The organism is Frankia sp. QA3, assembly GCF_000262465.1.
Classification (GTDB): domain Bacteria; phylum Actinomycetota; class Actinomycetes; order Frankiales; family Frankiaceae; genus Frankia.
In genome coordinates this window covers 4,970,720-5,137,261 of sequence record NZ_CM001489.1, presented here as the reverse complement: position 1 = coordinate 5,137,261, position 166,542 = coordinate 4,970,720, and the positions used below count along the sequence as shown (strand labels likewise).

The window sequence follows — 166,542 nt, the reverse complement described above, 5'->3', positions numbered from 1 at the left end:
CCCGCCGGGATCGGGCGCGGGCGGCACGGCCAGCCAGCCCTCGGCGCCGCCCGGCTCGGCCGGCGGCACCGACCGCAGCAGGGCGGCGAACCGCTCGGACCATTCCAGCACCGCCGCGCGATGGCGCTCGCCGGCCTCCTCGGCGTCCCCGCGGGCCACCGCGGCCCGGTCCCGCTCCCGCTCGGCGTCGCCGCGCGCCGTCTCGGCGGCGGTGTTCGCGGTCGCGGCCGCGGCGTCGGCCTGCTGGGCCGTCCGTAGCAACTCGACGACCATGCGCACATCCTCCCGGCGCTGCCGCAGCGCGTCCCCGGCCGGCCGGAGGGTGAAGCCGGCCAGCGGGTCCTCGCCCGGCACCGGCCCGTCCACCCCGCCGCCGTCGGGCTCGACCCGCAGCACCGGGGGCTGCGGGAGGCGCAGCTCGACGGCCGCGGGCCGGGCGAGCCGGGCGACCTCCACCAACCCGGAGTGGACGCGGTGGAGATCCTCGTCGACGCGGCGGCGCCGCGCGGACACCGCCGTCGTGGCCGTGGCGACCCGACGCTGCGCGGTCGCCTGCTGCCCGGCCAGCGTCCCCGCCTGCCGGCCCAGATCCGCGACGTGCCGGTCCCGGGCGAGCAGGGCCTGGTGGTCGCGGTAGGCGGCGGAGTTGCGCAGCCCGGCCAGGCGTGCCGCCACCGTGGCCTTCTCCCGTTCCAGCTCCTCGACCCGGGTGGCGAGCCCGCGTTCGATGCCGGCCGCAGCCTCGGCCGCGGTGCGTAGCCGCCCGCGCTGCTGGGCCGCCGAACGGGCCGCGCCGACCGCGCTCGCGGCCTCGTCCGCGGCGGCCCGCAGCACCCGGCGGCCGTAGTGGCGGTAGGTGTCGAGCAGGCTGCCCAGGGCCCGGTCGGTCTGTTCGAGCGCGGTGACGTTGCGCCGGTGGTCCTCCAGGTCCTCCAGCGGCTGGGCGGCATCGGCGACCGCGTCCTCGGGCACGGGTGGCAGCGCCTCGCGCAGGCGCTGCGGCAGATCGGTGTCGATGCGGTCACCGACCCGGGGGTTGCGGATCTGGTGCAGCAGCGCCAGGTAGCCGGAGGGGTCCGCGCCGCCGAACAGCCGGCGGGAGACCTCGGCCTGATACTCCGCCGCCCGGGCGAACACGGCCTGCGACCCGAGCTCCGCGCGCAGCGCCTCAGCGGTGAGTGGGATGCGATCCACAGTCAGGGAGAAGTCGATGCGAGCGCGCCGCGGTGTGGAGAACCACCACGGGGTGACCCGGTCCGTGCTGCGGTTCGCCCGGATGCCACAGCCGAAGCAGTGGTAGCGCACCCCGCCGGGGACCTCGTCGTCCGGCCGGGCGAACTCGATCCACAGGTAGCCGGTCCGCTGGGTCTCCTCGTTGTCGGCGAGCAGCCACGAGCGCAGGACGCCGGTCTGTTCGCCGGCCGCGTCGATCCGGCGAGTGTCGGCCTCCAGCAGGAACGGCAGCAGCATGTTCATCGCCGTCGACTTGCCGGACCCGTTGACCCCCCGCAGCAGCAGGCGCCCGCCGGCGAAGTGCAGCGTCTCGTCGCCGTACTGGTAGACGTTGAGGATTCCCGCCCGCGACGGCCGCCACCGCGCGGCGACCGGTGCCTGGACCTGGGTCGGGGTCGGGGTCAACGAGCTCCTTCCCTCAACGCGTCCGTGTCCAGCGTGTCCTACTTACCGATTGTTACACGTTGCGGAAAGTGACGGCGATTTGCGGGTGAAGATCCTTTGAGTGGATCGTGGTCGTGGCCGACTCGAGCTGCGGCTTCGGCCGGGCGGGTCCGACCGAAGCCACGGTGCCACCGGAAACGAGCTGGAACCGAGCTGGAAAGAGGGCGTGTCCGGGCTCGTTCGGCCAGTGTGGTGGTCCGTCCTGGCAGACAACCATCTTCGACGCACGGAGGAACTGTGCCGACCGAGCCCGACGTCATCACCGGAGCCGACCTGGGCGCCGCCGAGCAGGCCGTTCGCTACGAGCTGGCCACGTTGCACTTCGGCCTGCTCGACGGCGAGCGGGCCGCCGCGGGTGTGCTGCCCTGGGTGGAGGGCGAGGGTGCGCGGGGTCGCCTGCTGGGCTGCTGGCAGACCGAGCACGGCCCGCTGGGCCGGCTGTTCGTCCTGCGGTCGTTCGACGATGACGGGGAGCTCGCCGCCGAGCGGACCCGCGCCCGCCTGTCCACCGCCCCGTTCGGCGCCGGCACCGGCAGCGTCGTCACGGACCTCTCTCTGGCGAGCTTCGCGCCCTTCCCGTTCGTCCCCCCGGTCCGCCCCGGCGAGTTCGGCAGGGTCTACGAGATCCGCGACTACCACCTTCGCCCCGGCGGCCTGCCGCCGACCATCGAGGCCTGGCGCGGGGCGCTGCCCGCCCGCCACGTCATCGACCCGCTGACCGTCGCCATGTACGCGCTCGACGGCCCGGCGCGCATCGTCCACATCTGGCCGTTCCCCAGCCTCGACGAGCGGGTCGCGATCCGCCGCGACCTCGCCGCCCGCGGCATCTGGCCCCCGGCCGGCGCCCCGGAGCAGATCCTCGCCGCCCAGTCCATCATGGCCTGGCCCACCGCCTTCTCCCCGCTGCGCTGACTCTCTCGCTGCGCTGACTCTCTCGCTGCGCTGACTCTCTCGCTGCGCTGACTCTCTCGCTGTGCTGCTCGATGGGAGGACGCGTAGGCCGTCGTGCCCGTTCCCGCCGAATCGGGACTGGCCGGGCGGGACGGGATAGATTGTGTCCCGCACTGTCACCTTCCGCAGCAGGACGGTTGCGGTGGTGGCAGTGATCGGGAGTTGGCCTGGCCGAGGGCAGTGGCGTGCCGGCGGGTGGCGGTCTGCATGGGTGACGCGGGGGCGCAGCGCAACGAGATATCCGGCCGGACGGGCAGAGACGTCGTGCAGGCCCGGGATATCGGCGAGATCCACTTCCACGGGGCCGCGGTGCCCGCCGCGGTCGTGCCCGGACAGCTCCCCGCCGCGACGGCCGTCTTCGTGAACCGGGCGGCCGAGCGGGCGGTGTTCCACGACGTCGTCGGGCGGCTCGAGGAGGTGCCGAGCCCCCGGGTCGTCGTGCTCAGCGGCCTACGTGGGGTGGGCAAGTCCGCGGCGGCGGCCCGGTGGGCGCACGAGATCCGGGACAGGTTCGACGGCGGCCAGCTCTACGTCGACCTCGGCCGGCAGTCGCGGCGCGGCGCCGTCGACGTCAGCGAGGTGCTCGAGCAGTTCATCGAGGCGCTGGGCGGCGACCCGCACGACCATGGCGGGCCGCGGCGGCGGGCGGACGGCTCGCTGGGCGCGGATGCGGGCGTGGGTGCGGGCGAGGCGGCCCGGCTCAGCCGATTGCAGGGCGAGTTCCTGCAGCGTAGTGCCGGGCGGCGCCTGCTGATCCTGCTCGACGACGTGACGACGGCGGCGCAGGTGACGGCGGTTCTGCCCGCGTCCGCCGAGAGCGTGGTGGTCGTGACCAGCCACCGGCGGCTGGAGGGCCTGCTGCGGGACGGCGCCGAGCTGGTGACGCTCGGCCCGCTGGACGCCGACCACGGGGCCGAGCTGATCGGTGCGATGGTGGGCGCCGATCGGGTGCGCCGGGAGCCGGATGCGGTCGCCGAGGTGGTGTGGCTGTGCGGGGGCCTGCCGATCGCGCTGAGGGTGCTCGGCGCCCAGCTCAGGGCGCGGCCGCGGCGGCGGATAGCAGCCGTGGCCGAGCGCCTGCGCGACGAACGGCGCCGCCTTGATCATTTCTCGATGGACGGGGAGCGGGTGATCGAGGCCGCCTTCGAGGTCGTCTACGGAGACCTTCCCGAGGACGCCCAGGTGCTGTACCGCGTGCTGGGCGTCCACCCGGGGCCGGAGTTCGACGGCACGCTCCTCGCGGCGGCGCTGGGGCAGCCGATCGCCATGCTGGAGGAGACGCTCGATCTGCTCGTGCTGGCCAACCTCGTCGACGCGGACGAGACCGAGGGGCGTTACCGCCTGCCCGAGCTGGTGCGGGTGCACGCGCTGCGCCGCGCCGAGATCGACGATCCCGCGCAGGACCGCGACGGCCTGCTGCGCCGGATGGTCGAGGTGTATCTGCGCCGCGCCGTGCTCGCCGATCGGGCGGTGCTCGGGCCGCGGCTGCGGCTGGCGGACCATCCGTGGTTGGCGGAGGCGACGGCCGAGTTCGGCGGGTTCGCCGACCCGGCGGCAGCGCTGCGCTGGTTCGAGGCCGAACGACGCAACCTGCTGGGCTGCGTGCGGGTGGCGGCGAGGCGCGGCTGGGATACCGCCGTCTGGGTTCTGTGCGAGGCGCTGTGGGCCTTCTACTACAACCGCAAGCATTACGGCGACTGGATCGAGTCCCACGAACTGGCGGTCGAGTCGGCGCGCCGCCTCGGCCACGCCGCCGCCGAGGCCAGGATGCGCAGCCAGCTCGGCCGGGCCCTCGTCGAGCTGGAGCGCTACGACGAGGCGCATGCCCAGTTCGACGCCGCGCTGCCGCTGGCCCGCGCCGCGGCGGATCGGCGGCTGGAGGCGTCGGTCGTGGAGTTCAGCGGGCGGGCCCGGTTCGAGCAGGGCGAGTACCCGGCGGCGATCGCGTCGTTCGAACGCTCCAGGGCGGTGAACGCCGAGATCGGCAACGCGCGCGGAGTCGCCCTGCAGACGCATCACCTGGGCCGGGCGCTGAGCCGATCGGGCCGCCAGGACGAGGCGGTCGACGTCTTCGCCGAGGCCCTTGCCGGCTTCGCGGCGGTGGGTGACGAGCGCAACCAGGCGCGGGTGCTGATCAGTCTCGGCGAGACCCACCGCGACCTCGGACGGTACCCGCAGGCCGAGCGGGCGCTGGGCGAGGCGTCATCGATCATGCGGCGGCGGGACATCCCGTTCCAGGTCGCGCTCGCGCAGGAACTGCTCGCGGACGTCGCGCGCCGCGCCGGCGACGAGACGGGGTGGCGCGCGCACCTCGAGGCCGCGTTCGCGACGTTCGCCGAGGCCGGGAGCCCGCGCGCGGAGCAGGTGTGGCGGCTGCTTCACGGGGAGCAGCCCGGATCCTGACCTTGTCGTCACATCCGGTCAGGACGCCCGGCGCGGCGGGTCGGCGTCACCGTCCCGCGGGCCGGCGATGATCCGCGTGCGCAGCGCGCCGACGCGGACGTCGACCCCCCGGGCCAGGGCGTCGAGCGGCCGACCGCCGACCACCCAGGCGTAGACCGCGGATGCGAGCATCTCGGCCGCCACCGGGCCCGCCGACCACGCCGGCGGCCCACCCGGCTGATCGACCTGCCTGACCTCGTACACCTGCCCGTCGTAGTACAGCTGCTCGTCGTGGTAGGACTGCTCGTCGTGCTGGGCGGGTCCGACCTGGGGCGCCGAGCGGTGGCGCAGCCGTAACAGGCAGCGGCCCGCGGCGGTGACGTCGGCGGCGACGCGGCAACCCGGGTAGTCGGCCAGGACGCTCGCCGTCCACTCCTCGGCGGGGAAGCCCGCCGTCGGGGTGCGTCGCAGCAGCACGTCGGCGCTCTCGAGCATCCCGAGGTCGGACTCGGCGACGTCCACCGCCAGATGCACGTCCGCGTCCGGCGGACCGTAGTGTCCTGGCAGGTCCGCGACCGGGAACCGGTTGACTGCGACAGCCAGGTCGCCGGTGGCCGCCTGCACCCGTATCTCGGTCGACACCAGCGCGGCGGTCGGGGCCCGCCCCTCCGGTTCGGGCGGATCGACACTCCTGATCCGGACCGTCCGACGAGGCTCCGGCAGCCGCAGCAGCCTGTACAGCAGGGAGCGCAGCGCTGCCAGGGACTCGCCCGGCAGGGCGAAGGTGCCGGCGGCGAGCTCGGCATAGCGGCCCGGGTCATGCCCGCCGATCGCGTCGTCGATCTGCCGCCGCAGCGGGTAGGCCGGTGCAAGCAGGGGCGCGAGGCGAAGCAGCCGGGCCGTGGATCCGGCCGGGTCCACCTCGGCGGGATCACCCGCGGCGAGCAGCACCGGCCGGTCCAGCGCCGCGGCGTACACGCCGACCGACCCGTGGTCGCCGACGACCAGGTCGGCGGCAACGAGCGCGGCGCGCCAGCCCTCCCGCGGCGGCAGCAAAAGCAGCCCGGCCTGCATCGCCTCGGCCAGCCAGCGCCGCACCTCGAACGCGCCGTGATGGACCCAGACGTTGGGATGGATCGCCGCGACCACCCGGTATTCGTCCATCGGCAGATCGGTGACGATGCGCGCCGGCAGCTCGACCGCCTGCTCCAGCAGCGACCCCCGCCCCCAGGTCGACGTCAGGACGATCAGCTTCTGGTCGGGGTGGACGCCCAGCGCGGCACGGTACTCGCGGCGGCGGTGTCGGCTGGCCAGCATCCGGTCATAGCAGGGATCACCGGCGACGACCGCGACGGGAAGGGCCTGCGGGCAGCTGCGTCCCAGCCGGTTCAGCTGCTCGGCGTGGGAGAGCACGATCGCGGTCGGCACGACGCGCCCGTCATGGACGAGCTGATCGTGCGCGAACCCATAAACCTGCCTTCCTGTTTCCTGTTTCCTGTTTCCTGTTTCCTGTTTCCTGTTTCCTGTACTTATTGTATCCCGCGCCGTGTGGAATGACGACCAGGGGAGTGGATAGTAGATGCAGGTCGCCGCTGCGGCCCGCGGCCACCGCCAGATCGAAATGGTTGGCCACCGCGCTCTCCCAGGGAATCACCCGGGCACCGATGTCGGCCAGAAACTCCGCCGCACCGGGCCCGAACGGCGACCCGTCGATGACCGTGTACAGAATTCGCAGGCGGGTGTCGCCGAGAAAGGCTGGGAGAACGTCCAGCAGCCGGGTGAGCGTCGTGACGGTGTGCACGACGACCAGCACTGTGTGAGAGGCGACCCGCGTAGACCGGGAGACTCCCTCCGGCCCGAGGAGGGCCTGGAGCCACCGCTGATCTATGGAGATCACCTCTCCTCGACGCAGTCCGGCCGGCCCATGCGACCTGCCGGCCGAGCGCTGCGTGCCGTCCGTGCTCGGCACACTCCCGATGGACAATCTATGTCGCCCGGGCGGGTGCCTTGTTGCTGGCCCGGGACATCTGGCCCCGGCCGGAAGTCGGGCGTAGGGGCTGTTCCCCACGCGGTGGGCCGATCCGGCGGCGACGAGCCGTTACCCCCGACTGCCGAAGGTGATGGGCCCGGAGATGTCGCGGGCCTGGACCACGTCGCCCTCGAGGACCGCCTCGCCACCGATCTGATTGGTCACGCTGTCGTCCTTTCCGGTGAAGGCGGACGCCTCGGCCGACCAGCGCCGCAGTGCCGCCGCGAACGCCGGATCGGAACCGGCCCGCTCGGACAGTTCCCGTGCCAGCACGTCGACGTCGGCGGAATTCAGATCATCGCGAACTATCCGTTCCTGAATCGGGCCCACACCGAACGAACGACGGACCAGGCCGATCAGTGCGCGCCAGGCGGCGCTGCCCGCCTCGCTCGTCGTCCCCGCCAGGACGGCGGAGAGCACCGCGGCCAGTGCGGGCACGCTCAACGGATCGAGATCCATCGCCGCACCATACCGCCGGCGGCCGCCGGCGAACCGGGTATTTCGGGACTGGGTCGTCTCGGCGTTATGCCGGCGGCGAGAACGCACTCCGCTAGGCCGGGCGGCCCCAGCCGTCGTGGTAGGTGATGTCCTCGACCGGGGGCCAGACGGCGGGGCGAAAGGTGCTGGTGGTCGTGTAGGCGACGGCCAGCAGCGAGATCTGGGTGACGTCGGCGGGGATGCCGAGAATGTCGGCGACCTCCTGCTCGCGGCCGACCAGGTGATAGCCGACCATGGTGCTGCCGAGGCCGCGGGCGCGCAGGGCGAGCTGGAAGCTCCAGATCGCCGGGTAGGCCGAGCCGTAGAAGGCGGTCAGCGCCCCGTTGTCGCCGGTGGGCCGGCCCTGCATGCAGGGCAGGACCAGCACCGGGACGCGGTGCAGCGTGTCGATCAGGTACTTCCCCGAGGCGAGCGTCCGGGCGTCCACCAGGTGCCCGTATTTCGCCTGGGACTCGCGGCCCAGCTCCCGGATCGGCTCCGCGATCTTCTCCCGCAGCGCCTGGTCGCGAACCACGATCCAGCGCAGGCTTGAGCGCAGCACGCCGGCGGCCGGGGCCTGCTGGGCAATGCGCAGGCAGTCTGTCAGAACCTCGGGTTCCACCGGCCGGTCCAGATCGAGCTTGCGGCGGACCGAGCGGGTCGTGGTGAGCAGGGTTTCGGCGTCCACGGAATCCTCCACTGAAGCCAATACTTATCCCGTAAGCTTACAGAGTAAGTACTGTAATATCACGCCCGCCGACCAATGCTCCGCCAACCTCTTTTCGGAGGCGATCCGTGCCGCGTCAGACCCTGAGCCGGCGGACGGTTCTCGACGCCGCGCTGCGGCTTGCCGACGAGCGTGGCCTGGCCGGTCTGACGATGCGCCGGCTCGCGGCCGAGCTCGAGGTGGAGGCGATGTCGCTGTACAACCACGTCGCGAACAAGCGTGATCTGCTCGACGGCATCGCGGCACGCGTGTTCGAGTCCGTCCCGTTGCCCGATCCCGCGCTCGCCTGGGACGAGCGGCTGCGGTTGCTGGGTAACAGCACGTTCGCGGCGTTCGCGGCCCATCCGGTCGTGGCCCGGGCGGTGGTCGCCAACCAGGCCGACCCGCGTTCGGTCCGAGCGCTGCGCGTCATCGACGCGTTCTTCGGCGCGCTTCTCGACGCCGGGCTCGACGAGCCGACCGCCGTGCGCCGTTACCGGTCGCTGTCCGGGCTGCTGTTCGGCGCGGTCCTGGTTCAGACAGCGAGCCCGGCCGGAGTGCAGACGCACCAGGCCGACCTGATCGACGACTGGTTGCGCACGGCGGCGCGCAGCGAGGAACTACCGCACCTGCGGCTCATCCTGCCCGTCATGGCGGCCGATGAATGCCGGCCGGACTTCGGCCCCGAGCTCGACCTCTTCATCGACGGCCTGCGCCCGGCCGCCCCCGCCCCCGGGCTGTGACGCCTCCGGGCTGTGACGACGCCTGGCGCCGTCGACCGATTCTCCTGGACGACCCTTAGCGTAAGGCTTACGCTAAGCGCCTCCACTCCCCGGACGACGATGGGATGACGCCATGGACGGATCGGTAACGACGGGGGCCGCGGGCCGCCGGCCGCCCCGCGATCGGGTCACGGCATGACGGGCCTGGTGCAGGGCGTGCGGCGCGCCTCGGTCGCGCGGACCGTCGCCGAGCTCGCCGCGATGCTGGGCAGCGAGGGCGGCACCCTCACGCTCGGGGCGGTCGACGAGCGCACCGGCACGGTGGACCTGTCGTTCAACCTCGACGACGCGGACTGCGGGGACAACTGCGCCCTCCCGCCGGACCAGTTACGGCAGGTAGTCGAGGCCCGGCTGCGCAGCGCCCTGCCCGGCCTCACGGTGGTGCGCATCGACGACTCCCGCCAGCCGGTCCCCGCCGGTGACGGCGGCGTCGCACCCGCCGGCCCGGCGCTTTCGTCGATCACCGTGCTGGATCCCACCGGCGGCGTCGTGCCCGGTGACGCCGACCCGGGGCCGGATCTCGGCTCGCTGCGGGGCCGGCGCATCGGGGTGCGGGTCGACGTCCTGTGGCAGGCGTGGGACCAGACCGTCGACGAGTGGATCGCCGAGCTGGAGCGGGCCGGCGCGGTCGTCACGACGTGGCGGCGCGCCCAGGGGCTCAAGGGCGCCGAGGGCGAGCGCAAGCAGGCGGAGTACGACGCCTTCGTCGGCGGCGTCGACGCCGTCGTCTCGGGCCTGGCCAACTGCGGTTCGTGCACCTCGTGGAGCGTCAGGGACGGCCTGAACGCCCTCAACCGCGGGCTGCCCACCGTGGTCGCGGTCACCGAGCACTTCGTCGGCCTCGCGCGCACCCTCGCCGCCGACAACGGCCGGCCGGGGCTCCGCCTGGTCGAGCTGCCCTCGTCGCTGAACACCCTGCCCGAGGAGCAGGTGCGCGCGCACGCCCGCTCCTCGTTCCCGGCCCTGCTCGACGCCATCGGGGCGGTCGTCCGTTGACCACCACGGCCACCACAGCCACCACAGCCACGGCGACGGCGACGGCCGCAACCCCGGTGCTGTCGAGCGTGGTCCACGAGGTCCCCGCCGACCAGGAGGCCTTCGACGCCCTCGCGCGCGAGCGCGGCTGGAGCGACGGGCTGCCGCTGGTGCCGCCGACGGCCGAGCGGGTGGCGCGCCACCTCGCCGAGTGGGGGACCCCGCCGGACGAGGTGATCGGCGTCCTGCCGCCGTCCGGGGCCGCCGTCACCGCGGAGAAGCTCGCCGTCAACGCGGTGATGGCCGGCGCGCCGGCCGCCGCGCTGCCGCTGCTACGCGCCGCGGTGGAGGCCGTCGCCGACCCCGGCTACGAGCTGCACGCCCTGAACGCGACGACCGGGTCGGTGACGACCGCCCTGATCGTCAACGGCGCGCAGCGGCACGCGCTGGGCATCCCGTTCGGCGCCGGGTGCCTCGGCGGGGCGGACGGGCGGGCGGCGTCGATCGGGCGCGCGTTGCAGCTGGTCATGCGCAACGTCGCCGGCCAGCGGGTCGGCGTCACCTCGCAGAGCACGTTCGGCCAGCCCGGCCGGGTCAGCGGCATCGTCTTCGGGGAGTGGGAGGAACGCTCGCCGTGGGCGCCGCTCGCGCAGCGCCGCGGCGTGCCGGGCGACGCGGTGACGGCGTTCGGCACGATGGGGACGGCCAACATCTGCGAGGTGGTGGCCACCGACGCCGACGTGCTGCTCGAGTTCGTCGGGCGGGCGCTGGCCCATCCCGGTGCCAACGGCTACCTCGTCCAGCTCTCGTTCGCCGAGGTCGTCATCGCGCTCAACCCGGTCTGGGCCGCCCTCATCGGCAAGGCCTACCCGGAGGTCGACGACGTGCGCCGCATCCTGTGGGAGCACGCCTCGATCCCGCTGTCGGAGTTCCCGCGCCAGCATCAGCGCCAGTACGAAGAGATCGGGTGGGTCGACGCGCGCGGCCGGGTCCCGCTCACCCGCCGGCCCGAGGACGTCATCGTGATGGTCGCCGGCGGCCTCGGTGGCCTGCACGGCGCCGCGCTGCACAGCTGGGGCACGACGATCACCCAGACCCGGCTCGTCCGCCCGTGACCTGTGGCCCCGCCCGACCTGTGGCCCCGCCCGCAGCCCGCCCGCCCGACGTGGCCGTCAGGCGTGGCACGGCCTTCGGGCGGGGCCGCGACAATGGCCGTCGTGCGTGAATCTGCCGAAGGCACCCAACCGACCGTCGGGCGACGCCGGCGGGCGCGCGGCTCGCTGAGCAGCGGTGAGATTCTCGCGGCTGCGCGGGACCTCGTCGCGCAGGACGGCCTCGCCCGGCTGAGCATGCCGGCGCTGGCCCGGCGCCTCGGCTGCGGCGTGATGAGCGTCTACCGGTACTTCGACACCAAGGACGACCTGCTCGCGGCCCTGGCGGACCAGGCGATGTCCGACCTGCACCGCCAGCTGCCGCCCGCGGGGGACGGGCCCTGGCGCGACGAGCTCATCACCTACTTCACCGCCTACCGGGACCTGATGGAAAGTTTCTCGGTCTACCGCGAGGTGGTGCTCTACGCCCCCACGTTCGTGATCCGCGCGGCCCTCACCCCCGCCCAGCTCCGCCGGCTCGACACCGGCATCGGGCTGCTGCTGCGCGCCGGCCTGCCCCTGGCCGATGCCGCCGAGGTCTACAACGTCTGCTTCAACTACACCCGCTCCTTCGTCGCCTTCGAGCACGCGGCGCGGGCCACCGCCACCGGTGCCGCGGCCACCGCCGCCGCGGCCCGTGCCCCCGCCGCGGCGCAGACCCCCGGCAGGCAGCTGCCGGCCGACGAGTACCCCCAGCTCAGCCGGCTGGCCGACATCGACGGCGTGCTGGGAGTCGACGAGCGGGGTTTCCGGCTGGGCCTGGAGCTGCTCGCCACCGGGATCGCCGGCAGGTACCACGTGGCCGACCGGTGAGCCGTCATCGACGGCCGCAGCACCCGCGGCGGCCATCCTGGCTAGGATGCTAGCATCGTCCCGTGGGCGATGAGGACGTCAAGCAGTTCAACGTGTACCTGCCGATCGGGCTGATCAAGCGGGTGAAGCATCACGCCATCGAGTCGGAGCTGTCCCTGTCGGCACTGGTCGCCGACGCGCTGCGCACCTACCTCGACGCCCACGACGACATCCGCGACCAGCGCGGGCAGGCGTCCGGGAAGGGGATCTGACATGGCGACCGAGGGCATCGAGGGCGTGTTCGTGGAGACCCACAACTGGGGGCGGGCGGCCGGGTTCTTCCGGTCCCTCGGCTTCGAGTTGGAGTTCGCGACCGACCACGGTTCCGGGCTGCTGCGCGGCGGCGGCGGTCCCTACGTCTTCCTCGCCGAGGTCCCCGCGGACCGGGAGCCCCAGGTGCAGGTCGTGCTGACGGTGGCCGATGCGGACGCCTTCCGCCCCGACTCCGCCCTCGACGTGGTCACGCCGTTCGAGGAGACCCACTACGGGACTCGGGAGATGACCGTCCGCGACCCCGACGGACGCATCTGGAGCCTCCAGGCCCCGGTCAAGGGCTGACCGGGCACCCACGACAGCGCTGGGCCGCCGTCCCGCTCGCCGCCCGTGGAGGACGCCCTGATCGCCTTCACCGCCGCCGAGCACCGGGCGACCCTGCTGAGCTTGGATCGGCGTGCCGCAGTGACCTACGAGGCCGTCGGGGTCGGCGTGGAGCAGCTGGCGCTCTGACGCCGGTGCGTCGGCGCCACCGCGCCGCGGCGGCCGCTTGCTCGGCAACGACGCACCGAACTACGGTGCTGGTGGGAGCAAGTGCCGACAACGCCGCCGTCGGTCACGATCGGCATGGGCGGCCTTTCGGTGCGCGGACGGGGTGGTTGCTGCCGTGGTCTCCCGGTCCCAGGCCGAGCCGCCCCCGGCGCCCGAGGATGGGCTGTTCCAGCCCGAGAGGACGAAGCCGGCATGACGCAGCAGGCAGACTTAGCGAGTCCCGCGCCCCCTGAGATGGTGATCGACGCGCTGAGCGCGCCGTTCTGGGCCGCGGCGCGCCAGCGCAGGCTGGAGCTCCAGCGCTGCCAGGACTGCGGTCTGTTCATCCACTTCCCGCGACCCGTCTGCCGACGCTGCGGCTCCTTCCGCCTGGAGTTCGAGCCGGTGTCCGGGCGGGGTTCGGTGTACAGCTACACCGAGACGCGCCGGGCGTTCCATCCGTTCTTCGCCGACCGGGTCCCGTACCTGCTCGCGTCGATCGAGCTCGCCGAGCAGGCCGACCTGCGGATGCTGTCCAACCTGGTGGGGATCGCCGAGCCCGACGTGCGGTTCGGGATGCCGGTCGAGGTCACCTTCGAGGACCTCTCCCCGGACCTCACGATCCCGGTGTTCGTGCCCGCGGGGAGCCCCGCGTGAGGGGCGGGCGCCGGGTCGCCATCGTCGGTGTCGGCTACTCCGACGCCGGGCGGCGCACGGGGTTGAGCGAACGCCACCACGCCGCCCAGGCCGCGCGGGCCGCCCTCGCGGACGCCGGTCTCGAATCCGCCGACATCGACGGGCTGACCACCTGGGGCGGCAACCCGATCGACTTCGCGCACATGCTCGGTTTCTCGCCGTTGCGCTGGCACCTCGACGTCGGCATCTCGCCGGCCTTCATCAGCCCGGCCATCCACGCCGCCCACGCGGTCGCGAGCGGCCAGGCCGACACGGTGGTGGCCATGCGGGTGATCCTGCAGCAGCCGAGCCGGGCCAACCTGTGGGCCGGCGGGACCGGGATGGCCTTCGACGCGCAGTTCCAGCACCCGTTCGGCGACCTGATGCCGGCGCAGTGGGCGGGCCTGCTGACCAACCGCTACCTGCACGAGTCCGACGCGACCGAGGAGGACTTCGCGAACTTCGCCGTCACCCAGCGCGGTTACGCCGCGAACAATCCCGAGGCGCTGATGCGGGAGCCGCTGACGGTCGAGGACTACCTCGCCGCGCCCTACATCAGCAAGCCGCTGCGGCTGCTCGACTGCGACTACCCCTGCGACTCGGGCGCGGCCGTCATCTTCACCACCGAGGAGCGGGCTCGCGACCTGCGCCAGAAGCCGGTGTTCGTCGAGGCGACCGCGCTCTCCGCGATCCACGACATGAACTTCGAGCTGCTGCCCGACATGGTCCGGACGTCGCCGGTGCACTGCCTGCGCCAGCTGTGGTCCAACACCGACCTGACCGCCGCCGACCTCGACTGCGCCCAGCTGTACGACGGCTTCAGCGTCATCACGTTGCAGTGGCTGGAGGCGTTGGGGGTCTGCGAGCCGGGGCAGGCCGGCCCGTTCGTCAGCGGCGGCGGGACGAGCCTGACCGGCGCGCTGCCCACGAACACCGACGGCGGCGCCTGCAACGTGGGCCGCCGCCACGGCGCGAACTTCTGCATCGAGGCGACCCGGCAACTGCGCGGCGGCCAGTCGGGCGATCGCCAGGTCGCCGACGCCGAGGTCGCCGTGTGGACCAACGCGGTCGGCCCCTTCAGCGGAGCGATGCTGCTCACCGGCTCGTAGGCGGCAGGTCCTCCAGCCCGCGCTCGCCCGCCGCGGGCGCTACCGACTGTCCTGGCGCTCGCGGCGAACGGCGACCCGACGACCCTTGATGGTGGTTCCCCGCAGCGACGCGATCACGTCGTCGGCTGCCCCGTCGGGCACCTCGACCAGCGAGAACCGCTGCGCGATCTCGATGGCGCCGATGTCGCGGCCCGACAACCGGGTCTCCCCGGTGATCGCGCCGACCAGGTCCTGGGGCCGGACGCCGGCGCCGCGGCCCGCACCGACGAACAACCGGGCCATGCCGCCGCTCGGTGGTCGCCGGTCGCGACGGCCGGCCCCGTCGCGTCCCGCCCGTTCGTTGCGCCCGCCGGTCGTCGGCGGCAGGTCGGGGATGTCGTCCATGCCGTCCGGCACGTAGCTGGCGTCGTGGGCGAGCTTCACCGCGGCAAGCGCGATCTCCATGGGATCGAACTCGTCGGTGAGCGTCTCGACGACGACCCGGAACCGCTCCAGGTCGTCCTCGAGCAGGCTCTCCTGCAGCGCGGCACGTGTCAGTTCCAGCCGCCGGGCGTGCAGATCGGCGATGGTGGGCACCTTCTCGACCGCGATTCGCTGCCGGGTCACCCGCTCGATCGTCTTGAGCATCCGGTGCTCGCGCGGCTCCGCCAGGGTGATGGCCACCCCCTCGCGGCCGGCCCGCCCGACCCGCCCGATCCGGTGGACGTAGGAGTCGGGCGCCGACGGGACGCTGTAGTTCACGACGTGGGTGAGCTGCTCGAGGTCCAGGCCGCGGGCGGCGACGTCGGTCGCGACCAGCAGGTCGGCCGTCGCTGTGCGCAGCTTTTCCATCACCCGCTCCCGCTGCTCCTGGCTCATCCCGCCGTGCAGCGACTCGGCCCGGTAGCCGCGGCCGTTGAGAGAGTCGGCGAGCTGGTCGACCTCCTCCCGCGTGCGACAGAAGACGATCGCCGACCGGGGTGATTCGACGTCGAGGATGCGGCCCAGCGCCGCCGTCTTGTACGCCCGCGGGACGATGTAGGAGACCTGCCGGACGAGGGGCGTCGCGCCTGGCTCCTGCGCCGCGCGGGCGATCTGGATGCGGACGGGATCGCGCAGGTGGCGGCGGGCGATCTCGTCCATGCGCGGCGGTAACGTCGCCGAGAACAGCACGGTCTGGCGACCTTCCGGCGCCTGCTCCAGGATCGCCTCAATGTCGTCGGCGAAGCCCATGTCGAGCATCTCGTCGGCCTCGTCGAGGACGACGGTGTCGAGGTCGTCCAGCCGGAGCGTCCCGCGGCCCATGTGGTCGAGCGCGCGTCCGGGCGTGGCGACCACGACGTCGATTCCCTGCAACAACGCGCGTACCTGCCGGCCGATCGGCGCCCCGCCGTACACCGGCAGGACCCGGGCGCCGAGATCCCGACCGTACCGGTGGATCGCCTCGGACACCTGGATGGCGAGCTCCCGGGTCGGGACGAGCACGAGGGCCTGCGGGCCATGGTCACCGTCGCGGGCATCCGCCAGGCGGTTCAACAGGGGGAGCGCGAACGCGGCCGTCTTCCCGGTGCCGGTCGCCGCCTGACCGAGCAGGTCGCGGCCTGTCAGCAGGGGCGGAACGGCCTCCCGCTGGATCGGCGTCGGCTCTTCGTACCCGAGGGCGGCGAGACTGCGCAGCAGCCCGGGCCGCAGTGCCAGCTCGGCGAAGCCGGTCACGTCCCCTGCGTCATCCACGTCCTTCGCCGGGTCCGGCCCCTTCGCCGGGTCCGGGCCAGTGGTCGAGCTCATGCGCATCCCCCTACCGCGACTCGTGTGATCCGGACATCCGCGCAGGTGCCGGCGGGTCTGCTCCGAAGGTAGTCGCTTGCCGCGCGCAGGTGCGGCGAGCCGGGCCAGGGGGGCGCCCGGCCGGCAACGTCGCCGCCGATTGCCCCGCCGCATCCGGCCCAACCGCCCGGGAGAGCCGCACTCCTGTAAGAATCGGGACGGAAACGGTCCGATGGGGACTCCGCGGTCGGTTCGGGTGGGGGGAACGGTGGACGATCACGGCGGCGCCGCGGGAACGTCGGCGGCGAGGACTCCGGGCGGGAAGGCAGTCGACCTGCGCACGGACGTGGCTCACTCGGCCCGGATCTACGATTACCTTCTCGGTGGTAAGGACAACTACCCGGCCGATCGGGCGGCGTCCGGAGCAATTACCAAGGATTGGCCGAATCTGCCCACATCCATGCGTGCAAACCGGGCCTTCATGGCCCGGCTGGCCCGTCACCTCGCCGCCGAGCACGGCCTTCGTCAGTTTCTGGATGTCGGGACCGGCCTCCCGACCTCGCCGAACCTGCACGAGGTGGCCCAGCAGGTGCGGCCGGACGCGCGGATCCTCTACGTCGACAACGACCCGATCGTCCTGGTCCATGCTCGCGCGCTGCTCACCAGCACCCCCGAGGGCCGCACCGACTACCTCGACGCGGACCTCACCGATCCGGACGCCATTCTGGAGTCCGAGCCGCTGCGCGCGCTGTTCGACCTGCGCGAGCCGGTCGCGGTGAGTCTGCTGGCCATCCTGCACTTCATCGTCGACGACCAGGTCGCCCAGGGGATCATCGACCGGCTCCTGGCCCCGCTGCCCGCCGGCAGCCTGCTGGCCCTGTCCACGGCCACCGCCGACAGCGCCCCCGACGAGGTCAACGTGGGAGTCGCCGCCTACAACGCGGCGGGCATCCCCACCGTCGCCCGGGACAAGGCCCGGGTGGAACGGCTCTTCGACGGCCTGGAACTGCTCGACCCCGGGGTCGTGCTCGTCCACCACTGGCACCCCGACCCGGAGGAGCCCGCTCCCGACGACGCGCACGTCCACATCTACGGCGGACTCGCGAGAAAGCCCTAGACGAGCACGGCGGCGCCCACCGTTCTACGTCCCTGTCGCATCTACGTCCCTGTCGCACCGCCGGGGCCTGGCTCGCTGCCGCGGGCCGCGGCGAGGTAGTCGGCGATGGCCTCCGCCGATGGTCGCGCTCCACTGCGACAGGCGCCGAAGTCGTGTATTACTTAGTAAGCTATCACCATCGCGGATGGAGATCGTTTTCGGTTCCCCGTGGCGTCGCGTCGGCGCGGGCCCGCGGCGGGCGGTACCCGGAACAGTGGGGAGGTCGGACGTGGAACGCACGCTGTACGAGGAAGATCACGAGCTGTTCCGGGAGTCGGTGCGCGCGTTCGTCGAGCGGTTCGTCCGGCCCGGCTACAGCCAGTTCACCGCGGACCGGGTCATCACGCGTGACGTGTGGCACGAGGCGGGCCGCGCGGGTTTCCTCGGCCTTGGCGTCGCCGACGAGCACGGCGGCAGCGACGTCCACGACTACCGTTTCAACGCCGTATGGGTCGAGGAGCTGTCCAAGGTCAGCGCCGGTGTCGCGTCGTCCTTCAGCGTCCACACCGACATCGTCGCGCCCTATGTGGCGGACCTGACCACGCAGGAGCAGAGGAAGCGCTGGCTGCCGGCGTTCTGCTCGGGCGAGATGGTCGCCGCGATCGGGATGACCGAGCCGGCGGCCGGCTCCGACCTGGCCGCGTTGCGGACGACCGCGGTTGCGGACGGCTCGGACTGGATCATCAACGGGTCGAAGACCTTCATCACCAACGGCTACTCGGCCGACTTCGTGGTGCTCGCCGCGCGGACCGACCCAGCCGCGAAGTCCGCCCGCGGCATCACGCTGTTCGGTGTCACGGCGGACACCCCGGGGTTCTCTCGGGGCCGCAAGCTGCAGAAGGTCGGCCAGCCCGAATCCGACACGGCCGAGCTCTTCTTCACCGACATGCGGGTGCCCGGGGACGCGGTGATCGGCGAGGTCGACCACGGATTCCCGCTCATGATGCAGCGGCTTCCGCAGGAACGCATCAGCGTCGCCGTCTCCAGCATCGCCCACGCCACCCAGATTCTCGGCGAAACGCTCGACTACGTCGCCGAGCGCAAGGCGTTCGGCGCCTCCATCGGCAGCTTTCAGCACAACAAGTTCCTGCTGGCGGAGCTTGTCACGAAGATCGACGTCACTCAGGCGTTCGTCGACTCGTGCGTCGCCGCCCACAGCCGGGGAAAGCTGTCCGCCGTGGACGCGGCGAAGGCGAAATGGTGGTCTTCCGAGGTTCAGAACGCCGTCCTGGACGCCTGCGTGCAGCTCCACGGCGGATACGGCTACATGACCGAGTACCGCGCCGCCCAGGCCTGGATGGACGGCCGGGTCACGAAGATCTGGGCCGGCACCAACGAGATCATGAAAGAGATCATCGGACGCAGCCTCGGCTTCTGAGCCCTGGATGACTCCGGAGCGAACCTGGCGTTGGTCGGCGACCCCTCCCCGCTCGTTTCCCACGGGCTGGGAGGGGCATCGCACGTGCGCGGCGGGGTGAATCCTCAGGCGTTCCGGTACACCAGGTAGACGTACTTGCCGCCGGCGCCCTTGTTCAGGTCGACGTCGATGCGTCGCCATGGCGCCTGCGGCTGGATCCCGCTGTTGTCGCCGAGAATGACGTCCAGATCCTCGATCGGACTGCCCAGGTGGGCTTCGCGGGTGAAGGCGGTGTAGATGTAGGCGCCGCCGGCGCCCTTGTTCAGGTCGACATCGATACGGTGATAGCTCGGCGGAGCCGATTCGTCCTTGCTCAGCAGGAAGATAATGTTGGTGATAGGCGCGCCGGCACCCTGCTCGTAGGCAAAATATAGGTAGGCGCCACCCGCGCCCGCGTTGAGGTCTTTGCCGATCTTGGTCCAGCCATCCGGGGCCGGCTCGTCATCGACGAGTACGGTCAGATTCGTGACACCACTCATGTGGACGTTCCCCCTGCTCATCGGAAGATCTGGCCCCGTTATCGTTGCACAGGGAAACGGGCCTCGTCCTCGAGAAAAAGGAATACCAAGGACTGGTGGCAGTGATCCGGCCTCGGTATTTCGTGGCCGGGAAACAAAGGCACCCGATCTGTGTCGACGGGCAGCCAACGTGGCATCGAATATCCGTGCAGAACCGGACGTATCGCCCGTCGATCAAGGTTCGTTGCACTGCCCGGATCGGTGTTGCTCCAGTCCTGCGCCGCCCGCCATCACGCGACCACGGATTTGACTCGCTTCAGAAGAGGGTCAGCGGCTCGGTCGGCAGCGGCTGCGGGAGGGCCGCCAGCTCGGGCACGCGGGCCCGAACGTCGTCGTGGAAGCGGCGGGCGAGCTGCGGCGCGTCGGCGTTGTCCGGGGTGTGGATGAAGACGGTGGGTGAGCGGCCCTCGCGCAGCCAGTCGACGACGACGTCGATCCAATGCTGCCAGCCTTCGATCGTCCGTGCGGAGTCGTCGCGGCCGAGGTAGCGGACGATCGGCCGGTCGGTCAGCGCGACCGATCGCAGCGGCACGCGCGGCTTCTTGGTCCAGGCGTCCCGTTCGGCGTCGCTGGCCGGCGGGCTCCGGAAGAGGGCGGTGGTGTCGAAGGGAATCCATTCGGCGGCCGCGACGGCGAGTGCCGCTTCAAGCCTGCGCGCCGCGCGGGGGTCGTCGAAGAACGCGGGGTGGCGGACCTCCACGGCGTACCGGTGGGACCTGGGGAGCCGGCCCAGAAAGCGGGCGAGCGTGGGGACGTCGGCGGGAGCGAACGATCCCGGTAGCTGTATCCAGAGGGCATGGGCGCGTGGGCCGAGTGGCTCGATCGCCGCCAGGAAGGCGTGGAGCTCCTCGTCGACGTCGGTAAGCCGGCGTTCGTGCGTGATGACCTTCGGCAGCTTGAGCACGAATCGGAAGCCGGCGTCGGTCTGCTGCGCCCACGAGGTCACGGTGTCCCGGGCCGGAGTCGCATAGAACGTTGTGTTTCCTTCGACCGCGTTGCACCAGCCGGCGTAGTGCCGCAGGCGTTCGTGTGGCGGGAGCGGATGCGAGAGGAAACGCCCCTGCCACGACTTGTGCGTCCACATCGCGCATCCCACATGAATGATGGACGCATGGCCATGAGGCTTTGCCGCACGAGAGGTCTCACGATTAGTATTCGACATGTCGCCCGAGTCTACTCGGGCACCCTGGTCCGTGGTGACTACGCGGAGCACCCGACCGGTGGCTCGGTCGATGAGATCATCGCTGCCCTCGAAGGAATTTCCGTCGGGTTCTTCTCTGCCGATGAGGCGGAACTCGTCGCGGTGCGGGAGCCGCGGTGAACCTGCCCGTACCGTGGCCAGTGTGCATGCTGCCTGCCTGTGAAAGTCGGTGGTGAAGCGCCCTACGACCGTAACCTGATTCGCCGCGGTTGCAGCAAAGAAGAAAAAGAAGAAAAAGAAGAAACAGCCACCGTGAGCGACCGGGTCCTCGACGCCACCGTCGCCGGTGGAGACGAAAGTGTCGTCGCGGACCGTCCGCAAGAGCATCTCGACGCGGGCGCGGACCACATGCTGATCAACCCGTACGGCGCTGACCTTCGCCCGGCTCCACTTCCGAAGGCGGAGCCGGGTCGAGGCGTCCCACCGGCGTTGGCAACGCTCGGGGATCGGTCGACTACAGCGCGGATTGTCGGACCGACGACTGGGTAGCGTTCGGGCAACAGGGGACGCATTGCCAGCTGGGAGGGGTGGTGGCGCGGGAAGCCTTCCCAGACGTGTTCGATTTCGTCGAGATCGGGATGAGCCTGGCCGGCGTGCGCGATCACCGCATCCTGCGCGTGAACGCGGCGTTGTGCCGGCTGCTGGGCCGCGACGAGGCGTCCCTGATCGGTCGCCGTTGGGAGACCGTGGTCGAGCCCAGCGACCTGGCCTTCCAGCTGGAGAAGGCGCGCGTGATCGAGACTGGTGGGCAGGAGCACACGCGGCATCTCGTGCGCCTCGTCCGGGCGGACGGCGAGATCGTCCATCTGCTCGCGAGTGGGAGTCTGCTCACCGGACCGGACGGCGAGAGCCGCATTCTCAGCCAGGTCCAGGACGTCACCGGCGAGGTCGCGGGGCTCTCCCACCTGCGGCTGGTGCTGGAGAACACGCCGATCAGCCTGTTCCTCGTGGACCGCGAGGGACGGGTCCTGTACAGCGGCGGCGGCGTCGTACCGGAGATCGTCGAGGGCCTGCGGGCGGCCCAGACCTCGACGATCTTCGACGTCTTCGGTGATCTGGAGGTACCGATGGCCGCCGTCCGCCGCGCGCTGAGCGGGGAGCGGGTCTCGCAGGTCGTCACGGCGTTCGGGCGAGCCTTCGATCTGCGCACGGTGCCGATCATGGCGCGGACCGGCGTGGTGAGCTCGGTGGCGGCGGTCGCCACCGATGTCACCGAGAGGGAGAACGCCGTGGCCGAGCTGCGGGTCCGCTCGACCGAGCAGGCGGCGCTGGCCCGGTTGGCACAACAGGCCCTGGACAGCCTCGATCAGAGGCGGATGTGGGACGACGCCGCCGACGCCCTCGCCGACCGGCTCGCGGCGGACCTCGTCACGATCTGCGAGCTCGACTCCGGCACAGACCAGGCGCGGCTGGTGGCCAGCGCCGGGCGGGCCAGCGGGCCTGAGCATCCGGACGAGCCAACGGCCGACGGGCCGGGAGCCGGCGGCGCGAACCTCGTTGTGCCGGTGGGACGGTTGGACGATCCACGAGCCTTCATCCACATCCACCGAGCCGCGCCGGCCACCGCGCCGGCCACCGCGACAGTCGATGAGGCGGCTGCGGCGGGCGAGGGTGAGTTCCCCGTCCAGGAGCAGGAGTTCGCGCGGGCCGTCGCCGCCGTCCTGGGCTCGGCGGCCATGCGCTTCCAGATGGAGCGGGAGACGCTGCACCACTCGCTGCACGACGGCCTCACCGGGCTGCCGAACCGCCGAGCGCTGCTGCAGCACCTGCGGCAGGCGCTGGAGCAGGCCGACCGAGACGAGCGGGTCGGTGTCCTGTTCATCGACCTCGACGGCTTCAAGGCGGTCAACGACTCGTACGGGCACCGGACGGGCGACCGTCTGCTCCGCGCCGTCGCGCAGCGGCTGCGGTGCGCGGTTCGGCGCACCGACGTCGTCGCGCGGCTGTCGGGCGACGAGTTCGCGGTCGTCTGCGAGCACCTCGGCCATCAGCAGGACGCCCTCGGCGTCGCCGACCAGGTGTTGATGAGCCTCGCGGCACCGTTCGCGATGGACTGCGGGCCGCTCGCCGTGAATGCCAGCATCGGCACCTCGCTGGCCGGATCGCGTGGAGCCGACGCCGAGGAGCTCCTCGACGAGGCCGACATCGCGATGTATGCGGCGAAGCGATCAGGGCCGGGCCGGTGCGTCGTGTTCCGCGAGTCGATGCGCGGCGACACCGCCCGCCACCTGAAGCTCGGCACGAACCTGCGCACCGCGCTGGACGGCGACGAACTGATGGTTCTGTACCAGCCCGTGCGGACCACGGTTGGTGACATCGTGGGCGCGAGCGCGACGACGTGCTGGCGCGACCCCGCGGGCGGCCCCCTCGCGGGCGCGGCGGTGACCCCTCTCGCGGAGGATTTCGGTCTGGCCCCGGCGCTGGACGGCCGGGCCCTGCGGACCGCCTGCCGGGCCGCGGCCGACTGGGAGTGGCGCCAGCCCGGCGAGCCGCCCCGGCTGGTGGTCGTCATCTCCGGACGGACGCTGGCGGACCCCACGTTCGTCGACGGACTCGCCGGGCTGCTGGACGAGACCGGGGCCGCCCGCGCCTGCCGGCTCTGCCTGGACCTGGCCGACAGCGCGCCACCCGATGACCCGGTGCCCTTCGCGGACTCCCTCGACTTGCTGCGGCGGCTCGACGTCACCGTCCAGGTCGGCGCCTACGGTCACGGGGGATGCACCCCGCCGCGGATGAACCGGCCGCCGATCGACGGCCTGCGGATCAGCGGCCAGCTCGTCGGCGGAGTCTGCGCCGACCCGCGGGACGGGGCATTGGTCGGCGCCCACATCGACTTCGCGCACAGCCTCGGGCTGATCGCGACAGCCGACGGCGTCGAGACCCGCGCGCAGCACGCCGCCCTCACGGATCTGGGCTGCGACCTGATCCAGGGACCGTTCGCCGGACCGGCTGAGCCGGTGCTGCCAGTCCACCGCTGGGCGGGATTTCCGTCCATGTCGGTGACTGATGGCCATGAATGAGCGGCCCGTCACACGGGCGGTTTCATCCGGTCGTCGCGATCCTCCGTACCGACATCCCAGCTCGGTGTTCATCGAGTACCGCGGCTTTGCCACTCAGCCGGCGCCGAACCGATTCCGGCTCGCCGCGGACCGGAGAGCCGGTCAGCCTTTCGTATGCTCCCCGCTCGACGCACCTTCTGGCCTCCAGGGTGGGAGTGAGGCGAGGGCGATGTGGGGTCGTCCGGTGATGGGATGAGGGCCGATGTGCGCTCGAACCCCGAAGACCGTCTCGATGAACTCGGGGGTGAGGGTGTCGAGGGGAGGGCCGCTGCTCGTGACGCGTCCCTGGTGGAGCACGACGACCCGATCGCAGTAGGCGGCCGCGTGGTTGAGGTCGTGCAACGCGGCGAGCAGGGTCAGTCCCAGGTCGCGGACCAGGTCCAGCAGGCCGAGCTGGGCTCGCACGTCGAGGTGGTTGGTGGGTTCGTCCAGGATGAGTAGTGGTGCCTGTTGGGCCAGGGCCCGGGCGACCAGTACCCGTTGGCGTTCGCCGCCTGACAGGGTCGAGAACAGCCGGTCCGCGGTGTGGACCATGTCGACCCGCTCCAGGCAGCTCCGGATGATCCTCCGATCGGTGCCGCTCTCCCGGTCGAGGAGGCGTTTGTGCGGTCCGCGGCCCATGGCGACGATTTCCTCCACCGAGAACTCCCCGTCCACGTCGCCGTGTTGGGTCACGACGGCGCGGTGCCGGGCCGCGCGGCGGGCGGGAATCTTCCACAGGTCGTCCCCGTCGAGAGAGATCACTCCGGTGACCGGCCGCAGCGAGCGGTAGATCGTGCGAAGCAGGGTCGATTTCCCGCTGCCGTTCGGGCCGATCAGGGCGACGAACTCTCCCGGTTCGGCGACGAGGTCGATGTCGCTGATGATGGGTGATCCGTCGATGTCGACGCTCACGCCGGCCAGGGTGAGGCGCATCAGGTTCCCCGTCCCGCGCGGCGGCGGAGCAGCCACAGGAAGAAGGGCACTCCGAGGACTGTGGTGACGATGCCGACCGGCAGCTCGTTCGGCCGGTCCACGGTCCGGGTCGCGAGGTCGACGGCGACCAGGAACAGGGCTCCGAGCAGCATCGACACGGGGAGCAGGCGGCGATGGTCGGCGCCGACGGCGAACCGGGCCGTGTGGGGCACCATCAGCCCGATGAAACCGACCCCGCCGACGACGCTCACGACGGCCGCGGTCAGCAGCGAGCCGATGATCAGCAGTGTGATCCGCAGCCGGTGGACGGCGACCCCCATGCCGGCGGCGGCGTCGTCGCCGGCCATGAGCGCGTTGAGGTTCCTGGCCTGGAACAGCAGATAGGTCATGCAGATCGCGATGACGGCGGTCGGGAGCCCCAGGTCCGACCAGCTGGCACCGGCGACGCTTCCCATCAGCCAGAACATCATTCCCTGCAGCTCCGTGGGGTTGATCTGCAGTTGGACGTAGCTGGTGGCCGCGGTGCAGAGATAGCCCACCGCGACCCCGACCAGGACCAGCCTCGAGTCGAGCAGCCGGCCGCCCCGCTGCGCGAGCAGGTACACGACGAAGACGGTGAGCAGCGAGGTCACGAAGGCACCGCCGGACACCCCGAGACCCCCCAGGGAACCGGTCCCCAGCGACGCGACCAGTACCGCTCCGAGGGACCCGCCGGAAGAGACCCCGAGGATGTAGGGATCGGCCAGCGGGTTGCGGACCAGCGCCTGCAACACCACACCGGCGACGCTCAGACTGGCGCCGCCGACGGCCGCGAGCAGTACCCGCGGGGTTCGGATGTCCCAGACGATCTGGTCGTCCAGGGCACTGGGACTGTCCTGTCCGGCGAGGTGGGCGCCGATCACCCGCCACACCGCGGCCACCGGGAGTGTCACCGAACCTATCGACACGGCCAGCAGGCAGACCACGGCCAGCGAGACGGCCAGGGCGGTCAGCAGAGCACCGGTCGCGGGCCCCGAGATCAGGTGCGGGCCCCGCGACCGGGCCTCGTGGGCCTCAGCCACGGGCGTCGAGAGCTTTGGCGATCTTCTCCACCGCCCAGGCGTTCAGCGGTCCCAGGTAGATCCCGTCGGAGACGGTGGTGTAGTTCCGCGTCTTCGACGCCGCCCACTGCGGATACTCGGCGAACAGCCGCCGTGCCTCGGCCGCCGGGTCCTCGCCCGGTTCGAACGCGCCCACGACGAGCAGGTCGACGGAGGCCGCGGCGAGCTGCTCGGTGTTCAGGGTCGCTGTCGTCTCCGAGCTCTTCCCCTCGAAGGCGTTCACCCCACCGGCCGCACGGATCACATCGTCGTAGATGCCGCCGGTCATCACCGCGGGCAGGCCGTTGCTGTTCATCATCGACATGCCCGGGAAGGCGACCAGTACCTTCTGCTCCGGTTCGCCGTGCGCCCCCGCCCGGACGGCGTCGACGCGTCCGCGCAGCTCGCCGACCACGGTCGCGGCCTTCGCCTGCACGTCGAAGATCCGACCGAGCAGGGTGATGAACGCGAACGACGACTCGATCGACTGCTTCTTGTAGGCGTCTTTCTCCGCCTTCGACGCGTCGGTCTTGCCCATCGCGCAGTTCACCGGGTTGACCAGAGAGTGGATGCCGGCGTTGGCCAACTGGGCCCGCGTCGCGAACCCGTTCCTGGCCTCGAAGCCGCCGGACCAGGTGGACACGACGAGGTCAGGCCTGGCCGCGAGGACCTGCTCAGCCGGTACGTCGAAGTTGTCGTTCTGGGCCAGGCCCCCCTTGGGAATCCTGCTGACGGCCGCCACCATCGTCGGATCATCCGACACGCCATAGGACTGCGCGTTGGCCAGGATGTGATCCTGCAGGCCCAGGAGCACGAAACTCTCGACCTCGCCCACGGACGTGCCATTGAGGATGAGGACCCGCTCCGGCGGCCTCGTGAAGGTGACCTTCTGCCCGCAGTTGTCAAAGCTGAGCGGATACGAGGTCCGGGCCGGCGACGCCACGGCGGCCACCGGAGTCGAATCCGGTGTCGACGGGTCCGCGCAGGCCGCGACGGCGCTGACGAGGACGGCGGCGATCGCGCCGCCCACCGCGCGCAACAGTGGGGAACCGGACGGATTCCCGCGCAGAGAGGGAGTTCCCCGGCGGGGACGATGACCAGACGGCGTCGGATCCGGACCGGTTGTGGTGACGGACGAGCGTGCGGAAGACACGGGTGATCTCACGGGAGTCTCCAGAGGAACCGTGACGGTGTCGTGCGACAGGCCGCGCGGCGCCGCCCCCGGGCGCAGATCATCCGCCCGCAGCACGGATGGGCCGCACGGACGGATGGGCCGCGCGGACGGATGGGCCGCGCGGACGGATCTGGGAACGGGAAGGCGACTGCGGTCGAACCCCGCCACGCATGGGCGTGACGCGGGTGTCGGGCCGGATCGGACAGCCGCGGTGAGCAGCCGGGCAACCTTGCAACCTTGTCCGCGACGTCCGGGTAACCGGGAAGCGCAGAGGCGTCACCTGTCCGGTCAGGCCGGCACGGCCCCCGGGGGACCTCTGCGCACGACCACATGCCGGAGCAGGACCGGCCGGCGCATCCAGACCGGACGGAAGACGGGCAGCGCACAGCCACCGGCCACGGTGCGCTGTGGGGAGACGCGGCGTCGCAGCCGGCGGACGACCCGCCGGGCCACCACGGCGGCGCCCCGCGCCGCACGCCACACCATCCGTTCCCCGGCCGCCAGCCACCAGGCGAGAACCACCGCGGCGAGCAGATGCGCCCCGGCCATCGCCAGCCCGCCGGGCAGCAGATCGACTCCCGAGGACGCCCCGCCCCCCGTGGCGCCGACGTGCTCCGCATGCGGCAGACCCGGCGGCTCACCGCCTCCGGAGACCGGCACCGCGGGTGTGGATACCGCGAACGCGAGGTGCAGACCCAGCTGGATCACGAGGACGAGGCCGGCCGTGCGCGGCCGAGACATCCGCCCAGCCGTAGACCCCCAGCAGACCCTGCCGGCCAGCAGCCCACCGACGGCTACCACCGGAACAGACGGAGCCATCCCGCAGGCGGCGAGATGCGCTACGACCGCGAGCGCGACCGCGAGACCCGCGGTCGCCGCCGTGCGCACGCTCCGCCCGACCGGCCTCGCGGGCCAGATTGGCCTCGCGGGCCAGATCGCGGTGGCTGCCGGAGGTCTCAGCACGAGCCCGCGCAACCTGGCAGCCGGGCGCCAGACCGGCGGGCGGCCACCGCGATGCTCACCTCGACCTTCCCCTCACCTCGACCTTCCCCTCACCTCTACGCAGTGTAGAAGTCACGTTGGCGTAAGCAGTGTAGAAGTCCCGTTGGCGCAGAGGCGCGGATTACCGAGATCCAACGCTCACGTCCGATGACCGCCGCGATCCCCCGAGGGCCGGGGCGCCCGGCGGGTGGGTCGGCTAAGGTCACCGTTTCGTGGCATGGGCGGCGACTGCTGCTGCGGCTGCACTTCTACGCGGGCGTCCTGGTCGCACCGTTCCTGCTGATCGCCGCGCTGACCGGACTCGCCTACACGATCACCCCGCAGCTCGACCGGCTGGTCTACGCCGACGAGCTGTACGTCGACCACGTCGGTACGGCGCCGCGACCGCTCGCCGAGCAGATCGCCGCCGCCCGCGCCGCCCATCCCGAGGGCACCCTGGCCGCCGTGCTCACCGGGGACGGCGCCCGGCGGACCACCCGCGTCGTGTTGGACGTCCCCGAGCTGGGAGACAGACAGCGCACGGTTTACGTCGACCCCTACACCGGCCAGGTCCGCGGCACGCTGACCACCTGGTGGGGCAGCACCCCGCTGACGACCTGGCTGGACGACCTGCACCGCAACCTGCACCTCGGCCCGGTCGGCCGGAACTACTCCGAGGTCGCGGCGAGCTGGTTGTGGGTCGTCGCCACCGGCGGGCTGGTCCTGTGGGTCGCCCGGCGGCGCCGGACCCGGCGGGCGCGCCGGATCCTGCTGCCCGACCTGGCCGCGCGGGGACGACGGCGCACGATGGCCTGGCACGGCAGCACCGGGGTCTGGCTGCTGGTCGGTCTGCTGTTCCTGTCCGCGACCGGGCTGACCTGGTCCCGCTACGCCGGAGCGCACTTCACCGCCGTCCTCGACGCCACCCACAGCCACGCCCCCGACCTCGACACCGCCCTGCCCGCGGCCGCCTCCACGGGTTCCGCGCCCGCCGGGCACCACCATGCCCGGACCGGCGGCACCGGCGGCGTTTCGGGGGCCGACCGGGTGGATCGTGTCCTCGCCGCCGCCCGCACCGCCGGTGTGGACGGGCCCGTGGAGATCGGCCTCCCGGGTGAACCGGGCACGGCCTGGACCGTCACGCAGACCGACAAACGCTGGCCGGTACGCCTGGACGCCGCCGCGATCGACCCGACCACCGCAGTGGTGACGGCGAAGACGCGGTGGGCCGACTACCCGCTACCGGCCAAGCTCAGCAAGCTCGGCGTCGCCGCGCACATGGGCCAGCTGTTCGGGCCGGCCAACCAGATCCTGCTCGCCGCCCTCGCGCTCGGCCTGATCTGCGTGATCATCTGGGGCTTTCGGATGTGGTGGCAGCGCCGCCCCACCCGCGACGACCGGCCCGGTCGGCGGGGCCCGCTCGGGCCGCCCCCGTCGCGTGGGGCCTGGCACGGATTGTCGAAGTCCGCGCTGATCGTCGGGATCGTGCTCACCGCCGCGGTCGGCTGGGCGCTGCCCGTCCTCGGAGTGACCATGCTGGTGTTCCTCGCCGTCGACCTCCTTGTCGGCGCCGTAGGCCGCCGGGCCGCGCGTCGACCGGTCTGATCCGCAGGTGCCCGTGCGGTCGACGGCCGCACGGGCACCGCGAGGACCTCTACGCGCCGATCGCTCCGAGAAGCACGGGCAGCGAGGCGTGCAGCTCCTCGGTCCAGTAGCTCCAGACGTGGACGCCGGGGCTGTAGAAGTGGGTGGTGAGCAGCGGATCGCCGGTAGCGCCGGGGTGCGCGGCGACGTAGGCGTCGGTGAGCCGTTGGGCGAATGCCTGACTCTCGGCGTTGACGATCGATTCCGTGTTGACGGAGCCGGGGTCAGGATCGTTCGGGCCCCGGGTGCCGTCCCCGGACGAAACGTAGATCGGGATGGAGGTCAGCTTGTCGACCAGGTAGTACGGGTCGTGCTGCTGCCAGACCGCCGCCCCGGACGTGGTCGTCGGGTCGCCCCACAACTTTTTGACGTCCTTGCGGGCCGTCAGCAGCTGCGTTCTGATGGTCGGGTAGTCGGCATAGGGGTGCAGGGCGCCGCTGTAGGACGCCACTGCCCTGAAGTCGTCGGGATGCCGGGCCGCGTAGGACACCGCGCCGAATCCGCCCATCGACAGGCCGGCGACCGCCCGGTCGGGTCCGGCGTGGTAGTTGCGTTCGAGCAGCTGCCGCAGCTCGACCAGGTGGAAGGTCTCCCACTTCGCCGGATCGGCGATCCAGTCGCTGTAGTAGCCGACGTTCCCGCCGTCGGGCATGACGACGATCACGTCGCGCCCGGCGGTCCGGCTCTCGACGTCGGTATTGGTGGTCCAGTCGACGTGGCCGGATGTCCCACTGCCCGCGCCGTGCAGCAGGTACAGCGTCGGCCAGGTCCGGTCGGGCTGGGCGTCGTAGCCCGTCGGCAGCAGCAGCCGCACGGTCTCGTCGGCGTTCATGGCAGCCGAGTGAATGGTGAGGTCGACCAGACGCGCATCATCCGACGCCGGATGGGTGACACAGGTGACCGCCGATCCATCGTCGCTTTTGGCCCCGAGCGGCGTACACGTCGCCGCCTGCGACGGGGAAGCCGCGACGATTAGGCCGACCATCGCGCTCACCACGACCGCCGAGGGCAGCGCGATCCACCGTCTCCATCTCCTTGATCTCATGGACACGACGGTAACCAGAATTGTACGTCCGCACCACAAAAAGGGTCTAGCACGGACGAGCTCTCCTTGAACGCCCAAAGTAGTCGACCGCGCGGAAGCTGGAAAGGGCTCGAACTATCAACCCGACCCGCCCACCTGCCCGTTTACCGCTGCGCGGACCATCTAAGCCGATGGGTCAGACCTAGGTGTGCAGGTCGGATGGTTGGTAACGCTGCGTGGTGGGCCTGGCGTCCAGTCAGGTGAACCGATTGAGCCGCCATGGCCGGCAACACCGTGCTCGAACTGGCCCTCGACGGAGAGTCCACGACGGCACGCCCCTGGCGGTCGACGCGACCGCGTGACCGACGTCGTGGCACGGTTGCCGGCGCGCCCCGCACGGCTAGCGGGTGTGATTGATGTCGCCACTTGGATGGTGAACTAAAACGGGCTGTGGCGATGCTCGCTCATTTCGCCTGGTCAGGGGCGCCGGTAGATATTGGACGGGGCCGTCGACTACCGGCGTAGGCTCCCGCCGAGCAGCGTACGGCCTCTTCAGCTTGGCACTTCCGGGTAGCACCCGGCGGGGGTCGGCCGCGCTAGTGTTCGGTTCGCCATCCGGACCGTGCTCACGGCAGATTTCCGACCCCTTCCCGGAATTCTCGGCCGATTTTCCACCAAATTTCTGGACGATCCACCGTGCGTGCCGCCGATGCCGTCGGCGGCCCAAGGGGTCGTCCACCGACGGAAAGGCGTATGGACGAGTGCAGTTGCCCTGCGAAAGATCCGGCTGGCCGTGGCGCGGACCTCCTGGCTGCTCTCCCTCGAAGACGGACGAGTGTGTCGCTTTCGCCAGTTCCACGACTCGTGAAGCGACTCCTGAGCGGGCTGTCGCCCTGCACGGGTGACGAGCCCTGATGCCCGCCGTCCCCTCCTGACCTCCTCGCGACAGTTTTTCCGGCTCGGCGCACTTGTCCAGGTCTCGACGCATCGTGCAGCGTGGCGGTCTGTCGGATCCTCGCGGGTCCGGCGACGCCGACGTCCAAGTCGGCATAGAGGCAGCAACGACATGACCCGAATCTCTTCGGCGTTCGTGCTTGTTCCCGGAGCACTGACCCCGCCCGGCCTGGCGGACGGCGACTCCCGATCGCGCTGCGAGCCCTCCGTGAGAACGGGACGCTCAGACAGGTGTTCAGGCCACGATGAGCTCCTGGAGCCGGGCGATGGTGTGCTGCTGCCGGTCGAGGATGTGCATCCGATCGCGGACGGTGTCCATATGCTCGCGCAGGTAGTCCGCGACGCAGGCGTCCAAGCGGGCGCCTTCCTCGGTGAAGCAAGGCATGATCTTTGCGACGATCGCCAGCGGCAGTCCGCCGTCCAGCAGCATGCGGATACGCCGGACGGTCTCGGTCGCGTCTGCTCCAAAGCGGCGGTGTCCGGCCGCCGTGCGGGTCGCGCGCAGCAGGCCGTGCTGTTCGTAGTAGCGCAGGGAGCGCACGCTCGCGCCGGTACGGCGGGCGAGCTCCCCGATGCCGACCGTGCCGTCGTACGGAGTCGTCAATGCGTGTTCCTCTTGCAGGTGACGCTGGTGGCAGCTCCTAGCCTTCCGGCCATGACAGCCGTGAACGACACAACAGCCCCGTCCGCGGATTCGTTCCTGACCGGCGGTGACCTGCAGGTGCGGCGCATCGGGCTCGGCACGATGCGCCTGACCGACGCGACCGGAGACGGCACGCAAGCCGGGGCAGTGATCTGGAGAGCGCCGGCCGATCCGGCCGAGGCCATCGCCTTGCTGCGCCGCGCCGTGGACCTGGGCGTACAGTTGATCGACACCGCCGACGCCTACGCCCTCGGCGAGGGCGAACGCCTCATCGCTCAGGCCCTGTACCCCTACCCCGACGGCGTGGTCGTCGCCACGAAGGTCGGCAACCTTCGGCCGTCACCCGGCGAGTGGGTCCCGCTCGGGCATCCTGCCTACCTTCAGCAGCAGGCGGAGCTGAGCCTGCGCCGCCTGCGGGTGGACACGATCGACCTGCTCCAGCTGCATCGCCTCGACCCGGCCGTCCCGATCGCAGACCAGGTCGGCGCGCTCGCCGAACTCCAGCAGCAGGGGAAGGTGCGGCACATCGGATTGTCCGAGGTCAGCGTCGACCAGCTCGACCAGGCCCGCAGGACCGCGCCGGTGGCGACCGTGCAGAACCACTACAACCTCACCGCCCGCCACCACGAGCCCGTGCTCGACCATGCCCGCCAGGCGGGCATCGCGTTCATCCCGTTCTTCCCCCTCGCGATCGGCGAGCACGCCCGCCCCGGCAGCGTCGTCGCCGACATCGCCGGCCACATCGGGGCGACCCCGGCCCAGGTCGCGCTCGCCTGGCTGCTGCACCACGCGCCGAACATCCTGCCCATCCCGGGTACGACCTCGATCCGCCATCTCGAAGAGAACGCAGCCGCCGCGCACGTTGCGCTCACCGACCAGCAGTACACGGCACTGGCGAGTCTCGCCGCACCCGCCGGAGAACTCTGAAGCAGACGACCGCGCCGACTCAAGGGTGTTACTTCCACTGGCACCATCAGCAGGCTCCTGGTCCGCGTACCCGCTTCCGACCATTCTGGAGGTCATGATCCGTATCGGTGTCAACCTCGCGGCCGGCCTGGGCACTCCCGGTTCCGGCAACCTCATAGACGACTTTGTTGTGATCGCCCGGACGGTCTCCGCCGCCGGGGTGCCCACCGGCTGGCTGCCGCAGGGCTACGGCTACGACGCTGTCGGCGTGTTGACCGCGGTGGCCCGGGAGGTGCCAGGCCTCGAGTTGGGCACCTCCGTCGTTGTCGTCCAGCCGCGCCATCCCCGGGTGCTGGCCGGGCAGGCGCTGACGGCGCAGGCTGCGGCACACGGGCGGTTCACTCTCGGGCTCGGCGTCAGCCACCCTGGCCTGCTGGAGATCTACGGTCAACCGTTCCACCGGCCGGTCGCGGCGCTGCGCGCCCACCTCGACACCCTGCTGCCGATACTCGACGGATGCCGTGTCCCCGGCGCCACCGGGGCGGGATCCGACCCCGCCGACAGCGCCGTGCCCGGCGCGACGGTCCGCGTTCCGGTGCTGCTCGGCGCTCTTGGCCCGACGATGCTGCGGCTGGCCGGGGAACGCACGGACGGCACGATCACCTTCCTGGCTGGACCGCGCACCATCGGTGATCATGTGGTGCCGCTGATCGGCGCGGCCGCCCGGGGCGCCGGCCGGCCGGCGCCCCGCGTCGTCGTGGGGCTGCCGGTGGGGGTGACGTCCACGCCGGACCGTATCCGCGCCGAGCTCAGCGCCGAGTACGCCAGATACGCACAACTGCCCTCCTACCGCGCGGCCCTTGATCGCGACGGTTTCACCGAGCCGGGCGCGATCGCCGTCGTGGGGGACGAGGACGCGGTCCTCGGCCAGCTGTCCGCCTACTCCGCGCTCGGCGCCACCGATGTGCTGGTCAGCCTGGTCGGCACGGCCGAGGAACGCAGGCGGACCCTGCGCCTGCTCGGCGCCGGCCACCCGGACGGCCACCTATCGTAGTCGACCGCTCTGGGAGTCAGAAAGGGTTCGAACCGCCAGCCCGACCCGTTGACCTGCCCGTTCACCGAGATGATGGGCGCGAGCCTCTGGTCGGAACCGCCATTCGGACAGATGGCCGTCGATTCTCGGCGGCTCAGGCGGGCGGCGAGCAGGCGGATCGATGCGCTGCGGGCTCGGGCGCGCCAAGACCGACGACGACAACGGTGAGCATGCGGCGCGCTGCCTGGCGGTCCGGGCCGGCGGCACCGGCTATCGCGGTGACCAGGGCCAGGACCTCGTTCCAGCGCAGCGAGGCGCGGCGAGGCCGTGGTCGCGTGCTCGCGTGCTCGCGTGCTCGCGTGAAAAGCGGCTTGGCAGCGGCATCGATGCGCGCGTGCCACTCGTCCACCTCGGCGGTCAGTTTCTCCGACGTGAGGGCGTAGGCGGCGACGAGTGCCTCGCGCAGACCCCGACTGGCCTGCCTGTGGGCCACGACGACGCCGAACCAGTCGAACAGTGCGTCGTCGCCGCCGCCTCCGACATCGCCTTCGCCGGCGCCACCGACGCCGACCGCGCGGCGATCGAGACCTTCGGCGAGGCCCTCGCCGGCACCGACAAGCCGTTCGTGATCGCCTCCGGCATCCTCGGCGTGCTCGGCCTCCCGCCGGGAGTCGTCTGGCCAGCCGTCCACCGCGACGACGCCGCGCGCCTGTTCCGCCTCGCGCTCGAATCGGCGCCGCCCGGTTCAGCGCTGCACGCGGTCGGCGACGAGGGCGTTCCCATCCGCGAGGTCGCCGAGGTCCTCGCCTCCCATCTCAACCTCCCCGCGCTCTCCGTCACCCCCGAGCAGATCGAGGACTACGTCGGCTTCCTCGGCGGCTTCTGGGGATTCGACGGCCCCGCCTCCGCACAGATCACCCGCGACCTACTCGGCTGGCGGCCAACCCGTCCGGGACTGATCGCCGATCTCGAGGAAGGTCACTACTTCACCTGAGCGCCACCGGCCGACGTCGGCGACGTGGACGTTGCGCAGGACGAGGCGGAAGCCGGAGAAGTCGGCCGCGTGCTCGTGGCTGTCACGCAGCGAGCCACGGAGGAGGTCGCGGACCGCGGTTCGGATAGAGGAAGCCGACATGCCGGCGGGTGTAGAGGATGAGCTGGCCGCGATCGAGGTCCATCCGGGCCGGCAAGGTGCCTCGGGCGGCCAGCTCACTGAATTCCGCCACCAGTGCCCCTGGCGCCCACTGGAGCTGTTCGGTCGCCTTGGCTGACGGGACGACCGCCAACGGGCCTGGTAACACGACGTCGGCTCGCGTCACGGTCGCCCCGTCGGCCGGCCCGTCCCCGCCATGCCGTCGCGTCCCGAAGTAGCCAGGACCTGTCCGTGCGTTCGAGGACATCCGCGGCTCGCCTTGCGAGCCGGACGGGTTCGTAATCTTCCTCGCCGGCATGGCCCCGCTGAAGATCTCCATCTGGCCGACCCATTGGCTCTACGTTCTTTTCCGCTATCTTGCATACGGCGAAATCCATCCGTTCGGCCCGGCTGTGCGGGCATCGCGGTGCCGGCCTGGCCGGCTCCCGACCTGCGCAACGGGCTGCCCGCGGCCAAAACCGCGGGCTACGGCCACCTCGTCGTCGACGGAACGGTGGTCGAGACCGACCGGATCTCTGCCCCTGGCCCGACCAGCGGCGTGGACCTGTGGTGGTCGGCCAAGGCCCACAACCACGGCAGGTTGAGCCGGCCGACGACCGCCGCCGCGTTGCTGCCCGTAGGGACCCGCGTCTCGGCGCACAGCCGTGCTTTGATCTGCGCCACCGCCGCCCTGCTCGGCTTGATCAGAAACTTGCCGTGGTACCGGCGGATGGTCCGAGCACTCCGTCGTAGTCGTCCGAGTGGATATGGTAAAAAGTATCGCTATCGACGGAAGGTAGTGATGTGATTCACCAGCGACCCATAGCTGTCTCTTGGCGCGGGTGCGTCGGTCCTATTGTCATGTCGATCACAGCGGTCTAGCTGGCCGGCTGCGGCGGGGACGGCGGGGACGGCGGGCAGAACGCCCGCCGGGCAGCCACCGACCTGCTGCCTGCGGGCGCGATGATGATGGCCGACGAACGCGGCCGTACCCGTGTCGGCGGTTTCGCGGGTGATCTGCGGCCAGGTCTGCTCCCTCTCGGCGGTGATGGCCTTCGCATCGTGTTCGGCGGCGCACCAGGCTCGCGGCAGTGGGCCTGTGTGGGCTGTGTTTAGGAGGTTTGCGTGGGGGACAGGTCGGACGGCGTGCCCGGCGTGCCCGGCGTGCCCGGCGTGCCGAGGGTGAAGCCGGACGCCGGGTTCGCGGATTCCGCGACTGAACCACGGCCGCGTCCGCACGGGTCGGACGCCCAGACGCTCCCACCGCCCGAGAGCGACTCGGGCACCTCTCCTGATGAAGCCTCTCAGTCCCGGCCTTCCGACTCGGCTGAGGATCCCGGACCGCGCCAGGGCGCCTCGGCGCAGCACGCGACCGCGGTTTTCCCGGTGAGCGCGGATGTGGTGGCGGCACTGCGCGGGGTCGAGCGGCAAGCGGAGGCGTTCCATGCGCGTGCCCAGAACTACGAGCACATCATTCAACAGATGCAGAGCCGCATCGAGCAGCTGCAGGGCGACCAAGTCCAAGCGCTGCTAAAGCCGCTCATCCAACGGATCGCCTCACTGCACGCCCAGGCAGTCGAGGCGTCGGAGCAGGCACGCGGACGCGGGGAGACGGCGGAGAAGGACTTCCGCTTCTTCACGGTCGCCATCGAGGAGGCGCTTGGCCTCCTCGACATCGAGTCGGTGGCGGCCGCGCCGTCCGTCAAGTTCGATCCGAGGCAGCATCACGCCTCCAGGGTCCTCCCCACCGACGACCCGTCCATGGATGGGCGCATCCAGCGAGTGCTGAGGCAGGGGTTCACCTACACGGGCGCCGCGAGGGTGTTCCTGCCGGCTCGGGTCAGCATTTACCGGTTCGAGCCGCCTTCCGAGGTGCCGGCGGCCGACATGGACCACGAACCGGACCCGACACACGAGCCCGGCGAAGGAGCCACCGTTGACTGACAGCGTCTACGGAATCGACCTCGGCACAACCTACTCCGTGATCGCTCGAATAAATGACCTGGACCAGGCGGAGGTCCTCCTCAACAACGACAGCAGCCCGACGACGCCCTCGGTCGTCTATTTCGAGAGCGACAGCAACGCGGTCGTGGGGGCAGAGGCCAAGCGAAGCCAGCTCCGCGACCCGGACAACGCGTGCTCGCTTATCAAGCGGAACATGGGGACGGTCTACCCGCTGGACTTCCGCGGGCAGAAGCACACGCCTGAGAGCATCTCCGCGCTGATCCTCAAGGAACTGGTAAAGATCGCCAACAGCGAGAGCGGTGAGCAGGTCAGCAAGGTTGTCATCACCGTCCCGGCCTACTTCGGCATCCAAGAGAGAGAAGCGACCAAGCAGGCTGGCCAGATCGCGGGTCTCGACGTCGTGGGCATCGTCACGGAGCCCGTCGCGGCGGCCCTGTCGCTTCGGATTCGCGGTGAGCAGCCCGAGACCGTCCTCGTCTACGACCTGGGCGGCGGCACCTTCGACACCACTGTCATCCGGGCCGAGTCCGGCAAGATCGAGGTTGTCGCGATCGACGGCAACAGGACTCTCGGGGGTGCGGACTGGGACGAGGCCCTCGCCCAGTTGATCACGAACGAGTTCGTCGAGCAGGCCGGCCTCGGCGACAACAATCCACGGCTGGATGCCGAGTTCGAGGCCGAGTTGCTGGGGCAGGCAGAGGACACCAAGAAGTCGCTGACCAAGAAGGAGAAGGCGACGGTTCGCTGCCGTTACGAGGACAGGGACGAGCAGGTGACGGTAACACGGGCGCAGTTCCAGGCCGCCACTCGTCACCTTGTGAACCAGACGATCGAGATCTCGCAGCGGGTGGTCGCTACCGCCGAGCGGAAGGTGCCCGGCCTGAAGGTGGATCGGGTCCTGCTGGTCGGCGGGTCGTCGAACATGCCGATGATCGAGGCCGCGCTTCGCGAGCAGCTCGGCTGGAACCCGACGAAAACCCAGCTCGACCTGGCGGTCGCCAAGGGCGCCGCGATCTACGGGCAGGCCGCGATCGACGAGGTCATCTCGACCGACGGGGAAGAGCCCGGGATTGCTCCCGATGCCGAGGAGAAGTACTACCTCGGCGGTTCCAAGACGCTCAAGCTCACGAACGCCCTGTCGCGGGGCCTCGGGGTCGAGTTCGTGCGGCCCGACAGCGACGAAAAGTACGTCTCGTTCATCATGCACGCCAACGACGCGATTCCGGCCCGTTCCCCCAAGATCAAGGCACGGACCGTCGCCGACAGGCAGACTGCGGTCCTCATCGTCCTTTACGAACAGACGGGAGAGCGCGAGTCGGAGGTCCCAACTGACAACAAACACTTGAGGGACCGGGAACTGCCGATTCCGTCGCTCCCGAAGGGCTCACCTATCGAGCTCACCCTCGAGGTGACCGCCGAGGGTCTTGCCCGCGTGACCGCGTATGACCCGACGGGTGGTCAGTCCGTCAACGTCGAGGCCCAGGTTTCCGTCCTCAGCAAGGATGAGGTCGACCTTGCGACGGGCGTGGTCTCCGGCATCAGCCTGCGTTCCTGAAGGGCTTTGAGGACGGATGGCGTTCGATCCCGCCAAGTACAGAAGCACTGTCCTTGTCCCGCTGTCCAAGGACAAGGAGCGGTTGGAGGCGCTTCAACAGGTTATCCGTGACCTGCAGGGCGCCGACGGCATCTCGGCCGCGGATCGGCTCGACTCGGCCGAGCTGTTCGCCGTCGAGCCGTCGATGACCGCCCAGGAGCTGGCGGGTCACCTCGAGCGCCTTGAGATGACCTACAACAAGCAAAAGTTCCTTGCCTCGGCCCAACTGCTCAAGAGGCTGTTAGAGCTGCTCGGCAAGGCAGGCGGGAAGCTTTCCGATCCCAACTTTTGGGCTGGGCTCGCGGCCGCGAGGGGCCAGGCCATCAAGGCTCAGCTGGACGAGCTCGCCCAGGAGCTTGCCCAGGAATACCCGCTGAAGGTCGTCACTCCCGAGCAGGTCGCCGAGCAGGCGGCGGGCACCGGTCTCACAGGGGTGTCCGAGGGCGGCCTGGCGTCCGCGCTGGCGAAGTACGGGGTGACGGTACGGCCCGATTTCGAGATCCCCAAGGTCACTGTACCGGCCCCCGTCCGGAAGGTGACCGACTTCCCGGAGTTCAGAACAATCGTCGACGTGGTGCTGCGTCCCGAGCAGCCGCAGGACATGGCTGTCATCGAGGAGCTTGCGTTCGGCAGCCCGCCGCGGTATCTGAAGCCCAGCGACGTCACGGCTGCGAAGCACCGCCTTCAGCAGCAGGAGGCGCAGGTCGAGGAGCGTGCACGGCACGCAGCGCAGAACGCTCTTGCCGCGCTGACGGACTACACGTCAGCCGCGGACCTGCACGCGCTCACGTTGGCCCTTCTCGCCGAGACCACCGAGGATCTTCTTCGCCGTGGCAAGCCCAGGGTCACGGTGCGCAACGAACTGGTCAGACGCGGCGTGCGGGAGATTGACGCGGCTCGGCTCGTCGCGAAGCTGTCGACGTCGACCCAGGTGCTGGGACTCCACGACGTCGCGGAACGCCTGGCGGGCGGAGCCCTTGGCGAGGCCCGACGACTGTACGACGCCCTCCCGTCCCTGGACGGCGAGGATCCAGCGGAACGCGCCCGCATCGGGGCCAGCCTCGCAGCCGCGGAAAAGAAGAAGGCCGGCTTTCTGGCGCAGTACGACTCGGCTCTGCGCAGCCGCGACTACGTAGCCGCGGCGGCGGCGCTTCGCGGGGCCCTGACCGTCGACACGGGAGACGACGACCTGAGGCAGCGCCTGGCGAGACTGCCACCGCTGCGACCCGCGAGCCTGTCCCTGCGGGTCGACGGACGCGCACTCGACGTCACATGGCCCACCGACAGCGAGGAGTCGGTCCGCTACTGCGTCGTCCGGACAACCGAGGCGGTACCGGTCAATCACACCGACGGTGATGTCCTCGCCAGCAACCTCGACGCAACGCGCTACCGCGATCAGCGACCCCTTGTCGGCAGGCGGGTCCGGTACTCGGTTTTCGCGACGCGCGACGGTCTGTCCTTCTCCGACCCGACGACGGCCACCACGATCGTTCTGCCATCTCCATCCGAGCTGAACGCCTCCCCGGGGATCACGGACGTCTCGTTGTCGTGGTCGACTCCCCCCGAGGCCGCCGGCGTTGTCGTCACCCAGACCGCTCCTGACGGCTCCCGCAGGGAGCACCAGCCAACGACCCCGGGCCAGCTCTCGGTCACTGGGCTCATCACCGGCACCCGGTACCGGTTCTCCGCCCGAGCCATCTATCTCGTATCCGGAGACGAACGGCGTTTGTCCGCAGCCGTCGAGATCGACGCTACGCCACGTGGCGCCATACGCGCCGTGGAGGACCTTCGGATCGAGGCAGCGGCGGGCAGCCGGCTCCGGGCGGCCTGGTCGACCGTCTTTGGATACACCGTGGAGCTGTGGGCTCTGCCGGTCACAGCGCGTGTGACCGCCGGGACGAAAATGTCCTTTGCGGCGCTGACGAGCCAGCGTGGCCGGCGCCTGATCCTCCGCCCGGGCGGGGACTCCGGCGGCGTCACGGCGCGGGAATTCGACCCGCTCCCCGACGTGAGCCTGCTGGTGCCGGTGACCGTGGATGGAGACGGTGGGCTGGTTGGCACGCCCAGCGTGGCGGGTGCCGCACCTTCCGTGCAGAAGCCGGTCGCCGAGCGGTTCGGCGAGGAACTCCGCGTCTCGTGGGAGTGGCCTCGTGGTGACTACCTCATCGAGGTCGGCTGGACCGTCCACGACGCCCGACACACGCGGCGAGTCTCACGCACCGGCTACAACGAGGAAGGCGGCGTCCGCCTCGCCGCCGAGGACTCCGTGCGGGACGTCACCCTCGCGACGGTGGTCCGCGCCGGCAGCCAGGAGTGGGTCTCACCGCCCGTGCCGGTCCCGGTCGGCAGCGTGGCCCCCAAGATCAAATATTCGCTTGTGCTGCGGAGAACCCTCCGTGGCCGCGGATCGGCCACCGTCACCGTCGAGTCCCCACAGTTCAGGGGCAAGGTCCAGGCGCTCGCCGTGCTCAAGGAAGCGAAGTTCATGCCGAGTGGCCCTTCCGACGGCAGGTTGGTGGATCGCCTCGCGCTGGACTTCTCGTCGGGCCCGTCGTTCCAGTTCGACCTCGATCTTGGCAAGGTCGCGCGTGACTTCTGGGTTCGGCTGTTCCCAGCACCGGGCGGCGGCACGCGGTTCGAGGACCCGCCGACCAGTCAGATGCGAGGGTAGCGAATGGGACTGTTCAACTCCACGGCGCCATGTCCGTACTGCTACACCGAGATCAATCCTCGGAGGCTGGCGTACCGGTGCTCCGGACGGCATGCCGCTGGTAAGTCCCAGTGCAAAAAGGAGGTGGACCGGGTACGCCTGATCCACTTCAGCGACTCCGACCCCTACTGGCCGGTCATCACGCCCATCGGTTCCGCCTCGACACGCTGCCCGAAGTGCGACGCGGACGCCGGGCCGCCGATGTGCCCAGAGTGTCACTCCCTCCTGCCTGCCGAATACGGAGCGGATTCCGCGCTCATCGGCCTCGTCGGGGTTCGCCGATCGGGGAAGACGGTGATGCTCTCCGTTCTGGACGCCGAACTCCAGACGTCGGTGGCGAATCGGTTCGACGCGGCGATCGATGCCCCTGGCGGGAGGTCGAGACTGGCTCGCGACCTGAGGATTTACCGCGAGGTGATGCTCAAGGCCGATGGGACGCTCCCCGCGCAGACCGATTCGAGCGGTAGCGGGAAGAAGGAGCCGGCAGTCTACTCGTGGCGCTATTCTCGTAGACGCGCGATGGGAATTACACGCACAGCTTCGACCGTCTTCTCATTCTATGACAACGCCGGCGAGGATTTCGAGACGCCGGACAACGCCCTCAGCCAGACCTATCTCGGAGCGACCTCCGGGGTGATCCTGTTGCTGGACCCGTTCGGATTTCCGACCAACCGTGCGCGCGCGAACGCCAGGGGCGCCACGCTCCCGGAATCGGGTCCGGAGAACGTGCTGGACGCGGTCACGCTGGTCCTGAGAACAGCAGGAAAGATCAAGAGGAACCGGAAGATCAAACAGCCGATCGCGGTCGTGATCTCGAAGATCGACGCATTCTTCGACGGGATTTCCGCCGACCACCCGTTGCGCCAGCCTTCCTCGTCCCGCCCGGTCTTCGACGAGTCGGAGTCGCAGACGATCCACGATCATGTCGGCTCGCTGGTCGAACAGTGGGGCGGCGCGGGACTGATCCGGAAACTGGAGCACAACTACGCCACCTTTCGGTTGTTCGGCGCGTCGGCCCTGGGCGCGGAGCCCGACTACTCCTCCGCCCGCGTCAACAGTCGCGGACTACTCCCGCACCGAGTTGCAGAGCCGCTGCTCTGGCTGATGGCCAGCCGAGGCTTCATCCCGACGACGGGAGACTGACGTGGTCTTCGAGGTGGCGATCTACACTGATGTCCTCGCGAGCGAGGCGATCGACAGCATCGGCGGCTTCAACTTCCAGGCGGTGTCGCCCGGGATCTCGGGGACCGACCGGCAACGGATTCGTGAGAGCCTGCTCCACCGCGTCGTCCCTTCCTGGTCGCTGTCTCATGACGAGCTCAGCCACCCGCCGACATGTGCGTATGTCGTGGCGGACGGACGCGCCTACCTGGCACGCGGGAAGTCCACCGGAAAGACGAACAGCGGACGCCCCGGCAACCAGGTCACGCAGGCCATCGTCACCTCTGATCCCGACGACTTCGTGCCTTATCGGCCAGCCCAGCTCTACGGCGCGCTCGAATGGAGTCTGGAGAAGGCACTCGGTTCTCGCCTGGACCCCTGGGTCACACCTCTCGAGATCCGCCCCGAGTTCGAGGTTGCCTCGCTCCAGGAGTACGTACGAGACGACGAGTGGGCGGTCGCGGTTCTTCCGCAGTTCCTGACGATGCTTGACGAGGTCCTGGCCGCGGAGCCGAAGAAGCTGGTGCTCCTGCACACCGATCTCGATGTCGTGATGCGATGGATCGCCCTCGGGACGTTGTTCGTCGATGCCGAGGCCGCTCGCGCGGTGCACTTCCGCGCGCTGGTCGATGACCTGCGGCGCGTCGATGCCCTGATCATTGGCATGAGCCCGGAGTTCGGCGTTGGTGATCTCGGCGCGGCCAACGTGTTGGACCTGACGCGACGCTCCGTCCCGACGATCGTTGCCAGTGACATCGCGCGCGTTCGAGCGGACTGGTTCCTCGAACACGGTGCGGACGACGCGTTGAACGCCAGCGTGATCGCACGGCGCTGGGAACCCGTGTTCGGCCGTGTCCTGGCGACCGAGGCGGCGCGCCTGGTCGGGTTGCCTGACGACGCCAGCGAAGGGCGCGCCGCGTGGCGGACGTCGATGGCCGCCATCGACCGACTGGCGAGCGCTGGCCTCAGAGACGATCTGGCGATGTACGCCGAGGAGCTCTGTGAGGGGACGCTTTCCTACGGCCCGACTTCGGAGAAGGAGTTCCGCCTGGCCGGCACCGCCATCAGGCGGGCACACGATCTCGGCGTCGACGAGGTGGCAGCGAGGGTGGCGCTGTCGACCCTGGAAGCGCTGGTCGCGGTTCCCGCCGCGTCGCGCGGTTTCACGCAGGAACTGGCGCGGGCGAAAGGACCGATCAGCTGGGAATCCGCTGACGCACAGGAGGCGGGCGGCAGGTTCCTGGGTGAGCTGCTGGCCGCAGCGTCGGCAGCGACATTGCCCGACCTCTTCGCCGCCGCCTACGTCGTCGGCCTCGTCGTGCCCGATGCCCAGCTGCGTCCGGCCGTTGCCAGCCTCGCCGCGCTGTGGCTGCGTGACCCGGCGCTGGGACGAAACAGGTGGCAGCGCTGGCTGGCGGGAGACGCGGTGGTGTCCGCCACCGCCCGGCAGGTCGTGAACGCCTGGCGTGTCGGCGACGAGCAGGCGTTGACGAGCCTGCTGCGCGGCGACTGGGATTTCCTGGGGTCGGTCGTGGACGATCCAACGTTGGCAGGCTGGTTGAAGGCCGGTCAGCTCGGCCGGATTTCTCCCGAGGAGCGCACGGACAGCATCGCTCAGACGGCGGTGCTTCCTTCCAGCGCCTGGAGGATCGCGCTGACCGGGTCGACGTTGCCCACGCACGCGGGGCTCTGGGCGTCGTGGATTGTCCACAACGGACTGCCTGACGACCTGGCGGCGGTGGTCCGATCGTCGCTCAGGAGCGCGCTCGATGCCGACCCCGCCGGCGCGGATGCATTCGAAGCTGGCGACTGGAGCCCGCTCATGAGGAGCCTCGGTGCCGCTGGAGACACCTGGCTGGCTCAGATCTCCGGGAGCTACACACAGGCGCAAGCCGTGTTGAAGAAGGCTCGCGACAACGTACGAGCCCGTTCTGGGGCCTCGCTCGACGGATGTCTACCCGCAGTGAAGGGGCTCGCGCCGCTCTTGCTGGCCGACATCGGCCTGCTGCTGCTCCGCTCGACCAACAGCGCCGCGGTCGAGAGAGTACTGAACGAGATCGAGCCGTGGGGCCTCGAGTCGGTACGCGCGTCGATCCTCGGCCTCGCCCGGTCTGGAGATGGGCTTCGCGCGATCGAACGTGCGCTACGCGCCCGTGATCATCCGCACAAGGAGATCGTCGTGGCGGCCGAGGATGCTCTGGACCGGATCATCGAGTCGCAGCCTGATCTCGCTGACAGTGCCCGCGTGCCTCGATGGCTTCGGGATGGCCTGGAGGACTACCTGTTCCAGCGCGATCGCTCGCACGGGACGAGACGCTGGCTTGGCAGACCGTTCGGCCGAGGTAAGAGGGTGGAGAACTAGGGTGGAAGAGGTCCTGGGATTCATCCTAGTGGCAGTGGTGGTGATAACCGCAGTTGTCTTCGCGGTTTGGATCCTGATCGCTGCCGTCGTTCGCATCTTCGCGTGGGTGCTGGTGCTCTGGGCGGTGACCTTCGCCGGCGGGATCGCCGTCGGCATTTTGATCGGGGTGGTACTCCCGCCCAGAGTCCTGCGTGGCAAGGCGGAAACGAAACCAAAGATCGCGACGCCGGACCAGGTCGTCGCCGGGAAAGTTCTTGGAAAGGCGCCGAGGGGGCCGGCGAAGCACCTCGGCTGGGACAGGGCCTGGCCCGTCTACAATCCGCACCAGGCGAAGCGCGACGCGACTGCTGTCGTCGCTCAGGCGAAGCGCGTGGTGCCGGGCCCGTTCAAGTGGCTGTTCGATCTGGACGCGACGTCTGTCTGGTCCGCTTTTCTGCTTCCCCCGCTCGTCGGGTTCGCGATCGGGGCATGGATTTCGATCCTCACATGGTACTGCGTCATGGGGATTCTAGGCGGCGGTGTGTACCTCATTCAACAGATCGGAACCCTCGGGTACCGGTCGTACGACAGCCTGACTCGGCGGTGCAGGAAGGCGACGCTTCGCTGCGCGAAGTGCTACCGCGTGACCGTCACCCCCAGCTATCGGTGTTCGAACCCCACGTGCACGACGGTCCATCACGATGTCAGGCCCGGACCGCTCGGCATTGTCCGCCGGCGGTGCGGATGTGGCACCAGCATCCCAGCCACGGTGGGGTCCGCGGCCAGGCACCTGGTCACGGTCTGCCCGTTCTGCCTACACGACGTGCCGAAGGGTAGTGGCACCCGTCGGGTCCTTCCGTTGCCAGTGATCGGGGCGGTCGGCGCGGGGAAGACCCAGTTCCTCTCGAGCGGGACGGTCGAGCTCGAGAAGAGAGCCAAGTTGCTCTCCGGGTCTCTGATGCCGATCTCTCCCGTCGCCGAGACCTTCCTGAAGACCGCGGCCGCCGCTGCTGCCCGGGGACAGCGTATGACTCCGACCGTCTGGCAGGACCGCCCCGAGGGCGTGCCGTTACTCCTTTCCCTGTCGGGGAGGGAACTGGAACTGCAGCTTATGGACTCCTCAGGAGAAAACTTCGCCTACTTGGAGCGTGCACAGGCCCTGGGATACATCGACACGGCCGACCTCCTGCTGTTCATCCTCGACCCTCTTGCGCTGCCCAAGGTGACGGAGCTCCTCAAGCTGGCGAACAAGAGCGGGACGGTTTCTATCGCCGTGGGTGACCAGGAAGACTCGTATGCCAGCGTAGTCGACCGGCTGCGCGCAGAGCATGTTCGCCTGCGCTCGAAGAGCCTCGCCATCGTCGTCACGAAGGTCGATGTGCTGCAGGCTCTGCCTGGCGCCGAGGGGATCGTTCCAGGCGACGGCGACTCGATCCGGTCCTGGCTGAAAACGAATGGCGCCGACGGGTTCATCCGGCGCGTCGACCAGGACTTCACGCACGTCTGCTACTTCGCCGTCGACTCGTTCGGAAAGCGCGACGGCCTGGACGCGCTCCATCCAGTCCGCGTCTTCGACTGGGCGCTCACGTCCACCGATCGACGGTTGACCGTCATGCCGCAGCTCGCGGACGTACCCGCCTAGCCAGGGATGGAGTGACATGAAGGACGGTATCCCGCTCATCTACTGGACGTTCCGGAGTGCATGGACGGTCCTGCACTTCCTCGTCGTGCTCGCGGCGGCGACTGTCCTGCTCTGGTGGGGAATCAAGGACGGCAACGGCGAGCGGCTCCTCGGTGCGGCGCTGCACCACCTGCTGGAGGTCCAGCGAACAGTGGCGCGCGCCATCCCGTGGCCGTGGAGCGCGTAGGCCGGTGAAGCCGTGAGCACCAGCATTGGCATCGATCTCGGGACCACGTACTCGTGCGTCATCCACAGAGGTCGCGACGGCGCTGAAACCGTTGTCGAGACCGCTGATGGCGGGGAGCTGACTCCGTCGGCCGTCTACTTCGGTAGCGGCGGGCACGCCCTGGTGGGTGAGGAGGCGAAGCGCATGCTCATCCGCGACCCGGAGAACGTCGTCACCGGGATCAAGCGCCAGATGGGTCGCGACTTCCCGCTGGAGTTCCACGGCCAGCGCTACACGCCAGAGGCCATCTCCGGCATCATCCTGCGCCACCTGGCAACGGACGCTTCCCAGGCGTTGTCCGTGCCGCTTTCGGACCTGGCGGCGGTGATCACTGTTCCCGCCTACTTCGGCGTGGCGGAGAAGGAAGCGACGTACGCCGCGGCCGAGATCGCTGGTCTGCGCTGTCTCGAGCTCCTGGCCGAGCCGGTCGCGGCGGCATACGCATACGGGCTGTCGGACGGACCCGACGTCACCTCACTGGTGTTCGACCTGGGCGGCGGGACCTTCGACGTCGCCGTCGTAGGCATGTACCGAGGCGCCCCGCGAGTCTGGGCCGTCGATGGCGAGACCCGGCTGGGCGGCATCGACTGGGACCGTCGCGTTCAGGACCTCTTGTGGGAGCAGGTCGACAAGCTCCCGAACGCCGAGGACCTTCGGTACGACGAGGAGGTGATGGGGGCCGTCGAATCCGCGTCCGAGCGAATCAAGCGCCAGCTCACCGGGCGGGGGAGCGTGACGGAGCGTATCCGGTTCCACGGGCAGACCATCGAGCTCCGTGTCGCTCGGCAGGCATTCGAGGAGGCATCCCGTGACCTCGTCGTGCGCTGTCTCGACACCGTGGCCCGGGTGAGGGAGACAGCCACCTCGCTCAAGGCGCCAACCGTTGGTCAAGTCCTTCTCGTCGGTGGGTCCACACGGATGCCGATGATTCGAGACGTCCTTGGCGCGCGGCTCGACCTGCCGGTTCGCCTCACACATCCGGACAAGGCCGTCGCACGCGGGGCCGCGATGGTGGCGGAACAACTCACCACAGCGACTAGTGGATCGGGCCGCCGAGACGTGCGCCCGGGACAACCCGGCGACGTCACCCGGATCACACCGGTCCTTCCGCGCTCCATCGGAATCCTCATACACTCCAGCCAGGAGCCGTGGCGCGAGGATCCATACGTCCTGCACTTCGTACCCGCCAACACCCCGCTGCCGATCGATCGCAGAGAGCACGTCGTCGCGACCATGGTGAACGGGCAGGAACGAGCCCGCATCCAGCTCTACGAACAGGGTGGAGCTGTCCCCTCGCAGGAGCCCGCGGACAACCGGATCCTCCTCGAAGGCGAGATCGTGGGCATTCCGCCACGGCCGGCGGGCAGCCCGCTGTCCCTGTACGTCTCCGTCGACCTGGACGGCCGCATCACGGTCGAGTCGGCCGAAGGCAAGGCTCGGACGAAGCTGGAGGTCGAGGCGTTCATCCACGGCGTTCTGGACGATGCTGAGCTCGCCGAGCAGCGGCAGGTCGTCGGCGGCCTGACGCTGGACAGGTAGGACCTCACATGGCGGCACGGGAGACCGAATGAAGAGTCGGTGGCGCAGGAGGACGTTCGAGTCCGTTGGCCTGACCGAGTACCCGCCGGGACCCAACCTCGAGCGCCTGGGGGGCCAGCAGAAAGTCTACGTAACCCGGTCAGGAAATGACAATATCGGTGCGATCCTGGCATCAATGGGCGTAGAGTTCGAACCCTTCCGGGGTGCCTTCGACTGCACCCTGCTGTTCGTCAACTGCGATACGCCCGACCATGTCGATCCGAGAGCACTCGCGGAGTTCGTCCGAGCCGGGGGCTGTCTGTACGCCTCGGACCACGCCGACCGCCTGATCACTCAGGTGTTTCCCGGTATCTTTGACTTCGGTGGTCATGTCGGAAACCCCGGACATGTCACCGTGGACGTTCTCGACCCGGAGCTCAGGGACATCCTCGGCCCACGGATCACGGTCGAGTTCGACATGCCCGCATGGTCTGTGCTGCTCGGCGGGAGGGCGGAACCGATCCTGCTGTCGGCGGAGGGTAGCCAGCAGGCGGGGAGGCCCATCATGGCCTACGCCGAGTACGGCCAAGGCTCGATCTTCTACACCTGCTTCCACAACAAGGCGCAGACATCGGACCGCGAGAAGCGGCTGCTTCAGTTGCTGGTCGTCAAGCAGTTCAGTACCACCTCCCACCAATCGTTCGAGCAGACCGGCCGAGCGCTCGGACTCAGGCTCGACGAGATACGGGGACTGCACCGCTGACCGTTGGTTCCGAATTCGAGGGCCTGATTCGCATTCCCTGTGGCACAGATGACCGGGGCTTTCCTGCTACGGTCGCCGTAGTTGCTACGGGAGTGGCACGTGGTATGGAATTCCGCCTCGAAAAGGTTGACGGGTTCCGCCCTAGCCCAGGGGGCGCGCTGGCCATCCCTTCGGGATGGACGAGTAGTGGCCCTCGCCGATCTCGCGGCGATGCTGGTCGGAACCTCGCAGTCGTAACGTCGTAGTTACCAAGATTGTCGAGTTTGGGGGGTGCGAACCGCCGAACGGCCAGGTGAGGCGGCAGATGACGCCTACCCAAGGGACGGTTGGTGGACCTGACGCACCACAATGAGAACCATTCGATCTCGGTTCAGGGCCCTGAAATCATCATCCGCCCGGTCTCCACACGACTGCCGACCAGGGGCTGCGTCGAGTGGGCGTCGACCTCGCAACACCATCTGTCGAGTAGAACATACGTTCTGGCAACCTGGTAGTTGCCGCCGCGAGCGCCAACTCTACGAGGCGAGAAACGGTTCCATGCCGTCGTGCCTGTTGTAGGTGACCGTAGGACACGACTCTCGGCTTGGTGCAGCATGATGTCGCTGGCGGGAACAGCGGCGCGAGCAGCGCGAGGTGGTCTGGTGCGGCGACCGCGAGTCGTTCGCTACGTGGCCAGTTGACGCAGTGCCTCCTGCGAGGGCGAGTCCGGCTCGGTGGTGAACGTCACGAGCCACTGGTCTGGCTCCCCGCCGGGCTTCATGACGTCGATGGCGATCTCAAGGTCGCCGGCCACCGGGTGCCGCAGGTGGCAGGTCACGCCGGACCAGTCCGCGACCTGGTACTCGGCCCAGAGCCGGCGGAAGTCGGCGCTTGAGGAGCGCAGCGACTCGACGACGGCGTCCATGTCGGGGTTCTGGGGGTAGCGGCCCAGGGACAGGCGCAGGTATGCGACGTGCTGGCGGGCTATCAGGTCCCACTCGGTGGCGTCGTCGATCATGGACCGGAAGGGTAGGTCGAGGAAGACCAGGTGCGGCCAGCTGCGTCGGGGAGGTGGCAGGGCGTCTAGGTCGCCGAGGAGCCGTCCGGCGGACTCGTTCCAGGCCAAGATGTTGCCGTGCCGGCCGTGCGCGAACGCGGGCGTGTGCTCCATGCCCTCGATCAGGCAACGGAGGTCGGTGCGAACGTGGGGCTCGTCCGGGCCGGGAACGCGCCGTGGCGGATGGACGAGATTGGTGAGGTGTTCCCGCTCGACGCTGGTCAACCGGAGCGCGGCGGCGACCGCCTCGAGCACCTCGGCCGAGACGTTGCGGCCGTGGCCCTGTTCCAACCGGGTGTAGTGGGTGACGCTCACCCCGGCGAGCTGGGCCAACTCCTCACGGCGCAGGCCCGGGACGCGGCGGCGCTCGCCGTATTGGGGAAGACCGACGGTCTCGGGCCGCAGTTTGGCCCGACGTGACATCAGAAAGCCGGTCAACTCCGTGCGGGTGTCCACCGGGACCAGGGTAACCACTGATTGGCTACCCAACCGAGGGTGCTGGCTGCGCTATTTTCCAGGCCACAGGCTGATCGACATGACAGCGAACCTCATGAGCCGGGAGATCCGGCTGGCCGCCCGCCCGGTCGGCGAACCCGGCGCACAGCACTTCGACCTCGTCCGCGATGCGGTGCCGCCGCTTGCCGAGGGACAGATCCTGGTCCGCAACACCTGGATGTCGGTCGACCCGTACATGCGGGGGCGGATGGACGACAAGCCGTCCTACATCCCGCCGTTCCAGGTCGGCGTCGCGTTGGAGGGCAGCGCGGTCGGCGAGGTCGTCGACTCCCGGTCGGACGGCATCTCGGTCGGCGCGACGGTGTCCCACTTCCTGGGCTGGCGGGACTACGCCGTCGTCGACGCCGCGGACGCGAACGTCGTGGACGTCGCGGACGTGCCGCCGCAGGCGTACCTCGGCCCGCTCGGTACCACTGGCCTCACCGCCTACGCGGCGCTGACCGACGTGGCCCCGGTCCGGTCGGGTGACACCGTGTTCGTCTCCGGTGCCGCCGGTGCAGTCGGCAGCGTGGCCGGCCAGGTCGCCCGGCTGGTAGGCGCCGCCACGGTGATCGGCTCTGCCGGCGGCCCGGAGAAGACCAAGAAGCTTGTCGCCGACTTCGGATTCGACGTGGCCATCGACTACCACGCCGGCCCGATCGCCGAGCAGCTCGCCGGCGCGGCCCCGCGGGGCATAGACGTCTATCTCGACAACGTCGGCGGCGATCACCTGGCGGCCGCGATCGGCGCCGCACGGGCCGGCGCGCGGTTCGCACTCATCGGCGCGGTCAGCTCCTACAACGCGACCGGTCCAGTTCCCGGCCCCGAGAACCTCTTCCAGGCGTACTGGAAGGAAATGACCCTGCGCGGCATGCTCGTGACCTCTTACTTCCACCTTTTCCCGGAGTGGATCGGGCGCGCGAGCGGCTGGCTGCGGGACGGGTCGCTGCGCACCGCCGAGACCGTGGTCCACGGCCTGGAAGAGGCCCCGGCCGCGTTGCTCGGGGTGTTGCGCGGCGCCAACACCGGTAAGATGCTCGTCCGCCTCGGCGACTGAGGAGCGCCGGTGCAGGCGTTGATCCATGACCCGACCGCCCCGCAGGGGTTGCGCGTCGGCCAAGTCCCTGACGCCCGCCCCCGCCAGCACGAGGCGCTGATCGAGGTGGCGGCGGTCTCGCTCAACTACGGCGAGCTGGCCTTCCGGCCATCGGACCTGGGACCGGGGTACGTCTCCGGCTGGGACGCGGCCGGCGTGGTGGTCCGGCCGGCGGCCGACGGCTCGGGTCCGCCCCAAGGCACCCGGGTGGTGTCCTTCGGGTGGGCCGGCGCGTGGGCGCAGCTACGCGCCGTTGACCCGGCCGAGACGGCTGTCGTGCCCGACGGGGTGGACCTGGGTGCGGCAAGCGCGTTGCCGGTCGCCGGTGTTACTGCGCTGCAGGCGGTGCGCCGGCTGGGTGCGGTGCTCGGCCGGCGGGTCCTGATCACCGGCGCCGCGGGCGGCGTTGGCCGGTTCGCCGTACAGCTCGCCGCGTTGGCCGGCGCCCATGTCATCGCCTCGGTCGGCCACCCAAGCCGCGCGCGGGGACTAGTCGCCGACGAGGTCGTTGTCGGCACCGAGGGCCTGGCGGGCCTCGTCGAGCCAGTTCACGGCGTGCTGGACAGTGTCGGCGGTCCACACCTCGCTCTGGCATTCGAGCGGCTCGACGACGAGGGGGTCGTCCAGGCGATCGGCATGGCGTCGGGCCAGGCGACGCTCATCGACTTCGAGGTGGCACGGACGCGGTCGGCGCGGGGACGGCTGGAGAACTTCAACCTGCGCACCCCGGTCGGTGCCGACCTCGCCTTCCTGGTCGGCCTCATGGCCCAGGGCAAGCTCGACCCGCAGGTCGGCTGGCGCGCACCCTGGGACCGTGCGCCCGAAGCGGCGGAGGCGCTGTTGTCCCGCCGCGTCCGCGGAAAGGCCGTGCTCGACCTACCGCCACGCCGAACCCCTGCCGTCGGCGTGGAAGGCCGTTCCCGGTGACGGCGAGGACATTGACCCGGCCTTCGACAGATTGATGTGGAAGGTCTTCACCCACGGAAAGACACAGCCAACACCTGTCATGTGGATCGAGAAGCGGCCACGCGATGACGGCGGCGCGGACCCGATCCCAGTCCAACGGCTCGCACTGATGGAGTTCCCATGGCACACCAACCGTTCCTCGTCGTCGGCGGCACCGGCAAGACTGGCCGGCAGGTGGTCGCCCGCCTCCGCGCTCGTGGCGCACCGGTCCGGGTGGCGCCCCGGGCCGCCGAACGGCGTTTCGACTGGGCGGACGAACGCACCTGGCGGCCGGCGCTGGAGGGTGTCGCCAGCGTGTAGGTCGCGGCGCCGGACGAGGCCACTCCTGCGACGCATCAACACCTACCTGATGCGGTGGGCTGGCAAGAAGTACAGACGGCTACGCCCGTTCAAGCGGTTCAGAGCATGGTGGACCGGGATCCTCGATCGAGAGCCCGGACTGTTCGCGCACTGGGCCTGGGTATCCATGCCGACCGGATCACGGTGAGAAGAGCGGAGTGAACCGAGAGGTTCACGCTCCGTTCTGTGGGAGCCCGGGGGTGCGATCCCCCGGGCCACCCGACCAGGCGCGGACCGCCGCGGACGCGGTTCCGCGGCGTGTGAGACGGCCATCTCGCCCACAATCCACCCACGGCGATCATCACCCCAGGAAGAAGTAAGTAGGAAATGCCAACCATGCAGCTAACGTGTCTGCCACGAGGTGGGCCGTCAGGGACTCGAACCCTGAACTCGCCGGTTAAAAGCCGGCTGCTCTGCCAATTGAGCTAACGGCCCCGCGGGGCGATCGTACCTGGGCGGGCGTGGTCTTCGAAGCCTCCGGCCGTGGGTGCCGTGGGTCGACGCGCAATCTGGTGCGACCCGGGTCACAGTGCGCCGGGCGACCGCATCCGTCGATGATGGTGATCTACGGCCTCACCTCGGGTTTCGGGCGTGACACGCCATCGGGGTCGGGCCGGGGACGAGTATCCGCGAGTGTCGAGGAGCCGACGTGAGCGACATCAGCCCGGCCGCCCTGTCCGAGGAGAGCGCCGCGAGTGCGGGGCGCACGATCGTCTTCATCCACGGGTTGTGGCTGACGTCGGCGAGCTGGCAGCCGTGGATCGACCGGTTCGCCGCGCTGGGGCACACCGGTCTCGCCCCGGAGTGGCCGGGGATGGACCGCGACCTCGACGCGCTGCGGGAGGAGCCGACCGCCGACAACCACGTCGGCCTGGTCGAGGTGACGGACAGCTACGCGAAGGTCGTCGCGGCCCTGCCGGAGGCGCCGATCCTCGTCGGGCACTCGTTCGGCGGGCTGATCGTCCAGCTCCTGCTCGACCGTGGCCTCGGGGCGGCCGGGGTGGCGATCTCCCCGGCGCCGGTGAAGGGCGTGCTGCGGCTGCCGCTCGCCACGCTGCGCTCGTCGGCCCCGGTGCTGACGAAGCCGGCGACCCGCCGCCGGGTGGTCGGGCTGACCGCGGACCAGTGGTTCTACGCGTTCGCGAACACCGTCAGCCGGGGCGAGTCGGACGAGCTGTTCGCGCGGCTGCAGGCGCCCACCCCGGGCCGGCCGCTGTGGCAGGCCGCGTTCGCGAACCTCAACCCGAAGGCGCCGAGCAAGGTCGACTTCGGTAAGGCCGACCGGGCGCCGCTGCTGGTCCTCGGCAACGGCGCCGACCACACCGTGCCGGCGTCGGTGAGCCGGGAGACGTACACCCGCCAACGGAAGTCGGGCGCGATCACCGCCTACCACGAGTTCCCGGGCCGCCCGCACCTGACGGCCAGCGTGCCCGGCTGGGAGGAAGTCGCCGACCTCGCCCTCGCCTGGGCACTGGCGCCCCGCTCCGGCGAGGTCTGACCGCGCCGTCCCGCGGGTCGGTCGGGGACGGCGATGGTCAGGACGGCGAGAAGTGCACGGGAAGCGCGGACAGGCCGCGCATCCACGGCGACGGGCGCCAGACCAGCGCGTCGGGGGAGACCGCGAGGACGGCGTCGGGCAGCCGGTCGAGCAGCACCTCGACGGCGGCCCGCACGATCGTCTCGGCGATCTCCTGCGCGGGATACGGGCAGCGGTGCTCGCCGTGGCCGAACGACATGTGGGCGTGGTTACCGCCGGGGCCCTCGAAGGAGTCCGGCCGCACCTGCGGGTCGCTGTTCGCCGCCGCGCAGCTCAGCACGAGCATGTCGCCGGTCTGGATGTGCTGGCCGGCGAGCTGGGTGCTGCGGATCGCCCAGCGGCCGGACATGTTCTGCAGCGGCGTGTCCTCCCACAACACCTCGTTGAGCGCCTGCCCGACGCTGCGCCGGCCTCCGGAAAGGGTGACGGCGAAGCGGCTGTCGGTGAGCATCAGCCGTAGCGTGTTGCCGATCCAGTCGGTGATCGGCTGCTGGCCGATCCCGACGATCAGCAACAGGTCCCACGACGCCTCCTCGTCGGTCAGCTTCCCGGGATGGCCGAGCAGCGCGGAGGGGATGTCCGGTCGGGGGTGGGCCCGCCGGTCGGCCAGCAGCGCGTTGATGATGGCGACGAACCGGGAGTGGCCGGCGACCGCCTCCGGGCCGGAGCCGTCCGCGGCCGCGTTCATCGACGCGAGCAGCTCGGGCAGGCCGGCCTCGGGGATGCCGATCATGCGGCCGATCAGCAGCATCGGCATCGTCTGGGCGTACTCGGTGATGAGGTCCGCCTCGCCGCGCCCGGCGAAACTGTCGATCAGCTCGTCGCAGGTCCGTTCGCACAGCGCCCGCAGCTCGAACAGGTCTATGTCGCTGAGCACGTCATTCATGATCGCGGAGCGGCGCTCGAATTCGGCGCCCTCCAGGTGCATGGTGTACGGCTGGTAGCCGACGACGGGGAGCAGCGGCCAGTCCGGCGGGATGCGGTCCCAGGCGTTCCAGCGGCGCGGGTCGCGCCCGTACAGCTCCGGGTTGCTCGTCACGTAGTGCAGCTCACGGTAGCCGAGGACCAGCCAGGCGGGGATGTCGCCGTCGAGCAGGATCGGCGCGACGGGGCCGTGGATACGGCGCATCTCCCGGTACATCTGCGCCGGATTGTGCTGGAAGCGCGGGCCGTACAGCCGGACCGCCCCGGGGTGGTCCGGGAAGCCCGGCGCCGGCGCCGCGAGCTCGGTGGCGGCCGGCGCCGCAGCCCAGTTGTCGACGCGGTCAAGGTGCGGATGTGTCACGGCGAGGTCTCCCGGGCGGTGGACAGGGCGTACAGGTGGTTGACCAGCGCGATCAGCACCGACTTGCTCGATGCGCGATGCCGGGCGTCGCAGTCGATGAGCGGGACGTCCTCGGACAACGACAACGCCTCGCGTAGCTGCGGCAGCGTGTGCTCCGGCTCGCCGAAGTTGTTGCGCGCGACGATGAACGGCATCCCGTGGTGCTCCAGCCGGTCGATCGCGTACCAGGAGTCCGCCACCCGACGGGTGTCGACCAGGACGACCGCGCCGAGCGTCCCCGCGAACAGCCGGTCCCACAGGAACCAGAACCGCTCCTGCCCGGGGGCGCCGAACAGGTAGAGCACCATCCGCTCGTTGAGGCTGATCCGGCCGAAGTCGAAGGCCACGGTGGTCGTGGACTTCTCCCGCACGCCGCCCGTGTCGTCGATGCCGATGCCGGCACCGGTCATCGTCTCCTCGGTGCTCAGCGGACGGATCTCGCTCACCGTGCGGACCATCGTCGTCTTGCCGACGCCGAACCCACCGACGATAACGATCTTCAGCGCGTCGTTGACCGTGCTCGCCAGCGGGGCGCGGGAACGCGGTGGGGCCTGGACGGCGACCTCAGAGCTTCTTGAGTCCAACGAGCACCTGCTTCAGGATCTCGGGATGGGGCAACGGCGTCCTGACGACGGAGGCCGAGGGATGGCGCGCCGCGATCCGACCGGTGTCGAGCAGGTCGCAGAGCAGGATCTTCACCACGCTCACCGGTAGCTTCAGCTCGGAGGCGAGCTCCACGACGGCGACCGGCGACCGGCACATCCGCAGGATCGCGGCGTGCTCGGACTGCATGCCCGGCGTCGGATCGCTCTCGCTGACGATCAGCGTGACAAGGTCGAAGGCGTTCTCGTCGGCGCGGCTGCGCCCACCGGTGACGGTGTAGAGCCGGTCGGGGTTCTCCCCGTCGATGGCCTCCCGGATCACGAGGCCGCAAGCCCGGGGGCGGCCTCGCGCGGCGGGGCACTGAGGTAGTCGCCGATCTGCTCGACCAGCTCGTTCATGTTGTGCCCGATGACGCCGGCGTCGGCGTCATCGGTCGCCACGACGGCGAGGTGCGCGCCCTGGCCGGCCTCGATGATGAACAGCAGCCCGCCGTGGAACTCGGTCATGGACTGCCGCACGCCGCCGCTGCCGTCTCCGAACTCCACCGACGCGCCGTGCGAGAGGCTCTGGATCCCGGAGGCGATGGCGGCGAGCTGGTCCGCCTGATCCACGCTGAGCCCGGAAGTGCGGCAGAGCTTGAGACCGTCCTTGGAGAGCACCAGGGCGTGTCGCGTCCCCGGAGTCCGCTCCAGCAGGTTCTCCAGCAGCCAGTCGAGGTCACGGGTTCTCGTGTTCATGGGTATCTCCGGCCGTGCGTAGGAGCGATCAGGAGTTGCCGTTCCGCCTGGTAGGGAGGCCGCCGCTGGTGGGCCCGGCGGCGTCGGTACCGTCCCGTGTCTGGAACCACGTGCCCTTGTCCGGGCCGCGGGCGATGCCCCCGGCGGTGCGGTCCGAATCCGCCGGCTCCGGCAGCTCCGTCGGCTCCGGCAGCTCCGTCGGCTTTGGTAGCTCCGTCGGCTTTGGTAGCTCCGGCAGCTTGGTCGGTCCCGTCATTGACGGTGGCAGCGGTGGCAGTGGAGGCAGCGGCGGGCGACCCGCGCCGTTCGGGGTGTTCGGGGCATCAGTGTCGGGCCGCCCGCCGCGGGTCGCCCGGCGGAAGGCGCCGAAGCGGGCGCCCGCGTCGGTTGGCGCAGGCGCAGGCGTCGGCGCGGGCGGGGTGGGTAGCCGGCCCACCGCATTTGCCATGGTCTCCCCGCGACGCCGTTTCGGCAGCGCCTCGAGGGCCGTCAGTGGCGCGGGCGCGGCCAGCTCGCCGGGTACGTCGGCGCGCGGAACCGACCCCGTCGGGTTGTCCAGGAGAGGGGTGCCGGCCGCGGCGGCTCGGCCCGTTGCGGCGGTGCCACCCGCTCCGGTGCCGTCCAACCCGGTGCCGCCCGAGACGGTGCCGCCCGAGACGGGGCGCTCGAGCGTGTTGATCGCGGCACGGGCCGGCGCGCCGGCCGCGTCGGCCCGGCTCGTTGCGCCCGCCGATGCCCCGGCGGTCTCGCCCGCTGGCAGCCCGGCCGCGGCGGGGTTCGGCCGCGGCTGGGTGATGAGCCGGCGGGGGATCATCACGACGACCCCGGTGCCGCCGCGCGAGGACGGCCGGAACGACACCGTCAGACCGTGCTTGCGGGCGAGCACGCCGACCACGGCCAGGCCCAGCCGGGTGCCGGACAGCGTGGTGAGATCCAGCGGCTCCGCCGAGACCGCGAGCTCGGCGCGGCGCAGCGCCGCGGGCCCCATGACCAGGCCGCCGTCCTCGATCGTCACGACGATCCCGGCATGGACCTCCTCCACGTACACGTGCACCTCCTCGGAGGGAGGCGAGAAGCTGGTGGCGTTGTCCATCAGCTCGGCGAGGGCGTGCATGACGCCCTCCGCCGCGTAGCCGGCGACCGCGACCGTGCTCGTCGAGTGCAGGCGGACCCGCTGGTAGGCGCTGATCCGGCCGACCGCGCCGCGCAGGATGCTCTCCATCACGATCGGTTTGGTCCACCGCCGTCCGGTGCGGGCACCGGTCAGCACCGCGATGCTGTCCGCCAACCGGCCCGCCTGGGCGGTCGCGTGGTCGAGGCGGAGCAGGTCACCGAAGACCTCCTCGTCGTGGCGCTCCTCCATCTCGCGCAGGTCCGCGAGCATGCTCGTCGCCAGCGCCTGCACCCGGCCGGCCGCGTTCGCGCACGCGGACATCGCGGCGGCGCGCATTCGCTCGCCGCGGCCGATCTCCGTCGCGAGCGTGCGCAGGATGCGCCGCTGTGCCTCGCGCGCCTCGCGTGCCTCGCGGTCCGCGTCGGCCATCCCCGGGCCCGCGGCGACGCCCCCGTGACCGGCGACGCCCCCCGCTCCGGCGATGCCCGCTCTTGCGGGGACGCCCGTGTCGGCGGCACCCGGCTGGCCGAAGTCGCCGATCTCGCCGACCTCGGCGAGCGCGACCTCGGGCGAGGCGCCGTCACGCAGCCGCTTCACCACCGCGGGCAGGATCTGGTCGGCGAGCTGCGCGGCGCGGGTGTTCTGCGTCTGGACCTGCCTCTGCGCGCCGGCAAGCCGGGTCTCCAGATCGCTGACCTGGCTCCGTAGCCGACGCACGGCCCGCCCGCGGCCGAGTGCGAACGCCACGGTGAGCAGCACGACGGCGGTGGCCACCACCGCGGACACGACGACCGGCGGGCGGTCCGGGCCGGCGGTCGCGGCGTTCGCCCACGCACCCACGCCGACGACGGCCAGCACGGCGATCACCAGGACGAGGGGCGTCTGATCGGTCAGGGCGCGGGGACCACGGCGGGTGGGCGAGGCATGTGTCGGCATGAGGCGGGTCCTCGTCAGCGGATGGTGGCGAGCACGCGTGGATGGTCTGGATGGCCGCCGAGGGCGCGCCGTGGGCTCTGGGCGCGCTCGAGGTGGGACATGCGTCGACCCAGATACGTGACTGCCACGGTTTCGACCCCCCGGTCTCGCCTGTGTCGCCGGTCCCAGCTGTGGACGAGGTGCCCAGGTCCCCGGCGGCGGCCGGCCCAGGTCAGCGGCGATGTCGGACAGCCTAGGCACGCATTCGCGGCCCGCAGACGGTCAGCAACCAGCATTGATCGGGACTATCGCCCCCTAGTGGCAGGGATGGGGCACTGTTGTCCCCGGATGGTCCCCGGAACTGCCCGGACCATCCGGGGACAAGGGAGCGGCCCCGCCAGAGGCGGCGGTCCCGGATATGCAAGAACGGCCTAGATTTCGAGCCGCTCTCCCGGAATGTGCCGTTCGCCCGAAGCATTTAGTGGTGATTTGGCCGCATCTGCCGGCATGGCGGCGCTGGAGCACCGTCTCGTGGATTCGCCGCCCACCGGCGGTTTGGAGGTGCGGGCGCCCGCGTGGGCAGCGTCAGGGGCGGTCACTGGCACTTTCGGGCCATCGGGAGACCGCCAGGAAGGCTCGCGCGCCGGCGACGGGCGTGGCGGAAGGCGCTCGCCGGCTCCGGGCCGTTGCAGGGCGTTCGCTGGCTCACGGAGCCGTGGGGGAGGGGAGTTCGGCGCCTCGGGCCGCGCTGGGGGTGCTCAGCGGCCCCGGGCCGCGGCGGCGCCGGGGTAGGGCAACAGCGCCATCTCGCGGGCGTTCTTGATCGCGCGGGTCACCTCGCGGTGTTGGCGCGGAGTGAGTCCGGTGATCCGCCGCGCCCGGATCTTCCCCCGGTCCGAGATGAACTGGCGCAACAGAGCGATGTCCTTGTAATCGACGTAGGTGATCCCGCGTTCGCGGAGAATGTTCGGCTTCTTACGCTGTCCCGGCTTCGGGGCGCGGCGAGTGGGCATTCGATGACCTCCTGTCGACCGTTGGCGTCATCTCGGTTATCTCACGGAGCGCGTGGTGATGGCCGGGCAACGCCAATCCGCGCCCGTCGCCACGCCTCGCGCCGCCCACCCCGGTCTGGCGGCAAATCGCCGATCCTGCACATCGTTGATTTCAGGTAACGCTAAGCATCTACTTTGGCCGGGTGGTGGTCACGTGGGGTGACGGGGATCGCGGTCTTCCGCCCCTAAGGCGACCGTTCGGAAGGAGACTCACGTGAGTAGAAGGCATTCCCCGGCCCGCGCGGCCGCACTCACCGCCGCGCTGGCCGCGGGGATCGTCGCCGCCGTTCCCGGCCTGGCCGGAGTGGCGAGCGCCGATCCCGTAACCCCGGGTGACGGGGCGGCCTCGGCGCGCCCGGGACCGCACGACGGCCTGCGGGCGATCGGGCTGACGACGACGGGTTACCTGGTCCGCTTCGACACCGACTCGCCCTCCAGGCTGGTGCCGATCGGCCCCGTCACCGGCCTCGTCGGCGGCGACACGAGTCTCATCGGGATCGACTACCGGGTGCAGAACGGCCGGCTCTACGGCGTCGGCAACCTCGGCGGCATCTATGTGATCAACCCGTTGAACGCGGTCGCAATCCGGGTGTCGCGCCTCACCGTGCTGCCCAGCGGTACCGCCTTCGGCGTCGACTTCAACCCGGCGGCCAACCGGCTGCGCATCATCAGCAACACCGGCCAGAACCTGCGGCACAACATCGACGACCAAACCGGTACGCCGCCGATCGGTACGACCGTGGCCGACACGCCGCTGACCTACCCGCCGGCGGTGGGCGCGGTGACCGGCCTGGCCGGCGCCGCCTACACCAACAACGACCTGGACCCGTCGACATCGACCACCCTGTTCGGGATCGACACCGCCCTCGGTCAGGTGGACGTCGACTCGCCGGCCAACGCCGGCCAGCTAGTCCCGACCGGGCAGCTCGGCCTGCCCGTCGGGGGCAACGCCGGCTTCGACATCTACACCCAGCGGTCGAACGGCCGGGCGGTCGGCAACCGGGCCTTCGCGACACTGCTGGTCGGGACCTCCTACCGGCTGGCCGAGGTCGACCCGCTGACCGGCCGGGTTCGCAACCGCGGCACGTTCCCGCGCAACGCCCAGGTCGCCGACATCGCGATCCCGCTGATCCAGTAGGTCCGGTCTCGCACCGGGTTCGCGCGGCGGGTCGGAGGCGGTGTGCCCACATCACCCCGACCCGCCCGCGGGTTCCCGGCTGCTGGCGCCGCTGGACGCGACTCCTCGCGGCCCGGCCGGCGGGATCGCCACAGCCGGGCCGCAGCCGCCGAGACCTGCGGGCGGGTCCTGGGCGCGGTCAGCTCCGCTTGCGACCGGAGCCGTCGAGAGTGATCTGATCGCCGGTGACGATCCCGGCTCGCCGCAGCGCATCGGCGATGGCGCCGTCCGGCGCACCACCGCGACCGCCCCGGCCACCACCCGCACCGCCGCCGGAACCGGCGCCGCCCCGGCCACCACCGCGCGCACCGGGACCCCGACCGGCCGATCCGTCGCGGCCGCCGCCTCGGCCACGGCCGCCGGCACCGTCGCGGCGCTCACCGCCGGCCTCGCCGCGGCGCGCGCCCTCCCGGCCCGTACCGGCGTTGCCGCCGTCGGCGCCCCGTCGCTCGCCGCCGTCGCCGCGGCGCCCGGCGCCCGGCGCACCGCGCCCAGCGCCGCCCGCGGGCGCGCCGATCTCGTCGTCCAGGCGCAGCGTCAGGGAGATCCGCTTGCGCGGGATGTCGACGTCGAGAACCTTCACCGTGACGATGTCGCCGGGCTTGACGACCTCCCGCGGGTCGTTGACGAAGTTCTTCGACATCGCCGAGACGTGCACCAGGCCGTCCTGGTGCACCCCGACGTCGACGAAGGCGCCGAAGGCGGCCACGTTGGTGACCGTGCCCTCCAATGTCATTCCGGGCACCAGGTCCGCGAGGGTCTCGATCCCCTCGGCGAACGCCGCCGTGCGGAACGCCGGCCGCGGGTCGCGCCCCGGCTTCTCCAGCTCGGCGAGGATGTCGGTGACCGTCGGCAGCCCGACGGTGTCGTCGACGAACGCGGTCGGCTTCAGCGACCGCAGCACGGCGCCGTTACCGATGAGCGTGCTCAGCTCGCAGCCGGTGGCCGCGATGATCCGCCGGACCACCGGGTAGGACTCGGGGTGCACGCTGGAGCCGTCCAACGGGTCGTCCCCGCCGCGGATGCGCAGGAAGCCGGCGCACTGCTCGAACGCCTTCGGGCCGAGGCGGGGCACGTCCCGCAGCGCCTCGCGGGTGCGGAACGGGCCGTTGGCGTCGCGGTGGCGGACCAGGTTCTCGGCGAGGCCCGCCCCGATCCCGGACACCCGGGTCAGCAGCGGCGCCGACGCGGTGTTGACGTCCACCCCCACGGCGTTCACGCAGTCCTCCACCACGGCGTCGAGGGACGACGACAGCCGTGACTCGGACAGGTCGTGCTGGTACTGGCCCACCCCGATCGACTTCGGATCGATCTTGACGAGCTCGGCGAGCGGGTCCTGCAGGCGGCGGGCGATCGAGACCGCGCCGCGCAGCGAGACGTCCATCCCGGGCAGCTCGGCGGCGGCGTAGGCGGACGCCGAGTACACCGACGCCCCCGCCTCGGACACGGTCACCTTCGTCAGGGACAGCTGCGGATGCCGACGGATGAGGTCGTCGGCCAGCTTGTCGGTCTCCCGGGAGGCCGTCCCGTTCCCGATCGAGATCAGGTCGACGCGGTGCTCGGCGGCGAGGCGGGCCAGGGTGGCGATCGACTCGTCCCAGCGCCGCGCCGGGACGTGCGGATAGATGGTGTCCGTGGCGACCACCTTGCCGGTCGCGTCGACCACGGCGACCTTCACCCCCGTGCGGTACCCCGGGTCCAGGCCCATCGTCGCCCGACTGCCGGCCGGCGCCGCGAGCAGCAGGTCGCGCAGGTTGGCCGCGAACACGCGCACGGCGGTGTCCTCCGCCGCCGTCCACAGCCGCATCCGCAGGTCCACCCCGAGGTGCACGAGGATGCGGGTGCGCCAGGCCCAGCGGACGGTGTCCACGAGCCAGCGGTCCGCCGGCCGGTCCGCCTCGGAGATCCCGAACGCCTCGGCGATCCGCAGCTCGTAGCTCGTCGGCCCGGGTACGGGCAGTGCGCCCGGCTCGGCCGGGGTGTCCGGCTCCAGGGTCAGGTCGAGGATCTCCTCCTTCTCGCCCCGGAACGCGGCCAGGATGCGGTGCGAGGGCAGCGAGGTGAACGGCTCGGAGAAGTCGAAGTAGTCGGCGAACTTCGCGCCGGCCTCCTCCTTGCCCTCCCGGACTCGGGAGACGAGCACGCCACGGGACCACATCTGCTCCCGCAGCGCGCCGATGAGGTCGGCATCCTCGGCGAACCTCTCGACGAGGATCGCCCGCGCACCCTCCAGCGCGGCCCCGGCGTCCGCCACCCCCTTCTCCGGGTCGACGTAGCCACTCGCCGTGCCGTGCGGGTCGAGGGTGGGGTCGCTCAGGAGAGCCTGCGCCAGCGGCTCCAGGCCGGCCTCGCGGGCGATCTGTGCCTTCGTCCGCCGCTTCGGCTTGTACGGCAGGTAGATGTCCTCCAGCCGGGCCTTGGAGTCCGCCGCCAGAATCTGCGCCTCGAGGGCGTCATCGAGCTTGCCCTGGGCGCGGATGGACTCCAGCACCGCCGTGCGCCGATCCTCCAGCTCCCGCAGGTAGCGCAGCCGCTCCTCCAGGGTGCGTAGCTGGGTGTCGTCGAGGGTGCCCGTCGCCTCCTTGCGGTAGCGGGCGATGAAGGGCACGGTGGCGCCCCCGTCGAGTAGGTCGACCGCCGCCGTCACCTGCCCCTGGCGCACGCCGAGCTCGTCGGCGATCCGCTGATGGATGGACCGCTGCGGGACAGATGTCGTCGTCACAATCCCTGATCCGCCTTCTCGTCCTCGTCGCTGCTGTGCGCGGTGCGCGGTGCCGGGCCGTCCGGCGGGTCCGCGCTGACTGCGAGACTACGGGCGATCACCTGCCGCTTTCCGCCCGGGCGGCCATCCGGGCTGATCCGCCGGCCCGGGCCGTGGGCCGTGCCGCGATGATCGGCCCGAGCCGCCGTCCGCCGAGGTCACCGCCGTCCAGGCGGCTGGTCCGGTGTGATCCGATGTGATCCGTCCCGTTCGATTACGTTGCTGGGCATATCCCATTGGTTCGGCATGACCTATGATGTGCGCGTGCGCATGGGGGGTGGAGCCGTGGGTGCGGGACGCTGTTATCCTCCGCATTCCGGACGTGGTCCGGCCGGATACGGCGCGCTCGCGCCGGTGCCGTCCGCCACTGGATTGCGACCCAGGGCGGCGGAGTGAGCCGAGAGAGTACTCTGGGCCCCGTCCGTGGCCCGGCCCTCGGCCCGACCGGTGTCGGTGGCATTTGGCACGAGGCTTTTTTGTATCACGGTGACGTCGGTTTCCTCAGTGCGACCCGGGATTTCGTCCTCGCCGGCCTCGCGGCCGATGAGGATGTTCTCGTGGCGGTGACGCCGCCGCGGATGGCGCTTCTCCGGACCGCGCTCGGTCGGGCCGCGAGACGGGTAACCTTTCTCGATCTGGCAGAGGTCGGCCGAAATCCGGCGCGCATCATCCCGGCCTGGCAGGAATTCCTTGACCTCGGGATCGAACGGGGTCGGACGGTCCGCGGGATCGGTGAGCCGCTGTGGTCCGGGCGGCCCGTTCCCGAACAGCGGGAATGCATGCTCCACGAGGCCCTGCTCAACGAGGCTTTCGCGGCACCGCCGGCCTGGCGACTGCGCTGCCCCTACGAGGTGGCCGTGCTCGATTCGGTGACCGCCGACGAGGTGTGGCAGACCCATCCGGTGGTGGTGGACGGCGGGCTCGGCCGCGTCAGCGCGCGCTACCGGCCGCCGGGCGAACCGGCTCCCGCCACCTCCGCCACCTCCGCCACCTCCGCCACCTCTGTCGCCGCCGCGGTGGCCGCCACCTCTGTCGCTGCCGCTACCTCTGCCGCCGCCGCGGTGGCCGATGCCGGCGCCACCTCGGGCGCTGCCACCTCTGTCGCCGCTGCCGCCGCTGTCGCCACTGCCGCGGTGGCCGATGCCGCCGTAACCGTCGCGGCGGGTGTCGCGCCCGGCCCGAGCCGGGCGGCTGATCCGTTTGCCCGGCCCGGCGTGGCTACCCGGCCGGATCCGCTCGGCGAGTCCCTGCCGAACCTCGGCCAGCCGCGGGCCGAGGTCGCGTTCGGCCCGGACGACCTCGGTCTGGTCCGCGCGGCGGTCACCCGTGCCGCCCTCGCCGACGGGCTGGGAGAGGACCGAGCGGGTGACCTCGAACTCGCCGTGCACGAGGTCGCCACGAACAGCGTCCGCCACGGCGGTGGCCGGGGCGTCGCGCGCTTCTGGACCGGCGATGGCTGCCTGATCTGCGAGGTCAGCGACTCCGGCCAGCTCGCCGACCGGCTCGCCGGGCGGCGGCGTCCGGACCTGGACCTCAGCGGCGGGCGCGGGCTCTGGCTCGTCAACCAGCTCTGCGATCTCGTTCAGCTCCGCTCGGGGCGCGCCGGCACGACCGTGCGGATGTTCATGTACATCTGACCGGTCGCGGCGCGGCGCCGGTGCGCACGCCCGGCGGGAGAGGGGACGGCGGTGGCGTCACAGGAGCGGACCCGGGTCGGGCGCGGCGCCTGGCCCACGGACGGCCGGGGCGGCACCCTGGCCCCGGCGGGCGGCGGATCCGCCGTCGGGCCGGGCCGGTGCTACGGCGTCGGCGCGGGCGAGGCCCCGCCCGCCGGCAGCACCGACGCGGACATCCTCGCCGTCCGGGCCGGCGTCACCGCGATCAGCCGGGCGCTGAACTGGCACGGCGGGCCGGGCACTCCGGTGCCCACCGACGGCCGCTTCACCGCCGCCACCAGGGCCGCCGTCGTCGCCTTCCAGGAAAAGCTCCAGCCCGTGATCAACCGTGACATGTACCTGCCGGCGGTCGAGCGCAGCCCGGCGGGATTCGTCAACAAGGAGACGTCGTACGCGCTGTTCATGCCAATTGCGGACCGTTACGCGCTGAAGTACACGGTCCCCCGCGGACTGCTGCGCGGCATCACCACCATCGAGAGCAACTGGGACCCGGGGGCGGTCGGTTACTGGACCAACTCGGATTTTGGGCTCTGCCAGTGGAACACCACGCTTCCCGAGATCACCACCGCCCGGGCGCTCGATCCCTTCTGGGCGCTCGACTCCACCGCCCGGGCGATGCGGGAACGATTCGATTCCAACCGCTGGGGCCACAACTGGCTCTATGTCATTGCCGCGCACAATGTCCCGACCTGGGCCGCGCAGTGGGCCCAGGGCGAACTGTCCGCCGCCGATCCGGCCGACAAACCCAAGCTCGACCGGATGAACGGCTACGTCAGCAACGTTCTGGCCCGCGTCTGGTAACAGTGGTACCCGGTCCGCCGCCGATCCGGCGCGCCGGGGGTCAGCCCGGAAGGGCAGCGACCTTGTCCAGGACCGCGGTGTTCAGCCGGCGGATCCCGATCGGGGCGAAGGTGCGCTCGAAGAAGCCGCCGACCCCGCCGGCGCCGTTCCAGGTGGTGGTCGCCGTGACCGTGCTCTGCCGCTCGCCGGCCCCGGGCGCCACCTGCCACCGGGTCTGCAGCGAGGAGTTCTGGTCCGCCTCGACCAGGGTGTTCGGTTCCGGTGCGGACACCGTCGCGTCGATCTGGCGGACCCGCTTGCGGGTGGCCTGCAGCCGGTAGGCGATCCGGCTGCCCGCGCCGGTGCCGCCCGCCAGCACCCGGTACTCCGAGACGTTCTCCGGCCAGGACCGGGCCCGGGCGCCCTGGTAGTCGGCGAGCTTGGCGACGATCTGCTCGGGCGTGCCGGGCACGGCCCGCTGGACCACGACCTTGATCTGTGCCACCGCTGTTCCTCCCTCGCTGCCGGTCGTCCGCTCCGGTCAGATTCGCACGCCAGCCCCGGGCGCCGCACCCGGGCCGCCCGATCACCGTCAGGGGATGGCCGGCACGATTACTTAGAGTTACATTGCGGGGGACGCTGGTGGCGGGCCCGAGACCGGCCGCGGCCATCCGGGCTCCGACGAGGGGGTAGGCCGATTTCTCGCGTATGGCCAGGGTATCCGCGGGCCTTCGGGGATCTCCTCGTCTTCTGCGCCGGTGCGGACAGCCGCGCGGTGGAGCCGCAGGACCGGCCCCGTTTCGTCACCGCCGGTGCGCTGATGCTGCTGACCGCCGGGCTCGCCACCTACGCGGGGGCGACGGTCGCCGGGATGGGCCTGCACCGCTCGACCCTCGGCGCGCTCCCGTTCGGCCTGTTCTACGCGACGGTGATCTTCTTCCTCGACCGGTCGGTGCTGCTGTCCACGCGGCCATACCGCTACGGGTCGGACGGGACCGTCCGGGTGGGCCGGGCCGGGCCGGCCACCGCCATGCGGATCTTCATCGCGGTCTGTGCCGCGCTGCTCGTCGGGGAGACGCTGCTGCTAAGGATCTTCGCGCCGTCGATCGCGCCGCGGGTGACCCAGATCCGGCAGGAGGATCTCGGCCGGGTGCTGCGCGGCTGGGATGCCAACCAGCTCGGCGAGCAGCGCGTCCTGCGCGACGACCTCGCCGCCGGCCAGCGTGCGCTGGACAGCGCCCACGCCCTCGTCACCGGCAAGACCGCCGAGGTGAACTGCCAGCTCACCGGGGGTGACGGCTGCCTGAGCGGCGAGGGTCCGGTGTACCGGATCAAGCTGGGCGAGCTCGGCGCCGCGACCGCGGCGGTCACCACCGCGACCCGCCAGCGCGACGCCGCCCAGGCCCGTCTCGACGCCTTCGACCGGTCCCGCGACACCCGCCGCGCGCACTTCCGCGACCAGCAGGCCGCCACCGTCGACGCCGCCGACGACCTGCTGATCCGGGAGAAGGCCTTCTGGCGGCTGACGGTCGCCGACCGCTCCGTGCTGCTGTGGCGGACGGTGCTGACCCTGCTGCTGCTCGGCATCGACCTCGGCCCGCTGATGTTCAAGCGAACGCTGGAGCAGACGGCGTTGCGGCGCCGGGAGCGGCTCGTCCAGTGGCGGGGGGAGACCACGGACGAGGTCGACGCCCAGCAGATCGGCCAGACCGCGCGTCGCCGCGGCGAGCTTGCCCAGACCCTGGCCGAGGGCGCCGCGGATCGTTACGGCCAGTACGTGCAGCGCCGAGACGAGATCGGCACCTCGCTGCGGGTCGCCGCCGACCTCGCCGACGTCGCCGTCGACCGCGAACAGATCCGCATCGACCGGGACAGCCGGATCCGCGACCTGCGCATCCGGTACCGCGTGCCGGACCCGGCGCCGGCGCCGGACCCCGCCGACCGTGCCGCGCCGTCCTGAATTGTTGAGAGTCGAGCTGGGGCTGGGATCGGGCGGCGTGGCATGGTTGCGCGGAACACCGTGATCGTCGGGTCGGGTCGGGGTTCGGGCGTGTGGCGCGGTTGCGTGCTCGCCGCGCTGAGGTCCGACCGGCGCTGATGGGTCAGCCCTCGTGTCGTCCCCCGCGGCCACCCTTGCAGCCCTTTCTTCTTCCGGTGGGCGGCCTGGTCGGCCTTGTCCGGGATGGCCGCGGTGATGTGGCGTCTACGCAGGCAGGCACGGGTGCCGCGGGACGAGCATGCCCGTGTCGGCGGCGCCGTGTCGGGGCGGGCGGCGATGACGTCGACGCCGACGTCCCACCACCACCGGAACCGGCTGTGGACAGCCGGGCGGGCACCGAACTCCCGCGGCATCTCCCGCCACTGCCCACCCGACCGCAACCACCACCGCAACCACCCTGGAAACGGCCCGAACTCGCCGATCAGCAGATAGAGCTCGAGGAACCCCCACTCCTCATCCGTCACCTGCACCCGCGTCATCCAGAACAATCCACCGGATCACCCCTCGCCACGACAGCGAACCCCGCAGACGGACCACAAATCGACACAAGCCCCAGGCCGGTCAGCCGTCCTGGGCCGCCCGAGGCGTGAAAACGCCCGGGCACGTGGGGTCAGTCCCACACGTGCCCGGGCGTCCGTGGCCGGATCTCCCGGCGAGGGTCGTCAGTCGAGCGCCTCCGTGCCGTGGCGCCGGTGGCGCAGCACGAACAGCAGCAGCGCGAGCAGCGCCGCGGCCGCCGCCGCAGAGCCGGTGACCCTGGGATTCGCGGCGGCCTTCTGCCGGCCGGCGCTGACCGCCCCGCCCGCCGTGTCGCGCACCTGGCTCACCTTCGCCGCGACCTGCGGGTGCGCGTCGAGCTGACGGTGGACCGTCTGGCTGGCGGAACCGGCGGCGCTGCCAGCGGTCTCCCGGGCCCGCTGCGCGGTCGCCGTGACCTGCGGGTGCGCGTCGAGCTGGCGGCGCACCGTCGCCTTGGCCTGGTCTGCGGTCTGGCGGGCCTTCTCGGTGGCGGTACCCGCCGTCGCGGCCACCTTCGGCCGCACCGTCTCGGTCGCCGAGCTCACCCGGCGCCGGAGGTCCTGCGCCGTGCGCCCGGCCACCTTCTGCGGGCTGACACGGTCGGAGAGCTCGTCGAGATCCTCGCCGAGCCGCGCCCGGGTCGCTTCGATGTCGGACCGGATCTCATCCGGACTCGTGCTGGTCACTGCCCACCTGGCCTTTCTGCTGCGGTCTGCGCTGCTGCGGTCTGCGCTGTCGGGGTCTGCGCTGCGAAAACGGGGAGGGACGGGCTTACTTGCGCAGGCTCTGCGCCCACTGGACGTCCTCGCGCAGCGTCTCCACGGTCTGCGTCGGGGTGGGGTGGACCTTGCGGACGGTGGAGCGGCCCTTCAAGGCCAGCACGGCCGCGACGGCGCCGAGGACGACGGTGACGATGAGGGCCGCCCAGCCGAGCGCCATCACCTCACCCAGCCCGAACATGACGGCCAGCAGGGCGAACAGCAGCGCGAAGTACCCGGCGCCGCCGGCGCCCGCGAACATGCCGGCCCCCTTGCCGGCCTTCTTCGCCTCCTCGCGGACCTCCGCCTTCGCGAGGGCGACCTCCTGGCGGAACAGCGTGGAGATGTCCGTGACGACCTCGGAGACGAGGTGTCCGGTCGAACCGCGGCCCGCGGCGCGCCCCTCGACGTCGTGGCGCTCGGGGGTGGTGAGGGGCGCTGCCGGGGTCCGCAGCACGTGGGTGGCCTCGTCCGGCGCATGTCCGTCGGCACCGCCTCGGTACGCGCTAATATTGTCCGGGTACGGATCGGCAGTGATATCCGGCTGTTGACGGTATGTGCTCGTCATGGGATCTCCTCGCGGGTTCTCCTGGCGGGGCGTCCGCGTGGCGGCACCCGTGGAACATCGTGTGGTCTGCGGAATTCCCCCCCTTGGGCCGCTTAACCACGCCTGTCGCGGCGCCTGGAACGAATACCCGCCCTGATCCGATCGGCCGCACCCGCCGCACCCGCCGGGCGGCCGGCGGCCTTCTCCCCGTCCCGATCGGCCTCGTCGTCGGATTCCGGCCGGTCCCAGGGGCGGCGCACGCCGACGGGGGAGGACTCCGGATAGGTCTCGGGCGCGGTCGCGCCGGTCGCCTCGCGGGCCGCCTCCGCGTTGAGCAGCGCGCCGACGAGCACGACCGTCACGGCGTAGTACAGCCACAGCATGAGGATGACGACGCCGCCGAGCGCGCCGTAGGTCTTGTTGTAGTGGCCGAAGGCGCGCACGTAGAACGAGAACGCCACCGAGGCGACGATCAGCGCCACGGTCGCGACGACGGCCCCCATCGACGCCCACCGCCAGTTGGCCGGGGTGTGGGCCGGCCCGAAGCGGTAGAGCGCGGCGATCGCGCCCAGCAGGATCAGTGCCAGCACGAGCCACTGCACCACCGTGAGCAGCATCCGCACCGCCCCGTCGGACACGTGGTGGGACAGCAGGGAGCCGCCGGCGGTGATGCCGCCGACGACCAGCACCGCGACGACCACGCCGCCGAGGCTCATCGCGACCGCGAGCGCCCGCAGCCGGATCGGTCCCCGCGTCTCCTCCTGCTCGAAGGCCACGGTCACGGCCTTGATCAGGTTCTGCGTGCCGGAGGAGACCGCCCAGAGCACCCCCACCAGGCTCAACAGCAGGCCCAGGCCCAGCCCGGAGGGGTTCGTCGAGACGATCCCGGTCAGCCAGTCCCGCAGCACCGTGCGCGTCGAGGGCGACAAGGAGCCCGAGAGATCGGTGATCTGGTTGCTCACCGTCTCGGGACTCGCGACCAGGCCATAGACGGTGATCACCGCGATGGCGGCCGGGAAGATCGACAGGATCGCCCAGAACGCGACCCCGCTGGCGAGCAGCGGGATCGACAGGATGCCGAGCTGCGACTTCACCCGCTTCGCGACGGCGAGCCAGCCCCGCGCGGGGACGGACGTGGGGCCATGCTCCGGCGGATCGACCTCCCGCACCGGTCGGCTGGTCTGGTGCCGACGGTCGTCGTGGCGGTGCCCGAGAAGGGCGGACGGATTCATGACGATCTCCCCTGCCGTCGTGACATGGCGGCAGATGTACCCGTCCGACCCTCGTCAACCCTCCTTCCGGGCCGTCGTCGCGGCGTCCGCCGCGGCGGGGGCCCTCAGTCGGTGCGTTCCTGCGGGGAGGAGTGCTCCCAGTCGGCGAGGATGGTCCGGATGCCCGTGACCAGCAGCAGCGGCCGATCGAGCATCACATGGTGACCGGCGAGCGGAATCTCGATCACTGGCGCGACCCGGCCCAGCAGGTTGTACATCTGCACCCCGATGTCCGGGGTCAGCAGGCCGTACTCGGCCCGGAACAACGCGACCCGGCAGTGCACCTTGCGCAGCACCTCCGGGGAGGGCGTGCGGTTGCCGAACACCTTCGGGTCGAACTTCCACGTCCAGCCGCCCTGCACCGAGCCGATCGACCCACGGGCGATGTGGTCGATGATGAACGGCAGCGAGCTCGGCTGGTCCGGAACCGTGCGGAACCGGGCGAGGGCGTCGGTCGCGGTCGGGTAGACCCGCAGCGGCCCGAAGGCGGTCCGGTCGCGGGCGGCCCGCTCCTCCGGGGTGAACTCCTGGACGGGGGAGTCGACGACGACGATGCCGGCGACCCGGTCCGGGTACTCGGCGGCGGTCGTGATCGTGACCCAGCCGCCCATGCTGTGGCCGATGATGATCGGCGGCGAGGTGATGCCGGCGTGGTCGATGACGCCGATGACCTCCGCCGCCCACGTGCTCAGCGTGTAGTCCTCGCGCCGGTCGCTGTCGCCGTGCCCGGACAGGTCCAGGGCGACGACCCGGTACTCGCTGGGGATCAGGGGGGCGATGTGGTCCCACCACCCCGCGTGCGCGGCGCCGCCGTGGACCAGGACGATCGCAGGCCGCCCGGCCGCACCCCAGCAGCGGTAGCTGATGGTGGCGCCGGCGACCTCGGTCTCGTGCCGCTGCGGTCGGCTGTCAATGGCGGCCTCGAACCAGGCCGGTGCTTCGTCTTCCATCCCAGGTCTCTGCCGTTCGGTTCGTGGGGCGGGTGGCTCCGGTCGCCGGCCGGACGGCCTGCGACGTGTCCCACCCTGATACAACACCGCTCGCCCCCTGTCCCGGCCCTTCCCGGGCAGGTTGTCGGATTGACGATGCGTCACCTGGCGCGCTGCGATGGAGCCGTGACGCGCGTGTGACCTACCCGGTGGCCCGCGGACCGGCGGTGATCGGCCGACGGCCTGGTCAGGCGTGGCCGAGGCCGGTGGTGTGACCGGCCAGCACGCCGGTGCGCACACCGTCGGGCCAGCGCAACGTCACACCCGTTCCGGGGGCATCGAGCGCAGCCAGCCCGGTCAGAACATGAAGGTGGAATTGATGATCGCGCCTCGCCGGGTGTATTCGATGACGCAGTCCTGGATGTCCAGCGGATGCGCGGGTATCACCCCGTCGATGACGTCCTCCTCGCGCAGGCCGTGCAGCGAAAGCCCGAACCGGCAGACGTAGACCTTCCCGCCCTCCTTGATGAACGTCTCGATCTGGTGATTGATATTGTGCTCGCCCGGAAACGCGGAATCGCCGGTGTGCGGAAATCCCCGGGTCGCCATCGTGTTCATCGCGCCGGGTCCGTAGAAATAGAGCACGGACTCGAAGCCCTTGCGCAGGGCGCGGGTGGCCTGCAGTATCGCGACGAAGCTGACCGACGACTCGTGCGCGATCCCGTGGATGAGGGTGAGGTAGCACTCGCCGTCGCGGGCCTGGTAGTCCGGGAAGATCTTGGTCGAGCCGTACAGGTTGCTTCCCGGCGGAAGCGCCGGATGGGGAACCTCGTTGAGGCTCTGCCGGTCGTTCTCCGTCAGCTCCATGAACGCTCCTCGATCGGGCCCGGGACGTGACCGCGCGGATCGCGTGTCGCCGGTGTCGCCGAAGCGCCGTCGGTCGTCGTCGATGATGAAAACGCGGGACGGAACCGGCCGTCGGCACGTTCCGCGGAGATCCCTCGCTGCACGGGTTGCAGTCAAGCACCTCGCTGATTCCGGTGTGCGACGAACACGGCGATCGGCGGGAAAGCCCGTGCTTTATGGTCCCGGTGTGGCCGCGGTGGACCAGACGGCATCGTCATCCACTCCAATTCGGCTTTTTCTTTGTACCGATTGCCCGGTCTTGGAGTGTCTCGTGGGCTGGCGGATCCGGCGACGGCTCGGCAGCGGACCGGCGATCGCGCAGCGGCGCAGCGGCGCAGCGGCGCAGCGGCGGACCGAGGATGCTGATGGGATGCGCTATGCCGTGCTTGCCGACCTTCACGGCCGGCCGGGGGCCCTGCGGCGGATCCTCGCCGCCGCCGCGGCGGCGGGCGCCGACGAGATCGTCTGCCTCGGCGACTACCTGGAGGCGAAGGTCCCGCGCCGGCTGCACGATCCCTCGCGGTTCTGGCCGCTGGAGCGGGTCGTCGATTCGGACCCGGCGCTGTGGTCACAGCTCGCCGGCATCCGCCGGGTGCTGGGCAACCAGGAACTGCGCATCCGCGAGCTGTTGCGCCCCGAGCAGGTACCCGCCGACCTCGCCGTGCTGCTCGACGCGCCCGAGTGGGACCGCCTGCACGGCGTCGTGGGCCTGCACGGCCATCAGATCCGCTGGTCAGCCGGCTACGCCGAGCCCGCAGGCGGTCCGGTCGAGCTGACCGGGGCAGCGCCGCCGGCCCTCGCGGACGGGCGGGACCTGCTGGTGCCGGTCGCCGCGGACGTCCCCCGGGTGCCGGTCGTGGTGGTGGGGCACACCCACCAGGAGGCCCTGTTCGAGATCGTCTGGTCGGACACCGTTCGCGGCGGGGGCGCGGCGGACGGCCCGGCGGTGCGGCCCGCGGGGCCGGCGGCGGTCGTCCGCGCGCTTCTCGTCGAGCCCGGCCGGCCGGTCCCGGTGCCCCGTCCGGACTGCGGTGGCGACGCCCGCTCGGTCGCTCCGGCGACCGGCGCGCCACCCGTCCCCGGCCGGCCCGGTGCGGGCATCCCCGGCGCCTCCACGCTCGTGATCAATGTCGGGCCGGCACGCGGCAAGCCGTCCCACTGGATGTTGTATGACACGGACCGTGGCGAGATCAGCTTTCAGCGGGCGGTTCGATAGCTAACCGTCCATTGTCAAGCACGTTGTGGTGCCAAACGGCAAGGGTCCCAGGTTAGTGACTTTAGTCCCGTCGCGTCCGACAGATGGGGGTCGTATACTTTCGCTAGTCCCGGTGAAGTTCTGCACCTGCGTTCCCCCCGTACGTCAGGTGAGGTGGCTTCACCGGGACTTCTTGCGTCTGAGCGCACGCGGAGTGTTGCTACGTCGGAGCCTTCGCGACGCCGTCCCGGCCTCGGTCGACGCCGTGCCGCCGCTCATCCCACCGGGGTGAATCCGGGCGGCCGAGCGCCGCGGGCCGGCACGTGTGTCGACGTCCGGCGACCACGGCCGGCCCGTCTCGCGGTGGTCGGCCGGGGCGCTGCCCGCCCCGCAGATCAGCCTCTCCCGGTTGGGGATCCCCGTCTGGTCGATGCCCGTCGCGCGCAGTGGGCCGGGCCACCGCTCGGGTCTGGCCGGCGGCCGCCGGCGGATGGATCCGCCCTACCCGCGACTGGTGACGGGAGGGTGACTGAATGCCACAGCGGGTATCGGAGGCGCGACGATGCCCCGTGCACCCGGCGCCGTCCGGCCCGTCAGTGGGGAGGAGGGGGGCACCCACGTTCGATCACCATCCGTTCCGGAGTGGGTGTCGTCGGCGATGTGGGCGAATGGTCCGACGGTCGGCGTCGCTTTGCCGACAGGTTCGGCTACGTTCAGGTAGATGTGAGATGTTTCGTAGGTAACCAGTGTGGGCCGTAGCCGCGCCGCCGACCCGGGTCGATAGCCTGTTTTGGGCATGTACTGACAAAGCTGGGCGTTACATCCGGACGAGTTGGAGGGGGCGCGGTCGCGCCGGCGGGAGGCTGGCGTAATCCGGGGCCGTGGGGTCGCGAGGGTCGCGGCCCCCAGGGGAGTTCCGCATCGCGGCGATGCCGTCTCGCGGATGCCCGCGGACCCGACATCGCGGCAGGGCCGCTGTGTCGGGCGACCGGGGTCCGCGCATCGGCGCGCCACGGTGATACGGGGCATCCGGAGCAGTGCCCGCTCACACGGATAACTCGGAAGGCAGGGGTGAACAGGTGCATGTCCCCGCGGCGCGCATCGTCTTCTCACCGGAGGATCGCGCGGAGATCGCGTCGGCTACGACCGAGATCCTTTCCACCGGTGCGATGACCTTGGGCGCTCATACCGATGAATTCGAGGCGGCATTCGCCGCCGCCCACCGGGCCCCGTTCGCGGTGGCCGTGAGCAGCGGAACGGCCGCACTGGAGATCATTCTCCGGAGTCTGGACGTTCAGGGCGCGGACGTCGTCGTTCCCACCAACACATTCGCCGCGACCGCCTTCGCGGTACTCCGGGCTGGGGCCACCCCGGTCTTCGCGGATGTGAGTCCGGACACCTTCGCGCTGACCGCCCGCAACGTCGAGGCGGCCGTGACCCCCAACACCCGGGCCGTCGTCCTGGTGCAGATCGGCGGCCTGATCCCGCCGGACATCACCGAGCTCGCGGCGTTCTGCGCCGACCGCGGCCTCGCGCTCATCGAGGACGCGGCGCATGCCCACGGCTGCCGCCACGGCGAGGGATACGCCGGCTCCTTCGGGGTGGCCGGCGCGTTCTCCTTCTACCCCACCAAGCTGATCACCAGCGGCGAGGGTGGGATGATCGTCACCGCCGACCCCGCCATCCACGAGGCCGCGCTCGTCTACCGCGACCAGGGCAAGGCGGGCTTCCTCGGCAACACCCACATCAAGCAGGGCTACGCCTGGCGCCTCAGCGAGATGCATGCCGTAACCGGCAAGGTGCACCTGCGCCACCTCGACGATTTCCTCGCGACCCGCGCCGCGGTGGCCGCCCGCTACGACGCCGCGCTGGACGCCCTCGACGGCGCCAGCCGCCTGCGGGTGCCCGCGGACGACGTCTGCAACTACTACAAGTACATCGTCCTGCCCCGGCCCGGCGTCGATCGGGCGCGGCTGAAGAAGGAGCTCAAGGAGCGCTACGGGGTCTCGCTCAGCGGTGAGGTCTACGAGGCGCCGCTGCACCAGCAGCCCGTCTTCAGCGACTACGTGGGCCGCTCGCTGCCGGTCGCGGAGGATCTCTGCGCCCGGCACGTGTGCCTGCCGATCCATTCCGACATGACCGACGCGGAGGCCGACCACGTGGTCACCTCCTTCGCCGCCGCGCTGGCGAGCCTGGACCTGGACGGGTGAGCATGAAGATTGCCGTTACCGGTGGCTCGGGGTTCATCGGCAGCCACGTCGTGGACCGGCTCCTCGATGCCGGCCACGACGTCCTCTCCCTCGACGTCGACTCCCGGCCGAGTGACCCGCGGGCAAGAAGTCAACAGGTCGACGTGCTCGACCTGCCGGGGCTGACCGCGGCGCTGGCCGGGGCCGAGGCGGTGTTCCACGTCGCGGGCATGTCCAACGTGGACTTCGCCTACGCCGACCCGGCGCGCACGGTGCGCCTCAACGTCGAGGGCACCGGCAATGTCTGCGAGGCGGCGCGGCAGGCCGGCGTCGGCCGGGTGCTGTTCGCCAGCACCGTGTGGGTCTACGGCGCGGTCGGGGAGCGGGCGGACCCGGCGCCGCTCACCGAGGACGCCGAGATCACCCTCGGGCGCGCCGGCCACGTCTACACCTCGACCAAGCTCGCCGCCGAGCTGTTGCTGCACAGCTACCAGCAGACCTACGGGCTGCCCTTCACGATCCTGCGCTACGGCATCCCCTACGGCCCCGGCATGCGCGACGAGCTGGTGCTGGCCCGGTTCGTCCGCAAGGCGCTCGACGGCGAGTCGCTCACCGTCGCCGGCGACGGGCAGCAGTTCCGCAACTACGTGTTCGTCCGCGACCTCGCCGACGCCCATGTGCTGGCGCTTCGGCCCGAGGCGGAGAACGCCACCATCGCCCTGGAAGGCGCCGAGGCGGTCAGCGTGCTGGAGATGGCGCAGGCGGTGTGCCAGCACTTCCCCGGCACGGCGATCGAGCACGTGCCGGCCCGGCCCGGCGACTTCCGGGGCCGGGAGGTGTCGGCGCGGCGGGCGCTGGACCTGCTGGGCTGGCGGCCGACCACCCCGTTCACGGACGGGGTACGGCAGTACATCGAGTGGTACCTGGCAAACCGACGGCCTCCGGCGCAGGCCGTCCAGCCCGTCGACGACCTAGACGTCTCCGCGGCGTCCTCGGAGTAACCATGGCGCAGATCGGCGGTATCACGGTGAGCGGACCATCCGAAAACGGCGATCCGGTGGCGGCCGGCGCCCTCCCGACCCGGCCCTCCGCGGAGGGCCTGCCGGCGAGGGTGGCGGCAGCCGTCGGACGCCTCGGCGACGACGAGGCGCCCGCCCGCGGCGGACCGGTGATCGATGGCTTCGCGGTGGAGGGGGCCGCGGCCGCGGCCCTGCTCGCCGGGGCCGGCGGCGGGCGCGCGCAGGCGCGCCCGCGGCCGCTGCCGGTCGGGCCGCCCGACGGCGTCGACGGGTTCACCGCCGCCGGCACGGCGGACCTCGCCGGCGACGCGGCGGATCAGGCACCGACCCGTCGCGGATCGGCGCTGCTGCTGTCCGGCTCGCTGGGCATGGGGCACGACGTCATGGCCGAGGCGTGCGGGGCGTCGCTGGCCCGGCGCGGGTTCACCGCCCGGACCGCCGACAGCCTGCGCATGCTCGGCGGACGCAACGGCTCCCGGGGGGAGAAGGTCTTCCGTGGGATGATCGCGGTGCCGGGCCTGTACGACGCCGTGCACTTCTCCCAGATGCGCACCGGCGGCCGGCTGGCCCTGGCGATCGAGCGGGCGTCGAGCCGCTACGTCGTCCCGGCACTGCGCGAGGAGCTCACCGAGCAGCCGACCGATCTCGTCATCTCCATCTTCGCCACCGGTGCCGCGGCGACCAGCCGGGTCAAACCGGAGTTCCCCGGCCTGGTCACCGCGGTGTTCTCCACCGACTGCTGCGTGCATCGGCTGTGGGTGCACGACAACACCGACCTGTACCTGGTCACCTCGCAGACCGCCGCCCGCTACGTGCGGCGGTTCGCGCCGGGCGCGCTCGTCTCGGTCGTGCCGACCCCGGTGCGCGAGCCGTTCTACGACCCGCCCACCCAGGAGGAGGCGCGTGCGGCGCTCGGCATCCCGGCCGACGCGCCGTGCGTGCTGCTGATGTCCGGCTCCTGGGGACTCGGGCCGCTGGTGGAGGGCGCCGCGGCCATGGCGGCCGCGGGGATCTACGTGCTCGCGGTGGCCGGCCGGAACAAGCCGCTGGCGGCGCGGCTGACCGCCCTGGCCGAGCGGCAGCACAAGGTCATCCCGTTCGGCTTCACCGACCGCATCCCGGCCCTGATGGCCGCCAGCGACCTGGTCGTCACCTCCTCCGGGGACACGTGCAGCGAGGCGCGGGTGATCGGCCGGGACCTGCTGCTCATCGACGTGGTGCCAGGGCATGGCCGGGACAACCTGCAGAAGGAGCTCGAACGTGGGCACGCCGAGGTCACCAACACCGACCCGGTGTCGCTGACCCGCTCCGCGCTCGCCTGCCTCGACCGGGTCAAGCCCCCCTCGGACCGGGTGGCGATCGGGCCGCAGGCGTGGGAACAGGCGTTCGGCTCCGCCCTTGCGCAGATCGGCTTCGGTGCCCACTGGTGAGATGCGTCGGTGGTGAGGCGGATCGGCGTCGGGCGCTCGTCCGGCCCGGGACGTTCCACGCGGCCGCCGGTGTTGACCCGGTCAGGCGATGTCGTCCCGGGTATGGGCCGGGGCGGTCGGGCACGAGTGAGGCGGCCAGCGCATGGCAGGGCAGGGGCGATCCCGGCATGAACGGCGGGACCCGGGCGCGAACGACGGCACGCCCGTGACCAGGGCGGCGCGCGTATGAGCAAGGCGCTGGCACTCGGCCTGCCCACCGCGGTGGTGTCGGCCGCCCTGTACGGGGTCGCGCCGCTGGTGCAGGCGCGGGCCGCCCGGCGGGAGGAGGAGAGCTCCGGCCTGGGCCTGGGTTTGTTGGCCCGGCTGGTGCTGCGTCCGCTGTGGCTGCTCGGGCTCGCCGTCGAGGCGGCCTCGTTCCTGCTGGAGGTCTACGCCCTGTCGGTTGCGCCGGTGGCGATGGTCGCCCCGGTGATGGCCCTCGATATGATCATCTTCACGCTGCTGGCCCAGCGGGTGCTCGGTGAGCGGATCAGCCTGACAGGCTGGCTGGGCGTCGGCTCGATGGTCGCCGGGGTCGGCCTGCTCGCCTACGCCTTCGCGCGGCGCGCCGAGGTCGGCACCGCGGCCAGCACGGACGTCCTGCTGGCCTTCCTCGTCCTCGGCCTGATCTTCGCGCTGGTGTGCGCGTTCTTCGCGAACGTCGCCGCCGTCCGGAACATGATCGCCGGGGCGGCGTTCGGGTTCGGTGCGGCCGCCGGCGTCTGCTATGCGATCGCCACCCTCGCGACCCGGCAGATCGGCCTGGCGGTCAACGATCGCCGGGAGGGCCAGTCCGCGCTCGCCGACCTGCTCACCACGCCGACGCCGTACGTTCTCGTGCTGTTCTCCGTGCTGGCGCTCGGCCTGCAGCAGCGCGGGCTGCAGGGCCGGGCGGCGGTGATCGCCTTCCCGGTCACCAGCGGGGTGTCCGCCTTCCTGCCGGTCACCCTGGGGCTGACGCTGTTCGGCGAGCCGGCCCCGGACGGCGCCCACCGGGTGGCGTTCGTCGTCGCGATGGTGATGGTGGCCGCCGGCATCGCCGCCCTCGGGCGCGACCGGATGGCGGCCAACCGTTCCGTGGACGAGCTGGAGGGCGCCGCGGTGCGTCCGGACCGGCTGGATTCCGAGCGGGTGGACCCGGACCGGGTGGACCCGGACCGGGCGGACTCGGACCGGCTGGATCTGAAGCGGGTGGACTCCGAGCGTTCCGAGCGGGTGGACTCCGACCTCGGACGGCGGCCTCACCACGGCGGCGACCCGTGGAATCCGCCGGGCCGGGGAGACGGCGGGCAGAGCGCCGCGCTACGGGAACTCGGCTGATCCGGACGCGCGCCCGGCCCGGGCGGCGAACCGTCACCAAGGGTGCGGACCGGCACGGTCGCTAACCCTGACGGCATGCTCCAAAACTTATAGTGACGCCGCATGTGCTTTCGGTGAGATAGTCGAGGTGGCCGGCCGCCCGGGTTCACCCCCCGATCGCCCGGGCGCCCGGCCGCCTTCCCGCCCGCAGCCACCCCGGCCCGCTCAGGGTAGCCGCGGGACGGGCCGGAGCATCGCGGGATGCAACACCCTGGCGTCGCCCCGACGGTACAGCTCCGCGGGCCGCCCTCCGTCCCGGGTCGTGAAACGTCCGGTCGGGACGAGAAAGCCCGCCGTGCCGGTCACCTTGCGGTGGAAGTTACGGGGGTCCAGCCGCGCGCTCCAGACCAGCTCGTAGATCCGGCGCAGCTCCGCGACCGTGAACTCGGGTTCGCAGAACGCCGTCGCCACCGCGCTGTATTCGATCTTGGCTCGGGCGCGTTCGAGCCCGTCCGCCAGGATCGCCGCGTGATCGAAGGCCAGTCCCGGCCCGTCGCCGGCGGTCGCGACCGGGGCCCAGCGGCTCGCGGCGGCGTCCGTACCGGCGATCGGCGTGCGCGACTGTGGCGCGAGCGCCAGGAAGGCCACCGTGACGACCCGGCCGCGGGGGTCGCGATCCGGCGCGCCATAGGTCGCGAGCTGTTCGAGGTGAGCCGGCGGGTGGCGCAGTCCGGTCTCCTCGGCGAGCTCCCGCACGGCCGCCTCGGCGAGATCCTCCCCCGGCCGGACGAAGCCGCCCGGCAGAGCCCACCGGTCCCGGTAGGGCTCGATCCCGCGGCGCACCAGCAGCACGTGGAGCTGCTCCCTGCGGACCGTCAGCAGGACCAGATCGACGCTGAGCGCGACCGGCGCCACGTCCGTCGGTAGCCCGCCGCCGTTGCCGCCGTTGCCGCCGTTGCCGCCGTTGCCGCCGTTGCCGCCGCCGTCGCCGTCGGCGGTCGTGGCGGTGGATGGCTCGAGGGGTGGCGGCATGCGGGGAACCTTACTCGTCAGGTTGACGAGAACCGACGACCCGGTTTATCGTCAGTTCGACGAAAAGAGAGGACGTTCTCATGGCGGACATCAGCCGGGTGCCGTTCCTGTGCCACCTGCGGAGCACCCCCACCGCGTACATCCGCCACCAGCGCGGCGCGGCCGTCGCCCACGAGGGCGTCGGCCTGGTCTTCTGGTATCGGCCGCGCACGGCGGTGATCAGCGAGGTGCCGGTCGACGACCGGGAGCTGGCGGTCCTCTTCCACGCGCGGACCGCCGACTTCCAGGACGTCGCGGTGCAGGCCACCGTCACCTACCGGATCGCCGACCCGGTGCTGGCCGCCACCCGCCTCGACTTCGGCATCGACCCGGAGCTCGGCACCTGGCGGGAGAAGCCGCTCGACCAGCTCGCCGGGATGATCAACGAGTCCGCCCAGCAGTACGCCTCGGACCTGCTCGCCCGCACGCCGCTCACGACCGCCCTCGCCGAGGGGGTGCCGGTCATCCGGGCGCGGGTGACCGATGGCCTGCGCGGGGACGCCCGCCTGGTCCAGACGGGGGTGAGCGTGGTCGGGGTTCGGGTGGTCGCCGTCCGCCCGGCGCCAGACGTGGAGAAGGCACTGCGCACCCCTACCCGCGAACAGATCCAGACCGAGGCCGACCGGGCCACCTATGGTCGCCGCGCGCTCGCGGTCGAGCAGGAGCGGCGGATCGCCGAGAACGAGCTGCAGAGCAAGATCGAGCTCGCCGTGCGCGCGGAGCGGCTCGTGACCCAGGAGGGCGCCAACGAGCAGCGCCGGATGACCGAGCAGGCGGCGGCGGCGCGCATCGCCGCCGCGGCGGAGGCGGAGCGGGCCGAGACGGCCGCCCGCTCACAGGCCGAGCGGGTCCGGGTGGAGGCGGCGGCGCGGGCCGAGGCCGTGCGCCTGGTCGGGCAGGCCGAGGCCGAGGCCGAGGCGGCCCGGGTCGCCGCGGTCACCGGCCTGGACACCTCGGCGATGGTCGCGCTCGCCGTGCGCGACCTCGCCGACCATCTGCCCGCGATCGGGGCGCTGACCATCACCCCCGACGTGGTCACCGAGACGGTCGCCCGGTTCGTCCGCGCCGGCGCGTCCCGGTGAGCCTCGCCCCGCGCGCGGTGCTCGTGCACCGGCGCACCGAGTACGCCGAGCTGCTCGACCGGCACGGCACCCGCGGTCAGGCCGCGTTCTTCCTGGCTACCCGCGGGCGGGAGCTGGCCGAGGTGCAGGCTGCCCACGATGCCGCCGAGGCAGCCCGCCGATCGGTCGCCGCGGCGATCCCGCCGCACTGGCGCCGCGGCGAGGTGGAACGGGCCGATCTCGACCGGTTCCTGTTCGCCCCGGACGACGTGGTCGTCTGCGTCGGGCAGGACGGGCTCGTCGCGAACGTCGCGAAGTACCTCGACGGGCAGCTCGTCCTGGGGATCAACGCCGAACCCGCCCGCACGCCGGGCGTGTTGGTCCGGCACGCCCCGGGCGAGGCGGCCGCCCTGCTACGCACCGTCGACGGATCGTCGGCGGACGCCGCTCTGGGGCTCGGTCGCCTGCTGCGTGAGCTCACCATGGTCGAGGCCCGCTCCGACGATGGCCAGCGCCTCGCCGCGCTCAACGAGGTCTACGTCGGCGACCCCGGACATCAGAGTTCCCGGTACCGGCTGCGGGTGCCCGGCGGCGACGCCCCGGTGACCGAGCGGCAGGCGTCGTCCGGGCTGCTGGTCGGCACCGGCACCGGTGCGACGGGCTGGTGCCGGTCGGTCTGGGCGCAGCGGCGCAGCGAGCTGGCGCTGCCGGCGCCGACCTCCGGCGCGCTGGCCTGGTTCGTCCGCGAGGCGTGGCCCTCGCCGGCCACGGGCACCGCCTGCACCGAGGGCCGCCTCGCCGGGCCGGCGCGGCTGGAGGTCCTGGTGGAGGCGGACCGGATGGTCGTGTTCGGCGACGGCATCGAGGCGGACGCGATCGAGCTGTCGTGGGGGCAGCTGCTCACCATCGGCGTGGCCGACCGCCGGCTACGCCTCGCCTAGGCTGGCTGCCTTCCTTGCCCTTCCACAGGCATTCGTGTCCGTTTCGTCCCTGTGGAAAGACAGGAAGGTCGACAGCCCGGGGGCGGCCGGCGCGTCGGCGGCGGGGATGAGGGTCAGCCGCGGCGGCGGGCCCGCCGGCCGGGTCGCGAGGTCCAGGGGCGGCCTGGTCGGCGGACCGCACCGGTCGCGGACGGGCCGGCCGGCGGACGACGCCGCCCGCCGGGCCTGGGTCGGCCCATCACATCCCAAAACGTTCGAGGGCCTTGCGTACCCGGAGGTTCGCCTGCGCGAAGGAGATCTTCCCGTCCACATACGCCGACAGGGCCGCGCGCCGGACACGTTCGACGCGCTGATCTTTCATCGGGGTGTTGAGCAGGTTGGTCGTGGCGGTGGCCACGGCAATCACCTCCCAGTGGCAGGGGAACAGGATGGTGCTACTCGTGTTGATCTCGGGTGGCGAGGCCCGCAACCCGGGCTCGCCGGGGACGTCGAGGCCCCGGCGGATCCAGACGCGGACCGACCGTGATCAGGTTTGAGGGGGTGCCCGGCGCGCGGGCGGGATGCGCCGTCCGCAGCTAGGACGGCGGCGGGATGGCGGCCCCGCCGGCCACCGAACCCGCCCGAGGCCGGCCCGCGGGCACGCGACACCACGCGGGTACGACGAGGGTTGAGGCCGTACACACAGCCTGGTGGCCGCCGGGATCGAGCGCCGCCGGCGAGGCGGCCACCCGGACCGTGGCGTTGCGGCGCTGTACGCGGGTAGCCGTACCATCAGAAATGATCACAACGACTGCCCTCCTCCGCGTTGGGCGGGCATGTGAAGCCCGCGTGGCCCGTCCAGCGGGCGAAGGTGGCCGAGCGCCGTCCCATGCCGCCACGGCGCCGGGACCGTCCGGTCCGCCTGCCCACCCTGAGCGACGGGCGGCGCGGACGTCGTGCCCCGGAAATGCCACGACCACAACGGGACGAACACTTGAACAACGAGGACCGACTGAACATCTACAAGAGTGCGCGACCGAGGGGCGTTGCGCAAGAGCCAACCGGCATGTGGCGCGGCTGCCACCGCACCCTACGAACAGGAACCTCGGCCCGGTCGGGGCTGGAACGCCGACGTTGATCGAATCGTCTCGGCACCGCGGTCGACGGCCCCTCCCGGCCCGCGCGGTCCGCGTCCGGCCCGGGCGCATCCGGTGGAGGCGTCCGGGCCGGACGGGGCGGAGCCGGGCGCGGGTCAGGCCAGGCGGACCCGGGTCCGGTCGAACTCGCCGTCCCGCGCGCCGGCCAGGAAGGCGTCCCACTCGGCCGCGGAGAAGGCGAGCACGGGGCCGCTCGGGTTCTTCGAGTCACGCACCGCCACGCCCTCGCCCAGAGCCGCGACCTCTACGCACATGCCACCCGCTCCGTTGCTGTAGCTGCTCTTGCGCCAGGCCAGCTCGGCGGGACCACCCGGATCGGGCTTCGCAAATCTGGTCATTTTAGTTCCTTTGCGACGGAAACTATCATCTGTATGGATTCCTCCGGCCGCAGGGCGGCGGCCAGAAGATGATTCATCTTCAACTTATAGCGCCGGACTTCGGCGGCACGCTCGATATAAAGGCTGCCGGCCGCCTCTTCTATATAGACCACTTCGTGGTCTTCCGAATCGGGGAATCCGAGTATGGAGAATGCGCTGCCCAGGCCGGCGTGCGCGCCCACCGAGAACGGGAGGACCTGGATCGTCACATTCGGGAGTTCGGACCGTTTGGCGAGGAATTCGAGCTGGTCGCGCATGACCGCCCGGCCGCCGATCTCCCGGCGCAGCACCGCTTCGTCCAGGATCACCCACAGCCGGGGATGGTCGGGGGCGGTGAGCCGGCGCTGTCGGTCCATCCGCAGGGCGATCTTGCGCTCGACCTCCTCCTCGCCGACCTCCGGGTCGTCGGCCCGGATGACCTGCCGGGCGTAGTCCCCGGTCTGGAGCAGCCCGTGGACGAGCTGGGACTCGTACACCTGGATCGACGCCGCGTCGCCCTCCAGGCCGATGTAGATCTCGAACCAGGCTGGGACGACGTCGTGGTAGGAGTGCCACCAGCCGTGCCGACGGGAATCCCGGGCCAATGCCATAAGGGCGTCGCGTTGCTCACCCTCGGTGACACCATACAGGTTGAGCAGGTCGGATACGTCGCGGGTGCGTACCGGTACCCGCCCGTTCTCCATCCGGCTGACCTTCGAGACCGAGCAGCGCAGCAGCTGGCAGACCTCGTCGACGGAGACACCCGCGGCCTCTCTCAGGCGCCGTAACTCGGCACCCAGCCGCCGCCGCCGCACAGTCGGACCGCCGCTCGTGGCCATCGCTAGTCCTTCGGTCTGTTCGGAGTGATGGGTGCATCCTGCCACTGGATCGCCACTCCTCATACGCAGTGCACAGCTCTGGGTAGCGAAACTCTTACAGAAGCTCTTGCGGATGGCCGATGCAGGGGCCATGCTTCGAGCCTTGGTTTACTTTGAGTGGCGAACATGACCCCCTGGGTGGGAGCTTGGTGCGGTGGAGAATCACGGGGAGTAGTCAATGGTGATCGCGCAGGGTCCGTGGCATCGATCCGCCGACCATGCCGGGACGACCGGCCGGACGACGTCGGCGCTGCCACGCGCCGCCGCCACCACCGCGCCCGCCACCGCCCGGCCCGCCACTGCCCGGCCCGCCACTGCCCGGCCCGCCACCGCCCGGTCTGCCACCAGGCGGCCCGCCACCACCCGGCGTGCCGCCGCGCCGCCCGAGGGCGGTGGGGGTGACCGCCGACCGCCGGCTCCGGGCGGGTGGGCGTCGACCCCCGCCCGGAGCCGGCCAACCCACCACCGCGGGCCGGGTCGACCCCGCGGGCGGGACCGCGCGCCGTGGACAGCTCCACGGACCTCATTATTCGGCAATGTGCGGAAAGGCGTGACAATGGCGACTCGCCGATTCCAGGTGTATGACGGCGATGGCGAACTGGTGGCCACCTTCCCCGAGTGGGAGGCGGCGCACTCCTGGGCGCACCGCCGGGCCGCCGAGGTGGGGACCCGAAATCCCGTCCAGGTCGAGGACCGGGCCGAGCGTCGGACCTGGACGATCGAGGCCGATCAATGCCGGCTCACCGTGTGGCGGCGCCGCGTGGAGTACGGATACTGCGGCCGGGTGGAGGCGCGTCCCGTCGCCGCCGGCCGCAAGTACGTCTACGTCTCCTGAACGGGCCGGGCGGCCCCGATGCCGGGGTGTTCGGCGCCGGCGCGGTTGTCGTGGGCGTCGGGGGCGTACGCCGGCTGCCGGACGCCCGCGCGCAGCGCCTCGAAGATGGCCACGCCCTGCCCGACGAGGCCGGTGGCGATCTCGCCGATGCCCTCCGCGCCGTTGAGCACCGTGACGTTCGCGCCCGCCAGCCCCGACGCCGCCTGCCGGACGATCTCCGGGAGCTGGTCGATGAGCATCCGGTCGAGCGCCACCCGGTTGTGCGACGCGGCCGCCTCCGCCTGGATCCTCATCTTCTCGGCCTCGGCGAGGGCGAGGACGCGGACCCGCTCGGCCTCCGCCTCGGCGGGCTTGACGACCTCGGTGACGAGCTGCTGCTGGCGCAACTGAGCCTCCCGCTCGGCCAGCTCGGTCCGTGCCGCGGTCACCGCAACCTCCGCCTGGGCCTGCGCCAGCGGCCCGGCCTGCGCGGCCTCGGCCTGGGCCCGGTCGATCTCCGCCCGATACTGGGCCTGGACGACGGAGGTCTGCCGGGCGTACTCCGCCTGCGCCCGCTGAGAGCGTTGCTCGGCCTCGGCTGCGGCCTGGTTGGCCTCGGCCTGGGCGATCTGCGCCTGGCGCTGGATGGCGGCGTTGTGCGGCGCCGCGATCGCCGCGATGTAGCCGAGCTTGCCGTCGTCGATGGACTGGATCTGCAACGCGTCGATGGTCAGCCCGATCCGGGCCATCTCCGCCTTGGACCCGTCGAGGACCTCGGTGGCGAGCTTCTGCCGGTCGCGAATGATCTCCTCGACGGTCATGGAGCCGATGATCGAACGCAGGTGGCCGGAGAAGATCCGTCCGGTCAGCACCGTCATCTGGCCCTGGTCGGACAGGAAGCGCTGGCCGGCGTTGACGATGCTCTCGCTGTCGTTGCCGACCTTGAAGGCGATGACGGCCCGGACGTTGAGGGAGATGCCCTGGTGGGTGACGCACGTCTCCGAGACCTCGGCCTCGCGCATCGCCAGGGTCAGGAAGCGCACCTTGCGGAAGAACGGCAGAATGAAACCGCCGTGGCCGGTGACCACCTTGAAAGGCATCCCATCGCGGTTCTTGCCGCCCGATATCAGCATTGCCTGGTCGGGTGCGGGGACTCGGTAACCAAACACGCCGCGAACCTTTCGTCAGAGATCGCCGCCGAAGACGGCGGCGGGATCCAGCCACGGCACGACCTCGACGGTCCGAGGCCCGCGTGTCCCGATGACCAGCACGGACGCGCCCCTGGGCAGGGGAGTGTCGGACAGCGCGAGAAACGTCTCGCTTCCGCCGCGGACCCGCACCACCACCTCGCCCGGCCCGGCGTCGCCCCGGGTGCCCACGATGAGCGCGCCGACGCGGCCGATGACGGACGGATCGCCCACCATCCTCGAACTCCCTCCTCGCACGCGGCGGCGCGGAAGGCCATGGCTGAACGGTCGTTGCAGGCGAGAAAAGACTACAAGTCACCGCCCCCGGCATCAGGGTCTCGTCGCTGTCCGCTTCCGTATTGACCGGACGCGGTCCGTCTGTAGTAGCCCGATCCCGGTTGGCTGCATATTCGGCCGGGTCTGCGGGCAGTCCCCGGTCCGGCCTGACAACCTGGTCAGCCCCCATCGGCCGGGCCGTACCGACCTGGCGCCGTTCGGATCGGCCCGAACCGGCGCTGGTAGGCGGTGGGCGTGAGCCCCGTGTGCCGGCGCAGCGCGACCCGCAGACCTGCGGCGGTCCCGAGGCCGCTGGCGCGGGCCACGAGATCGAGGCGACGTTCTCCGCGTTCGAGCAGCCGGCAGGCCAGCGTGACCCGTTCGGCGGTCAGCCACGCCAGTGGGGTGACGCCGAGTTCGGCGCGGAACCGGCGGTGCAGCGTGGCCGGGCTGACCGCGGCCTGGCTGGCCAGGTCGGCGATCGCCATCGGTCGGTTGAGCCGCTGGCGGGCCCAGTCCAGCAGCGGCGCAAGAGAGGTGTCGGGCACGGTCGGAACGGGGCGTTCGACGAACTGCCGCTGCCCGCCGTCGCGGTGCGCCGCGAACACCAGCCGCCGGCTGACCGTGTTCGCGACCTCGGCGCCGTGGTCCCGGCGGATCAGGTGAAGCCCGAGGTCGAGGGCGGCGGCGCTGCCGGCGGCCGTGCAGATGTCGCCGTCGTCGACGAACAGCACGTCCGGTTCGAGCCGCACCTCGGGGTGGCGGCGGGCGAACAGCTCGGCCCACCGCCAGTGGGTCGTGGCCCGGCGGCCGTCGAGCACACCCGCGGCGGCGAGGGTGAACGTTCCCGTGCAGAAGCTGACCAGGCGGGCCCCGCGGTCGCCGGCCGCCCGAATCGCGGCCAGCACCGATGGAGGCGGTTCAACGAGTGGATCCGGCCGGTTCGGCACGATGACCGTGTCGGCGACGGCCACGGCGTCGAGTCCGGCGATGCCCGACAGGGTGAACAGTCCGCCGTGCATGCGGATCTGCGGTGTGGGCGCGCAGAGCGTGCAGTCGTACCAGGGCCGGTCGAGCTCGGGGCGGCGCAGCCCGAAAAGCTCGGTGGCGACGCCCAACTCGAAGGGGTTTGACCCGTCATCCACGATCACCGCGATCCGGTGGGCCGGCGGGCGGTCCGGCTGCGAGGATCCATGCGACATGCGCGATTCCTAGCACTGGTAGGTACCTCCGCCCGGCGGGACCATCCCCGCATGACCGCCGAGCCAGTTTCTGGGCCTGACCGCAGTCCCGCACCCACCACCATTCCCACCGGCTCCGCGTCTACTGGCCCCGCGCGCGCCGTTGCGGGAGCAGCGCCGGCCGAGCAGCGGCGGGAACCACGAGCGGAACCGGTCGACCTCGCCGCCGCGCTCGACAGCTTCGAGGAACTGTGGAGTCCGCGCATCGCCGCCCGGGTGAACGACTACGACATCCGTATCGCCAAGGTCGCCGGCGAGCATGTCTGGCACGCGCACAGCGACACCGACGAGTTCTTCCTCGTGCTGGTGGGCACGCTGCACATCGCCCTGCGAGACGGCCTCGACGGAGGGGAACGGGTCGTCATCCTGAACCGGGGGGAGATCTTCGTCGTCCCACGCGGCGTCGAGCACCGTCCCGCCTCCCCGGCCGGCGCGTCGATCCTCCTGGTCGAACCCGCCGGCACCCTGTCCGTGGGGGACCGCCACGACCCGGTGCCCAACCACGTCGACGCCACGACGGGGCATGCCCTCGCCTGAATGGTCCTCAAGAGCTGCCCGATCCCGGCGCCGGCGTGCCGGCGCCGGGGAGCACCACGCCGGACTCGTACGCGGCGACGACCAGCTGTGCCCGATCGCGTGCCCCGAGCTTGGCCAGCAGCCGGCTGACGTGTGTCTTGACAGTGGTGACGCCGACGAACAGTTGTCGCGCGATCTCGGAGTTCGACAGCCCCGCGGCGACCTGGACAAGTACCTCCCGCTCCCGCTCCGTCAGCCGGGTCAGCTCCTCGTCCCGGGCCGCAGGCGGCTGCGGCCGCTGGGCGAACTCGGCGATGAGCCGGCGGGTGACGCTCGGGGTCAGCAGCGCGTCGCCAGCGGCCACGATCCTGACCGCAGCCAGGAGGTCCTCCGGACGGGTGTCCTTGAGTACGAAGCCGCTGGCGCCGCCGCGCAGCGCCGCGAAGACGTGCTCGTCCTGATCGAAGGTCGTCACCACGAGGACGTGCACCGCGGCGGTGTCCGGGTCCGCGGCGATGATCCGCATCGCCTCCAAACCATCCATGATCGGCATTCGGATGTCCATGAGAACGACGTCGGGGCGCAGCTGCCTGGCCAACCGCACCGCCTGGGCGCCTGTCCCGGCCTCCGCGATCACGGCGAGATCGGGAGCGGACTCGACCAGCACCCGGAATCCCGCCCGCACCAGTGCCTCATCGTCGGCGATGAGAACCCGGATGGGACCGCCGTCCGCCGACGGCGCACGGGACCCGCCGTCGACATCACCGCGGTCACCAGGCCCCGCCTGGCTGTCCGCCGGTGGGGAGCCACCGGCCGCCAGCATCATCGGCCTGCATCCTGCCCGACGGGGCTCGGTCGAACCGCGGCCGGTGGAAGCTCGCAGGACTGATCGGTGAGCGCGGAGGCGGGCGGAATAGGGAAGCGGACCACGACCGCGAACCCCCCTCGTGCCCGGGGCCCCGCGGTGAGCGTGCCGGCGAACAACTCCGCTCGCTCGCGCATCCCGATCAGGCCCAGGCCGGGCCCTGATCCTCTGTCTGGCTCGGGCCATCGGGTGGTTGGGCCGCGCGGCTCACCGGCCTGGTCGTGCTGGCCATCCGCCGGTGCGTCGCCGCCGCCGCGATGCGGTTTGCCGCCCGGCGAGCCGTGGCCATCGTCAACGATGGTCACGATCAGTTCCCGCGGCCCGTCGTGTACGGCGACCTGAGCCTCGGCGGCGTTGGCATGCCGGACCACGTTCGTCAGCGCCTCCTGGACGATGCGGTACACCGAGGTCTCCAGGACCGGCGGATAGTGGCGGTGGGCGCCCGTGCGCCGGTACGACGTGCGGAACCCGCGCCGCCGCAACCCGGCGACCAGATGGTCGAGGTCGGCGAGCGTCGGCTCCCTGGTTGGTTCGTCACCACCGGTCTGTTCGCCGGCTCGCGCTGCTCCGGCGCCCCTGACGTGCTTGTCTGGCTCGACAGGTTGGTCCGACAGGCCAGGGATCTTCGACTCGGCCGGCTCGACCTGCGGTCGCGGCGTCTGCGACGCGTCCGTTTGGCCCGATGGATCCCGGATCTCCTGGCGGGTGCTGCGTAGGACTCGGCGCACCTCGTCGAGCGCCGAGCGGCTCGTCGTCTCGATCACGCTCAGTGCCTCGCGGGCCTCGCCCGGGTTTTCGTCGAGCAACAGCCGCGCCACGCCGCTGCGGACCGCGATCAGGCTCAGCGTGTGCGACACGACGTCGTGCACGTCCCGAGCGACTCGCAGCCGTTCTTCGGCACGGATCCGGCGCTCCCGCTCCATGGCCTCTCGGCGAGCCTCCAGCGCCAGGCGGGAGCGGTAGCGGCGACGGGTGCGGAAGACATCGCCGACCAGCCACGCCGCCGCGGCGATGAGCGCCTGGACCAGATCCTGCTCCTGGTCGGGATACAGCCGCATGGCAACGGCGGTGGCGACCGCGATCGCTGCCACAGCCGTCGCGCCCGCAGCCACCGACATCCGCCTGGCGTGGTGTTCGGCGACGGTGAGGACGGCGATGCCGAGCGCTGGCCCGGCGTTGCTGACGAACGGGGTGAAGCGGACCCCTGCGAGCGCGGCCGTGCACAGGACTGCGGCGATGGTGGCGAGCACGGCCAGCGGCGAGCGCCGGGCCGCGATCAACGGCGCGGCGGCGAGCGCCCCGAACAGCAGGATGTGCGCGGTTGAGCCGTAGCTGTCAGCACCAGGCGCGACCGTCGGGGTCAATGCGGCCGGCAACGTGAACAGGGCGAAGGAAACGAGGACGATTGCGACGTCGATGGCGCCGGGCCCGGCCCTTCGGTCGGCCCGAGCGGAGGCGTCGACCGATGTAGACCCGACGGGTGCGTTTGTGCGTGCGGGCCGCCGGGTTGGGCCGGGCGGGGCCGGCGTGACGAGCGCCATGGGACGTGACGGTAGACGCCAATGTTGGCCCGCGGCGTCCGTCCAGAGGATGACCCGGGCCATCCGCCTCAGGCCGGATCGAGCCGCTGCGGTCCGCCTCCCGTAGGACCCGGAGGGGGTTCCGTCGATGGACGACATGCCGTCCCGAAAACGCGACGGTGATGGACATGAAGCCGCGTCCATCCGCTACACCCCGATCGGCCGCCATGCCGCCGCCCAGGGCAGCCACCGCCCTTCGACGGCTCCGGCGCTGGCCGCGTCCATACCCCTGGATCGCTCGCCGGCGTCGGGCGGACGCGGAGCTCTCGCCCGTCCTGGCAGGGTTCGCTATGAGCGCTCTCGGCGCGGGTGTCGTCTCCGGCGGCGTCATGTACCAGCACCGGTCGTCCGTGCGCGCGGGGCACAGCGCGGGCACCGCCGCCTGGGGCCCGCACCTCCTCGTGCTGATCCTGGCCGGGGCGCTCGCCGTCGGGGCGTGGCTGCGCCGCCGGCGGCTTCCGTCCGAGCGGCGTCCCCGTGGCCTGTTGCCCGCGCCGCTCGGTCGGCCCGCGGCGCGGCGGATCAGGCTGACAACGCTCGCCGTCCGGCGCCACCCGAGGGGGCTCTGGCGGCTAGCCGTCCTCGCCCTCCTGACCGTGCTACTGCTCTACCTGTGTTGGCGGGCTGGGGTGCAGGTGCTCGCCGGACTGGACCCGAACTTCACGGTGAACGCGTGGGGCGGCCCCAGCTATGTGGGTGCGATGGCCTGCCATTATCTCGATCTTGCCGTCGTGGGCACGGTCGTCGCCGGGCTGCTTGACCGGGCCCTGCTGCCGGTGCCAGCGGACCGCTTGTAGCCGTCGCATGAGGACGCCGGATAGCGCGTCGTCATGCCGCCTCACCTTGTAGTGGGGCACTCCCGGTCTGACCGGCCTGAGCCGTGCCGGGTTCCCGCTTCACTGCCACCCGCCCCGCGAGCGGGGTCTTCTGGTCGGCTCGGCGGGCGTTTTCCGTCTCCGAGGTACTGGCGGCGACGAGGTTGCGCAGGTTGATCGCCGCGTTCAGGCCGCGGTCGATCACCAGTCCGCAGGACTGGCAGGGGAACGTACGGTCCGACAGCGTCAGGCTTGGGTTTCACCAGCCACAGCCGGAGCAGGTCTTCGAGGATGGATACCAGCAGTCCGCGACGTGCAGGCGGGAGAGCCGCACCAGGCGCTCTTGTAGGCCAGCTGGCGGCGGATCTCGCCCATTGCGGTGTCGGACACGGCGCGGGCGAGACGCCGGTTGCGGACCATCCCGGCGACGTGGAGGTCCTCGGCCACGATCACGTCGTGGGACCGGGCGAGCCGGGTGGTGAGCTTGTGCAGTTCGTCGCGCCGCTGGTTTGCCACACGGGCGTGGATGCGGGCGAGCGTGGCGGCCCGCTTGCGGCGGCCGGCGCTGCCCGGCCTCGACCGGGCATAGGCCCGGGACGCGCGGCGAAGCTTCCGCAGCGAGGCGGCGTGCCGTTGCGGGTTGGCCACCGTCTCGCCGGTCGAGAGCACGGCGAGGTGCTTCACGCCCAGGTCGACGCCGACCGTGCCGCCCGTACGCTGCCGCTGCGACGGCTGTGCGGGGATCTCCCGGTCGGTCTCGACGGTGAACGACACGAACCAGCGCCCGGCCGTGCGGGACACGGTCGCGCCGAGCAGCCGTGCACGCCCGTCCGCGAGGCGGCCGGTGAGCGCGTCCATCGGTTCGTGGGCCTTTCACCCGGCCGATCCGGGGCAGCTTCACGTACAGGTCGGTCGCAGGCCCGTAGGCGCCGGTCGTATAGCGGAAGCTGTCGCGGGCCTTGCCACGCTTCTTGAACCGGGGGAAGCCGACCCGGTGACCCTTTCGCTTTCCTGGCCGGGAGTCGGTGAAGTTCTTCAGCGCGCGGGCGAGCTGGTCGAGGCCGGCGGAGAACGCCTCCTTCGAACACTCGCCTCACCAGGGGGCGACCTCGCGCTTGGCCGCGTTCCAGGCGAGCCGCAGCGCCGGCAGGGTCCACGGAACCGGGGTGAGCAGGTCACCCGTCAGGCCGTATGACCGCTCGGCGTCGCGCTGCGCGCGCGGCCCTCACCCGGGCCAGACCCCAGTTGAAGGTGAACCGGGCGGCCCCGGCGTGCCGGCGCAGCCCGCCACGTTGGATCTGGTTCGGGTCGAGCGCGTACCGGTACGCCTGCAGGGTCTTCACATGACAGCCTCGGTCGCGGCGGCGACCGCGCGGGCGGCCCGGTCCGTGGCGCCACGGCGGCCGTGCAGCCGGGCGCACATCGACGTGAGGATCTCGGTGATGTCACCGACCAGGTCGTCGTCGACCACTGCCGGGTCGACGACGACCAGCCGGCGGCCGGCCGCGGCGAGAGCGGCTTCGACGTATTCGGCGCCGAACCGGGCGAACCTGTCCCGGTGCTCGACGACGATCGTCGTCACGGCCGGGTCGCGGAGCAGCGCGAGGAATTTCCGTCGGTGTCCGTTGAGCGCGGAGCCGACCTCGGTCACGACCCGGCCAACCGGGATGTTCTGCTCGCCGGCCCACGTGGTGACCCGGGCGACCTGCCGGTCCAGATCGGCCGTCTGGTCAGCGGACGACACCCGGGCATACACCACTGCCAGGTCCGGCGCGGCGGGCTGGTCGGGCGGGTCGGGCTGGTCGACGAGGATCAGCCCGCCAACCCTGCGCGCCTTGACCGGCGGCTTCCCGTCAAGGAACCACTGCCGCGCGGTGGAGTACCCGACTCCGTTCGCGGCAGCCCACTCCTTGAGATTCAAGGCAGAAACCATACGCCATCTTCTGGCGCTATCTGGCGCCCAACCGGCAGCAGTCCCCCGCCCCCCTGGTAGGGCGGAATGGGTCTGGTACTGTGGGCGCCGTCATAGGTGATCGTCTTGGGGAGGTGGGACCCATTTCAGCGGTATCAGGGTGGGCGTCCTCCTCCCATGATCACATGCGGTTCGACCGGGCCTGGTGATCGGGAGGGCACCCTTCGGTGTCCCGAAAGGCTTCCCGTGTCGTCATCTCCATCGCCCCCTCCGACTTCATCATCACTGCCTCTTGTCGTCCGTCGGCTGCGTGCCGCTGGTTGCGTCTTCGCCGAGGACGAGGCCCGGCTGCTCCTCGAAGCCGCCCGGACCGCCGCTGAGCTCGCCGCGATGGTCGACTGTCGGGTCGCCGGCCAGCCCCTGGAACACATCCTCGGCTGGGCGGAGTTCTGCGGCCTGCGGATCGCCGTCGACGCCGGGGTGTTCGTACCCCGGCGTCGCACGGAGTTTCTGGTGCAGCAGGCCCTAGACCAGGCCGGTGCCAGTCCCGGCGCGGTCGTGGTCGACCTGTGCTGCGGGTCGGGGGCGGTAGCGGTCGCGTTGCTCGCGGCCCTGCCCTGCGCCGAGGTCCATGCCGCCGACGTCGAGCCCGCCGCGGTGCGCTGCGCTTGGCGCAACCTCGCCGCCGCCGGCGGCCGGGTGCATGAGGGCGACCTGTTCGCCGCGCTGCCCGGTGCGCTGCGCGGACGCGTGGACGTCCTGGTGGTCAACGCGCCGTACGTCCCGACCGACGCGATCGGCCTGATGCCGCCCGAGGCGCGGGAGCACGAGCCCCGGCTGGCCCTCGATGGTGGGACGGACGGTCTCGACGTGCTTCGCCGGGTCGTCGCCGGGGCGCCGTCGTGGCTGGCGCCGGGCGGCAGCCTGTTGCTCGAGACCAGCGCTCAACAGGCGCCCTCTCTCGTAGACGCCCTCGCAGGCACCGAGCTGCTAGCCCGGATCGTCGTGTCCGACGAGCTGGCAGCCACCGCCGTGATCGCGGCCTTCCCGGGCGGAGACCCGGCAAGTTCGGAGCGGGGCGGGAGGTGGTCAGCTCGGTGAGGTGGCGCCGGCCGGGCGGGGGGCGCGGCGGGGAAGGGTGGGGCCGCGGCCGGAGGTGGTGAGGCGGCTGCCGAGCCAGCCGGCAGCGGCGGCGGCCGGCCACAGGCGGGTGGCGGCGTTGCGGGCGTGGATGCCGGCCCAGGTTGCCGGGATGAGCAGGTGGGACGCCTGATCGACGCCACGCTGGCGTGGTTCGACCAGGCGGCGGTGGCGGGCCTCGTAGCGGCGCAGGGCGGAACGATGATCGTCGGGGGTCGCGGCCAGCTCCTCGGCGAGCGCGAACGCCCCGGCCATCGCCAGAGAGGAGCCGTCGCCGAACAGGGACACGCAGGAGGCGGCGTCGCCGACGAGCGCGGTCCGGCCGGTCGACCAGGCGGGCACGTCCACCCGGCTCACCGCGTCGAAGTAGAGGTCCTCACTGGCCTGCGCCCGCGCCAGCAGCTCCGGCGTCCGCCAGGATGCGGCTGCGTAGGCGCCGGCGAGCAGGGTGCGGTGCTGGTCGATGTCGCGGTGGTTGAAGTCCGTCAGCTCCGATCGCCGGAAGGCGAAGAACGCGATCGGGCCGGTGGCCGAGGGGTGCAGGGCGACGGCGCGGCCGGGGGTGTTGTGCATGACCACCTCGCGGCGGTGCTCGAGCGGCCCGTTGAACGGCACGGTGGCGGCGTAGAGGCCCAGGTGACGCACAAAGTTCGCGTCTGGCCCGAAGGCGAGTCGGCGCACCGCGGAGTGCAGGCCGTCGGCGCCTATGACGAGGTCGAACCGGCGGGGGCGGCCGTGGTCGAAGGTCACGTCGACTCCGTACTCGTCCTGCGCCAGGCCGGCGATGGAGTCGCCGAACACGAACTCGGCGTGGTCTTCGCTCGCCGCCTGCAGGATCGAGGCGAGCGCACCGCGGGGGAGCTCGACGTCGCCACTGCCGGTCGAGCGCGCGAGGGCCCGCAGGTTGACTCGGCCGACGCTGCGGCCGGCCGCGTCCACGAAGCGCATCCCCGTGACGTCCGTAGCGGCGGCCCGCAGCCGGGCGAGCACCCCCATCCGCTCGGCCACCTGCACCGCCTGGCCGCGCACGTCGACCGGGCTACCGCTGGTTCGCTGCCACAGCCCGCGCTCGACCACCGTCGGCCGGAAGCCGTGCCACGCCAGCCAGTACGCGAGCGTCGTACCGGCGATGCCGGCGCCGGAGACGAGCACCGTCCGGTTGCCCATGCGTCCTCCGCGGTGGGATCGAGGCGGATCGGACCGTCAGCGTATGACCAGATATGAAATCTGGTCAAAGATTGAATGCGCGGTGTGATGAACGTTGACCAACTCTCGAAGACGGTCATACGGTCGTCGCGTGAGCCCGACAGCCGGCCGGTCCCGGGACCCGTCGCGTGGGCGGGAGCGTGCCGCGCGCATCCTCGACGCCGCCGAGGATCTGCTGCTGCGTCACGGGGCGCGGCGAGTGACCGTGGAGGACGTCGCCGTCGGCGCGAACATCGGCAAGGGCACGGTCTACCTGCACTGGGAGACGCGGGAGAAGCTGTTCGCCGCGGTCTTCGACCGGGCGGTGGCCCGGGCGATCGCCGAGCTGCTCGTCGCGATGCGCACCCGGCCTAGCACCTGCCTGCCGCACCACTTCGCCCACGACTACTTCCTCGCCGTCATGCACCGCCCGCTGCTGCGTGGGCTGCTGCTGGCCGACCCGGAGCTACTCGGCCGGCTGGCCCGCCAGCACGACCCAGCCTGGGACGAACGGCATCATCTGGTGTCCGAGCGGTACTTCCGGTTGCTCGCCGAGTACGGTGTGCTCCGCGCCGAGCTCGGGGCCGACGAGGTCGCCTACGCGTTCCAGGCGACGTTCGAGGGTTTCGTGCGGGCCGAGGGGGAGCTGGCCGGCGGCGAGAACCCCGCGCTGCGGTCAGCAGCCCAGCCCGCGGTCGCCACCCTGGAACGGCGCGCGGACCTGCTCGCCCGGACCGTCGAGCTAGCGTTCGAGAACAACCGCCCGGTCGCGGCCGACGAGCTGCGATTGCTCGCCGCCGACGTCGTGGACCTGTTCACCGACCTCGTCGACCGCCGCGGTTTCGCCGACCTCGTCGACCGCCGCGGTTTCGCCGACCGCGCCGACCGCGCCGAGCTCGGCACCCCCGCCGCGTCCTGATCCTGTGACGCCGCGGCGGTCGCGGATGCTGACCGGTCGGTGCCGACATCCGGCGGAGCCTGCGGACCGGGCGGCGAGGGTCAGGGCAGGGCGTCGTAGGTGTAGAGGGCGGCGACGTCGAGGACGCTACCCGGCGTGTCCGGCTTGCTGGCCGGGGCGAACGGGGAGACCAGCGGGTCGTCGATCCGGTGGCCGAGCAGGCTCGGTGGGGCCGTCATGTCCGGCTGGTACTGGCGGCCGTTGCGGCGCATCCAGCCCTCCCAGAGCCGGTCGACGTTGCAGTGGTGGACGAAGAACACCGGGTCGTTCGGGGACGATGCCGGGGTCATGTCCCCGCCGACCCACAGGTGGACCTGGTTGTGCAGCCCAGGGCCGGTGAAGCCCTCCAGCCGGTTACGGAAGCCCCGGGACGAGACGTCGAAGGGCGACCTGTCGTAGTCGGCGAGGCTTGGATCGACGCGCGTGTCGTAGGCCGCGCGGACGTCGCCGGTGCGGGGCAACCGCGACGAGCCGAACGGCGCGTTCTGGCCGAACCTGCGAGCGAGGCCACGCTCGGTGATCTGGCGCAGCGCGCCGCTGGAGTTGGTCGCGATCCGGACCCGGAAACTCGTCGGGTCGGCGCGGTCGAAGGCGAACGCGCCGCCGCGTACCGGGCTGCCCTGGCCGCCGAACCCGTCCGCGGTGTCCCGCCACAGCGCCGAGGCCGCAGGGTTCGCCACGCCGCCCTGTGCAGGCGGAGTGCCGTCGAGCGCCCAGTCCCAGTAGGGCAGGCCGAAGTCCGGGTCGGCGAGAACGCGCTGCAGGTGCGCCTCCAGCCATCTGAGCATCACCCGGTGCCAGGGCAGGAACACCGGCCCGCGGTGCGCGGCGTTGCGGGTTCCGGCATCACCGCCCGGTGGCACCGCGGTGTTCATCGCGAGGACGTGCCAGATGACGAACAGGTCGTAGGTGTACACGGGGCGAGCGCGGCCGGGAATGCCGAACCGGTCCGTGGTCAACGTCGTCGGTTCGTGCTTCAGCAGCTTGACGCCGCGGATGTAGGCGGCTCGCGCCTCGTCGTCGCGGAGGATGTCCCGGCGGACAGCGGCCATCTCACAGCCCTCCCAGAGTCTCGTCGCCGTGGATGTGGGTGTCGCCGTGGTCGTGGACGTGGCCGCCGTGCTCGGGGTGGCTGCCGGCTCCGTCGCCGCCGTGCTCGCCGCCGTGCTCGCCGTCGTGGCCGCCGGTGGGCGTCGGCTGCGGGGAGAACTCGTCGGGGAAGGTGCGGATGAGCACCCGCACCAGGTCCACGAGCGAGGGAAGCTGGTAGGCGGGCAGGCCGTGGCAGTGCGCCGAGCCGTCGTTCGACAGCCCGATGTGCACGTCCAACGGCCGCCCGTCCACGGTGATCTCGTAGGTGGTCGTGATGACGACGTGATGGCCGTCGAAGTCGTCCTCGCGCACGCTGCGCGCCGGATCGGCGTGATCATGTTCTGGCTGGGGGAGTCCGGCCAGGTAGATCGCGAGGAAGGCCGGTTGGGTGGGGTCGGCGGTGTCCGATGGCATGGAGTTCCCCGAGGTCTGGTAACTGCCGAGATGAACTATGTGGCCGCAGCATCTACCGTGCGTGAGGGATTCACAGCCAACTGTCGCCTAGATGTCGCCGTTCGCGTGGCGGACTCGGGGCGGTGGCTCGGGGCGGAGAACTCAGTCCCTCTGTTCGCCTCCGACAGGGACGGGAGCAGCCGGTGCCGGCTCCGGTCGGGCGACCTGGACCGGCTGTCGGGCCGGGATGAGCAGCAGGGCGAGGAAGGCGGCGAGAGCGAGCATGGCGCCGCTGACACCGACCGCGGCGGCGTAGCCCGCCGCCAGCGCCGTGTCCGGAGCGCCGTCGTGGTGCTCGGTGACGGTGATCGCCGTCGCCGCCAGGGCCGCCAGCCCCACCGCGCTGCCGATCTGGCGGGAGCCGGTGATCAAGCTGGAAGCCATCCCGACCTCTGCCGGAGCCACGCCGATGGTCGCCGCGGTGCCGACCGGCACGACGCACAGGCCGATGCCGCTGCTGGTCAACAGAGATGGGCCGAGGACGGAGGTGAGGAAGTTCCCGTCGGCGGTGAGCGTCACCGCGAACCATCCGAACCCGGCGGCGGCCGTCAGACCACCCGCGCTGAGCAGCGCGCGTAGGCCGAACCGGTTCACGGTGCGTGCGGCAACGCCTGAGCCGAGCACGGCGCCGAGGGCGAACGGCACGAACGCGACCCCGGTCGCCGTCGGGCTGTAGCCCAGCACCTGCTGCAGGTAGAGCGAGACGAAGTAGAACGCGGCCGCCTGCCCGGCGAACAACAACAGCACGAACAGGTTCGCCGTGGCGACCGTGCGTTGAGCCAGCAGACCCATCCGTAGAAGTGGCCGTGCGCTACGCGACTCGACCATGACGAACACGGCCAGCAGTACCCCCGCCGTCGCCAGGGTGGACAGCGTCATCGCGGAACTCCACGGATGGGATTGGGTGCGGACAATGCCCAGCACGAACACCGAGGTCGCAGCCGTGGCCAGCACCGCCCCGGCGAGGTCCAGCCGGGCGACCGCGGCCCGGATCACCCGCCGGTCGGCGGGGATACGGTTCGCAGTCGCCACCAGGGTGAACGCCACGACTGGCACGTTGACGAACAGCACGGCCCGCCAGCCGGCCGACTCCGTCAGCATCCCGCCGACCAGCACCCCGACGGCGCCGCCGAGTGCGGCCGCGGCGCCCCACAGCCCGAGGGCGCGGGCACGCTGCGGCCCCGCCGGGATGTGCAGCGTGATGAGGCTGAAGGCGATCGGGGCGAGGACCGCGGCGCCGACACCTTGCGCCGCGCGGGCCGTGATCAGCTCTCCCGGAGTCTGTGCGAGCCCGCCGGCCAGACTCGCCGCCCCGAACACCGCGAGGCCGGCGAGTAGGACTCGGCGGTGGCCGGCGACGTCGCCGAGCCGGCCACCGAGCATGACAAGGCCGCCGAACGCGAGGGTGTAGGAGTTGACGATCCAGGTCAGCCCCCGTCGCTGAAGCCGAGGTCGGTGCGGACATCGGCCAGCGCGACGTTCACCACGGACATGTCCAACGCGACCATGAACTGCACGAGCAGCGCAACCGCGAGCAGCCAGCGGCGGGCCGCCGCTGGCATGCTGACGGGGGCTGGATCCATGACAGGCTCCTTTCGGGCGACCGGCCTCGACGCGGCCCGGATCGCCGAACGCATCGCAACTCCATGTTGCGATGCGTTCGAGAGTGGCATGTTGATCCCCTCTAACGCAACCAGGGGTAGCGATAACGATGGAGCAGGAAGCGCGGCCCAGCCCTGCGGGCCGTCCGGTGGGGCGGGGACCCAAGGTGCGTGCGGCGGTGCTCGCCGCAGCGATGGCGGAACTCGCCGAGGTCGGCTACAGCGCTTTGACCATGGACGGCGTAGCGCAGCGGGCCGGCGTGCACAAGACGACCGTCTACCGGCGCTGGCCCGACCGTGATGCGCTGCTTGTCGACGCGCTGACCGACCACGCCGCCACCCAGACACCGATTCCTGACACCGGCACCCTGGAGTCCGACCTGCGCGAGCTGGCGCGTTCGATCGTCGCGCTGCTCATCTCCAGCCCCGCCGACCGGGCCTGGATCGCGGCGATGTCGTCCGATGCTGCGCGGCTGCCGGAGATGGCCGCGGTGAAACGTCGCTTCTACGCCGACCGCTTCCGCCGGGCCGAACCGGTCGTCGACCGCGCCGTGGCCCGCGGCGAGCTGCCCGCCGACGTCGACCCGCCCGAGCTGCTTAAGACCCTCATTGCACCGATCTATCTGCGGTTCCTCGTGACGGGCGAACCCGTTGACGACGCTGTCGCCGAGCATGCGGCCCGGGTCACGGTCGCGGCCGCGCGAGCCGGAGTGCTCGGCAGCGCCCCAAGGTGATCCACGACCATCTGCGGGACCTACCGGGACCCCGGGCGCCGACGGGCGGTTGGCCGTCGCCGCGACCATCCGTGCGAAGCACGCTTGACGGTTTCCGGGATGCGGCGGAGCCTTGATTCGCGCCGAGTTTCGCCCTTGCCGGTCGGGCCGCCCTCGCCGGCTGCTCGCCGCCAGGGTATCCGCATCCGCGGGCCCGCCTGCGGGCCCAGCCGGTCTGGAGGAAGTCTGATGTCGCGAACGGTCCTGCTGCCGAACGCCGACCATCCGATCACTGTCGAGCCGACCGGCGGGCGGGTGGTCGTCCGGATCGACGGGCATGTCGTCGCCGACTCGCATGACTCGCGCACGCTGCGCGAGGCCAGCTACCCGCCGGTGCAGTACATACCGATCGCCGACGTCGACCAGAGCGTGCTGCGCCGCAGCGACACCACCAGCTACTGCCCGTACAAGGGCGACGCGAGCTACTACAGCGTCGAGACCTCGGACGGCACGACGCTGCGCGACGTCATCTGGACCTACGAGACCCCCTACCCGGCCGTCGCGGACATCGCTGGCCGGATCGCCTTCTACGCCGACCGCGTGGAGATCACCACCCCCGACGCCGACGCGTGAACTCGGCGGCGCGGCATCCATCGCGGCTTCGCCTCGGCCGGGGCCACGAGCGCAGGTTCCGTCGGCAGTAAGGCTCGTGGCATGCGGCGGATCGTCATCCTCGGCCGCGGCGGGGCCGGGAAGTCCACCCTCGCCCGCCGGCTTGGGGAGATCACCGCCATTCCCGTGATCGAGCTGGACCAGCTCTTCTGGCGTCCCGGGCCGCGGCCCAGTTTGCCGCAGGAGTGGGCACAGACCGAGCGGGAGGCCGTCCGGGCGGATGCCTGGATCATGGATGGCGATCTCGGGCCCTACGAGGTGTCCGTGGACCGGTTCGCCGCCGCGGACGCCATCGTCGTGCTCGACTTCTCCCTGCCCCGCTGCGCCTGGCGGGCGTTGCGGCGCTCGCGGGAGAACCTGGAGTTCTGGCGTTGGACGATCGGCTACCGGCGCCGCAGCCTCCCGCAGGTCATGGCCCGGATCTCGGCGCGCGGCGCCGCCGCGGAGCTCCACGTGGTGCGCAACCCGCGGGAACTGGAACGGTTCGTCGCCCTGGTAGCGGCCACGGCCGGTCGCGGGACGACCAGCGCCTCCTGAGCGCCCGCGCCTGACCCGCCGGCACGGGTCGGGCGCGCCGGTCGGGTCAGGCGAACCGGTCGAGCGCGTCGCGCAGGTACCGGCCCAGGGTTTCGCTGCCGGTGTGGCCGGAGTCGGTGATCGGGACGAGTTCGGCGCCCGGCCAGGCACGGGCCAGCTCCCAGGCGACGCGGAACGGGCCGCCCAGGTCGTGGCGGCCGTGGATCAGCACCCCCGGGATGCCGGCGAGCCGGCCGGCGTCGCGTAGCAGCACGCCTTCGTCCAGCCAGGCCCCGTGTGCGAAGTAGTGCGAGCAGATCCGTGCCAGCGCGAGCCTCGCCCGCTGCGGGCGGCTGCCGTATGCGCCCGGCTGCCCGTTCGACTCCAGTGAGATGACCGCGTCCTCCCAGGCACACCAGTCGTCGGCGGCCCGTCGTCGCACCGCCGGGTCGGGGTCCGCGAGCAGGCGTGCGTAGCCGGCGACGAGATCGCCGTCGCGGTCCGCGGGCGGCAGTGCGTCGCGGAACCGCTCCCACTCCGCGGGGAAGTACCGGGCCACGCCGCGGTAGAGCCAGTCGACGTCGCGGCGGCGGGTCATCGTCACGGCCGCGAGGACGATCTCCGACACCCGGGACGGGTGGCGCTCGGCATAGGCCAGGGCGAGCGTCGAACCCCACGAGGCGCCGTACAGCAACCACCGGTCGATCCCGAGGTGCTCGCGGAGCAGCTCCATGTCCGCCAGCAGATGGCCGGTGGTGTTGTGCCGAAGGTCGGTGTCGTGGTCGCCGGCATGCGGGGTGCTGCGACCGCAGCCGCGCTGGTCGAACAGGACGATCCGGTAGCGGCCCGGGTCGAACCACCGGCGCGCCCCCGGCGAGCAGCCCGAGCCCGGCCCGCCGTGGACGACCAGCGCCGGCCTGCCGGTCGGGTTGCCGCAGACCTCCCAGTAGACGAGGTTGCCGTCGCCGACGTCGAGCGTCCCGGTGTCGTACGGCTCGATCGGCGGATACTGCGATCCCATCGGCCGATCCTGACCTACTGGTCACGGTGGGTACCGGCAGTGGTCGGGATTCCGATCGTGTGGATCCACTCCTCGTAGCGACCGACCGGGAGGAAGCCGAGGGCGGCGTAGAGGCCCCGGGCCAGCGGCGTCGACTGCAGGGTCGCGGTCCGCGCCCCGTCCTGTTCGGCGACGGCGAGCACGTGGCGCAGCAGCGCCGTCGCCAGGCCGCGCCGTCGCCAGGCCGGGGCCGTCCCGACCGTGTAGATCCCGCAGTCGGTGCCGTGCCGGAAGCTCCAGGCGCCCGTCACCGCGGCTCCGTCGCGCAGCAGGACCCAGGCGGCCAGGCCCGGCACCGCCTCCGGCGAACCGAGTTCGGCCGTGTCGAGCGGTCCGTCGGCGGCCCGGATGGCCGCGTCGATCGAAGTGCGGACGACGCCGTCGGTCCGGGTCGGCCCAGGTCGCAGCGCGGCCCGCATGACGAGCGTCGTGGTGTCACGAGTGAGCCCGTCGACCGTGCGCGGCTCTTCGGGGGTGCTCGGCTCGTCAGGGGTGCTCGGCTCGTCGGGGGTGCCGAGGTCCGTCGCCCGGCTCGGGATCCACAGCGCCCACGTGCCGACGCCGGCCGCGGCGTACAGCTCGCCCAGCCGGGCCGCGACCGTCGACGCGGTGGCCACGTCGTCGAGCAGGATCGCGTTGTTCAGCGGTGCCCAGTCCGGAAAGACCGCCGCGATCGCACCGGGCGAGTGGATCAGCCTGGCGCCCGGCGATGTTAGGGCCAGGGCCGCCCAGCTGGCGAGCAGCGTCTCCTGCCCCGGCAGCGTCGTAGCTGTGCTCGTGCCCGCCGGTTGCCCGGTCCCATGCCCGGTCCCATGCCCGGTCCCAGTCATGCGTCCGCCTCCCGCCTGTCTGGCGCGGGACGTCGATGCCGGCCCCGATGGCTCCGTCGACTATGCCCTTACGAGTTCTTCACCACCGTTCCGTGCCGATGGTCACGGCGGAAGGGTGACAGTAGGTTGTCGCCGGCCCGGGCAACGATCGAATCATGACTGAGTTCGCGATCGCACCGCCGTCCGCTGTCCGTACCGATCCCTTCGTCACGACCGGGCTCGACTGCCTCGCCGAGACCGAGGCGTTCAACGCCGCGTTCGAGGCCAGGTCGGGCTCCGTGCCGGACCGCAGCCGAGGGGTGGACGCCGCGACGCTGGCGACGCTGCGGCGCAACCGGGTGGGCGGCGAGGCGCCGCCGGTGCGCACCTGTCGCTGACCAGCCTGCTGCGGCTGCGGGACCGACACGCGATCACGGGGGCGTTCCGGGCGGCCCACCTGACGTTCGGGGTTCCTGTCGTGGGCGGGACGTAGCGTCCGGCCGTGACCCGAACCGACCGGCTCTATGCGCTGATGGAGGAGCTGCGGGCGGTGGCGCCGCGTCCCGTCACGGTGCCGGCGCTCGCGCGGCGCCTGGAGGTCAGCGAGCGCACCGTCCAGCGTGACCTGAAGGCGCTGGCGGAGACGGGCGCTCCCGTCTACAGCGCTACCGGGCGTGGCGGCTGGTCCGTGGATCCGGCGATGACCCTGCCGCCGATCGGGTTCACGCCAGGTGAGGCCCTGGCGGTGGCCGCCGCGCTGGCCGCCGCGGAGGGTTCCGCGCCGTTCGCCGACGGCACCCGCGGCGCCATGCGGAAGATCGCCGCGTTGCTGTCCGGCCAGGCCCGCGTCGAGGCGCACGAACTGGCTGCCCAGATCGTCGCCCTGCCGTCCCGGATCGATCCGGCGGTCCGGGACGCGGTGGAGCGGGCCCTGACCAGGCGGGAGGTGCTGTCGCTGAGCTACCTGGACGCCGGCGGGCGCACCTCGGAGCGGGAGGTGGAGCCGGCCGGCCTGCTTACCACCGAGGGCCGCTGGTACCTGGTGGCCTGGTGCCGCCTGCGGCGCGCCCCGCGCGGTTTCCGGCTCGACCGGATCCGCGGCGCCGCCCCGACCGGGCAGGCCGCCCCCCGGCGGGAGCTCGCCGACCTGCTCGGCTCGGCCGCCGCGGGCGCGGTCACCCCGGCCGTGCTGGACAGCCTCGCCCCCTGATTCAGCCAGCCAGGCCTACCCGTGCCGACGCGGCCCGGGTAGGACCGGGCCGGCGGTGGGCGGGGTGGGTCGGCGGTGAATCAGAGGTTCTGGCCGCCGGACAGTTCGATGCGGGTGCCGTTGGCCCAGCCGAAGCCGTCGGCGAGGAGCAGCGGCACGGCCGCGCCGATGTCCTCGGCCTCGCCCACTCGGCCGAGCGCGATGGTGCTCGCCACCGCCTCGTTGAGCTGGGCGTTGTCCCGGAGCCGGCCGCCGCCGAAGTCGGTGGCGATCGCCCCGGGCACGAGCGCGTTGACCCGGATGCCCCGCTCGCCGAGCTCCTTGGCCTGATACCTGGTCAGGACCTCGATCGCGCCTTTCGCGGCGGCGTAGGCGGAGGTGCCCGGATGGGTGTAGCGGGCCAGGCCGGAGGACACGTTGAGGATGCGCCCACCGTCGGCCAGCAGCGGCAGCAGCGTCTGGGTCAGGAAGAAGGGCGCCTTGACGTGAATCCGGAACAACTCGTCGAACTGCTCCTCGGTCGTCTCCGTGAACGGCGCGTACAGGCCGACTCCGGCATTGTTGACGAGGTAGTCGACGCGCTCGGCGCCGAGGCCGGCGAGCGTCGTGCGGACGTCGGCGGCGAACCGGGCGAAGCCCGCGCTGTCGCCCACGTCGAGCTGCAACGCCGCCGCGGGCACCCCCTGCTCCTCGAGCTCCGCCACGAGCCGATCGGCCTCGTCCTTGCGGCTGTTGTAGGTGCCGATGACGCCCACCCCGGCGCGGGCGAGATGGGTGGCCATGCTGCGCCCGAGGCCGCGGCTCGCGCCGGTGATCAGAGCGATTCTGGTGTCGGACATGATTCCTCCCGGGACACGCCACTGGTGCTTGCCATTCACCCTGGCACCGCCGCCGGCCTTCAGCGGCGTCCCGGTCATCCCCGGATCGCGAGTCCGGGGATATGCGGGCCGCCCGCGGTCATGATGGGGACGTCGAGTGGGCCGTGCACGCACGGTGCCATGTGAGGTCCGATCGAGTGCAACCGCGGAGGGGCCGCTGTGCAGCGCCAGGAGCTGGGTGTCTTCCTTCGTCACCGGCGGGAGCTGCTGAGGCCGTCCGACGTGGGGCTGGTCGCCGGCGGTCGGCGGCGGGCCGCGGGGCTTCGCCGCGACGAGGTCGCCGTGCTCGCCGACATGTCGACGGACTACTACGAGCGGATCGAGCAGGGCCGCGGGCCGCGGCCGTCGCCGTCGATGCTCGGCGCGATCGCGCGGGCGCTGCGCCTCACGCTGGACGAGCGCGAGCACATCTACCTGCTGGCCGGCCATGAAGCCCCACCGCGGCACTATTCGCTCGGCTACGCCGACGCCGGCCTCATGTGCGTGCTGGATGCGCTCGCGCCCGCCGTGCCGGCGCTCATCTCGGACGACCTGTCCAACGTCGTGGCGCAGAACCCGCTGAACGTCGCGCTGCTCGGCCCGATCGCCCGCGCGCAGGGCCGGGCGCGCAACTCTCTGTGGCGCTGGTTCACCGATGGCGAGCTGCGCTCGCGATACCTCGCCGACCAGCACGACACGCTCGGCCGTGAGTATGTCGCGGACCTGCGCGTGACGCTCGGTCGGCGGCACGAGGACGAGGCGGTCCGTTCCCTCGTCGCCGAGCTGTCGGCGGCCAGTGCGGAGTTCCGCGAGGTGTGGGCGCGCCAGGAGGTGGCGGTGCGGCGGACCACCCGCAAGGTGCTCATCCATCCCGAGGTCGGCCGGCTCGACCTGGAGTGCGACGCCGTGGTCAGCCCGCCGTCGGGCCAGCGGCTGGTCCTGTTCCGCCCGCAGCCCGGCTCGGGGGCGGGCGAGCGCCTGGAGATGCTCGCGGTCCTCGGCACCCAGACCTTCCCCGAGTCCAGCCGTTCGCGCTGAGGCTTGCGTGGTCAGGCCGGGACGAGACCGTGTAGCGCCGCCCACCGGCCGACCTCCTCCCGGCGCAGCGCCGCGGCCAGCAGCTCGGAGAACCCGTCCGGGGTGCAGGCGAAGGCCGGCGCGCCGAGCTGCGCGCAGGTCGCCGCGAGTCGGTGGTCGTAGGCGGGGGCGCCGTCGTCGGAGAGCGCCAGCAGCACGGTGACCCCGGACTCGACCAGCCCCTGCAGCCGGGCGATCAACGACGACTGGTCGCCACCCTCGATGAGATCGCTGATCAGGATGAGGACGGTGTCGGCGGGCCGGCGCACGAGACTCGCGCCGTAGCCGACCGCGCGGTCGATGGCGAGGGCCTCGGCCAGCCGCACGGTCTCCACGACCGAGGCCGTCGAGGCGGGCAGGTCGGCGGCCCGCAGGAGCGCCGCGACGCGGGCCACCCAGCGGGCGCCGACCTCGTCGGGCGCGGCCCACAGGTGGTGGTACCAACCCGGTGACGTGACGCCGGCGCCGTAGCTCGAGTCGGCGCTCAGCAGCGCATGCGTCCATGGCACCCACGTCGTGGCGGTGCGTACCGGTCGGCCGCCGCGAAGCAGCTCGCGGTCGGCGGCGACGGTGGTCCGGCCGGTGCGGCCGGTCAGCGTCGGGACGTGCCACGCACCGCAGATCACGGCGACCCGGCGGGCGGCCTCGGCGCTGGCGGCGCGGATCTCCAGGCGCAGGTGCGCTTCCCGCAGCTCCTCGCGTCGGCCCTGCGCCTGCCGCGCCACGCCCGGACCGGGCTGGTGCGCATCGGGCTGGTGCGCATCGGGCTGGTGCGCATCGGGCTGGTGCGCATCGGGCTGGTGCGCATCGGGGCTGGTGTGGGTCGGGATCGCGCAGCGCCGCCATGGACTCGGCCACGGCGGCGAACAGCTCCAGCGCCGGCGAACAGCTCCAGCGCCGGCGAACAGCTCCAGCGCCGGCGAACGGCCAGAAGGCGGCGTCGCGCGGCTCGTCGACGGCATAGGCGGTCAGCGCCACGGGCGGGGTGAGCGCGCCGACGTGGGTGAGCGCGCCGACGTGGGTGAGCGCGCTGTCCCCCTCGGGCGGCCCCTCGACGAGGACGAGGTCCGGATCGAGCTCGGCGAGCGCTGCCCGCACCGCCCGCGCCGAACCGGGACCGTGATGACGAACTCCCAGGACGGTGACGGGCATCAGGCGCCGCCGGCGACGCTGATCTCGTCCAGCACGGTGATGAGCGCGTCCTGCACCTCGGCGCCCATCCGGGTGAGCTCCTCGACCCGCGCGATCGATCCGCGGGTCATCGCGCGCATCACCGGCGAGGGCACCAGCGCGTCGGGGGAGGGCCCCTCGGCGATGAGGCGGGCGTAGTTCCAGCCGTACCGGACGGCGTCCTCGGAGGTACCCGCCGTGCCCTGCACGACGAGCGTGGAGTCGCCGCAGACCGCCGCGGCCAGGTGCTCGGACAACCAGGTCTTGGCCGTGCCGGGGCTGCCGAGCAGCAGCAGCGCCCGGTCGTCGGATCCGTCCAGCACGCCCTTGACGATGCGTGCCGCGTGCGGTGCCAGCACCGGGGCCCCCTCGGGTGCAGCGGGGGCGGGGGCCGGCAGCGCGCTGGCGTCGGCGGCGAACAGGCCGGCGCGGCGGCCACTGGCCACGAGGGCCGCGGTCCGCAGCAGGGCGGTCGCGGACAGGCGGTCTGCTCAGGGGGCCCGCTCCCGGGGGCCGCGGAGATGGCCGGCGGGGGAGAGTCGGCGCCGGGCCGCGGCCGGGACGGCATCGCCGCCAACGGCACCAGGTCGAACCCGTCCCACTCCACGGCCAGGTCGAGGGAGTGGCCGCCGCTGAGGGCCAGCAGGTGCCAACCCCACTGGGCGCCCGCGTCGGCCGCCAGCGGCAGGGCCTGGCCGGCCTGGTCTCGCAGCAGCCAGCGAGCGCCGATGCCCGACGGGCCTCCGCCCTGCCGGCCCTTCCGCGCCGCCGCGCCCGTCGGCGCCTTGTTGTGGGCGTCGACGAGGGGTGGCAGCACGGTGAGCTGCCGGACGATGAACGCGACGGGGTCGGCCCACGGATCCGCCGCCAACGCCGGGGCGAGCGCCGCCAGCGCCTCCTGCCAGGTCCCGGCGGTATCACCGGCGTCGGCGGCGGCCAGTTCGGCGAGTGGCTCCGGTGCCGTGGTGGTCTCGGCGAGGGCCACCCTGGTCGGACGACGCCCCGGATACGCGGCCACCTCAGCCTGGAAGCGGGTGAGGACAGGCAGAGTCGGCGGCGGGACCTCCTTGGCGGGGCCGTAGGAGACCAGCAGGGCGAGCCGTTCGATCCCGGCCACCCGCAGCCACTGCCGCCGACCCCGCAGCTTTCCGGTGGTGAACCGGCGCTCGCCGAGGACGTCGACCGGCCCGGTGAGCCGCTCGCCGGCGAGCACGTCCGAGGCGCTGCGGGAGAAACCGATCCGGTCGCGCACCACGTCGGCCAGTGCGGGCCCCACCTCCCCCCGCCTCGACCAGCCCTCGCAGAGCAGGTACAGGCGGCCGAGCTGGTCGGTGAGCCGTGCCGGCCAGTCGGGACCGCCGGTCGCGGCGATCCGTGCCATGTCGCGGACGACCTCGGCCAGTCCGGGTGCCTGCGCGTCGACCATCCGCGCGGCGGTCGCCTCCCACCAGGAGGCCGGCTGGACCTGGGCGGCGCCGAGCCCGCCGTGGGCGAGGCCGACCAGCCAGCGGCTCAGTTCCGCGACCCCGGCGTCGACCCGGGCGTCCCGCCGCGCGAGCCAGTCCGCGGCCCAGTCCGGTGGATCGTCGCCGGTGGCCAGCGCGGCCGGGGTGGCGCAGGCGAGGAACAGCAGGCCGAGGGGCGTGCTTGCAGGGGAACTTCCGGCTCGGGCAGGTGCCGGAGGACGCGAACTCGGCGCCGGCCACCACCACCACCCGGTACGGCGTGGCACCGCTTCCCCGGCACGCCCCCCACAGCGCCTGGCCGGACATGCCGAGGCCCGACCAGCCGCCGGGGCTGCCGAGCCGTTCGCCCGCCTGGGCGGAAGCCTGGTCGGGCGCCAACACGAGGACGGTCTCGCGGTCCATGGCCGAGACGGGTGTCAGCGACATGCCACGGAGTCTGGCCCCGGCCTCCGACACTTCTGCCCGGCGCAAGCACGCGGACGAAGGCCATCGATCTGACCGAGGCAGGCGACCATGCCTCGGTCAGGCTGAACAACTCTGGTTCCCGGTCGACCGGCTGCGGGCGGGCGGCCTCCGCCCTACCCGTGACTCGGAGGATTGGCGGCCGCGGTTCACCGGCCGCGGGCACGGCTGGCGAGGCCGCTGAGCAGATCCAGCGCGCAGCGCCCTGTCCGCGTCGTTCATGGGAAGCAGCCCGCAAAGGATGCGGTTCACGTAGGCGTGGCAGGTTTGAGGTCAGACAGGCGCGGACCCCGGACATTTAAGATCTGTAGCGCCGGGCATGCCGGTAACTGACTATTCCCGGTCACCCGGCGGCCGGGGAAGAAACGACGTGTTGTTGTCGCGGCCGGTTCCAAGCTAGCTGAGACAACACATCGAAGGCCGACCGCCGACTGGAGTCGAGCCTTCCGGCCGGTTGTGTTGTCGGCGTTAGGACACGCCGGCGCACACCGGCCTTGTGCCATGTGCCCGGCTCGTGCGGACGCCATAGAGCGCCTGCAGTCCGTCGCCTATCTCCTCTTTCGGAGGAGCGTTCTGGGGCGTTCCGCGTCGACGCAAACCGGGGATTCCGGGGGTTGAGAGGCCTGATGGTAGGCCTCTGGAAGGCACTGGAAATTTGGTCCGTCCGCGCTGACACGCTCGTTGGACGCGTCCGCTCGCGCGCCCACCCAGCTAGATTGCGCTTGCGGAAAAGGCAGGTAGCAAACTCTAGAATGGTGGTCCAATGAAAAAGGCAGTAGGGCGGTGCGCCGCTCTCGTCACAATGTCGGGTGTGGCTGTCGTAGTGGCGCTGGGTCCGGGAGCGGCCGTGGCTCAGGCCTCGGCCGGCCCTGATGGCACCGGCGATTTTGTCAGTGCGTCGGATCCGTCCAAGGAAACGCTGTGGTTCCCGGGCTACGGCTCGTCCTGGCGCCCGGATGACCAGGAGACTGGCGACTACCAGGACAAGCGGCGTCCCGGTGACAAGAAGCGCGACATCAAGAAGAAGAAGGAGACCCTCGAGCTCGAGCGTGTGCTCTGGTTCGACAAGAAGGACAAGCACCGGGGATGGGACTCCAGCGGGCTGGCCGAGGAGGATTCGGCCGAGGGTGACGTGGATTCTCCGAGGCTCGTGGGATGGGACCCGCGGGGCGACTGGTCGCACCCCAAGCACAAGAAGCACGACATTAAGAAGAAGAAGGAGAGCATCAAGCTCGAGCGTGTGATCTGGTTCGACAACAAGGACGACCACAAGAAGTGGGACGACCACAAGAAGTGGGATGACCACAAGAAGTGGGATGACCACAAGAAGTGGGACGACCACAAGAAGTGGGACGACAGGGATTCGAGCTGGGGTGAGGACGACGAGCAGGAGAACGACGACCTCCAGCCGGCCGACTGGCGATGACGCGGCAGCTGTCGGATCTCCTGGGCTAGGGCAGCAGCGCTTGGCGATCAGTTAGGCAGGTGGCCGGACTGGATCGCCGTGCCGGCCAGACCGGTGCGGCGGTCGCGGACGCCGAAAAGGCCACCGGTTGATCATCGTGGGTCGCACCGACTCACGGAGATCGACCGGTGGTCTTGGGCCCCGCGTTGGGCACTGATCACCAGTGCGGGAGCGCCGGCACCTTCTCCTTCTCTCCATCGCGGGCATCGTCGACCAGGACAGCCGGTACCGCGTCCGCAACTACAGGAAACAGATGAAAGCCGCCGCCAAGGCCGGAGCCTCCAGGCCTGTGGTTTCAGGGCAGGGGCCGGCGGTAGGCGCGGCGGTGAGGGAGGGTCGGCGGTTCAGCTAAGCGTCGCATGGATGATTGCGCCGGGTTCCGGTCCTGCCTGGGCGACCACGGCGCCGTCCGGAGCCCACACGCCTGAGCGACCGGAGGCGTGGTCGTATCCACCCCCGGTCGAGCCGGCGAAGCTGGCCAGCGCGACCCACACCCGATGATCGGCGGCGATCCGACGGGCTCGCTCTTCTTGGACGCGTCCCTCATCGGCGGAATGCAGAATTGCCGCGACGTAGAGGTCGATGCCGAGAGCGGCGGTCGCCGCCACGTGGTGTGCGATGCCGGTGTCCCGGCAGATGGCCAGGCCCAGCCGCCAGCCGTCTACCTGGATCGCGACTGGTTCGCTTCCGGCGGTGAACCGGCAGGCCTCGGCGGCGGCGAGGTTCACCTTGCGGTACGCCACTGATGCGCCGTTGCCGTCCACGGCCAGCATGGCAAGGTGCGAGGCGCTGGCTTCGCCGGCGAGCGGAGCACCCGCCAACGCCACGGAACCGGTGGCGGCGCATGCCTCGACAAGGGGCAACAGGCGCCGATCCTCCGGCGTGATTGCGGAGGCGTCCAGTTCGTATCCGGTCAGGGACAACTCGGGGAAAGCGACGACCCGGGCAGCCGCATTACGTACTACGGCGGCATTTCTCAGCGCGTTCGTCGTGACGTCATAGGGCGCGCACGGCGGTTGGGTGACGGCTACGGTCAAGGGTTTTCGCAAGTGGGACGCCATCCGCCGACACTACTCACTCGGCGGCGACGTCGGGCGTCGGATACGAAGGTGCGGCGTGACGCACGGGCGTGGGGTCCCACGGCTGGGCACTATGCGCCGCCACCGCCTTGCCGGCGTGATTCTCGACTACTACGTCCGGCACCGGGGCCGGCGACCACCGTCGGCGAGTGGTGCTGCATCTCCTCGACGGCGTCGACGTACGGCCGGATCTCGGCAAAGAACCTCAGGAGACCCGCGTTATCTACCGGCATGTCCAGCCGGCAGTACCGCTCCCGGACGGTTGGGGCGGCGGTTCACACAATGGCCGGTTCGGTGGCATCGAGCTCGACTCGGTCCGCGGTGAGTCCCTCTTTGGGCAATGCGTCGATTGCCCTACGGGCGACAGCTTCTCCGCGTGCGCCGATGATGCCGGTGGCGCCGGAATGCCGGTGGAAATCCGACGTCATGTGCCGAAGGTGCATCCGCGCGAGTGAGACAGCGCACGGTCAACTGCGTGGCCGGAAACGTCGGTAGCGTGTCCGCTCACCGAGGCGCCGGAGCCTCCGCTCATCTCGCCCGATGGGATCGGTCCGTGGTCGAGTAGGCGGGCCAGCGTCATCTCGACACTTTGTCCTTTGCTGTTGCCGCGGTCGTCACGGACCTGTAGCTGCCCGGGCCTGTGCCGCGACGACGGTGTCACGTCCTGCGGGCGGCGGATGGCCGTCGCCGACCGGCGAGCGGAACAGGTCCGGTGCTGGAAGTGGCAAGGGATGCGCCGCCGGCGAGCGCAGGCCTTCGAACACCACTGCCAGGTAGCGGCGCCACAGTGTGGGCTGATGGTCGGAGAGGGGCGCGGCGGCCTGGTAGACGCCTCGCAGGAGCAGGACGACGTCCTGGCCCGTCACATCGCCTCGTATCCCCCCCTGGAGCTGAGCGCGCTCGGTGAGCACCTCGGTGATCTCTGTCAAACGGTCGGCGGCAGCCTGGATCTCCAGGTTGTCGTGGAAGATCCCGATGGCGGCCTGGCAGAGCGAGCGGTCGTGGGTCTGGAGTTCGACCACCGAGGTCATGAACTCGAGCAGGGCCGCGGTGGGGTCGGCGGCCTCCGACAGCGCCGTGCCGGCCGCAGAAAGGTAGTCGAGCTGATCGCAGACGATCGCGGCGACCAGATCGTCCTTGGTGGGGAAGTGGCGGAAGACCGTGCCCTTGGCTACGCCGGCCTGGCCGGCGATCTGCGTGATCGAGGCCTGCGTACCGTGCTCGGCGAAGACCACGGCCGCCGCGTCGAGCAGCAGCCGCCGGTTACGCGCGGCATCGGCCCGCAACCGGCGTGACTGTGACGCGGCCGACATGCCTCACCCGCTTATGCGCTCCTGCTGGATTCAGCCCATCCTAGCAAGCTGACCGACCGGTCCGCTTCTCTGCTACGCTCATAACATGACCGGTAGGTCATGTTTGGTTGCTACCACAGGTAGCCGATGGGAGCGGAGCGAGGATGCTGGTGGCCACCACGATGCGCGCGGTTGTCGCGGACGACTACGGCCCCCCGGAGGGGCTGGGAGTCCGGTCGCTGCCGGTTCCCCGGCCGGGTCATGGACAGGTCCAGGTGCGTGTGCGTGCCTCGGCTCTCAATCCGGCCGAGGTCCGGGTGCTGGACGGCACGATGCGCGCCATCGCGCCCCTGAGCTTTCCGCACGTGGTCGGTCGCGACTTCGCCGGTACCGTGACCGAGACCGGAAGCGGCGTGAGCCGGTTCGCCGTCGGCGACGAGGTTTTCGGCTTCGGATTTCCCCACACCATGGTCGACCTTGCCGCGCAGGTCGCGTCGCCGCCGTCGCTGACGACGGGCACGCTGGCCGAGTATGCGGTCTTCGAGGCGGATACCCCCGGCCTGGCATTGCGTCCCACCGGTCTGACGGCCGAGCACGCCTCGACGCTGCCCACCGCCGGCCTGACCGCGTTGGTGCTGGTACGAGTCGGGGAGTTCCGGCGCGGTGACGTCGTCGTCGTGATCGGCGCCACGGGCGGCGTCGGCAGTGTGCTGGTGCCGCTGCTGGCCGCGGCGCAGGTGCACGTCGTCGCCACCGCGAGTCCCGCCGACGACGGCTACGTGCGCGATCTGGGGGCGGCCGAGGTCATCGACCACCGTGCCACCGACGTCGTCGACGAGATGGTGCGACGCCGCCCGGACGGAGCCGACGCCATTGTCAACCTCGCGCTTCCCGGTGACGGGCTCGTCGACGCCGCTCGGGCGATCCGGCCCGGTGGCCGGCTGCTCAACATTGTTTTCCCCGCTCCGGACACCGCCGCGTTCGAGGACAAGGACCTCACCGTGGAGACCGTCATCACCAGTGCACGGCCGGGCGATCTGGACGCGTTGGCCGCACGGGCGCTGGACGGCTCGCTGCCCGTCGCGATCAGCAAGCGGTACCGGCTCGCGGACGGTGCGCAGGCCTGCGTCCATCTTTTGCGCAATCACACCCGGGGGAAACTGGTTGTCGTCGGCGATGAGGACGCATAGCGCGTTGGGCGGGCGGGAAGCGGCCATCCACGGGTGTCTAGCGGTTGCCCTGGGGTAGAACGGGGAGTCTCACCCCTGGCCCACCCGACGTCATGGTTGGTACAGAACTCAGGGTCACGCTTCCCCGAGAAGATCATGATACGTTTTGCCTGATCGCCGACATGCACCTCGAGAGCGACGCAACCTGCTCCGGGTCGAGCGCGCTGAGATGATCGGCGTACCGTCACAACCCTCTCGGGGGATCGCCCTTGACCTCGTTGACGTCTTGTTCCGACGCGCCCCGCTGAAGGTGGTCTATCGCCTCGACAATTCCCGCTGCGCGACCGTGAATTACCCAATCGATGCCCCTTTCGATAGGTTCACCATAAAGTTCAGGATGGCGATAAAGTCCTCGTTCTATGGTTGTCTTGTCCATTTCAACAGATTGTACATTCCGCTGCGCCCACAAGTCTGCCCGAACTCCCGTGACTTGCCATGACACGCGCTGGCCCGACCGACCTCCACCAATCCTGAACGTACCGTGAGACACTTCCCGCTGGATATGAAGTTCGGGGGCCGGACTGCCTAGCGGAGTGAGCTGATAGCGAAAGTCCTGATTGAGTGCCTCGAACCAGCTCGGCAGTGTCACATCCGCGGAGCCGTCCGCGTCTAGTTCCACGATTCCGTCATACACGTTCTTGCGTTGATCGGACTCGACAAAGCAGTGGTGTAGGTACTTGTTCTGCGGATCCTGCGGATGATCGATAATGAATCCGCCGCCCGACTTGTGAATTGGCCCCGTAACGTTAACTGCTCCGTGGAAGCTCCCCGCAAAAGCATACGGTCCGACATTCTTGGGGTTAGGGCTGAACCCGAAGACGCCAGTACCACTACCGCTGGCCCAGCCAATGACACCGGTGCCCGATTCGGTGTAGCCGGCGACGCCGTTAGCGTCAGATACTGCGCGTCCAGCAACCGCTGTGTGTCCCTCGGCCTCAGCGCTTCCTTGGACTGCAGCTGCGAACACGTTTGGGGTGGCGTCAGTGATTTTACCCACCACCCCAAAAATTTTTCCTCTGCCAACCACACCCATTCCCAAATTATGATCGCTCTCACCGGTGATGCCAGCACCAAAGCCACCGAAAGCCATGCCGCGCACACCGCTTGCACCATTTGGGGTAGCTACTCCCACTACGCCACCCATCCCCCAGTCCGAAGAGGGTGCAGCGCCTAGTCGTCCGACCACTCCGGCGGAAGATTCGCTCGTCCCAACGACCCCGTTCAACCCGTATCCCTCAACGCCACTTCCCCCTCGCAGGCTTTCCCCCCGCACGCCAACTCCGCCTGCGGCATGAGTTCCTGCGACGGCGGCGAAGCCGTCGCGTAGCGCCTCGCCTTTGACGCCTTCCTGCTGTTCGCTGGAAGCGTCGAGGCCCGGACCGGCGTCTCCTCGCGCAACGATCCCCGTTGCGCCATTTCCTACCACGCCGGTACCCCTGGCGGCTGCCTGGCCGAAGACACCAATGCCGCCAAAGCCCTCGGCGAGACCGACGACCCCGTTGCCACCTTCGGTCGAGGTGTTGCGCCCGAAGACCCCAGAGCTGCCGCCGGCCTCGGTCGTGCCGAAGACGCCGTTATCGCCCCTGCTCTCCCCACTGACCCCGACACCAAAGACGCTCGACGCCGTCATGCCAGTGGCCTGCTCAGACTCTGCAGAAACACCCACGCCGCCAAGACTTCGGGCCGAAACACCGGGGCCGGAGTTGCTCAGACTCAAGACACCGGCTCCGGAATCGCTGAATGTCGAGACGCCCGAGCCCGTCACGCTGCTGGCAACGACGCCCGCGTAGCTGGGGCCCTCGCCGATCACGCCCGTGCCCGAAGGACTTGTCCCCTTGACCCCGAAACCGCTACCGTCCTCGTCGATCCCCTGAATGCTGGGCATAGTCTTGCTCTCCTCACCGGGCTCTACACCACGAACCTGCCTGGACCTTCACGTCATCGTAGGTGCTGCCGTGAATCAACCGTGGCTGATCAGATATTCTGGGAGATGTCTAATTGTTGACAGATCTCGGATGCGCTGCATTCGGTGCGGTGTCGGCGGCCACGGGATATTGCCCAGTATTACAGTCGCGGTTTCACTGTAGGCTACTGATCGCGCTCGACGGGTAGCCGACTGTAACTCGCCTCGCGACTACGCGGAGTGACGTCTTGGAATGCCGCACTGGAATCACACTCGTGGGATTCGGGGCGGCCGTGGTGCGTAGTCCGATGCGTGAGTATCAACAAACCCGACACGGCCGCGGTGGCCAGCATAGGGGACGTCGCTGATCGCACGGCGCGCGTCGACGCCCGGGTCCGAGCCGTTCTGCGCGAGGTGATGGCGCGGGAGCGCAGCACCGACGTCGCGGTCGACTACGTCCAGGCCCTGTCAGCAGGGGGTAAGGCGAACTGCTGGACGCTGGCGGAGACGGCCGGACATGAGGGCTGGGGCCGGATGCAGAGCCTGCTCGGCTCCTACCGATCCTACGTGGCGATCATCCCGCGCGACTACCAGGTCACCCTGCCCGGCGACCTGCGCGACGCCTCCCTCAAGCTGCTGCGCTTCCGGCTGTTCGACCTGCCCACCCGGCTCACCCGCGGCCAGCGGAAACGCTGGCTGCACCTACGCGCGGACTGGCCCTGGATCGACGCCGTTCTCGGCAGCTGGACCCGGGTCAAGGCGCTGCCCGCCGTGACCTGACAACCCTTTCCCGCCCCTCCGGGCGCGAAGGGACCTCCGGGCCGTGGACCCGGCGACGCGACCGTCGCACCCCACCCCTGCCCACAGACAGGAAACCTAGATCAAAAACATCATCCGCCGATCACACGAGGGCACCCGCCAACCCCGTGAACGATCTAGGCTTGCTGGCCGCGTATCCGGCGCCGCGCGCATCCGCTTCATCTTTCCGAGATTGATGGGGACCAGCGGGTATCGGAAGGATGGAGCGGGACGGGGCAATCCGCACTCGGCTGACCGCTTAGCATTAGGTTCTGATCTGCGGACTCGCGGGAGTCGGAGCGAAGGACCACGGCGGGAGACCGTGTCAGCGTTTGACGTGCCGGAGCGCGCGTCGGTAGCGTGACTGCTACTTTCTCCCCGCCGTCTTCCGGGACTGGCGGGGCTTTTTCTAGATCGGCTACGTCATGCCCCCGCGGGTCGCTGTCTTCCTCGACTACCAGAACGTCCACCTCTTGGCGCGCAGCAGGTTCCTACCCTCCGACACACCTGGCCAGCGTGGACACGTGGATCCCGTGCGCGTGGCGCGACGGATCGTCGGCGGGTGACGACTCGGCGGTGAGCTCGCGGCGGTCCGTGTCTACCACGGCCGTCCCAGCCCCGATCACCAGCCGGAGGCCGCGAGGGCCAGCGACCGGCAGGCCGACCGCTGGGCCCGTGATCCTCGGGTGGTCGTTATCCGCCGGCAGCTCCGCTACCCGAAGGCATGGACGGCCAAGCCCGCCCGGGAAAAGGGCATCGACGTCGCTCTCGCCGTGGACTTCGTGCGCCTTGCCTGCGAGGAAGCGTATGACGTCGGTGTCCTGTTCAGCCGGGACACGGACCTCGTGCCCGCGCTGGAGACCGTCCGCGATCTCGGCGCTCACGTGGAGGTCGCGAGCTGGAAGGGCACAAGCCGACTCCGCTTTCCAGACTCACAGCTTCCGTGGTGCCACTACCTGGACGCCGACGACCACGCAGCCTGCCTGGACCACACCGACTACACGGCGATCTGACCGGCGCCACAGTGGCCGGGACCGCCGTCGTGAGGGTGTCGGGCTGTATCCGAGCAGAGCGATGATGCGGGCGAGAGCTCTGACCACGACGCACTGGCGCCACTGATCGGGAGAATGCTGGACCATGGCCACGGAGGAGTCGGAGCCATTCGTTTTCGTCTCATACACCAGCACCTCCTAAATATGTTCTGGCCGGCGAATTTGTGTATCCCGACGCATCATCACCCGCGGCGACGTCGCGGGTACGGTGACCGAGGCAGCTCGCCTTTCAGACCTTGGTCCAGGCTGAACCATTGGACCATCTGATCTTGTCGGGCGGTTGCAGCGTCCCCGTATACGTCGCGTCGTCGGGAAAGGTTACCTGAATGACGGAGTTAGCGGTAATGGATCCGTGCGCTACCGGACGATCGTAGTCCGACATGTCAATCGTGAGTGATTTGGTGCCTTCAGAGATCACGGCTTTCTGGGTACTACCGTCGGTCCAACTTCCGTTCAGGTCCAGCACGGTGTTGACAACCTTGGTCCATACGGATCCATTGGACCATCTGATTTTGTCGGGTGCTCGCAGGGTGCCCGTATAGGTCGTATCGTCGGGGAACGTTACCGTAATGGTGGAGCCGTCAACGACGGACCCACGAGCCGCTGGACGATGAAAAGCCGACATGTTAACCGCTAGCGACCTGAACTTTACGGAAATAGTTGCATTCCGAGAGCTTCCATCGGTCCAGAGGCCATTCAATTCAATCAAGGTTCTGATCGTGGCCCAGTCCGAGGGGAATCCTATTGGCCATGCATCGTTGCGATAGTTGGGGCAGCCCTCGCCCGCCGTGACGATGTCGGCAAACTGTGCGTGGTGCCATTGCGCCCGGCACAGCACCGCGACCCGCTCTGGCTGTGGAGCGTTGATTCCCCACTCGTACTGGTCGACGTAATCGTCATCATGATCGGAGTCGTTTGCGATCTTGACTATCTGACAGGGAGCGTCGACCGACATGTAGTAGTGCGACGTAAGGTCGGCAGCCTGGAACCTGGCTTTGGTACCACTTATGCTGATTTCTCCTCCCATCGACCAATATGGAAGAATGCTGTCCCGCTTCCAGGCGTGGAAATTCAGCCGGCCGGCGCCCATGCGGTACTGCACCAGGGAGCCGTCGTCCGAGGCCCAGCGCTCGGCGCCGTTCACCATGCCGGTGCTCTTCAGATGCGGCGTAGCTGAGGGGGCCGCGTCCGCGCCGCTCGGCGCCCCTGCTGACCCGCGGCTAGCCCGAAGATCGATTATCTGGCCGCCGAGGACGAGCGTGCCGTCCGTCGAGGAGATGGCGTCGAGCACGGGATCGCCGAAGGTGAATACCTGAGTGCCGTCAGCGGCGCGCCGTACGTACCTCCCCCTGCGGGACAAGGACCCGCGGCTGCCTCCGCCGCCCTCCGACTGTCCGCCGAGAGCCTCGCCAAGGTAGGCGGTGAGTTCGTCGAGATTGTCGAACGTGTACCTGCCGGGGCGGATCGATACATCGTGGGTGACAAACTCCACCCGACCATCCTGCCGGATGGTCCTGGCTTGAGCGACGGTTAGAAGATCCTGCATAGATGTCATTTTTCCCTCCTGACAAAAAATCATTTGATCCGTTCAATGTTGCGGACTGTACGCAAACGCCGCAGTGGCCGTCATCGGCGTCCGTGGTACGCGGCTCAGTGAAGGTCGTAACCGGAACAGTCGCACTGGCAATCTCTGTGCGACAGCACATGAGCTCACCCTCGCCCAGTTGCAGCTTGCAATACCTTGTAACTATTGGCCTGGTCTGGTGGGCCGACCACGACCGTCTGACCAATCGTGGTCAGTCCAAGCGCGAGACTCGTGGCGACCTTGACTCCCCCCGCGACAGTTGACCTACGACCCAGTTAAGACCCAGACGCCGGGCGGTCTACGGTTGCGTCGGCAAGCCGACATCAGCCAAACCACCTCGGCTCACATGGCCGCCGCGTCAGCCTGACCCGGTCGGACCTGCCGCACACCTGCGACCCGACCTGGTCAACCGCGACTTCACCGCCCCCGCCCCGAACAAGATCTGGACCGCGGACGTCACCTACGTCCCGACCGACCAGGGATGGCTCTACCTGGCTGTCGTCCTCGATCTGTACTCCCGGCGGATCGTCGGCTGGTCCATGTCCGCTGAGCAGAAAACCCCCCTCGTCGCCGACGCGCTGACGATGGCACTACGCCACCGCCGCCCCGCGCCCGGAGTCATCCATCACTCCGACCAGGGAACGCAAGGTGAATTCAACTGGTCACGATCGCCTCGACCCTGTACGACCGGCCCCGCAAGACCCTCGACTGGAAGACCCCCACCGAAGTGATGAACCACCAGCTATTCTCACTTCAAGAATCCGGTGTTGCGACGACCGGTTGAATCCGGTCAATATACGTCCCGCGAGTTCGCGAAGATCTGCAAAAGGTACCGGGTGAAACGCTCCGTCGGATCCGCCGGCGACCGCTACGACAGTGCGGTCACTGAGTCTTTCTTCGCCACTCTCGAATGCGAACTCCTCGACCGCACCACCTTCGCCACCCAGGATCAAGCCCGAGCTGCGATCTTCGACTTCATCGAGGGCTTCTACAACCGGCGACGCCGACACTCCACTAACGGATACCTCAGCCCCCACGAGCGTGAAACCCGCTTCTACGAGTGCGGTAAGGCCGCATAACCATTCAAAGCCCTACCTGTGAACGAAACCGGGGCAGCTTCATTCATTCCGTGACGGGGTTCCCCGGGGGGCATCACCGGCCACGTAGGACTACGCCGACTCACTGCGATCCGACAGACGTCCTTATGACCGCCCGACGCAGTCGGCTACGGTGGTGTCGTAGGACTGCACCTGAGCCAGATCGACGAGGCCGACGAACTGCTGACCAAGGACCCGTTGGCGCTGCTGATCGGGATGGTGCTGGACCAGCCAGTATCGAAAGGATGGAGCGGGACGGGGCGAACCGCGCTCACCCGACCGCGTAGCGTTAGATTTTGATCTGTGGACTCGCGGGAGCCGGAGTGAAGGACCACGGCAGGAGACCGTGTCGGCGTTTGACGTGCCCGAGTGCGCGTCTGTAGCGTGGTAGCTCCTTTCTCCCCGCCATCCTCCGGGACTGGCGGGGTTTTTTTCTAGATCGGCTACGTCATGCCCCCGCGAGCGACACGGACCTCGTGCCCGCGCTGGAGACCGTCCGCGATCTCGGCGCTCACGTGGAGGTCGCGAGCTGGAAGGGCACAAGCCGACTCCGTTTTCCAGACTCACAGCTTCCGTGGTGCCACTACCTGGACGCCGACAACCACGCAGCCTGCCTGGACCACACCGACTACACGGCGATCTGACCGACGGCCCGGTGGCCGCTGCGGAGCGGTCGGCTACGGTGATGGCGTGGGACTGCACCTGAGTCAGATCGACGAGGCCGACGAGCTGCTGACGAACGACCCGCTGGCACTCTTGATCGGGATGGTGCTGGATCAGCAGATCCCGCTGGAGCGGGCGTTCGCGGCGCCGTATGAGCTGGTGGCGCGGTTGGGGCGCCCGCTCGATCCGGCTGAGCTCGCCGCGTTCGACCCGGACGATCTCGGTGCGATCTTCTCCCGCCAACCGGCGTTGCACCGTTTCCCTGGCTCGATGGCCAAGCGGGTGCAGTCGCTGTGCCGGCTGCTGCTCGACTCCTACGACGGTGACGCGGCGGCGGTGTGGACGACGGCGGCCGACGGCCGCCAGCTGCTCAAGCAGGTCGCGGCGCTGCCCGGCTTCGGCGAGCAGAAGGCCAAGATCTTCGTGGCGCTGCTCGGCAAGCAGCTCGGCGTCACGCCGCCCGGCTGGCGCGAAGCGTGCGCCCCCTTCGGTGAGGACGACAGCTACCGCTCCGTCGCCGACATCACCAGCCCCGAGTCCCGGAACAAGGTCCGCGACTACAAGAAGCAGATGAAAACCGCCGCCAAAGCGGCTGCGGTCTGATCCGTGCCCGCGCTTCGCGGTGCGGCCTAGCGGTCTCGGGTGTTCGAGACCGCCCATCGACTCGTCGCCGTGGGCACCCTTCCTTGGTAAGGAAAGAGTGGCAGCGGTACGGCGTCCCTGACCCCTTCCCCGCCGATTCAGGCCAGACAATGCCGGTGACAACCGTGACGGTTCCGACGGTCAGCGCGAGGGGGGATTCGGCCAGCCGGCGGACTGCAGCAGCCGCAGTAGCCGGTATTGAATGATGCCTGCCATCCGGACGTTCGCTCCGGGGGCGGTGGGCCCTCGACAGCCTGCCTTCGCTCCCGATCGGCCCCGATCATGGCACGCAGATCGCGTGTGATCCCCGCAGTGACAGCCGGCATCAGCGTTGTCTGCATTGTCGGCCCTTCTCGATCTCGGGTTCCGTCGCTCCTTCGTTCCTGGCCTTCTCCGCCGGGACGGAGTGTTCTCGGGTCGATGACCTGACACACTCATGACATGGAAGACGACCGTTCGGAGATCGTCATCGGACGGCGAGGATCTGACCACGTCCTGATCCAGGTCCTCGGGCGGATGCATCCAGGGGCCGCGGACTACTGGGACGGCAACTGGCTGACCAGTCCCATCACGGCTCGCCTGCGTGGCTTCACCGTCGATCTTGCCGCTGCCCTCCGGACCGACGAGCTGCGCTCGTTCCGGAAGCAGCTGCAGCGGATCCACCGGAAGGTGCGCGGCCGCGCCGAACTCGTCTCGATGGAGGAGTGGATCAACCTGGGCATGCGGTGCGAGCGGAATGGGCACCTCGTGGTAGGCGGAGAACTGAGCGAGGATTCGATGGCGCGCAACACGCTCCGATTCTCGTTGCCCGGCCTCGACCAGACCGACCTTCCACCGCTGATCGACGCCCTTCTGCTGGTCGAACAGCGTTTTCCGGTCATCGGCAGACCCTGATGGGTCGGGTGGAGACTGCTCCTTTCTGGGTCGGGGTCGATGTCATCTGGAAGACGCTGGCGGCCGGAATGGTCTGCCTCGCCGCCGCGGGATATATGTTCCACGTGAACGGCACGTTTGCGGAACATGGGATCGTGGCCACCGCCGAGGTGCTGGACGCCGGCGGCCCACGTGAGCGGCCGACAGCCCGTTTCGTCACGCGCACCGGCGTGCCGATCGTTACGAGGATTACCACCGATGGCACGGATCCGCGGGTCGGGGAACGCCTGACCATCGAGTACGACGAGCGTGACCCGACCCAGGCACGTCAGCGCGGCAGTTGGTGGTACGGGGAACTTCCGGTGGGCGTGGCCGTGCTTGGCCTTGCGATGCCTGCCGTCGCCGTCTGGATATTCCTCCGGCGCCGTCGCGAGTATCCCGGATGGGAGCCTTTGGCGACCGCCGAGGTCACCGATATTTTCGCGGTTCTATCGGTGCCATGGTGGCTGGCGCCGCCGTCCTCCGACGCGGCCGATGAGTCGCCGGACCACGATGAGTCGCCGGATCACGAGGAGTCGCCGGACCACGAGGAGGGCCGTGTCCTGATGTTGCGCCGGGACCAGCAGGCGATCCAGCGGGCGCTTCCGGGCTGGGATCTCTGGGGAGTGGGCGCGGGGAAGGAGCGTGCGCACTGGCAGGCCGGTCAACGGCTGAGCATGACGATCGACGAGGTGTGGTGCCGGCGCCGCCGAGGTGAACGGTGGCGGGTGAAGGTCAGCCTGCTGGAACAACCGCCTCCTCCCGGGACGGCCAGCGTCGGCCAGCGCACGCTGCTGCCGGAATCGCCTTGACCTTGGTCAGGCATGGCGGCCTTCCGCGGCGGCTGAAGGCGGCGACGTGCGTCCGGATTCCACTCAAGTGGTTTCGATAGTTCGAGGTGACGTGGTTAGCGTGGGCGACATGATCCCGATTGGGCTCGCCCTCGCACCACCCGGAGCCGAGGCGTCGAACGCCATCGACGCGCTGGTCGGCCAGGCCAGAGACGCCGCGGCGGCCGGCCTCGGATCGGTGTGGCTGGGCCAGATGTACGACCTCGACGCGCTCACCGCCCTCGCCGCTCTGGCCGTCCACGTGCCCGGGCTCGGGCTCGGCACCGCCGTCACCGTCACCCACAGTCGACATCCGATCACCATGTCCAGTCAGGCCCAGACCGTTCAGGCGGCCAGCCGCGGTCGGCTCACCCTCGGCCTCGGCGTCCTGCACCGCCGGCCGGTCGCGCGGCGCTTCGGGATCGACCTCGACGGCCCGGCAACGCACATGCGCGAGTACCTCTGCGCCCTGCAGCCGCTGCTGCGCGACGGCACGGTCGCCTTCGAGGGAGACATGATCACGGCCGACACCACCGGATTCTCCGGCCACGTCGCCGGGAGCACCCCGCCGGTGGTCCTGGTCGCCGCGCTCGGCACGGCCATGCTGCGCGTGGCCGGCGAGCTCGCCGACGGAACGGTGACCTGGATGGCCGGCCTCCGGACGATCGACAGCCACATCGTGCCCGCCATCACCGCCGCCGCTGTAGGGGCGCCGCAGGTCGCGGTCAGCCTGCCGGTCTGCGTCACCGACCACCCCGACGAGGCCCGCCGCCGCGCCGCCGCCCATCTCGCCTGCTACGCCGACCTGCCCTCCTACCGGGCCATGCTCGACCACGAAGGCGCCGCCAACCCGGCCGACGTCGCGATCGTCGGAGACGAGCGGCACCTCGAAACGCAGCTGCGCCGCCTCGCCGACGCCGGCGCCACCCGCTTCATCGCCAACCCCACCGGGATCACCACCGCCGCCGAGCGCCATCGCACCCTCCAAGCCCTCGGCGGCCTGGCCGGGTGAGCCCGGCAGGCGTCCCGCGGGCGGATTCCGCGTGAGTCGGGTGGCGCGGGACCTCTGCTGTCTTCGCGACGAGGACGCCGAACTGGAGTTCCGCGACGCTGGCGACGCTCACCGCCAGTTCGCCGAGAATCGCAGCGAGGTCGGTGGCGACCAGGGCCGGGTGCGAAGGTTCAGGGCTGGCAGTCCGGCCGGGTTTCGACCCCGCCGCGCAGGATGTGCAGCAACCGGACGGCGTCTGCGGGGCCGGCGCTGGCCAGGGCGGTGGCATTGGTGAGGGCCAGCAGATCGGCGGCGGTGAGGTCGCGGCGCACCGCGCCGGCTTCCTGCGCCGGAGCCAGGAGGGTTTCCGCCGTCGAGTGCATCACCGCGTGCCAGCCTTCCGCCAGTTCCCCGCGCCGCTCGTCGGACTCCTGCGAGATCGCGGCCAGCGCGAGGGCGCGTCTGGTCGCGGCGTGCACGACGAACAGGTCCAGCCACGCGAACAGGGCCTCGCCGGGAAGGGCCGTCTCAAGCAGGACCACGCCACGCTCGCACAGAGCGTCGACCTCCTCGGAGTAGACGGCCACAAGCAGGTCGCCCCTGCTCGGAAAGTTGCGATACAGCGTGGCGTTGCCGACGCCGGCGTGGCGGGCGATCTCGTCCAGGGGTACCTCGGTGCCGCGCTCGTCGAACAACGCGCGCGCCGCCGACACCAGCAGGTCGACGTTGCGTGCCGCATCCGATCGGAGCCTTCGCCCGGCCGCGCGCGTCCCTGATGCACGCGGTGGCACGTCTCGCGTCACGGGCGGCTCCTTGCGGACCAGGGGAAGCGCCCATTATCGTTGAGCGCTAACTGGGGAGCTCCCCACTTAATGGCCGGAGTGAAGATACGGAGGGCCAGCCGATGACGTTGACCGTCGAGGACCGGATTGCCGTCACCGACCTCATCCACGGGTACGGCCACCTCGTCGACGCCGGAGAGCTCGACCGGTTGGAGGAGCTGTTCACCCCCGACGTGACCTATGACCTCGCCGACTTCGGGCAGGGGACGCTGACCGGGGTGGCGGCCATCCGATCCGCGGCCCTCGCCCTGGGCGACGCCAACCCCGTCGGCCACCACGTCACCAACGTCGTGCTGGCCGAGCAGGCCGACGGCCAGGTCCGCGCCCGGTCGAAGGGCATCGGGGTCATGGCCGACGGCACCACCGGCAGCGTGGTGTACGACGACGTGATCGTCCGCGACGGCACCAGCTGGCGCATCCGCCACCGGAAGATCGCCGCCCGACGTGCGCCGCTCGGTGGTGTGCCCCGCTGACCTCACGTCTACGTCTGCCGGGTTCGCCTGTGACGAGTGCCGCTAGATCGCCACGATTCTGACGAGGTCTTCCAGGCCGGTGAGGTCGGCGGCATTGCGGGTGTAGATGCTGGCTCCATGGGCATGTGCGGTGGCCGCGATCAGCAGGTCCATCGTCCGTGAGCGTGGCTGGCGTCCGATTTCGACGACTCGGGCGGCGAGGCGTCCGTAGCTGTCGGCGACGGCGTCGTCGATGGGCAGTGGGTCAAACCGTCGCTGGACCGCGCTCAGGCGGGCGAGGCGTGTGGCGCGGGTCTCGGGAGTCCTGGCCACGAGGACGCCGAACTGGAGTTCCGCGATGCTGGCAACGCTGACCGCCAGCTCGCCGGGGATCGGGGTGACGTCAGCGGCGACAAGAACGCTGGTGTCGAGAACACCGCGATTCATCGATCTTCCCAGGGGTCGGTGAGGGAGCCATCGACCAGTTCGCGATCGGCGGCCCAGTCGGCGTCGGCCGGCTGGGCGAAGACGTCGGCGAGCTCGTCCCAGTGCCGCCATGCTCGCGAGACCACTGGGCCGAGGACGGCTGCCGGCCGGCCGGCGACTGTGATGGTCAACCGCTCGCCGGCCTGCGCTCGCCGTACAAGGTCGCTGGCGTTCTGCCGAACCTCTCGAAGTCCTATCTCGTCCACCCACCCACGGTAGCACTTGTGCTACAAGGGTGACGTGCCCCCACGTTGATGCCGCGGAGCCTGCCGTCGCACGGGTGGAGTTCGGCGGATTCAACTCCTGTCGTCCGGGAGTGAAACATCCCCCTTCATGGCGGCGGGCGAGGCTGACGTCGGGCATCGCCAGCCGGATGCGCCGCCGCGGCGGACTCCCCGAGCTCCCCGGAGGAAGCGTGGTCACCTCGTCGGTCGTCATCGCGGGATCGGTCGTCATCGCGGGAGCGGCGTCCGGGATCGGGCGTGCTTGCGCGGAGCTCTTCGCCGCTCGCGGGTTCGGGGCGGTGGCCGTCGACCTCGACGAGGACGGGCTGTTCACCCTGACCGGACGGTCCGAACAGACCGAACTGGCCGGATCGGCGCAGATCGTGCCGCTCGTCGGGGATGTCTCCCACGAGGAGACCTGCGCCGCCTTCCAGCTGCTGCCCGGGGCGGGACACCTGCCGCACCTCGAGGCCCCCGAGGCGCTGCTGACCCTGCTCGCGCAGGTCGTCGACGACACGCCGGCGGGCGGGCAGCACCCGGCGAAGGCCTGATCGTCCGACCGGCCAGGAGGCCAGCGCCGTGCCGATGCCGATGCCCGCTCAATCACACGCGGTCGCCCGCCCCGCCCCATCGTCGACGGCCTCCTCGGACACCGCGGCCGTGGCCTCGCTCCTGCTCCCCGACCGCCCGGCCGCATCGCGGCGTTGATCTTCCCCGGCCGACTGGCAGACTGTGCGACGTGGCTGATCCAGAGGGCGCAGAGACGCTCACCGAAGAAGTCTGCCGGGTCCTACGGGCGGCGCCCGTACCAGCGGCCAGCCTCGTCGGCCCGCAAGCGCTCTCGGTGCCGGGTGGGCCGGGCCTGTACGCCTGGTGGGCGACTCCGGGGGTGCTCCCGGGGGTGCCGGCGGCCGCCCACCCGTCGATGTCCCTCGGCCTGCTGTACGTCGGTATCGCAGGTACCAGCCTCCGGCAGCGCATCGTGCGCCAACACCTCGCCGCCAACACGGGCTCCTCGACCTTCCGCTTCACGCTCGCGTCCCATCTACTGGCCGAGGGCGGCCTGACCCCGTTCCGCAAGGGTGGAAAGGTCCTGCTACCGCCTGCGCAGCTGGCCTGGCTGCGCCACTGGCAGGTCTCTTACCTGCACGTCTCCTGGGTGGCCAGGCCCGATCCCGCAGAGGTCGAGGCGGCGGTGATCGCCGCCATGGAGCCGCCCCTCAACGGGGACGACAACGCCAACCACCCCTACCGGCAGCGGCTCCGTGAGCTTCGAGCGGCCTTTCGGCTCCGAGCGGACGGCGGCGGCGCCATCGGGACCACGCCATGACGGTGCTGGCGGTGGCGGCGAGGACGAGGCGAGACAGCAACCGTCGAATCTCGGGTAGGGTCAGCGAAATCAGTTTCGTTGTTTCGCGGTCTGGAGGCATTCTTCGATCGACCAGCGGGAGCCGGCGACCCGGGCGGGTTCATCAGGGTCGTTGCGGCGCGTCCGTAGCAGCCGTAGAAAGCCCGCCGGGATGGATCGGTCAGGCTGCGGCGGATCAGCAGCCAGTGCCCTACTCCTTTCTTCCGTAAGGGTCTTATCGATACCCGGGCCCACTGGTACAGGCGAGGCCCTTTCGCGCCGTCACCGGCGGACAGCGTCTGCCAGTCCTGTTCGGCGACATCATCGGCGAGAACATCGGCCCGGACCTGGGTGAACACGTGGCGGCCGGTGGCGCCGATGAGTGGTTCGTTGCTTTTCGCAGCCATGACGTGGCCGACGCCCTCGGCTTCCAGCCACATCCGTAGGCGCCGGTCCGAGCCGTATACCTCGTCCCCGGTCACCCAGCGGGCCGGGACCCCGGCAGCGAGCGCGCGGGCGAGCATCGCCCTGGCCAGCTGGGGTTTCGTCAAGAATGTGATCTTGTCGTCGATCCCGGCCTCGCGACGCCGGTCGTCATCGTCGATCCAGGACTTCGGCAGGTAGAGCTCCCGGTCGAGAAACGACCGACCTGCCGCCGTCACGTAGGTGACGAACACCCCGATCTGACAGTTCTCGATACGACCCGCGGTTCCCGAGTACTGCCGCGCCACCCTGCCAACGCCTATCGTGCGGCGGTGATTTGTTCTCGGAGAATGTCACCATGGCCGGCGTGACGGGCGAAATCCTCGATCAGGAGCAGGTAGACAAACCGCAGGCTGACATCGCCAGCGCGGGGGTGTGCCTTGGTGTCGTCGAGCTCGAAGTCAGCGGCGATCACGCGGGAACGCTCGCTGGCACGCTCAAACTCGGCGATCACGTCGGCCAGCGTTTCGCCGTCGGCGACAACGAAACTGCCGTCGTCACCGGTGGCGTAGCCGTCGCATGCGGACTCGTCCAGGCCGAGCAGGGTGCGTTGGAACCAGATGCGCTCGGCGGTGGCGGCGTGTTTGATCAGCCCGATCGGTGTGGTCAGTGAGACGACCAGGCGCCGCCGTGCGTCGGTCTCGGACAGCCCTCGCGCGGTGTCGATGAGCGCTTGCCGGTTGCGGTCAAGCCAGCTCTCCAACATGAGACGTTCGGGTCCAGTGGTCATGCGGGGCCATATGAACATTAATTCTCCAGCTTTCTGGGTTGAAAGGACATTGACGGATCAGCCCATGGGTGCATACTCGAGCAGCATGAAGGTCGATCGGACAGGGCTCGTCTCGATTGCCGAGGAGAACACCGATGACATCGGTGCCGGAGGCCCGCCGGGGATGTAGGCGCTGCAAACGCTTCTCGGCCCTCGTCAGAGGGTCCTCGGGGAATGCCGTGTCCGGAGCCGAGGGCGAGCCGGAGCAATCATAAGGATAACATCCAAGCTATGCGCGTGTCACGTGACTTGTGTCGATCTGTTCCGGCGCGTTATGGGCCGAGGGTATCCCGAAGCTCAGGAGACTTCCTCGACACCAAGATCGGTTCGGGCTGCTCGGAGTTGACCGTGGACGTGTGCGAGCGCGTCGCGAAGTTGCTGGTTCTCGATGCGTAACGCATCCAGAGCAACGCGGATAAGCCGCCACTCCAGCACGTCCCGCTTGCCGTCCGCGACCACTTCGACCTGAAGCCGTTCGCGCCGCCAAGATCCACTGAATCCGCCAACTAAACCCGGACGCTCTGAGGTCGAATCGTCCACGTCAAGATGACGGACTTCAGGTCGATGGCCCTCCGGCTCGTCATCTTCGCCTGAACGGGACATGGAAACGACACCGTCCAGCAGGACGCGCGGCGCCGGCGCGACTAGCCACCGCCCGCCCGAAGAACAGCGGTAAGGAGCGGCAACCCGTCTGGCCGCACGTGACGACCGGTACGCCAGACATGGGCGACGGGCCTGGTAGCTACAACCCCTTGGCCGCGACCCGCACCCCGGTCGTCTGCGCGTCACGAGTGGTGCCGCGCAGACGACCGGGCGCCCGGAAGTCAGGGCGTGCTGTCGGGCGTCTCCTTCGCGGGCGGGTCACCACCGTCGGTGCCGGCCGAGACGGCCCCACGGGTCAGCAGCAGGCCATGAAGGAGATCAAGTGCGACCGCGACGACTAGCTCGCCCTGCGACAGCCATCCCTGGCCGAGACAGACCACGATGACCGTCAGGACGACGGCAACCCCCACCGCCCGGGCTACGCCCCTAGACCCTAGGCCGGCACTCAGGCCGTCGAGCCGTCCGGGGACGGTGACTGCGGGGGCAGGGTCGGCACGCGGGGGATGGCGGAGTTGGGGTCGAAGCCCGCGAAGGCCAGTCCGATGACGAAGCCCGCGGCCTCCTCGAGCTGACGGGCACGGTCCAGCGGGCCCAGCACGGCCGGCGTCCCGCCGACGTCGCGGATGAGCTCACCGGCGATCCGCAGCGCGCCGGCGTCATCGCCGCAGATCACCACCGTCGCGTCCGCCGTGTCGTGACCGCTGGCGGGCGGCGGCGCCGTCCACCGCTCGGCGGGGAACAGATGGAACGCCTTCACCACGTGGGCACCGGGAGCCCACGCGGCGATCTGGCCGGCGGCGGACCTCCCGGGTTCGGTGAGCAGCACTCCGACGCCATGCTCCACGGCGTTGGTCGGATCGATCAGAGTGGTCCCGGCCAGGGTGCCGGCGGCCGCGTCGACGTCGCTCAGCACGTCCGCGACGCCGCTCCACAGCACCGCGAGCAGCACGGCGTCCCGCCCGTCGACCACCTCTCGCGGGTCGGCCGCGCGCGTCGCGCCGCCCAGGCGTCCGGCGAGCGCCTCCGCCTTCGCCCGCGACCGACCGCCGACCACCAGCTCGTGCCCGGCGCGGGCCCAGCCCGTGCCCAGTGCCTCGGCCAGGGCTCCGGTGCCCAGGATCCCGATCCGCATTGGTCCCTCCTCATGTCGCCGACCGCTCCGGTGCCACGGTAGAGATCTCGTTACGCACCGATCGGTACGTCGGGAACCTGCGACGATGGCGAGGATGAGCGAGCCCGAGGACTCCTGCGTCGAGCTGGTCGCGGACTGCCGCCTACGGGCGACGACCGACCTGTTCGCCCACACCTGGGATCCCGTCGTCCTGATGGCGCTTCGGCTTGGCCCCCGGCGGCGCCGCGAGCTGCGGGCAGCGATCGGCGGCATGAGCGACAAGGTCCTCACCGAGGCGCTGCGCCGGCTGTGCGCCCACGGCCTGGTGGAGCGCCGCTCCTTCGCGCAGGCCCCGCCCCGGGTCGAGTACGAGCTGACCCGGCTGGGGCACAGCCTGGTCGACGGCCCGATGAAGGCGCTCGGCGACTGGACGCGCGAACATGGCGACGAGCTTCTCGACGCGCAGGAACACGCGGCCCGGACACTGCCGGCGGGGGGCGGAAAATCCGTTGCCGGCCCGGGCTGGGCCGGTCTAGGGTCGCCCGTAGTCCCGCCGGGCAGCGACCCGGCGGCGAGCATGGAGGATGCCATGGCTGCCCCGGGCCCCGTCCCGGGTCACCGGTGACCGCCCGGCCATCCCGGTCCGGCGACGGTCACGCGCAACGCCGCGCCGGCCTCGGGCCGTTCCGCGGGACACAGCCGTCCGTGGAGCACAGCCGTCCGCCGGCCGGCTGACCGCGCGCGGCTGTCCTTCTCCCCGGTGCCCCGCGACAGCAACGTCCTGTCGAGGTACCTCATTCGGGAGCATCCTGCGTTGTCCGAGCACATCCCGTCCGCGTGGTACGCGGACTTCTTCACCGACCTTCCCAACGAGTTCTGGCGCCGCGCCGCCACACCGGAATGGACCGCGGCCGACGTCGACTTCGTCGAGGCCCGGCTGGGCCTGCCGAACGATTCGCGGATCCTGGACGTCCCGTGCGGCAGCGGCCGGCACAGCCTGGCCCTCGCCGCGCGCGGCCACCGGGTGACCGGCGTCGACCTGTCCACCGAGGCCATCGGCCACGCCCGGCGCGCGGCGAGGGCCGCCAGGCAGGCCGTGGCGTTCGAGCACGGCGACATGCGTGACATCGACCGGCTCGGCGTCTTCGACGCCGCGGTCTGCCTCGGCAACAGCTTCGGCTACCTGGACCTGGCCGGTACCCGCGCGTTCGCCGCGGCGCTCGGCCGGGTCGTCCGCCCGGGTGGCGGGCTGGTCGTCGACTTCGGCGCGACGGCCGAGTCGATCCTGCCCGGCTTCACCGCCGCGCCGCGCACCATGCGGACCGGCGACATCACCGTGGAGACGACCACCGAGTACGACGTCGTGGCGAGTCGGCTGATCAGCCGCTACCGCTTCAGCCAGGGGGCGCGGCGGCTCGACGCCACCGCGCTGCACCACGTCTACACCAGCGCCCACCTGGGTGATGTGCTGGCAGACGCCGGATTCACCGACATCGGGCGCTACGCCGACCCGGACGGGGCGCCCTACACCCTGGGCGCCGGTCGCCTGCTGCTCACCGCCCGCCGCCGCTAACCCGACGTCGGGGTGGACCGGCCGTATCTCGCCGGTCCACCCCGACGCACGTCTCCACGCATCTGAACAGACCGAGCTTGAATACGTGGTTGGATTCCGGACCGCCGGGGCGAGGGCTGATTATGCACCGTGGTCGGTCCTGCTTGTTAGAACGACGATGCCCGAACAGTGCTTCCCTCGGCCGAGGCCACTCGGACTAGTCGGAGACGTCCTGCGCCGGGAATTCGTTGCCGTCCACGGCGCGAAAGTACCGCCAACGGGTCGAAGCACCGACGCCACGTCGTACTCGGACGTACTTGTCGCACTGTCACGGCGTGGTTAATCATGTCGGTTACGCCGCTTTTCGGAAGGCGCGTCTTCGGGTTGCGGCTGTGTGATGGCTGTCCTGCGGGAGGACGTGACGGAGTAGACGGACGGTGGCGTCGGTCACCTGGCGGATCGTTGCAGTAGAGTAAATATTATTTTAGTACAACTATCTGGGGTGTGGCCGGGATCGGTGACCGCACAGTGCCGCACAGTGCCGTCGGTGCCGGCCACGCCGCTCGCTGGGAGCTGCCGATGTCCGACCTGACCCGAGGACGGCGCCTACTCGTCCTGGCGATCTGCTGCATGAGCCTGTTCATCGTCGGGCTCGACAACACGATCGTGAACGTCGCGCTGCCGTCGTTGCGGCGTGACCTGCACGCCTCCGCCGCCGGCCTGCAGTGGACGATCGACGCCTACACCCTGGTCCTGGCCAGCCTGCTTATGCTCGGTGGGTCGACCGGCGACCGGCTCGGCCGGCGCCGGGTCTTCCAGACCGGGCTGGTCCTGTTCACCCTCGGGTCGCTGCTGTGCAGCCTCGCGCCGAGCCTGACCTGGCTGATCGTTTTCCGCATGGTGCAGGCGGTCGGCGGGTCGATGCTCAACCCGGTCGCCATGTCCATCATCAGCAACACCTTCACCGATCCGCGGGAACGGGCCCGGGCCATCGGGATGTGGGGCGCGGTGATCGGCGTCAGCATGGCGCTGGGACCGGTGCTCGGCGGGACGCTCGTCGAGTCGGTGAGCTGGCGGGCGATCTTCTGGGTGAACGTCCCCGTCGGCGTCGCGGCGCTGGTGCTCGCGGGTCTGTTCGTCCCGGAGTCGCGCGCGGCGCGGGCCCGCCGGTTCGACCCGGTGGGGCAGGCCCTGGTGATCGTCGTCCTGGCCTCGCTGACCTACGGGATCATCGAGGCCCCGTCGGCGGGCTGGCTCGCCGCGCGGACGCTGGCGCTGTTCGCGGTGTCGGCCGGGGCGGCGGCCGTGCTCGTCCGCTACGAGGCCCGCCGCGGCGAGCCGTTGCTGGACGTCCGGTTCTTCCGGGCGGCGCCGTTCGCCGGGGCGACCGGCATCGCCGTGTTCGCCTTCGCCGCGCTGGCCGGCTTCCTGTTCCTCAACACGATGTACCTGCAGGAGGTCCGGGGCTACTCGCCGCTGCTCGCGGGGATCACCACCCTGCCGATGGCCGGGATGACGGTGGTGTCCGCGCCCATCGCGGGGCGGCTCGTGGCCAGCCGCGGGGCCCGCACGCCGCTGCTGATCGCGGGCGTGGCGATAACGGCTGGGAGCGTGATGCTCACCGGGCTGGGTGTGAACACCTCGATACTCTGGCTCATGTCGGCGTACGTGCTCGTCGGGCTAGGATTCGGCATGGTCAACGCGCCGATCACCAACACGGCCGTGACCGGCATGCCGCAGTCCCAGGCCGGGGTGGCCGCCGGTATCGCCTCGACGAGCCGCCAGGTCGGGCAGTCCCTCGGCGTCGCGGTCATCGGATCGCTCGCCGCGGCGCACGTCGCCGGTCGCGCCGGGGTCGTCGACCCGACCAGTGCCGTCGGCTGGTGGACCGTCGTGCTGTGCGGGGCGGGCGTGCTGCTGCTCGGCGCCGCGAGCACCGGCGTCTGGGCGCGCGGCACCGCGCGGCGCACCGCCGCCCGGCTGGCCGCCAACGCGGCCGACGAGCACCCTGCCGGCCGCCCCGCCGGGCGGGCGGCCGGTTCACGGGAACGATCCGGGGCGGGGCGCGCCGGCGCTGCGGCGCGTTCTCGGTCCCACGGTTCCTCTGGGCAGGGTGGTCACGATGAGTTCGCTCCCGCGCGCTGACCGGCGCGGTCCCGGGCCGGCCGCCGCCGTGGTGGTCGACCCGCCAGCGGCCGAGCCGGCCACCGCCGACGTCCCGACCGTGCAGCCCGAACCTTCCGCGCCGTCCGGTGAGGTCGCGCCGTCCGGTGAGGTCGCGCCGTCCGGGCGGGCGGAGAGGTCCGCACGGGCGGCTCGGGTGTGGCGGCGGATCCGGTCGGTCGTGGTCGATCGCAATGAACGTCGCCGGGAGGTCTGCGAGGCGCTTGACCTCAGCTTCATCCGGGTCAAGGCGCTCCTGGCGCTGCAGGCCGGGCCGATGACGCTGGGCGAGCTCGCCGCCGCCCTGTCCATCGACCGCCCCTACACCACCCTCACCGTGCACGAGCTGGAACGGCGCTGCCTGGCCGAACGCACCGTGCACCCGGACGACCGGCGCTCGAAGCTCGTCGAGCTGACCGCGTCCGGCCGGACGGCGGCCCGGCTCGCCGACGACATGCTCAACCGGCCGCCCGCGGCGCTCGTCGCACTCGACGCCGCCGACCTGGCCACGCTCGACCGCATCACCGCCCACCTCGCCGGAGAGGGCCCCGACCCGGCTGGCTGAGGTCGGCGCGCGCCGGATCCTCGACTGGCGTGCGCCGGCTCCTCGACCGGCGTGCGTGCCGCCGGCCTGGTCGGGGTGCGGCCGAGCGCCTGTACCGCGCCCGGCCGCACCAGGGGTGTCAGTGGGTGCCCTCCGCGATTTCGTCCACGCCCAGTTCGGCGAGCAGCGTGGCGCGCAGCCGGTCGAAGGCGGGGTCGGTCCGGCGGCGCGGTGACGCCACGTCCACGGGTACGTCCCGGGAGAACCGGCCCTCGGTGAGCACGAGCACCCGGTCGGCGAGCAGGATCGCCTCGTCGACGTCGTGCGTCACGAACAGCACCGCCGGCTGGTGGCGCCGGCACAGCTGCTGGAGCAGGGCATGCATCCGGATCCGGGTCAGGGCGTCGAGGGCGCCGAACGGCTCGTCGAGCATGAGCAGTTCCGGTTCGCGCACGAGCGCCCGCGCCAGCGCCACCCGCTGCGCCTCGCCGCCGGACAGCGTCGCCGGCCACGACCGTTCCCGGCCGGCCAGGCCGACCTCGGCGAGCGCCGCGCGGCCGCGGTCGGCGATGTCCCGGCCGGATAGGCCGAGCGTGACGTTCGGCAGGACCCGCTTCCACGGCAGCAGCCGCGACTCCTGGAAGACGACCGAGCGCCGCCGGGCGGCCAGCACCTCGCCCTCGACGCCGTCGTCGAAGCCGCCCAGGATCCGGATCAGCGTGCTCTTCCCCGACCCGCTGCGCCCGAGCAGGGCGACGAACTCGCCCGGCGCGATCGTCAGATCGAGCCCGTCGAGCACCACGTGCTCGCCGAAGGCACGTCGCAGCCCGCGGACGCGCACCGCGGCCCCGAGCCCGGCCGCGGCCGGGCCGCCGGCGTCCTCGGCATCGGCTCGAGCGAGGACGGCGACCCCGCCGCCCACCCCCGGTGCCGGGTCCGCCCCCGCCGCGTTCGCCGGGCGCTGCGGGTTCCCCGTGCTCACGTTCCGTCGAAGCCGCGGCGCCATGACAGCAGCGTCCTTTCCAGGATGCGGACCAGGCCGTCGCTGACCAGCCCGAGGATTCCGTAGACGACCAGGCAGAGCACGATGATGTCGGTGCGGTTCCAGGACTGCGCGCTGTTGAGGAGGTAGCCGAGACCGGAGTCGGTGTTGACCTGCTCGGCGAACACCAGCAGCAGCCAGGCCACGCCAAGTGCCCAGCGCAGCCCGACGAGGAAGCCCGGCGCGGCACCCGGCACGATGACCGAGCGCACCAGCCCGAACCGGCCCAGCCCGAAGGTCTGCCCGGCCTCCACGAGCCTGGCGTCGACGCCGCGGATCGCCGCGTAGGTGTTCATGTAGATGGGGAACGCGACGCCGACGGTGATCAGGAAGATCTTGGCGCTCTCGCCGATTCCGATCCACACGATGATCAGCGGCAGCAGGGCGATGACCGGGATCGTCCGCAGGAAGTTCATCGCCGAGTCGACGACGTCCGACGCCGCCCGGAAGAAGCCGGCGACGATGGCGAGCGCGAGCCCGATGCCGACGCCGAACAGCACACCGGCCCCCACCCGGTACAGCGAGGCGCCGAGGCTGTCGACGAGGTCGCCGCTGCGCCACAGCTCGCGGGCCGCGCCGAAGACCGCCGCGGGCGAGGCCAGCGCGCGATCGCCGACGACGTCGAGCCCCGTCAGGGCCCACCACAGCGCGAACAGCAGCGCCGGGCCGAGGAAGCGGCGCACCTCCGGCGGCACCCGGCGCCGCCTGGTGGTGCGGCGTCGCCCGGCGGTGGGGTCCACCAGGACGACCGGGGGCCGCCCCGACGCCGCGGCCACCGCTGGCTCGGCCGCGAGCGGGCCAGGAGACGCCGCACGCTGGCGGGCGACGTCATGGTGCGAGATGAGTTCGGTCATGTCGTGTCGATCCTTCCGTCGCGGGCGGGCCCGCTCAGGTCGCCGGGAACGCCTTCGCGAAGGCCGCGGTCAGCTCGGCGTTGAACCCGGGGTCGAGCTCGTTGTCGACGTTGAGGGACTTCGGCAGCTCGCCGACGCCGCCCAGCAGCCGGGCCTGCACCCGCTGGCTGTCCACGAAGGCGGGGGAGACCGGCCGGTAGCGGGTCGCGGGCAGCGAGTCGAAGTACGTGCGCGAGGCGACCGGATCCTGCTTGAGCTGGTCGACGTAGTACTTCTGGACCCACGTGGCGGCGTTCGCCTTCGGCCAGGACGACGCCCGCGACAGCCGCAGGACGAAGTCACGCACCGCGCTGCGCTTCGCCGGGTCCTTCAGCGCGGACTTCGACGCGAGCAGCACCGAGTACTGCGGCAGCGAATGGGTCTGGATCTGGTACGAGCCGGGGGCCTGCCGGGCGACGGTGGCCGCATACTGGCGGACGTAGACGATGGCGTCGACCTGCCCGGAGGCCAGCGTCGAGGTCAGGCTGGTGACGGGCACGTTGACCGGGCTGATGTCGTCCTGGTTCAGCCCGGCGGAGTCGAGCTGGTTGAGCAGGTAGCCGTGCAGCGACGTGCCGACGGTGAACGCGATCCGCTTCCCGCGCAGATCGGCTGGCTTCTGGATCCCGGAGCCGGCCTTCGCGATGATCGTCTGGGTGTTCACCGGGTTCTCGGCGACGGAGATCGCCACGACGCCGGCGTTCGCGGCGTTCGCGAACAGCACCGGGGTGTCACCCATGTAGCCGATGTCGAGCCGTCCGGCGCTGAACGCGGCATTCATGTGCGGCCCGTCGGCGAACGTGCTGTAGGCCAGGCCGTACGGGGCGCCCCTGGCCGCGCCGGACAGCGTCAGCGGCAGCTCGATGGTCCTGCTCTGGTCACCGATCCGCAGCGTCACCCGCCGGTCGCCGGACGCCGCCCGCGCCCCGTCCCCGCTGCCGCTGCCGCTGCCGCAGGCGGCCAGGACCACCACGACGAGCACGGCGAGTCCGGCGGTCAGGAGGGAAGGACGCCGTGCCCACGGTCGTCGATGGTGCATCGCAGATCTCCCTGTTGGTCATCATGAGGTCTTGGCCGCCATGAGGTCTTGGCCGCCATGAGGTCTTGGCCGCTCATGAGGTCTCGGCTGCTCGTGCGATTCCGGCTGCTCGTGCGATTCCGGCCGGTGGTCGGCAGCCGTCCGGCGTGCGCCGAGAGCCGCGAGGGAGACGGCCCTCGCGGCTCTCGGCGGATTTCTCGGCTCTCGGTTCCGGCTCTCGGTTCAGGTCCTCGGTTCAGGTCCGCGGTTCAGGTCCGGTCCGGTCAGGTCAGGTCAGGTCCCGAGGAAGGGCTCGCCCGCGACGAGTTCGGACTCCCGCCCGTCCACACCGACCGGGACATCGCCCTCGATGGTCACCCGGTACAGCACCCGGTCGAAGTCGAGGTGGCCGAGGTCCGACGGCCCCAGGTGGGCGGTGGCCCGGTTGTCCCAGAAGGCGATGTCGCCCGGGCTCCACTTGAACCGCACGGTGAACTCGGGGCGGGAGATCTGGTCGTAGAACACGTCGAGGATCTGCCGGCTCTGCTTCGGCGAGAAGCCGATGATCTCGCCGTCCTTCGCGGTGAAGCTCGGGCTGACGAACAGCGCCCGCTCACCGGTCTCCGGGTGCACCCGCACCACCGGGTGGATCGCCACCAGCGGGTTGGCGGCCACCTTGCGGCCGTACTCGCTGTCGCTGGGGAAGTGCCCGAAGCTGTGCCGGGCGCGCAGGCCGTCCGCCAGGTTCCGCAGCGGCTCGGGCAGCGCCTGGTAGGCCGCGACCAGGTTCGTCCACGCCGTGTCCCCGCCGTACGGGGGGATGATGTCGCCCCGCAGGATCGATGCGGTGGGCGGGTTCACCAGGGCGGTGACGTCGGTGTGCCAGCCGTTGTCGTAGGTGGCCTTCCGCTTGCCGAAGATCTTCGCGTACCGCCGGCTGTCGATCGGCAGGATCTCGGGGAAGCCGGGCGGCGGCGCCTCCTCGTGCGGGTGCGCCGGCGTCAGCCGGCCGAACCGGCGCCCGAACGCGACCTGCTGGGCGTGGTCGATGTGCTGGTCCCGGAAGAAGACCACCTTCCACTGGTGCAGCGCCGAGCGGATCTCCGCCACGGTCGCGTCGTCGAGCTCCTCGCGCAGGTCGATCCCGTGGATCTCGGCCCCGGTGTGGCCGGAGAGCGGGCGGACGTCGATGCCCAGGGCGGTGGGTGTGGTGCTGGTCATCCTGCAATTCCTCCAGAAGATGGAAAAAGGGATGGATGGGGCCGGGAAAGGGGGACCCTGACGTTTGCGCGCGCTGTTGCGTCAGGTTTTTACCGCGTGCGAGGGCGGCCGGGATCGCCGGCCGTCGGGGTGGCAGCCGCGGTTCAGGGCCGGCTGAGACCAGCCGAGAATGCACGCGAGGATCGCTGGACCGGCGTTTTCGCCGCGGCCTGCCCCCGTTCTCGGATCGGCGGGGGAGGCGGCGGAGAGCCGGCTTCAGCGTGCTGAGGCGTGGCGGTGGATATCCCGCGTCAACATCGACGACAACGCCGGTCGGGGGGCGGGGAAAATCCCGCGCCGCCGCCTCCGGTGTTGTTCACAGGTCAATCTTCGGTGGTGACCGACCAGGCCGTCAATATTATGCGTTCCGCTGAAATTAATTGCCTCGGCGGGCGAGTGGGGCGGCCGGTCGGCGCGTCGCAGCCGCTGGCGCGGCCGGGGCGGGCCGGGGTGCCGGCGGATCGGCCGGCAGACTGTGCGGGCTGCGGTGCACCGCGTCGAGCACCGTCGCGCCCGCGGCGACCGCGAGCACATCGGGGCCGAAGCTGCTCGGCAGCACCATCCGTTCGGGTTCGGTGCACACCCGGGAGTGCGCCGAGATCTCGGCGTACAGGTCGGCCCGCAGGGCCGGCAGGAACAGAGTGGCGGCCTCGGTGAGAACGACGATCTCCGGATCCATCATGTCGACGAGCAGGGCGATCAGCCGGCCCACCACCCGCAGCCGGTCGCGGAACAGCGCCACGGCACGACGGTCGTCGGCGAGGGCGGCGGCCAGCAGGTCCTGCAGGTCCGGCCGGGAGATGATCCCCTCGCCGACCGCACGCCGCAGCAGTGTCCGCTCGGACAGCGTGGCCTGCACGCAGCCGGACCGGCCGCACCGGCAGAGCGCGTCGCTGTCGGCGAGCCGCAGGTGGGCGATGCCGCCGGCGGCGGAGTTCGGGCCGATGTGCACCGAGCCGTCGGTGGCGAACGCGGCGTCGGCGACGTTGCCCACGAACAGGTGCAGCAGGCTGCGTCGGGCCCGCGGGTCGCCGAAGAGGATCTCCGCCTGCGCCAATGCCCGCGCGTGCCCGTCGACGTATACAGGCAACCCGATGGCCGCCGCCAGCACGTCGCGCACCGGCACGTCCCGCCAGTCCAGCGGCTCGTGCTCGACCACCAGGCCGAGCTCCGGATCGACCCGGCCGCCGGTGACCACACCCAGCCCCAGCACCCGGCTTCCGCCGGCGTGCCGAGCGAGGAACCCGGGGAGGTGTCGGATGATCATCTGGAGGACGGTCGTGGCGTCTCCCTCGCGCGGCTGCCGCTCCCGGGCGACCACCTGACCGCGAAGGTCGACGACGCTGAAGGTCACGAACGGGACCGCGATGTGCACACCGCAGGCGAGATGGCGCCGGGTGTCGACGTCGAGCGGCACGTGCGGCCGCCCCGCCCGAGGGGACAGCGAGCTTGCCGGGAGCTCGCGCAGCAGGCCCAGCGAGATCAGCCCCGCCGTCTGCCGCGACACCGCCGCCGGGCTGAGCCCGGTGGCCCGGCCGATCGCCGTCCGGGCGACCGGCCCATGGTCGAGCACCGTCCGCAGGATCACCGCGGCGGCACCGGCGCCGGTCGGGCCGGCGCCGGTCGGGCCGGCTGCGGGCGCCGCGGCGAACCCGGGGACGTCCTGGCGTGCGGGCGTGCGGGTGTGCGGAGGGCGGGTGGGCAGCGGCGGCTCGCCGCGCAGGCCCACCTCGTTGCGGACGGACACGCTGCGCTGGACGGACACGGGGAACCTCCTCGCGTCACGGCCGTGCGACGGTGCGGCTGCACCGCGGCGCGGGCGTGAGGCGTGCCGAGACGCGCGTGGCGGCGGCGTCTCGGTTGGATGACCGGGGCGGGGTCCCACCGGCCGCCCGCGGGCGCCGTGACCGGAGGTGCTGTGACCGCAAGGCGTGACGGTGACCGCGGTCACCAGCCACGACCGGAGGACTGGCCGGGTGGGAGGGGAGTCGTACCGGGCCTCGTGCCCCGCGACGGTGGCCGGACCGGTGGGAGCGCCACGACCAGCGCGGCGATCGGCGACGCTCGGACCGACCGGGCCGCCTCACCGGCAGGCGTCGCCCCGCCCGTCCCGGCTGATGCGGCCGACCGCGGCGCACGGCAGGACAGTGCCTGGCGTGGCCCTGAGGCTCGGAAGGATCAGCGGTCAGGTCAACAGAGCGCGCTCGCAACGCGGTGGAAGTCGATGTGGGCACGGCATACCAGGAGAAGGCGCCGGCTCATGGAGCTGACGGTAGATAGTGCGCAAGAGGTTGTCAACCAAGACAATCAAGAAGCTACAAAAGCCCGCAATCCGATGGTGGGGCCGGTCCCCGCCGCCACCCGATCTGCCGCCGGCCACCCCGCCACCGGCCGCGTTCGGGCCCTTGCGGCGCCGTGGCAATCCGCGGTGGTCAGCCGGTGTTGCGAAGGCCGGCGGCGATGCCGTTGATCGTCAGCAGCAGCGCCCGGCGCAGCTGGGGATCGGCGCCCTCCCCGGCGGATCGGGCGCGGGCGAGCAGGGAGATCTGCAGGGCGTGCAACGGGGCGAGGTAGGCGTCGCGGACCTCGAGGGTGTGGCGCAGCGTCGGGGCGTTCTCCAGCAACTCGGCCTGACCGGTGACCGCGAGGACCTCGGCGACCGTGCGGGCGTGCTCGGCGCGGATCGACTCGAAGATCGAGCCGCCCTCGTCCCCGACGAGGGTCGAGACGTACCGCTGGGCGATCGTGAGGTCCGACTTGGCCAGGGTCATCTGCACGTTGCCGAGGAAGGTCCGGAAGAAGTGCCAGGACCGGTACATCTCGGCAAGTGTGTCGCCGGCCCCGGCGGCACGGGCCGCGGCCAGGCCGGTGCCCACGCCGAACCAGCCGGGCAGGATGATCCGCGACTGCGTCCAGCCGAAGACCCAGGGGATCGCCCGCAGGTCGGCGAGCCCGCCGGACCCGCCGGGCCGCCGCGACGGCCGCGAGCCGATGTTGAGGTTGCCGAGCTCCTCCACCGGGGTGGCGGCGAGGAAGAACGGCACGAGCGCCGGATCGCCGACGAACGCCTGGTAGGAGGTCCGGGCCGAGTCCGCGACCGCCTGCATGGTCTCGTCCCAGCCGGCGAGGACGGCCGGGCTCAGGCGCGAGGACCGGTGCAGGATCGACGCCTCGACCACGGCCGACAGGGTGATCTCCAGGTTGTGCCGGGCGAGCTGGGGCAGCGTGTACTTGTCCGAGATCACCTCGCCCTGCTCGGTGACCTTGATCGAGCCGTCCAGCGTGCCGAACGGCTGCGCCATGATCGCCTCGCCGCTCGGGCCGCCGCCGCGGCCGACGGAGCCGCCGCGGCCGTGGAACAACCGCAGCACGACGCCGTGGCGGCGGGCGACGTCGCGCAGTTCCCGTTGCGCCTTGTGGATCTCCCACTGGGACGCGGTGATGCCGGCGTCCTTGGAGGAGTCCGAGTAGCCGAGCATGACCTCCTGCACGTCCCCGCGAGCGCGCACCAGCGAGCGGTAGGAGGGGTCGGACAGCATGCCGTCGAGCAGCCCGCCGGCCGCCCGCAGCTCGGCCACGGTCTCGAACAAAGGTACGAAGCCGATGCGGGCCCAGGCGGGGCGGTCCGCGAAGCCGAGCCCGACCAGGCCCGCCTCCCGGGCGAGCACCACCACGGCCAGGATGTCGTCGACGTCGCGGGTCATCGAGACGATGTAGCTCTCGATGACGTCGCCGCCGAAGCGGTCCAGCGCCTCCCGGACGGTGCGCACCAGCTCCAGCGTGCCCAGCACCGCCGGGGGCAGCGGCGGCGGCACGGCGCCGAGCAGCGGCCGACGCCGGGCGAGCTCCGCGGACAGCAGGGTGCGCCGCTCGGCCCGGTCGAGCTGGGCGTAAGGGACGTCGAGCTCCCCGACCTGGTCGTACACGGCGGCCAGGGCGGCATGGTGCTTGTCGGCGTGCTCGCGGATGTCGAGGGTGGCCAGTGACAGCCCCATCGCGCGCGCCGTGCGGATGACGCGCAGCAGCGGGCCGTCCGCGACGAGGGGGCCGTCGGAGGCGGCGAGCGAGGCGCGCATCACCTCGAGGTCGTCGAGCACCTCGGCGAGGCCGCCGTAGTCCCGCCCGGGCACGTGCGGCGCGCCGGCGGCCAGCCGTTCCCGGGTACCGGCGAGCCTCGCCAGGATGTAGCTGCACTTGAGCCGGTACGGCTCCTCGGCGTTGAGCCGGATGTAGCGGTCGTGGACCTCCGGCAGCGCCTGGCGGTCCGCGGCCAGCGAGGACAGCAGCTCGTCGCTGACCCCCACCACCCGGGTCGACGCCGTCAGCTCCTTGATGAGCCGCTCGACCGAGGAGGTCAGCAGCCGGATGCCGAACTCGTGCTGGAGGGTGAGCACCTCCAGGGTGACCGCGGGGGTCACGTTCGGGTTGCCGTCCCGGTCGCCGCCGGCCCACGAACCGAACCGCAGCGGGTGCGCCCCGGCCGGCAGCGCGAGCCCCACCCGGCCGAGCCCCAGGTCGAGCTCCTCCAGCAGGTCGGGCAGCACCTCGGTGGCGATCAGTTCCAGGTAGTAGGCCGCCGAACGGGCCTCGTCCGCGGGCTTCGGCCGCTCCACCCGCAGCTCGTCGGTCTGCCACAGCACGTCGACCATCTCGGCGAGGCGCCGCTGGGTACGGTCCCGATCGGCGGAGGGCGCCGCGCCGTCCGGGCTGTCCGCGTCGAGCAGGTCGGCGATGCGGCGCAGCGTGTCGAGCACCGAGCGGCGGCTGGCCTCGGTCGGATGGGCGGTGAACACCGGGCGCAGCTCCAGGCGCCGCGCGATCGAGGCGGCCAGCGACCGGTCGAGGGTGCCGGCGTCGAGCGCGGCGGCCATCCGGTCGAAGGTCTCCGCCAGCGGGCCCTTCGTCCGGTCGGACAGCTCCCGGGACCGGTGCAGCTGCTCGGTGATGTTGGCGAGCTGGAAGTAGGCGGTGAAGGCGCGGGCGAGCACGATGGCCGTCTGGTCGTCCACGGTGGCGAGCAGCCGGCCGAGCTCGACGCCGTTGTCGGGACGGCGGGCCAGCGCGCGGACCTGCTCGACGAGCGCGAGCGTCTGCGCGCCCTCGTGCCGGGTCAGGGCCTGGCCGAGCAGATCGCCGAGGCGGCGGACCCCCGCGCGCACGGCCGCATGACGGGCGTCGGAGGAGACCCCGCCAGCGAAGGTGCCGGGATCCGGGGCCAGCTCGTCGAGGGCCGTACTCACGCTCCGCTCGGTCGTCACGCCGCCTCCGGTGGGTTCGCCTGGTTTCGCCGAGATGCCGGACACGGCGACCACGATGTCGCCGGGGGCCGGCGGGACCGTCCTGCGCCGACGCGGCCTAGTCTGCCGACTTGCCCGCGCCTTGCCTATGGCGGGATGGCGGGAGAGAGATAAATCGTCCCTCGGGCGCTCCGCCGCTCCTTGCTCAGACCCGTACCGGATGTCGCGAACCGTCGCTGAGCTGCGCGATCAGCCGATCAGGACGATCAGCGGGGGAGCCGCGAGGACGGCCACGGCGGCCAGGTAGGCCCCTGCGGGCAGCCACCAAGGGACCCCCGGCGGGTCGAGGAGTCGGGAGATCCGCGAGATGACCGGATTGGCCGTCCCGAGGCGGAGGCCGGGCACGTCCGGCGGTGCGGCCGCGGCCGCGGCGGCGGGTCCGGCTCCGGGTCCGGCTCCGGGCCCGGCTCCGAACCGGCCCGCCGTCCGGGCCGCCGTTCCCGGCAGGGGATCCTCGGCGCCGAGGGCGGGCAGCACGGCGGCCGGGTGGCCGGTGATGCTGAGTGCCCCGGCGGGGACCGGGGCCCGGGCCACGCCGAGCCGGGCCAGCGCGCGGGCGAGCGAGCGGCGGCTGGTCTCGCGGGCCGCGGCGTCGTCGGCGAGCATCTCGACCAGTAAGGACACGGCCGCCGTCGCCTCCCGGGCCGGCCGCAGGAACGGGAAGGTGCGCTCCCAGGCGACGAACGGCTGGATGACCAGATCGTGCCGTCCGGCGATGTGCGCCGCCTCGTGGGCGAGCACCGCGTCCAGCTCGGCGGCGTCGAGGGTGTTCAGCAGGCCCATGGAGACGACCACCCGGGCGTGGCGGACCCCCGGGACGCAGTACGCGACCGCGATCGGATGGTCGAGGATCCGCAGCAGGATGCGGGCCCGGTCGCGGTGCTCGCACAGGCAGCAGGTGGTGGCGCCGCTCGCACCATCGCCGGCGGTGGCACCATCGCCGGCGGTGGCACCATCGCCGGCGGTGGCATCGCCGCCGGGGCTCGCACCATTGCCGGCGCCGTCGCCCGTGGCGGGCGGGTGGAGGTGGGTGTGGTCGGCCGACTCCCGGGCGCCGTGGCCGCGGTGACGGCGCCCGGCGAGGTCGACCAGGTGCCGGTGCCGGTGCCGCTCGCGCAGGGTGGCCGCGGTGGAGGCGCAGAGCACCCCGAACAGCCGGCAGGCCAGGGTCGTCGCCATGGCGAGGCCGACGAGGTTGATCCAGCGCAGGCCGGTGAGGGGAGACCCGGCCGCGATGTTGCCGAGATGGTCGGTGATCGCGGTCGGGGTGTCGGTGGACAACGGGGAGACGGTGAACGCGATCGCGGCCAGCAGGGCCGAGACGCCGCCGGCCAGCCCGATCGCCTGCCAGAGCACGATCGCCGCCCGCGGGCAGCGGTGCGCCCAGCGCGCGGTGGCCAGCAGGCGTGGTACCGGCCAGGCCAGCACGCCCGCGAACAGGGCGAGGAGGGCCGCGGTCGTCATCTCCTCCGCAACGCTACCGCCCGTCGGGTGGAATCTGAACCGTTCGATCCGAGTCGGTGGTCACCGCACCAGGTCGGTCCGGCTCGCCAGAGGCTGTCCCGAGCGGTGGCGGGATGGACGGATCCGGGGCCGCGGTGGCCGCGAGGTCGGGGCCGCCGACCACCTCCGCCGGATCGCCGCCGAGGGGTTCCAACGCCCGGCGAAGGATCTCCGCCTCCTCGGCGGAGACCGATCCGACGAAGCGCACCAGCGCCGAACCGCGGTCGTCCGCGGTGCCCAGCGCCTCCATCATCGCCTCGGCGACGACGGCCTCCCGGCTGTCGGACGCGGCGTAACGGTGTGCACGCGCGGCCCGCTGCCGGCGGACGAAACCCTTGCGTTCCAGTCTTTCGAGCACGGTCAGCACGGTGGTGTACGCGAGATCGCGCTCATGGTCGAGCCGGGCCGCGACCTCGCGGGCCGTGAGCCAGCCTTCGCTCGACCACAACACGTCCATGACCGACCGTTCGAGGTCACCCAGGCGCGCCATGTGTCGATCCTACGTCGCGTAGAAGTTCAGGGCGGCGGAACGGTCTCGTTCGCGTCGCCTCCTGCGTCACACAGCCGCGCGACCTCGGTGTTCGCCTCGCGAGGGTGGGTGCGGGCGGCCGCGCCCCGCCGTCGGCCCGCCCGCGCCGACGCAGCCGACGTCACAACCGGGCCGTGGCCCGATGGTCGCACCGCCGCGCCGGCCGCCGTCCGGCGCCGCCCGCGCGGCGTCGGGACTTTCTTCCTGGCCCCATCCGGCGCGACACCGGCCCATTCCTCCCACGCCGCCCCCGGCCGGGTGCACCCTCGGGACCGTCCCGGCCGCCCGGCGCCCGGCCGGCCCGACGGCGGCGTCGGCAATTGCATTCGCCGCCGTTCCCGGCGGCCTTGTGGCGGGTTACCCGCTCGGGGCGTGCTTGTGTTATCCGAAAGTTATTTTTTCGGTGGAGCCGACCGGCCCGGCCCGGGGGGTGAACTCGTTCCAGTTCGCCGTGACCAGTTGCGCGGAATGCCCGGGACGGGCCCATTGGTGCCGCGGTGAACGCCGTGAATGCCAAGGTCCGCGGCTGACGGGCACGTCACACGCGGTTTGTGAGGGGAAGCGGCCGGAAGTCGGCGTATGCACGTAGAGGGGACGCGCGATGCACTGCCCCGCCGGCCGGCGTCGCGCATGTCGTGGACCTCACGGAGGCCCGACCGCCGACCGGATCACCCGCTACGTACCTTAGGACCTTCTACTTTGGGTAGAAGGTCGACTGAATCCCGGTCGATTTCTTCCCGCGGTCCTTCGAAGGAGCCGTGCGCATGGTTCTCGCCGCCGACGCCGTCGACCTCGCTCGTGCCCAGACGGCGTTCTCCCTCGCGTTCCACATCTGCTTCGCCGTGTTCGGTGTCGGTTTGCCATGGCTGCTGATCTACACCGAGCGACGTTGGCTCAAGACCGGAGATCCGGTCTGGCTGGCGCTGACGAAGAAGTGGTCGCGTGCCTTCGCCGTTCTCTTCGCGGTGGGGGCCGTCTCGGGAACAGTGTTGTCGTTCGAGTTCGGGCTGCTCTGGCCCGCGTTCATGTCCAAATACGGGGGCGCCCTCGGGCTGTCGTTCACCCTGGAGGGCTTTGCGTTCTTCACCGAGGCGATCTTCGTCGGCATGTACCTGTACGGCTGGAAGCGCCTCTCGCCGCGGGCCCACTGGCTGACGCTGTGGCCGATCGCGATCTCGGGCACCCTGTCGACGCTGTTCATCATCACGGTCAACGCCTGGATGAACGTGCCGCGCGGGATCGTCGAGAAGGACGGCAAGCTCCTCGAGGCCAAGCCGTACGCCCCGTTCATCAGCCCAGGTACCCCGCCGCAGCTCGTCCACATGCTGATCGCGGCGCTGATGTGCGCCGGCGGCATGGTCGCGGCCATCTACGCGGTGGGCATGCTGCGCGGCCGCCGCGACACCTACCACCAGCGCGGCCTGAAGATCGGGCTCGCGGTCGTGCTGGCCTGTGCACCGCTGCAGCTCATCGTCGGGGACTGGGCGGCCCGCGTCGCCGGCGCGAACCAGCCGTTCAAGCTCGCGGCGATGGAGGGGCTGTACCACACCGGGTCGAACGCTCCCTTCGCCATCGGCGGGATCTACGACAACAAGACCGGTGAGATCCGCTACGGCCTGGAGATCCCCGGTGGGCTTTCCCTGCTGGAGGGCTTCAGCACCGGTCATGTGATCAAGGGCCTGGACGGCGCGCCGCCGGACGAGCGGCCGAACGGCGCGCTGGTGCACGGGGCGTTCACCACCATGGTCGGGGCGGGTTCCGCCCTGATCGGGCTGTCGTTGCTCACCGGCTTCGTCGTCCTGCGGCGGCGCCGACGAGGGGAGCGCCCGCTGCTGCCCACCAGCAGGCCGTGGCTGATCGCCGCGGCGTGCACGGGGCCGGCGGCGATGCTGGCGATGCTCACCGGCTGGGAGGTCACCGAGGGTGGCCGCCAGCCGTGGATCGTCGGCGACCACATGCGGGTCGTCGAGGGTGTGGCCGGCGGTGACGCGGTCGCGCCGATGTTCGCGGGCACCCTGGTGCTCTACCTCGGGCTCGCCGGCGCGCTGCTGCTCATCCTGCGGCGGATGGCCACCGGTGGCCCCAGCGGCGAGCAGCTGCGTCCCGGCCAGCCCGCCGGTCCCTCGGCGCCCACCGCCCCCCGGCCGCGCGACGGCGGATCCGGCACCGGCGGCTCGGGCCCGGCCGGCTCCGGACCGGAGCAGGGCAGCGGCGACGACGAGTCCGGCTCGAAGGAGTCCGTCCCGGCTGCCCAGTACATCCCGGCTGCCCGGTATGTTCCGTCCGCCAAGTACGTCCCGTCCGCCAAGTACGTCCCGTCCGCCGAGTACGTCCCGGCCGCCGAGTACGACCCGGCCGCCGAGCCGGCCGCCTGGTACACGCCCCGGATGGACCTGGTCCTCGACCGTGACCACAACAGCGTGCCGGTGGCGGTGCTCATCCCCGGCCGCCTCCCCGTGACCGACGTCGGCGCACCCGCTCCCGCCGACGGCATCGTGGTCACCGGGGCCGGCGACCCGTCCACGGGATCAGACCCGTCCACGGGATCCGACCCGTCCACCGAGGCCGAGCCGTCGACGGGCGCCGAGCCCACCACCAACCCGAGCACCAACCCGAGCACCAACCCGCCGCCGGCCATCAGCCCGCAGCCGGATGGCGCCAAGCCGTCTGCCGCGCCCGCGCCTGCGCCCGCGCCTGCGCCTGCTCCGCCCACCATCCCGCGGCCCCGGCCCGAGCCGCACCCCACCGGGTCGTCCGGGGGTGGGCGACCCGTGCCGTCGAACCGGCGTGGCGCGCCCGGCTGGCATGGCCTGCTGGGCCGGCGCTCCACGGGTGGCCGGCACGCCACCACCGGCCGCCGTCCCGACACCGGCGCGCGCAGCGCCGGCCGCACCGACCGGGGAGAGACCCGATGACCGCCGCCGACCTGCTCCTCGTCGTCATGGTGATCGGCCTGACGGCCTACGCGCTGCTCGGCGGCGCGGACTTCGGCGGCGGCGTGTGGGACCTGCTCGCCCGGGGACGGGACGCGCGGGCCCAGCGCAAGCTGATCTCGAACGCGATCGGGCCGGTGTGGGAGGCCAACCACGTCTGGCTCGTGTTCATCGTCGTCGCCCTGTTCAGCGGGTTCCCGCCCGCCTACGGGGTGGTCGGCTCGTCGTTGGAGGTCCCGCTGTCGGCCGCGTTGGTCGGCATCGTGCTGCGCGGCGCGGCCTACGTCTACCGCGCCTACGGCGCCGGCGCGGCGGGCCCCGACCACTGGTGGGGGCACGTCTTCGCGGTGTCGTCCACGATCACCCCGTTCGCGCTCGGGGTGGCCGGCGCGGCGCTGGCCACCGGGAACATGTCGCCCGACGACCCGTTCGCCCCGGTCCGCAGCTCCTTCGGCCTCGTCTGCGGGCTGTTCGCGGTCGCCGCGACCGCCTTCCTCGCGGCGGTCTACCTGTGCAAGGACGCGGCGGCCTCGCCGGCCACCGAGCACCTGGTGCCCGACTTCCGTCGCCGCGCCGTCGGCGGGGCCGTGGTCTGCGGCATCCTCGCGCTGATCCTGCTGCCGCTGTTCTGGGACCAGGCCCCCGTGGTGGCGCACCGGTTCGCTGACCGTTCGATGCTGCTGGTGGTGCTCTCCGCGGTCGGCGGAATCGGCTCCCTGGTCGCGCTGGCGCGTAACCAGTTCGTCGCCGCCCGGCTGGCGGCGGGTCTCGCGGTCGCCGCGATGCTCTGGGGCTGGGCGGTCGCCCAGTACCCCGACCTGGTGGTGGGGCAGGTGACGGTCGACGACGCCGCGGCTCCGTCGACCAACATCCACGCGATGCTGTACGCCGTCGCCGGCGGCCTCGTGCTGGTCCTGCCGCCGATGATCGTGCTGTTCCGGCTGTTCACGCGGCCCGAGCCGGTGGACTGACCCGGCCGGGACCGGTGGGCTGCCCCCGGATCGACCCGGCGGTGCGGACCGTCGGGTCGATCCGTGGTCGGGCCGCCCACCCGGGTGGGCTACGGTCGACCGGTGCCGGATGCCCCCCCGAAGGCGCCGGTCACGGCGGCCGAACCGCTCACCCGGCGGGTTCTGGCCGCCGAGGTCGGGCTCGTGCTCGGGGTCTCCTTCGCCGCCTCCGCGCTCTACGCGCTCATCCGCTACGTCGGCGTGCTCACCCGGCCGGGACCGGTCCGCGCCCAGGTCGCCCGGCTGAACACCTCGGCGGCGCCGGGCCGCCCGTGGCTCGATCTGGCCCTGCAGCTGGCCGACATCGTCACCGGGCTGGTGCCGGTGCTGCTGGCCGTGCACCTGCTGGGCCGCCACGGCGGCGGGCGGCGCGTGATCGGCCTCGACGGTCGGCACCCCCGCCCGGACCTCGCGCAGGGCGCCCTGCTCGCGGCCGGGATCGGTGGTCTCGGCCTCGGCTTCTACCTACTGGCCTGGCACAGCGGCGCCAACCTCACCGTCGCGCCGTCTAGCCTGCCCGACGTGTGGTGGCGGGTACCGGTCCTCGTGCTGAGCGCCTGCCAGAACGGCCTCGCCGAGGAGGTCATCGTCACCGGCTACCTGCTGGTGCGGCTGCGCGAGCTCGGGGTCGCGCCGGGGCGGGCGCTGGCGACCAGCGCGCTGCTGCGCGGTTCATACCACCTGTACCAGGGCCTGGGCGGATTCGCCGGCAACCTCGCGATGGGGCTGCTGTTCGCCCGGCTGTTCCAGCGCAACGGCCGGGTGCTACCGCTGGTGATCGCCCACTCCCTCATCGACACGGTGGCCTTCGTCGGCTATGTGCTCCTGGTCGGGAAGGTCTCCTGGATTCCCGCTCCGCGCTAAGGTTAACGGCAGGGAAACACGGGTCGTCTATCAGATGTCCGATGCTCATCTTCCCGGCCCTCCGACGGACTATCGGGCAACCACAAAGGTCTGGTGGGCATCGGTCGTCCGGGTGCGGGATGCACGCGGTGCGGGGCAAGTCACGAGGAGGGCGGGTCGGATGGCCACCGGGGTCCGTGAGATCGAACGCAAGTACGCCGTCGAGTCGACCTTCGTGCTGCCGAGGCTGAGCGCGGTGGCCGGGGTCGCGACCGCGCGCACCCGCCGGGCCGTCAGCCTCGAGGCCGTCTACTACGACACCGACGACCTGCGCCTCGCCCGCAACCGGATCACGCTGCGCCGGCGCACCGGCGGTTCCGACGCCGGCTGGCACCTGAAGCTGCCGGTCCGCGTCGGCGAGCGCGACGAACTGCAACTCCCGCTCGATGCCGCCGGCGGCGCGATCGAGGTGGCCGAGGGAGGCCGGCACACCCCACCGGCGGAGTTCGTCGATCTGGTGGCGGTGCACCTGCGCGGCGGCGAGCTGCGTCCGGTCGCCCGGCTGCGCACCCTGCGCACCGCCCGGCGGCTGCGCGACACTGCCGGAATCGACCTGGCCGAGGTCGTCGACGACCAGGTCTCCGCCCAGACGCTCGGCGAGACGACGGTTCTGAGCACCTGGCGGGAGATCGAGGTCGAGCTCGTCGACGGCAAGCCGGGCGTGCTCGACGACGTGGGCGACCTGCTGCTGGCGGCCGGCGCGGTCGTGGCGGCGGACTCCTCGAAGCTGGGCCGGCTGCTCGGCCCCGCACTCGCCGCCGGGCCCGGGCCGGACGTGCCCCCGCCGCCGCGCCGCCCGCGCCGGCGTACCCCGGCCGGCGAGGTCGTGCGGGCCTACCTCATCGAGCAGGTGCGCGCCCTGCTCGCCGCCGACCCGCGGGTGCGCCTCGACGAGCCCGAAGCCGTCCACCGGATGCGGGTGGCCTGCCGGCGGGCCCGCAGCACGCTGCGGACCTTCGCGCCGCTGTTCCCCGCCGACACGGTGACCCTGCTCGACGGGGAGCTGCGTGATCTGGCCGGCGCGCTGTCCGGCGCCCGGGACGCCGAGGTGCAGATCGCCTACTTCAACGGCCGGGTGGCCGAACTCCCCGCGGAACTGGTCGCCGGGCCCGTGCACGACACGGTCAGCGCACATCTCGGGACCGGGATGGCCGCGGCCCGCGAGGAGGCGCTGGCGATGCTGCGCAGCGACCGGTACTTCGCCCTCGTCGCCAGCCTGCTCACCCTGGTCCGCGCGCCGCTGACCGGCGCGGCGCGGCGCCCGGCCGGCAAGGTCCTGCCCGACCTCGTCCGCCGCGCCGACCGGCGGCTGGGCAAGAAGGTGGCCGCCGCGGCCGGGCTCGCGGTCGGCCATGACCGGGACGAGCTGCTGCACTCCGCGCGCAAGCAGGCCAAGCGGCTGCGCTACGCCGCCGAGGCGGTGACCTCGCTGTACGGCCAGGACGCGACGGCGCTGGTTGGCCAGGCGGAGCGGGCGCAGGAGCTGCTCGGCACGCACCAGGACGCCACCGTCGCGCGAGACCTCCTGCGGGGCTGGGGGGTCACCGCCCAGGCCCAGGGCGACCCCACCGCGTTCACGCTCGGGGTGCTGCTCGGGTTGGAGGAGTGCCGCGGGCGGCTGGCCGAACGGGACTTCTTCGACGCCTGGCCGCGGATCTCGGCCGCCCGGTACCGCCGCTGGCTCGTCTGAGCGGCCCGGGGCGGGGCGTCCGTCGTCGCGTCTGGCGGCCGGGGGGCGGGTAGCCTGCGGTCGACCCCGCCTTCGTCCTCGGTGCCGCAGGAGGCTCGCGATGACCACGTCGACCACGCTCCCGACGACGCCGCTCGGCCCGACGGGGATGCAGATCACCCGGGTGGGGTTCGGGGCCTGGGCGATCGGTGGAGCGGGCTGGGCCTTCGGCTGGGGTGCCCAGGACGACGCAGAGGCGGTCGCGGCGATCCGTCACGCCGTCGCCGTGGGGATCAACTGGATCGACACCGCCGCCGTCTACGGGCTCGGGCACTCCGAGGAACTCGTCGCCCGGGCGCTCGCCGACATCCCCGCGGCCGAGCGGCCCTACGTGTTCACCAAGTGCGGCCTGGTCTGGGATGACGCCGACCCGACCGTCCCGCCGGCCCGGGTGGGCGCCCCGGCGTCGATCCGGGCCGAGGTCGACGCCTCGCTGCGCCGGCTCGGCGTCGACCGCATCGACCTGTACCAGCTGCACTGGCCGCCGCAGGACGGCACGCCGATCACCGACTCCGTCGGGACCCTGCACGAGCTGCGCGCCGCCGGCAAGATCCGTTCGGTGGGGGTGTCGAACTTCTCCGTCGACCAGCTCGAGCAGGCCGCGGCGGCCGGCGGCGTGGACGTGCTCCAGCCGCCCTTCTCCCTGATCGACCGCGCTGTCGCCGCCGAGATCCTGCCGTATGCCGCCGCCCACGGCATCGGCACGATCGTCTACAGCCCGATGCAGTCCGGGCTGCTCTCCGGCCGCTGGAGCACGAAGCGGACCGCCGAGCTGCCGGCCGACGACTGGCGGCGCCAGGCTCCCGAATTCAACCCGCCGGCCCTGGAACGCAACCTCGCGCTCGTCGACGTGCTCGCCGAGGTGGCCCGCCGGCACGCGACGACGGTCGCCGCCGCCGCGGTCGCCTGGACGCTGGCCTTTCCCGGGGTGAGTGGCGCCATCGTCGGGGCCCGCCGCCCGGACCAGCTCGACGGCTGGCTGCCGGCCGGCTCGCTGACCCTCACCGACGCCGATCTCACCGAGATCGCCGCCGCGGTCGAGCGACTCTCGGCCGGCCGCGGTCCGCTGCGCCCCGTCGGCGACGCCTAGCCGTCCGCTCCGGTCCGGCGTCGGGCCCGGGCGGCCCTGGCGGTGGTGGGCCCCTTCGTGATCCGTGATGTGGCCTCGGCCGTGGTCGGATCGAAAGCCTTCGTCAGTCACCCGTCCGAGTTGCCACGTCTGGGCCATCCACCGGCCAGTTGGCGCCGCAGGCTGTCCACGCTGGGAAATCCCTGTCAGCTCGACGGATTGCGGGATGGCTCGGGTGGACTCGCCTGCGGCCGGACCAGCGGCGTTGTTCTGTTACCGGGGCATGAAGTGGACTTCCTTGCTCGGAGGACTCCCGCGAAGCCCTCCGTCCGTGTAGCGTCGTCCCTGGCCGGAGTTCGCCGGTTCGCGCCTCAACCGAGACGCGGCGGAACAGCGCCAGGATCTCTTGTGGCTTCCTGGCGTTCGGTCCGGGGCCCGCGCGGTGCGGGTCCTGACTGCACCAGCAGGGAGAACGGCACGTGGCTCAGGGCACGGTGAAGTGGTTCAACTCGGAGAAGGGCTTCGGCTTCATCTCCGTGGACGGCGGCGGCTCCGACGTCTTCGTTCACTACAGCGCGATTCAGATGGACGGCTACAAGGCACTTGAGGAGGGCCAGCGGGTCGAGTTCCAGGTGACCCAGGGTCAGAAGGGTCCGCAGGCCGACGCCGTCCGCGTCGTCTGAGCCACGAGAGACTTCACGGTCAGCCCGCCCAACGGGTGCTTCGCTGGGCGGGCTGACCGCTTCTCCGCGTCGTTCGTCACGTCACGTCGCGGAGGCGGTTCCACGACTGCTCGATCGTGCCGGACATCTCGTTTCCCCGGCTCTGTCGGGTGTGTCGCATCGATCGGACGCTTCTCCAGCAGGCACCTTTCCCCGGACCGGTAGGGAAAGCCTGGCCTTCGGTGTCCCACCGCCGAGACTGGTCGATCTGCCTTCATGCGGGTCGCCACGTTTTGCCGGTCGGCACGATTTCGTGACCGATCGCAGCCGGGATGACAGCTGTTCGTGTAAAGCCAGGTAACCGCATCCCGGTTCTCCGACCGATCGTTCTCGGTCTTCGCTTGAGGCTCTCCTTGGCCGTCAAAGATTAAAGGTTGCTAAGGAAACTGCCGAAAAGCGAATGTGCGGCGCCGGCGCGCCCCGATCAATCGCGGCTTGGTGTGGATGTCACGCCGGTTCGTGACAGGCCGGCCGCGCCTTGGCGCACGCGCCGGCCCATCACCTCGCCCCGCCGGTCCGGGGTCAGCCGGTCCGGGGTCAGCCGGTCCGTCAGCCGGCCGCCGGCGCCTCCTCCTGCCCAGCGACGAGCAGCTCGGCGATCTGCAGAGTGTTCAGCGCCGCTCCCTTGCGCAGGTTGTCCCCGCAGAGGAACAGCGCGATCTCATGCGGGTCGTCAGGTGACTGCCGGATCCGCCCCACCCAGGTGGGATCGGTGCCCACCACGTCCGAGGGGGTGGGGAACTCGCCTGCGGACGGGTCGTCCACCACGGCGACCCCGGGCGCGCCGAGCAGCACCGCGCGGGCCTCGTCGGCCGTGACGGGCCGCACGAAGCGGGCGTGCACCGCGACGGCATGGGTGGTGATCACCGGCACCCGCACGCAGGTCGCCGAGACCCGCAGCTCCGGCAGGCCCAGGATCTTGCGGGACTCGTTGCGGACCTTGAACTCCTCCGACGACCAGCCGCCGTCGCGCAGCGACCCGGCCCACGGCACCACGTTGAGGGCCAGCGGCGCGGGGAACGGGCCGAGGCCCTCCTCGCCGATCGCCTTGCGCACGTCGCCGGCCGTCTGGCCGAGCTCCCGCGTCCCACCGACGGTGGCGAGCTGGTCGTAAAGGGTGTCGATGCCGGCCTGCCCGGCGCCGCTGGCGGCCTGGTAGGAGGCGGCGAACATCGACTCCAGGCCGAACGCCCGGTGCAGCGCGCCGAGTGCGACGATCATCGACAGGGTCGTGCAGTTCGGGTTGGCGATGATGCCCCGCGGGCGGGCACCGATCTGGTCGGCGTTGACCTCGGGGACGACCAGCGGGACGTCGTCGTCCATCCGGAAGGCGCCCGAGTTGTCGACCGCGACCGCGCCGCGCGCCGCCGCCACCGGCGCCCACTGCGCCGACACCTCGTCGGGGACGTCGAACACGGCGACGTCCACGCCGTCGAAGACCTCCGGCGAGAGCACCTGCACGGCGACGTCCGCGCCGCGCACCCGCACGGTGCGTCCGGCCGAGCGGGCGGAGGCCACGGGCCGGATCTCCCCCCAGACGTCCGGGCGCTCGGCGAGCATCGACAGCATCACCGTGCCGACCGCTCCGGTCGCGCCCACCACCGCGAGGGTCGGCCGCCGGCCGGCCTCGTTGCCCGTCATGCCCCATCCTCCCGGTCGCCCATGATCAGTGCCTTGCCGCCTGCAACCAGTGTCTTCATCGGCCGGTGCCCGCGTAGACGACCGCCGCCCCGCCGTCGGGGTCGCCGAGCTCGAAGGCGCCGTGCACGGCGCGCACCGCCCCCGGCAGATCGGTGTCGCGCACCACCACCGAGATCCGGATCTCCGAGGTGGAGATGATCTCCACGTTGACGCCGGCGTCGGCGAGCGCGCCGAAGAACCGCGCCGACACCCCCGGGTGCGACTTCATCCCGGCGCCGATCAGCGACAGCTTGCCGATGTGGTCGTCGTAGAGGGTCCGCTCGAAGCCGATCTCGCTCTGCACCTTCGCCAGCGCCGTCAGCGCCGTCCGCCCGTCGGCCTTGGGCAGGGTGAAGGAGATGTCGGTGCGGCCGGAGCCCGCGACCGAGCCGACCTGGACGATCATGTCGAGGTTGACGTCCGCGTCCGCGACGGCCCGGAACACCGCCGCCGCCACCCCCGGCTTGTCCGGGCAGCCGACGACCGTCACCTTCGCCTCGCTGACGTCGTGCGCGACGCCGCGGATGATGGCCTGTTCCACGAGCTGTGCCTCCGGAATCTCGGTGACCCACGTGCCCGGCTTCGAGGAGAACGACGAGCGGACATGCACGGGGACGCTGTAGCGACGCGCGTACTCGACGCATCGCAGCATGAGGACCTTGGCGCCGCAGGCCGCCATCTCCAGCATCTCCTCGTAGGAGATCGTGTCGATGCGGCGGGCGTCCGGGACGATGCGCGGATCGGCGCTGAACACGCCGTCGACGTCGGTGTAGATCTCGCACGCGTCGGCCCGCAATGCCGCGGCGAGCGCGACCGCGGTCGTGTCCGAGCCGCCCCGACCCAGGGTGGTGATGTCCTTGGTGTCCTGGCTGACGCCCTGGAAGCCGGCGACGATCGCGATCGCGCCCTCGTCGAGCGCGGCCCGGATCCGTCCCGGCGTGACGTCGATGATGCGGGCCTTGCCGTGCACCGAGTCCGTGATGACACCGGCCTGGGAGCCGGTGAACGACCGGGCCTCGGCGCCGAGGGTGGTGATCGCCATCGCCAGCAGGGCCATCGAGATCCGCTCCCCGGCGGTGAGGAGCATGTCGAGCTCGCGGGCGGGCGGCAGGGGCGACACCTGCTCGGCGAGGTCGAGCAGCTCGTCGGTCGTGTCACCCATGGCGCTCACCACGACCACCACGTCATTGCCGGCGCGGCGCGCCTCGACGACACGCTCGGCGACTCGTTTGATGCGGTCCGCGTCGGCAACGGAGGATCCACCGAACTTCGCGACCAGGAGCGCCATGGCAGCCAGGTTACCGAGCGCTGACACCTGCCCGCTCCGCTCGACGGGGATTGCTCGTATGTGACCTGGACACACGTCTGCGCAGCGTGCCCGGGGTCCGACCCGCCGCAACGCTGTCGTCCCGACGACGGCACGCTGGGCGGATCCGATCCGTTGTGCCAGGGTGACGGCACGGTCGGCACCGGCGGCGCCCAATTCCGGACCGGGCGCCCGACTCCATACCGACAGCTCCGTAGCGACATCGCCACAATGTCATACCGACCGCGTCCCACACGCGGTTCCATGCGATGGTCCCCGACGCCGAGGACCAGCCCAGGAAGGACGATCCGCAATGGCAGTCAGCCTCGCCAAGGGTGGCAACGTCAGCCTCACGAAGCAGGCCGCGGAGGCCGGCACCGCCCAGCTCACCGCGCTGAACGTCGGGCTCGGCTGGGATGCCCGCACCACCACCGGCACCGACTTCGACCTCGACGCATCGGCCATCGGCCTGCGGGCGGACGGCAAGGCCCTCAACGACAGCTACTTCATTTTCTTCAACAACCTCGCCTCGCCCGAGGGTGCGATCACCCTGACCGGCGACAACAAGACCGGTCAGGGCGAGGGTGACGACGAGTCCATCATCATCAACCTGCCCACGGTGCCCGCCGAGATCGACCGGATCGTCGTCCCGGTGTCCATCTACGACGCGGTGAGCCGTAGCCAGAACTTCGGCCAGGTGCGCAACGCCTACATCCGGGTCGTCGACCAGAGCGGCAACGAACTGGTCCGTTACGACCTGTCCGAGGACTACTCCACCGAGACGGTCGTGATCTTCGGAGAGGTCTACCGCAGCGGCGCCGACTGGAAGTTCCGGGCCGTCGGCCAGGGCCACAACGACCTCGGTGGCCTGGCGCGCGACCACGGCGTCAGCGTCTGAGCCGCGGGCCGGGTTGCGCCATGCGAGCCTGGCAGGTCGTCGCGCCGGGACCGATGGACACCCGGCCGCTGCGCGCGGCTGAGCTGCCGGTGCCCGAACCGGGGCCGGGGCAGGTCCGGCTGCGCGTCGAGGCGTGCGGCGTGTGCCGCACCGACCTTCACCTCGCCGAGGGCGACCTCGTGCCGCACCGGCCGCGCACCGTGCCGGGGCACGAGGTGGTCGGCCGGGTCGACGCGATCGGCCCCGGGGTGACGGTGGCCCCGGACGCCGATCCGGCCGCGCCCCCCGGCGCCGAGCTCGGCGCCGGGGGTCCCCGCGGCGCCGACGGGGCGGGCGTCGGGCCCGGGGCGGGCGTCGGGGTCGGGGTCGGGCCGCGCGGGGTGCGCCTCGGCGATCGGCTGGGCGTGGCGTGGCTCGCCTCGACCGACGGGACCTGCGTCTACTGTGCCCGCGGCGCGGAGAATCTCTGCCCGGCGTCGACCTACACCGGATGGGATGTCGACGGCGGGTACGCCGAGTACGTCTGCGTCCGCGCCGACTACGCCTATCGGCTGCCCGCCGGCTACAGCGACGCGGAGCTCGCCCCGCTGCTGTGCGCCGGCATCGTCGGCTACCGGGCGCTGCGGCGGGCGGAGCTGCCGCCCGGCGGCCGGCTGGGCATCTACGGCTTCGGCGCTTCCGCCCATCTCGCCGCCCAGGTGGCGATCGCCCAGGGGGCGCGGGTCCACGTGATGACCCGGTCGGCCCGGGCCCGCGCCCTGGCCCTCGACCTCGGCGCCGCCTGCGCGACGGGGGCGTACGACGCGCCCCCCGAGCCGCTGGACGCCGCGGTGCTGTTCGCGCCGGTGGGCGAGCTGGTGCCGGTGGCGCTCGCGGCGCTCGACCGCGGCGGCACGCTGTCGGTGGCGGGCATCCACCTCAGCGACATCCCGCCGTTGGTCTATGCCGACCACCTGTTCCAGGAGCGTGACCTGCGCAGCACGACCGCGAACACCCGGGCCGACGGCGCGGAGTTCCTCGCCATCGCCGCCGAGCACCGGCTGGCGGTGACGGTGTCGCCCTACCCGCTCGCCGCCGCCGACCGGGCCCTGGCCGACCTCGCCGCCGACCAGGTCACGGGTGCGGCCGTCCTCCTGCCCTGACGGCGCCGCCGGGCCCGGATCAGGCCCGGACCCGGCTGGTCAGGCCCGGGCCCGGCTGGTCAGGTGGCGCGGGCGGGCAGCCGCCGCAGCAGCACCGTGCCCGCGACGGTGAGGGCCGCGGCCGTCGCCACCTCGCGGGGCAGCCGGTGGCGGGCCTCGTTCTGGATCTTCTCGTGGAAGCGGTCGAACCGGCTCGGCCACGGGCTGGAGCCGACGAAGTAGCGGCCCACCTTGTCGGTGTCGGGCAGGCAGGCGCCGGTCATGCCGGCGAGGACGGCCAGCCGCCGCCCGGCCGGGGCCGACGCGGTCAGCAGCGCCATGGCGGCGAGCCCGGCGACCCCGTCGCGGCGCGCGATCGGCAGCCACTCCGGCTCGGTGTTCGGGCCGGTGCCCCAGTGCGGCAGCGCGTCCATGACGAGATGCGAGAGGAATCCCGCGGCCAGGGCCGGCACGGGATGCCGGATCGCCATACCCACGAAGGCGCCCGCGCCGACATGCGAACTGATGATCATACGGTGGACCTCCTGGTGGACGGTGCGGACCGGCCGGCGGTGACGGCCGGTCCGGCGCGGCCGGCGGGCGGCGTGCGAGGTGCGGGCGAGGCCACGCCACAACCGGCTGCCTCTAACCTTGCCGCTGCGCTGCACGCCGGCTGACCGCGGGGTCGGCATCGGGCCTGGTACCGACCCTCGCCGTGGTCGGTGTGTGGTCTGGTGGATCGCCTCGAGACCGGACGTTTCGGGCATATGCACGTGCGGAAGCCCTGCTGGATGGACGTTCGGACGGGATCGCCGACGCGCGTTCCGACGCCAGTGCGGACGCGTGACCCGAAGCGAACGCGGAAGCGCGGGCGGAGGGGATCGCGGACGCGCGCGCACATGCGCGGGCGAGTGCAGATGATGGGCGCTTGGGCGCGCGGCGTAGCATCTGGGTGCATAGCGCAGCGAGGCGTTGCAGATCCACGCACAGACGGTCGGCGGTGACCGAGTCCAATAGCGGAAAGTGACCGCATTTGCGGACGGTGACCGGGGCAGTGAGGAGGTGTCGGATGATCTCCAGCGGGAAGTTCGGTCCACCCGGGGGCGCGCGGGGCCGGAGGGGGGCGGGCCCGGGTTGTGGGGAGGCACACAGGCACCTGCGCGGCCTGGATGGATAGGTGGATCCGTGGCGTACGAACCTGTCACCTACGCGATGCCTGTGATCTCGAAGCCGCCCTGCCGCCGGGCGTCGTCATCTCGGTGGCGTGGCGGTTGGACGGCGCCGGTCGGATCATCGGCGGGATGCTGCCCCGTGGGCATCCGCAGGGTGGCCCGCAGGGCAAGCGGGTCCTGCACGGGGAGGGCGTCTGGGCGGCCGAGATGTTCCCCCGGGACCGGGAGATCACCGCGGAGCTCGACCTGGTCGAGCCCGGTTCCGCGGCCCGCCCCGCCCGGCTCGTCGTGCACGGCCCGGAGCGGGACATCATCGGCTACGTGGACCAGCCGTGGCTGCCCGCCGACCGGTTGGCCCGGCTGACGACCGGCATGCGGCGCGACGCCCGCCAGATCCGAGTCCGGGCGGCCGGCCGGATCTGGTGGATCAGGGCGACGAAGGTCTTCGGCGTGCGGGTCGTCCGCGACCACGGCGTGGACGTCTACCGCACCCGCGGCCTGCACGCCGTGTTCAGCGCCGATGCGGATCACCTCGACGTCAGCGTCGTCCTGCTGACCCTGGCCTCGATCCCCAGCTCGACGTACGCGCCCATCCTCGGCTTCTGACCGGCCGGCGGATCACCCGGGCCGGCGCCTGCCAGCCGTCAGGCGTTGACGACCCGGCGTCCCTCGAAGGCGCGGCCGAGGGTCACCTCGTCGGCCCATTCCAGGTCGCCGCCCATCGGCAGGCCGCTGGCCAGCCGGGTGACCCGCAGCCCCATCGGCCCGATCTGGCGGGCGAGGTAGGACGCGGTGACCTCACCTTCGGTGTTCGGGTCGGTGGCGAGGATCAGCTCCGTCACCGTGCCGTCGGCCAGCCGTGCGATGAGCTCGCGGATGTGCAGGTCGTCGGGCCCGACGCCGCCGATCGGATTGATCGCTCCACCGAGCACGTGGTACCGGCCGCGGAACTCCCGGGTGCGCTCGATCGCGACGACGTCCTTGGGCTCCTCGACCACGCAGATCAGGGCCTGGTCGCGGCGGGGATCGGCGCAGATCCGGCACAGCTCCGACTGGGCGACGTTGAAGCAGCTCCGGCAGAACCGGACCTTGTCCTTGACCTCGGTCAGCGCGGTCGCCAGCCGGCGGACGTCCACCGGGTCGGCGGCCAGCAGGTGGAACGCGATCCGCTGGGCGCTTTTGGGGCCGATGCCGGGCAGCCGCCCGAGTTCGTCGATCAGGTCCTGGACGATGCCCTCGTACATCGGTGCTCCCGCCCGTCAGCCCAGTCCGGGACGGCCGGGACCGCGCGGCACCGCGCCGCCTCCGGCCAGCAGCCCGCCGAGATCACCCAGCCCGCCGAGCGCCCCACCGGCCCCGCCGGCAGCGGCAGCCCCGCCGAGCCCGCCGGCGCCCAGCCCACCCGTGAGCGAGCCCATCCGCTCCGCGGCGAGCCGGTGCGCGTTGGTGGTCGCGTCGCGGACCGCCGCGAGGATCAGATCGGCGAGCGTCTCGGTGTCCTCGGGATCGACCGCCTCCGGGCTGATCGTCAGGTCGACGAGCTCGCCGCCGCCGTTGACGGTGGCCCGGACCAGGCCGCCCCCGGCCGTGCCGTCCACCCGGGCGGAGGCGAGCTCCTCCTGGGCCGACAGGAGCGCGGCCTGCATCTTCTGCGCCTGCTGGAGGATCTGCCCCAGGTGGGCCCCACCCCCGGCGGACAGTCCACCGCCGGCCGGAGTCCCATCACCGGCGGGGGTCTGCGGGTTCGACATGTCGATGAGCCTACGTTGCTGTCAGCTTGTCGGGATCTGTTCGATGACCGTGGCGCCGAGCCCGGTCCGCAGCAGGGACATCGCCGCCTCCGCACCGCCGCGTGCCCCGCCTGCCTGGCCCGGGGCGTCGTCGTCGTCGAGGGACGGCTCGTCGTTGACCACCGGTGCGACAGCCGTGCCGCCACCCCCGGCCGAACCATGCCCACCGGCCCCGCCCTGGCCACTGCCCGCCCAGCCGGTGCCACCCCGACTTGACCCGTTCCAGTCGGCGCCACCCTGGCCGGTGTTCGGGAGGGGAGCGAAGCCTCCCGGGCCGCGACCATCCTGGTCGCCGCCGCTCAGGCCGCCGCGACGCTCCCCGGCCCACCCCGGGGCGCCTGTGCCCTGGTCGGGTCCACCCCCACCAGCGGCACCCCCACCAGCGGCACCTTGACCGGCGGCACCTTGACCGGCGGCACCTTGACCGGCGGTGTGTTGGCCCGCGCCGCTCCAGCCGGCGCTGTTCTGACCGGCGCTGTTCTGACCGGCGGTGGGCGCACCGACGTCGCGCTGTCCGACGATGCCGTGAGCGGCGCCGGGACCCTGGCCGCGGTCGGCGAAGCGGGCGCCGCCGCTGCCGCCGTCCGCGCTGTGTTCGTGGGCCGGCGGGGTGGGCTCGGGGTATCGGCGGTTGTCGCCGCCCTGGCCCGGATGATGATCCTCGGCCGGCGCCCCGCCGGGGCCGCGCCAGCCGTTGTCGGCG

152 protein-coding genes, 1 tRNA gene and 7 pseudogenes are annotated in these 166,542 nt (G+C 71.3%); 82 read left to right on the top strand and 78 right to left on the bottom strand.

Features of this window, described 5'->3' with window-relative positions; all coding sequences use genetic code 11:
* Window positions 1-1,638 (bottom strand): annotated as a pseudogene (locus tag FRAQA3DRAFT_RS36200) (hypothetical protein); the annotation flags it as partial.
* A gap of 276 nt (window positions 1,639-1,914) precedes the next feature.
* On the opposite strand from FRAQA3DRAFT_RS36200, the gene FRAQA3DRAFT_RS21155 reads away from it, so the two are divergent.
* Complete coding sequence (locus FRAQA3DRAFT_RS21155; RefSeq protein WP_009741089.1) at window positions 1,915-2,589, top strand: NIPSNAP family protein; 675 nt, start codon at window positions 1,915-1,917, stop codon at window positions 2,587-2,589.
* A gap of 246 nt (window positions 2,590-2,835) precedes the next feature.
* Window positions 2,836-5,031: a tetratricopeptide repeat protein gene (locus FRAQA3DRAFT_RS21150; protein ID WP_009741088.1), complete on the top strand. Its 2,196-nt coding sequence runs from the start codon at window positions 2,836-2,838 to the stop codon at window positions 5,029-5,031.
* Between the two features lie 18 nt (window positions 5,032-5,049).
* Here FRAQA3DRAFT_RS21150 and FRAQA3DRAFT_RS21145 read toward each other — a convergent pair whose 3' ends face one another.
* The 4 genes from FRAQA3DRAFT_RS21145 to FRAQA3DRAFT_RS21135 form a co-directional block, all read right to left on the bottom strand.
* On the bottom strand, window positions 5,050-6,438 hold the full coding sequence (locus FRAQA3DRAFT_RS21145; protein WP_051054423.1) for a hypothetical protein: 1,389 nt from the start codon (window positions 6,436-6,438) through the stop codon (window positions 5,050-5,052).
* 10 nt (window positions 6,439-6,448) lie between these two features.
* Window positions 6,449-6,823, bottom strand: a complete 375-nt coding sequence (locus FRAQA3DRAFT_RS35300) for a hypothetical protein (RefSeq protein WP_157467541.1) — start codon at window positions 6,821-6,823, stop codon at window positions 6,449-6,451.
* A gap of 285 nt (window positions 6,824-7,108) precedes the next feature.
* A complete protein-coding gene (locus FRAQA3DRAFT_RS21140; protein WP_009741087.1) occupies window positions 7,109-7,498 on the bottom strand; it encodes a hypothetical protein in 390 nt (129 codons plus the stop codon).
* A gap of 91 nt (window positions 7,499-7,589) precedes the next feature.
* Entirely contained in the window at window positions 7,590-8,204 is a 615-nt protein-coding gene (locus FRAQA3DRAFT_RS21135; RefSeq protein ID WP_009741086.1) for a nitroreductase family protein, read from the bottom strand.
* A gap of 107 nt (window positions 8,205-8,311) precedes the next feature.
* On the opposite strand from FRAQA3DRAFT_RS21135, the gene FRAQA3DRAFT_RS21130 reads away from it, so the two are divergent.
* From FRAQA3DRAFT_RS21130 to FRAQA3DRAFT_RS21095, 9 genes are all read left to right on the top strand, one after another.
* On the top strand, window positions 8,312-8,965 hold the full coding sequence (locus FRAQA3DRAFT_RS21130; RefSeq protein WP_009741085.1) for a TetR family transcriptional regulator: 654 nt from the start codon (window positions 8,312-8,314) through the stop codon (window positions 8,963-8,965).
* A 174-nt stretch (window positions 8,966-9,139) separates the two neighbouring features.
* Window positions 9,140-10,000, top strand: a complete 861-nt coding sequence (locus FRAQA3DRAFT_RS33440; protein ID WP_009741084.1) for a hypothetical protein — start codon at window positions 9,140-9,142, stop codon at window positions 9,998-10,000.
* Window positions 9,997-11,094 (top strand): hypothetical protein, encoded by a 1,098-nt coding sequence (locus FRAQA3DRAFT_RS21120; RefSeq protein ID WP_009741083.1) that lies wholly within the window; start codon window positions 9,997-9,999, stop codon window positions 11,092-11,094. The genes FRAQA3DRAFT_RS33440 and FRAQA3DRAFT_RS21120 overlap by 4 nt, the downstream gene beginning before the upstream one ends.
* A gap of 93 nt (window positions 11,095-11,187) precedes the next feature.
* On the top strand, window positions 11,188-11,943 hold the full coding sequence (locus FRAQA3DRAFT_RS21115) for a TetR/AcrR family transcriptional regulator (protein WP_009741082.1): 756 nt from the start codon (window positions 11,188-11,190) through the stop codon (window positions 11,941-11,943).
* 62 nt (window positions 11,944-12,005) lie between these two features.
* Complete coding sequence (locus tag FRAQA3DRAFT_RS21110; protein WP_009741081.1) at window positions 12,006-12,194, top strand: CopG family transcriptional regulator; 189 nt, start codon at window positions 12,006-12,008, stop codon at window positions 12,192-12,194.
* A gap of 1 nt (window position 12,195) precedes the next feature.
* The gene (locus FRAQA3DRAFT_RS21105) at window positions 12,196-12,540 is read left to right on the top strand and encodes a glyoxalase (RefSeq protein WP_009741080.1); all 345 of its coding nucleotides are present in this window, start codon (window positions 12,196-12,198) and stop codon (window positions 12,538-12,540) included.
* A 45-nt stretch (window positions 12,541-12,585) separates the two neighbouring features.
* Entirely contained in the window at window positions 12,586-12,708 is a 123-nt protein-coding gene (locus FRAQA3DRAFT_RS38125) for a hypothetical protein (RefSeq protein ID WP_009741079.1), read from the top strand.
* A 231-nt stretch (window positions 12,709-12,939) separates the two neighbouring features.
* Complete coding sequence (locus FRAQA3DRAFT_RS21100; RefSeq protein ID WP_009741078.1) at window positions 12,940-13,383, top strand: Zn-ribbon domain-containing OB-fold protein; 444 nt, start codon at window positions 12,940-12,942, stop codon at window positions 13,381-13,383.
* The gene (locus FRAQA3DRAFT_RS21095; RefSeq protein WP_009741077.1) at window positions 13,380-14,510 is read left to right on the top strand and encodes a thiolase family protein; all 1,131 of its coding nucleotides are present in this window, start codon (window positions 13,380-13,382) and stop codon (window positions 14,508-14,510) included. Before FRAQA3DRAFT_RS21100 ends, FRAQA3DRAFT_RS21095 begins: the two co-directional genes overlap by 4 nt.
* Window positions 14,511-14,549: 39 nt before the next feature.
* Here FRAQA3DRAFT_RS21095 and FRAQA3DRAFT_RS21090 read toward each other — a convergent pair whose 3' ends face one another.
* Window positions 14,550-16,277, bottom strand: coding sequence for a DEAD/DEAH box helicase (locus FRAQA3DRAFT_RS21090; protein ID WP_009741076.1), 1,728 nt, complete (start codon window positions 16,275-16,277; stop codon window positions 14,550-14,552).
* Between the two features lie 211 nt (window positions 16,278-16,488).
* On the opposite strand from FRAQA3DRAFT_RS21090, the gene FRAQA3DRAFT_RS21085 reads away from it, so the two are divergent.
* Both FRAQA3DRAFT_RS21085 and FRAQA3DRAFT_RS21080 read left to right on the top strand, forming a co-directional pair.
* Window positions 16,489-17,373 carry an SAM-dependent methyltransferase gene (locus FRAQA3DRAFT_RS21085; RefSeq protein ID WP_009741075.1) on the top strand — a complete coding sequence of 295 codons (885 nt, stop codon included), beginning with the start codon at window positions 16,489-16,491 and terminating at the stop codon, window positions 17,371-17,373.
* Between the two features lie 268 nt (window positions 17,374-17,641).
* Window positions 17,642-18,790, top strand: coding sequence for an acyl-CoA dehydrogenase family protein (locus FRAQA3DRAFT_RS21080; protein WP_009741074.1), 1,149 nt, complete (start codon window positions 17,642-17,644; stop codon window positions 18,788-18,790).
* A 104-nt stretch (window positions 18,791-18,894) separates the two neighbouring features.
* Here the strand turns inward: FRAQA3DRAFT_RS21080 and FRAQA3DRAFT_RS21075 are convergent, their stop codons facing one another.
* Together FRAQA3DRAFT_RS21075 and FRAQA3DRAFT_RS21070 are read right to left on the bottom strand one after the other, a co-directional pair.
* The gene (locus tag FRAQA3DRAFT_RS21075) at window positions 18,895-19,308 is read right to left on the bottom strand and encodes a hypothetical protein (protein ID WP_009741073.1); all 414 of its coding nucleotides are present in this window, start codon (window positions 19,306-19,308) and stop codon (window positions 18,895-18,897) included.
* 295 nt (window positions 19,309-19,603) lie between these two features.
* The gene (locus FRAQA3DRAFT_RS21070) at window positions 19,604-20,431 is read right to left on the bottom strand and encodes a DUF72 domain-containing protein (RefSeq protein WP_009741072.1); all 828 of its coding nucleotides are present in this window, start codon (window positions 20,429-20,431) and stop codon (window positions 19,604-19,606) included.
* Between the two features lie 647 nt (window positions 20,432-21,078).
* On the opposite strand from FRAQA3DRAFT_RS21070, the gene FRAQA3DRAFT_RS21060 reads away from it, so the two are divergent.
* On the top strand, window positions 21,079-23,568 hold the full coding sequence (locus FRAQA3DRAFT_RS21060) for a diguanylate cyclase domain-containing protein (protein WP_009741070.1): 2,490 nt from the start codon (window positions 21,079-21,081) through the stop codon (window positions 23,566-23,568).
* A 141-nt stretch (window positions 23,569-23,709) separates the two neighbouring features.
* Here FRAQA3DRAFT_RS21060 and FRAQA3DRAFT_RS21055 read toward each other — a convergent pair whose 3' ends face one another.
* From FRAQA3DRAFT_RS21055 to FRAQA3DRAFT_RS21040, 4 genes are all read right to left on the bottom strand, one after another.
* The gene (locus FRAQA3DRAFT_RS21055; RefSeq protein ID WP_009741069.1) at window positions 23,710-24,522 is read right to left on the bottom strand and encodes an ABC transporter ATP-binding protein; all 813 of its coding nucleotides are present in this window, start codon (window positions 24,520-24,522) and stop codon (window positions 23,710-23,712) included.
* Complete coding sequence (locus FRAQA3DRAFT_RS21050) at window positions 24,522-25,583, bottom strand: iron ABC transporter permease (RefSeq protein WP_009741068.1); 1,062 nt, start codon at window positions 25,581-25,583, stop codon at window positions 24,522-24,524. Before FRAQA3DRAFT_RS21050 ends, FRAQA3DRAFT_RS21055 begins: the two co-directional genes overlap by 1 nt.
* Entirely contained in the window at window positions 25,576-26,631 is a 1,056-nt protein-coding gene (locus FRAQA3DRAFT_RS21045) for an ABC transporter substrate-binding protein (protein WP_009741067.1), read from the bottom strand. Before FRAQA3DRAFT_RS21045 ends, FRAQA3DRAFT_RS21050 begins: the two co-directional genes overlap by 8 nt.
* Window positions 26,632-27,063: 432 nt before the next feature.
* Window positions 27,064-27,516 carry a hypothetical protein gene (locus tag FRAQA3DRAFT_RS21040; RefSeq protein WP_009741066.1) on the bottom strand — a complete coding sequence of 151 codons (453 nt, stop codon included), beginning with the start codon at window positions 27,514-27,516 and terminating at the stop codon, window positions 27,064-27,066.
* A gap of 408 nt (window positions 27,517-27,924) precedes the next feature.
* Between FRAQA3DRAFT_RS21040 and FRAQA3DRAFT_RS21035 the strand changes: the two genes are divergently transcribed.
* On the top strand, window positions 27,925-29,361 hold the full coding sequence (locus tag FRAQA3DRAFT_RS21035; RefSeq protein WP_009741065.1) for a PepSY domain-containing protein: 1,437 nt from the start codon (window positions 27,925-27,927) through the stop codon (window positions 29,359-29,361).
* Between the two features lie 49 nt (window positions 29,362-29,410).
* Here FRAQA3DRAFT_RS21035 and FRAQA3DRAFT_RS21030 read toward each other — a convergent pair whose 3' ends face one another.
* Window positions 29,411-30,385 carry an alpha/beta hydrolase family protein gene (locus FRAQA3DRAFT_RS21030; RefSeq protein ID WP_009741064.1) on the bottom strand — a complete coding sequence of 325 codons (975 nt, stop codon included), beginning with the start codon at window positions 30,383-30,385 and terminating at the stop codon, window positions 29,411-29,413.
* Between the two features lie 1,228 nt (window positions 30,386-31,613).
* Complete coding sequence (locus tag FRAQA3DRAFT_RS21025) at window positions 31,614-31,982, bottom strand: MerR family transcriptional regulator (protein ID WP_009741063.1); 369 nt, start codon at window positions 31,980-31,982, stop codon at window positions 31,614-31,616.
* A 51-nt stretch (window positions 31,983-32,033) separates the two neighbouring features.
* On the opposite strand from FRAQA3DRAFT_RS21025, the gene FRAQA3DRAFT_RS21020 reads away from it, so the two are divergent.
* Window positions 32,034-32,948, top strand: a complete 915-nt coding sequence (locus FRAQA3DRAFT_RS21020; RefSeq protein ID WP_009741062.1) for an aldo/keto reductase — start codon at window positions 32,034-32,036, stop codon at window positions 32,946-32,948.
* 94 nt (window positions 32,949-33,042) lie between these two features.
* On the top strand, window positions 33,043-33,981 hold the full coding sequence (locus tag FRAQA3DRAFT_RS21015; RefSeq protein ID WP_009741061.1) for a TIGR03564 family F420-dependent LLM class oxidoreductase: 939 nt from the start codon (window positions 33,043-33,045) through the stop codon (window positions 33,979-33,981).
* A gap of 133 nt (window positions 33,982-34,114) precedes the next feature.
* Here the strand turns inward: FRAQA3DRAFT_RS21015 and FRAQA3DRAFT_RS35295 are convergent, their stop codons facing one another.
* Entirely contained in the window at window positions 34,115-34,453 is a 339-nt protein-coding gene (locus tag FRAQA3DRAFT_RS35295; RefSeq protein ID WP_198286947.1) for a hypothetical protein, read from the bottom strand.
* On the opposite strand from FRAQA3DRAFT_RS35295, the gene FRAQA3DRAFT_RS31720 reads away from it, so the two are divergent.
* Window positions 34,445-34,954: a hypothetical protein gene (locus FRAQA3DRAFT_RS31720; RefSeq protein ID WP_198286946.1), complete on the top strand. Its 510-nt coding sequence runs from the start codon at window positions 34,445-34,447 to the stop codon at window positions 34,952-34,954. The two genes, FRAQA3DRAFT_RS35295 and FRAQA3DRAFT_RS31720, sit on opposite strands and share 9 nt — an antisense overlap.
* Before the next feature lie 82 nt (window positions 34,955-35,036).
* On the opposite strand, the gene FRAQA3DRAFT_RS21005 is transcribed toward FRAQA3DRAFT_RS31720, so the two are convergent.
* Window positions 35,037-35,279: a hypothetical protein gene (locus FRAQA3DRAFT_RS21005; RefSeq protein WP_157467535.1), complete on the bottom strand. Its 243-nt coding sequence runs from the start codon at window positions 35,277-35,279 to the stop codon at window positions 35,037-35,039.
* Window positions 35,280-35,510: 231 nt separating this feature from the next.
* Between FRAQA3DRAFT_RS21005 and FRAQA3DRAFT_RS37505 the strand changes: the two are divergent.
* The 10 genes and pseudogenes from FRAQA3DRAFT_RS37505 to FRAQA3DRAFT_RS20955 all read left to right on the top strand — a co-directional run.
* Window positions 35,511-35,690 (top strand): annotated as a pseudogene (locus tag FRAQA3DRAFT_RS37505) (IS5/IS1182 family transposase); the annotation flags it as partial.
* 788 nt (window positions 35,691-36,478) lie between these two features.
* Window positions 36,479-37,036 carry a nucleotide exchange factor GrpE gene (gene grpE, locus FRAQA3DRAFT_RS32135; protein WP_198286945.1) on the top strand — a complete coding sequence of 186 codons (558 nt, stop codon included), beginning with the start codon at window positions 36,479-36,481 and terminating at the stop codon, window positions 37,034-37,036.
* Window positions 37,029-38,612 carry an Hsp70 family protein gene (locus FRAQA3DRAFT_RS20990; protein ID WP_009741056.1) on the top strand — a complete coding sequence of 528 codons (1,584 nt, stop codon included), beginning with the start codon at window positions 37,029-37,031 and terminating at the stop codon, window positions 38,610-38,612. Before grpE ends, FRAQA3DRAFT_RS20990 begins: the two co-directional genes overlap by 8 nt.
* A 16-nt stretch (window positions 38,613-38,628) precedes the next feature.
* Window positions 38,629-41,322 carry a fibronectin type III domain-containing protein gene (locus tag FRAQA3DRAFT_RS20985; RefSeq protein WP_009741055.1) on the top strand — a complete coding sequence of 898 codons (2,694 nt, stop codon included), beginning with the start codon at window positions 38,629-38,631 and terminating at the stop codon, window positions 41,320-41,322.
* Window positions 41,323-41,325: 3 nt separating this feature from the next.
* Entirely contained in the window at window positions 41,326-42,504 is a 1,179-nt protein-coding gene (locus tag FRAQA3DRAFT_RS20980; protein WP_009741054.1) for a hypothetical protein, read from the top strand.
* Between the two features lies 1 nt (window position 42,505).
* Entirely contained in the window at window positions 42,506-44,884 is a 2,379-nt protein-coding gene (locus FRAQA3DRAFT_RS20975) for a hypothetical protein (RefSeq protein WP_009741053.1), read from the top strand.
* Between the two features lies 1 nt (window position 44,885).
* The gene (locus tag FRAQA3DRAFT_RS20970) at window positions 44,886-46,505 is read left to right on the top strand and encodes a hypothetical protein (RefSeq protein WP_009741052.1); all 1,620 of its coding nucleotides are present in this window, start codon (window positions 44,886-44,888) and stop codon (window positions 46,503-46,505) included.
* Between the two features lie 16 nt (window positions 46,506-46,521).
* Complete coding sequence (locus FRAQA3DRAFT_RS20965) at window positions 46,522-46,731, top strand: hypothetical protein (RefSeq protein ID WP_009741051.1); 210 nt, start codon at window positions 46,522-46,524, stop codon at window positions 46,729-46,731.
* A gap of 12 nt (window positions 46,732-46,743) precedes the next feature.
* Window positions 46,744-48,309 (top strand): Hsp70 family protein, encoded by a 1,566-nt coding sequence (locus FRAQA3DRAFT_RS20960; protein WP_009741050.1) that lies wholly within the window; start codon window positions 46,744-46,746, stop codon window positions 48,307-48,309.
* A 28-nt stretch (window positions 48,310-48,337) separates the two neighbouring features.
* Window positions 48,338-49,051 carry a hypothetical protein gene (locus FRAQA3DRAFT_RS20955; protein WP_009741049.1) on the top strand — a complete coding sequence of 238 codons (714 nt, stop codon included), beginning with the start codon at window positions 48,338-48,340 and terminating at the stop codon, window positions 49,049-49,051.
* A gap of 664 nt (window positions 49,052-49,715) precedes the next feature.
* On the opposite strand, the gene FRAQA3DRAFT_RS20950 is transcribed toward FRAQA3DRAFT_RS20955, so the two are convergent.
* Window positions 49,716-50,543 (bottom strand): helix-turn-helix domain-containing protein, encoded by an 828-nt coding sequence (locus FRAQA3DRAFT_RS20950; protein WP_232291688.1) that lies wholly within the window; start codon window positions 50,541-50,543, stop codon window positions 49,716-49,718.
* Between the two features lie 79 nt (window positions 50,544-50,622).
* Between FRAQA3DRAFT_RS20950 and FRAQA3DRAFT_RS20945 the strand changes: the two genes are divergently transcribed.
* The 3 genes from FRAQA3DRAFT_RS20945 (at window position 50,623) to FRAQA3DRAFT_RS20935 (ending at window position 52,944) form a co-directional block, all read left to right on the top strand.
* Window positions 50,623-51,639 (top strand): NADP-dependent oxidoreductase, encoded by a 1,017-nt coding sequence (locus tag FRAQA3DRAFT_RS20945; protein WP_009741047.1) that lies wholly within the window; start codon window positions 50,623-50,625, stop codon window positions 51,637-51,639.
* Between the two features lie 9 nt (window positions 51,640-51,648).
* On the top strand, window positions 51,649-52,605 hold the full coding sequence (locus tag FRAQA3DRAFT_RS20940; RefSeq protein ID WP_009741046.1) for a zinc-binding dehydrogenase: 957 nt from the start codon (window positions 51,649-51,651) through the stop codon (window positions 52,603-52,605).
* A 159-nt stretch (window positions 52,606-52,764) separates the two neighbouring features.
* A complete protein-coding gene (locus tag FRAQA3DRAFT_RS20935; RefSeq protein WP_035921277.1) occupies window positions 52,765-52,944 on the top strand; it encodes a hypothetical protein in 180 nt (59 codons plus the stop codon).
* Between the two features lie 401 nt (window positions 52,945-53,345).
* Here the strand turns inward: FRAQA3DRAFT_RS20935 and FRAQA3DRAFT_RS20930 are convergent.
* Window positions 53,346-53,418, bottom strand: a tRNA-Lys gene (locus FRAQA3DRAFT_RS20930).
* A gap of 214 nt (window positions 53,419-53,632) precedes the next feature.
* On the opposite strand from FRAQA3DRAFT_RS20930, the gene FRAQA3DRAFT_RS20925 reads away from it, so the two are divergent.
* Window positions 53,633-54,481, top strand: coding sequence for an alpha/beta hydrolase (locus tag FRAQA3DRAFT_RS20925; protein WP_009741045.1), 849 nt, complete (start codon window positions 53,633-53,635; stop codon window positions 54,479-54,481).
* A gap of 37 nt (window positions 54,482-54,518) precedes the next feature.
* Here the strand turns inward: FRAQA3DRAFT_RS20925 and FRAQA3DRAFT_RS20920 are convergent, their stop codons facing one another.
* The 6 genes from FRAQA3DRAFT_RS20920 to rpsR form a co-directional block, all read right to left on the bottom strand.
* Window positions 54,519-55,805: a cytochrome P450 gene (locus FRAQA3DRAFT_RS20920; protein ID WP_009741044.1), complete on the bottom strand. Its 1,287-nt coding sequence runs from the start codon at window positions 55,803-55,805 to the stop codon at window positions 54,519-54,521.
* Window positions 55,802-56,428, bottom strand: a complete 627-nt coding sequence (locus FRAQA3DRAFT_RS20915; protein ID WP_009741043.1) for an ATP/GTP-binding protein — start codon at window positions 56,426-56,428, stop codon at window positions 55,802-55,804. Before FRAQA3DRAFT_RS20915 ends, FRAQA3DRAFT_RS20920 begins: the two co-directional genes overlap by 4 nt.
* Window positions 56,409-56,768 (bottom strand): DUF742 domain-containing protein, encoded by a 360-nt coding sequence (locus FRAQA3DRAFT_RS20910; protein WP_009741042.1) that lies wholly within the window; start codon window positions 56,766-56,768, stop codon window positions 56,409-56,411. Before FRAQA3DRAFT_RS20910 ends, FRAQA3DRAFT_RS20915 begins: the two co-directional genes overlap by 20 nt.
* Window positions 56,765-57,184 (bottom strand): roadblock/LC7 domain-containing protein, encoded by a 420-nt coding sequence (locus FRAQA3DRAFT_RS20905; RefSeq protein WP_009741041.1) that lies wholly within the window; start codon window positions 57,182-57,184, stop codon window positions 56,765-56,767. The genes FRAQA3DRAFT_RS20910 and FRAQA3DRAFT_RS20905 overlap by 4 nt, the downstream gene beginning before the upstream one ends.
* A gap of 28 nt (window positions 57,185-57,212) precedes the next feature.
* Entirely contained in the window at window positions 57,213-59,234 is a 2,022-nt protein-coding gene (locus FRAQA3DRAFT_RS34220; RefSeq protein ID WP_009741040.1) for an ATP-binding protein, read from the bottom strand.
* Between the two features lie 737 nt (window positions 59,235-59,971).
* The gene (rpsR, locus tag FRAQA3DRAFT_RS20895; RefSeq protein ID WP_009741039.1) at window positions 59,972-60,226 is read right to left on the bottom strand and encodes a 30S ribosomal protein S18; all 255 of its coding nucleotides are present in this window, start codon (window positions 60,224-60,226) and stop codon (window positions 59,972-59,974) included.
* Window positions 60,227-60,479: 253 nt separating this feature from the next.
* Between rpsR and FRAQA3DRAFT_RS20890 the strand changes: the two genes are divergently transcribed.
* A complete protein-coding gene (locus tag FRAQA3DRAFT_RS20890) occupies window positions 60,480-61,403 on the top strand; it encodes a DUF4394 domain-containing protein (RefSeq protein ID WP_009741038.1) in 924 nt (307 codons plus the stop codon).
* A 178-nt stretch (window positions 61,404-61,581) separates the two neighbouring features.
* Here FRAQA3DRAFT_RS20890 and FRAQA3DRAFT_RS20885 read toward each other — a convergent pair whose 3' ends face one another.
* Window positions 61,582-64,164, bottom strand: coding sequence for a Tex family protein (locus tag FRAQA3DRAFT_RS20885; RefSeq protein ID WP_009741037.1), 2,583 nt, complete (start codon window positions 64,162-64,164; stop codon window positions 61,582-61,584).
* Between the two features lie 431 nt (window positions 64,165-64,595).
* Here FRAQA3DRAFT_RS20885 and FRAQA3DRAFT_RS20880 point away from each other — a divergent pair, with 431 nt between their 5' ends.
* Together FRAQA3DRAFT_RS20880 and FRAQA3DRAFT_RS20875 are read left to right on the top strand one after the other, a co-directional pair.
* The gene (locus FRAQA3DRAFT_RS20880; protein ID WP_035921276.1) at window positions 64,596-65,840 is read left to right on the top strand and encodes a sensor histidine kinase; all 1,245 of its coding nucleotides are present in this window, start codon (window positions 64,596-64,598) and stop codon (window positions 65,838-65,840) included.
* A gap of 51 nt (window positions 65,841-65,891) precedes the next feature.
* Window positions 65,892-66,680: a hypothetical protein gene (locus FRAQA3DRAFT_RS20875; RefSeq protein WP_009741035.1), complete on the top strand. Its 789-nt coding sequence runs from the start codon at window positions 65,892-65,894 to the stop codon at window positions 66,678-66,680.
* A gap of 40 nt (window positions 66,681-66,720) precedes the next feature.
* Here the strand turns inward: FRAQA3DRAFT_RS20875 and FRAQA3DRAFT_RS20870 are convergent, their stop codons facing one another.
* Window positions 66,721-67,164 carry an SRPBCC family protein gene (locus FRAQA3DRAFT_RS20870; RefSeq protein WP_009741034.1) on the bottom strand — a complete coding sequence of 148 codons (444 nt, stop codon included), beginning with the start codon at window positions 67,162-67,164 and terminating at the stop codon, window positions 66,721-66,723.
* Between the two features lie 270 nt (window positions 67,165-67,434).
* Here FRAQA3DRAFT_RS20870 and FRAQA3DRAFT_RS20865 point away from each other — a divergent pair, with 270 nt between their 5' ends.
* Window positions 67,435-68,619: a DUF4407 domain-containing protein gene (locus FRAQA3DRAFT_RS20865; protein ID WP_009741033.1), complete on the top strand. Its 1,185-nt coding sequence runs from the start codon at window positions 67,435-67,437 to the stop codon at window positions 68,617-68,619.
* Between the two features lie 701 nt (window positions 68,620-69,320).
* On the opposite strand, the gene FRAQA3DRAFT_RS20860 is transcribed toward FRAQA3DRAFT_RS20865, so the two are convergent.
* The 5 genes from FRAQA3DRAFT_RS20860 to FRAQA3DRAFT_RS20840 form a co-directional block, all read right to left on the bottom strand.
* Complete coding sequence (locus FRAQA3DRAFT_RS20860; RefSeq protein WP_009741032.1) at window positions 69,321-69,863, bottom strand: DUF3618 domain-containing protein; 543 nt, start codon at window positions 69,861-69,863, stop codon at window positions 69,321-69,323.
* Between the two features lie 85 nt (window positions 69,864-69,948).
* Window positions 69,949-70,503: a phage holin family protein gene (locus FRAQA3DRAFT_RS20855; RefSeq protein WP_009741031.1), complete on the bottom strand. Its 555-nt coding sequence runs from the start codon at window positions 70,501-70,503 to the stop codon at window positions 69,949-69,951.
* A 92-nt stretch (window positions 70,504-70,595) separates the two neighbouring features.
* A complete protein-coding gene (locus FRAQA3DRAFT_RS20850; RefSeq protein WP_009741030.1) occupies window positions 70,596-71,714 on the bottom strand; it encodes a YihY/virulence factor BrkB family protein in 1,119 nt (372 codons plus the stop codon).
* Between the two features lie 104 nt (window positions 71,715-71,818).
* Complete coding sequence (locus FRAQA3DRAFT_RS20845) at window positions 71,819-72,703, bottom strand: alpha/beta fold hydrolase (protein WP_009741029.1); 885 nt, start codon at window positions 72,701-72,703, stop codon at window positions 71,819-71,821.
* 336 nt (window positions 72,704-73,039) lie between these two features.
* Window positions 73,040-73,549 carry an MSMEG_0572/Sll0783 family nitrogen starvation response protein gene (locus FRAQA3DRAFT_RS20840; protein WP_009741028.1) on the bottom strand — a complete coding sequence of 170 codons (510 nt, stop codon included), beginning with the start codon at window positions 73,547-73,549 and terminating at the stop codon, window positions 73,040-73,042.
* A gap of 409 nt (window positions 73,550-73,958) precedes the next feature.
* On the opposite strand from FRAQA3DRAFT_RS20840, the gene FRAQA3DRAFT_RS20835 reads away from it, so the two are divergent.
* The 5 genes from FRAQA3DRAFT_RS20835 (at window position 73,959) to FRAQA3DRAFT_RS20810 (ending at window position 80,780) form a co-directional block, all read left to right on the top strand.
* Window positions 73,959-74,804 (top strand): metallophosphoesterase, encoded by an 846-nt coding sequence (locus tag FRAQA3DRAFT_RS20835; protein ID WP_009741027.1) that lies wholly within the window; start codon window positions 73,959-73,961, stop codon window positions 74,802-74,804.
* Between the two features lie 1,058 nt (window positions 74,805-75,862).
* Window positions 75,863-76,993, top strand: coding sequence for a DegT/DnrJ/EryC1/StrS aminotransferase family protein (locus FRAQA3DRAFT_RS20825; protein ID WP_009741026.1), 1,131 nt, complete (start codon window positions 75,863-75,865; stop codon window positions 76,991-76,993).
* 2 nt (window positions 76,994-76,995) lie between these two features.
* Entirely contained in the window at window positions 76,996-77,973 is a 978-nt protein-coding gene (locus FRAQA3DRAFT_RS20820) for an NAD(P)-dependent oxidoreductase (protein WP_009741025.1), read from the top strand.
* A gap of 2 nt (window positions 77,974-77,975) precedes the next feature.
* On the top strand, window positions 77,976-79,421 hold the full coding sequence (locus tag FRAQA3DRAFT_RS20815) for a glycosyl hydrolase (RefSeq protein WP_009741024.1): 1,446 nt from the start codon (window positions 77,976-77,978) through the stop codon (window positions 79,419-79,421).
* 225 nt (window positions 79,422-79,646) lie between these two features.
* Window positions 79,647-80,780 (top strand): DMT family transporter, encoded by a 1,134-nt coding sequence (locus tag FRAQA3DRAFT_RS20810; protein ID WP_009741023.1) that lies wholly within the window; start codon window positions 79,647-79,649, stop codon window positions 80,778-80,780.
* A 204-nt stretch (window positions 80,781-80,984) separates the two neighbouring features.
* On the opposite strand, the gene FRAQA3DRAFT_RS20805 is transcribed toward FRAQA3DRAFT_RS20810, so the two are convergent.
* Window positions 80,985-81,791: an NUDIX domain-containing protein gene (locus tag FRAQA3DRAFT_RS20805; protein WP_009741022.1), complete on the bottom strand. Its 807-nt coding sequence runs from the start codon at window positions 81,789-81,791 to the stop codon at window positions 80,985-80,987.
* 80 nt (window positions 81,792-81,871) lie between these two features.
* Between FRAQA3DRAFT_RS20805 and FRAQA3DRAFT_RS20800 the strand changes: the two genes are divergently transcribed.
* Both FRAQA3DRAFT_RS20800 and FRAQA3DRAFT_RS20795 read left to right on the top strand, forming a co-directional pair.
* The gene (locus FRAQA3DRAFT_RS20800; protein ID WP_009741021.1) at window positions 81,872-82,912 is read left to right on the top strand and encodes an SPFH domain-containing protein; all 1,041 of its coding nucleotides are present in this window, start codon (window positions 81,872-81,874) and stop codon (window positions 82,910-82,912) included.
* Window positions 82,909-83,832: an inorganic polyphosphate/ATP-NAD kinase gene (locus tag FRAQA3DRAFT_RS20795; RefSeq protein WP_009741020.1), complete on the top strand. Its 924-nt coding sequence runs from the start codon at window positions 82,909-82,911 to the stop codon at window positions 83,830-83,832. The genes FRAQA3DRAFT_RS20800 and FRAQA3DRAFT_RS20795 overlap by 4 nt, the downstream gene beginning before the upstream one ends.
* A gap of 238 nt (window positions 83,833-84,070) precedes the next feature.
* Here FRAQA3DRAFT_RS20795 and FRAQA3DRAFT_RS35290 read toward each other — a convergent pair whose 3' ends face one another.
* From FRAQA3DRAFT_RS35290 to FRAQA3DRAFT_RS20785, 3 genes are all read right to left on the bottom strand, one after another.
* Window positions 84,071-84,301, bottom strand: coding sequence for a hypothetical protein (locus FRAQA3DRAFT_RS35290; protein WP_009741019.1), 231 nt, complete (start codon window positions 84,299-84,301; stop codon window positions 84,071-84,073).
* A 762-nt stretch (window positions 84,302-85,063) separates the two neighbouring features.
* On the bottom strand, window positions 85,064-85,306 hold the full coding sequence (locus tag FRAQA3DRAFT_RS20790; protein ID WP_009741018.1) for a DUF397 domain-containing protein: 243 nt from the start codon (window positions 85,304-85,306) through the stop codon (window positions 85,064-85,066).
* The gene (locus FRAQA3DRAFT_RS20785; protein WP_009741017.1) at window positions 85,303-86,163 is read right to left on the bottom strand and encodes a helix-turn-helix transcriptional regulator; all 861 of its coding nucleotides are present in this window, start codon (window positions 86,161-86,163) and stop codon (window positions 85,303-85,305) included. The genes FRAQA3DRAFT_RS20790 and FRAQA3DRAFT_RS20785 overlap by 4 nt, the downstream gene beginning before the upstream one ends.
* Before the next feature lie 595 nt (window positions 86,164-86,758).
* On the opposite strand from FRAQA3DRAFT_RS20785, the gene FRAQA3DRAFT_RS20780 reads away from it, so the two are divergent.
* A complete protein-coding gene (locus FRAQA3DRAFT_RS20780; protein ID WP_009741016.1) occupies window positions 86,759-87,037 on the top strand; it encodes a hypothetical protein in 279 nt (92 codons plus the stop codon).
* On the opposite strand, the gene FRAQA3DRAFT_RS20775 is transcribed toward FRAQA3DRAFT_RS20780, so the two are convergent.
* From FRAQA3DRAFT_RS20775 to FRAQA3DRAFT_RS20765, 3 genes are all read right to left on the bottom strand, one after another.
* On the bottom strand, window positions 87,025-88,185 hold the full coding sequence (locus FRAQA3DRAFT_RS20775) for a flotillin family protein (RefSeq protein WP_009741015.1): 1,161 nt from the start codon (window positions 88,183-88,185) through the stop codon (window positions 87,025-87,027). The two genes, FRAQA3DRAFT_RS20780 and FRAQA3DRAFT_RS20775, sit on opposite strands and share 13 nt — an antisense overlap.
* A 15-nt stretch (window positions 88,186-88,200) precedes the next feature.
* Window positions 88,201-88,440 carry a hypothetical protein gene (locus FRAQA3DRAFT_RS20770; RefSeq protein ID WP_009741014.1) on the bottom strand — a complete coding sequence of 80 codons (240 nt, stop codon included), beginning with the start codon at window positions 88,438-88,440 and terminating at the stop codon, window positions 88,201-88,203.
* Window positions 88,441-88,658: 218 nt separating this feature from the next.
* Window positions 88,659-89,681: a helix-turn-helix domain-containing protein gene (locus FRAQA3DRAFT_RS20765; protein ID WP_009741013.1), complete on the bottom strand. Its 1,023-nt coding sequence runs from the start codon at window positions 89,679-89,681 to the stop codon at window positions 88,659-88,661.
* 228 nt (window positions 89,682-89,909) lie between these two features.
* Here FRAQA3DRAFT_RS20765 and FRAQA3DRAFT_RS20760 point away from each other — a divergent pair, with 228 nt between their 5' ends.
* A complete protein-coding gene (locus tag FRAQA3DRAFT_RS20760) occupies window positions 89,910-90,257 on the top strand; it encodes a cupin domain-containing protein (RefSeq protein ID WP_369809472.1) in 348 nt (115 codons plus the stop codon).
* Between the two features lie 7 nt (window positions 90,258-90,264).
* On the opposite strand, the gene FRAQA3DRAFT_RS20755 is transcribed toward FRAQA3DRAFT_RS20760, so the two are convergent.
* Both FRAQA3DRAFT_RS20755 and FRAQA3DRAFT_RS20750 read right to left on the bottom strand, forming a co-directional pair.
* Window positions 90,265-91,062 carry a response regulator transcription factor gene (locus FRAQA3DRAFT_RS20755; protein ID WP_009741011.1) on the bottom strand — a complete coding sequence of 266 codons (798 nt, stop codon included), beginning with the start codon at window positions 91,060-91,062 and terminating at the stop codon, window positions 90,265-90,267.
* Window positions 91,059-92,465 carry a sensor histidine kinase gene (locus tag FRAQA3DRAFT_RS20750; protein WP_232291686.1) on the bottom strand — a complete coding sequence of 469 codons (1,407 nt, stop codon included), beginning with the start codon at window positions 92,463-92,465 and terminating at the stop codon, window positions 91,059-91,061. The genes FRAQA3DRAFT_RS20755 and FRAQA3DRAFT_RS20750 overlap by 4 nt, the downstream gene beginning before the upstream one ends.
* 506 nt (window positions 92,466-92,971) lie before the next feature.
* Between FRAQA3DRAFT_RS20750 and FRAQA3DRAFT_RS20745 the strand changes: the two genes are divergently transcribed.
* Complete coding sequence (locus FRAQA3DRAFT_RS20745) at window positions 92,972-93,478, top strand: hypothetical protein (RefSeq protein WP_009741009.1); 507 nt, start codon at window positions 92,972-92,974, stop codon at window positions 93,476-93,478.
* 31 nt (window positions 93,479-93,509) lie between these two features.
* Here the strand turns inward: FRAQA3DRAFT_RS20745 and tnpB are convergent.
* Window positions 93,510-94,839, bottom strand: a pseudogene (gene tnpB / locus FRAQA3DRAFT_RS20740) (IS607 family element RNA-guided endonuclease TnpB).
* Window positions 94,836-95,417, bottom strand: a complete 582-nt coding sequence (locus FRAQA3DRAFT_RS20735; RefSeq protein WP_035921273.1) for an IS607 family transposase — start codon at window positions 95,415-95,417, stop codon at window positions 94,836-94,838. Before FRAQA3DRAFT_RS20735 ends, tnpB begins: the two are co-directional and overlap by 4 nt.
* A 237-nt stretch (window positions 95,418-95,654) precedes the next feature.
* On the opposite strand from FRAQA3DRAFT_RS20735, the gene FRAQA3DRAFT_RS20730 reads away from it, so the two are divergent.
* A complete protein-coding gene (locus FRAQA3DRAFT_RS20730) occupies window positions 95,655-96,509 on the top strand; it encodes a putative protein N(5)-glutamine methyltransferase (RefSeq protein ID WP_009741007.1) in 855 nt (284 codons plus the stop codon).
* On the opposite strand, the gene FRAQA3DRAFT_RS20725 is transcribed toward FRAQA3DRAFT_RS20730, so the two are convergent.
* Entirely contained in the window at window positions 96,498-97,715 is a 1,218-nt protein-coding gene (locus tag FRAQA3DRAFT_RS20725) for an FAD-dependent monooxygenase (RefSeq protein ID WP_009741006.1), read from the bottom strand. The genes FRAQA3DRAFT_RS20730 and FRAQA3DRAFT_RS20725 overlap by 12 nt on opposite strands.
* Before the next feature lie 130 nt (window positions 97,716-97,845).
* Here FRAQA3DRAFT_RS20725 and FRAQA3DRAFT_RS20720 point away from each other — a divergent pair, with 130 nt between their 5' ends.
* Window positions 97,846-98,652 carry a TetR/AcrR family transcriptional regulator gene (locus FRAQA3DRAFT_RS20720; RefSeq protein ID WP_009741005.1) on the top strand — a complete coding sequence of 269 codons (807 nt, stop codon included), beginning with the start codon at window positions 97,846-97,848 and terminating at the stop codon, window positions 98,650-98,652.
* 80 nt (window positions 98,653-98,732) lie between these two features.
* Here FRAQA3DRAFT_RS20720 and FRAQA3DRAFT_RS20715 read toward each other — a convergent pair whose 3' ends face one another.
* The 4 genes from FRAQA3DRAFT_RS20715 to FRAQA3DRAFT_RS37500 all read right to left on the bottom strand — a co-directional run bounded on the left by FRAQA3DRAFT_RS20715 (window position 98,733) and on the right by FRAQA3DRAFT_RS37500 (window position 101,819).
* Window positions 98,733-99,743, bottom strand: coding sequence for a tyrosinase family protein (locus FRAQA3DRAFT_RS20715; RefSeq protein WP_009741004.1), 1,011 nt, complete (start codon window positions 99,741-99,743; stop codon window positions 98,733-98,735).
* A 1-nt stretch (window position 99,744) separates the two neighbouring features.
* Window positions 99,745-100,197: a hypothetical protein gene (locus tag FRAQA3DRAFT_RS20710; protein WP_009741003.1), complete on the bottom strand. Its 453-nt coding sequence runs from the start codon at window positions 100,195-100,197 to the stop codon at window positions 99,745-99,747.
* A gap of 141 nt (window positions 100,198-100,338) precedes the next feature.
* Complete coding sequence (locus FRAQA3DRAFT_RS20705) at window positions 100,339-101,619, bottom strand: MFS transporter (RefSeq protein WP_051054418.1); 1,281 nt, start codon at window positions 101,617-101,619, stop codon at window positions 100,339-100,341.
* A 44-nt stretch (window positions 101,620-101,663) separates the two neighbouring features.
* Window positions 101,664-101,819, bottom strand: a complete 156-nt coding sequence (locus FRAQA3DRAFT_RS37500; RefSeq protein WP_232291685.1) for a hypothetical protein — start codon at window positions 101,817-101,819, stop codon at window positions 101,664-101,666.
* A gap of 185 nt (window positions 101,820-102,004) precedes the next feature.
* Here FRAQA3DRAFT_RS37500 and FRAQA3DRAFT_RS20700 point away from each other — a divergent pair, with 185 nt between their 5' ends.
* The 3 genes from FRAQA3DRAFT_RS20700 (at window position 102,005) to FRAQA3DRAFT_RS20690 (ending at window position 103,759) form a co-directional block, all read left to right on the top strand.
* Complete coding sequence (locus FRAQA3DRAFT_RS20700) at window positions 102,005-102,571, top strand: TetR/AcrR family transcriptional regulator (RefSeq protein ID WP_009741002.1); 567 nt, start codon at window positions 102,005-102,007, stop codon at window positions 102,569-102,571.
* 228 nt (window positions 102,572-102,799) lie between these two features.
* Window positions 102,800-103,183: a DUF427 domain-containing protein gene (locus FRAQA3DRAFT_RS20695; RefSeq protein ID WP_009741001.1), complete on the top strand. Its 384-nt coding sequence runs from the start codon at window positions 102,800-102,802 to the stop codon at window positions 103,181-103,183.
* Between the two features lie 81 nt (window positions 103,184-103,264).
* Entirely contained in the window at window positions 103,265-103,759 is a 495-nt protein-coding gene (locus tag FRAQA3DRAFT_RS20690; protein ID WP_009741000.1) for a hypothetical protein, read from the top strand.
* Between the two features lie 46 nt (window positions 103,760-103,805).
* Here FRAQA3DRAFT_RS20690 and pip read toward each other — a convergent pair whose 3' ends face one another.
* On the bottom strand, window positions 103,806-104,759 hold the full coding sequence (pip, locus tag FRAQA3DRAFT_RS20685; protein ID WP_009740999.1) for a prolyl aminopeptidase: 954 nt from the start codon (window positions 104,757-104,759) through the stop codon (window positions 103,806-103,808).
* 14 nt (window positions 104,760-104,773) lie between these two features.
* Window positions 104,774-105,628, bottom strand: a complete 855-nt coding sequence (locus FRAQA3DRAFT_RS20680) for a GNAT family N-acetyltransferase (protein ID WP_009740998.1) — start codon at window positions 105,626-105,628, stop codon at window positions 104,774-104,776.
* Between the two features lie 155 nt (window positions 105,629-105,783).
* Here FRAQA3DRAFT_RS20680 and FRAQA3DRAFT_RS20675 point away from each other — a divergent pair, with 155 nt between their 5' ends.
* Window positions 105,784-106,005, top strand: coding sequence for a hypothetical protein (locus tag FRAQA3DRAFT_RS20675; RefSeq protein WP_009740997.1), 222 nt, complete (start codon window positions 105,784-105,786; stop codon window positions 106,003-106,005).
* Window positions 106,006-106,109: 104 nt separating this feature from the next.
* Entirely contained in the window at window positions 106,110-106,817 is a 708-nt protein-coding gene (locus FRAQA3DRAFT_RS20670) for a YafY family protein (protein WP_009740996.1), read from the top strand.
* 80 nt (window positions 106,818-106,897) lie between these two features.
* Here FRAQA3DRAFT_RS20670 and FRAQA3DRAFT_RS20665 read toward each other — a convergent pair whose 3' ends face one another.
* On the bottom strand, window positions 106,898-107,656 hold the full coding sequence (locus tag FRAQA3DRAFT_RS20665; RefSeq protein ID WP_009740995.1) for an SDR family NAD(P)-dependent oxidoreductase: 759 nt from the start codon (window positions 107,654-107,656) through the stop codon (window positions 106,898-106,900).
* Between the two features lie 198 nt (window positions 107,657-107,854).
* On the opposite strand from FRAQA3DRAFT_RS20665, the gene FRAQA3DRAFT_RS20660 reads away from it, so the two are divergent.
* Window positions 107,855-108,712 (top strand): helix-turn-helix transcriptional regulator, encoded by an 858-nt coding sequence (locus FRAQA3DRAFT_RS20660; protein ID WP_009740994.1) that lies wholly within the window; start codon window positions 107,855-107,857, stop codon window positions 108,710-108,712.
* A gap of 11 nt (window positions 108,713-108,723) precedes the next feature.
* Here the strand turns inward: FRAQA3DRAFT_RS20660 and FRAQA3DRAFT_RS37495 are convergent, their stop codons facing one another.
* On the bottom strand, window positions 108,724-109,476 hold the full coding sequence (locus FRAQA3DRAFT_RS37495; RefSeq protein WP_009740993.1) for a DUF5682 family protein: 753 nt from the start codon (window positions 109,474-109,476) through the stop codon (window positions 108,724-108,726).
* A gap of 450 nt (window positions 109,477-109,926) precedes the next feature.
* Window positions 109,927-110,403 (bottom strand): annotated as a pseudogene (locus FRAQA3DRAFT_RS34215) (AAA family ATPase); the annotation flags it as partial.
* 2,257 nt (window positions 110,404-112,660) lie between these two features.
* Between FRAQA3DRAFT_RS34215 and FRAQA3DRAFT_RS20640 the strand changes: the two are divergent.
* Window positions 112,661-113,275, top strand: a complete 615-nt coding sequence (locus FRAQA3DRAFT_RS20640; protein WP_157467533.1) for a hypothetical protein — start codon at window positions 112,661-112,663, stop codon at window positions 113,273-113,275.
* Between the two features lie 383 nt (window positions 113,276-113,658).
* Here the strand turns inward: FRAQA3DRAFT_RS20640 and FRAQA3DRAFT_RS20630 are convergent, their stop codons facing one another.
* Entirely contained in the window at window positions 113,659-114,363 is a 705-nt protein-coding gene (locus FRAQA3DRAFT_RS20630; RefSeq protein WP_035923182.1) for a carbon-nitrogen hydrolase family protein, read from the bottom strand.
* A 179-nt stretch (window positions 114,364-114,542) separates the two neighbouring features.
* Here FRAQA3DRAFT_RS20630 and FRAQA3DRAFT_RS35285 point away from each other — a divergent pair, with 179 nt between their 5' ends.
* A complete protein-coding gene (locus FRAQA3DRAFT_RS35285; protein WP_157467531.1) occupies window positions 114,543-114,848 on the top strand; it encodes a hypothetical protein in 306 nt (101 codons plus the stop codon).
* Window positions 114,849-115,007: 159 nt separating this feature from the next.
* On the opposite strand, the gene FRAQA3DRAFT_RS20625 is transcribed toward FRAQA3DRAFT_RS35285, so the two are convergent.
* Window positions 115,008-115,706 carry a TetR/AcrR family transcriptional regulator gene (locus tag FRAQA3DRAFT_RS20625; protein WP_009740990.1) on the bottom strand — a complete coding sequence of 233 codons (699 nt, stop codon included), beginning with the start codon at window positions 115,704-115,706 and terminating at the stop codon, window positions 115,008-115,010.
* Window positions 115,707-115,849: 143 nt separating this feature from the next.
* Here FRAQA3DRAFT_RS20625 and FRAQA3DRAFT_RS20620 point away from each other — a divergent pair, with 143 nt between their 5' ends.
* Window positions 115,850-116,875 carry an NADP-dependent oxidoreductase gene (locus FRAQA3DRAFT_RS20620; protein WP_009740989.1) on the top strand — a complete coding sequence of 342 codons (1,026 nt, stop codon included), beginning with the start codon at window positions 115,850-115,852 and terminating at the stop codon, window positions 116,873-116,875.
* A gap of 223 nt (window positions 116,876-117,098) precedes the next feature.
* Here the strand turns inward: FRAQA3DRAFT_RS20620 and FRAQA3DRAFT_RS35280 are convergent, their stop codons facing one another.
* Complete coding sequence (locus FRAQA3DRAFT_RS35280) at window positions 117,099-118,799, bottom strand: hypothetical protein (protein WP_009740988.1); 1,701 nt, start codon at window positions 118,797-118,799, stop codon at window positions 117,099-117,101.
* A 330-nt stretch (window positions 118,800-119,129) separates the two neighbouring features.
* Here FRAQA3DRAFT_RS35280 and FRAQA3DRAFT_RS20615 point away from each other — a divergent pair, with 330 nt between their 5' ends.
* A complete protein-coding gene (locus FRAQA3DRAFT_RS20615) occupies window positions 119,130-119,597 on the top strand; it encodes a hypothetical protein (protein WP_009740987.1) in 468 nt (155 codons plus the stop codon).
* Window positions 119,598-120,301: 704 nt separating this feature from the next.
* A complete protein-coding gene (locus tag FRAQA3DRAFT_RS20610; protein ID WP_035921270.1) occupies window positions 120,302-120,628 on the top strand; it encodes an NYN domain-containing protein in 327 nt (108 codons plus the stop codon).
* A gap of 268 nt (window positions 120,629-120,896) precedes the next feature.
* Here FRAQA3DRAFT_RS20610 and FRAQA3DRAFT_RS20605 read toward each other — a convergent pair whose 3' ends face one another.
* A complete protein-coding gene (locus tag FRAQA3DRAFT_RS20605) occupies window positions 120,897-122,159 on the bottom strand; it encodes a hypothetical protein (RefSeq protein WP_198286941.1) in 1,263 nt (420 codons plus the stop codon).
* Between the two features lie 491 nt (window positions 122,160-122,650).
* Between FRAQA3DRAFT_RS20605 and FRAQA3DRAFT_RS33410 the strand changes: the two are divergent.
* The 7 genes and pseudogenes from FRAQA3DRAFT_RS33410 to FRAQA3DRAFT_RS20575 all read left to right on the top strand — a co-directional run.
* Window positions 122,651-122,896: pseudogene (locus FRAQA3DRAFT_RS33410) on the top strand (DDE-type integrase/transposase/recombinase); the annotation flags it as partial.
* 192 nt (window positions 122,897-123,088) lie between these two features.
* Window positions 123,089-123,331, top strand: a complete 243-nt coding sequence (locus tag FRAQA3DRAFT_RS20600) for an IS3 family transposase (protein WP_035921267.1) — start codon at window positions 123,089-123,091, stop codon at window positions 123,329-123,331.
* A gap of 494 nt (window positions 123,332-123,825) precedes the next feature.
* Entirely contained in the window at window positions 123,826-123,993 is a 168-nt protein-coding gene (locus FRAQA3DRAFT_RS20595) for a hypothetical protein (protein ID WP_232291684.1), read from the top strand.
* Window positions 123,994-124,039: 46 nt separating this feature from the next.
* A complete protein-coding gene (locus tag FRAQA3DRAFT_RS20590; protein WP_009740984.1) occupies window positions 124,040-124,615 on the top strand; it encodes an HhH-GPD-type base excision DNA repair protein in 576 nt (191 codons plus the stop codon).
* Between the two features lie 555 nt (window positions 124,616-125,170).
* Window positions 125,171-125,548, top strand: coding sequence for a hypothetical protein (locus FRAQA3DRAFT_RS20585; RefSeq protein WP_157467529.1), 378 nt, complete (start codon window positions 125,171-125,173; stop codon window positions 125,546-125,548).
* Entirely contained in the window at window positions 125,548-126,378 is an 831-nt protein-coding gene (locus FRAQA3DRAFT_RS20580; RefSeq protein ID WP_009740982.1) for a DUF3592 domain-containing protein, read from the top strand. The genes FRAQA3DRAFT_RS20585 and FRAQA3DRAFT_RS20580 overlap by 1 nt, the downstream gene beginning before the upstream one ends.
* A 109-nt stretch (window positions 126,379-126,487) precedes the next feature.
* On the top strand, window positions 126,488-127,408 hold the full coding sequence (locus tag FRAQA3DRAFT_RS20575; protein ID WP_035923173.1) for an LLM class F420-dependent oxidoreductase: 921 nt from the start codon (window positions 126,488-126,490) through the stop codon (window positions 127,406-127,408).
* Between the two features lie 170 nt (window positions 127,409-127,578).
* Here FRAQA3DRAFT_RS20575 and FRAQA3DRAFT_RS20570 read toward each other — a convergent pair whose 3' ends face one another.
* Window positions 127,579-128,190, bottom strand: a complete 612-nt coding sequence (locus FRAQA3DRAFT_RS20570; RefSeq protein ID WP_009740980.1) for a TetR/AcrR family transcriptional regulator — start codon at window positions 128,188-128,190, stop codon at window positions 127,579-127,581.
* Window positions 128,191-128,291: 101 nt separating this feature from the next.
* Between FRAQA3DRAFT_RS20570 and FRAQA3DRAFT_RS20565 the strand changes: the two genes are divergently transcribed.
* The gene (locus FRAQA3DRAFT_RS20565; protein WP_009740979.1) at window positions 128,292-128,702 is read left to right on the top strand and encodes a nuclear transport factor 2 family protein; all 411 of its coding nucleotides are present in this window, start codon (window positions 128,292-128,294) and stop codon (window positions 128,700-128,702) included.
* A gap of 42 nt (window positions 128,703-128,744) precedes the next feature.
* On the opposite strand, the gene FRAQA3DRAFT_RS20560 is transcribed toward FRAQA3DRAFT_RS20565, so the two are convergent.
* Together FRAQA3DRAFT_RS20560 and FRAQA3DRAFT_RS20555 are read right to left on the bottom strand one after the other, a co-directional pair.
* Entirely contained in the window at window positions 128,745-129,128 is a 384-nt protein-coding gene (locus FRAQA3DRAFT_RS20560; protein WP_009740978.1) for a type II toxin-antitoxin system VapC family toxin, read from the bottom strand.
* Window positions 129,125-129,373, bottom strand: coding sequence for a type II toxin-antitoxin system Phd/YefM family antitoxin (locus FRAQA3DRAFT_RS20555; RefSeq protein ID WP_009740977.1), 249 nt, complete (start codon window positions 129,371-129,373; stop codon window positions 129,125-129,127). The genes FRAQA3DRAFT_RS20560 and FRAQA3DRAFT_RS20555 overlap by 4 nt, the downstream gene beginning before the upstream one ends.
* 209 nt (window positions 129,374-129,582) lie before the next feature.
* Between FRAQA3DRAFT_RS20555 and FRAQA3DRAFT_RS38865 the strand changes: the two genes are divergently transcribed.
* Window positions 129,583-129,942, top strand: coding sequence for an SDR family NAD(P)-dependent oxidoreductase (locus FRAQA3DRAFT_RS38865; protein ID WP_009740976.1), 360 nt, complete (start codon window positions 129,583-129,585; stop codon window positions 129,940-129,942).
* A 188-nt stretch (window positions 129,943-130,130) separates the two neighbouring features.
* Window positions 130,131-130,721 carry a GIY-YIG nuclease family protein gene (locus tag FRAQA3DRAFT_RS20545; RefSeq protein ID WP_009740975.1) on the top strand — a complete coding sequence of 197 codons (591 nt, stop codon included), beginning with the start codon at window positions 130,131-130,133 and terminating at the stop codon, window positions 130,719-130,721.
* Here the strand turns inward: FRAQA3DRAFT_RS20545 and FRAQA3DRAFT_RS33405 are convergent.
* The 5 genes from FRAQA3DRAFT_RS33405 to FRAQA3DRAFT_RS20525 all read right to left on the bottom strand — a co-directional run bounded on the left by FRAQA3DRAFT_RS33405 (window position 130,640) and on the right by FRAQA3DRAFT_RS20525 (window position 133,726).
* Window positions 130,640-131,470, bottom strand: a complete 831-nt coding sequence (locus FRAQA3DRAFT_RS33405; protein ID WP_198286939.1) for an IS701 family transposase — start codon at window positions 131,468-131,470, stop codon at window positions 130,640-130,642. The two genes, FRAQA3DRAFT_RS20545 and FRAQA3DRAFT_RS33405, sit on opposite strands and share 82 nt — an antisense overlap.
* Window positions 131,471-131,481: 11 nt before the next feature.
* A complete protein-coding gene (locus tag FRAQA3DRAFT_RS20535; RefSeq protein ID WP_009740974.1) occupies window positions 131,482-131,970 on the bottom strand; it encodes a DinB family protein in 489 nt (162 codons plus the stop codon).
* Window positions 131,971-132,288: 318 nt separating this feature from the next.
* Window positions 132,289-132,594: a hypothetical protein gene (locus FRAQA3DRAFT_RS35265; protein WP_157467524.1), complete on the bottom strand. Its 306-nt coding sequence runs from the start codon at window positions 132,592-132,594 to the stop codon at window positions 132,289-132,291.
* Window positions 132,595-132,815: 221 nt separating this feature from the next.
* The gene (locus FRAQA3DRAFT_RS20530; RefSeq protein WP_009740973.1) at window positions 132,816-133,004 is read right to left on the bottom strand and encodes a hypothetical protein; all 189 of its coding nucleotides are present in this window, start codon (window positions 133,002-133,004) and stop codon (window positions 132,816-132,818) included.
* Window positions 133,005-133,039: 35 nt separating this feature from the next.
* Window positions 133,040-133,726, bottom strand: coding sequence for an NADPH-dependent F420 reductase (locus tag FRAQA3DRAFT_RS20525; protein WP_009740972.1), 687 nt, complete (start codon window positions 133,724-133,726; stop codon window positions 133,040-133,042).
* A gap of 85 nt (window positions 133,727-133,811) precedes the next feature.
* Here FRAQA3DRAFT_RS20525 and FRAQA3DRAFT_RS20520 point away from each other — a divergent pair.
* From FRAQA3DRAFT_RS20520 to FRAQA3DRAFT_RS37490, 4 genes and pseudogenes are all read left to right on the top strand, one after another.
* Window positions 133,812-134,186, top strand: a pseudogene (locus tag FRAQA3DRAFT_RS20520) (winged helix-turn-helix transcriptional regulator); the annotation flags it as partial.
* A 333-nt stretch (window positions 134,187-134,519) separates the two neighbouring features.
* A complete protein-coding gene (locus FRAQA3DRAFT_RS20515) occupies window positions 134,520-135,278 on the top strand; it encodes a bifunctional 2-polyprenyl-6-hydroxyphenol methylase/3-demethylubiquinol 3-O-methyltransferase UbiG (protein WP_035923169.1) in 759 nt (252 codons plus the stop codon).
* A gap of 558 nt (window positions 135,279-135,836) precedes the next feature.
* The gene (locus FRAQA3DRAFT_RS20510; RefSeq protein WP_009740969.1) at window positions 135,837-137,402 is read left to right on the top strand and encodes a DHA2 family efflux MFS transporter permease subunit; all 1,566 of its coding nucleotides are present in this window, start codon (window positions 135,837-135,839) and stop codon (window positions 137,400-137,402) included.
* Window positions 137,380-137,985, top strand: a complete 606-nt coding sequence (locus FRAQA3DRAFT_RS37490) for a MarR family winged helix-turn-helix transcriptional regulator (RefSeq protein WP_009740968.1) — start codon at window positions 137,380-137,382, stop codon at window positions 137,983-137,985. The genes FRAQA3DRAFT_RS20510 and FRAQA3DRAFT_RS37490 overlap by 23 nt, the downstream gene beginning before the upstream one ends.
* A 118-nt stretch (window positions 137,986-138,103) precedes the next feature.
* Here FRAQA3DRAFT_RS37490 and FRAQA3DRAFT_RS20500 read toward each other — a convergent pair whose 3' ends face one another.
* The 8 genes from FRAQA3DRAFT_RS20500 to FRAQA3DRAFT_RS20465 form a co-directional block, all read right to left on the bottom strand.
* Window positions 138,104-138,970 (bottom strand): ABC transporter ATP-binding protein, encoded by an 867-nt coding sequence (locus tag FRAQA3DRAFT_RS20500; RefSeq protein WP_009740967.1) that lies wholly within the window; start codon window positions 138,968-138,970, stop codon window positions 138,104-138,106.
* A complete protein-coding gene (locus tag FRAQA3DRAFT_RS20495; protein ID WP_009740966.1) occupies window positions 138,943-139,860 on the bottom strand; it encodes an ABC transporter permease in 918 nt (305 codons plus the stop codon). Before FRAQA3DRAFT_RS20495 ends, FRAQA3DRAFT_RS20500 begins: the two co-directional genes overlap by 28 nt.
* A gap of 34 nt (window positions 139,861-139,894) precedes the next feature.
* Window positions 139,895-140,938 (bottom strand): ABC transporter substrate-binding protein, encoded by a 1,044-nt coding sequence (locus FRAQA3DRAFT_RS20490; protein WP_009740965.1) that lies wholly within the window; start codon window positions 140,936-140,938, stop codon window positions 139,895-139,897.
* A 273-nt stretch (window positions 140,939-141,211) separates the two neighbouring features.
* Complete coding sequence (locus tag FRAQA3DRAFT_RS20485) at window positions 141,212-142,138, bottom strand: TauD/TfdA family dioxygenase (protein ID WP_009740964.1); 927 nt, start codon at window positions 142,136-142,138, stop codon at window positions 141,212-141,214.
* A gap of 415 nt (window positions 142,139-142,553) precedes the next feature.
* A complete protein-coding gene (locus FRAQA3DRAFT_RS20480) occupies window positions 142,554-143,942 on the bottom strand; it encodes an ROK family transcriptional regulator (RefSeq protein WP_009740963.1) in 1,389 nt (462 codons plus the stop codon).
* Between the two features lie 667 nt (window positions 143,943-144,609).
* Complete coding sequence (ppc, locus tag FRAQA3DRAFT_RS20475; protein ID WP_009740962.1) at window positions 144,610-147,435, bottom strand: phosphoenolpyruvate carboxylase; 2,826 nt, start codon at window positions 147,433-147,435, stop codon at window positions 144,610-144,612.
* 228 nt (window positions 147,436-147,663) lie between these two features.
* Window positions 147,664-148,938, bottom strand: coding sequence for a M56 family metallopeptidase (locus FRAQA3DRAFT_RS20470; protein ID WP_009740961.1), 1,275 nt, complete (start codon window positions 148,936-148,938; stop codon window positions 147,664-147,666).
* A gap of 13 nt (window positions 148,939-148,951) precedes the next feature.
* The gene (locus tag FRAQA3DRAFT_RS20465) at window positions 148,952-149,467 is read right to left on the bottom strand and encodes a BlaI/MecI/CopY family transcriptional regulator (RefSeq protein ID WP_009740960.1); all 516 of its coding nucleotides are present in this window, start codon (window positions 149,465-149,467) and stop codon (window positions 148,952-148,954) included.
* A gap of 803 nt (window positions 149,468-150,270) precedes the next feature.
* On the opposite strand from FRAQA3DRAFT_RS20465, the gene FRAQA3DRAFT_RS20460 reads away from it, so the two are divergent.
* The 6 genes from FRAQA3DRAFT_RS20460 (at window position 150,271) to FRAQA3DRAFT_RS20435 (ending at window position 157,833) form a co-directional block, all read left to right on the top strand.
* Window positions 150,271-152,421, top strand: coding sequence for a cytochrome ubiquinol oxidase subunit I (locus FRAQA3DRAFT_RS20460; RefSeq protein ID WP_009740959.1), 2,151 nt, complete (start codon window positions 150,271-150,273; stop codon window positions 152,419-152,421).
* Window positions 152,418-153,410: a cytochrome d ubiquinol oxidase subunit II gene (locus tag FRAQA3DRAFT_RS20455; protein WP_009740958.1), complete on the top strand. Its 993-nt coding sequence runs from the start codon at window positions 152,418-152,420 to the stop codon at window positions 153,408-153,410. Before FRAQA3DRAFT_RS20460 ends, FRAQA3DRAFT_RS20455 begins: the two co-directional genes overlap by 4 nt.
* A 102-nt stretch (window positions 153,411-153,512) precedes the next feature.
* Window positions 153,513-154,313, top strand: coding sequence for a CPBP family intramembrane glutamic endopeptidase (locus FRAQA3DRAFT_RS20450; protein WP_232291682.1), 801 nt, complete (start codon window positions 153,513-153,515; stop codon window positions 154,311-154,313).
* A 160-nt stretch (window positions 154,314-154,473) separates the two neighbouring features.
* Window positions 154,474-156,042 (top strand): CYTH and CHAD domain-containing protein, encoded by a 1,569-nt coding sequence (locus FRAQA3DRAFT_RS20445; RefSeq protein WP_009740956.1) that lies wholly within the window; start codon window positions 154,474-154,476, stop codon window positions 156,040-156,042.
* A 100-nt stretch (window positions 156,043-156,142) separates the two neighbouring features.
* Window positions 156,143-157,171, top strand: coding sequence for an aldo/keto reductase (locus tag FRAQA3DRAFT_RS20440; protein ID WP_009740955.1), 1,029 nt, complete (start codon window positions 156,143-156,145; stop codon window positions 157,169-157,171).
* A gap of 458 nt (window positions 157,172-157,629) precedes the next feature.
* A complete protein-coding gene (locus FRAQA3DRAFT_RS20435; protein ID WP_009740954.1) occupies window positions 157,630-157,833 on the top strand; it encodes a cold-shock protein in 204 nt (67 codons plus the stop codon).
* A 588-nt stretch (window positions 157,834-158,421) separates the two neighbouring features.
* Here FRAQA3DRAFT_RS20435 and FRAQA3DRAFT_RS20430 read toward each other — a convergent pair.
* Window positions 158,422-159,513: an aspartate-semialdehyde dehydrogenase gene (locus FRAQA3DRAFT_RS20430; RefSeq protein ID WP_009740953.1), complete on the bottom strand. Its 1,092-nt coding sequence runs from the start codon at window positions 159,511-159,513 to the stop codon at window positions 158,422-158,424.
* A gap of 55 nt (window positions 159,514-159,568) precedes the next feature.
* Window positions 159,569-160,840, bottom strand: coding sequence for an aspartate kinase (locus tag FRAQA3DRAFT_RS20425; protein ID WP_035921262.1), 1,272 nt, complete (start codon window positions 160,838-160,840; stop codon window positions 159,569-159,571).
* Between the two features lie 331 nt (window positions 160,841-161,171).
* On the opposite strand from FRAQA3DRAFT_RS20425, the gene FRAQA3DRAFT_RS20420 reads away from it, so the two are divergent.
* Window positions 161,172-161,756 (top strand): TerD family protein, encoded by a 585-nt coding sequence (locus tag FRAQA3DRAFT_RS20420; protein ID WP_009740951.1) that lies wholly within the window; start codon window positions 161,172-161,174, stop codon window positions 161,754-161,756.
* A 20-nt stretch (window positions 161,757-161,776) separates the two neighbouring features.
* Complete coding sequence (locus FRAQA3DRAFT_RS20415) at window positions 161,777-162,898, top strand: zinc-dependent alcohol dehydrogenase family protein (protein WP_009740950.1); 1,122 nt, start codon at window positions 161,777-161,779, stop codon at window positions 162,896-162,898.
* 59 nt (window positions 162,899-162,957) lie between these two features.
* Here FRAQA3DRAFT_RS20415 and FRAQA3DRAFT_RS20410 read toward each other — a convergent pair whose 3' ends face one another.
* Entirely contained in the window at window positions 162,958-163,410 is a 453-nt protein-coding gene (locus FRAQA3DRAFT_RS20410; RefSeq protein WP_009740949.1) for a hypothetical protein, read from the bottom strand.
* Between the two features lie 636 nt (window positions 163,411-164,046).
* Between FRAQA3DRAFT_RS20410 and FRAQA3DRAFT_RS20405 the strand changes: the two genes are divergently transcribed.
* Window positions 164,047-164,655 carry a hypothetical protein gene (locus tag FRAQA3DRAFT_RS20405; RefSeq protein ID WP_009740948.1) on the top strand — a complete coding sequence of 203 codons (609 nt, stop codon included), beginning with the start codon at window positions 164,047-164,049 and terminating at the stop codon, window positions 164,653-164,655.
* A gap of 38 nt (window positions 164,656-164,693) precedes the next feature.
* On the opposite strand, the gene recR is transcribed toward FRAQA3DRAFT_RS20405, so the two are convergent.
* The 3 genes and pseudogenes from recR to FRAQA3DRAFT_RS36190 form a co-directional block, all read right to left on the bottom strand.
* Window positions 164,694-165,293: a recombination mediator RecR gene (recR, locus tag FRAQA3DRAFT_RS20400; RefSeq protein WP_009740947.1), complete on the bottom strand. Its 600-nt coding sequence runs from the start codon at window positions 165,291-165,293 to the stop codon at window positions 164,694-164,696.
* 15 nt (window positions 165,294-165,308) lie between these two features.
* Entirely contained in the window at window positions 165,309-165,800 is a 492-nt protein-coding gene (locus FRAQA3DRAFT_RS20395; protein ID WP_009740946.1) for a YbaB/EbfC family nucleoid-associated protein, read from the bottom strand.
* 21 nt (window positions 165,801-165,821) lie between these two features.
* Window positions 165,822-166,542 (bottom strand): annotated as a pseudogene (locus FRAQA3DRAFT_RS36190) (hypothetical protein); the annotation flags it as partial.

Excerpts from the sequence above, each read along its gene's own strand:
- FRAQA3DRAFT_RS20765 (WP_009741013.1), bottom strand. The coding sequence starts at position 89,681 with ATGTCGCATGGATCCTCGCAGCCGGACCGCCCGCCGGCCCACCGGATC.
- FRAQA3DRAFT_RS20710 (WP_009741003.1), bottom strand. The coding sequence starts at position 100,197 with ATGCCATCGGACACCGCCGACCCCACCCAACCGGCCTTCCTCGCGATC.
- FRAQA3DRAFT_RS20500 (WP_009740967.1), bottom strand. The coding sequence starts at position 138,970 with ATGGCGCCGCGGCTTCGACGGAACGTGAGCACGGGGAACCCGCAGCGC.
- FRAQA3DRAFT_RS20800 (WP_009741021.1), top strand. The coding sequence starts at position 81,872 with ATGGCGGACATCAGCCGGGTGCCGTTCCTGTGCCACCTGCGGAGCACC.
- FRAQA3DRAFT_RS21090 (WP_009741076.1), bottom strand. The coding sequence starts at position 16,277 with ATGAGCTCGACCACTGGCCCGGACCCGGCGAAGGGGCCGGACCCGGCG.
- FRAQA3DRAFT_RS20395 (WP_009740946.1), bottom strand. The coding sequence starts at position 165,800 with ATGTCGAACCCGCAGACCCCCGCCGGTGATGGGACTCCGGCCGGCGGT.
- FRAQA3DRAFT_RS20490 (WP_009740965.1), bottom strand. The coding sequence starts at position 140,938 with ATGCACCATCGACGACCGTGGGCACGGCGTCCTTCCCTCCTGACCGCC.
- FRAQA3DRAFT_RS21020 (WP_009741062.1), top strand. The coding sequence starts at position 32,034 with ATGACAGCCGTGAACGACACAACAGCCCCGTCCGCGGATTCGTTCCTG.
- FRAQA3DRAFT_RS21015 (WP_009741061.1), top strand. The coding sequence starts at position 33,043 with ATGATCCGTATCGGTGTCAACCTCGCGGCCGGCCTGGGCACTCCCGGT.
- FRAQA3DRAFT_RS20430 (WP_009740953.1), bottom strand. The coding sequence starts at position 159,513 with ATGACGGGCAACGAGGCCGGCCGGCGGCCGACCCTCGCGGTGGTGGGC.
- FRAQA3DRAFT_RS20955 (WP_009741049.1), top strand. The coding sequence starts at position 48,338 with ATGAAGAGTCGGTGGCGCAGGAGGACGTTCGAGTCCGTTGGCCTGACC.
- FRAQA3DRAFT_RS20745 (WP_009741009.1), top strand. The coding sequence starts at position 92,972 with ATGAGCGCTCTCGGCGCGGGTGTCGTCTCCGGCGGCGTCATGTACCAG.
- FRAQA3DRAFT_RS20510 (WP_009740969.1), top strand. The coding sequence starts at position 135,837 with ATGTCCGACCTGACCCGAGGACGGCGCCTACTCGTCCTGGCGATCTGC.
- FRAQA3DRAFT_RS20850 (WP_009741030.1), bottom strand. The coding sequence starts at position 71,714 with ATGAATCCGTCCGCCCTTCTCGGGCACCGCCACGACGACCGTCGGCAC.
- FRAQA3DRAFT_RS20845 (WP_009741029.1), bottom strand. The coding sequence starts at position 72,703 with ATGGAAGACGAAGCACCGGCCTGGTTCGAGGCCGCCATTGACAGCCGA.
- FRAQA3DRAFT_RS20785 (WP_009741017.1), bottom strand. The coding sequence starts at position 86,163 with ATGGCCACGAGCGGCGGTCCGACTGTGCGGCGGCGGCGGCTGGGTGCC.
- FRAQA3DRAFT_RS20810 (WP_009741023.1), top strand. The coding sequence starts at position 79,647 with ATGAGCAAGGCGCTGGCACTCGGCCTGCCCACCGCGGTGGTGTCGGCC.
- FRAQA3DRAFT_RS20525 (WP_009740972.1), bottom strand. The coding sequence starts at position 133,726 with ATGCGGATCGGGATCCTGGGCACCGGAGCCCTGGCCGAGGCACTGGGC.
- FRAQA3DRAFT_RS20705 (WP_051054418.1), bottom strand. The coding sequence starts at position 101,619 with ATGCTCGGTGGCCGGCTCGGCGACGTCGCCGGCCACCGCCGAGTCCTA.
- FRAQA3DRAFT_RS20620 (WP_009740989.1), top strand. The coding sequence starts at position 115,850 with ATGCTGGTGGCCACCACGATGCGCGCGGTTGTCGCGGACGACTACGGC.
- FRAQA3DRAFT_RS20585 (WP_157467529.1), top strand. The coding sequence starts at position 125,171 with ATGCATCCAGGGGCCGCGGACTACTGGGACGGCAACTGGCTGACCAGT.
- FRAQA3DRAFT_RS35280 (WP_009740988.1), bottom strand. The coding sequence starts at position 118,799 with ATGCCCAGCATTCAGGGGATCGACGAGGACGGTAGCGGTTTCGGGGTC.
- FRAQA3DRAFT_RS21085 (WP_009741075.1), top strand. The coding sequence starts at position 16,489 with ATGGGGACTCCGCGGTCGGTTCGGGTGGGGGGAACGGTGGACGATCAC.
- FRAQA3DRAFT_RS21035 (WP_009741065.1), top strand. The coding sequence starts at position 27,925 with ATGACCGCCGCGATCCCCCGAGGGCCGGGGCGCCCGGCGGGTGGGTCG.
- FRAQA3DRAFT_RS20945 (WP_009741047.1), top strand. The coding sequence starts at position 50,623 with ATGACAGCGAACCTCATGAGCCGGGAGATCCGGCTGGCCGCCCGCCCG.
- FRAQA3DRAFT_RS20535 (WP_009740974.1), bottom strand. The coding sequence starts at position 131,970 with ATGTTCATATGGCCCCGCATGACCACTGGACCCGAACGTCTCATGTTG.
- FRAQA3DRAFT_RS20495 (WP_009740966.1), bottom strand. The coding sequence starts at position 139,860 with ATGACCGAACTCATCTCGCACCATGACGTCGCCCGCCAGCGTGCGGCG.
- FRAQA3DRAFT_RS20820 (WP_009741025.1), top strand. The coding sequence starts at position 76,996 with ATGAAGATTGCCGTTACCGGTGGCTCGGGGTTCATCGGCAGCCACGTC.
- FRAQA3DRAFT_RS21150 (WP_009741088.1), top strand. The coding sequence starts at position 2,836 with ATGGGTGACGCGGGGGCGCAGCGCAACGAGATATCCGGCCGGACGGGC.
- FRAQA3DRAFT_RS37490 (WP_009740968.1), top strand. The coding sequence starts at position 137,380 with ATGAGTTCGCTCCCGCGCGCTGACCGGCGCGGTCCCGGGCCGGCCGCC.
- FRAQA3DRAFT_RS37500 (WP_232291685.1), bottom strand. The coding sequence starts at position 101,819 with ATGGATCCAGCCCCCGTCAGCATGCCAGCGGCGGCCCGCCGCTGGCTG.
- recR (WP_009740947.1), bottom strand. The coding sequence starts at position 165,293 with ATGTACGAGGGCATCGTCCAGGACCTGATCGACGAACTCGGGCGGCTG.
- FRAQA3DRAFT_RS20575 (WP_035923173.1), top strand. The coding sequence starts at position 126,488 with ATGATCCCGATTGGGCTCGCCCTCGCACCACCCGGAGCCGAGGCGTCG.
- FRAQA3DRAFT_RS20855 (WP_009741031.1), bottom strand. The coding sequence starts at position 70,503 with ATGACGAGCACATACCGTCAACAGCCGGATATCACTGCCGATCCGTAC.
- FRAQA3DRAFT_RS20465 (WP_009740960.1), bottom strand. The coding sequence starts at position 149,467 with ATGGCGCGCCTGGGTGACCTCGAACGGTCGGTCATGGACGTGTTGTGG.
- FRAQA3DRAFT_RS21070 (WP_009741072.1), bottom strand. The coding sequence starts at position 20,431 with ATGTGGACGCACAAGTCGTGGCAGGGGCGTTTCCTCTCGCATCCGCTC.
- FRAQA3DRAFT_RS34220 (WP_009741040.1), bottom strand. The coding sequence starts at position 59,234 with ATGCCGACACATGCCTCGCCCACCCGCCGTGGTCCCCGCGCCCTGACC.
- FRAQA3DRAFT_RS20680 (WP_009740998.1), bottom strand. The coding sequence starts at position 105,628 with ATGACTGGGACCGGGCATGGGACCGGGCATGGGACCGGGCAACCGGCG.
- FRAQA3DRAFT_RS21040 (WP_009741066.1), bottom strand. The coding sequence starts at position 27,516 with ATGTCTCGGCCGCGCACGGCCGGCCTCGTCCTCGTGATCCAGCTGGGT.
- FRAQA3DRAFT_RS20780 (WP_009741016.1), top strand. The coding sequence starts at position 86,759 with ATGGCGACTCGCCGATTCCAGGTGTATGACGGCGATGGCGAACTGGTG.
- FRAQA3DRAFT_RS20410 (WP_009740949.1), bottom strand. The coding sequence starts at position 163,410 with ATGATCATCAGTTCGCATGTCGGCGCGGGCGCCTTCGTGGGTATGGCG.
- FRAQA3DRAFT_RS20935 (WP_035921277.1), top strand. The coding sequence starts at position 52,765 with ATGGCACACCAACCGTTCCTCGTCGTCGGCGGCACCGGCAAGACTGGC.
- FRAQA3DRAFT_RS21115 (WP_009741082.1), top strand. The coding sequence starts at position 11,188 with ATGGCCGTCGTGCGTGAATCTGCCGAAGGCACCCAACCGACCGTCGGG.
- FRAQA3DRAFT_RS20985 (WP_009741055.1), top strand. The coding sequence starts at position 38,629 with ATGGCGTTCGATCCCGCCAAGTACAGAAGCACTGTCCTTGTCCCGCTG.
- FRAQA3DRAFT_RS20485 (WP_009740964.1), bottom strand. The coding sequence starts at position 142,138 with ATGACCAGCACCACACCCACCGCCCTGGGCATCGACGTCCGCCCGCTC.
- FRAQA3DRAFT_RS20675 (WP_009740997.1), top strand. The coding sequence starts at position 105,784 with ATGACTGAGTTCGCGATCGCACCGCCGTCCGCTGTCCGTACCGATCCC.
- rpsR (WP_009741039.1), bottom strand. The coding sequence starts at position 60,226 with ATGCCCACTCGCCGCGCCCCGAAGCCGGGACAGCGTAAGAAGCCGAAC.
- FRAQA3DRAFT_RS20455 (WP_009740958.1), top strand. The coding sequence starts at position 152,418 with ATGACCGCCGCCGACCTGCTCCTCGTCGTCATGGTGATCGGCCTGACG.
- FRAQA3DRAFT_RS21075 (WP_009741073.1), bottom strand. The coding sequence starts at position 19,308 with ATGAGTGGTGTCACGAATCTGACCGTACTCGTCGATGACGAGCCGGCC.
- FRAQA3DRAFT_RS20470 (WP_009740961.1), bottom strand. The coding sequence starts at position 148,938 with ATGACGACCGCGGCCCTCCTCGCCCTGTTCGCGGGCGTGCTGGCCTGG.
- FRAQA3DRAFT_RS33440 (WP_009741084.1), top strand. The coding sequence starts at position 9,140 with ATGACGGGCCTGGTGCAGGGCGTGCGGCGCGCCTCGGTCGCGCGGACC.
- pip (WP_009740999.1), bottom strand. The coding sequence starts at position 104,759 with ATGGGATCGCAGTATCCGCCGATCGAGCCGTACGACACCGGGACGCTC.
- FRAQA3DRAFT_RS20695 (WP_009741001.1), top strand. The coding sequence starts at position 102,800 with ATGTCGCGAACGGTCCTGCTGCCGAACGCCGACCATCCGATCACTGTC.
- FRAQA3DRAFT_RS20690 (WP_009741000.1), top strand. The coding sequence starts at position 103,265 with ATGCGGCGGATCGTCATCCTCGGCCGCGGCGGGGCCGGGAAGTCCACC.
- FRAQA3DRAFT_RS20770 (WP_009741014.1), bottom strand. The coding sequence starts at position 88,440 with ATGGTGGGCGATCCGTCCGTCATCGGCCGCGTCGGCGCGCTCATCGTG.
- FRAQA3DRAFT_RS20625 (WP_009740990.1), bottom strand. The coding sequence starts at position 115,706 with ATGTCGGCCGCGTCACAGTCACGCCGGTTGCGGGCCGATGCCGCGCGT.
- FRAQA3DRAFT_RS20815 (WP_009741024.1), top strand. The coding sequence starts at position 77,976 with ATGGCGCAGATCGGCGGTATCACGGTGAGCGGACCATCCGAAAACGGC.
- FRAQA3DRAFT_RS20460 (WP_009740959.1), top strand. The coding sequence starts at position 150,271 with ATGGTTCTCGCCGCCGACGCCGTCGACCTCGCTCGTGCCCAGACGGCG.
- FRAQA3DRAFT_RS20405 (WP_009740948.1), top strand. The coding sequence starts at position 164,047 with ATGGATAGGTGGATCCGTGGCGTACGAACCTGTCACCTACGCGATGCC.
- FRAQA3DRAFT_RS20665 (WP_009740995.1), bottom strand. The coding sequence starts at position 107,656 with ATGTCCGACACCAGAATCGCTCTGATCACCGGCGCGAGCCGCGGCCTC.
- FRAQA3DRAFT_RS20565 (WP_009740979.1), top strand. The coding sequence starts at position 128,292 with ATGACGTTGACCGTCGAGGACCGGATTGCCGTCACCGACCTCATCCAC.
- FRAQA3DRAFT_RS20445 (WP_009740956.1), top strand. The coding sequence starts at position 154,474 with ATGGCCACCGGGGTCCGTGAGATCGAACGCAAGTACGCCGTCGAGTCG.
- FRAQA3DRAFT_RS20715 (WP_009741004.1), bottom strand. The coding sequence starts at position 99,743 with ATGGCCGCTGTCCGCCGGGACATCCTCCGCGACGACGAGGCGCGAGCC.
- FRAQA3DRAFT_RS20755 (WP_009741011.1), bottom strand. The coding sequence starts at position 91,062 with ATGATGCTGGCGGCCGGTGGCTCCCCACCGGCGGACAGCCAGGCGGGG.
- FRAQA3DRAFT_RS20980 (WP_009741054.1), top strand. The coding sequence starts at position 41,326 with ATGGGACTGTTCAACTCCACGGCGCCATGTCCGTACTGCTACACCGAG.
- FRAQA3DRAFT_RS20905 (WP_009741041.1), bottom strand. The coding sequence starts at position 57,184 with ATGAACACGAGAACCCGTGACCTCGACTGGCTGCTGGAGAACCTGCTG.
- FRAQA3DRAFT_RS20790 (WP_009741018.1), bottom strand. The coding sequence starts at position 85,306 with ATGACCAGATTTGCGAAGCCCGATCCGGGTGGTCCCGCCGAGCTGGCC.
- FRAQA3DRAFT_RS20420 (WP_009740951.1), top strand. The coding sequence starts at position 161,172 with ATGGCAGTCAGCCTCGCCAAGGGTGGCAACGTCAGCCTCACGAAGCAG.
- FRAQA3DRAFT_RS20415 (WP_009740950.1), top strand. The coding sequence starts at position 161,777 with ATGCGAGCCTGGCAGGTCGTCGCGCCGGGACCGATGGACACCCGGCCG.
- FRAQA3DRAFT_RS20725 (WP_009741006.1), bottom strand. The coding sequence starts at position 97,715 with ATGGGCAACCGGACGGTGCTCGTCTCCGGCGCCGGCATCGCCGGTACG.
- FRAQA3DRAFT_RS20840 (WP_009741028.1), bottom strand. The coding sequence starts at position 73,549 with ATGGAGCTGACGGAGAACGACCGGCAGAGCCTCAACGAGGTTCCCCAT.
- FRAQA3DRAFT_RS21105 (WP_009741080.1), top strand. The coding sequence starts at position 12,196 with ATGGCGACCGAGGGCATCGAGGGCGTGTTCGTGGAGACCCACAACTGG.
- FRAQA3DRAFT_RS20560 (WP_009740978.1), bottom strand. The coding sequence starts at position 129,128 with ATGAATCGCGGTGTTCTCGACACCAGCGTTCTTGTCGCCGCTGACGTC.
- FRAQA3DRAFT_RS21100 (WP_009741078.1), top strand. The coding sequence starts at position 12,940 with ATGACGCAGCAGGCAGACTTAGCGAGTCCCGCGCCCCCTGAGATGGTG.
- FRAQA3DRAFT_RS20425 (WP_035921262.1), bottom strand. The coding sequence starts at position 160,840 with ATGGCGCTCCTGGTCGCGAAGTTCGGTGGATCCTCCGTTGCCGACGCG.
- FRAQA3DRAFT_RS20440 (WP_009740955.1), top strand. The coding sequence starts at position 156,143 with ATGACCACGTCGACCACGCTCCCGACGACGCCGCTCGGCCCGACGGGG.
- FRAQA3DRAFT_RS21140 (WP_009741087.1), bottom strand. The coding sequence starts at position 7,498 with ATGGATCTCGATCCGTTGAGCGTGCCCGCACTGGCCGCGGTGCTCTCC.
- FRAQA3DRAFT_RS20965 (WP_009741051.1), top strand. The coding sequence starts at position 46,522 with ATGAAGGACGGTATCCCGCTCATCTACTGGACGTTCCGGAGTGCATGG.
- FRAQA3DRAFT_RS20835 (WP_009741027.1), top strand. The coding sequence starts at position 73,959 with ATGCGCTATGCCGTGCTTGCCGACCTTCACGGCCGGCCGGGGGCCCTG.
- FRAQA3DRAFT_RS20580 (WP_009740982.1), top strand. The coding sequence starts at position 125,548 with ATGGGTCGGGTGGAGACTGCTCCTTTCTGGGTCGGGGTCGATGTCATC.
- FRAQA3DRAFT_RS35265 (WP_157467524.1), bottom strand. The coding sequence starts at position 132,594 with ATGTCCCGTTCAGGCGAAGATGACGAGCCGGAGGGCCATCGACCTGAA.
- FRAQA3DRAFT_RS21055 (WP_009741069.1), bottom strand. The coding sequence starts at position 24,522 with ATGCGCCTCACCCTGGCCGGCGTGAGCGTCGACATCGACGGATCACCC.
- FRAQA3DRAFT_RS21030 (WP_009741064.1), bottom strand. The coding sequence starts at position 30,385 with ATGGTCGGCCTAATCGTCGCGGCTTCCCCGTCGCAGGCGGCGACGTGT.
- FRAQA3DRAFT_RS20805 (WP_009741022.1), bottom strand. The coding sequence starts at position 81,791 with ATGCCGCCACCCCTCGAGCCATCCACCGCCACGACCGCCGACGGCGAC.